The 190,918-nt window shown below is 51.9% G+C and carries 215 protein-coding genes, 6 tRNA genes, 7 pseudogenes and 1 riboswitch; of the genes and pseudogenes, 142 read left to right on the plus strand and 86 right to left on the minus strand.

Translation table 11 applies throughout. From position 1 onward, the window contains the following. The first annotated feature begins 206 nt into the window (after positions 1-206). From phsA to OGV38_RS19085, 7 genes are all read left to right on the plus strand, one after another. Positions 207-2,480: a thiosulfate reductase PhsA gene (phsA, locus tag OGV38_RS19055; protein WP_181500256.1), complete on the plus strand. Its 2,274-nt coding sequence runs from the start codon at positions 207-209 to the stop codon at positions 2,478-2,480. A 14-nt stretch (positions 2,481-2,494) separates the two neighbouring features. Then, positions 2,495-3,073: a thiosulfate reductase electron transport protein PhsB gene (gene phsB, locus OGV38_RS19060; protein ID WP_019077108.1), complete on the plus strand. Its 579-nt coding sequence runs from the start codon at positions 2,495-2,497 to the stop codon at positions 3,071-3,073. After that, complete coding sequence (gene phsC / locus OGV38_RS19065; RefSeq protein WP_019077107.1) at positions 3,070-3,837, plus strand: thiosulfate reductase cytochrome B subunit; 768 nt, start codon at positions 3,070-3,072, stop codon at positions 3,835-3,837. The genes phsB and phsC overlap by 4 nt, the downstream gene beginning before the upstream one ends. Before the next feature lie 138 nt (positions 3,838-3,975). After that, the gene (gene dacD, locus OGV38_RS19070) at positions 3,976-5,148 is read left to right on the plus strand and encodes a serine-type D-Ala-D-Ala carboxypeptidase DacD (RefSeq protein ID WP_286474451.1); all 1,173 of its coding nucleotides are present in this window, start codon (positions 3,976-3,978) and stop codon (positions 5,146-5,148) included. 123 nt (positions 5,149-5,271) lie between these two features. Beyond that, complete coding sequence (gene sbmC, locus OGV38_RS19075) at positions 5,272-5,739, plus strand: DNA gyrase inhibitor SbmC (RefSeq protein WP_016156886.1); 468 nt, start codon at positions 5,272-5,274, stop codon at positions 5,737-5,739. 86 nt (positions 5,740-5,825) lie between these two features. After that, positions 5,826-6,884 carry an FUSC family protein gene (locus OGV38_RS19080; protein WP_016156885.1) on the plus strand — a complete coding sequence of 353 codons (1,059 nt, stop codon included), beginning with the start codon at positions 5,826-5,828 and terminating at the stop codon, positions 6,882-6,884. Between the two features lie 238 nt (positions 6,885-7,122). After that, complete coding sequence (locus OGV38_RS19085) at positions 7,123-7,458, plus strand: DUF496 family protein (RefSeq protein ID WP_003834176.1); 336 nt, start codon at positions 7,123-7,125, stop codon at positions 7,456-7,458. Positions 7,459-7,498: 40 nt separating this feature from the next. On the opposite strand, the gene OGV38_RS19090 is transcribed toward OGV38_RS19085, so the two are convergent. From OGV38_RS19090 to pduA, 22 genes and pseudogenes are all read right to left on the minus strand, one after another. Then, complete coding sequence (locus tag OGV38_RS19090; protein WP_046275680.1) at positions 7,499-8,365, minus strand: GHMP family kinase ATP-binding protein; 867 nt, start codon at positions 8,363-8,365, stop codon at positions 7,499-7,501. A 92-nt stretch (positions 8,366-8,457) separates the two neighbouring features. Next, positions 8,458-9,672, minus strand: coding sequence for an acetate/propionate family kinase (locus OGV38_RS19095; RefSeq protein WP_286474453.1), 1,215 nt, complete (start codon positions 9,670-9,672; stop codon positions 8,458-8,460). Then, the gene (pduV, locus tag OGV38_RS19100; protein WP_046275682.1) at positions 9,657-10,109 is read right to left on the minus strand and encodes a propanediol utilization protein PduV; all 453 of its coding nucleotides are present in this window, start codon (positions 10,107-10,109) and stop codon (positions 9,657-9,659) included. The genes OGV38_RS19095 and pduV overlap by 16 nt, the downstream gene beginning before the upstream one ends. 4 nt (positions 10,110-10,113) lie before the next feature. Next, positions 10,114-10,464, minus strand: coding sequence for a propanediol utilization microcompartment protein PduU (gene pduU / locus OGV38_RS19105; RefSeq protein WP_016156881.1), 351 nt, complete (start codon positions 10,462-10,464; stop codon positions 10,114-10,116). Next, positions 10,464-11,018 carry a propanediol utilization microcompartment protein PduT gene (gene pduT / locus OGV38_RS19110; protein WP_003030201.1) on the minus strand — a complete coding sequence of 185 codons (555 nt, stop codon included), beginning with the start codon at positions 11,016-11,018 and terminating at the stop codon, positions 10,464-10,466. The genes pduU and pduT overlap by 1 nt, the downstream gene beginning before the upstream one ends. A 2-nt stretch (positions 11,019-11,020) precedes the next feature. Then, the gene (gene pduS, locus OGV38_RS19115) at positions 11,021-12,376 is read right to left on the minus strand and encodes a cobalamin reductase PduS (protein ID WP_286474455.1); all 1,356 of its coding nucleotides are present in this window, start codon (positions 12,374-12,376) and stop codon (positions 11,021-11,023) included. Continuing rightward, positions 12,373-13,485: a 1-propanol dehydrogenase PduQ gene (locus OGV38_RS19120; RefSeq protein ID WP_016156879.1), complete on the minus strand. Its 1,113-nt coding sequence runs from the start codon at positions 13,483-13,485 to the stop codon at positions 12,373-12,375. Before OGV38_RS19120 ends, pduS begins: the two co-directional genes overlap by 4 nt. Before the next feature lie 10 nt (positions 13,486-13,495). Next, positions 13,496-14,882, minus strand: a pseudogene (pduP, locus tag OGV38_RS19125) (CoA-acylating propionaldehyde dehydrogenase PduP). Further along, entirely contained in the window at positions 14,879-15,295 is a 417-nt protein-coding gene (locus OGV38_RS25000) for a GlcG/HbpS family heme-binding protein (RefSeq protein WP_353622397.1), read from the minus strand. Before OGV38_RS25000 ends, pduP begins: the two are co-directional and overlap by 4 nt. Before the next feature lie 153 nt (positions 15,296-15,448). Beyond that, a pseudogene (locus OGV38_RS25005) lies at positions 15,449-15,887 on the minus strand (ATP:cob(I)alamin adenosyltransferase); the annotation flags it as partial. A gap of 8 nt (positions 15,888-15,895) precedes the next feature. Next, on the minus strand, positions 15,896-16,171 hold the full coding sequence (locus OGV38_RS19135) for a EutN/CcmL family microcompartment protein (RefSeq protein WP_003030211.1): 276 nt from the start codon (positions 16,169-16,171) through the stop codon (positions 15,896-15,898). A gap of 3 nt (positions 16,172-16,174) precedes the next feature. Continuing rightward, on the minus strand, positions 16,175-16,666 hold the full coding sequence (gene pduM, locus OGV38_RS19140; RefSeq protein ID WP_103283964.1) for a microcompartment protein PduM: 492 nt from the start codon (positions 16,664-16,666) through the stop codon (positions 16,175-16,177). Further along, positions 16,663-17,295 (minus strand): phosphate propanoyltransferase, encoded by a 633-nt coding sequence (locus OGV38_RS19145; protein ID WP_016153533.1) that lies wholly within the window; start codon positions 17,293-17,295, stop codon positions 16,663-16,665. The genes pduM and OGV38_RS19145 overlap by 4 nt, the downstream gene beginning before the upstream one ends. Next, positions 17,295-17,765 carry a BMC domain-containing protein gene (locus OGV38_RS19150; protein ID WP_169330005.1) on the minus strand — a complete coding sequence of 157 codons (471 nt, stop codon included), beginning with the start codon at positions 17,763-17,765 and terminating at the stop codon, positions 17,295-17,297. Before OGV38_RS19150 ends, OGV38_RS19145 begins: the two co-directional genes overlap by 1 nt. Before the next feature lie 24 nt (positions 17,766-17,789). Further along, positions 17,790-18,065 carry a propanediol utilization microcompartment protein PduJ gene (gene pduJ / locus OGV38_RS19155; RefSeq protein ID WP_181500258.1) on the minus strand — a complete coding sequence of 92 codons (276 nt, stop codon included), beginning with the start codon at positions 18,063-18,065 and terminating at the stop codon, positions 17,790-17,792. 19 nt (positions 18,066-18,084) lie between these two features. Then, a complete protein-coding gene (locus OGV38_RS19160) occupies positions 18,085-18,435 on the minus strand; it encodes a glycerol dehydratase reactivase beta/small subunit family protein (RefSeq protein WP_181500259.1) in 351 nt (116 codons plus the stop codon). Then, positions 18,425-20,257 carry a diol dehydratase reactivase subunit alpha gene (locus OGV38_RS19165; protein ID WP_019077098.1) on the minus strand — a complete coding sequence of 611 codons (1,833 nt, stop codon included), beginning with the start codon at positions 20,255-20,257 and terminating at the stop codon, positions 18,425-18,427. Before OGV38_RS19165 ends, OGV38_RS19160 begins: the two co-directional genes overlap by 11 nt. 15 nt (positions 20,258-20,272) lie before the next feature. Then, the gene (pduE, locus tag OGV38_RS19170) at positions 20,273-20,791 is read right to left on the minus strand and encodes a propanediol dehydratase small subunit PduE (protein ID WP_016153529.1); all 519 of its coding nucleotides are present in this window, start codon (positions 20,789-20,791) and stop codon (positions 20,273-20,275) included. Between the two features lie 14 nt (positions 20,792-20,805). Continuing rightward, positions 20,806-21,480, minus strand: coding sequence for a propanediol dehydratase medium subunit PduD (gene pduD, locus OGV38_RS19175; protein WP_003844241.1), 675 nt, complete (start codon positions 21,478-21,480; stop codon positions 20,806-20,808). Positions 21,481-21,490: 10 nt separating this feature from the next. Next, positions 21,491-23,155: a propanediol dehydratase large subunit PduC gene (gene pduC, locus OGV38_RS19180; RefSeq protein ID WP_003030249.1), complete on the minus strand. Its 1,665-nt coding sequence runs from the start codon at positions 23,153-23,155 to the stop codon at positions 21,491-21,493. An 18-nt stretch (positions 23,156-23,173) separates the two neighbouring features. After that, positions 23,174-23,986, minus strand: coding sequence for a propanediol utilization microcompartment protein PduB (gene pduB, locus OGV38_RS19185; RefSeq protein WP_016153528.1), 813 nt, complete (start codon positions 23,984-23,986; stop codon positions 23,174-23,176). Further along, complete coding sequence (gene pduA, locus OGV38_RS19190) at positions 23,986-24,267, minus strand: propanediol utilization microcompartment protein PduA (RefSeq protein WP_003030255.1); 282 nt, start codon at positions 24,265-24,267, stop codon at positions 23,986-23,988. The genes pduB and pduA overlap by 1 nt, the downstream gene beginning before the upstream one ends. 525 nt (positions 24,268-24,792) lie before the next feature. Between pduA and pduF the strand changes: the two genes are divergently transcribed. The 23 genes and pseudogenes from pduF to ldtA all read left to right on the plus strand — a co-directional run bounded on the left by pduF (position 24,793) and on the right by ldtA (position 45,580). Further along, positions 24,793-25,602 (plus strand): propanediol diffusion facilitator PduF, encoded by an 810-nt coding sequence (gene pduF, locus OGV38_RS19195; RefSeq protein WP_016153527.1) that lies wholly within the window; start codon positions 24,793-24,795, stop codon positions 25,600-25,602. A gap of 201 nt (positions 25,603-25,803) precedes the next feature. Further along, complete coding sequence (pocR, locus tag OGV38_RS19200; RefSeq protein WP_286474466.1) at positions 25,804-26,715, plus strand: transcriptional regulator PocR; 912 nt, start codon at positions 25,804-25,806, stop codon at positions 26,713-26,715. A gap of 332 nt (positions 26,716-27,047) precedes the next feature. Further along, a riboswitch (cobalamin riboswitch) is annotated at positions 27,048-27,222 on the plus strand. An 88-nt stretch (positions 27,223-27,310) separates the two neighbouring features. Next, positions 27,311-28,690, plus strand: a pseudogene (locus OGV38_RS19205) (cobyrinic acid a,c-diamide synthase CobB). After that, positions 28,687-29,646 (plus strand): adenosylcobinamide-phosphate synthase CbiB, encoded by a 960-nt coding sequence (cbiB, locus tag OGV38_RS19210; RefSeq protein WP_047357938.1) that lies wholly within the window; start codon positions 28,687-28,689, stop codon positions 29,644-29,646. Before OGV38_RS19205 ends, cbiB begins: the two are co-directional and overlap by 4 nt. A gap of 10 nt (positions 29,647-29,656) precedes the next feature. Next, positions 29,657-30,289 (plus strand): cobalt-precorrin-8 methylmutase, encoded by a 633-nt coding sequence (locus OGV38_RS19215; protein WP_008785140.1) that lies wholly within the window; start codon positions 29,657-29,659, stop codon positions 30,287-30,289. After that, positions 30,286-31,422, plus strand: coding sequence for a cobalt-precorrin-5B (C(1))-methyltransferase CbiD (cbiD, locus tag OGV38_RS19220; protein ID WP_016153523.1), 1,137 nt, complete (start codon positions 30,286-30,288; stop codon positions 31,420-31,422). Before OGV38_RS19215 ends, cbiD begins: the two co-directional genes overlap by 4 nt. Then, complete coding sequence (locus OGV38_RS19225; RefSeq protein WP_019077093.1) at positions 31,416-32,021, plus strand: cobalt-precorrin-7 (C(5))-methyltransferase; 606 nt, start codon at positions 31,416-31,418, stop codon at positions 32,019-32,021. The genes cbiD and OGV38_RS19225 overlap by 7 nt, the downstream gene beginning before the upstream one ends. Further along, on the plus strand, positions 32,011-32,580 hold the full coding sequence (locus OGV38_RS19230) for a decarboxylating cobalt-precorrin-6B (C(15))-methyltransferase (RefSeq protein ID WP_016153521.1): 570 nt from the start codon (positions 32,011-32,013) through the stop codon (positions 32,578-32,580). The genes OGV38_RS19225 and OGV38_RS19230 overlap by 11 nt, the downstream gene beginning before the upstream one ends. Continuing rightward, positions 32,573-33,346, plus strand: coding sequence for a cobalt-precorrin-4 methyltransferase (locus OGV38_RS19235; protein ID WP_003030275.1), 774 nt, complete (start codon positions 32,573-32,575; stop codon positions 33,344-33,346). The genes OGV38_RS19230 and OGV38_RS19235 overlap by 8 nt, the downstream gene beginning before the upstream one ends. Continuing rightward, complete coding sequence (cbiG, locus tag OGV38_RS19240) at positions 33,327-34,382, plus strand: cobalt-precorrin 5A hydrolase (RefSeq protein WP_016153520.1); 1,056 nt, start codon at positions 33,327-33,329, stop codon at positions 34,380-34,382. Before OGV38_RS19235 ends, cbiG begins: the two co-directional genes overlap by 20 nt. Further along, positions 34,382-35,107: a precorrin-3B C(17)-methyltransferase gene (locus OGV38_RS19245; RefSeq protein ID WP_003030278.1), complete on the plus strand. Its 726-nt coding sequence runs from the start codon at positions 34,382-34,384 to the stop codon at positions 35,105-35,107. Before cbiG ends, OGV38_RS19245 begins: the two co-directional genes overlap by 1 nt. After that, on the plus strand, positions 35,104-35,889 hold the full coding sequence (locus OGV38_RS19250; RefSeq protein ID WP_016156865.1) for a cobalt-precorrin-6A reductase: 786 nt from the start codon (positions 35,104-35,106) through the stop codon (positions 35,887-35,889). The genes OGV38_RS19245 and OGV38_RS19250 overlap by 4 nt, the downstream gene beginning before the upstream one ends. Positions 35,890-35,899: 10 nt before the next feature. Continuing rightward, entirely contained in the window at positions 35,900-36,694 is a 795-nt protein-coding gene (cbiK, locus tag OGV38_RS19255) for a sirohydrochlorin cobaltochelatase (protein WP_019077091.1), read from the plus strand. Further along, on the plus strand, positions 36,691-37,404 hold the full coding sequence (locus OGV38_RS19260) for a cobalt-factor II C(20)-methyltransferase (protein WP_286474469.1): 714 nt from the start codon (positions 36,691-36,693) through the stop codon (positions 37,402-37,404). The genes cbiK and OGV38_RS19260 overlap by 4 nt, the downstream gene beginning before the upstream one ends. Continuing rightward, positions 37,401-38,138 (plus strand): cobalt ECF transporter S component CbiM, encoded by a 738-nt coding sequence (cbiM, locus tag OGV38_RS19265; RefSeq protein WP_286474472.1) that lies wholly within the window; start codon positions 37,401-37,403, stop codon positions 38,136-38,138. Before OGV38_RS19260 ends, cbiM begins: the two co-directional genes overlap by 4 nt. 2 nt (positions 38,139-38,140) lie before the next feature. Beyond that, positions 38,141-38,422 carry an energy-coupling factor ABC transporter substrate-binding protein gene (locus OGV38_RS19270; RefSeq protein ID WP_006683999.1) on the plus strand — a complete coding sequence of 94 codons (282 nt, stop codon included), beginning with the start codon at positions 38,141-38,143 and terminating at the stop codon, positions 38,420-38,422. Beyond that, on the plus strand, positions 38,409-39,086 hold the full coding sequence (locus tag OGV38_RS19275) for an energy-coupling factor ABC transporter transmembrane protein (RefSeq protein WP_181500358.1): 678 nt from the start codon (positions 38,409-38,411) through the stop codon (positions 39,084-39,086). The genes OGV38_RS19270 and OGV38_RS19275 overlap by 14 nt, the downstream gene beginning before the upstream one ends. Positions 39,087-39,094: 8 nt before the next feature. Continuing rightward, positions 39,095-39,909, plus strand: a pseudogene (locus OGV38_RS19280) (energy-coupling factor ABC transporter ATP-binding protein). Next, the gene (locus tag OGV38_RS19285) at positions 39,906-41,426 is read left to right on the plus strand and encodes a cobyric acid synthase (protein ID WP_049270773.1); all 1,521 of its coding nucleotides are present in this window, start codon (positions 39,906-39,908) and stop codon (positions 41,424-41,426) included. Before OGV38_RS19280 ends, OGV38_RS19285 begins: the two are co-directional and overlap by 4 nt. Beyond that, positions 41,423-41,968 (plus strand): bifunctional adenosylcobinamide kinase/adenosylcobinamide-phosphate guanylyltransferase, encoded by a 546-nt coding sequence (gene cobU / locus OGV38_RS19290; protein ID WP_016153512.1) that lies wholly within the window; start codon positions 41,423-41,425, stop codon positions 41,966-41,968. Before OGV38_RS19285 ends, cobU begins: the two co-directional genes overlap by 4 nt. Beyond that, the gene (gene cobS, locus OGV38_RS19295) at positions 41,965-42,708 is read left to right on the plus strand and encodes an adenosylcobinamide-GDP ribazoletransferase (RefSeq protein ID WP_019077089.1); all 744 of its coding nucleotides are present in this window, start codon (positions 41,965-41,967) and stop codon (positions 42,706-42,708) included. The genes cobU and cobS overlap by 4 nt, the downstream gene beginning before the upstream one ends. A gap of 24 nt (positions 42,709-42,732) precedes the next feature. Continuing rightward, on the plus strand, positions 42,733-43,797 hold the full coding sequence (gene cobT / locus OGV38_RS19300; RefSeq protein ID WP_016156857.1) for a nicotinate-nucleotide--dimethylbenzimidazole phosphoribosyltransferase: 1,065 nt from the start codon (positions 42,733-42,735) through the stop codon (positions 43,795-43,797). An 853-nt stretch (positions 43,798-44,650) separates the two neighbouring features. Beyond that, entirely contained in the window at positions 44,651-45,580 is a 930-nt protein-coding gene (gene ldtA, locus OGV38_RS19305; protein WP_286474475.1) for a L,D-transpeptidase, read from the plus strand. A 23-nt stretch (positions 45,581-45,603) separates the two neighbouring features. On the opposite strand, the gene OGV38_RS19310 is transcribed toward ldtA, so the two are convergent. The 5 genes from OGV38_RS19310 to mtfA form a co-directional block, all read right to left on the minus strand. Then, on the minus strand, positions 45,604-46,287 hold the full coding sequence (locus OGV38_RS19310) for an ABC transporter ATP-binding protein (RefSeq protein WP_016156856.1): 684 nt from the start codon (positions 46,285-46,287) through the stop codon (positions 45,604-45,606). 10 nt (positions 46,288-46,297) lie between these two features. After that, positions 46,298-47,986: an ABC transporter permease gene (locus OGV38_RS19315; RefSeq protein ID WP_181500260.1), complete on the minus strand. Its 1,689-nt coding sequence runs from the start codon at positions 47,984-47,986 to the stop codon at positions 46,298-46,300. After that, positions 47,970-49,007 (minus strand): extracellular solute-binding protein, encoded by a 1,038-nt coding sequence (locus tag OGV38_RS19320; RefSeq protein WP_047499042.1) that lies wholly within the window; start codon positions 49,005-49,007, stop codon positions 47,970-47,972. Before OGV38_RS19320 ends, OGV38_RS19315 begins: the two co-directional genes overlap by 17 nt. 262 nt (positions 49,008-49,269) lie before the next feature. After that, a tRNA-Asn gene (locus tag OGV38_RS19325) sits at positions 49,270-49,345 on the minus strand. A gap of 99 nt (positions 49,346-49,444) precedes the next feature. Then, positions 49,445-50,242, minus strand: a complete 798-nt coding sequence (gene mtfA, locus OGV38_RS19330) for a DgsA anti-repressor MtfA (RefSeq protein WP_046275704.1) — start codon at positions 50,240-50,242, stop codon at positions 49,445-49,447. 93 nt (positions 50,243-50,335) lie between these two features. Here mtfA and OGV38_RS19335 point away from each other — a divergent pair. Then, a tRNA-Ser gene (locus OGV38_RS19335) sits at positions 50,336-50,425 on the plus strand. Between the two features lie 161 nt (positions 50,426-50,586). On the opposite strand, the gene OGV38_RS19340 is transcribed toward OGV38_RS19335, so the two are convergent. Beyond that, a complete protein-coding gene (locus tag OGV38_RS19340) occupies positions 50,587-51,648 on the minus strand; it encodes a porin (RefSeq protein WP_181500261.1) in 1,062 nt (353 codons plus the stop codon). 442 nt (positions 51,649-52,090) lie between these two features. On the opposite strand from OGV38_RS19340, the pseudogene OGV38_RS19345 reads away from it, so the two are divergent. From OGV38_RS19345 to OGV38_RS19355, 3 genes and pseudogenes are all read left to right on the plus strand, one after another. Next, positions 52,091-52,783 (plus strand): annotated as a pseudogene (locus tag OGV38_RS19345) (phosphohydrolase). Positions 52,784-52,859: 76 nt separating this feature from the next. Then, positions 52,860-54,290, plus strand: coding sequence for a DNA cytosine methyltransferase (locus tag OGV38_RS19350; RefSeq protein ID WP_181500263.1), 1,431 nt, complete (start codon positions 52,860-52,862; stop codon positions 54,288-54,290). Next, complete coding sequence (locus OGV38_RS19355; protein ID WP_019077079.1) at positions 54,271-54,738, plus strand: very short patch repair endonuclease; 468 nt, start codon at positions 54,271-54,273, stop codon at positions 54,736-54,738. The genes OGV38_RS19350 and OGV38_RS19355 overlap by 20 nt, the downstream gene beginning before the upstream one ends. Here OGV38_RS19355 and yedA read toward each other — a convergent pair. Beyond that, positions 54,730-55,650, minus strand: coding sequence for a drug/metabolite exporter YedA (gene yedA, locus OGV38_RS19360; protein WP_047502067.1), 921 nt, complete (start codon positions 55,648-55,650; stop codon positions 54,730-54,732). The genes OGV38_RS19355 and yedA overlap by 9 nt on opposite strands. Before the next feature lie 178 nt (positions 55,651-55,828). On the opposite strand from yedA, the gene OGV38_RS19365 reads away from it, so the two are divergent. Together OGV38_RS19365 and OGV38_RS19370 are read left to right on the plus strand one after the other, a co-directional pair. After that, positions 55,829-56,740 (plus strand): DUF808 domain-containing protein, encoded by a 912-nt coding sequence (locus tag OGV38_RS19365; protein WP_286474483.1) that lies wholly within the window; start codon positions 55,829-55,831, stop codon positions 56,738-56,740. Between the two features lie 77 nt (positions 56,741-56,817). Continuing rightward, on the plus strand, positions 56,818-57,000 hold the full coding sequence (locus tag OGV38_RS19370; RefSeq protein ID WP_016153498.1) for a YodC family protein: 183 nt from the start codon (positions 56,818-56,820) through the stop codon (positions 56,998-57,000). Positions 57,001-57,206: 206 nt separating this feature from the next. On the opposite strand, the gene yodD is transcribed toward OGV38_RS19370, so the two are convergent. Continuing rightward, entirely contained in the window at positions 57,207-57,434 is a 228-nt protein-coding gene (yodD, locus tag OGV38_RS19375; protein WP_003030417.1) for a YodD family peroxide/acid resistance protein, read from the minus strand. A gap of 163 nt (positions 57,435-57,597) precedes the next feature. On the opposite strand from yodD, the gene dsrB reads away from it, so the two are divergent. Next, on the plus strand, positions 57,598-57,786 hold the full coding sequence (gene dsrB, locus OGV38_RS19380; RefSeq protein WP_016156846.1) for a protein DsrB: 189 nt from the start codon (positions 57,598-57,600) through the stop codon (positions 57,784-57,786). 54 nt (positions 57,787-57,840) lie between these two features. Here the strand turns inward: dsrB and rcsA are convergent, their stop codons facing one another. The 14 genes from rcsA to fliF all read right to left on the minus strand — a co-directional run bounded on the left by rcsA (position 57,841) and on the right by fliF (position 69,348). After that, on the minus strand, positions 57,841-58,464 hold the full coding sequence (rcsA, locus tag OGV38_RS19385; protein WP_016153497.1) for a transcriptional regulator RcsA: 624 nt from the start codon (positions 58,462-58,464) through the stop codon (positions 57,841-57,843). 289 nt (positions 58,465-58,753) lie between these two features. Further along, a complete protein-coding gene (fliR, locus tag OGV38_RS19390; protein WP_019077076.1) occupies positions 58,754-59,539 on the minus strand; it encodes a flagellar biosynthetic protein FliR in 786 nt (261 codons plus the stop codon). 8 nt (positions 59,540-59,547) lie between these two features. After that, positions 59,548-59,817 (minus strand): flagellar biosynthesis protein FliQ, encoded by a 270-nt coding sequence (gene fliQ / locus OGV38_RS19395; RefSeq protein ID WP_181500264.1) that lies wholly within the window; start codon positions 59,815-59,817, stop codon positions 59,548-59,550. A gap of 9 nt (positions 59,818-59,826) precedes the next feature. Further along, positions 59,827-60,564 (minus strand): flagellar type III secretion system pore protein FliP, encoded by a 738-nt coding sequence (fliP, locus tag OGV38_RS19400; RefSeq protein WP_006684053.1) that lies wholly within the window; start codon positions 60,562-60,564, stop codon positions 59,827-59,829. Further along, positions 60,564-60,941, minus strand: a complete 378-nt coding sequence (gene fliO / locus OGV38_RS19405; protein WP_029139581.1) for a flagellar biosynthetic protein FliO — start codon at positions 60,939-60,941, stop codon at positions 60,564-60,566. The genes fliP and fliO overlap by 1 nt, the downstream gene beginning before the upstream one ends. Continuing rightward, entirely contained in the window at positions 60,941-61,354 is a 414-nt protein-coding gene (gene fliN / locus OGV38_RS19410; RefSeq protein WP_003030433.1) for a flagellar motor switch protein FliN, read from the minus strand. Before fliN ends, fliO begins: the two co-directional genes overlap by 1 nt. Next, positions 61,351-62,355, minus strand: a complete 1,005-nt coding sequence (gene fliM / locus OGV38_RS19415) for a flagellar motor switch protein FliM (protein ID WP_003030434.1) — start codon at positions 62,353-62,355, stop codon at positions 61,351-61,353. The genes fliN and fliM overlap by 4 nt, the downstream gene beginning before the upstream one ends. Before the next feature lie 4 nt (positions 62,356-62,359). Further along, positions 62,360-62,827 carry a flagellar basal body-associated protein FliL gene (gene fliL / locus OGV38_RS19420; RefSeq protein WP_016153493.1) on the minus strand — a complete coding sequence of 156 codons (468 nt, stop codon included), beginning with the start codon at positions 62,825-62,827 and terminating at the stop codon, positions 62,360-62,362. Between the two features lie 104 nt (positions 62,828-62,931). Further along, positions 62,932-64,146 carry a flagellar hook length control protein FliK gene (gene fliK, locus OGV38_RS19425; RefSeq protein WP_181500265.1) on the minus strand — a complete coding sequence of 405 codons (1,215 nt, stop codon included), beginning with the start codon at positions 64,144-64,146 and terminating at the stop codon, positions 62,932-62,934. Beyond that, a complete protein-coding gene (gene fliJ, locus OGV38_RS19430; protein WP_016153491.1) occupies positions 64,143-64,586 on the minus strand; it encodes a flagellar export protein FliJ in 444 nt (147 codons plus the stop codon). The genes fliK and fliJ overlap by 4 nt, the downstream gene beginning before the upstream one ends. A 21-nt stretch (positions 64,587-64,607) precedes the next feature. Continuing rightward, positions 64,608-65,978 (minus strand): flagellar protein export ATPase FliI, encoded by a 1,371-nt coding sequence (gene fliI / locus OGV38_RS19435; RefSeq protein ID WP_016153490.1) that lies wholly within the window; start codon positions 65,976-65,978, stop codon positions 64,608-64,610. Continuing rightward, positions 65,978-66,685 carry a flagellar assembly protein FliH gene (gene fliH / locus OGV38_RS19440; RefSeq protein ID WP_016156842.1) on the minus strand — a complete coding sequence of 236 codons (708 nt, stop codon included), beginning with the start codon at positions 66,683-66,685 and terminating at the stop codon, positions 65,978-65,980. The genes fliI and fliH overlap by 1 nt, the downstream gene beginning before the upstream one ends. Next, positions 66,678-67,673: a flagellar motor switch protein FliG gene (fliG, locus tag OGV38_RS19445; RefSeq protein ID WP_016153488.1), complete on the minus strand. Its 996-nt coding sequence runs from the start codon at positions 67,671-67,673 to the stop codon at positions 66,678-66,680. The genes fliH and fliG overlap by 8 nt, the downstream gene beginning before the upstream one ends. After that, a complete protein-coding gene (gene fliF, locus OGV38_RS19450) occupies positions 67,666-69,348 on the minus strand; it encodes a flagellar basal-body MS-ring/collar protein FliF (protein WP_181500266.1) in 1,683 nt (560 codons plus the stop codon). Before fliF ends, fliG begins: the two co-directional genes overlap by 8 nt. A 216-nt stretch (positions 69,349-69,564) precedes the next feature. On the opposite strand from fliF, the gene fliE reads away from it, so the two are divergent. After that, positions 69,565-69,879: a flagellar hook-basal body complex protein FliE gene (fliE, locus tag OGV38_RS19455; RefSeq protein WP_016153486.1), complete on the plus strand. Its 315-nt coding sequence runs from the start codon at positions 69,565-69,567 to the stop codon at positions 69,877-69,879. Between the two features lie 45 nt (positions 69,880-69,924). On the opposite strand, the gene yedF is transcribed toward fliE, so the two are convergent. After that, positions 69,925-70,158: a sulfurtransferase-like selenium metabolism protein YedF gene (yedF, locus tag OGV38_RS19460; protein ID WP_000790504.1), complete on the minus strand. Its 234-nt coding sequence runs from the start codon at positions 70,156-70,158 to the stop codon at positions 69,925-69,927. Next, positions 70,155-71,417: a selenium metabolism membrane protein YedE/FdhT gene (yedE, locus tag OGV38_RS19465; protein WP_323667576.1), complete on the minus strand. Its 1,263-nt coding sequence runs from the start codon at positions 71,415-71,417 to the stop codon at positions 70,155-70,157. Before yedE ends, yedF begins: the two co-directional genes overlap by 4 nt. 128 nt (positions 71,418-71,545) lie before the next feature. Between yedE and yedD the strand changes: the two genes are divergently transcribed. Continuing rightward, complete coding sequence (gene yedD / locus OGV38_RS19470; protein WP_016153484.1) at positions 71,546-71,959, plus strand: lipoprotein YedD; 414 nt, start codon at positions 71,546-71,548, stop codon at positions 71,957-71,959. A 40-nt stretch (positions 71,960-71,999) separates the two neighbouring features. Here yedD and amyA read toward each other — a convergent pair whose 3' ends face one another. The 4 genes from amyA to fliD all read right to left on the minus strand — a co-directional run bounded on the left by amyA (position 72,000) and on the right by fliD (position 75,750). Beyond that, a complete protein-coding gene (gene amyA, locus OGV38_RS19475) occupies positions 72,000-73,487 on the minus strand; it encodes an alpha-amylase (RefSeq protein WP_075848421.1) in 1,488 nt (495 codons plus the stop codon). A 68-nt stretch (positions 73,488-73,555) separates the two neighbouring features. Further along, a complete protein-coding gene (fliT, locus tag OGV38_RS19480) occupies positions 73,556-73,927 on the minus strand; it encodes a flagella biosynthesis regulatory protein FliT (protein ID WP_003030458.1) in 372 nt (123 codons plus the stop codon). Beyond that, positions 73,927-74,334 carry a flagellar export chaperone FliS gene (fliS, locus tag OGV38_RS19485; protein ID WP_181500268.1) on the minus strand — a complete coding sequence of 136 codons (408 nt, stop codon included), beginning with the start codon at positions 74,332-74,334 and terminating at the stop codon, positions 73,927-73,929. The genes fliT and fliS overlap by 1 nt, the downstream gene beginning before the upstream one ends. 15 nt (positions 74,335-74,349) lie before the next feature. Beyond that, positions 74,350-75,750, minus strand: coding sequence for a flagellar filament capping protein FliD (gene fliD / locus OGV38_RS19490; RefSeq protein ID WP_019077067.1), 1,401 nt, complete (start codon positions 75,748-75,750; stop codon positions 74,350-74,352). Between the two features lie 255 nt (positions 75,751-76,005). On the opposite strand from fliD, the gene OGV38_RS19495 reads away from it, so the two are divergent. The 8 genes from OGV38_RS19495 to sdiA all read left to right on the plus strand — a co-directional run bounded on the left by OGV38_RS19495 (position 76,006) and on the right by sdiA (position 83,171). Continuing rightward, the gene (locus tag OGV38_RS19495) at positions 76,006-77,292 is read left to right on the plus strand and encodes a FliC/FljB family flagellin (RefSeq protein WP_181500269.1); all 1,287 of its coding nucleotides are present in this window, start codon (positions 76,006-76,008) and stop codon (positions 77,290-77,292) included. A 163-nt stretch (positions 77,293-77,455) separates the two neighbouring features. After that, a complete protein-coding gene (gene fliA / locus OGV38_RS19500; RefSeq protein WP_016153479.1) occupies positions 77,456-78,175 on the plus strand; it encodes an RNA polymerase sigma factor FliA in 720 nt (239 codons plus the stop codon). A gap of 57 nt (positions 78,176-78,232) precedes the next feature. Further along, the gene (gene fliZ, locus OGV38_RS19505) at positions 78,233-78,784 is read left to right on the plus strand and encodes a flagella biosynthesis regulatory protein FliZ (RefSeq protein ID WP_016153478.1); all 552 of its coding nucleotides are present in this window, start codon (positions 78,233-78,235) and stop codon (positions 78,782-78,784) included. Positions 78,785-78,884: 100 nt separating this feature from the next. Then, complete coding sequence (gene tcyJ, locus OGV38_RS19510) at positions 78,885-79,685, plus strand: cystine ABC transporter substrate-binding protein (protein ID WP_016156835.1); 801 nt, start codon at positions 78,885-78,887, stop codon at positions 79,683-79,685. Positions 79,686-79,791: 106 nt separating this feature from the next. After that, positions 79,792-80,778, plus strand: coding sequence for a D-cysteine desulfhydrase (dcyD, locus tag OGV38_RS19515; protein ID WP_286474495.1), 987 nt, complete (start codon positions 79,792-79,794; stop codon positions 80,776-80,778). A 21-nt stretch (positions 80,779-80,799) separates the two neighbouring features. Continuing rightward, entirely contained in the window at positions 80,800-81,468 is a 669-nt protein-coding gene (gene tcyL, locus OGV38_RS19520; RefSeq protein WP_003030474.1) for a cystine ABC transporter permease, read from the plus strand. After that, positions 81,465-82,217, plus strand: coding sequence for an L-cystine ABC transporter ATP-binding protein TcyN (gene tcyN, locus OGV38_RS19525; RefSeq protein WP_003030477.1), 753 nt, complete (start codon positions 81,465-81,467; stop codon positions 82,215-82,217). Before tcyL ends, tcyN begins: the two co-directional genes overlap by 4 nt. Before the next feature lie 231 nt (positions 82,218-82,448). Further along, positions 82,449-83,171 carry a quorum-sensing transcriptional regulator SdiA gene (gene sdiA / locus OGV38_RS19530; protein WP_016156833.1) on the plus strand — a complete coding sequence of 241 codons (723 nt, stop codon included), beginning with the start codon at positions 82,449-82,451 and terminating at the stop codon, positions 83,169-83,171. 66 nt (positions 83,172-83,237) lie between these two features. On the opposite strand, the gene OGV38_RS19535 is transcribed toward sdiA, so the two are convergent. Continuing rightward, positions 83,238-83,462 (minus strand): DUF2594 family protein, encoded by a 225-nt coding sequence (locus OGV38_RS19535; RefSeq protein WP_016153474.1) that lies wholly within the window; start codon positions 83,460-83,462, stop codon positions 83,238-83,240. 19 nt (positions 83,463-83,481) lie between these two features. Next, positions 83,482-83,625, minus strand: coding sequence for a hypothetical protein (locus OGV38_RS25170; protein ID WP_422856969.1), 144 nt, complete (start codon positions 83,623-83,625; stop codon positions 83,482-83,484). Positions 83,626-83,920: 295 nt separating this feature from the next. Here OGV38_RS25170 and uvrY point away from each other — a divergent pair, with 295 nt between their 5' ends. The 6 genes from uvrY to OGV38_RS19565 all read left to right on the plus strand — a co-directional run bounded on the left by uvrY (position 83,921) and on the right by OGV38_RS19565 (position 87,461). Then, positions 83,921-84,577, plus strand: coding sequence for a UvrY/SirA/GacA family response regulator transcription factor (uvrY, locus tag OGV38_RS19540; protein WP_006684079.1), 657 nt, complete (start codon positions 83,921-83,923; stop codon positions 84,575-84,577). Beyond that, positions 84,574-86,406 (plus strand): excinuclease ABC subunit UvrC, encoded by a 1,833-nt coding sequence (uvrC, locus tag OGV38_RS19545; protein ID WP_286474498.1) that lies wholly within the window; start codon positions 84,574-84,576, stop codon positions 86,404-86,406. The genes uvrY and uvrC overlap by 4 nt, the downstream gene beginning before the upstream one ends. Before the next feature lie 55 nt (positions 86,407-86,461). Continuing rightward, positions 86,462-87,010 (plus strand): CDP-diacylglycerol--glycerol-3-phosphate 3-phosphatidyltransferase, encoded by a 549-nt coding sequence (gene pgsA, locus OGV38_RS19550; RefSeq protein ID WP_286474501.1) that lies wholly within the window; start codon positions 86,462-86,464, stop codon positions 87,008-87,010. Between the two features lie 151 nt (positions 87,011-87,161). Next, positions 87,162-87,237, plus strand: a tRNA-Gly gene (locus OGV38_RS19555). Between the two features lie 51 nt (positions 87,238-87,288). Next, positions 87,289-87,362: transfer RNA gene (locus OGV38_RS19560), tRNA-Cys, on the plus strand. 12 nt (positions 87,363-87,374) lie between these two features. Further along, a tRNA-Leu gene (locus tag OGV38_RS19565) sits at positions 87,375-87,461 on the plus strand. 238 nt (positions 87,462-87,699) lie between these two features. Here the strand turns inward: OGV38_RS19565 and OGV38_RS25175 are convergent. Together OGV38_RS25175 and cspH are read right to left on the minus strand one after the other, a co-directional pair. Next, positions 87,700-87,789 (minus strand): hypothetical protein, encoded by a 90-nt coding sequence (locus tag OGV38_RS25175; RefSeq protein WP_016153471.1) that lies wholly within the window; start codon positions 87,787-87,789, stop codon positions 87,700-87,702. A 65-nt stretch (positions 87,790-87,854) separates the two neighbouring features. Further along, complete coding sequence (gene cspH, locus OGV38_RS19570) at positions 87,855-88,067, minus strand: cold shock-like protein CspH (RefSeq protein ID WP_049040548.1); 213 nt, start codon at positions 88,065-88,067, stop codon at positions 87,855-87,857. A gap of 297 nt (positions 88,068-88,364) precedes the next feature. Between cspH and cspA the strand changes: the two genes are divergently transcribed. Continuing rightward, positions 88,365-88,580, plus strand: a complete 216-nt coding sequence (cspA, locus tag OGV38_RS19575; protein ID WP_016153470.1) for an RNA chaperone/antiterminator CspA — start codon at positions 88,365-88,367, stop codon at positions 88,578-88,580. A 394-nt stretch (positions 88,581-88,974) separates the two neighbouring features. Here the strand turns inward: cspA and OGV38_RS19580 are convergent, their stop codons facing one another. Beyond that, positions 88,975-89,145 (minus strand): YnfU family zinc-binding protein, encoded by a 171-nt coding sequence (locus OGV38_RS19580; RefSeq protein WP_162835200.1) that lies wholly within the window; start codon positions 89,143-89,145, stop codon positions 88,975-88,977. A 140-nt stretch (positions 89,146-89,285) separates the two neighbouring features. On the opposite strand from OGV38_RS19580, the pseudogene OGV38_RS19585 reads away from it, so the two are divergent. Next, a pseudogene (locus tag OGV38_RS19585) lies at positions 89,286-89,411 on the plus strand (IS30 family transposase); the annotation flags it as partial. Positions 89,412-89,469: 58 nt separating this feature from the next. On the opposite strand, the gene arsH reads toward OGV38_RS19585, so the two are convergent. Then, positions 89,470-90,168, minus strand: a complete 699-nt coding sequence (arsH, locus tag OGV38_RS19590) for an arsenical resistance protein ArsH (RefSeq protein ID WP_016153469.1) — start codon at positions 90,166-90,168, stop codon at positions 89,470-89,472. Between the two features lie 86 nt (positions 90,169-90,254). On the opposite strand from arsH, the gene OGV38_RS19595 reads away from it, so the two are divergent. The 4 genes from OGV38_RS19595 to OGV38_RS19610 all read left to right on the plus strand — a co-directional run bounded on the left by OGV38_RS19595 (position 90,255) and on the right by OGV38_RS19610 (position 93,210). Then, positions 90,255-90,575, plus strand: a complete 321-nt coding sequence (locus tag OGV38_RS19595) for a transcriptional regulator (RefSeq protein WP_016153468.1) — start codon at positions 90,255-90,257, stop codon at positions 90,573-90,575. Positions 90,576-90,619: 44 nt separating this feature from the next. Then, the gene (locus OGV38_RS19600; protein ID WP_181500270.1) at positions 90,620-91,909 is read left to right on the plus strand and encodes an arsenic transporter; all 1,290 of its coding nucleotides are present in this window, start codon (positions 90,620-90,622) and stop codon (positions 91,907-91,909) included. Between the two features lie 12 nt (positions 91,910-91,921). Further along, positions 91,922-92,347 carry a glutaredoxin-dependent arsenate reductase gene (gene arsC / locus OGV38_RS19605; RefSeq protein WP_016153466.1) on the plus strand — a complete coding sequence of 142 codons (426 nt, stop codon included), beginning with the start codon at positions 91,922-91,924 and terminating at the stop codon, positions 92,345-92,347. Positions 92,348-92,628: 281 nt separating this feature from the next. Then, on the plus strand, positions 92,629-93,210 hold the full coding sequence (locus tag OGV38_RS19610) for a YrbL family protein (protein WP_016156828.1): 582 nt from the start codon (positions 92,629-92,631) through the stop codon (positions 93,208-93,210). A gap of 333 nt (positions 93,211-93,543) precedes the next feature. On the opposite strand, the gene OGV38_RS19615 is transcribed toward OGV38_RS19610, so the two are convergent. Beyond that, a complete protein-coding gene (locus tag OGV38_RS19615; protein ID WP_016156827.1) occupies positions 93,544-93,885 on the minus strand; it encodes a hypothetical protein in 342 nt (113 codons plus the stop codon). A 396-nt stretch (positions 93,886-94,281) separates the two neighbouring features. Here OGV38_RS19615 and OGV38_RS19620 point away from each other — a divergent pair, with 396 nt between their 5' ends. From OGV38_RS19620 to OGV38_RS19640, 5 genes are all read left to right on the plus strand, one after another. Next, positions 94,282-94,752, plus strand: a complete 471-nt coding sequence (locus tag OGV38_RS19620; protein WP_286474505.1) for an SRPBCC family protein — start codon at positions 94,282-94,284, stop codon at positions 94,750-94,752. 206 nt (positions 94,753-94,958) lie between these two features. After that, positions 94,959-96,101 carry a transglutaminase-like domain-containing protein gene (locus OGV38_RS19625; RefSeq protein ID WP_181500314.1) on the plus strand — a complete coding sequence of 381 codons (1,143 nt, stop codon included), beginning with the start codon at positions 94,959-94,961 and terminating at the stop codon, positions 96,099-96,101. Further along, positions 96,079-96,435, plus strand: coding sequence for a mercuric transporter MerT family protein (locus OGV38_RS19630; RefSeq protein WP_016153461.1), 357 nt, complete (start codon positions 96,079-96,081; stop codon positions 96,433-96,435). Before OGV38_RS19625 ends, OGV38_RS19630 begins: the two co-directional genes overlap by 23 nt. Further along, complete coding sequence (locus tag OGV38_RS19635) at positions 96,432-96,713, plus strand: heavy-metal-associated domain-containing protein (RefSeq protein ID WP_016153460.1); 282 nt, start codon at positions 96,432-96,434, stop codon at positions 96,711-96,713. The genes OGV38_RS19630 and OGV38_RS19635 overlap by 4 nt, the downstream gene beginning before the upstream one ends. A 209-nt stretch (positions 96,714-96,922) precedes the next feature. Further along, positions 96,923-97,588: a YecA/YgfB family protein gene (locus OGV38_RS19640; RefSeq protein WP_019077057.1), complete on the plus strand. Its 666-nt coding sequence runs from the start codon at positions 96,923-96,925 to the stop codon at positions 97,586-97,588. Positions 97,589-97,616: 28 nt separating this feature from the next. Here the strand turns inward: OGV38_RS19640 and tyrP are convergent, their stop codons facing one another. Next, positions 97,617-98,828 carry a tyrosine transporter TyrP gene (tyrP, locus tag OGV38_RS19645; RefSeq protein WP_286474509.1) on the minus strand — a complete coding sequence of 404 codons (1,212 nt, stop codon included), beginning with the start codon at positions 98,826-98,828 and terminating at the stop codon, positions 97,617-97,619. 225 nt (positions 98,829-99,053) lie between these two features. Between tyrP and OGV38_RS19650 the strand changes: the two genes are divergently transcribed. Then, complete coding sequence (locus OGV38_RS19650) at positions 99,054-99,293, plus strand: YecH family metal-binding protein (RefSeq protein WP_016153457.1); 240 nt, start codon at positions 99,054-99,056, stop codon at positions 99,291-99,293. 45 nt (positions 99,294-99,338) lie between these two features. Here OGV38_RS19650 and ftnA read toward each other — a convergent pair whose 3' ends face one another. Continuing rightward, positions 99,339-99,836, minus strand: coding sequence for a non-heme ferritin (gene ftnA, locus OGV38_RS19655; RefSeq protein WP_016153456.1), 498 nt, complete (start codon positions 99,834-99,836; stop codon positions 99,339-99,341). Positions 99,837-100,030: 194 nt separating this feature from the next. Continuing rightward, positions 100,031-100,366, minus strand: coding sequence for a YecR-like family lipoprotein (locus tag OGV38_RS19660; protein WP_016153455.1), 336 nt, complete (start codon positions 100,364-100,366; stop codon positions 100,031-100,033). Between the two features lie 268 nt (positions 100,367-100,634). Between OGV38_RS19660 and OGV38_RS19665 the strand changes: the two genes are divergently transcribed. Then, positions 100,635-101,273 (plus strand): RpiB/LacA/LacB family sugar-phosphate isomerase, encoded by a 639-nt coding sequence (locus OGV38_RS19665; protein WP_016153454.1) that lies wholly within the window; start codon positions 100,635-100,637, stop codon positions 101,271-101,273. A 33-nt stretch (positions 101,274-101,306) separates the two neighbouring features. On the opposite strand, the gene OGV38_RS19670 is transcribed toward OGV38_RS19665, so the two are convergent. After that, a complete protein-coding gene (locus OGV38_RS19670) occupies positions 101,307-102,728 on the minus strand; it encodes an MFS transporter (RefSeq protein ID WP_065554699.1) in 1,422 nt (473 codons plus the stop codon). Between the two features lie 128 nt (positions 102,729-102,856). Here OGV38_RS19670 and OGV38_RS19675 point away from each other — a divergent pair, with 128 nt between their 5' ends. Next, positions 102,857-103,108 carry a DUF2766 family protein gene (locus OGV38_RS19675; RefSeq protein WP_016153452.1) on the plus strand — a complete coding sequence of 84 codons (252 nt, stop codon included), beginning with the start codon at positions 102,857-102,859 and terminating at the stop codon, positions 103,106-103,108. A 137-nt stretch (positions 103,109-103,245) separates the two neighbouring features. On the opposite strand, the gene OGV38_RS19680 is transcribed toward OGV38_RS19675, so the two are convergent. Continuing rightward, complete coding sequence (locus OGV38_RS19680; protein WP_016153451.1) at positions 103,246-103,749, minus strand: non-heme ferritin-like protein; 504 nt, start codon at positions 103,747-103,749, stop codon at positions 103,246-103,248. A 553-nt stretch (positions 103,750-104,302) separates the two neighbouring features. Here OGV38_RS19680 and OGV38_RS19685 point away from each other — a divergent pair. From OGV38_RS19685 to otsA, 6 genes are all read left to right on the plus strand, one after another. Further along, positions 104,303-104,860: a DJ-1/PfpI family protein gene (locus tag OGV38_RS19685; RefSeq protein WP_019077051.1), complete on the plus strand. Its 558-nt coding sequence runs from the start codon at positions 104,303-104,305 to the stop codon at positions 104,858-104,860. Between the two features lie 315 nt (positions 104,861-105,175). Further along, positions 105,176-106,165 carry an arabinose ABC transporter substrate-binding protein gene (locus tag OGV38_RS19690; RefSeq protein ID WP_003034602.1) on the plus strand — a complete coding sequence of 330 codons (990 nt, stop codon included), beginning with the start codon at positions 105,176-105,178 and terminating at the stop codon, positions 106,163-106,165. 115 nt (positions 106,166-106,280) lie between these two features. Further along, positions 106,281-107,795, plus strand: a complete 1,515-nt coding sequence (gene araG / locus OGV38_RS19695) for an arabinose ABC transporter ATP-binding protein AraG (RefSeq protein ID WP_016156817.1) — start codon at positions 106,281-106,283, stop codon at positions 107,793-107,795. A 14-nt stretch (positions 107,796-107,809) separates the two neighbouring features. Continuing rightward, positions 107,810-108,796 carry an L-arabinose ABC transporter permease AraH gene (gene araH, locus OGV38_RS19700; RefSeq protein ID WP_016153448.1) on the plus strand — a complete coding sequence of 329 codons (987 nt, stop codon included), beginning with the start codon at positions 107,810-107,812 and terminating at the stop codon, positions 108,794-108,796. 175 nt (positions 108,797-108,971) lie between these two features. After that, positions 108,972-109,775, plus strand: a complete 804-nt coding sequence (gene otsB / locus OGV38_RS19705; RefSeq protein ID WP_016156815.1) for a trehalose-phosphatase — start codon at positions 108,972-108,974, stop codon at positions 109,773-109,775. After that, positions 109,750-111,171, plus strand: a complete 1,422-nt coding sequence (otsA, locus tag OGV38_RS19710; protein ID WP_131405073.1) for an alpha,alpha-trehalose-phosphate synthase — start codon at positions 109,750-109,752, stop codon at positions 111,169-111,171. The genes otsB and otsA overlap by 26 nt, the downstream gene beginning before the upstream one ends. A 17-nt stretch (positions 111,172-111,188) precedes the next feature. On the opposite strand, the gene uspC is transcribed toward otsA, so the two are convergent. After that, complete coding sequence (uspC, locus tag OGV38_RS19715; protein WP_109018032.1) at positions 111,189-111,617, minus strand: universal stress protein UspC; 429 nt, start codon at positions 111,615-111,617, stop codon at positions 111,189-111,191. Positions 111,618-112,409: 792 nt separating this feature from the next. On the opposite strand from uspC, the gene flhD reads away from it, so the two are divergent. From flhD to cheW, 6 genes are all read left to right on the plus strand, one after another. Further along, the gene (gene flhD / locus OGV38_RS19720; protein WP_016153444.1) at positions 112,410-112,751 is read left to right on the plus strand and encodes a flagellar transcriptional regulator FlhD; all 342 of its coding nucleotides are present in this window, start codon (positions 112,410-112,412) and stop codon (positions 112,749-112,751) included. Next, positions 112,748-113,332, plus strand: a complete 585-nt coding sequence (flhC, locus tag OGV38_RS19725) for a flagellar transcriptional regulator FlhC (protein WP_085951062.1) — start codon at positions 112,748-112,750, stop codon at positions 113,330-113,332. Before flhD ends, flhC begins: the two co-directional genes overlap by 4 nt. A gap of 124 nt (positions 113,333-113,456) precedes the next feature. Then, complete coding sequence (gene motA / locus OGV38_RS19730) at positions 113,457-114,344, plus strand: flagellar motor stator protein MotA (RefSeq protein WP_016153442.1); 888 nt, start codon at positions 113,457-113,459, stop codon at positions 114,342-114,344. Further along, entirely contained in the window at positions 114,341-115,270 is a 930-nt protein-coding gene (motB, locus tag OGV38_RS19735; protein WP_286474513.1) for a flagellar motor protein MotB, read from the plus strand. Before motA ends, motB begins: the two co-directional genes overlap by 4 nt. Before the next feature lie 4 nt (positions 115,271-115,274). Beyond that, complete coding sequence (cheA, locus tag OGV38_RS19740) at positions 115,275-117,329, plus strand: chemotaxis protein CheA (protein ID WP_016156813.1); 2,055 nt, start codon at positions 115,275-115,277, stop codon at positions 117,327-117,329. A 20-nt stretch (positions 117,330-117,349) separates the two neighbouring features. Beyond that, on the plus strand, positions 117,350-117,853 hold the full coding sequence (gene cheW / locus OGV38_RS19745; RefSeq protein ID WP_003034638.1) for a chemotaxis protein CheW: 504 nt from the start codon (positions 117,350-117,352) through the stop codon (positions 117,851-117,853). A gap of 75 nt (positions 117,854-117,928) precedes the next feature. On the opposite strand, the gene OGV38_RS19750 is transcribed toward cheW, so the two are convergent. After that, entirely contained in the window at positions 117,929-119,188 is a 1,260-nt protein-coding gene (locus OGV38_RS19750; RefSeq protein ID WP_016156812.1) for a dicarboxylate/amino acid:cation symporter, read from the minus strand. A gap of 406 nt (positions 119,189-119,594) precedes the next feature. On the opposite strand from OGV38_RS19750, the gene tar reads away from it, so the two are divergent. The 14 genes from tar (at position 119,595) to bglB (ending at position 138,081) form a co-directional block, all read left to right on the plus strand. After that, on the plus strand, positions 119,595-121,250 hold the full coding sequence (gene tar, locus OGV38_RS19755; protein ID WP_046275660.1) for a methyl-accepting chemotaxis protein II: 1,656 nt from the start codon (positions 119,595-119,597) through the stop codon (positions 121,248-121,250). A gap of 43 nt (positions 121,251-121,293) precedes the next feature. Then, positions 121,294-122,895 carry a methyl-accepting chemotaxis protein IV gene (gene tap / locus OGV38_RS19760; protein WP_181500316.1) on the plus strand — a complete coding sequence of 534 codons (1,602 nt, stop codon included), beginning with the start codon at positions 121,294-121,296 and terminating at the stop codon, positions 122,893-122,895. Between the two features lie 19 nt (positions 122,896-122,914). Further along, positions 122,915-123,787, plus strand: coding sequence for a protein-glutamate O-methyltransferase CheR (gene cheR / locus OGV38_RS19765; RefSeq protein ID WP_016153436.1), 873 nt, complete (start codon positions 122,915-122,917; stop codon positions 123,785-123,787). Beyond that, a complete protein-coding gene (locus OGV38_RS19770; RefSeq protein WP_016153435.1) occupies positions 123,784-124,833 on the plus strand; it encodes a protein-glutamate methylesterase/protein-glutamine glutaminase in 1,050 nt (349 codons plus the stop codon). The genes cheR and OGV38_RS19770 overlap by 4 nt, the downstream gene beginning before the upstream one ends. Before the next feature lie 18 nt (positions 124,834-124,851). Continuing rightward, the gene (cheY, locus tag OGV38_RS19775; protein WP_016153434.1) at positions 124,852-125,241 is read left to right on the plus strand and encodes a chemotaxis response regulator CheY; all 390 of its coding nucleotides are present in this window, start codon (positions 124,852-124,854) and stop codon (positions 125,239-125,241) included. 13 nt (positions 125,242-125,254) lie between these two features. Then, positions 125,255-125,899, plus strand: coding sequence for a protein phosphatase CheZ (gene cheZ, locus OGV38_RS19780; protein WP_029139578.1), 645 nt, complete (start codon positions 125,255-125,257; stop codon positions 125,897-125,899). Positions 125,900-126,386: 487 nt separating this feature from the next. Further along, on the plus strand, positions 126,387-127,238 hold the full coding sequence (locus tag OGV38_RS19785) for a helix-turn-helix domain-containing protein (protein WP_016153432.1): 852 nt from the start codon (positions 126,387-126,389) through the stop codon (positions 127,236-127,238). A gap of 106 nt (positions 127,239-127,344) precedes the next feature. Next, positions 127,345-128,646 (plus strand): MFS transporter, encoded by a 1,302-nt coding sequence (locus OGV38_RS19790; protein ID WP_286474516.1) that lies wholly within the window; start codon positions 127,345-127,347, stop codon positions 128,644-128,646. A 24-nt stretch (positions 128,647-128,670) separates the two neighbouring features. After that, positions 128,671-131,337: a family 78 glycoside hydrolase catalytic domain gene (locus OGV38_RS19795; protein WP_181500317.1), complete on the plus strand. Its 2,667-nt coding sequence runs from the start codon at positions 128,671-128,673 to the stop codon at positions 131,335-131,337. Positions 131,338-131,477: 140 nt separating this feature from the next. Then, on the plus strand, positions 131,478-132,629 hold the full coding sequence (gene flhB, locus OGV38_RS19800) for a flagellar biosynthesis protein FlhB (RefSeq protein ID WP_016153429.1): 1,152 nt from the start codon (positions 131,478-131,480) through the stop codon (positions 132,627-132,629). After that, a complete protein-coding gene (flhA, locus tag OGV38_RS19805) occupies positions 132,622-134,700 on the plus strand; it encodes a flagellar biosynthesis protein FlhA (protein ID WP_016153428.1) in 2,079 nt (692 codons plus the stop codon). The genes flhB and flhA overlap by 8 nt, the downstream gene beginning before the upstream one ends. Beyond that, a complete protein-coding gene (gene flhE, locus OGV38_RS19810; RefSeq protein WP_286474519.1) occupies positions 134,700-135,092 on the plus strand; it encodes a flagellar protein FlhE in 393 nt (130 codons plus the stop codon). Before flhA ends, flhE begins: the two co-directional genes overlap by 1 nt. A gap of 262 nt (positions 135,093-135,354) precedes the next feature. After that, positions 135,355-136,941, plus strand: a complete 1,587-nt coding sequence (locus OGV38_RS19815; protein WP_019077040.1) for an MFS transporter — start codon at positions 135,355-135,357, stop codon at positions 136,939-136,941. Continuing rightward, positions 136,942-138,081 (plus strand): beta-galactosidase BglB, encoded by a 1,140-nt coding sequence (bglB, locus tag OGV38_RS19820; RefSeq protein ID WP_181500318.1) that lies wholly within the window; start codon positions 136,942-136,944, stop codon positions 138,079-138,081. Here the strand turns inward: bglB and mrdA2 are convergent. Both mrdA2 and argS read right to left on the minus strand, forming a co-directional pair. Continuing rightward, the gene (mrdA2, locus tag OGV38_RS19825) at positions 138,053-139,972 is read right to left on the minus strand and encodes a peptidoglycan DD-transpeptidase MrdA2 (protein WP_103283735.1); all 1,920 of its coding nucleotides are present in this window, start codon (positions 139,970-139,972) and stop codon (positions 138,053-138,055) included. The genes bglB and mrdA2 overlap by 29 nt on opposite strands. A 183-nt stretch (positions 139,973-140,155) precedes the next feature. After that, positions 140,156-141,889 (minus strand): arginine--tRNA ligase, encoded by a 1,734-nt coding sequence (argS, locus tag OGV38_RS19830; protein ID WP_016153423.1) that lies wholly within the window; start codon positions 141,887-141,889, stop codon positions 140,156-140,158. Between the two features lie 238 nt (positions 141,890-142,127). Here argS and OGV38_RS19835 point away from each other — a divergent pair, with 238 nt between their 5' ends. Then, on the plus strand, positions 142,128-142,694 hold the full coding sequence (locus OGV38_RS19835) for a VOC family protein (RefSeq protein ID WP_047502136.1): 567 nt from the start codon (positions 142,128-142,130) through the stop codon (positions 142,692-142,694). A 2-nt stretch (positions 142,695-142,696) separates the two neighbouring features. Beyond that, on the plus strand, positions 142,697-143,443 hold the full coding sequence (cutC, locus tag OGV38_RS19840) for a copper homeostasis protein CutC (protein ID WP_181500319.1): 747 nt from the start codon (positions 142,697-142,699) through the stop codon (positions 143,441-143,443). A gap of 166 nt (positions 143,444-143,609) precedes the next feature. Here the strand turns inward: cutC and cmoB are convergent, their stop codons facing one another. The 16 genes from cmoB to OGV38_RS19920 all read right to left on the minus strand — a co-directional run bounded on the left by cmoB (position 143,610) and on the right by OGV38_RS19920 (position 154,945). After that, positions 143,610-144,578 (minus strand): tRNA 5-methoxyuridine(34)/uridine 5-oxyacetic acid(34) synthase CmoB, encoded by a 969-nt coding sequence (gene cmoB / locus OGV38_RS19845; protein ID WP_016153420.1) that lies wholly within the window; start codon positions 144,576-144,578, stop codon positions 143,610-143,612. Beyond that, on the minus strand, positions 144,575-145,318 hold the full coding sequence (cmoA, locus tag OGV38_RS19850) for a carboxy-S-adenosyl-L-methionine synthase CmoA (RefSeq protein ID WP_016153419.1): 744 nt from the start codon (positions 145,316-145,318) through the stop codon (positions 144,575-144,577). The genes cmoB and cmoA overlap by 4 nt, the downstream gene beginning before the upstream one ends. A 40-nt stretch (positions 145,319-145,358) precedes the next feature. Then, positions 145,359-145,754 (minus strand): MAPEG family protein, encoded by a 396-nt coding sequence (locus OGV38_RS19855; protein WP_016153418.1) that lies wholly within the window; start codon positions 145,752-145,754, stop codon positions 145,359-145,361. A gap of 52 nt (positions 145,755-145,806) precedes the next feature. Beyond that, positions 145,807-146,580 carry a DUF72 domain-containing protein gene (locus OGV38_RS19860; RefSeq protein ID WP_211941309.1) on the minus strand — a complete coding sequence of 258 codons (774 nt, stop codon included), beginning with the start codon at positions 146,578-146,580 and terminating at the stop codon, positions 145,807-145,809. Further along, complete coding sequence (locus OGV38_RS19865) at positions 146,559-147,872, minus strand: tyrosine-type recombinase/integrase (RefSeq protein WP_115601838.1); 1,314 nt, start codon at positions 147,870-147,872, stop codon at positions 146,559-146,561. Before OGV38_RS19865 ends, OGV38_RS19860 begins: the two co-directional genes overlap by 22 nt. Positions 147,873-147,930: 58 nt before the next feature. Then, positions 147,931-148,167 carry an excisionase family protein gene (locus tag OGV38_RS19870; RefSeq protein WP_003034696.1) on the minus strand — a complete coding sequence of 79 codons (237 nt, stop codon included), beginning with the start codon at positions 148,165-148,167 and terminating at the stop codon, positions 147,931-147,933. A gap of 38 nt (positions 148,168-148,205) precedes the next feature. Next, positions 148,206-148,778: a 3'-5' exonuclease gene (locus tag OGV38_RS19875; RefSeq protein ID WP_286474525.1), complete on the minus strand. Its 573-nt coding sequence runs from the start codon at positions 148,776-148,778 to the stop codon at positions 148,206-148,208. Then, positions 148,775-149,491 carry a DUF550 domain-containing protein gene (locus OGV38_RS19880; protein ID WP_286474527.1) on the minus strand — a complete coding sequence of 239 codons (717 nt, stop codon included), beginning with the start codon at positions 149,489-149,491 and terminating at the stop codon, positions 148,775-148,777. Before OGV38_RS19880 ends, OGV38_RS19875 begins: the two co-directional genes overlap by 4 nt. Positions 149,492-149,501: 10 nt before the next feature. After that, positions 149,502-150,257 carry a hypothetical protein gene (locus OGV38_RS19885; RefSeq protein ID WP_286474530.1) on the minus strand — a complete coding sequence of 252 codons (756 nt, stop codon included), beginning with the start codon at positions 150,255-150,257 and terminating at the stop codon, positions 149,502-149,504. A gap of 1 nt (position 150,258) precedes the next feature. Next, complete coding sequence (locus tag OGV38_RS19890; RefSeq protein WP_286474533.1) at positions 150,259-150,729, minus strand: ead/Ea22-like family protein; 471 nt, start codon at positions 150,727-150,729, stop codon at positions 150,259-150,261. Next, positions 150,726-150,980 carry a hypothetical protein gene (locus OGV38_RS19895; RefSeq protein ID WP_139935667.1) on the minus strand — a complete coding sequence of 85 codons (255 nt, stop codon included), beginning with the start codon at positions 150,978-150,980 and terminating at the stop codon, positions 150,726-150,728. Before OGV38_RS19895 ends, OGV38_RS19890 begins: the two co-directional genes overlap by 4 nt. Further along, entirely contained in the window at positions 150,977-151,597 is a 621-nt protein-coding gene (locus OGV38_RS19900) for a hypothetical protein (RefSeq protein ID WP_286474539.1), read from the minus strand. Before OGV38_RS19900 ends, OGV38_RS19895 begins: the two co-directional genes overlap by 4 nt. Further along, positions 151,581-152,618 carry a ParB-like helix-turn-helix domain-containing protein gene (locus OGV38_RS19905; protein WP_286474541.1) on the minus strand — a complete coding sequence of 346 codons (1,038 nt, stop codon included), beginning with the start codon at positions 152,616-152,618 and terminating at the stop codon, positions 151,581-151,583. Before OGV38_RS19905 ends, OGV38_RS19900 begins: the two co-directional genes overlap by 17 nt. Then, positions 152,618-153,232: a hypothetical protein gene (locus OGV38_RS19910; RefSeq protein ID WP_286474543.1), complete on the minus strand. Its 615-nt coding sequence runs from the start codon at positions 153,230-153,232 to the stop codon at positions 152,618-152,620. Before OGV38_RS19910 ends, OGV38_RS19905 begins: the two co-directional genes overlap by 1 nt. A gap of 344 nt (positions 153,233-153,576) precedes the next feature. Then, positions 153,577-153,653, minus strand: a tRNA-Arg gene (locus tag OGV38_RS19915). A gap of 632 nt (positions 153,654-154,285) precedes the next feature. Next, positions 154,286-154,945, minus strand: a complete 660-nt coding sequence (locus OGV38_RS19920) for a LexA family protein (RefSeq protein ID WP_072284236.1) — start codon at positions 154,943-154,945, stop codon at positions 154,286-154,288. Between the two features lie 92 nt (positions 154,946-155,037). Here OGV38_RS19920 and OGV38_RS19925 point away from each other — a divergent pair, with 92 nt between their 5' ends. The 12 genes from OGV38_RS19925 (at position 155,038) to OGV38_RS19980 (ending at position 161,375) form a co-directional block, all read left to right on the plus strand. Continuing rightward, complete coding sequence (locus OGV38_RS19925) at positions 155,038-155,235, plus strand: Cro/CI family transcriptional regulator (RefSeq protein WP_032207801.1); 198 nt, start codon at positions 155,038-155,040, stop codon at positions 155,233-155,235. Positions 155,236-155,260: 25 nt separating this feature from the next. Further along, entirely contained in the window at positions 155,261-155,725 is a 465-nt protein-coding gene (locus tag OGV38_RS19930) for a YmfL family putative regulatory protein (RefSeq protein WP_138828645.1), read from the plus strand. A gap of 240 nt (positions 155,726-155,965) precedes the next feature. Next, complete coding sequence (locus OGV38_RS19935) at positions 155,966-156,151, plus strand: DUF4222 domain-containing protein (RefSeq protein WP_071524480.1); 186 nt, start codon at positions 155,966-155,968, stop codon at positions 156,149-156,151. After that, complete coding sequence (locus tag OGV38_RS19940; RefSeq protein ID WP_065944720.1) at positions 156,135-157,079, plus strand: conserved phage C-terminal domain-containing protein; 945 nt, start codon at positions 156,135-156,137, stop codon at positions 157,077-157,079. Before OGV38_RS19935 ends, OGV38_RS19940 begins: the two co-directional genes overlap by 17 nt. A gap of 2 nt (positions 157,080-157,081) precedes the next feature. Further along, entirely contained in the window at positions 157,082-157,525 is a 444-nt protein-coding gene (locus tag OGV38_RS19945; RefSeq protein WP_286474552.1) for a hypothetical protein, read from the plus strand. Next, positions 157,525-158,193, plus strand: coding sequence for an MT-A70 family methyltransferase (locus OGV38_RS19950; RefSeq protein ID WP_286474555.1), 669 nt, complete (start codon positions 157,525-157,527; stop codon positions 158,191-158,193). The genes OGV38_RS19945 and OGV38_RS19950 overlap by 1 nt, the downstream gene beginning before the upstream one ends. Continuing rightward, positions 158,180-158,398, plus strand: a complete 219-nt coding sequence (locus OGV38_RS19955) for a hypothetical protein (RefSeq protein ID WP_257663932.1) — start codon at positions 158,180-158,182, stop codon at positions 158,396-158,398. Before OGV38_RS19950 ends, OGV38_RS19955 begins: the two co-directional genes overlap by 14 nt. Before the next feature lies 1 nt (position 158,399). Next, complete coding sequence (locus OGV38_RS19960) at positions 158,400-158,720, plus strand: LexA family protein (RefSeq protein ID WP_286474563.1); 321 nt, start codon at positions 158,400-158,402, stop codon at positions 158,718-158,720. Continuing rightward, positions 158,717-159,085, plus strand: coding sequence for a RusA family crossover junction endodeoxyribonuclease (locus OGV38_RS19965; RefSeq protein WP_048231595.1), 369 nt, complete (start codon positions 158,717-158,719; stop codon positions 159,083-159,085). The genes OGV38_RS19960 and OGV38_RS19965 overlap by 4 nt, the downstream gene beginning before the upstream one ends. A 109-nt stretch (positions 159,086-159,194) precedes the next feature. Then, positions 159,195-159,986, plus strand: a complete 792-nt coding sequence (locus OGV38_RS19970) for a KilA-N domain-containing protein (RefSeq protein WP_180836747.1) — start codon at positions 159,195-159,197, stop codon at positions 159,984-159,986. Positions 159,987-159,993: 7 nt separating this feature from the next. Next, positions 159,994-160,983 (plus strand): DUF968 domain-containing protein, encoded by a 990-nt coding sequence (locus tag OGV38_RS19975; protein WP_286474572.1) that lies wholly within the window; start codon positions 159,994-159,996, stop codon positions 160,981-160,983. A 14-nt stretch (positions 160,984-160,997) separates the two neighbouring features. After that, positions 160,998-161,375, plus strand: coding sequence for an antiterminator Q family protein (locus OGV38_RS19980; RefSeq protein ID WP_008323293.1), 378 nt, complete (start codon positions 160,998-161,000; stop codon positions 161,373-161,375). 14 nt (positions 161,376-161,389) lie between these two features. Here OGV38_RS19980 and OGV38_RS19985 read toward each other — a convergent pair whose 3' ends face one another. After that, positions 161,390-162,409: a hypothetical protein gene (locus OGV38_RS19985; protein ID WP_061549814.1), complete on the minus strand. Its 1,020-nt coding sequence runs from the start codon at positions 162,407-162,409 to the stop codon at positions 161,390-161,392. A gap of 288 nt (positions 162,410-162,697) precedes the next feature. Here OGV38_RS19985 and OGV38_RS19990 point away from each other — a divergent pair, with 288 nt between their 5' ends. From OGV38_RS19990 to OGV38_RS20005, 4 genes are all read left to right on the plus strand, one after another. Beyond that, positions 162,698-163,084, plus strand: a complete 387-nt coding sequence (locus OGV38_RS19990) for a phage holin family protein (protein WP_061549813.1) — start codon at positions 162,698-162,700, stop codon at positions 163,082-163,084. After that, positions 163,071-163,352, plus strand: a complete 282-nt coding sequence (locus OGV38_RS19995; protein WP_286474583.1) for a phage holin family protein — start codon at positions 163,071-163,073, stop codon at positions 163,350-163,352. Before OGV38_RS19990 ends, OGV38_RS19995 begins: the two co-directional genes overlap by 14 nt. A 156-nt stretch (positions 163,353-163,508) precedes the next feature. After that, positions 163,509-164,126 carry a glycoside hydrolase family 19 protein gene (locus OGV38_RS20000; RefSeq protein ID WP_286474585.1) on the plus strand — a complete coding sequence of 206 codons (618 nt, stop codon included), beginning with the start codon at positions 163,509-163,511 and terminating at the stop codon, positions 164,124-164,126. A gap of 7 nt (positions 164,127-164,133) precedes the next feature. Further along, positions 164,134-164,403, plus strand: coding sequence for a hypothetical protein (locus OGV38_RS20005; protein WP_286474588.1), 270 nt, complete (start codon positions 164,134-164,136; stop codon positions 164,401-164,403). 239 nt (positions 164,404-164,642) lie between these two features. Here OGV38_RS20005 and OGV38_RS20010 read toward each other — a convergent pair whose 3' ends face one another. Continuing rightward, a complete protein-coding gene (locus OGV38_RS20010) occupies positions 164,643-164,999 on the minus strand; it encodes a hypothetical protein (protein ID WP_100272247.1) in 357 nt (118 codons plus the stop codon). Positions 165,000-165,252: 253 nt separating this feature from the next. Between OGV38_RS20010 and OGV38_RS20015 the strand changes: the two genes are divergently transcribed. The 20 genes from OGV38_RS20015 (at position 165,253) to OGV38_RS20110 (ending at position 180,969) form a co-directional block, all read left to right on the plus strand. After that, positions 165,253-165,426 (plus strand): hypothetical protein, encoded by a 174-nt coding sequence (locus OGV38_RS20015; RefSeq protein ID WP_286474592.1) that lies wholly within the window; start codon positions 165,253-165,255, stop codon positions 165,424-165,426. Positions 165,427-165,438: 12 nt separating this feature from the next. After that, positions 165,439-166,140: a Fur-regulated protein gene (locus OGV38_RS20020; protein ID WP_286474595.1), complete on the plus strand. Its 702-nt coding sequence runs from the start codon at positions 165,439-165,441 to the stop codon at positions 166,138-166,140. A 237-nt stretch (positions 166,141-166,377) separates the two neighbouring features. Then, positions 166,378-166,923 (plus strand): terminase small subunit, encoded by a 546-nt coding sequence (locus OGV38_RS20025; RefSeq protein WP_000453624.1) that lies wholly within the window; start codon positions 166,378-166,380, stop codon positions 166,921-166,923. Then, positions 166,898-168,820: a phage terminase large subunit family protein gene (locus OGV38_RS20030; protein ID WP_048220759.1), complete on the plus strand. Its 1,923-nt coding sequence runs from the start codon at positions 166,898-166,900 to the stop codon at positions 168,818-168,820. The genes OGV38_RS20025 and OGV38_RS20030 overlap by 26 nt, the downstream gene beginning before the upstream one ends. After that, positions 168,820-169,026, plus strand: a complete 207-nt coding sequence (locus tag OGV38_RS20035; protein WP_003034782.1) for a phage head-tail joining protein — start codon at positions 168,820-168,822, stop codon at positions 169,024-169,026. Before OGV38_RS20030 ends, OGV38_RS20035 begins: the two co-directional genes overlap by 1 nt. Then, entirely contained in the window at positions 169,023-170,615 is a 1,593-nt protein-coding gene (locus OGV38_RS20040) for a phage portal protein (RefSeq protein WP_285935679.1), read from the plus strand. The genes OGV38_RS20035 and OGV38_RS20040 overlap by 4 nt, the downstream gene beginning before the upstream one ends. After that, positions 170,596-171,933, plus strand: coding sequence for a S49 family peptidase (locus tag OGV38_RS20045; protein ID WP_286474604.1), 1,338 nt, complete (start codon positions 170,596-170,598; stop codon positions 171,931-171,933). Before OGV38_RS20040 ends, OGV38_RS20045 begins: the two co-directional genes overlap by 20 nt. Before the next feature lie 9 nt (positions 171,934-171,942). Further along, positions 171,943-172,275 carry a head decoration protein gene (locus OGV38_RS20050; RefSeq protein WP_032938635.1) on the plus strand — a complete coding sequence of 111 codons (333 nt, stop codon included), beginning with the start codon at positions 171,943-171,945 and terminating at the stop codon, positions 172,273-172,275. A gap of 67 nt (positions 172,276-172,342) precedes the next feature. Next, entirely contained in the window at positions 172,343-173,368 is a 1,026-nt protein-coding gene (locus tag OGV38_RS20055; protein WP_286474609.1) for a major capsid protein, read from the plus strand. 45 nt (positions 173,369-173,413) lie between these two features. After that, positions 173,414-173,818, plus strand: coding sequence for a DNA-packaging protein FI (gpFI, locus tag OGV38_RS20060; protein WP_286474612.1), 405 nt, complete (start codon positions 173,414-173,416; stop codon positions 173,816-173,818). Between the two features lie 11 nt (positions 173,819-173,829). After that, positions 173,830-174,183, plus strand: a complete 354-nt coding sequence (locus OGV38_RS20065; RefSeq protein WP_128295767.1) for a head-tail joining protein — start codon at positions 173,830-173,832, stop codon at positions 174,181-174,183. Positions 174,184-174,192: 9 nt separating this feature from the next. After that, complete coding sequence (locus tag OGV38_RS20070; RefSeq protein WP_286474617.1) at positions 174,193-174,747, plus strand: phage tail protein; 555 nt, start codon at positions 174,193-174,195, stop codon at positions 174,745-174,747. Then, a complete protein-coding gene (locus tag OGV38_RS20075) occupies positions 174,744-175,142 on the plus strand; it encodes a phage minor tail U family protein (RefSeq protein WP_003034811.1) in 399 nt (132 codons plus the stop codon). Before OGV38_RS20070 ends, OGV38_RS20075 begins: the two co-directional genes overlap by 4 nt. 7 nt (positions 175,143-175,149) lie before the next feature. Further along, the gene (locus tag OGV38_RS20080; RefSeq protein ID WP_275379916.1) at positions 175,150-175,887 is read left to right on the plus strand and encodes a phage tail tube protein; all 738 of its coding nucleotides are present in this window, start codon (positions 175,150-175,152) and stop codon (positions 175,885-175,887) included. A gap of 36 nt (positions 175,888-175,923) precedes the next feature. Then, a complete protein-coding gene (gene gpG, locus OGV38_RS20085; protein WP_286474623.1) occupies positions 175,924-176,331 on the plus strand; it encodes a phage tail assembly chaperone G in 408 nt (135 codons plus the stop codon). A 50-nt stretch (positions 176,332-176,381) separates the two neighbouring features. Beyond that, complete coding sequence (locus tag OGV38_RS20090; RefSeq protein ID WP_008322441.1) at positions 176,382-176,660, plus strand: phage tail assembly protein T; 279 nt, start codon at positions 176,382-176,384, stop codon at positions 176,658-176,660. Further along, entirely contained in the window at positions 176,638-179,154 is a 2,517-nt protein-coding gene (locus OGV38_RS20095; protein WP_286474628.1) for a phage tail tape measure protein, read from the plus strand. The genes OGV38_RS20090 and OGV38_RS20095 overlap by 23 nt, the downstream gene beginning before the upstream one ends. 3 nt (positions 179,155-179,157) lie before the next feature. Beyond that, positions 179,158-179,505 carry a phage tail protein gene (locus tag OGV38_RS20100; RefSeq protein WP_125363803.1) on the plus strand — a complete coding sequence of 116 codons (348 nt, stop codon included), beginning with the start codon at positions 179,158-179,160 and terminating at the stop codon, positions 179,503-179,505. After that, a complete protein-coding gene (locus OGV38_RS20105; RefSeq protein ID WP_286474637.1) occupies positions 179,502-180,257 on the plus strand; it encodes a phage minor tail protein L in 756 nt (251 codons plus the stop codon). Before OGV38_RS20100 ends, OGV38_RS20105 begins: the two co-directional genes overlap by 4 nt. Position 180,258: 1 nt before the next feature. Next, positions 180,259-180,969, plus strand: a complete 711-nt coding sequence (locus OGV38_RS20110) for a C40 family peptidase (RefSeq protein WP_104651400.1) — start codon at positions 180,259-180,261, stop codon at positions 180,967-180,969. A gap of 6 nt (positions 180,970-180,975) precedes the next feature. Here OGV38_RS20110 and OGV38_RS20115 read toward each other — a convergent pair whose 3' ends face one another. Next, complete coding sequence (locus OGV38_RS20115) at positions 180,976-181,419, minus strand: Arc family DNA-binding protein (RefSeq protein WP_104651399.1); 444 nt, start codon at positions 181,417-181,419, stop codon at positions 180,976-180,978. A gap of 119 nt (positions 181,420-181,538) precedes the next feature. Here OGV38_RS20115 and OGV38_RS20120 point away from each other — a divergent pair, with 119 nt between their 5' ends. The 10 genes from OGV38_RS20120 to OGV38_RS20165 all read left to right on the plus strand — a co-directional run bounded on the left by OGV38_RS20120 (position 181,539) and on the right by OGV38_RS20165 (position 190,283). Further along, entirely contained in the window at positions 181,539-181,706 is a 168-nt protein-coding gene (locus OGV38_RS20120; RefSeq protein WP_071698655.1) for an Arc family DNA binding domain-containing protein, read from the plus strand. Next, positions 181,693-182,361, plus strand: a complete 669-nt coding sequence (locus tag OGV38_RS20125; RefSeq protein ID WP_242444889.1) for a BRO-N domain-containing protein — start codon at positions 181,693-181,695, stop codon at positions 182,359-182,361. The genes OGV38_RS20120 and OGV38_RS20125 overlap by 14 nt, the downstream gene beginning before the upstream one ends. Positions 182,362-182,438: 77 nt before the next feature. Beyond that, the gene (locus tag OGV38_RS20130) at positions 182,439-183,182 is read left to right on the plus strand and encodes a hypothetical protein (RefSeq protein ID WP_047715739.1); all 744 of its coding nucleotides are present in this window, start codon (positions 182,439-182,441) and stop codon (positions 183,180-183,182) included. Between the two features lie 110 nt (positions 183,183-183,292). Further along, positions 183,293-183,718, plus strand: a complete 426-nt coding sequence (locus tag OGV38_RS20135) for a hypothetical protein (protein WP_008322436.1) — start codon at positions 183,293-183,295, stop codon at positions 183,716-183,718. A gap of 55 nt (positions 183,719-183,773) precedes the next feature. Further along, positions 183,774-184,364, plus strand: a complete 591-nt coding sequence (locus tag OGV38_RS20140; RefSeq protein WP_104651398.1) for a tail assembly protein — start codon at positions 183,774-183,776, stop codon at positions 184,362-184,364. 54 nt (positions 184,365-184,418) lie between these two features. Then, positions 184,419-187,595: a TipJ family phage tail tip protein gene (locus OGV38_RS20145; protein ID WP_286474648.1), complete on the plus strand. Its 3,177-nt coding sequence runs from the start codon at positions 184,419-184,421 to the stop codon at positions 187,593-187,595. Further along, the gene (locus tag OGV38_RS20150) at positions 187,588-187,899 is read left to right on the plus strand and encodes a hypothetical protein (RefSeq protein ID WP_104651396.1); all 312 of its coding nucleotides are present in this window, start codon (positions 187,588-187,590) and stop codon (positions 187,897-187,899) included. Before OGV38_RS20145 ends, OGV38_RS20150 begins: the two co-directional genes overlap by 8 nt. Continuing rightward, positions 187,899-188,591 (plus strand): hypothetical protein, encoded by a 693-nt coding sequence (locus OGV38_RS20155; RefSeq protein ID WP_104651395.1) that lies wholly within the window; start codon positions 187,899-187,901, stop codon positions 188,589-188,591. Before OGV38_RS20150 ends, OGV38_RS20155 begins: the two co-directional genes overlap by 1 nt. 115 nt (positions 188,592-188,706) lie before the next feature. Then, the gene (gene cor, locus OGV38_RS20160; RefSeq protein ID WP_104651394.1) at positions 188,707-188,940 is read left to right on the plus strand and encodes a phage exclusion lipoprotein Cor; all 234 of its coding nucleotides are present in this window, start codon (positions 188,707-188,709) and stop codon (positions 188,938-188,940) included. 59 nt (positions 188,941-188,999) lie between these two features. Further along, complete coding sequence (locus OGV38_RS20165; protein WP_286474652.1) at positions 189,000-190,283, plus strand: tail fiber domain-containing protein; 1,284 nt, start codon at positions 189,000-189,002, stop codon at positions 190,281-190,283. A gap of 186 nt (positions 190,284-190,469) precedes the next feature. Here OGV38_RS20165 and OGV38_RS20170 read toward each other — a convergent pair whose 3' ends face one another. After that, a complete protein-coding gene (locus OGV38_RS20170) occupies positions 190,470-190,712 on the minus strand; it encodes a DinI family protein (protein WP_003840850.1) in 243 nt (80 codons plus the stop codon). 78 nt (positions 190,713-190,790) lie between these two features. Between OGV38_RS20170 and OGV38_RS20175 the strand changes: the two are divergent. Continuing rightward, positions 190,791-190,918: pseudogene (locus OGV38_RS20175) on the plus strand (HumD family translesion DNA polymerase); the annotation flags it as partial.

Raw genomic sequence — 190,918 nt, forward strand, 5'->3', positions numbered from 1 at the left:
GAGCTGATAAATAATATAAATGAGAACCATTATTGTTATTTAGTGCTGATTTGTTGTGTTCTGGAAATTTTAAAATTCTTTTATAAACAATGGTTTTTTATTTTGGCGGTTAACTGCTCTATATTCTAATGAAATGTGAGTGAGGTTAAAAATTAATAATTTAAACACCATATAATAATTGGATATATCTAATAACAGGAGGTTATATGAGCATTAGTCGGCGTAATTTTTTGCGAGGAGTGGGTATCGGTTGCTCGGCCTGCGCGATAGGCAGTTTTCCGCCTGGCGCACTGGCGCGAAATTCTCCAGAGAGCATTAAGGGGAAAACATCCCTGACGCCAAGCTTGTGCGAAATGTGTTCTTATTGTTGCCCAATACAGGCACAGGTAATTAATAACAAGACAGTTTTTATTCAGGGGAACCCTAATGCGCCTCAACAAGGCACGCGTGTCTGCGCGCGCGGAGGCAGTGGTGTTAGCCTGGTCAACGACCCGCACCGTATTGTTAAACCCATGAAACGCACAGGGCCTCGCGGCAGCGGAGAATGGCAGGTTATTAGTTGGGAACAGGCTTACAAAGAAATTGCCGAAAAAATGACGGCAATAAAAGCGCAGCATGGTCCTCAGGGGGTCGTATTCTCTTCCAAATCCGGTTCGCTTTCGGGTCATTTATTTCAGCTGGCAACGGCGTTTGGATCGCCAAACACCTTTACGCATGCGTCGACATGCCCCGCCGGAAAATCGATTGCCGCCAAAGTGATGATGGGTGGCGATTTGGCTATGGATATCGCCAATACCCGTTATATGGTCTCTTTTGGCCACAATCTCTATGAAGGTATTGAGGTTGCCGAAACGCATGAACTGATGACCGCGCAGGAAAAGGGCGCAAAAATGGTCAGCTTCGATCCCCGTTTGTCAGTTTTCTCCAGCAAGGCGGATGAATGGCATGCGCTCAAGCCGGGCGGCGACTTGCCGGTGTTAATGGCCATGTGTCACGTCATGATTAATGAACATCTGTATGACGCGGACTTCGTTGCACGCTACACCACAGGGTTTGACCAACTGGCAGAAGCAGTACAAGAGACCACGCCGGAATGGGCGCAAAAGCAGGCTGACGTGCCTGCTGATGTCATTGTTCGGGTCACCCGCGAAATGGCCGCCTGTGCGCCTCATGCTATCGTCAGCCCTGGCCATCGCGCGACGTTTTCGCAAGAAGAAATTGATATGCGGCGTATGATTTTCACCCTCAATGCGCTGCTGGGAAATATTGAGCGTGAAGGCGGCTTGTACCAGAAAAAAGCCGCGGCAACCTACAATAAGCTGGCCGGAGAGAAGGTCGCTCCGGTGCTGGCAAAACCTGATGCCAAATTGCCCAAGCCAACGGCGCAGCGCATCGATTTGGTTGCCCCACAATTCAAGTACATCGCGGCGGGCGGCGGCGTGGTGCAAAGCATCATCGATGCCGTGTTAAACCAGACGCCGTATCCGGTGAAGGGATGGATTATGTCCCGCCACAATCCTTTCCAAACCGTGACCTGTCGGCCTGATCTGGTCAAAACCGTCGAACAACTCGATCTGGTGGTCAGTTGCGATGTCTATTTAAGCGAAAGCGCGGCATATGCCGATTATCTGTTACCCGAATGCACCTACCTTGAACGTGATGAAGAAGTCTCTGACATGTCGGGCCTGAATCCGGCCTATGCCCTGCGCCAGCAGGTTGTAGAGCCGATTGGGGATGCGCGTCCGAGCTGGCAAATCTGGAAAGAGCTGGCCGTGCAGTTAGGCCTTGGGCAGTTCTACCCCTGGCAGGATATGCAGACACGGCAGCTGTACCAGCTTAATGGCGATCATGCGCTTTCCGCTGAACTGCGTCAGAAAGGATATCGGGAGTGGGGGATTCCGCTGCTGCTGCGGGAACCTGAAGCGGTGCGTCAGTTTGTGGCGCGTTATCCGGGCGCAGTGGCGGTTGATGGCGACGGTACCTATGGCGAGCAACTGCGCTTTAAATCTCCGTCTGGAAAAATTGAACTCTACTCTGAAGAGCTGGAAGCACTTTTGCCTGGCTACGGTATTCCGCGCGCCCGCAATTTTGCCCTCAAAGGCGACAATGAACTCTATTTTATTCAGGGAAAAGTTGCGGTGCATACTAACGGCGCGACGCAATATGTACCACTGCTGAGTGAGCTGATGTGGGATAACGCGGTGTGGATCCACCCGCAAACGGCCCGTGAAAAAGGCATCAAAAACGGCGATGAGATTTGGCTGGAAAATGCGACCGGTAAGGAAAAAGGCAAAGCGCTGGTTACTGCCGGAATACGACCCGATACGCTGTTCGTTTATATGGGATTTGGCGCCAAGGCGGGAGCTAAAACCGCGGCGACGACGCACGGTATTCACTGCGGTAATTTGCTTCCGCATGTTACCAGTTCGGTTTCCGGTACGGTGGTGCACACCGCTGGCGTCACGCTTCGTCGGGCATGAGAAAGGAGAATATCATGAATCAATCAACAAACCCTTATGTCATGCTGCATGACGAGAAACGCTGTATTGGCTGTCAGGCGTGTACGGTTGCCTGCAAGGTATTGAATGACGTGCCGGAGGGATTTAGTCGCCTACAAGTGCAGATCCGTTCACCCGAACATGAACCCGAGGTGCTGTCCCACTTCCAGTTTGTTCGCGTTTCCTGTCAGCATTGTGAAGATGCGCCGTGCGTCAGCGTCTGTCCTACCGGTGCTTCATTTCGTGACGAAAATGGCATTGTGCAAGTGGATAAGTCTCGCTGTATTGGCTGTGACTACTGCGTTGCCGCTTGCCCGTTCCATGTCCGCTACCTCAACCCACAAACGGGGATTGCCGACAAATGTAACTTCTGCGCCGATACTCGCCTGGAGGTCGGACAATCGCCAGCCTGCGTTTCCGTTTGTCCGACGGATGCGCTGAAATTTGGTCGTCGCGATGACCCGGAAATTCAGCACTGGATTAATCAAAAAGAGGTTTATCGCCAGCAGGATACGCGTAGCGGCCCGGTGAGTGTCTATCGGCGTAAAGAGAGCCATCAGGAGGGTAATGTATGAATTCTATCTGGGGAGCAGAGCTTCACTATGCGCCGGACTACTGGCCGCTGTGGCTCATTTATGCAGGCGTTATTATTGTGCTGATGATTGCGGGTCTGGTCACGCACGCGCTGTTACGTCGGATGCTGGCGCCCAAAACGGCAACCGGGGAAGAGCATCGGGACTACCTTTATTCGCTGGCGGTCCGCCGCTGGCACTGGGGTAATGCGCTGCTCTTTATCCTGCTTCTGCTGAGCGGCCTGTTTGGCCACTTTTCTGTCGGACCGGTGGCCTTAATGGTGCAGGTACATACCTGGTGTGGCTTCGCATTGCTGGCCTTCTGGATTGGCTTTGTGTTAATAAACGCAACCAGCGGTAACGGCTGCCATTATCGCGTGAAATTTAGCGGGTTGATATCACGCTGCCTGCTGCAAACACGCTTTTATCTGTATGGCATTATGAAAGGTGAGCCGCACCCGTTTGCCGCAACGGCAGAGGACAAATTTAACCCGCTGCAACAGCTGGCCTACCTGGCCATCATGTACGCCCTGGTTCCACTACTGATCATCACCGGGTTGCTATGTCTCTACCCGCAGGTGGTAGGGGCGGGGCCGGTGATGCTGGTGCTGCATATGGCATTAGCGATTGTGGGCTTACTGTTCATCTGCGCGCATATTTACCTGTGCACGCTGGGTGACACACCGGGGCAAATTTTTCGCAGTATGATCGATGGTTATCACCGCCATCGCAGTCATCACGCAGAGACCGCGCCGCGTAAAGGGTAGTTCCTGCGAGGTTTGTCTCTGAAACCCTTTCCTGATAGCAAGAAAATGTGCCTTATGTCACATTTTCTTGCAATTTATCCATGTTTGTTCGACAGAACTTCCGTAAAAAGAACGGCTATTTCTCCCTTTCCTGAGGACATGCTGTTGAAACGCCGTTTGTTTATTGCCGCTTCACTATTAACGATGAGTTTTTCGCCCGCCTGGGCGAGCGATGCCGTGAGCTTCGCCCCACAACCTCCTGCGATTACTGCCGGGGCATGGGTGTTAATGGATTACACCACGGGCCAAATCCTGACAGCCGGTAATGAACACCAGCAGCGCAATCCTGCCAGCCTGACGAAACTGATGACTGGCTATGTTGTCGATCGCGCAATTGACAGCAAGCGTATTAGTCCGACAGATATTGTCACCGTCGGGCGCGATGCATGGGCAAAAGATAATCCGGTATTTGTCGGTTCATCCTTGATGTTCCTGAAAGAAGGGGATCGCGTTTCGGTACGCGACCTCAGTCGTGGGTTAATTGTTGATTCCGGTAATGATGCCTGCGTGGCACTGGCGGATTACATCGCTGGAGGGCAGCCGCAGTTTGTCGCGATGATGAACAACTATGCGCAAAAACTGAACCTGCAGGACACCCATTTTGAAACGGTACATGGTCTGGATGCGCCGGGTCAGCATAGCTCGGCGTACGACCTGGCTGTGCTGTCCCGCGCTATCATCCACGGGGAACCGGATTTCTACCATATGTACAGTGAGAAAAGCCTTACCTGGAACGGCATCACACAGCAAAACCGTAACGGTTTGTTGTGGGATAAAACTATGAACGTAGATGGCCTGAAGACAGGGCATACGTCCGGTGCCGGGTTTAACCTGATTGCTTCCGCCGTCGATGGTCAGTGCCGCCTGATTGCGGTGGTGATGGGCGCGGAGAGTGCGAAAGGGCGCGAAGATCAGGCGCGTAAACTGCTGCAATGGGGGCAACACAACTTCGATACAGTGCAGGTTTTGCGTAGCGGTAAGCAGGTTGGCACTGAACGCATCTGGTATGGCGATAAAGAAAAAATCAGCCTCGGAACCGAGCAGGATTTCTGGATGGCCCTGCCTAAAGCAGAAGTCCCTAACATCAAAGTAAAATATGTCCTTGATAAGAAAGAGCTGGTTGCTCCCATCGCTGCGCATCAACGTGTGGGGGAAATTGAACTCTACGATCGGGATAAGCTGGTGGCACATTGGCCTCTGGTTGCGCTGGAATCCGTCGGCGAAGGCGGCGTTTTCTCGCGTCTGAGCGACTATTTCCACCACAAGTCGTAGTTTTTCCTGATGCGTCTGACTGGCAAGAGTGCGAATCTGCTCACATAATAATCACTATTTCCTTGTGGCCGACATAGCCAGAAATTACACTGTATATAAATACAGTGTAACAGTGGAGGTTGTATGGAGTACGAGATAAAGCTGGTCGAAAAACGCATGATTGCCGGTTTCCATATGGTTGGACCGTGGGAACAAACGGTGAAGCAGGGGTTTGAGCAATTAATGAAGTGGGTCGACGGTAAACAGATTGTGCCGTTGGAATGGATTGCTGTTTATTACGACAACCCTGATGTTGTTCCTGCGGAAAAATTGCGCTGTGATACCGTGGTTTCTGTGCCTGAAGGTTTTGAAATCCCGGAAAACAGCGAAGGGGTGATCCTCACCGAACTGGCGGGTGGCGACTATGCTGTCGCTGTTGCGCGCGTTGAGAATCACGATTTTGCGACGCCTTGGTATCAGTTCTTCGAGCGCCTGTTGCAGGATACAACTTATACGATAGCCGCTAAACCCTGCTTTGAAGTTTATATGAACAATGGCATGGAGGACGGTTACTGGGACATTGAAATGTACGTGCCAGTGCAGACGAAGTAACTGTTTGGGGTGTAAATCAGGATGATCTTTTCACGCTAAAAACAGGTACAATTCGCTTCTTTGCTATTCCCTGACGGAGTGCATGAGTGCGTGCAGACAAATCGCTGAGTCCTTTTGAAATTCGTTTGTATCGTCATTATCGTGTGGTGCATGGTATTCGCATTGCGCTGGCGTTTCTCCTTACTTTTCTGTTGGTACGCCTGTTAAACATTCCCGAAGGTACATGGCCTCTGATCACGCTGGTGGTGATTATGGGGCCAATATCTTTTTGGGGTAACGTTGTTCCCAGGGCCTTTGAACGTATAGGCGGCACGATCCTGGGCTCGGTCCTGGGACTGGTTGCCCTGCGTCTGGAACTCTTCTCGCTGCCGTTAATGCTGATATGGTGCGCGGTAGCGATGTTTCTCTGCGGCTGGTTGGCGCTGGGTAAAAGGCCGTATCAGGCGCTGCTGATTGGCATAACGCTTGCCGTGGTCGTGGGTGCGCCTGCCGGAGATATGAATACCGCGTTATGGCGCGGCGGTGATGTTATTCTGGGGTCGTTACTGGCGATGCTGTTTACCGGCATCTGGCCGCAGCGGGCATTTATACACTGGCGTATCCAACTGGCGCATTGCGTAACGGGGTACAATCGGGTGTATCAGGCCGCGCTATCCCCCAATCTGCTCGAGCAACCGCGGCTGGAAAAGCATTTACAACAACTGTTGAGCGACGTTGTCAAAATGCGTGGGCTCATCGCTCCTGCCAGCAAGGAAACCCGCATTCAAAAGTCGATCTTTGAGGCTATTCAGACGGTGAATCGCAATCTGGTCTGCATGCTCGAGCTGCAAATTAATGCGCTGTGGGCCAGCCGTACCAGCCACTTTGTCATGTTGAATGCGCATACGCTGCGTGAAACTCAGCTCAGGACCCAGCAGGCACTACTGACAATAACCCACGCCTTGTATGAAGGTAATCCGCAGCCAGTGCTTGCCAATACGGAAAAGCTCAATGACACCGTAGCAGAGCTGCGTCAGCTTATTGCTGAGCATAAAGGCGATAATGTCGCAGAAACGCCCATTCACGGCTACGTTTGGTTGAACATGGAGATGGCTCGACAGCTGGAGTTACTCTCACATTTAATCTGTCGCGCACTGCGCAAATAAAGAGCAGATGAGGGGATTGGTTCTACTGCTGCTTCGATTCAGCAAAGATTAGAGGTATGATACTGAAAAAGGCTAAAACCATTGGTAACTGCAATGGCTTTACCCTCGATAACTCAGGTTTCAACCATGCATTGTCGATGCAGATGCAACTTGAAGTATGGCGGGCATGAAAGTAATGTTGACCCACTTTAGCCGTTGTTTTAACGAATCCGAATCTCACATTATCAGGGGTGTAAAAATGGAAACTACCAAGCCTTCTTTCCAGGACGTGCTGGAATTTGTTCGTCTGTTCCGTCGTAAAAACAAACTGCAACGTGAAATCCAGGACGTTGAGAAAAAGATCCGTGACAACCAGAAACGCGTTCTGCTGTTGGACAACCTGAGCGACTACATCAAGCCTGGTATGAGCGTGGAAGCGATTCAGGGCATCATTGCCAGCATGAAAAGCGATTATGAAGATCGTGTTGATGACTACATCATCAAAAACGCAGAGATCTCTAAAGAACGCCGCGATATCTCTAAAAAGCTGAAAGCCATGGGCGAAGTGAAAAACGGCGAAGCGAAAGCCGAGTAACGATTTTATGCTTGTCCGGGTCGCTGCCGTGCGGCGACCCTTATTGCAGTTCGACCCCGCCCGTTACCATGCGTAACAAATGCTGTTCTGGCCAGTGAATCGTAAGTTTTTTCTGCGTCAGCATCCATTTAATGTAATCCACATCATGACGATTTCTGTCCAGCATCAGTCCGACTACGCTGCCGCTGTGCGCGACGTTGACGCCGTATAAATCACATTCTTCCACCAGCGCTAATAGTGAATCAAAATCCGGCTTTGGTAACAGCAATTGGCTGGCGATTGCGCTAAGCGTAGCCGCTTCTCCCAACCGGTAAGGATTTTGGCTAATACAGGCTTCCTGTACTTTTTCCCATGCCCGTTGGAGGGCCGCAGCTCCCGCCTGCAAGCCGGAATGACGTGGAATACGGTGATAATCCGCGGTACGCAATGTTTCAGGGCTTTCGAGAACCAGCAGATCGAGTTGAGGCTGAGCTTCACAACCAATTTGCGTGGAAGCGTTGTTATGATCGAAAAGGGTTAGCTTACGAAAAACGGTGCTGTCGGTTGGCTCCAGAGAAACGCAAAGCTGTGCCAGTGTTGGCTCGTCCAGTTGATGACCCAGATAATGCGCTGCGGCGATGGCCGTGGCGGCAATATCCGCAGTGCTGCTGGCCATTCCTTTCGCGATGGGAATGGTTGACTGAACATCTATCCGGATATCCTGACTGAGATGCGCCGGGTACTGCCAGTGCTGTAATAACCTGTCAACCATTGCCCGAGAAAGTGGACGTTCATCTGTCAGCGGTGAGCCTGAAGTGACCTCAACGGTGCTATACCATTCGACCGGGCAGGAGACCAGTTTCTCACTGCCCAGAATCCAGCCCTGGATAAGTTCTCCGCACGATGCGGGACATTGCGCAACAGCCACGTCTTCACCTTTGTGTTCAGCAATCCTCGGCGCATAGTGTCATGGCGATCGCGCTATTACCATGATTTGCCGCAATTTGCGGTGCGGCAATATCAGGCGGGAATGCCCAATGTCACAGTTTCTGATATCGCTAAACGCATAACGTCCTGGGCTATCATCAGCTCTTCATTGGTATTAATCACCGCCACTTTAACCACCGCATTTTCCGTTTGAATAAAGGTGGCGTTACGCTGATTTTTTTCTTCATCAACGGCCAGACCTAAGAAATTCAGGTTGTGGCAAATCGCGGCGCGAGCACGCGCTGAATTTTCACCAATTCCCCCGGTAAACACCAGCGCATCCAGACCGCCCATCTGCATAATATAGCTGCCAATAGTGGCGCGAATCCGCTCGGCAAAAAGCGTCAACGCCAGTGCTGCCTGGTGATTGCCCGTATCTGCGGCATGTTCAACGTCCCGGTAGTCGGGTGAAACACCAGAAACTCCGAGTAATCCGGACTCATTGTTGAGCAATTGGTTGAGCTGCTGCGGGGTTTTGCCTTCACGCAGGGCAATCCACGGCAGAATGGATGGATCAATATCGCCACTTCGCGTGCCCATCATTACGCCAGACTGCGGCGTAAATCCCATGGAGGTATTCACCGAGTGTCCGCCTTTGATAGCGCAGATGCTGCTGCCGTTGCCCAGATGACAACAAACAACCCGCAGGGCGCTGAGCGGTACCCCCAGCTTTTCAGCAAGCTGAGCGCTGACATACTTGTGGCTGGTACCATGAAAACCATAACGACGAATACCCAGCTCTGAGTAGTAGCGCCAGGGCAGGGGATAAATGAAAGAAGGCTCATCAAGGGTCTGATAAAAAGCCGTGTCAAAAACCGCAACGGCTGGCGTTTTCGGCAGTAGCTGGCGAAATATCGCAATCCCCAACGCATTAACCGGGTTATGAAGCGGTGCCAGTTCCGCAAGGCGTTCGATTTCCGCCAGTGTATCATCGGTTACCCGTGCGGAATCTTTGAAGGATTCTCCACCGTGTGCGACGCGATGGCCTACGCCGTCGATCTCTTCCAGACTGCTGATAATATTGTGGCTGAGCAGTTTTTCCAGTAGCAGCGTTACTGCTTCACGGTGATCGGCTACGGGCAAAGTCTCCTGCCATTTTTGCGCTGGTGCTTTTAGGGTGACCTGCGCATCAGACATACCGATACGCTCGATCAGTCCCTGGCAAATCATTTCACCCTGCGGCATCGCCAGGAGCTGAAACTTAAGCGAGGAACTGCCTGCATTAATGGCCATTATTTTGTGAGACATGAAGGTTCCTTTGCATTCAGAAAAATGAACATCTCATCGACCCCGGTATTCTCCAGCGCGCTGGTGACAAATACTTGTTGCGCGCCAGCCTGAACTAACCAACTCTCCACGAGAGAAATACGCTGCGGGCTGGCTAAATCGGCTTTGGTGACGAGGCCGATAACGGGTCGGTTCATCGGGCCAGTAAAACCTGGAGAAAAAGGTGACCACGGCGCGTCAGCATTGAGAACCAGCGCGATGATGTCTGCTTCACAGGCGCTGGCCAGCAGCGCGCTGTACAGGCAGCGGTTTTCGAGATATTCACCCGGAGTGTCTATCGTTGTGGGAGACCAGACAATGGCCTGGGTCTTCTGATAATGAAGCGCCTCTCCCCGCATGCACTGCGTGAGTGACGTTTTACCGCACTGGCTGGGGCCAATTAGCATTATGCGTTTCATGAGATTATGTCCGGGTGATAGGACAGGCGGTAAAACGCATCATTTCGCCCAGCGTCCGGGTTACCTGTTTCAGCGCGTACTCAACGGCGGAAACATCGCCCGTCAGTACCACAGCGCCGGTAAAACGGTCGAGAAAACCAATCTCTACCGCCCCGGATTTCGTGGCGATATCACAGGCGATGATTGAGGCTTCGCTGGGGGTAATCGTCAGAATACCGATTGCGGAAACCGACTCTGGTAATCCCAGTTTCTTGAACAAATCTTTACCCGGATTAGCGATAAGATGCGCCAGCGTAACCTGCTTGCCAGGAACATATTCCTGAATCATACGATCCGTGGTGGGTTGTCTTTCCATTATCCCTCCACCATCTGTCGCCACATGCTTTCATGCGGACGAGGGATGACCGAACGGTAAACCAACAGACCTTTTTCACCTGCACTTTCACTGGCAACTGTCACTGCGTTATTCACATCAGACACATCGCCAGCGACAACCATGTAGCACTTGCCGCCAATACCAAATGCCATATGGACGCGTACCAGCGTGACATTGGAGGCTTTAACCGCACGGTCGGCGGCACAGATGCAGGCCGCAACGCTCCATGTTTCAACAATGCCCACGGCCTGACGCTTATCCACGCTGTTAAGTCCACTGATCGCAGGAAGTACGCTGGCGTGAATGTTGGGTAGTACCAGACTATCAACGAGCATATCGCCAGCAAGAGAAGTTCCGGTGGCGATCGCCTGTTGTACTGCGCCTACGTCACCACCGAGCATGAGCAGAAATTTACCCGGGCAGATGGTCTTGCTGACAAGTAAATTCACATTCGCGCTTTTTAACATGGCATCGCCCGCTTCCATTCCTTTGGCAATGCTGGTGAGTTCTAAAATCCCTATAGCCTGAGACATGATTAACCTCTTATTACCGTGATGGATTGCTCAGTAATTTCGCTGACAATACCGTCAATACTGGCGTGGACAGGTGCCCCTAATGCACCGGACGGCACATCGGCAACGCATTGACCGCGAACAACGTGTTCGCCCTGCAGTACACATGGGATGGCGCTGGCACCAATATGCTGGCGTAGCAACAGCGTCGTTTTATCCGTGGGATAATCAGTCTCAGTCAGTGGCGCATCGTGATACCAGTCGCTAAGGCCCAGTTTGGTAATAAGGCGCTTCACCGGAATAAGCCGATACTTCGCCATTTCATCCTCAGGATTTAACGGCCCTTCATAACGATGGTTGAGCGCCCGTAGCTCGCGTTTAAGCATGCGGTTAATTCGCATCGGTGAAATCCCAACCGGACAGGCTACGCTTTCACATACATTGCATTCTGAACAGGTCAGGGCCGTGAGCAGTAACTGCGGTGTGGCCGCCTGCTGATAATTAACCGCGCGAACCAGCAGGTGCGGCGATAATTCATGGCCGATCAAATGTCTTGGGCACAAATCCGTACACAAACGACACTGCTCGCAAACGGTTTTTGCGACGGAAAGCACGGTGCGTTCATCCTGCATCCGCCGCTGAATCAACGCATGAGACTTTGGTAAAACCAGCAGTCCCCCGGTGGTCTTGCTGACTGGGGTATCCAGTGAGGTAATCAGGCCGCCCATCATCGGGCCACCGTTAATAAAACCGGGATCGTCAACGGTAGCACCACCGGCCAGCGCCAGAACCTCACGTAAAGACATTCCGATAGGGACGGTAAGAGTGATTGGTCTGGCGACCGCGCCGTTAACGGTCAGGGTACGACGCGTAACCGGGTATTGCTGCTCAACGGCTCTGGCGATGTTGAGTACAGTCTGGACCTTATTGACCACCACGCCGACGCTGACCGGCAGCGCGGCAGGCGGAACTCTCCGGCCCGTTGCCATCCAGATGGTCAAAACCTCGTCACCAGCCGGGTAGACATCAGGCAAAATATGTAAGCGGATCCCGGCAGGCAGAAGGGGCGTTAACGCATTGATAGCCTTTTGATATTTCTCTTTGAGCGCAATAATACCGGCCCTGGCCCGGGTAGCCGTCATGGCATATTGAACGCCACGGATAAGTCGCTCAGCCTGAACGGCCATCAATTGCTGGTCAACTTTCAGCATCGGTTCACATTCTGCCGCATTGACCAGAAACGTATCGACCTGCGCCTGTAATTTTACGTGAGCAGGAAAGCCTGCGCCTCCGGCCCCGACAACACCCGCTGCGCGAACGCGTTCGCGAATTGTCTGCGCATCATAAAGCGTGGACTCTGCCGTCATGGCTGTCTTCATAATAATTCCTCAAGCAGTTCCTGCATGGCGCTGGCGTCGGCAACACGAGGATTGGTTTGCAGCGTGACATCAGCCAGCGCGGCCTGAACCATCGACGGTATACGTTGTGACCAGGCTTGCTTTCCGTCTTTAAGCGCGTCAGCAAAAGAAGGTAACGCACACTGTTTTTTGAGTAGCTCTATATGACGAATTAGCGCATTCAGTGCCGCCGTATCGTTCGCGTTATCCGGACATAGGTGGCAGGCTTTAGCGAAACGGGCATAGCGCTTCGCAGCCCGCGGATCGCGGGCATTAAAATGAATGACATGGGTCAGCAGCAGCGCATTGGCAAGTCCGTGGGGCAGATGAAACTGGCCGCCCAACTGATGGGCAATCGCATGATTGATACCCAGACCAGCCTGACTGAATGCCATTCCCGCGAGCGTTGACGCGTTGTGCATTTTTCCTCTGGTTGCCAGGCAGTCGCCTTTGCTGACGGCGACAGGCAGGTACTGGAAGACGATTTGTGCCGCTTTTTCAGCCAGCGCATCGGTGAAGTCGCTGGCCTTCGTGGATACGTAAGCCTCCAGCGCATGCGTTAATACGTCCATGCCGGTATTCGCGGTTATGGCTGGCGGAACGCTGACGACCAGCGTCGGATCAAGGATGGCCATGTCCGGATAAAGCGCATTATTAAATAATGGATACTTAATGCCTTTATCCGGATCGCTAATCACGCAGGCGCTGGTCACCTCCGATCCCGTGCCGCTGGTGGTGGGAATTGCAACGCAGGTTTCAATCTCAATACCGAACTGTCGGCTGAACCAGACGATGGCTTTTGCGGCGTCCAGTGCAGAGCCACCGCCAAAACCAATTACGACGTCCGGTCGTAGGGACTGCATTTGCGCAATCCCTTGTACTACCGTGCTAATGGTGGGATCGGGGGTGATATCGCTGAAAATGCTGATGCGGTTATCCGCTGGCAGCGCGTCGCGCAGCTTTTCAATCAGGGGAGAACGCGCGAGAAAACCATCGCAGATAATCCAGATATGCTTATTCGTGAAGCGCTTAAGCACATCCAGGCTTCCCTGGCCGCTGTACAATCGAGTTTGCAGTGAAAAGCTTTTCATAACGGCCCCATTAGCGAATAGAAAAACCGTTTGTCAGCACGCAACGACGAGAGCGTGCGAAAGTGCGCGCAGATGTCGTTCCTTCGCCGGTCGGCGTTGCGATGGTGAAGGTGGTAAAGCCTTCACCACCAACGCCAATCCCAGCATAAGAGGGGCCATTTTTCACAAAAATGGAGGTCTGAAGCGTGCGCGCGGCAAGGTTCAGACGTGACACATTTTGCGAATGCATAATGGCGGTGTGATGCAATCCCTCTTCAACCTTCAGGGCCAACGTTAACGCGCTGTCAAAATCGCTCACCGTTACGATGGGGAGCATTGGCATCAGTTGCTCGCTGGTAACCCATGGGTCGTCAGCCTTGACGATACCTATCAGTAATCGAGGTGCTTTTGCCGGAACCGGTATTCCCGCGGCTTCCAGTAAGGTTGCCGGGCTTTTCCCTACCAGTTGTTTATTGGCTATTCCTTCTGGCAGACAAACTGCGCGCAGTTTGTCTGTCTCTTCGCTATTGAGTCGCATTGCGCCAAAAGACTGCATTTGTTGAACCAGTCGTTCGGCAACGGCATCAACAACAATCAGGCTCTTCTCAGCAATGCAGGGGAGGTTGTAATCAAAGGATGCGCCATTAATGATATCTTCCGCCGCCTTAACCAGGTCGGCTGTTTCATCAACAATGCAGGGAGGATTGCCTGCGCCTGCGCCAATGACTTTTTTCCCGCTTTTTCATGCCCATAGCAACAATGCCTGGACCACCGGTAATCGCCAGAACTGCGATTTTAGGGTGCGCCATCATCTGCTGGGTAGCCTCAAAAGTGGGTTCTGTGACCGTGACGACAAGATTCCGAATCCCGCAGCAGCGAAAAGCAATATCTTCAATCATGGTAATCAGCTTCAGTGAGACCGCTTTTGCACCTGGATGTGGGCTAAAATAAACGCTATTTCCCGCAGCCAGCATACTGATGCTGTTGTTAATAATGGTTTCCGTCGGGTTGGTGCTGGGGGCGACGGAACCAATCACGCCAAAGGGTGAATACTCGAATAACACCATGCCGCCGTCACCGGTAAGCGCCGTAGTGGTGAGATCTTCGATACCCGGGGTATTATCCAACGCAGCTTTATTTTTAAGGAACTTATCCTCTTTGTTGCCCATTCCCGTTTCGGCAGCGCTTTCAGCAGCCAATGAAGCAAGGTGAGGCGTCAGCTCTTCTCGCAGGGCGTTAATGATGGCGCTGCGGGTTTTCAATGGACATTGCTGATAACGCAGAAAAGCCTGATGAGCGGCATCGATCGCTTCGCTAACGGACGGAAAAATTCCATTACCCTTAACTTCTGCTTTGGCCGGGGCAAGTTGCTCACTCAAAATGTTACGAATAAGGGTTTCAAGTTCTGAAGTGTTCATTGATGTGTTCTCACGTTAATTGCCGCAATGGCCGTTTCTGCAATGTCCATATCCTGCTCAACGCTTCCCCCGCTGATGCCAAGACCCCCAAGGAGTAACCCCTCACGCCATAATGCGTACCCGCCACCGAAGGTGACGACTTTTCCCTGCATATGGCTTTCCAGACCGTAAAGCGCGGCGCCTGGCTGCACTGCCGATGTCAGCTCATGCGTGGCGGTTTTCATTGCCACGGCGGTCCAGGCTTTTTTCGGTGCCAGTTCGCTACTGACGAGTAATGCGTCAGGCATGCGCCAGGTCACCGTTTGGGTCCCATTCGCATCAACAATGCTGATGACGACCGGAACCTGAAGTTCTTCTGCTCTCGTTACCGCAGCGCGAGTGAGTTGGTGGAGTTCCTGAAAAGACAGAGACATAGCCGGCTCCCTGGTGGCTGATGTACGGATGGCTGCGAGATAACGCTCCGCCACTTTCTGAATAATGTTGTTTTGATGGGCGTCATGATCTTCTGCTCGTGCAAGCGCATATAAGCAGTCGGAGAGGCGATTGATATAACGCATCAGCACGTGTCTGACGGAAATCTCGGTGGAGAGTTCGACCAGTCGCCTCTCTGCGCGGCGGGCCAGCGTGCGGGCAAAGTGCAGACGGCTGGCGGCTTCGCTGCGGCCAGGTAAAATAAAGCTGCGTAGGGGGGGGCACTCTCCCCATCGCGGTATCGATGGCGGCTTCCAGCGCGGCAATTTCTTCTGAGCTGATGTAGCGCTGCTCTGGCGCTGGCTGTTCGCTTTCGCTTGCCAGTTCGGCGCTGAACCAAAAAAGCTGCAGTTGAATGTTTTCGAGTAACTGGCGGTGCTGCGGGTTTTTCGCTGCGCAAACACACAGGCTAAGCGCCGCATTAAGTTCGTCCAGCGTACCGTAAGCCTCGACGCGCGGGTGCGTTTTGCTCACGCGTTGCCCGGTAAAGAGGGCCGTTGTGCCGGCATCGCCAGTGCGGGTATAAATCGCCATAGTTCCTCCTAACGAGAAAGCGTGTCGACAATGCCGACGATAGCCAGATCGATGGCCTCATTAGGGCCGGAAAAAACGTGTCTGGCGCTGGAGCCACTGCTGAGTAATACCAGTTCTCCAGTTCCAGCGCCGACAGAATCAACCGCGACTTCATCTCCACTCACAGGGGACGCGGGAAGCTCTCCGTCCGCACTCACCCGACGTACCAGCAACAGTTTCTTCCCCACCAGTGATGGGGATTTTTGCGTGGAAACCACAACGCCTGTAACCCGTGCCAGATGCATAGCTCACTCCTGCTTAATCAATTGGACATTTCGCGTACCGACTGCGTCCTGAGCCAGAGCCGTCACGACACATCGACGACGTAGCACCAGAACGCCCCCCTTCAGTTGGGCGACGTCGGCATAGCTGAGAAGTTTGTCAGGATGCAAAACGATGATTCGCCCCAGCTCGTCACTGAACTCCAGAGGCAGACGTGCAAGTTTTCTAACGGGGATAGCGGGTAACAATCGGTGTTGTAGTGAAATTTTCACGCGGACTCCGCATGCCAGCGCTTCGTGGATCGTTACCACCGATATGTTGTCCGCGCAGCCCTCGGCAATTTGCTTCAGCAATGGCAGGTCCGCCTGCAGGAGGTGGAGCGACGAGTACTGGCAGCATAATGTCCGTGGTTCGATTTCCCGTAACTGCGCGACGCTAAGCGAGAGCGTGCTTTCCGCGCGTTTTTTTAATCGGGAAACAACCTCCTCGATAATGCGTTGCAGCAGTTCGTTGTTCATCGTGGGCTCACCAGTGTGGCAAATGCCTGCGGATTATCTGCGCCCGCAGCATTGGCTTCGTCGGTATCGATATGCATCTCAAGGCGCATATCCGGCGAAACGCGTACGGCGACGTTATCGAAAATCAGTCGACGTTCATCGCCATTAATGGCAACAGAGACTTTATCGCCATGGGAAACGCGCAGGATTAGGGCATCGAGCGGCGACATATGGATATGGCGTTGGGCGACGATTACCCCGGATGCTAAGTCCAGTTCAGCAAATGGACTGATAAGGCGAACGCCTGGCGTGCCCTCGATACTGCCTGACATCCGTAGTGGAGCAGCAATTCCCAACGTACGAGCGTCGGTACGAGAAATTTCGACCTGACTGGTGCTACGCAGTGGGCCGAGTAAGCGCACATTTTTTAACTGACCTTTTGGTCCCACCAGCGTGACGGTCTGGTCTGCTGCATATTGTCCGGGCTGCAGCAGCTCTTTTTTCTCACTAATAGGGTGATTGGGAAACAAGCGGTCGTAATCTTCAGCGCATAGATGAATATGACGATTAGAGATCCCTAGCGGAATAGGGCGCTCACGCATTTCATCCAAAACTTTGGTGACCGTTGTCTCCAGTTGCTGTTTATCCATCACGCTTCACCTCGTTTGCCTGAGTGCAGACAAAGAGAGCGCGGCTCGCCTTTTTGACGGGGGCAGGCAGGGTCAAGACACAGATTGCAGCTAATCAACTCTGCATCTTGTGGCGCTTCGGGCGCTGCATGGTCCTCAGGGATCTCTTCATGTGGTACGACCGGTGTCGGGGCGGGCACTGGCTCAGACTCAGACTCCGGGGTGACGCTATGTGACAGAATGCCATCCCCTGGTCTGGATATGACTTTGTGAGCCACCAGTCCATCTCGCTGGTCAGCGAAACTGACACCGGTGGAAATGGCCGCCTGGACGGAGGCCACATCCCCGATTATCTTGATCACCATCCAGCCTGAACCGTTGGTTTTTTCGAGGCCCACCAGCGTGATGGAGGCGGCTTTCGCCATGACGTCCGCGCAACTGATGGCTAATGCCAGACCACTAACTTCAAGTAATCCCAGTGATTGCTTCACGCTGTGCTCCTTGGTTGCAACGACTTATGCGGATTTAGGTAAAATGGCTTCAACGTCGCTGTGCGGACGCGGGATAACGTGGCAGGATTTCACCTCGCCAACGGCGTTTGCTGCAGCGCTTCCTGCATCTACGGCAGCTTTCACTGCGCCGACATCGCCGCGAACCATAACGGTGATAAGGCCTGAGCCGATTTTTTCGTAACCAACCAACTGCACGTTTGCGGATTTCACCATGGCATCAGCGGCTTCAATAGCGCCGACGAGCCCTTTTGTTTCAACCAGTCCCAGTGCGTTATTCATACTGCTTTTCTCCTGTGGGTTATGAGTGGCATTCCCGAAACGGAATGCCTTTAACCAGCCGCGCAGCGTTATTACCAATGCTGCGTCGGGCGTGGTTATCTTGTTGATACGTCAGCGTAAATAGTGGCGCTGATGTGGGTAAGTTTTTATAGTGCACGACCAGTTTTTCGCGACTGCAGCCAATGCCAACCAGCAGCGGCGAGTGGCAAGCCGCCAGCCATGCGTTGTGGATAACGTCAGTTGACGGGCTCTCCTGAATCACAAAGGGGATCCCTTCTTCTTCAATACCCAGCAACACATCACTCCAGACGTCAATGCAGTCAGCAGTGGCGAAGATAACGATGGCTGGCGTGGTGAGATTACTTTCCATGAGCGAATGCCTTGTACCAGGAGAGAATCAGCCCTGTCGCGACCGCGTTGCGCGGACCTTCGGTGCCACGAATGTTGCCGCGCCCGGCAACCAGGCGATAGTGTGCCAGCGCATCGGTGACCAGTTGCGGAACTTCAAAGTCCAGGGATGAGCCGCCAACCAGCACCACAAAGGGAATATCCCGAATGTTCCCGGTCGGACTCACCTGACGTAGCGCTCTGAGTGCGTTGGTGACGAAAACGCGTTCCTTAGCGCTGCGGCGAATGGCCCGGACTTTCTCCAGCGCCAGTTCGCCTGGCAGTGGCACCAGTTCATCGGGTTTTACTACGCATACGCGGGCAAAAACCGTTGGCGGGAGAGGTGTAGGGAAGAACTGGACGCTGCCATCTTCGTGGCGAAGATGGAACAAGCTCTCGACTTTCGCCAGCGGGTACTTTTTGATCTCTTCAGCGAGATAACGGTCTTCCAGCCCCAGTTCACGGGCAATAATCATCGTGACCATATCGCCCGCACCCGCCAGGTGCGTGGCAATAATTTCGCCTTTCGGGTTGATGATGGAGGCATCGGTCGATCCTGCACCGAGGTCCAGAATAGCCAGTGGCCGCGTCGTGCCGGGGGTGGTTAAGGCCCCCAGAATGGCAGCTTCGGCTTCGGCGCCGCCAACCTGGACGTCAATGTTGAGCTTTTGCGTGATTTCCTGAGCAATCATCGCCATTTGCAGGCGGTCTGATTTCACCATGGAAGCAATGCCGACAGCTTGTTCCAGCGAGAACTCACCGGCTAGCCCGCCGGTCACGCTGACGGGAACCGAGGTATCGACTGCCAGCAGGTCCTGAATAAAAATTTCGTGGCTGGGTTTGTTGGTTAATTCAGCCATTGTCTGGCGCACATGCTCCAGCATGCCGCCAATATTGGTGCCAGCCTCTCCGGTGACGTTATCCAGTTTCGGGCATTCGCCAACCGCTTTCATAATCGCTTCAGCGCCAGCTGCAACGTCGACCCGTACGGTACGACCCTGCGACTGTAGCTCCAGATTTCCGGCAGGAATGGCTCGTGCTTTCACATCACCTGACGGTGTTTTCACAACCACGGCAGAACGGTTGCCAATCAGCGCCCGCGCCATCGGGACAATGTTTTTAGTCTCGTCGGCGTTGAGGCCAAAAACGGTCGCAATCCCGTAAGGGTTAGAAAGCGTTTCAATGACTTTTCCTGGAATTGCGACCTCAATGGCAGCCAGCATACCTAACGGGATGCGGTCGATATGAAGGACTTCATCGACGATAGGCAGGGGGTGGGTCAGACGATTACTGACCAACACGCCATCGTCCTGCTGCAAAATAACGCCAGTTAACTGGTATCCGGCGCGGACGGAGGCATTAATCATCGTGGCGACATCGGCGAAATCAAATGCCGATGACACCACCAGAATATAGGGCGTATCCGCCGGACGGCTGAGCAGGTCTTCCGGCGTAATAGTGACGCCAACGCCTAATCCGACGCCGCCCGGCGTTTTAGGGTTATGGCCGATCATGGTGGATTCAGTGATGATGGTTTCGGTTATCGTTTCCATCGCGACGTCACCAATGACCGGGGTGGCTTCGTTAATGCGGATGAGCGAAATATCGCTGACATTGATACCGGCATTTTTTGCTGCCAGCGAAAGTGCCTCCTGAATACCAAACACATTACGTAATGTGCCTTTAATTCCGGTGGTTTCTGCCAACGCGCTGCCGGTGATGCTCAGTGCGCCAGACTCATCGAGGGTAGCCAGAGCGACTTCCGTTGATGAGTTGCCTATGTCAATGCCAGCTATATATCGCATGATCCTGTCCCTGAGTTAGTCGTCGCCTTTGAGTTTTTTACGCTCAACGTACAGCGCTGCCGCTTCACGAACGAAAGCTGCACAGATCTTTGCCTGATAACGATTTTCGAGATCGTCGGCGATGGCCATCAGCTCGTCTTTCGTTGAGCGGTATGGGCGCAGCGCGTTGTAGATCTCAAGAATGCGATCGTCAGGTACAGCGGTTAGCTCAGCTGCACGCTCGAAGTTCATCGCCAGTCTGTCACGTCCGGCATCTTTGGCGATTTCCGCCTGAAGGCGCAGCGTTTCAGGGGTGATGCGCATGTCCTGCGCCGTCACTTTGTTGCTCAGAACATTTTCGAGCGTGAAGTCATCCAGAGTTTTGTTGGTTGCGGTTTTTACCCACTCAGGATGTTTATTCGCGAGAGGGTAATCCGTGACTTTCGCGGTATGTGCTGATGAACTCGCCGCGACCGGCGTCGCGGACTCGCCTTGCAGGCTGTTCATCCGGCTTAGCACATCCCGAACCATCGATTCAATTGCGTCGGTATTCATGGAGTTATCCTTTATCAAAGCGCCACGCGCAGTTCCTGCGGGTTTTTGCCCGTCACGACGTATTTGGTCTCTTTAATGTGCAGAATGGCCGATTTCGCTTGGTACTTAGGACGAGCCATCTGGTCATTCAGAGTAGGGACCGGTTGCGGAGATTCACGCTTGGCATAACGCGCGGCGTTTTTACCGATCTGACGATAGGTTTCCAGCGTCAGAAGTGGTGCCTGAGGGAACAGCTCCAGGTTAGAAAGCGGCGGTAACCCCTGCTGGTGGATTACCGTGGTGCCTTTTGACTGGATGCCGATAGAGATCCCGGAACCGCTCAGACGGTTACCTTCCACGGCGACAAATGCCACATCGGAGGATTTAAAGCAGCGGATAACGCGCGCTTTAATGCCTTCTTCTTCAATACCCGCAATCACTTCGCGCAAGATGTTCTTATGCGGGATCCCTACGATATTGACGGTTTGCGACAGTCCAAACGCGGGACCTACGGCAATAATCACTTCGTCCTGCTGCTGGCCTTGTTTGGCTTCGCCAATCTCGGTCAGAAAGCTGTCGCCCTGCGCCGCTGCAGCCTGTGGTGCGCTAGCCGCTGTCGATGCGCGGAATGAGACGGGTTTGTCGCTGGTTTGCATTTCAGACAGTACGTCTTCAATTATCTGGCGCAGCAGCTTTTCATTGATTTCCATTTTTCACCCCTTAGCCAAGTTCGTTGGGATCAAGTGCGCCAGGGATGTTTTTGATCTCTTCCCAGCGTTCGCCTTGTAGGCGATAACCTGTTGCCGGACCGGCATAGTCATTGACGTCATTTACTGCGGATAGCACCTGTCCGTCGCCAACGATAATGGCGGAGGTATGCAGATAATCCCCGGTTAACTTGGCTTTCTGGATGTTGAGCATGTCCTGAGCGACATCGGTAAACCCGCCCTGAGCAAGGGCTTTCACCACTTCCAGACCGTTACGGTTTTTATTGATGATCTCTTGCGCAAACTTAATGTCTTCAACGATGTTTCGCTCCGGCATATCTTTCGAACCGTGGGCGTAAGTCGCCGCTTCCACTTCTTCATCAGTGATTGGCGGTAATCCCATCCCGGCAAAGACGGCCTGCAGTGCACGTGCCGCTTTATTACGAATGGCGATAACGTCTTCTTCACGAACCGGACGCAGACCCCCATCTACCTTGAGGTCTCGCTGGAGAACGTTGTAGTCGTCAAAATCTTCGGCATCCTCGTTCGAACCCGCAAACATGTTGTCGTAGTTCGGCACAGCGGAATAACCGGAAGAGATGAAGTCAGTACCCGGCAGGAACTGCATCAGCAGGCGGGCAGTACGACGCATATCCGAGTGGGTAAAGGTTTGGTCGTTGCTGGAGGCACACTCCAGATCCAGGGAGGAACAGATCAGGTTTTCAGCTAACACCGCACGAATGCCTGACGGCACAGCGGAAGGCACGCCGATGCAGCTTACTGAACCATTTTGTAAACCCTGTACGCCAGCGGCTTTGGTGATGTAAATACAGCGGGCTTCAAGGTAAAGCATCGATTTACCTTCGGCGTAACCCATCTGAACTTCTGAGCCAGAACCGGAGGTAAAGCGCATTTTCAGACCGCGTGAGGCGTAGGAAGAGGCGAGGAAACCTTTCGACCATGGCGTGTCATCGCCGTCGGTAAAGACGGGTTCAGTACCATAAACAGAAATGGTTTCCGCATAACATGTGTGGCCTAACATACCGAGTTTAAGTTCGGTCGCTTCTTCCAGCGAGCACTGGGTTAATACGCCAGGGCGCCCAACCTGTGAGCCGACTAACAGCGCAATGGCGTTAAAGGGTGCATAACGCGCAACGGCAACCGTCGTTTCCTGTTCGTCAAATCCGCGCCAGGCGCCTTCAGCCGCATCAGCGGCAATCTGCACTGGATTATCTTTAACGTTAGTGACGTGCGCCTGCTGAGACGGTGTACGACGAGCACGCATTTTCTGCATGGCCATCATCATCTCAACGACGTTCATATGGGACACCACTTCGACAATTTTTGCCGGGGTCATTGCGGTAGTCAGCGGCACAATGTCTTTGCGCTTCACGTTAGGATCGCAAAGCATATTGGCAAGTTTGACTGAGTCCATCGCCATGACTTCTTCAGCGCGCGCCAGGTTAATGCCATAGCGGGCAATGAAATGGTCAATTAAGTCAAATTCACTGGCGGATTTGCCGTCCAGTTCTGTGACTGTACCGTTGACGATTTTAATCGACGGTTTAGGGTCGTTCGGGCTTTCCATCGCAATGAAGCCTTCTTCGATCCACTCCTTAACGAAGCCATCCTGATTCACAGGGCGCTTCGCCAGTGCTTCAAATCTTTTCGATCTCATGAATCAGCCTCACTGATATCAGATGTAGGACGGACGATCGTTTTTCGGTTCTGAGCCGAGGGTCCCGAGTACGGTTTTACCGATTTCGCGGGCGGAGATAACGGCCTGACGCACAGCGCCGGAATCGCCTGAAATGACCAGAATGGCTTCGTTACTGAAGCTGGTGCCATGGGCAGGGGAGCTGTAGGCCACAACTTCCACGTTGGCGGATTTCAGCGCAGTATCAGCCATCAGGACACCAACGGATGCCGGGGCGCCGACGATCACGCCACAGGCACGGCCAATCGGTGCACCAAAGGCTTTTTCCAGCGCGTAGCTGGCGCGTGCGGTGTATTGCATCTCGATGTGACCGGCTTCGTTGGCATACACATCGCCAAAGGTGCGATCCAGTTCTTTCAGCGCAACCTCAATTCCGCGTTTCACGTCGGAAACATCGTTGCCGCCGAGAATAATCAGCGAACCGTGACCCGCGCCGCCTTTGGTATCACGTGGCAACTCAATACTGACGACTTCAGTATTGGTGGCTTTTACCGCTTCATCTGCGGCCATGATGTGCGGGCCTGCACCAGTACGCGCGCCAAGGATGCCAATGGAGCGATACCGTTTTTCAAGTTTCATTGCGTCCAGTAGGGCGCTGTCCACGTTGGCGATTACCAGACCGACGGTGTCGCCAATCGCAGTACCGACAAACTCCGTTAAACTGCAGCTTTTCTCTGCCATAGCCGTTTCTCGTGTTGGAGGATTATTTTCAGGGATAGCCTGCTGTTCCGGCGTTGCCACGCGAGCAATCACCTGCGCCATGATCTGATCAACCAGCTCATTGCTGCTCATTAGCTAATTCCCTTCGGTAAGATTTTTTCTACATCGGTGTGAGGGCGTGGGATGACGTGTACGGCTTTCACTTCTCCCACATTACGTGCTGCGGCGGCACCTGCATCTGTTGCTGCTTTGACTGCGCCAACATCGCCGCGGACAATGACTGTTACCAGCCCCGAACCAATTTTTTCGTAGCCGACCAGCATTACATTGGCTGACTTCACCATTGCATCTGCGGCCTCTATGGCTGCAGTCAAGCCTTTGGTTTCTACCATTCCTAACGCTTCTTGTTGCATAAAGACCTCGCCTGGGTTGTCCCGATGTTCATGACTATAAAAAGAAGCGAGGAAAAAGAATGGCTGACTTGAAATTGAGAGTGAAAAAATAATAGAGCTAAGGTGATATAAAATTGCTATTAATTATTTTAACTTGTTGTTTTTAATGGATATATTAAATCTTATTGATATGATTATTTAGTTATGTCAGTTCCACATTTACACTTTTTCTGGTGACATTATAAATATCATTTGCTATGCGAAAAAAATGAAATTGTGATGGTGGTTTGAAAACGGATTTCTGCTAATAGCAATATTTTATTGTTTTGAAAATGTCCGTGTAATACGCGAAATCCCGATTGTCTCTAATGTTTTAATAAAGTGCGTAGCAAGAATTTGCTATTGCGCCACGATTTTAAAGGGCAAGCTATCCGCAGAATGCCAACAATTTGCTGATACGGCCTTTTATAGTAAGCCTCGAAGTATTCTACTTGCCAGTAAGGAGTCCGCTGGTAAAGACACGAACTCTGCTTAGAAGGTGTCACAATGAACGATTCACTAAAAGCGCAATGCATTGCTGAGTTTTTGGGTACCGGGCTATTTTTGTTTTTTGGTATTGGCTGCCTGAGCGCTCTGAAAGTCGCAGGTGCCAGCCTGGGATTGTGGGAAATCTGCATCATTTGGGGTCTGGGGATCTCGCTTGCAGTCTACCTGACAGCCGGGATCTCTGGCGCGCATCTCAACCCTGCTATCACCATCGCACTGTGGCTGTTTGCCTGTTTTCCGGGGCGCAAAGTTTTACCTTACACTGTGGCGCAGGTCGCGGGGGCCTTTGGTGGCGCTTTGCTGGCTTATTTGCTCTACGGCAGTTTGTTTACCGAGTATGAGTCGGCCCACCAGATGGTGCGCGGCAGTCTGGAAAGCCTGCACCTTGCCAGTATTTTTAGTACTTATCCTGCGGCGGCGCTCAGCGTCTGGCAGGCAGCGTTGGTCGAAGTGGTGATTACCTCCATTCTTATGGGGATGATCATGGCGCTGACTGACGACGGTAACGGCGTTCCTAAAGGTCCGTTGGCACCATTGCTGATTGGTATTCTGGTTGCTGTTATCGGCGCATCCACCGGTCCGCTCACCGGATTTGCGATGAATCCGGCGCGTGATTTTGGTCCTAAATTGTTTGCCTGGATGGCCGGATGGGGAGATGTTGCGATGACCGGCGGGCGTGATATCCCTTATTTCATTGTACCGATTGTGGCCCCTATCATCGGCGCGTGCGCGGGTGCAGCAATTTATCGTTATTTGATTGGCAAAAATTTACCGTGTAATACGTGTAAGCTGGACGAAAATGAGAGCTAGCTTCACAGAAGAAGTTTATTTTTGAAAAGTAAAAACTGTTTTCGTGATCCGGTATCCTGAACTGCCCAAAAAGTCTCCCAAGAATGGGAGACTTTTGTTATGTTCAATTACGACTTTCATCAATGCTCAGGATGGCAGGGTGAAAATGAATGTGAATAATATGTTTTATTTATAACAATAAATTAACTGAGAGGTTTTATCATGATTTCTGCGAGTGCCCTGAACTCAGAACTCATTAATAAAATCGCACAGGATTTTGCGCAGGCCACCAGTCTGGCCGTTGTGGTTGTCAATATTCACGGTGATGAAATTTCTGAGCTTTTTAATTTCACCCCTTTTTGCCAGTTGATGCGCCAGCATCCTCAGCACAGTACCCGTTGTCGTATGAGCGATCGCTGTGGAGGGCTGGAAGCCTCTAAATCCGATCAACCCTGCATCTATCGCTGTCACGCCGGACTTACCGATTTCTCAATTCCGCTGGTCATTGCGGGGCACCTCGTAGGGTTTGTGCTTTGTGGCCAGGTACGCTTAAGTAACGATGTTGGTTTGGTTGATATTCTGAATGTAGATGACCGCTGGCAAGCCGATCCCGAATTGGTCAACGAGTTTCGTAATGTACTGGAAATGGACTATTCGCGAGTCATCGCCTCAGCGGATCTGCTGAAGCTCATCGTAGAAAATTGCCTTAAGAAACAACTAAATTTTGTGGTTATCAAAGATAACCCGCAGCAGTCAGAGCCGGTACGCGCTAACCGCAGCACCAATCCTCATGACAGCAAAATGAAAAAAGCACTGCGCTATATTGATGCGCATTTATCAGACGAATTGCGTCTGGAGGATGTCGCCTCTCATGTTTACCTTAGCCCTTACTATTTCAGCAAATTGTTCAAAAAATATCATGGTATCGGTTTTAACGCATGGGTAAACCAGCAGCGAATGGCCAGTGCAAAAGAGCTGCTTTGCCACAGTGACTGGAGCATAGCCAGCATTGCGCGTAATTTAGGATTTTCGCAAACCAGTTATTTTTGCAAAGTTTTTCGTCAAACGTATCAGGTCACGCCGCAGGCATTTCGCCAACAAATAAATGTCATTTCACGTGGCGAATCCGCTTAAATGGCAATATTTTGCTATTGCCGATTTTTGATATAGGGCGCTATGCCAGTCATTATAAAATGAAAAGTAGCGACAGCAGTCAATAAATTGTCATAGCGCAACAAAATATTAGTATTAGAGGGATAAACTGCACCAGTTTTTATTTTTGTGATGAGATACAGTGTCTCTGTGAATGACTTTCTTTATTCTTTGTTGGCACTTTCATTCAGAATGCGAGCATATGAATAAGTGGGTTTATGCCAGGTAATTGGTTGAATGAACCCGGCAAGATATTAAATTGAATTATTGTCATGAGGTCGTGAATTTACCTCATAACAGAGAGCTTAATTAATCAGGCTCTTGAACTGACAGGTTTGCCACATTTGTGGTAGGGAAGGGGGTGAGAATCCCCCGCAGCCCCCGCTGCTGTGATGCTGACGACCCCGTATTGACCACTGATCGCAAGATTGGGAAGGACGGGTGAGGATGACGCTAAGCCAGAAGACCTGCCTGTCAGTGACTACCAACAACTTCGGTGGGAAGTGGGTGGTTCAGATGCATACAGTCGAGAGACTGGGTATCTTTACACCCCTACCACCCTGAACAGGATCAGGGTATGGCGGCCAATTTTCACGCTTTTGTTCTTGCAGGTACCGGAAGCGGCTGTGGTAAAACCACGGTGACGCTGGGCTTGTTGAGCTTGTTGAAAAAACGCGGTTTACGCGTCCAGCCTTGCAAAGTAGGCCCCGATTACCTTGATACCGGCTGGCATACCGCGGTATGCGGCACTGCTTCCCGCAATCTTGATAGCTTCATGCTTCCCGTCCCCACCCTGAATGCTTTATTTCGCGAGCACATGCAACATGCGGATATCGCCGTTATTGAAGGCGTTATGGGGTTGTATGACGGATACGGCACCGACCCAAACTACTGCAGCACCGCCGCGATGGCCAAACAGTTAGGCTGTCCGGTTATCCTACTGGTTGATGGCAAAGCCGTTTCCACCTCGATCGCCGCGACGGTAATGGGGTTTCAGCATTTTGATCCAACCCTGAATATTGCCGGCGTTATTGTTAACCGGGTTAACAGCGAAACGCATTACCAGCTCCTGAAAGTGGCGATTGAGCGTTACTGCGCTGTACCCGTCTTAGGCTACGTTCCCCGTATGGAAGGCGTTGCGCTTCCCGAGCGTCATCTGGGTTTGGTTACCGCGCGTGAGTCGGTTATCAACCAGCAGCCGTGGCAGGCGTTTGCCGCGACGCTGGAGCAAACCCTTGATATCGACGCGCTGCTGAGATTAAGCCAGTTAGACACGCTTCCTGCGGGTGAATGACCAGCGTTGCCCGCCGCAGACGCCGGGGCAGGGCTAACGCTTGCCATCGCCGATGACGAAGCGTTCAACTTCTACTACCCGGACAACATTACGCTACTGGAGCGCACGGGGCTTAAGATTGTCCGTTTTAGCCCGTTGCACGACACCTGTTTACCCGACTGTCAGATGATCTGGCTGGGGGGTGGCTATCCTGAGTTACATGCTGCGGCGTTGGCCCGTAATATTGCAATGCTTAACCAACTGCGGGCGGCGCACCAGCAGGGTGTCGCGATTTATGCCGAGTGCGGGGGGCTGATGTATCTCGGCAGTTCGCTGGAAGACAGCCAGGGTGATACCTGGCTGATGGCGGATATCATTCCCGGTCACAGCAAAATGGGAAAACGTCTGACCCGATTTGGCTACTGCGAAGCGCAGGCCGCGCAGCAAACGTTGTTGGCTGCAGAAGGCGAAGTGCTGCGCGGACATGAATTCCACTACTCCGATTTTACCCCTGAAACTCCCGCGGTGATGAACTGTCGCAAAGTGCGCGATGGCAAAACGCTGCAAGCCTGGTCCGGCGGTTGGCAGGTGGGAAATACCTTTGCCAGCTATCTACACGTTCATTTTGCTCAACGTCCGCAGATGCTTAACCACTGGCTGGCAGCCGCGAGGAGCGCACTATGACCATCCTCGCGTGGTGTGTTGCCTGGCTGCTTGATTTTATCATCGGCGATCCGCAGAACTGGCCGCATCCGGTGCGCTGGATTGGCAATCTGATTTCTGCGGTGCAACGGGTTGTTCGGCGTTACTGCCATAGCGACCGTGCGCTACGCATCGGTGGCGCGGTGATGTGGATTGTGGTGGTTGGGCTGACCTGGGCTGTGTCCTGGGGAGTACTGGCGCTGGCGCACTCTATTCATCCCTGGCTTGGTTGGGTGGTTGAGGTCTGGATGATCTTTACCGTGCTGGCCGGGCGCTGCCTGGCAAATGCCGCGCAGGATGTCGAGCGTCCGCTACGTGCCGGTAACCTTGCTGCAAGTCGGGAAAAGCTGTCATGGATTGTGGGACGCGATACCTCGCAATTACAGCCACAGCAGATCAATCGCGGCGTAGTGGAAACCGTGGCAGAGAACACCGTTGATGGCATCATCGCGCCGCTGTTCTTCTTGCTCCTCGGCGGTGCGCCTCTGGCGATGGCCTACAAAGCGGTAAACACCCTTGACTCCATGGTGGGCTACAAACATGAAAAATACCGCGCTATCGGTATGGTCAGCGCTCGTCTGGACGATGTCGCAAATTATATTCCCGCGAGACTAAGTTGGCTGCTGCTGGGCGCAGCGGCATTTTTATGTCGCCAGGACGGCGCGCGTGCTTTGCAGATTGGCTGGCGCGATCGCTACAACCACAGCAGCCCAAACTGCGCGTGGTCAGAAGCGTCCGTTGCCGGGGCATTAGGAATTCGTCTGGGTGGTCCTAATGACTACTTTGGCGAGCGCGTTGAGAAACCGTGGATCGGTGATGCACAACGCGACATTTCGGTAGACGACATTTCCCATACGATTCGATTGATGTGGGTGGCATCGATGCTGGCACTGGCGCTGTTTATTGCGCTGCGGTGGCTGCTGGTCGGTGTAGCCTGAGGACAACACAATGCAATATATCCAGCAACCCCAGGCGATTGAGGCCAAAAGTTTCGACATTATTGGCGAGATCATCCGTGAAACCCGCCCGGACTATCAGTTTGCCAGCCCGTTACATGAAGCCATTATCAAGCGGGTTATTCACACGACAGCGGATTTCGACTGGCTGGACATTCTGTGGTTTTCCAGTGATGTGCTGGAGCAGTTCTGTGCGGCGCTTAGCCGTTCGAGCGTGATTTATACCGACACCACTATGGCCCTTTCAGGGATTAATAAAACGCTGCTGGCAAAATTCGGTGGCGAATGCCGCTGCTACATCAGCGACCCGCGGGTCGTGCGGACGGCAAAAGAGCAGGGCATTACCCGGTCAATGGCGGCCGTTGACATTGCGGTGAAGGAAGAGGGTGAAAAGCTGTTTGTGTTTGGCAACGCGCCGACAGCGCTGTTCCGCCTGCTTGAGCATGATGTGGCCGTGAGTGGCGTAGTTGGCGTACCGGTTGGGTTCGTCGGTGCAGAAGAGTCGAAAGATGCACTGACCCAAAGCAATCTACCCGCCATTGCTGCGTTAGGTCGTAAAGGGGGAAGTAACGTCGCCGCCGCGATCGTCAACGCCATGCTTTATCACATGCAGGGGGCGCGATGAGCGAGTCCTTTGATACGCCGGTGTGGCACAACGGTAAAGCGCTGCGTAAAGGATATACCACGGGATCGTGCGCGACGGCGGCGGCAAAAGTGGCGGCGCTGATGGTATTGCGCCAGCACCTGATCCATCAGGTTTCTATCGTGACGCCATCAGGTGTGACGCTGTGTCTGAACGTAGAGTCGCCGCATATCGAAGGACAGCAGGCGATAGCCGCCATCCGCAAAGACGGTGGCGATGATGTGGATGCCACCCACGGCATGCTGATTTTTGCCCGCGTGACGTTAAACGATAGCAAAGAGATAACCCTTCAGGGCGGGGAAGGCGTTGGCACGGTAACCCGCAAAGGGATCGGCCTGCCAGTGGGCAGTTCGGCGATTAATCGCACACCTCGCCAGACCATTGAGTCTGCGGTTCGTGAGGCGATTGGTCCGAATCGTGGGGCGCAAATTGAAATTTTCGCGCCGGAAGGTGAAGAGCGGGCGCAAAAAACCTACAACTCTCGCCTTGGCATTCTGGGCGGCATTTCGATCATTGGCACGACTGGGATCGTCACGCCGATGTCAGAAGAAAGCTGGAAACGTTCACTGTCGCTGGAACTGGAAATTAAGCGAGCGGCGGGGCTGGAGCGTGTCGTACTGGTGCCAGGAAACCACGGCGAACGTTTTGTGCGTGAGCAGATGGGGATCGACACCCAGGTTGTGGTCACCATGAGCAATTTTGTCGGTTACATGATTGAAGAAGCCGTACGTCTGGGGTTCCGACAAATTGTGCTGGTGGGACACCCTGGTAAGCTCGTCAAAATTGCGGCGGGGATCTTTCATACCCACAGCCATATTGCCGATGCTCGCATGGAAACGCTGGTGGCCCACCTCGCGTTACTGGGGGCGCCGCTGGAACTGCTCACGCTGGTCAGCGACTGCGATACCACCGAGGCTGCGATGGAACACATAGAAGCATACGGTTTTCAGCACATTTACAACCATCTGGCTAAGCGCATCTGTATGCGCGTCCTGCAAACGTTGCGCTTTACCAAAAATCCCCCGACCTGTGACGCCATCATGTTCTCTTTTGATAATCAGGTGCTTGGGAGTAATCGCCCGGTCGCAGAGATTGCTGAGGAGATGCAATGTTAACCGTTGTAGGGATGGGACCAGCCGGTTTGCATTTGATGACGCCTGCGGCGCGTGAAGCGGTCGCAACGGCTGATGTTCTGGTCGGTGGAAAGCGACATTTGCAGCAATTCCCGGATTTTACCGGTGAACAGTTTGTTCTCGGCGCCAATATTCTCGAACTTTTGAACTGGATTTGCGCGCACCAGGAGCAACGCGTTGTGGTGCTGGCATCTGGCGATCCGCTGTTTTACGGCATCGGGACGCGCATGGTGGCGCATTTCGGTATTGAAAATGTGCGCATTATTCCCGGTATAAGCGCGGTGCAGTACCTGTGTGCGCAATCCGGTATTGATATGAACGATATGTGGCTGACCAGTAGCCATGGTCGCAGCGTCTGTTTCGATGAACTGGCGCGACATAACAAGGTGGCGATGGTGACAGATGCGCAGTGCGGCCCGCGTGAAATTGCGCAGCAGCTCATTGCACGAGGCAAGGGACATCGCTGGATGGTGATTGGCGAAAACCTGGCAATGGAAAACGAACGGATCCATTTCCTGCCTGTGAACGAAGTTAATGCCGACTATGACATGAATGCAGTGGTGATCCTTGATGAAAGATGAGCTGTTTCTACGTGGAGAGAAAGTGCCGATGACCAAAGAAGCGGTACGTGCACTTGCCCTCTCAAAACTTGAATTACACCGCGCCAGTCACCTGATTGATATTGGCGCGGGAACCGGCAGCGTGTCGATAGAAGCCGCGCTGCAATACCCTGGATTGCGCGTGACGGCAATCGAGCGTAACCCGGCGGCGCTCAGGCTGCTGGATGAAAACCGCCAGCATTTTGCCTGTGCAAACATCGACATTTTTCCCGGTGTTGCGCCGATGACTATCGCTGAAAAAGCCGATGCCATTTTCATGGGCGGCAGCGGTGGCCATTTGACTGAACTGATTGACTGGTCAATGCGTCAATTGCATCCCGCAGGGCGGCTGGTGATGACATTCATCCTCCAGGAAAACCTCAACACCGCGCTGGCACATCTGGACCATCTTGGCGTACCGGGAGTGGATTGCCTGCAGCTACAGGTTTCCTCGCTTACCACGCTTGGCAGTGGTCACTATTTCAAACCGAATAACCCCGTATTTGTTATCGCCTGTCAGAAGGAAGGAAACCATGTCTGAGATTTTTGATCCCCGTAGCGTGTGGTTTGTTGGCGCAGGTCCTGGCGATCGCGAGCTGATTACCCTCAAAGGTTACCGGTTGCTACAGCAGGCGCAGGTTGTTATCTACGCCGGCTCGCTGATTAACACGGAATTGCTGGAATATTGCCCTGCTGGTGCTGAATGCCACGACAGCGCTGAACTGCATCTGGAGCAGATCCTTGATCTGATGGAAGCCGGAGTGAAAGCGGGTAAGACCGTGGTGCGTCTGCAAACCGGCGATGTTTCGCTGTACGGTTCCGTGCGCGAGCAGGGCGAGGAACTGACCAAACGTGGGATTGACTGGCAGGTGGTGCCCGGCGTCAGCGCATTCCTTGGTGCGGCGGCGGAGTTGGGCGTTGAGTATACCGTGCCTGAGGTCTCACAGAGCCTGATCATTACCCGCCTGGAAGGACGCACGCCGGTGCCGGAGCGCGAACAGCTGGAGTCATTTGCCAGTCACCAGACATCTATGGCGATTTATCTGTCCGTTCAGCGTATTCATCGTGTGGCCGAGCGTTTGATTGAAGGCGGTTATCCGGCGACCACGCCCGTGGCGGTGATCTACAAGGCAACCTGGCCGGAAAGCCAGACTGTGCGCGGTACCCTGGCGGATATTGGCGACAAGGTTCGTGATGCGGGCATCCGTAAAACGGCCCTTATTCTGGTCGGTAATTTCCTGGGCTCGGAGTATCACTACTCCAAACTCTATGCGGCGGACTTTAGCCATGAATACCGTAAAGCCTGAGTCAATTGCGCTTTTTTGCCTGACCCCGGGAGGCGTTACGCTGGCAAAACGTCTGGCGGCCATGCTGCCGGTCACCTGTTTTACCAGTGAAAAGCTGCTGGAGGAGGGATTCATTCCTTTCGAAAACGGCTTTGCGAATACCGCCCGCGAAGCGTTTGCGAATTACTCGGCGCTGATTTTTATCGGTGCGACCGGCATTGCGGTGCGCGTGCTGGCCCCGCTGGTCAACGACAAATTTTGCGATCCGGCGGTGGTGGTCATTGATGAACGCGCCCAGCATGTCATCAGCCTGCTCTCCGGTCACGCGGGCGGTGCCAATGCGCTGGCGCGGTATCTGGCGGGCATGTTGGGCGCCGATCCGGTGATCACCACGGCGACGGATGTCAACGATATGGCGGCACTGGATACGCTGGCATTTCAACTGAATGCCCGGATGAGTGATTTCCGTTCGGCGGTGAAGATCGTTAATCAGATGCTGGTCAGTAATAAGCGGGTTGGGCTGTGGTGGGATGATGAACTGACGCAGGATGTCAGTCATTGCGACCGGCGCGGATTTATCACGGTAACCGATCTCAATCAGCTTCCTGAACTGGATGCGCTGGTGTGTATCACCTTACGCACCAACTTACCCGATCTGCCTGTTCCGCACTGGAAGCTGGTGCCACAACGTGTTGTGGCCGGAATTGGTTGTCGTCGTGACACGCCGTTCCCGTTGCTGGCCGCGCTGCTTGCCAGGCAACTCGAAGCCCAGCAGCTCGATCCGCTGGCGCTTAAAGCGATTGGCAGTATCACGCTGAAAAAAGATGAACAGGGACTTATCCAACTGGCTTCGTGCTGTCGCGTTCCTTTCGAAACCTTTACTGCTGACGCGCTGCGTGAGCATGAACACCGTTTTCCGGCCTCATCGTTTGTTCGCAAAACGGTGGGTACAGGAAGCGTTTCCGGTCCTGCAGCCTGGCTGCTGAGCCACGGAAAACTGTTAGGCGAGACCCTGCGAGAACAGGGCGTCACTATCACTTTGGGAGTTTCACACTGATGTTAAGCGTAATTGGAATTGGCCCTGGCTCGCAGGCAATGATGACCATGGAAGCCGTTGAAGCATTGCAGGCAGCGGAAATCATCGTTGGCTATAAAACCTACACCCACCTGGTAAAAGCGTTCACTGGCGACAAGCAGGTGATCAAAACCGGGATGTGCAAAGAGATTGAACGCTGCCAGGCGGCGATCGAACTGGCGCAGGCGGGTCACAACGTGGCGCTGATCAGCAGCGGTGACGCAGGGATTTACGGTATGGCCGGGCTGGTGCTTGAGCTGGTCAGCAAGCAAAAGCTGGACGTTGAGGTCAGGCTGATCCCAGGAATGACGGCCAGCATTGCCGCCGCCTCTTTGCTGGGCGCGCCGTTGATGCACGACTTCTGCCACATCAGCTTAAGCGATCTGTTAACACCGTGGCCAGTTATCGAAAAACGTATAGTGGCTGCCGGCGAAGCAGACTTTGTAATCTGTTTCTACAACCCGCGCAGTCGGGGTCGCGAAGGTCATCTGGCGCGCGCATTTGAGCTGCTTTCTGCCAGCAAGAGCGCGCAAACGCCGGTAGGTATTGTGAAGTCAGCCGGACGTAAAAAACAGGAAAAATGGTTGACCACCCTGGGTGAAATGGACTTTGAACCGGTTGATATGACCAGCCTTGTGATTGTTGGCAACAAAACAACCTATGTTCAGGACGGTCTGATGATCACGCCACGAGGTTATGTGCTGTGAATTACGGTGATGTGTTGGTCATGGGCGGTACCAGCGATGCGCGCATGCTGTGCCAGCAACTGGACGCAGCCAATGTGGCCTACACCCTGTCAGTTGCGACCCCAACGGGGAAGCAACTGGCGGGAGATATCAAAGGTCAGGTGCGCTGCGGGCGTCTGGAGCGCGAACAAATGATTGCCTGGCTACAGGAAAATCGGACGCGCTGGGTGATAGACGCCTCGCATCCGTATGCCGAGGTGGTGAGTCGCAACATCATGAACGCCTGCGAAGCGGCGGGGGTACTGCTGAGCCGCTATCAACGTCCTGAGCAGTTGAGCGGTTTAACCCATCCGCAGCTTTATACCGTACAGAGTATTCAGCAAGCCTGCGAGGTTGCGCGCCGCTTCGGTGACCGCGTGCTGCTGACGACCGGCAGTAAAGATCTGGCTATCTGGCGCGAAGGGTTGCCTGAAAAAACGCTGCTGGCGCGCGTCCTGCCTGTACCCGAGGTTATTCAGCAATGCGCGGACCTGGGATTTGGCGTCGGTGAGATTTTTGCATTGTGCGGGCCGTTTAGCGCCGAGTTCAACGCTGCGTTTTATCGCCAGTGTCAGGCTGATGTGGTGATCACTAAGGCATCCGGTGCGGAAGGTGGTTATCAGGAGAAAGTTCAACCCTGTCTGGATGCTGGTATCCCCTGCATCGTGATTACACGTCCGGCACCGTTGGTGACGGGAGAAGAGTTACTGGAAAGTCAGGCCGCCTTTGGGGCGCGTTTAACGCGCTGGCTGGCCGCTGCTTAAGGAGTTAGAGATGAAAAAGGCGCTTCTGGTGGTCAGCTTTGGCACCAGCTATCACGACACCTGTGAGAAAAATATTGTGGCTTGCGAGAGCGATCTCGCAGCCAGTTGCCCTGACCGCGACCTGTTCCGGGCGTTTACCTCCGGGATGATTATCCGCAAGCTCAAGCAGCGCGACGGCATTGAGATCGACACGCCGCTGCAGGCGCTGCAAAAGCTGGCGGAGCAGGGGTATCAGGACGTGGCTATTCAGTCGTTGCACATTATCAACGGTGATGAATACGAAAAAATTGTCCGCGAAGTGCAAAGCATGCGCCCGCTTTTTTCTCGCCTGACGCTGGGTGTTCCGCTGCTGAGCAGCCATGACGATTACGCCCAGCTGATGCTGGCGCTGCAACAGCAAATGCCGGTGCTTGGCGAAAATGAAAAAGTGGTGTTTATGGGACACGGTGCCAGCCATCATGCCTTTGCCGCCTATGCCTGCCTCGACCATATGATGACGGCACAGCGCTACCCGGCGCGGGTTGGGGCGGTGGAAAGCTACCCGGAAGTCGATGTGCTGATTGAAAGTTTGTCTCAGGAAGGGGTGACGGCGGTGCATCTGATGCCGCTGATGTTAGTTGCTGGCGATCATGCCATCAATGATATGGCCTCTGACGAAGAGGATTCGTGGAAAACATTGTTCAATGCGGCCGGGATACCGGCTACGCCGTGGCTCAGTGGTCTGGGTGAGAATCCGGCGGTTCGCGCTATGTTCGTGGCGCATTTACAACAGGCGCTTAATGTGGCGCTGGAGGAAGCAGCATGAGCGGAAAACTGTACGCATTAAGCACCGGGCCTGGCGCTTCCGATCTTATCACCGTGCGGGCCGCACGCACGCTGGGTACGCTGGATATTCTCTATGCGCCCGCCGGGCGCAAAGGTGGCGACAGTCTGGCTCTGTCGATCGTACGTGAATATATCGGCGAGCAGACCGAAGTTCGCTGCTGCCATTTTCCTATGAGTGCTGACAGCGCCGAAAAAGAGGCGGTATGGGATGACGTTGCGGCCGCGCTGGTTCAGGAAGTCGAAGCGGGTAAGCAGGTGGGCTTTATTACACTCGGCGACGCCATGCTGTTCAGCACCTGGGTTTTTTTACTCCAGCGTATTGGCTGTCCTGACTGGTTAGAAATCGTCCCGGGCGTGACCTCTTTCGCTGCGATTGCCGCGCGGTCAAAAACGCCGCTCGCCATGGAGCAACAGTCACTGGCCGTGGTCTCCTGTACCGCGCCGGAAGCGGAAATCCAGCAGGCGTTAAAGCAGTATGACAGTCTGGTGCTGATGAAGGTATACGGTCGTTTTGCGCGCATCAAAGCGCTGCTGCAACAAGAGGGTTTGTTGGGCTGTGCATTGATGATGTCTGAAGCCACGCTGCCGGGTGAACAGTGCTGGCGTCATCTCGATGAGGTGAGCGACGATCAGCCGCTGCCTTATTTCTCGACCATTCTGGTCAATAAACAGTGGGAGTATGCACAATGAAGCTTGAACAACAGCTAAAACAGCTGTCTTTCAGCGGGTTGGCTGCGGCGCTATTACTGATGGTTGTTCCTGAACAAGCGTTCGCCATGCACATAATGGAAGGTTTCTTGCCGCCGATGTGGGCGCTGGCCTGGTGGCTGCTGTTTTTGCCGTGCCTGTGGTACGGGCTGGTGCGGCTGCGCCAAATCGTGCAGGAAGATAGTCACCAAAAAGTGTTACTGGCTTTGTGCGGCGCGTTTATTTTTGTGCTGTCGGCGCTGAAAATTCCTTCTGTTACCGGAAGTTGTTCGCACCCTACCGGGGTAGGCCTGGCGGTTATCCTGTTTGGACCGGGCGTGGTGGCAATCCTCGGGGCAATCGTCCTGCTGTTCCAGGCGCTGTTGCTGGCGCACGGTGGTTTGACAACGCTTGGCGCTAACGGCATGTCGATGGCGGTGATTGGCCCGGTAGTGGGTTACATGGTATGGAAAATGGCCTGCCGTACGGGGTTGCGTCGTGATGTTTGCGTCTTCCTGTGCGCGATGCTGGCGGATCTCGTCACCTATTTCGTGACCTCGGTGCAACTGGGCGTGGCGTTCCCGGACCCATCCGCCGGTGCTACGGGTTCAATCATCAAGTTCATGGGGATTTTCTGCCTGACGCAGATCCCAATTGCGATAGCGGAAGGTCTGCTCACCGTAATGATTTATGACCAGTTAACCAAACGGCAGTTGATTACCGCTCAAGGACATTAACGATGAAAAAGACGCTGATTTTGTTAGGGATGGTAGTGGCGCTGGTGATCCTGCCGTTCTTTATCAACCATGGTGGAGAGTACGGTGGCTCAGACGGTGAGGCGGAGAGTCAGATTCAGGCAATTGCCCCACATTATGAGCCGTGGTTCCAGCCCTTGTATGAACCGGCAAGCGGTGAGATTGAAAGCCTGCTGTTTACGCTCCAGGGATCGCTGGGCGCAGCCGTGATTTTCTACATTCTGGGTTACACCAAGGGCAGGCAACGTCGTGATGACCGGGCTTGACAGGCTTAGCTATCAAAGCCGCTGGTTTCATGTCTCACCCGTGCGGAAATTTCTGCTCTGGCTGATGATGATGATTCTGGCGTTTACTCTGCCCCCGTTGGGGCAGGGTATTGAGCTGTTACTGATTGCCGCGCTGAGCTGCTGGCTGCTGCGCATTTCCTTCTGGCGCTGGTGTCGCTGGATAGCATTACCGTTTGGTTTTCTGACGGTCGGCGTCGTGACCATTCTGTTTAGTTTTAGCCGCGATCCGCAGACGCTGCTGGCCAGCATCCCCGTTGGAAGCTATTGGTTAGGTGTTAGCGCGCCAGGGCTTGTCACCGCCAATGAAACCTTCTGGCGCAGCCTGGCTGCGCTGGCGGCGACGTTCTGGCTGGTCCTGAATCTGCCGTTTCCGCAATTAATTATCTTACTCAAACGCGCGCACGTTCCTCGCCTGCTCACTGAGCAGATCCTGCTAACCTGGCGCTTTATTTTTATCCTGTTAGACGAGGCGCTGGCTATTCATCGCGCACAAACGCTACGTTTTGGTTATCGTAGCTTGCCGTTGGGCTATCGCTCGCTGGCGATGCTGGTGGGATTGCTGTTTACCCGCGTGTTGATCCGCTACCAGCAAATGACCACCACACTGGATATCAAACTGTATCAGGGTGATTTTCACCTGTAAGGAAAAGTATGCTTGCCACTTCAGCGCTTTGGTTTCGCTATCAGGATGACCCGATCCTCAAAGGGCTAACGCTGGACTTTTCAACGCATGCCGTCACCGGGCTGGTCGGTGCTAATGGCTGCGGGAAATCCACGCTGTTTATGAACCTGAGTGGTTTACTGCGCCCGCAGGAAGGCGCGGTGATGTGGCAAGGCAAACCGCTGGATTACAGCAAGCGCGGCCTGCTGGCGCTGCGTCAGCAGGTGGCAACCGTATTTCAGGATCCCGATCAGCAAATTTTTTATACCGATATCGACAGCGATATTGCCTTCAGCCTGCGCAACCTTGGGGTGGATGAGACTGAAATCTCCCGCCGGGTGGATGATGCGCTCACGCTGGTCGATGCCCAGCATTTTCGCCATCAGCCTATTCAATGTTTAAGTCACGGGCAAAAAAACGTGTGGCGATTGCCGGGGCGTTGGTGTTGCAGGCGCAGTATTTGCTACTGGATGAACCTACTGCGGGCCTTGACCCATCAGGCCGCACGCAGATGATTGAGATAATCAAACGCATCGTAGCGCAAGGAAACCACGTGGTTATCTCCAGCCATGATATCGATCTTATCTATGAAGTCAGCGATGCAGTGTACGTTTTACGCCGGGGGGAAGTGCTAACACACGGCTCGCCGGGTGATGTGTTTGCCCGGACGGATCTTATTGAACAAGCGGGATTAACTCAGCCCTGGCTGGTGAAGCTGCATACCGAGCTGGGCTTCCCGCTGTGTAAAACAGAGGCTGAATTTTTTAGCTGTATGCGAGAGAACGCACTGAAGGAGGCGTCATGACGCAGGCAATAATGTTGCAGGGAACGGCATCTGATGTAGGTAAAAGCGTGTTGGTCGCCGGTCTGTGTCGAATTTTTTATCAGGATGGACTGCGTACCGCACCGTTCAAATCGCAGAACATGGCGCTGAACTCTGGCATTACGCCAGAGGGCAAAGAGATGGGGCGCGCGCAAATTTTTCAGGCTGAGGCCGCCGGTATTACGCCAGATGTGCGTATGAATCCGGTGCTGCTTAAGCCGACCAGCGATCGTAAAGCGCAGGTTGTGCTGATGGGCAAAGTGGCTACCGATATGGATGCGGTGAGCTACCACGAGTACAAACCGAAACTACGGGATCAAATCCTGTCTGTTTATAACAGTCTCGCGCAGGAGTTCGATGTGCTGGTACTGGAAGGGGCTGGAAGCCCGGCTGAGATTAACCTGCGCGATCGCGATATCGTCAATATGGGGATGGCAGAAATGGCGCAGTGCCCTGTCGTTCTGGTGGCGGATATCGACCGCGGCGGGGTGTTCGCCTCCATTTACGGCACGCTGGCGCTACTGCACGACCATGAACGCGCCAGGGTAAAAGGGGTGATCATCAATAAGTTTCGCGGTGATGTGGCGTTGCTGTATTCCGGGATTGAGCAAATTGAAGCGCTGACCGGCGTTCCGGTCCTGGGCGTCATGCCATGGCTGGACGTTGATCTGGAAGATGAAGATGGCGTTGCGCTGCAAAAGGGCAAATATTTGCGCACAGACAAACGCGACATCGATATCGCCGTTGTTCAGATACCACACATTTCTAACTTTACTGATTTCAATGCGCTTGCCGCACAGCCGGATGTGCGCGTGCGCTATGTTCGCCAGCCTGAAGAGTTGGCGGGGGCCGATCTGGTGATTCTGCCCGGCAGCAAAAACACCCTGGGCGATCTGGTGTGGCTGCGTGAAAGCGGGATGGCGCATGGCGTGGTGCAATTACATCGTAATAACGTACCCGTAGTGGGGATTTGCGGTGGCTATCAAATGCTCGGCGAAACCATCATTGATGAAGTTGAGTCAGGACTCGGTACGTTGCCGGGTCTGGGCTTGCTCGATACCGTAACGCATTTTGCCCAGCACAAAACCACGACCCTGGTTGAAGGACAAATGTCCTCCTCGCTGCCGGACTGGCTGGCGGGTACCGCGGGATTATCCGTTCGCGGTTATGAAATTCATATGGGCGAAACGGCATTAACTGAAGAATGCCGGTCGGTGATGACGCTGCGTAAAGACGGCGGTAACGTGGCTGATGGCGCGGTCACTGCCGATGGCCTGGCGTTCGGCACCTATCTTCACGGTCTGTTCGACAGCGATGAATTTACCCGTGCGCTGGTTAATGGCCTGCGAGAACGTAAAGGGTTAGCGCCGCTGGATTCCACCTTCCATTACGCGCAATATAAATCGCAGCAGTTTGATCTGCTGGCGGATGCGATGCGGCAACACATCGATATTGAGAAAATTTATACCATCATGCAGCAACACCGGGAGCCAGTATGATGATTCTGGTGACTGGCGGCGCGCGAAGCGGCAAGAGTCGGCATGCGGAAGCGCTGATCGCAGATTCTCCAAACGTTTTGTATATCGCGACTTCGCAGATTTTTGATGAGGAGATGGCTGCGCGAATTCAGCATCATCGTGACGGACGTCCTGCGCACTGGCGGACAGCCGAACGCTGGCAACATCTCGATGAGCTGATTACGGCAGCAAACGATCCACAAGAAGCCATTCTGCTGGAGTGCATCACCACGATGGTGACCAACCTGCTGTTTGCGCTGGGCGGTGACAGCGACCCGGATAGCTGGGATTACGCGGCGATGGAGCAATCTATTGAGGATGAAATTCGTTCGCTGATTGCGGCCTGTCAGCGCTGTCCGGCCAGGGTTGTGCTGGTCACTAACGAAGTCGGAATGGGGATTGTTCCGGAGAACCGTCTGGCACGGCATTTTCGCGATATTGCAGGACGTGTGAACCAGCGACTGGCGGCGGCGGCTGATGAGGTCTGGCTGGTGGTATCAGGAATTGGAGTCAAAATTAAATGAGTAAGTTGTTCTGGGCAATGCTCTCTTTTATTAGTCGCTTGCCCGTTCCTGCTCGCTGGTCGCAAGGACTGGATTTCGAGCACTATTCACGTGGCATTGTGATGTTCCCGCTAATTGGCGTGGTGCTGGGAGGGCTGACGGGGCTGGTCTTTATGGCGCTGCAGCCCTGGTGTGGGGTGCCGTTGGCGGCCCTGTTTGCAGTCCTCACGCTGGCGTTATTGACCGGGGGATTTCATCTCGACGGTCTGGCGGATACCTGTGACGGTATTTTTTCTGCCCGTCGACGCGAGCGGATGCTGGAAATCATGCGTGACAGCCGCCTGGGGACTCACGGTGGACTGGCGTTAATTTTCGTGTTGCTGGCAAAAGTGCTGGTGGTGAGCGAACTGGCTTTGCGGGGCACGCCGATGCTGGCGGCGCTTGCTGCCGCTTGTGTCGCCGGGCGGGGTACCGCTGTTTTGCTGATGTATCGGCATCGCTACGCCCGCGAAGAAGGGCTGGGCAACGTCTTTATCGGTAAAGTCACCGGGCGTCAAACCTGCGTCACGTTGGGATTCGCGGCGATCCTGGCTGCCGTGCTTCTTCCTGGCATGCGCGGCGTGGCGGCGCTGGTTGTTACGATAGTGGCGATTTTTATTCTTGGGCAGTTATTAAAACGCACGTTGGGTGGGCAGACCGGCGATACGCTGGGCGCAGCCATTGAACTTGGCGAGTTGATTTTCCTGCTGGCTCTGCTCTGAGTCAGCCAACATACTGGAACCCTTATGCAGACTTTAACCTCTTTACTCCACGCAATCCCTTCACCTGATAGTGCTGCGATGCTGCGTGCACAGCAGCATGTCGATGGCTTGCTTAAACCGCCAGGAAGTCTTGGTCGACTCGAGTCGCTCGCCGTGCAACTGGCCGGAATGCCGGGTCTGAAGGGCGTACCGCATGTGAATGGCAAAGCGATGCTGGTGATGTGCGCCGATCACGGTGTATGGGATGAAGGGGTTGCCGTTTCGCCTAAAATCGTCACGGCTATTCAGGCTGCTAATATGACGCGTGGGACGACAGGCGTTTGTGTGCTTGCCGCTCAGGCGGGGGCAAAGGTACATGTGATTGATGTCGGCATCGATGCTGAGCTTATCCCTGGCGTGGTGAATATGCGCGTGGCGCGCGGCTGCGGCAATATTGCACAAGGCCCGGCAATGAGTCGTTCGCAGGCCGAGGAGCTGCTGCTGGAGGTTATCCGCTATACCCATGAGCTGGCCAAAGATGGCGTAACGCTGTTTGGCGTCGGTGAACTTGGTATGGCAAATACGACACCAGCGGCGGCAATCGTCAGCGTGCTGACCGGCAGCGATGCCGAGGATGTGGTGGGTATCGGCGCTAACCTGCCGCTTTCAAGAGTAGGCAATAAAGTCGATGTTGTGCGGCGAGCAATTGCCGTCAATCAACCGGATCGTAATGACGGTATCGATGTGCTGGCTAAGGTAGGCGGGTTTGATCTGGTCGGCATGGCGGGGGTGATGTTGGGGGCGGCCTCCTGCGGCCTGCCGGTCGTGCTGGACGGTTTTCTCTCTTATTCCGCTGCGCTGGCAGCCTGCCAGATTGCGCCGCAGATTAAACCTTACCTGATCCCGTCACATTTCTCCGCCGAGAAGGGGGCTCGCACCGCGCTGGCGCATCTTGAACTGGAGCCGTATCTCAATATGGGGATGCGTTTGGGCGAAGGCAGCGGGGCCGCGCTGGCGATGCCGATTGTTGAAGCCGCCTGTGCAATGTACAACAACATGGGGCAGCTTGCCGCCAGTAACATTGTGCTTCCGGATGGTAAGGAAGCATAGTTTTCGGCCACGCTGAACCTCGCCCCATGGTGCAATACCGTTCAGTTAAGCCTGTATGGAAATGTTTTGCTCTGAATCAGTTTCCGTTCACCTTATGTGCGTTGCTTCTCTGATAACGTTATACCTGTGAACGCGCAAGGAAGGCTCACCGCCGCCTCCCTTGCATCCCTGGCTCCCGGCGGGAAAATCGTCGCTGCGCGATTCATTCGTCTTATGCCGTCCGCCTGTCGGGTCGGGGCCGGGCCTGCGTCCCTGCTGGCAGTCCCCTCTGCCCGCATCCCTGCGGGCAGACCCGGTCAGCCGTCAACGCCTCATCGATTTTCAGCCGGACCGGGGTCATCGCTGCAACGCACTGACTTCCAGTTAACTCTGTTTTGCTGTTCAGATAAAAAACGCAGGGGGTCAGGTGTGGGCTGGTCCGGCTGAAAATTGCCGACGTGTTTCCGTAAGGCAGGGAGAACCCGCAGGGATGCGGGTTCAGGGCGCGTTTTGCAGGGACGCTACCTCGCGCCCGGCCCGGTAGCCTGGAGGAATAAACGGAGGGGACCACGAAGTGGCAATTTTCCCGCCGGGAGCCGGGATTGTAAAGGGCGTGGCGGAGAACGCCCTTTACACGTTCACAGGAATCGGTGTTTCAGAGAAACGATGCACATGAGGTGAACGGAACCCTTACCGTGAGATAGCATATTCATAACTTCTGCCAACACAGGTGATGCTTTCTGATACAGAGGCGTTAACTGAACTGCATTAGCCTCAGGCGGCTTTTTTATGCGGATTTTAGGCGTAACCCACTAAAACTGATAATAAAAGCTATAATTAACGGATATCTGCTGCGGCGAAGGAAAGGAAAAAGATGCGTCGTGTAAAACTGCTTTGTTCACTCATTATGCTGCTCGTGAGTCAGAGCGCGCAGGCGGTGAGTTATCCGCTCCCGCCTGAAGGCAGTCGCCTGGTGGGGAGCCCTTTGACCATTACGGTACCTTCAGGAAACACTCAGCCGTTGGAAGCTTTTGCCGCGCAGTACGGACAGGGGTTGAGCAATATGCTGGAGGCCAATCCCGGCGTGGATGTTTTTCTGCCTAAGTCTGGCTCGACGCTGGTTGTGCCACAGCAACTGATATTACCGGATACTGTACGCGAGGGGATCGTAATCAACGTCGCAGAAATGCGCCTTTACTATTATCCCGCTGGCAGCAATACGGTTGAGGTTTTACCCATTGGCATTGGCCAGGTGGGTAGAGAAACGCCGCGTAACTGGGTGACGGCGGTAGAACGTAAGCAGGAAGCACCAAGCTGGACGCCTACGCCGAATACCCGGCGCGAATACGCAGCGCGTGGGGAAAGCCTGCCGGCGTTTGTTCCTGCCGGGCCTGATAACCCGATGGGACTGTATGCGATTTATATCGGCAGGCTTTATGCCATTCATGGCACAAATGCGAATTTCGGTATTGGTCTGCGGGTAAGTCAGGGGTGTATCCGTTTGCGTAATGACGACATTAAATATCTGTTTGATACCGTACCGGTAGGGACGCGTGTGCAACTGATAGACCGACCGGTGAAATACAGCGTAGAGCCGGACGGTAGTCGCTGGGTGGAAGTGCATGAACCACTGTCACGAAACCGGTCGGAATACGAGTCTGACAGAAAAGTTCCCTTGCCAGTCACCCCCGCGCTGCGCACCTTCATCAGCGGGAATGACGTGGATATGAGTCGCGGAAATCAGGCACTGGAAAGACGCTCCGGCATGCCGGTGAATATCAGTCTGATTCAGACCCATTACTAATTTTCAAGGCGACCCTGTGATCTTTAGCCTGGGTGGGTCGCTTTTTTAATTTGATACTGTCCCATTTTTACCACGCCAATATGGTCTGCCATTAGCTGCGCCTCGTGTTCGCTGTGTGTAACCAGCAGTGCCGTTTGCCCGGCGGCACGCAAAATATCCCGTACCTCGTTGCCAAGACGCTCACGCGTGCGCTTATCAAGGCTGGAGAAAGGCTCATCGAGCAGCAGGATTTCCGGATGCGGCGCCAGCGCGCGCGCAAGAGCGATACGCTGCTGTTGACCGCCGGACAGTTCATGCGGATAACGGCTGGCATGACTGTGCAACTCCACCATTTTTAACAGCTCCGCCACCCGGACCTGCTGCTGCTCACGCGGCATACGTCGTAACCCAAAGGCCACGTTTTGTTGCGCGGTCAGGTGAGGGAATAACGCATATTCCTGAAAGACCATGCCGACATGCCGTTTTTCCGGCGGCAGATGAACACCGGAACCGGCAACGCGGCGCTGCGACACATAGATATCTCCGCTTCGCAGCCGTTCAAATCCGGCAACTGCGCGTAACACGGTGGTTTTTCCGCAACCTGAAGCGCCCAGTAAACAAGCGATCTCTCCTTTACGTACCGACATTGAAAACCCGCTCAGCACCGATTGCTGGCTGTTGCCGTAGGCAACATGCACATCCTGGAGTCGTAATGCAATTTCTGACATTGTTACTCTCTTAACCACGGCGAGTCATCTGGTGACGCACCAACAAAATAACCGGTAGCGTGCCAGCTAAAACAATCATTAGCGCGGCGATAGCACCTTCTTCATAGGTTCCACGGGCGGCTTCTGCATACAGCAACGTAGCCAGCGTTTCGAAGTTTACCGGGCGCAACAGCAACGTTGTTGGCAGTTCTTTCATGGCATCGGCAAAAACCAGCAGGGCGCTACTCACTAACGCCGGGCGCAGCAATGGGAAATGAACCCGTGCAAATGTGCCCGCACCATTCTCACCCAACAGACGAGAAGCCTGCTCCAGCGAAGGCGGAATGCGGCCCAGGCCGGAATCCAGTGCGCCGATAGCAATCGCCTGGAAACGCATGGCACAACAAATTACCAGCAGGATCCCGGCAGACATCAGCGGCAGGCCGCGAACATCCAGTAAATCTGCCAGCCAGCGGTCGACTGCCATCGCGGGGGTTAAAAAACCAATCGCCAGAATTGTACCGGGAACCGCGTAGCCTAAAGAAGCCAGACGCATCACACCACGGCGAAATCCTGGCATCGCGTTATCTGCGGCGCTATGCCGCGCGCTCCAGGCCACCAACATACTGACGCAAACCACCACCAACGTGGTTCCCGCGGCCAGTGATAACGTATTTTGTAATGCAGCCAGTAACGAGGAGGATATAGGGCTCTCGTCACCTATATGTTTGGCGCTTTCCCAGATTAAAAACAGCACCGGGGCCAGAAAGCCCAGCACAACTGGCAGCGAAATAACGACACCGAGTAGCCAGCCACGCCAGCCTTGCACGCGGGTGGGTTGAATCTCCCGCAGGCTACGGCTGCTGAATCCCTGTTTTCTGCGGCCATAAAATTCCAGCGTCAGAATAAAGAATATAAACATCAGCATCATGCAGGCGATTTGCGCTGCGGCAGATAAATCAGAGCGAGAGATCCACGTGGTGTATACGGTAACTGTTAACGTTTGTACCCCGAGAAATTCCGACGCGCCGATATCGTTAAGCGTCTCCAGCAGCGCCAGACTGATCCCGACGGCCAGTGCCGGGCGTGCCATGGGGAGAGCAACACGAAAAAAGGTCCCGGTTGCGCTGCAACCCAGCGTACGTGCAGCTTCCAACAGATGGGCCGGCTGGCTGATAAACATGGCGCGGGTTGTCAGGTACACGTAAGGATAAAGTACTAATCCGAGCAAGATTATTGCGCCGGAAAGGGAACGTAAATCGGGCAGACGGAACTGTCGCGGGTTGTCAAAGCCCAGTATAAAACGGATAAAGGTTTGCAACGGGCCAATCGGATGCAGCAGATCGAGCCATGCAAAGGCAACGATGTAGGTCGGCATTGCCAGCGGCAACAGCAGCGCCCAACTGAGAATTTTTCGCCCAGGGAAATCCCATGCCGTTACCGCCCATGCGCTGCCTACGCCAATGACGCCAACCATTATCGCGACACCCGCTAGCAACAGCACGGTGTTTTTGAGCGCTGAAGGCAGTACATATGTCATAAGATTATCCCAGTGGGATAAATCAGCCTGAGTGGCCTGCCAGATCAGCGCAACGATGGGGGTCAGGACGCCAAGCGCGACGCACAACGCGCCAAGATGCAACGGCGTTAATAATGACTGCGGCCCGGAAACCAGGCCGCGTAACGTCGGAAACTGCAGCGATTTATTGATCGAATCCAACTTTATCTACCAGCAGGCTAGCTTGTTTACGATACTTCACGATCTCTGTGAGCGGTGTTTTATCGACGTCGATTTCACCGATTGTGGCGCTAATGACCGGGTCAAGCGTTACGCCTTTCAGTACCGGATATTCGAAGTTCGCTTTCGCATACTGCTGCTGGGCAGGCGCGGAAACCAGATATTCCATCAGCTTAACGGCATCGGCTTTATTTGGCGCATAGCGGGCAACGGCAGCGCCGCTGATGTTGACGTGCGTACCGCCATTTTCAAAGGTTGGTTTAACGACTTTAATGGCATCGCCCCACTGACGAGCATCGCTGCCTTCTTTGGCGTTTTTCATATGGCCGACATAATAGGAGTTGGCCAGACCAATATCACAAATTCCACCGAGGATATCGCGGGCAACATCGCGATCGCCGCCGGTGGCTTTACGCGCCAGGTTAGCCTTCACGCCGCGCAGCCATTCTTCGGTTTTGGCTTCACCATGATGGGCAATCATCGCGGCGATCAGCGCCGTGTTGTAGGGGTGCTGACCGGAACGAATACAAACTTTACCTTTGTATTCTGGGCTGGCGAGCTGTTCGTAATGCCAGTTATCGATTGGCAGCGACTTCTCGGCATACAGTACGCGGGCGCGCATTGAAAGCGCAAACCACTGATTATCCGCACCGCGCAGATTCGCCGGAATGGCGGCTTTCAGCGCTTCTGACTCTACCGGCTGAGTGACGCCGGCTTCAACTAAATCGATGAGATTTCCGGCATCGACGGTCATCAGCAGGTCGGCAGGGGAGTTTTTGCCTTCAGCCTTAACACGCTCAAGCATACCGTCTTTGATATAGACCGTACTTACTTTGATACCGCTGGTTTTAGTCCAGCTATCAAGTAAAGGCTGGATCAGGCCCGGTTCACGGGTGGTGTAAAGCGTTAACGTTTCCTGAGCGAAAGCCGGCAGGCTGACAGAGAAGAGGAGGGCAGAGGCAAGCGTGATACGGCGCAATCCGGTGCGAGTCAGAGCATTCATCGTTTTTATCCCAGAGTAATTGGAACATACAGTGAACCGAGTCGGGGCTCGTTCTTTTGGCTCGCGTACAATAAATGATAATCACTAGCACTTACAATAATTGCAAAGTTTAAACGATTTACATTTACACAACTTTAATCAACGATGTGATGCGGCATGGAATGGGGAGTTATGGCAGACTGAGCGCTTATAGAGGCAGCTTTTACACAGACGTGAAAAGCAAAAAGCCCGCTTAAGTTTCCTTAAGCGGGCTTCTTAAATTTGGCTCCTCTGACTGGACTCGAACCAGTGACATACGGATTAACAGTCCGCCGTTCTACCGACTGAACTACAGAGGAATCGTGTGAACGAGGCGCATATTACTGACCTCATCATGAGGTGTCAACAGTAAAATTAGCGCGTCATTTCAATTGGTTAATTAATCTTCAAATTCAGTGTTAATGCGTGTTTGGTGAGCGATAATCGTCGTCTCCCCGGGTATCTCGTAACCGCTCCATGGGGTTCTGGCGATAAAACTGGATGAAACGCTGCCATAAGGCAGGAAAACGCGGAGCAAATAATTCAGGAGCACTGAAAAAATACTCGGATAGCACGGCAAAGCATTCAGCCGGATCGGTCGCTGCGTAGGCATCTATACTGCACGCAGTTTCACCAACCAGATCGATCTCATCCTGAATATTGTTCATTGCAGCATGCAGGTCGTGTTCCCAACCGGCGATATCGCGCAGGGGAATCGCCGGAATACCGCTGGCACGATCGCCATTACGCATATCAAGCTTGTGCGCCACTTCATGGATGATCAGATTAAAGCCGGAGGCATCAAAGGAATCCTGAATATCAAGCCAGTTGAGGATTATCGGGCCTTGTTGCCAACTCTGCCCGGACTGTACCACGCGTTGATTATGCACCAGCCCAATATCGTCTTCCCATTCATCGTCTACGACAAATGGGGCAGGGTAGATGAGAACTTCATGAAACCCGTCGAGCCACTCAATCCCCATTTCCAGAACAGGTAAACAGAATAGCAGAGCAATGCGCGCACTTTTTAGCGGGTCCAGCTCAAACCCCTGAAGAGCGACTACTCTTTTTTGTTGTAAAAAGCGCTCGGCCAGGGCAATAAGTCTGGCTTGTTCTTGCTCGGTGAGATTCACCAAAAGGGGAATAGCCAGGGCGTCGTCCCACGGCCAATCGTCACTCCGGGTTGCTTCTTGTTCTTTCCAGGGCCACTTAATCATCGTTTTGCTCGCAAACTCGTCACTTGAACGAAATTGACGGAACTGGGTCTGTTAAAATGCCAAATTACCTGGCATCATGGCAACCGCCAAAACGGAGAGATGCCAGAGCGGCTGAATGGACCGGTCTCGAAAACCGGAGTAGGGGTAACTCTACCGGGGGTTCAAATCCCCCTCTCTCCGCCACTATTCAAGCACTTGCACGCCTTGCTTTCAACGACAGTTCTCATGGATGTCTTTTTCTTTGAGTATCCTCACAAGTTTATCGTTGTAATGCCCGTGTGGTAAAAAATACTCTTCGTTGAACAAAAAAAAGCCCGCAGCGCGGGCTTTTGAGTTTGTGGAGATTAGAACTGGTACACAATACCCATGGCAAACTGATCATCAACTGCGTTGCCAGTAATTGCGCCGTCTTCTTTATCCAGCAGGTTAAATTTATACGCTGTGAAGACGTTCATATTTTTATTGAAGTAGTACCAGGTGCCAAGCTCGACGTAATTCACGCGGTCAGCGTTAACACCGCCGGCCAGGTCCTTACCCTGCGAGTAAACGTAACCCAGGGATGGACGCAGACCAAAGTCGAACTGATATTGAACGACTGCTTCAATGTTTTGCGTTTTGTTTGCAAAACCGCGATCGGTTCCGGTTCGGGTCATATTACGCGTTTCGCCATACATCGCTGCCGCATAAATGCTGTTGGCGTCATATTTTGCTGCCAGGGACCAGACTTCAGCGTTGCTGCCATAGCCATCGATGGATTGTTTGTCCGCACGGTCGGATTTACCATACACCGCGACGACACCAAAGCCATCCACGTTATAGTCCACCGACATGCTGTAGCCGTCGCCATTTGCTTTAGTGGCAGCGTGATCGTCATTTTTGCCCTGGTACTGCAGCGCGAAATTAAGACCCTCAACCATGCCGAAGAAGTCTGTGTTGCGGTAGGTCGCCACGCCGTTGGTACGACCGGTCATGAAATTATCCGTCGCAGACCAGGAATCGCCACCCCATTCAACCAGCATATCGGTGTAGGCTGCCGCATCGTAGGCTACGCCATAGTTACGACCATAATCAAATGAGCCGTAATCTGCATATTTCAGGCCCGCGAAGGCCAGACGGGTTTTTTGCTCCTGAGATCCTTCCGCATTGCTGGCGTCGAGGTTGTGTTCAAACTGACCAAAACCTGTCAACTCGTTGCTGATCTGGGTTTCACCTTTCACCCCAAAACGGGCGTAAGAGGTGTCAGCATTTTCACTGTTACTGCTATCCGTATTCGACCAGATGCGTTCGCCTACCATCTTGCCGTAAAAATCAATTTTATTGCCGTTCTTATTATAAATTTCAGCCGCATTTGCTGCGCTTGCAGCTAATAAGGCAGGGAGAAGCAGTGCCAGTACTTTTCTTTTCATTATGTATTCCCTTTATATAATAATTAAAATGAATATGTAACGCTATCTGAAAGACTACATTTGAATACTATCTATGAAGTTCATTTAATTTTAAATATAACATGTAACAAATGTATTTAAGATATTTCAAGGTGTTTCATTGTTGCTTTTGTATAATTAAAATCGCATGACATTTGAATTAATATTATCCATATAAATGTATTTTTTATCATATGGTTATGATTTCTTTTGTTCTATCTTGTTGAATATATATTATTGATATTTGTTATTTATTTTGCATGCGGGACTATAATTGATCTGCTTGTTTTGAATAATGGATTCATATATCCATTATAGTGATACTTATTAAGTGAATAATATGTATTGATGATAAAAAGCGTCGACGGTAGTCTGACATGAGAATTGTTGCTAAGGTGGTTTTCTTTCTGCGAAGAGCGAGAGTATGGAACTACAGTACTGGTAGTCGAAATTTGAAGCCTGGTTACGTGACAATCATTCCGGGTACGACGCTGCCCATGACATCTTTCATTTTCGTCGCGTCTGGATGACATCACAAAAGTTGAGCATGGATGTGACCGTAGACTGGCTGGTGGTGCTGACGGCGTGCTACTTCCATGATCTCGTCAGTTTGCCGAAGAACCATCCCGATCGTCATCGCTCGTCGGTACTGGCAGCCCAGGAAACGCGTCGCGTTTTGATGCGTGATTTCCCTGATTTTCCACAACAACGATTACCTGCCGTGTGCCATGCTATTGAGGCGCACAGTTTCAGCGCCAAAATCGTACCAGAAACCCTTGAAGCCAAAATCGTGCAGGATGCTGACCGGCTTGAGGCGTTGGGCGCAATTGGTTTAGCACGGGTATTTGCCGTGTCCGGCGCGTTAGGCGTGGCGCTGTTTGATGCGGAAGATCCGTTTGCCCGACAGCGTAACCTTGATGATAAACAGTACGCACTCGATCACTTCCAGACTAAATTGTTGACGCTGCCGATGACGATGCAAACTGAACACGGTCGGCATTTGGCGCAACATAATGCTGACTTCTTACTGACGTACATGGCGAAGCTGAGTGCGGAGTTAAAAGGAGAATATGAAATGCTGGATCTTGACGCGATTCAACCCTTTAAGCTGCGTTAGTCGCCAGTACAGCCGCAACGTCAACCGCGCTAATTTATGTTAACCTGTCAGCTATCCATTTCGGCCGGTTAAATGTATGCAGGATAATTTTTCAGTAGCAGGTTCCATGAACCCGATGACAGATGATAACGAGGCCGCCGCACAGGTGATTTTGGCTAAGTTGCTTGAAATATATGACGTGAAAACGCTGGTTGCTCATCTGAATGGTGTTGGCGAGAACCGCTGGAGTCCGGCCATCTTCAAGCGAGTGGTTGCCAATGAAACGTGGCATCGCCTCAGCGACGGTGAGTTGGCTCATCTGAACGACTTGCTGCCGAGGCCGCCTGCGCATCATCCACATTATGCTTTTCGCTTTATCGATCTTTTTGCCGGTATTGGCGGCATTCGTCGCGGCTTTGAGGCGATTGGCGGGCAGTGCGTGTTTACCAGTGAGTGGAACAAGCATGCGGTGCGCACCTACAAAGCGAATCACTACTGTGATCCTCACCAGCACCATTTTAATGAAGATATTCGCGATATCACCCTCAGTCATCATGATGGGGTGAGCGACCTGCAGGCGGCGGAACATATCCGCCAGCATGTTCCGCAGCATGACGTGCTGCTGGCGGGATTTCCTTGTCAGCCATTCTCTCTGGCCGGTGTATCAAAGAAAAACGCGTTAGGGCGGGCTCATGGCTTCGCCTGCGATACGCAAGGCACACTTTTTTTTGACGTGGTGCGCATCATCAATGCGCGTCGGCCGGCAATATTTGTGCTCGAAAACGTCAAAAACCTGAAGAGTCACGATCAGGGGAAAACGTTCCGCATCATTATGCAAACGCTGGATGAGCTGGGTTATGACGTGGCTGATGCACACGATAACGGGCCGGACGATCCGAAAATTATCGATGGGCAACATTTTTTGCCCCAGCATCGCGAACGTATTGTGCTCGTCGGCTTTCGCCGCGATCTGAATCTGAAATCAGACTTCACGCTGCGCGATATTGTCTCCCGCTATCCTCAGCGGCGTACGACGCTGGCGGAGCTACTTGAGCCGACCGTCGACGCAAAATATGTGCTCACGCCAGTGCTGTGGAAATATCTGTATCGCTATGCGAAAAAGCATCAGGCACGGGGCAATGGATTTGGCTATGGCATGGTGTATCCCGGCAATCCCGATTGCGTAACGCGCACATTATCGGCGCGTTACTATAAAGATGGGGCGGAGATCTTGATCGACTGCGGTTGGGATATGGCGCTGGGTGAAAAGGATTTTGATGATCCGCACAATCAGCGATACCGTCCGCGCAGGCTGACGCCCAGAGAGTGCGCGCGCCTGATGGGATTTGAATCACCTCAGGGCTATCAGTTCAGGATCCCGGTGTCGGACACACAGGCTTATCGTCAGTTTGGTAATTCGGTGGTCGTCCCGGCATTTGCGGCGGTAGCCAGACTGCTGGAGCCAAAAATCAAACAGGCGGTTGCTATTCGCGAGAAAGAGAAACTGCATGGCAGACGTTCACGATAAAGCGACGCGCAGTAAAAATATGCGGGCGATAGCAACCCGCGATACCGCAATTGAAAAACGCCTTGCCAGCGTACTGACAGAGCAGGGGGTAACGTTTCGCGTGCAGGATGCGACGTTACCCGGTCGTCCCGATTTCGTGGTGGATGATTATCGTTGTGTGATTTTTACCCACGGCTGTTTCTGGCATCATCACAACTGCTATCTATTCAAAGTCCCCGCCACACGAACAGCGTTCTGGCTGGAAAAAATAGGCAAAAATGTCCAGCGTGACGCGCGGGATTGTGAAAAATTGCAGGCTCTGGGCTGGCGCGTACTGATTGTCTGGGAGTGCGCCCTGCGTGGGCGCGAAAAGCTGGGGGATGACGCGTTGTCCGAACGCGTCATCGAGTGGATCTGCGGCGGTGGCGATAGCGCACAGATCGACACCCTCGGTATCCATTTACTGTAACGTCTTTTCCGACGGGGTCGCAACGGCGTCCGCTTTAACGGGAAATAAGTATTTACCGAGTGTGACCAGTACCACCGCAAATACAATCACGCCAAGCGCCAGCCATTCGATGGGCGCCAGACTTTCACCTCCCAGGCCGGTACCTAACAGTACGGCGACAACCGGATTAACGTAGGCATAGCTGGTGGCTAATGCCGGGCTGACGTTGCGGATCAAGTACATGTACGCGTTGATGGCAATAATAGAACCAAATACGGCCAGATAGGCGACCGCCATAAAGCCTGAAAACGTCGGCATAGTGGTCAACTTTTCCCCGGAAATCAGCGAGGCGCACATCAGCACAATACCGGCGGCTAACATTTCAATGGCTCCGGCCATCATGCCAACGGGTAACGTTATGCGCGAGCCGTACACTGAGCCAAACGCCCAGCTTATCGAACCTATCAGGATTAAAATTGCTCCCCATGGATTACCACTCAAATTACCACCGCTGTTCAGCATGATGATCCCCGCGAGTCCAATTGCGATCCCCATCCATTCAAGTTTGCGCGTTTTGATGCCAAAAAAGTGGCTAAAACACAGCGTAAACAGCGGAACGGTGGCGACCACCACGGCGGCAATACCGGAAGGCACGTTTTGATGTTCTGCGACGGTGACCAGTCCGTTACCGACAGCCAGCAGCAGGATACCAATTAACGCGGCGTTCAGGAGCACGCGCAGAGGCGGCAGCTTATGTCCGCGGATAAGTAAGAATGCTGTTAATAAAATCCCCGCAGAGAGAAAACGAACGCCAGCCATCATCAACGGTGGCCAGCTTTCAACGCCAATGCGAATAACGAAGTACGTGGAACCCCAAATGATGTACAGCGCGAAAAGCGCACTGAAAAGCGGTAGCAATTGCCTGAAACGCATAATCCCTCACGGTGGAAATAAAAAGGTGCAACATAGTAAACGTCAAAACTATCTTGCTGGCGAGATTTATAATTACGTGCTGATGTTAAAAATTTGTTGACCAGAAAGGTCAGTTTCAGCATTGCGTGTTTTACTTCATACTTATGACTGCAAAAAAATAATATTGAGGGTAAAAATTTTGGCAGGAAGTAGCTTATTGACCTTACTCGATGATATCGCCACCTTGCTGGATGATATCTCTGTCATGGGAAAACTGGCCGCGAAAAAAACCGCGGGTGTGCTGGGCGATGATCTGTCGCTTAACGCGCAGCAGGTGTCGGGTGTGCGGGCGAACCGTGAACTCCCGGTGGTCTGGAGCGTCGCGAAAGGATCGTTTGTTAACAAAGTTATCCTTGTGCCGTTGGCGCTATTGATAAGCGCCTTCATTCCCTGGGCGATCACCCCCTTATTAATGGTAGGCGGGGCGTTCCTCTGTTTTGAAGGTGTAGAAAAAGTTCTCCATACCCTGGAAGCGCGTAAGCACAAAGAAACCCCGGAAGAGCGTCAGCAGCGTCTGACATCTTTGGCAGCGCAGGATCCACTCACCTTTGAGAAAGATAAAATCAAAGGGGCGATACGAACCGACTTTATTTTATCTGCTGAGATTGTCGCGATTACACTGGGGATCGTAGCGGATGCGCCATTGTTGAATCAGGTGTTGGTGTTATCTGGCATCGCGTTAGTGGTGACTGTGGGAGTCTACGGCCTGGTCGGGATTATCGTTAAGCTCGATGATGTCGGATACTGGTTGGCTGAAAAGCGCAGTACGCTGGCCCAGTCGCTGGGTAAAGGATTGCTGGTCGTTGCCCCCTGGCTTATGAAAACACTTTCCGTGGTCGGCACGCTGGCGATGTTTTTGGTTGGCGGCGGAATTGTGGTGCACGGAATAACACCGCTGCATCATGCGATTGAACATTTTGCCCAACAGCAAAGTGCATTGATTGCGCTGATGCTTCCGACCCTGCTGAATCTGGTGCTCGGATTTATCATTGGCGCAATAGTGGTGCTGCTGGTGAAAACCGTCGCCAGAGTGCGCGGAGTTTCGCACTAATTGTCGCAGGGTTGATTACGCAAAACCCTTCTTTGTCGTCTAAGGTGTAAAGGTTTCTCTTGATACAGGAGGCAGGTATGGTCTTTTCTGTCAGTGAGGAAGTCACCTCCAAAGAGGGTGGCCCACGCATGATCGTTACCGGGTATGCCAGCGGAATGGTGGAGTGTCGCTGGTACGACGGCTTTGGCGTCAAACGGGAAGCATTCCGTGAAGATGAACTGGTGCCGGGCGAGCGAAGAAAGCTCTGCCAGGATGCCTGAACACCTGGGGTGCGCGTAACCGGGTGATCTTTCAATCATTAGTTATATTTATCATTTTGGTGAGAATTATTTACTTGTCAGGCAAAAAAATTGCAGATAAGGTTTGTTTCACATCAGATTTCCTGGTGTAACGAATTTTCAAGTGCTTCTTGCATAAGCAAGCTTGATCCCGACCCGATAAGGGCCGGGATTTTTTTCGCCCTCAGTCAGCGATTGATCTCCGACACGCTAAAATCATGGATATCAAGCTCGAACGCGTCGGCCAGTTCATGCCACGTGTGGTAATCACGTCCGTCGACGCTGACGCGTTCCGGGTCATCCTGACTGCGATGAATTTCACTCTCGCAGATTTCGTTGATTGCCTTCAGTAGCGCGTCCACATCGACGCTGACTTCACGTTTGGCCGTATCGCTGTACTCTTTCGCGGTTTTCATCCTCATACCTCTCAACCGTTAAGGATACCGGGGGAGCGCATCCAAACATCAGATACGCACAACTTAAGTATAGACCGTCGATAAAACCCGCAATCGCGCGAGGCGGGCGCTGCCAGAAAAAGGAAATTGTTCTACACTGGCACAAAGCCACAGGAGGAAAACTATGAAGGTGAATGATCGGGTCACAGTCAAAACGGACGGCGGTCCTCGTCGACCGGGCGTGGTACTGGCTATCGAAGAGTTTAGTGAAGGCACCATGTACCTGGTTTCGCTGGAAGACTACCCGCTCGGTATCTGGTTCTTTAATGAAACAGGTCATCAGGATGGTATCTTCGTGGAAAAAGTAGAATAAGGTGAGTTTTGCTGCATGATCCTGACTGGTGGATTCGCCACCAGTCAGAACGTGTTAGCGCGTATTCACAAAGATACCATTGGTAACGTTATCGGTGAGTCTCACAACGTGATAGATAACTTGCTTATTATGCGTCTTTATCTTTCGTTTTATATTCCCCTTATGGGATGACACGGTCTTGGCCTTGATATTCATTTGGTCGGATATCTGTATTGTTCCCTGACCCTCCATCCACATGCGTAGCATGCTGGACTCGGTACGGCTCAATGATAATGTCGGTAGATTCACATCAATGACAAAATCTACTTCTTTTTTCAGAATATCGCCAAGGAGTTCATCCAGTGAATCTGGTTTAATCGACTTAGAACTAATCAATAAATTTTTTCTGACTAATAGATACTCATCAAAATGCACGTTGGCAATTGCCATAAACACAATAAATAATGTGCCAGGATGCTGATTAATGATTTGCTTTATTTGCTGGCTATTAGCAGGATCGTGGATAAAGCAGTCCTCATTAATAAACACCACAGCGGGCTGTTGAGAGACACAGGCGAGACTGAGCTCCTCAACGTTGGAAATGTTGTTGATTTCCCTTTTCTTCACCCCCCGACTTACCAGATATCCGGTCAACCCTAGCCGGGTGTAACTGCACAAATCCATAATAATCGTTGACATGGCATACCCTCACTCAATGCGTAACGATAATTCCCCTTACCTGATTATTTTCATCACAACTAAACGGAATAATAACGACCCAAGATGACGCTTTCGCTGTTTTTCAGGCGAAATTACTATCCCGTAAAGTTGCGTATAATTTGCCAGGAAACATCTTAAAGTAAAGTAAATGTTGCGTTATGTGAGTGAGTCAATAATAAATAAACCGCGACAGAGATATCCTGGTGGATGTTGTCGCTTTTTAAATTTAGGACAATCCTTAGTAAAACAGGATAAAAATTAAGGGTTATTATTTTCCGGGCATTTCGCTGACAATATCAGCCAATAAATTAAAAATTTCGCTGAATAATCGCTCGCAGAACGGCGCAATTAATGGCATCAGGGCCGCCATTAAAGAAATACCCACGGCGAGGGTGAGTGGAAAACCGATAACGAAAATCGACAGCTGCGGGGCCATGCGATTCAACAGACCGAGTGCGAGGTTTAGGGTGAGTAGTAGCGTCATTATCGGCAGGGCCAACATTAGCCCGTTGAGGAAAATCAGGCTACCCGCCCGCGCCAGCGCGAGAAACGCATTGCTGTTCACCGGATTGCCGCCGATTGGCAAGGTATGAAATGTATCCACCAACAGCGAAATAAGCCACAAATGGCCGTTAAAAGTCAGGAATAACAGCATGGCGAGCATGTCGATCAGTCTCGCCAGTACCGGCATATTCAGACGGCTGCCGGGATCAAAGAAGGTTGCGAAGGAGAGACCCATTTGCAGACCAATTAATTCCCCGGCGGTACGTACTGCCGCGAAGGCAAACTGCATAGTGAAGCCCAGAGCGATGCCGATCAGGATTTGTTGCATTGCCTGCCATAGCGCCCCGATAGAAAAGATAGGGACGTCTACCGGGGGAATCGACGGAGCGATAACGACGGTTATCATTAACCCCAGCCCCAGTTTTACTCGTTTGGGGATCGCGCGCTCGCTGAGAATCGGCGCCGTTGAGATGAGCGCCAGGATGCGCAGCAAAGGCCAGAAGTAAAGATTCAGCCAGTGGAGCCACTCAACGCTGGTCACCTGCAGCATAATGTCATCTACCCGATGATGTAGGGGATATTGCTGAACAGCGTACGCACGTAGTCGAGCAGCAGGTTAAGCATCCACGGGCCGGCAACAATGATGGCAATAAAAACCGCGACAATTTTGGGAATGAAGGACAGCGTCATTTCGTTTATCTGGGTCGCCGCCTGCAAAATACTGATGATAAGACCTGTGACGAGGGCGACCAACAGCAAAGGCGTGGCAAGGGCCAGGGCGACTTTCATCGCCTCTGTGCCCATCATCATGACCGATTCAGGTGTCATTTCGCGCCTCTAACTGTAAAAGCTTTGAGCTAGCGAGCCGACAAGCAACTGCCAACCGTCTACCAACACAAACAGCATCAGCTTGAACGGTAGCGCGATCGTGGCCGGGGGGACCATCATCATCCCGAGCGCCATCAGCACGCTGGCGATGACCAGGTCGATAATCAGAAACGGAATAAAAATGGTAAAGCCTATCTGGAATGCCGTTTTCAGCTCGCTGGTGACATAGGCTGGAAGCAAAATCCGCATCGGTACGGCTTCTGGTCCCTGTAGGGGACCGCTGTTTGCTAAGCGCGCGAAGAGTGCCAGATCGGCTTCACGGGTCTGGCGCAACATAAACTCGCGCAGCGGCTGTGCGCCTTTCTCCATGGCTTCCTGCATAGAGATTTTCTCTTCGCTGAACGGCTGATATGCGTCGACGTAGATTTTGTCGATTACCGGCGACATGATGAAAAAGGTCAAAAATAGCGCCAGACCCAGTAGCACCTGGTTCGGGGGGGCCGAAGGGGTTCCCAGCGCATTTCGTAACAGACCGAAAACGATGATGATGCGGGTGAAGCTGGTCATCATCAATAAAATCGCGGGCAGGAACGTCAGTGAGGTGATAAACACCAGCGTTTGCACGGGTAAAGACCAGCTTTGTCCGCCGCCAGGCAGCGGCTGGCTAACCAGACCCGGGAGCTGGGCGAGGGCTACTGGGCTGAAAAGCCATAAGCCTGCCAGCGTGATGGATAACAAACGGCGCATCAGGATCTCCCGGGACGCTTAAGCAAACTCTTCATCATGGCCTGGAAATCCGCGGGGGAGGCCGGTTTTTCTTCTGCATCAGCAGGCGCCGGGGGCAGGGTGTGCAACACGTTAATTTGCGAGGCCGTGACGCCCAGTACCAGGCGCGCATCTTCAACCTCAACAATCACCACGCGCTCACGTGGACCCAGTGAGGTACTTGCCGCAACTTTCAGTCCGCGCGTACCGGCGCTTTTGGGGGCAAACCCCATACGCTTAATCACCCAGGCTGCAGCCAGGATCAATACGATGATCCCAAGCAGCGCGCCGCTTACCTGAACCAGCGGTGAGCCGGGTACGGCGGCTGGCTGAGAAACTGTAGCCTGGGTATTCATGATTAACGGCTCAGACGGCGCATGCGTTCAGATGGGGTAATAATGTCGGTGATACGTACGCCGTATTTGTCTGCGACAACCACCACTTCACCCTGGGCAATCAGGTAACCGTTGATCAGGATATCCAGCGGCTCACCCGCCAGCCCATCCAACGCGACGACCGAACCCTGCGTCAGACGCAGCAGCTCTTTGATGGTCATGCGGGTTCGGCCCAATTCGACGGTCAGTTTGACCGGAATGTCCATGATCAGGTCGATGTCCTGCAAGGCACCGCTGACGTCGCCGCCACCTAACTGCTGGAATACCGCATCGGCCGCACTTTTGGTGGGCGTGGTTTTTTGCTCGTTTAACGCGTCAGCCCACAGATCGTCCAATGCACCAGTGTTCTCATCGGACGGATTATTCATATCACTCATTTGGGCTGTTCCTCATTCAGCGAATTCAAAATCGGGTTTATCAGATGTTCTACGCGTAACGCATACTGACCGTTCACCGTGCCATACTGGCTGGTCAGTACAGGCACGCCGTCCACATGAGCAATAATGCGGTCGGGTTTTTCAATCGGCAGTACATCGCCGGGTTTCAGTTTTAAAATCTGGGATAGCCGCAGCGGAATGTCAGCAAAGTTTGCCACCAGCTCCAGCTCAGAATGCTGAACCTGACGCACCAGATTATTGCGCCAGTTCTGATCTTCATTACGCGAGTTTTCCAGCGGTGGGTTCACCAGCAGCTCACGCAACGGTTCAATCATGCTGAATGGCAGACAGATGTTAAATTCACCGGTCAGGTTGCCAATTTCAACGTGGAATGGGGTATTGACCACGATGTCGTTAGGAGACGTGGTGATATTGGTAAATTTCACCTGCATCTCGGAACGAACGTATTCCACTTCCAGCGGATTGATGGCCTTCCACGCGTCGCTGTAGCTTTCCAGCGCCAGCTTCAGCATGCGGTTGATAACGCGCTGTTCGGTATGGGTAAATTCACGGCCTTCCACTTTCGTCGGGAAGCGGCCATCACCGCCGAACAGGTTATCGACGGCGATAAATACCAGACTCGGTGAGAACACTACCAGACCCGTACCGCGCAGCGGCTTCAGGTGGATTAAGTTCAGGTTGGTCGGAACCGGTAAGTTGCGCGCAAACTCGTGGTATGGCTGGATACGGATCGCACCCACGGTAATATCCGGGCTACGGCGCAACAGGTTAAATAATCCCATACGGAACTGGCGCGCGAAGCGTTCGTTAATGATCTCCAGCGCCTGTAAACGCTCACGTACCACGCGGCGCTGGGTGTTGGGATCGTAAGGACGAATATCGCTTTCTTTTGCGATACCGGAAATGGGTTCGTCTTTAGTTTCGCTATCGCCATTAAGCAATGCGTCGATTTCAGCCTGAGAAAGAATACTGTCGCCCATGTCTTTACCGCAGAATAAAAGCTGTATAAAGAACGTCGGTGACAACCTGTTTGGGTTGCCCAACAACGAGCGGAGTCGCGAGCGTCTCTTTGATGGCGGCAATGAGCTGTTGCTTACCTTCTTCGGTGGCGAGCGTAGCCGCGTTCTGACGAGAGAACAGCAGCAGCAAGCGGCTGCGCACTTCCGGCAGATATTCGTTAAGACGTGAACGCGTTGCCTCGTCTTTCATGCGCAGCGTGATACCGATATACAGTACACGGTCCGCATCACCCAGATTGACGGTAAAGGTATCCAGCGCAAAGAATACCGGGGCTGGCGGTGGAGCCGGTTCCGCTTTGACGCTGGCGGACGGCTGCTGCTGCATGCGCCAGTAGCTATAACCCGCAGTTGCGCAGGCGGCGAGGGTAATCAATACCAGCAGAGGGATCCAAATAGCGCGTTTACTTTTTTTGTTAATCGCGGAGTCAGTCATCAGATACGGGCTTCCTGTTTCGGTACAGCTTATGGGCTGATTATCCCGTGTCCTGTCCACGACAAAGCGTGGAAAAGACGCGGATAATCATGCTACCTCTGGCGTTAGGCGAAGATGTCTACTGCTCCATCACCGCGTGCTGCAGCTTGCAGTGAGGCTGGCGCTGCCAGTACGGCGTCATCTTCAGCGGCAAAAATGTCTTGTCCCTGAGCGCGACCCGCCTGCTGTTGCTGCCCGGAAGACTGCTGATTACCGGCAAAGCTTTCACTGCTGATACTGCTTTGTCCAAGCTGGATCCCGCTTTCAGCCAACTGCGTACGCAGCATCGGTAATGCAGCTTCCAGCGCAGCGCGCACGTGACTGTGTGGCGATACCATTTGCAACTGCGCGAGATTGTCATCCAGCTTGAGGGAAATGTGCATCTGGCCCAGATCCTGTGGATGCAGACGCAGTTCTGCGCTTTGCTGGCCCTGGCGAGTAAACAGAGTGACGTGCTGGCTCAGTGATTGCTGCCATTCCTGGCTACCCAATGGCGCGCTTAGCACAGGTGCGGCGGTCGGTAACGGTTGAGCGTGGGACTGCGGGCCACTTAACGGCGCTGTCGTCATGCCAATGCTGGTCGGCGAAGGGGAGCTTTCAATTTCCGCTCTGGTCGTCGCCGCTGCCGTCAACGGGGTTAATGTCGGATTGTTTGTCTGATCTACGCTGCTGGCAGGCGTTGCAATATCCGCTTTGCCTTTTTTGGCATCACCTGGCAGCAATTCGCCAGCATTATCGGCGATAGCGCTGTGTACCGAACCTCGTGACAACGCCGAAAGCGTCGCATCAACGGGGGCTGGCGCGCTGTCGACGGCAGGCGTGGTCTGCGGTTGTCCTGGCAGCATGGCGAACAACGCGCTCAGGTTGGCGAGATCCTCATCGCTCAGTGCGGTGTTTTTTTCATCCTGCTGAGCGACTTTGCCCAGTGTCGTCAGGGCATTAACTTTCAGTGAGGGCGTGAGGGCAGACAAAAGTTGCTGAGCGTCTGTCATGTCGACAAGAGAAGTATCAGTGTGCATCTCTTTTTGCGCCAGTAGTTCGGTCAACTTGAGCGACGGTGCTGAATCGCCATTTTTTTGCAATAACCCTTTTTGCAGTTTGCTACCGGCCGCCTGTAAGTCGGCAAACGACAGCGGGGCGTCTTTACCCTGCGCGTTGTCCGCACCTAATGCACCAGCCAGCAGCGCTAAAAAATCCTCGGGTGAATCAACCGCTTTGCCTGACTGAAGACCTGCGGCTACGTCGGTGTCGGTGGTAATCAGTTGGGGTAAAGTAATCATTCGGGTTTCCTCATAGCTGCGCGCTGAGCAAATTCATCCATTTTTTTCTGATCCAGGCGGTTTTCGGCCAGTAACGCCGCCGAGGTTTGTCTGTCCTGCAGAGTCTGCCACGCCTGTAAACGTTGTTTTTTGTCGCGCCAACTGTTCAATGCCTGGTCTACTTTCTGCGTCCACTGATTGAGCTGTTGGCGGTGTTGCTCAATCGCTTTTTCCAGCGTCTGAATAAATTGTTGGTAATTGATCCAGCGATTACTGGTAATACCCTGACCCATGTCACTGTTCAGATTGTTGCGATACTCATGCTGATAATCGATCAGCATTTTCAACTGCTCTTCCGCCTGCTGACAGCCACGACGCATCTCTCCCAATAAGACAGCGGCGTCATCTACCTCTTTTTCAGCCAGGTCTTTCAGTGTGGCTAATGCACCATGTTGTGCCATGACCTATGCTCTCCTGCTTACTCACACACCAGGGAAAATCAGTTCTAACGCGTGCAGAGAATCTTCCCAGTCCGCCCGTTCAAAAATGCCTTGCTGTAAGAATGCTTCCAGTTGTGGCCATAGGGCGATGGCTTTATCCAGCATGGGATCGCTGCCTTTGGCATACGCCCCCACGCTGACCAGATCGCGGTTGCGCTGGAAGCTGGATAGCAGCTGTTTAAAGTTTCGTACCCGCGCATAGTGTTGTTCACTAATAAGCGCGGTCATGGCGCGGCTGATCGAGGCTTCAATATCGATGGCCGGATAGTGACCCGCTTCGGCCAGATGACGGGACAGCACAATGTGGCCGTCCAGAATCGCGCGCGCGGAATCCGCAATGGGGTCCTGCTGGTCGTCACCTTCGGTCAGTACCGTGTAAAACGCGGTAACGGAACCGCCGCCGTGAATACCGTTCCCGGCACGTTCGACCAGTGCCGGTAATTTGGCGAATACTGAGGGGGGATAACCTTTCGTTGCCGGCGGCTCTCCGATCGCCAGGGCGATTTCACGTTGCGCCATCGCATAGCGGGTGAGGGAATCCATAATCAGCAATACGTGCTGTCCACGATCGCGAAAATCTTCGGCGATACGCGTGGCATAGGCCGCGCCTTGCATACGTAACAGCGGCGAGACATCTGCGGGAGCAGCAATCACCACCGAGCGTGCACGACCGTCGGTACCGAGAATATTTTCAATAAAATCTTTAACTTCGCGACCACGTTCGCCAATCAGACCTACGACGATAACATCGGCTTGGGTATAGCGCGCCATCATGCCGAGCAGAACGCTTTTACCGACACCGGAGCCCGCGAAAAGTCCCATACGCTGACCGCGACCGACGGTTAACAACGCGTTGATGGGACGTACGCCGGTATCCAGGACGTGTTCAATCGCGGTGCGTTGTAGCGGGTTAAACGGCGGCGTAATCAGCGCCCCGGTTTCGGTGGTATCCGGGGCGGGCAGACCGTCGAGCGGTTTTCCGCTACCGTCAAGCACACGACCCAGCAATGCAGGGCCAAGCGGTAATTGCTTCCCGCTTTGCAGACCTTCTCCGGCAATGTTTTTTGCGTACACGCGTGCGCCGGGCAGAACGCCTTCAACCTCTTCGAGGGGCATCAGAAACAGACGCTGACCGTTAAACCCCACGACTTCACTTTCGACCTCCTGGGTTTCGTTGCCGTCCTGGCGTTCAATAACGCAGGTGGCGCCCAGCGGCAACTGTAATCCCGTGGCCTCCAGCACCAGACCAGTGGCGCGGGTCAGGCGACCGTAACGGCGCACCGCAGGCAGCAGCGACATTTTCTCTTCGAAGCTGTCCAGCGTGTTGAGCCAGCGAGTCAGGCGAGTGGTCATTACACGACTCCCGGCGCTGCCAGACGGCAGAGTTCTTGCCAGCGCGTGGCAACGCTGGCATCCAGATCGCCTTCATCGGCAGAGACTTTACAGCCGCCGTGATGCAGCGTTGGATCACCGCGCAGCCGCCAGCCGTGCAGGCTGAGGGTCGCACCGAGCATCTCCTCTACACGCTGGAGATCGTCCGGATGTACGCGTAGCTGCGGTTTACCGCTAAACAGCGGTTCTTGCTGCAACAGCTGTTGGATTTGTTTAATCAGCGCAGCGTTATCCACAATAGGCGTCTGACCTATAACCTGACGCGCAGCTTCCAGCGCCATTTGCATCAGACGCGAGGCAATGACGCTGTCCAGTGCGTCCAACGTATTCTGAAACTCGCTCACTAGTTGCTGCATGCGGGCATGGATCGGCGCATGCTGAGCGCGCGCCTGGTTCTGGCCTTGCTCCAGCCCCTGACTCAGGCCTTCCTGATAACCTTGTTCGTGGCCTTTTTGTCGACCTTCCGCCAGACCCGCGTTATAACCTTGCTCATGGGCCTGCAGTTGCAGCTGTGCGAGCTGCTGTTCAAGCTGTTGCTCTGCGGAAAGCTCTGGTTCTTCTGTTTCTTCTGACAGCGGGTTTTCGCTGTGGTCAGCCAGGACGAACTCCGCCATCGGTGGGGCGAGGTCGTCCGGGGTCCAGACTTTCCACGGCAGTTCGTTAGACATAGGTATCCTCGCCGCTGCCTATCACCATCTCGCCGGTTTCCGCCAGACGACGCACAATAAGCAGAATGGCTTTCTGTTCGTTTTCCACCTGCGACAAACGCACCGGACCGCGGTTGGCGAGGTCGTCGCGCAGAATATCGGCAGCACGTTGCGACATGTTGCGCAGGAACTTCTCGCGCAGCGGCTGTTCGGCACCTTTCAAGGCAATCAGCAACGATTCGGAATCCACTTCCTGCAGCAGGCGCTGGATACTGCGATCGTCGACATCCACCAGGTTCTCGAACAGGAACATCTCGTCGATAATTTTCTGCGCCAGCTCGCCGTCGAATTCGCGTACGGCGGTAATAACCGCTTCTTCCTGCTGGGTTTTCATCAGGTTGATAATTTCTGCCGCCGTTCTCACGCCGCCCATTTTGCTGCGCTTGAGGTTCTGGCCATCGAGTAGGCCGTTGAGTACCTCGGTCAGTTCTGCCAGCGCGGCAGGCTGTACGCCGCCAAAGGTGGCGATACGCAGCATCACGTCGTGACGTAAACGCTCGTCGAACAGCGCAAGAATATCGGCGGCCTGGCCCCGCTTGAGGTGCACCAGAATGGTGGCGATAATCTGCGGATGCTCGTCGCGGATAAGGTCGGCGGCGCTTTGCGGCTCCATAAAGTTAAGCGTTTCAATGCCGCTGGTGGTATCGCGGGTTTCCAGAATATCTTCCAGCAGACTGGAGGCACGTTCCTCGCCCAGCGCTTTCACCAGCACGGAGCGCAGATATTCGTTGGCGTTGATATTCAGCGCGGCAAACTGTTCGGCTTCTTGTTCAAATTCGGCCAGCACTTCCGTCAACTGCTTGTTGGAAATCTGGCGAACGTTGGCCATCGCCGTACTGAGCGCCTGAACTTCGCGCGTGGAAAGGTGCTTAAACACCTCCGCCGCGCGATCTTCGCCAATGGTCATCAGCAGGATGACGCTTTTATCGGTACCGGTAAGATTACTCATGATCGTTACTCATCCACTGGCGAATGACCAGCGCCACGACGCGCGGATCGTTATCTGACATTTCACGAATACGCTGACTCATGACTTCTGCTCCCAGACGCTGATTAGTACGACGCTGCTGGGTTTGTTCGTCTTTGCTGAGGCGAACTTCTACCGCTTCTTCGGTTTCCTGACGGACACGCGTTTGTTCTTGTACGGCTTTCGCTTCTTCACTGCGACGGACCAACTGCGGACGAACGGCTTTCCGCCACAGGATCCACGCCACCAACAGAACCAGCAACCAACGACCTGCGGACATTAACTGATCAATAAAGAACGGCTGTTTCCAGAACGGTAGCTCGCCAATGGAATCGTCGGTCGCCGTGAAGGGAGAGTTCACCACGTTCAGGGTATCGCCACGCTTGTCGGAGAATCCCATCGCTTCGCGGGTCAGATCCTCAATCTGTTTCATCTGCTCGGCGGTTAACGGCAACGGTTTGCCGTCTGGTAACGTTTTGTAGTTGACCACGACAGCCACCGAGAGACGCTGCACATCGCCAACGTTCATTTTGGTATGGCGAATGGTGCGGTCAACTTCATAGTTGCTGGTTTCATTGCGCTGAGTATTGTGCGGGCCGGCATTATTACTGTTATTCGCCGTCTGTGCGTTTTGCGTATTTTGCGCGTTTTGCTGATTAGCGGGTGGGGTGGCGATTGGCGCAGTATTTGCCGGAGCGGGCTGATTTGACAACGCGCCCGGGACGCCGCCTGGTGCTCCGCTACCGACCTGCTCACTGACGTTCAACTGACGAGAACGCAGCACGGCCTGGGACTCATCACCGTTTGGACGGTACTGTTCTTCGGTTTGCTCTTTGTTGGCAAAATCCAGCTGCGCGGTAACCTGCGCATGTACGTTACCGTTGCCGACAATCGGCGACAGAATCGATTCGATACGACGCTGAACGCGGCCTTCGACGTCGCTGGCGTATTTCAGCTGCGCATCGTTAAGATCGCGGCTACTGGTATTCGACTGGGTTAACAGATGCCCCGCCTGGTCGACCAGCGTAACGTTGCCCGGCGGCAAGCCTGCAACAGCGCTGGAAACCAGATGCGTGACCGCACTGATCTGACCTTCATCCAGCGCGCGACCCGGCTCCAGGTTGACGGTGACGGAGGCTGAAGGCGCTTTTTGCTCACGCACAAACAGCGACGGTTTCGGCATAGCCAGATGCACGCGGGCGCGTTTTACCGGTCCCAACGTTTCAATCGTACGGGCTAATTCACCTTCCAGCGCGCGCTGGTAGTTGACCTGCTCGCTAAACTGGCTGATACCAAACTTTTCCTGATCCAGCAGTTCAAAACCCACCGCGCCGCCTTTGGGCAGACCTTGCTGCGCCAGACGTAAACGCAGTTCGTGGACTTTATCGGCAGGAACTTCAATGGCGCCGCTTCCCTCAGTAAAACGGTAAGGAACGTTCATCTGCGTCAGTTGGGTGACGATCGCGCCACCATCCTGATCGGAAAGATTGCTGAACAGCGTGCGGTAGTCAGGTGCTTTGGCCCACAGGACCATCGCCACGATGATCGCGACGGCAGCGGCTCCCGCCACAATCAGAGGAATTCTGGGATTCGCGCGCAGGCGGTTTAACCACTCGAGAGGTTTAAGCTGGGTTGCAGTCGATGCTGTCGCACTCATCTCGCACCTCGTGGCTTATCGTGGACGGCGTTTTTTGCAAAGTGGAACAAGACTCACTCCCGGGTCAGCAAACTCGAAAAATTGACGGTCTCATTATTTGCGGTTTCGAATTTTTCTATGCGTTAAAAACCGTGGTTTTTTATCGTTATTTAACGCCTTTATCTTATTGACTAACTGGTAATCTCAACTACGTAAAAAATTATCCAGGGGATCAGCATGTCGGCAATACAGGGGATTGAAGGGGTCATCAGCCAGCTACAGACCACGGCGATGTCAGCAAAAATGCAGGATATGCAGCCACAACCGACCGTGAGCTTTGCCGGTCAACTGCATGCGGCGTTAGACAGGATCAGCGATGTACAAACCGCGTCCCGTGTGCAGGCTGAGAAATTTACCCTCGGTGAACCGGGTATTGCGCTGAACGATGTGATGACCGATATGCAAAAAGCGTCGGTATCGATGCAGATGGGGATCCAGGTGCGCAACAAACTGGTGTCGGCGTATCAGGAAGTGATGTCGATGCAGGTGTAGCAAGCCGAACATTCTCCCGCTGCGTCGGGCAACGGGAGAATCGCATTACTTCTGAATTAAATAACGAATCGTTGGACCATCCTGCTGAATATCCAGCACCGTATAGCCGTGATTACGCGCATCCAGTGGAATATTGTTGATTGACTGCGGGCAATCGCTCACCACTTCCAGAATCTCACCTTTCTTCAATTGCGGCATCGCTTCCAGTGTGGCGACAGCCGGATACGGACACGGCTCGCCGACCATATCGAGGCGATAATCAGGCACGATATTTTTCATACAGACTCCTTGGCAGGCGTCAGCCCAGCGCGACGGAAGAAGCGTTTTTCCCAGCCGATGATGAGCATCAGCGCGGTAAATAACAGCAGATAGGTTACCAGCAGGCCACCGAGCGGGCCGAAGGTGTTGAGCAGATTCACTTTGTCCCAATTGGTGGCAAGCGCGGGAGCAAAATCATCCCAATAGTAGGCCAGAATGGTCGAGCCAATAACGTTGCCCAGACCCACCCACCAGTAATGCACCTGGCCTTCAACGGCGCGGTACATCCAGCCCGTTTCACACCCGCCCGCCAGAACAATGCCGAAGCCGAACAGCAAGCCGCCGATCACCGCATTCGGACCTGCCCACATGATTTTAGGCTCGACGCCCAGTTGTACGTAGCTAAAGATACCGATGGCGCTGACCGCCATCCCGAAGATGATCGCTTTCGCCATATGGGTGCGACCGGAAATCCACAGATCGCGGAAGGCGGAGGTGAAGCAGATTTGCGCCCGCTCAATCAGCAGCCCGAACCCGACGCCAAACAGCATGGCCAAACCAAGTTTGGGCTTATCCATCGCAGTGAGGAGCGCCCAGCCGATCATGGCGATAAACACCAGCATGCCGAGGCGGAAACGGCGACGGGCCTGATCTGGCTTTTGCGTTAACGGAGAAGCGGCGGAGACTTTCTGCATTTTAACCGGAATACGAAACATCGGCAGCAGGGTAAAGCGTGCGCCAAACCATGAGCCAATAGCCGTTGCCAGCGCGAAAAACCAGGCGTGTAGCGAGAACTGTGGAATACCGGTGAAGAATGCGGCCAGGTTACAGCCCATTGCCAGCCGGGCGCCGAATCCGGCAATCATCCCGCCGACGATCGCCTGCATAATGCGCACCCGACTGCGCGGCATGCGTAATTTGACGTTGTTTGCCCACAATGCGGCAGCAAAACAGCCCCCGAACATACCGAGGATCATCATGCCGTCAATGCGGGTCAGGGGTGAGCCTTCGAGATGGATCAGCTTGTAGTATCCCCATTCTTCGGCGTGAACGCCAAACAGTTGCAGGATTTGACCACCCCAGCGAGTGAATTCGCCGGTAACGGCCCAGAAGGTTCCCGTAATGCCGAAATAATAAGTAGAGAGAATACCCGCTGCGATGACCGCAGGGGCGGGGGCCCAAAATTTAATTAACCAGGCCTGTTTGAAGTGTTGCCATGACATGCGTTGTGCCTCTGAACTCAGAAGGTATGTAACAAGAAGTGTGGATACTACACCGATCAGAATTTTTGACTATGAGTAATAAGAGGTAACACCGTCTGGATCAATCTTTCTCAACCCTGCCGAAAGGCTGGCGACATCAGGCCTTTAATGCCACAATCCCATTTTCTTCGCATGCAGGATGAATGATGAAAAAATTAGCAATCGTTGCTGTATTTCTGGCGCTTACCGGATGCGCCGAAGTAGAAAATTATAACGACGTGGTGAAAACGCCAGCGCCAGCCGGTCTGGAAGGATACTGGCAGTCAAAAGGTCCGCAACGCAGTCTGGTGAGCCCGGAAGCGATTGCCAGCCTGGTGGTAACAAAAGAGGGCGACACGCTGGATTGTCGCCAGTGGCAGCGAGTGATCGCGCTGCCGGGGAAACTGACGATGATCTCTGGCGATCTCACCAACGTGACGGTGAAACGCGAGCTGTATGAGATTGAGCGGGAAGGCAATACGCTGGAATATGACGGTATGACGCTGCAGCGGGTCGACCGCCCGACGCAGGAATGTGCTGACGCGTTAAAGAAAACGCCGCTGGCCACGCCACTGCCATAAGCTATACGCCCCGGTAGCCACCGGCCACCGGGGTTGAATTTTACAACACGTCTTCAATCACCCACACACTGACGCTACCGCCGTTACAATAAAACGTCGCTTCACCGTTCTCATCGGTGACCACGCTTTCTTCGCGATTTCCCAGATAGTCGCGCCAGGTTTTATTCCCGTAATTCGCACCGAGATTGATGGTCTTTTCCCCGTCATCGCCGTTAGACAGAACAACCACACAGCCGGGATCGTCGTCCGTTCCGCTGCGGCTAAAAGCGATACAGTTAGGGTGATCGAAAAAGAGCGTCTGTACGCCGTGCGCGAAGCGCTGGCGCGCGAGGATCAGTTCATCAAGCTGTTCAATGATCGGCATGTCGATAGGATAGGTTTCGCCATCTCCCCCGGTGTCTTCGTAATGTGCCCCGTAAAGGTCAGGATAAAACACTGACGGCACGCCGTTTTCGCGCAACAGGATCAGCGCATAGGCCAGCGGCTTAAACCACGGTTCGACAGGGGCTTCCAGCGCCTGCAAGGGCTGAGTGTCGTGATTGGCCACCAGGGTGACGGCATGAAACGGATCGGCTTCCACCAGGGTGTCGGTGAAAATCTGACTCATGTCGTAATCGCGACCCTGACGAGAGGCTTCGTGGAATTTCATCTGCAAAGGGGCGTCGAATAGCATAGTTTTCCCCTCCACCTGATTAATGTAGGTTTGCAGCTTGTCGACTTCATGCGACCAGTATTCCGCGACGATAAACAGCGGCTTGGGGGCGACTTCCTGCACGTGCTCAATCCACTCTTTATAAAACCATGCTGGAATATGTTTCACGGCATCTAAACGAAAGCCGTCACACTGGGTTTGCTCCATCACCCAACGCGCCCAGTATTTGATCTCCTCAGTTACGGCGTGATTGCGAAAATCGATGTTTTCGCCCATCAGATAATCAAAATTACCCAACTCATCATCAACCTGATCGTTCCAGCCTTCGCCGGTGTAGTCGTTCACGATTTTAAAAATGCCGTCTTCGGTTGGGTTTTCGATATGGTCAATACCGCTGAAGCATTTAAAGTCCCAAATGAATTGCGAGTACTTGCCTGCGCGGGCAGGGAAGGTGTAGCGCGTCCAGCCTTCGCATTCGACGATCTCATCGTCTATTTGCGTGCGATCCTCGGCGTTAACCCGCTGGACACGAATATTCTCTTTCTCATCTGCGCCCATTTTGTGGTTAACCACCACGTCGAGCAGTACGGCAATATCATTGTGTTTTAGCGCGTCTATCGCCGCCAGCAGCTGGTTTTTATCGCCATATTTGGTAGCGATGGTTCCCTTTTGGTCGAATTCGCCCAGATCAAAAAGATCGTAGGAGTCGTAGCCAACGGAATAGCCGCCGGAAGCGCCTTTATAAGCGGGAGGTAGCCACACCATATTGATGCCGATGTCATTGAGTCCACCTGCGCGTTCGGCAAGTTCGGGCCAGAGTTGACCGCCCTCGGGGTAATACCAGTGAAAATACTGCAATAACGTGGGATTTTTCATCTTCCGTGCTCCAGAAGTCGTTTGGCCGACCTCTGGAGTATGGAAGATTATTCAGACGAGACGGGAAATTATTGTGGGGCAGTGGGGGCGTCGGGAACTAACAGCATGCCGGAAAGACGGCCATAAGCGTTATTTAGCGTCTTTTGGCGCGTCGACTGACCGATGAGATTGCTGAGTTCATCCAGACGCTGCTGCAACAATGTTTTGAGCAGTTGTTCGTTATCCAGCGTCTGTTTAATGTACCCGGCCACTAAATCCTGAATACTTCGCGTAATGCCTGGTGGAGTTTGCTCTTCCATGACCACTTCAATACTTTGCAGATAGGTAACTTCCTGTTCCAGTAAAAGGTCCCATTCACCGCGCTGCGCCAGTTCCAGCAGTGAGTGACTGAGCAGCGCGATGCGCTGCCAACGGTTGATAAACTCCACGGCTGAGGTCATTAACGAGACTCCTGGGAAGATGCTTTCGGTGAGATCTGTTTCCAGGCATCTGAAATGTTGCCGAGTAACCCTTCGACTTCTTCAATGGCCTGACAATCATTACGCAAGTTAGCTTGCAGTAAACGGCGAATCATATAGTCATACAGAGAAGACAGATTGGTGGCGATTTCGCCGCCAGTCTCTTGATCAAGTCCTGCCTTCAGGCCATTGTCGATAATATTAATGGCTTTACTTAACGCTTCACCTTTGGCGACGATATCACCCTGTTGCATAAACAGGCGAGCGCGCACCAGGGCGCTGTTCGCGCCGTCAAACAACATTTCAATCAGCTGATGTGGGCTGGCGCTCATCACGGCGCTTTCCACGCTGACCTGTGCATAGGCTTTGGTACCGCTCGCGGTATACATGCTTACCTCGTGTTATCAGGATTTATTCATCGCTGTAAATTGTTGGCCCAGATAGGTACTGGTGTTATTCAGTTTGCTCATCATGCTATCAAGCTGGGTAAACTGCGCCGTATAACGCGCAACCATGTCGTCAATGCTGGCGCTAACTGACAGATATTGTTTGGTCAGTTTTTTCAGCGTGGCGTTAATGCTGTCTTGCGCATTATCGATAATGCCGTCATCGGCGAGATAGCTTTTTACTTCAGCGGCAATTTTGGTGGTGATGCCGGTTTCTTTACCGTCGCCAGCCAGCAGTTCGCGAACAGAGGCGGTGTTTTCATCCAGCGCTTTTTTCAGCTTGGTATCATCGATGGACATCTTGCCGGTTTTGCCATCTTGTTTGATGCCGATTTCATTCAGTGTCTTAAAGGCACCTTCAGCACCGGAGTTAGCAAACTGTGCACGAATGCCTGTCTGAATCGTACGTACTACGCTGTCACCGACCAGCGCGCCGTTGTCTTTGTCCTGAACTTCCGCTCCTGCATCTACGGCTTTATATTTGGTCAGCGTATTAAAGGTATCGATCAGTGAGTTATAGGCATCCACCCAACCTTTAATCGCTTCCGTGGCTTTCTCATTGCTTTTCGTCACCGTTACGCGCGCGTCGGTAACTTTTTTGGTCAGTTCCAGCGTAACACCCTGCGGGGCATCGGTGACTTTGTTGCTTTGACGTTCAATATCGATACCGTTCATCGTGAGCTTGGAGTTCTGGGCCTGAACCAGCTCAGTCATTTTTCCTGTACCGGTCGTGCTGTCGTAAGCCAGCATATCGTTAAGCTTGCTGTCGCCCTCAACAGAGATGGTCATCTTGCTGTCCAGACCTTCTGCTGCGGTCAGCACCAGTTTGAACTCGCCGTCTTTCACCTTCACGATACTGGCGGAGATACCGCTATCGGTATCGTTAATTGCCTTGCTGATATCATCCAGCGTGGTCTTATCTTGGGAGAGTTTAATCTCCAGCGGCTCTTTACGGCCCGGCTGCTCAATTTTAATGGTACGCGTGGCGGAGCCATCACCCAGAGCCTCTTTGTTTGAGGCCACCGATGTGGTGCTCAACGATTGTGCCTGTGCCAGTTGCGTGACGCTGATGGTATAAATACCCGGTGCCGCGCCTGCTTCGGTGGTGACTTTCAGGTCTTCAGTACTGCTCGTCACATTACTGCTTCTGAACAACTCCGGTTTATTTAACGCGGTATTGGCCGTCTGGAACTTTTCCAGCGCACTCTTCAGCGTACCGTAAGCCGTCAGACGGGCAGTATTGTCGGTCTGTTGCTGAGTAATTGGATTTAGACGTTTTTTCTCAGCAATAGTCAGGTTGTTTAGCAACGTGTCCAGTGGTAAGCCTGAGCCTACGCCTAATGATGTAAATGAAGCCATGCCCGATTCCTTGTGATTGCAAACAATTGTTATGCGGGTTATCGGCAATCTGCGCGCAAAGTTTAATGATAGTTTTGTCAAAATAATGCGCGGAATAGTGGTGCATATAGAGGGTATTTCGCGGGCTAAGAAAAAAAACGACAGAAAGTAAAAATTTTCTAAAGTTCGAAATTAAGGTGCCGATACATGGGTTACGGTGAGAAACCGTGGGCAACAGCCCAATAACATCAAGTTGTAATTGATAAGGAAAAGATCATGGCACAAGTCATCAATACAAACAGCCTGTCGCTGTTGACCCAAAACAACCTGAACAAATCTCAGTCCGCTCTGGGCTCCGCTATCGAGCGTCTGTCCTCTGGTCTGCGTATCAACAGCGCGAAAGACGATGCTGCTGGTCAGGCGATTGCAAACCGTTTCACCGCTAACATCAAAGGTCTGACTCAGGCGTCCCGTAACGCCAACGACGGTATCTCCGTTGCACAGACCACAGAAGGCGCGCTGTCTGAAATCAACAACAACCTGCAGCGTGTTCGTGAACTGTCTGTACAGGCAGCGAACGGCTCCAACTCTGATTCCGACCTGTCTTCTATCCAGGACGAAATTAATCAGCGCCTGGCAGAAATCAACCGTGTTTCCGAGCAAACCGACTTCAACGGTAAAAAAGTTCTGAACCAGGACGGTCAGTTGACTATTCAGGTTGGTGCAAAAGATAATGAAACTATTACTATCGATCTGAAAAAAATCGATAGCACTACCCTTGGGCTGGCTGATCTAAATATCTCTAGAACGGGTAAAACAGTTAATAATGGTGACACCATTAACATCCGTTCTACTTTGGCACAAGCTGATTTCAGTGACGTAAATACAGGCGCTGGTAAGGTCGATTTTGCAGGTGCAACTGCTGGTGATGTTAAGTTAGCTCAAGACAAATCAGGCAAATACTACGCAACAGCGGATAATGGTACAACGTATTACGCGGCGACTGTTGACAATAAAACAGGTAAAGTATCCATTGATAGCCGTAACCCAGCTTCCAGCACCACAGGGTTAACATTGACCACTGTTACCGAAGTGGGTAAAGACGTTACTGCGGATACTACGGCATTAACTGCTGCTAATAAATCCTTGGTTACATACAAAGATCAGTCTGGTAATGCAGCATATGCTGTTAAGTCTGTAGATGGCAACGGTGTTGAATCGTATAAAGATGCCTCTATTACAGCTGCTGGCGTGGTAACTGAAGGGACCAATGTTCTGTCCTTAGGAACAACGGATCCGTTGAAGAAAATTGATAAAGCGTTGTCTGACGTAGACCAGTTCCGTAGCTCCCTGGGTGCTATTCAGAACCGTTTCGAATCTGCAATCACTAACCTGGGTAACACTGTAAACAACCTTTCCTCTGCCCGTAGCCGTATCGAAGATTCCGACTACGCGACCGAAGTGTCTAACATGTCTCGTGCTCAGATCCTGCAACAGGCGGGTACTTCTGTTCTGGCACAGGCTAACCAGACCACGCAGAACGTTCTGTCTCTGCTGCGTTAATTTATACTTATCGCGCAAACCCCGCTCCGGCGGGGTTTTTTACATTCAGCTTTACCCGTAACCCCCCAAATAACCCCTCATTTCACCCACTATTCACCCGATTAAAACCCCTGCAGAAACGGATAATCATGCCGATAACTCATTTAACGCAGGGCTGTTTATCGTGAATTCACTGTATACCGCTGAAGGTGTAATGGATAAACACTCGCTGTGGCAGCGTTATGTACCGTTGGTGCGTCACGAAGCATTGCGCCTTCAGGTGCGTTTGCCGGCGAGCGTAGAACTGGATGACCTGCTACAAGCGGGCGGCATCGGGTTATTGAATGCAGTCGACCGATATGACGCTTTGCAAGGAACGGCATTTACCACTTACGCAGTGCAGCGTATTCGTGGAGCGATGCTGGACGAACTACGTAGCCGGGATTGGGTGCCGCGTAGCGTTCGGCGCAATGCTCGCGAAGTGGCACAGGCGATGGGGCAACTGGAGCAGGAATTAGGGCGTAACGCGACGGAAACCGAAGTGGCGGAGCGTCTGGCTATTCCTGTGCAAGAGTATCGTCAGATGTTGCTTGATACCAATAATAGCCAACTCTTCTCCTACGACGAGTGGCGGGAAGAGCATGGCGATAGTATTGAGCTGGTGACGGAAGAACATCAGCAGGAAAACCCGTTACAGCAGCTACTTGAGGGTAACCTCCGCCAGCGCGTGATGGACGCGATCGAAGCGTTGCCGGAACGCGAAAAGCTGGTGTTAACGCTGTACTACCAGGAAGAGCTGAATCTGAAAGAGATTGGCGCGGTACTGGAAGTGGGGGAGTCACGGGTTAGCCAGTTGCACAGTCAGGCCATCAAACGTCTACGCACCAAGCTGGGTAAGCTATAGGGGTACACCATTACCCCTGAACAATGCCGCATTACGAATTGACTACCAGGAGTTCTCATGACGGTGCAGCAATCAAAAAGACGGCCTCTAAGCCGCTACCTCAAAGATTTCAAACACAGCCAGACGCATTGCGCCCATTGCTTTAAGTTGCTCGACAGGATCACGCTGGTTCGCCGCGGGCAAATTGTGAATAAAATCGCCATCGCCCGACTGGACACGTTGCTGAATGAAGCAGAGTGGGAACAGGAGAAAAAAGAGTGGGTGGCGCTGTGTCGTTTTTGTGGTGATTTGCACTGCAAAGAGCAGAGCGACTTTTTTGACATTATCGGCTTCAAGCAATTTTTATTCGAGCAGACCGAAATGAGTCACGGCACGGTACGCGAATACGTTGTGCGCCTGCGTCGCCTCGGGAATCATCTGACCGAACAAAATATCTCTCACGATCTGCTGCAGGAAGGGTTTCTCGACGAAAACCTTGCCCCGTGGCTGCCGGAAACCAGCACCAACAATTACCGCATTGCCTTGCGTAAGTATGAGCAGTTTAAAGCCCATACGCATATGGGACATATGCAGAAATCCTCCTGGACAGCCAGTTCTGATATATATTAAAAACGAATAAGGTGTAACAGAGTCGTGTTTGTGGATCACGGCAAACGCTTTACACTGTAGTCATAAATGATAGTCACTAATGACAATATTCGGGGTAACTATGAAATTAGCACTTCTGGGACGTCAGGCTCTGATGGGTGTAATGGCTGTTGCACTTGTCGCCGGAATGAGCGTGAAGACTTATGCAGATGAAGGTCTGTTAAATAAAGTTAAAGAGCGCGGCACGCTGCTGGTGGGCCTGGAAGGGACCTATCCCCCGTTTAGTTTTCAGGGCGATGACGGCAAGCTGACCGGTTTCGAAGTGGAGTTTGCCGAGGAACTGGCCAAGCATCTTGGAGTGAAAGCCACGCTGAAGCCGACCAAATGGGACGGTATGCTGGCTTCTCTTGATTCCAAACGCATTGACGTGGTCATCAACCAGGTGACTATCTCTGATGATCGTAAGAAAAAATACGATTTCTCTACCCCGTATACGGTCTCTGGTATCCAGGCGCTGGTGAAGAAAGGCAATGAGGGCGTTATTAAGACTGCTGCCGATCTGAAAGGTAAAAAAGTCGGCGTGGGTCTGGGAACCAACTATGAAGAGTGGCTGCGCCAGAACGTGCAGGGCGTGGATATTCGTACCTATGATGATGACCCGACCAAATATCAGGATCTGCGCGTAGGTCGTATCGACGCCATCCTGGTTGACCGTCTGGCCGCGCTGGATCTGGTGAAAAAAACCAAGGATACGCTGGCCGTTACCGGTGAAGCATTCTCCCGCCAGGAGTCCGGCGTGGCGCTGCGTAAAGGCAATGAAGATCTGCTGAAAGCGGTGGATGCAGCCATTGCTGAAATGCAGAAAGACGGTTCGCTGAAAGCCCTGTCTGAAAAATGGTTTGGAGCAGATGTGACGAAATAATCGTCATCTGATGAAAAAAGGCGCCTTTAACAGCGCCTTTTTTTATTTCATTGCGCCTGAACGTGCATAATAAAAGAACACCACAACAACGAATACCGGAGGCTGTATGCCGCTGCATAATTTAACGCGCTTTCCACGTCTGGAATTTATTGGCGCGCCAACGCCACTCGAATATCTTCCGCGCCTCTCAGCTTACCTCGGGCGTGATATTTTCATTAAACGCGATGACGTCACGCCGATGGCTATGGGCGGCAATAAGCTGCGTAAGCTGGAGTTTCTGGCCGCAGACGCGCTGCGTGAAGGCGCGGATACGCTGACAACCGCGGGTGCGATTCAGTCTAACCACGTTCGCCAGACGGCGGCGGTCGCCGCTAAGCTTGGCCTGCACTGCGTGGCGCTGTTGGAAAATCCGATAGGCACCACTGCCGAAAACTATCTCACCAATGGCAACCGTCTGCTGTTGGACCTGTTTAATACGCAAATTGAAATGTGCGATGCGCTGACCGACCCGAATGCACAGCTGCAGGATCTGGCGACGCGGATTGAAGCGCAAGGGTTCCGCCCGTATGTGATCCCGGTTGGGGGTTCCAATGCACTGGGTGCGCTGGGCTATGTGGAAAGCGCGCTGGAAATTGCCCAACAGTGTGAAGGGGCCGTTTCGCTCTCTTCCGTAGTGGTGGCCTCGGGCAGTGCGGGAACCCATGCCGGACTGGCCGTGGGCCTGGAGCAATTGATGCCAGACGTCGAACTCATCGGCGTGACCGTCTCACGCAGCGTGGCGGATCAAAAGCCCAAAGTTGTTGCACTGCAGCAGGATATTGCCCGGGAGCTGGAACTGACGGCCTCAGCGGAAATCCTGTTATGGGACGATTATTATGCGCCGGGCTACGGTACGCCAAACGAAGAGGGCATGGAGGCGATAAAACTGCTGGCGCGTCTGGAAGGCATTTTGTTGGATCCGGTGTATACCGGCAAGGCGATGGCGGGTCTGATTGATGGCATCAGCCAGAAACGCTTCAAGGATGAAGGGCCAATTCTCTTTATTCATACTGGTGGGGCGCCTGCGCTGTTTGCCTACCATCCTCACGTGTAACGACCAGGTAGAAAAACGCTAATGCATGAAAGTATCCAACTGGTGATTGATTCTCTGCCGTATCTGCTCAAGGGCGCAGTGTTTACGCTGCAACTGAGTATCGGTGGGATGTTCTTTGGCCTCGTGCTGGGTTTTATCCTGGCGCTGATGCGTCTGTCGCCGCTGCTGCCTGTGCGCTGGCTGGCGCGCTTTTATATCTCTATCTTTCGCGGAACGCCGTTGATTGCCCAACTGTTCATGATCTATTACGGTCTGCCGCAGTTTGGTATTGAGCTTGATCCTATTCCGGCGGCGATGATTGGCTTATCGCTTAATACGGCGGCCTACGCTGCGGAAACGCTGCGTGCGGCAATCTCCTCCATCGATAAAGGGCAGTGGGAAGCGGGCGCCAGTATTGGTATGACGCGGTGGCAAACCATGCGCCGGGCAATCCTGCCGCAGGCTGCGCGGGTTGCACTCCCGCCGCTGAGTAACAGCTTTATTAGCCTGGTGAAAGACACCTCTCTGGCCGCGACTATTCAGGTACCGGAACTGTTCCGTCAGGCGCAGTTGATTACCTCGCGTACGCTGGAGGTATTCACGATGTATCTGGCAGCCTCGTTGATTTATTGGGTGATGGCGACGGTGCTTTCTGCACTGCAAAACTATTTTGAAGAGCAACTGAATCGCCAGGAGAGAGAGCCGAAATGAGTGCTATCGAAGTCAGAAACCTGGTCAAAAAATTCCATGGGCAAACGGTGCTGCATGGGATCGATCTTGACGTCAAACCCGGTGAAGTTGTGGCGATTATCGGGCCGAGCGGTTCGGGCAAAACGACGCTGCTGCGCAGCATTAATTTGCTGGAGCAACCCGAGGCGGGCACCATTAAGGTGGGTGAGATTACCATTGATACCGCGCGTTCGTTAACTCAGCAGAAAGGTCTGATTCGTCAGTTGCGCCAGCACGTGGGCTTTGTGTTCCAGAACTTTAATTTGTTCCCGCATCGCACGGTGCTGGAAAACATTATTGAAGGTCCGGTGATTGTTAAAGGCGAACCGAAAGCCGAAGCGACAGCCCGTGCGCGCGAACTGCTGGCGAAAGTCGGGTTAGCTGGTAAAGAAACCAGCTATCCGCGGCGTTTGTCCGGCGGGCAGCAGCAGCGCGTGGCTATTGCCCGGGCGTTGGCGATGCGACCTGAGGTTATTCTTTTTGATGAACCGACCTCCGCGCTTGATCCTGAACTGGTTGGTGAGGTACTTAATACCATCCGCCAACTGGCGCAGGAAAAACGCACCATGGTGATTGTGACGCATGAAATGAGCTTTGCGCGCGACGTTGCCGATCGGGCGATATTTATGGATCAAGGACGGATAGTGGAGCAGGGGCCAGCTAAATCCTTATTCACGCATCCGCAGCAGCCGCGAACCCGTCAGTTTCTTGAAAAGTTTCTGATGCAATAAATAGTGCATGCAGCACTCGTCGAAATTGTTTTTTGACGAGTGTTGTTCGCATAACTATTTATAATTATTGCTTTATTATTAACTCCCAATACTGTTACTTCCTGCCGCCGTTGAGTAATGCTCAAGTAATTGTTCATTTGTCCGATAATTTGCATATATAAAATACATTTATGTGTTAGCTTGTTTCATATGTTTGGATGATTATCAATCTCAGGGGTATTACCACTTAGTATGCAGGGTCATGATTTCTTCACCTGGCGACGGAGTATGCTGTTACGCTTTCAGGAAATGGCGACGGCAGAGGATGTCTATAATGAATTACAACAACAGACGCAGCATTTAGAGTTCGATTTTTACGCGCTCTGTGTTCGTCATCCCGTACCTTTTACCCGACCTAAAACGTCGCTTCACACGACCTATCCCAAAGCATGGGTGGCGCATTATCAGTCCGAGAATTATTTCGCTATTGATCCGGTGCTGAAGCCTGAAAACTTCAGTCAGGGGCATTTACCCTGGAACGATACCTTATTTCGCGATGCACAGCCCCTGTGGGATGCCGCGCGCAATCACGGTTTACGTAAAGGGATGACGCAATGCTTAATGTTGCCTAATCGGGCGTTGGGTTTTTTATCGGTATCGCGTGCGAGTGTCCGTAATAGTCGCTTTGCAAACGATGAGGTAGAGCTCAGGATGCAACTGCTGGTGCGGGAAAGCTTGTCGGTACTGACGCGGCTGCAAGATGACATGGTCATGGCGCCAGAGATGCGCTTTAGCAAGCGGGAAAAAGAGATATTGAAATGGACGGCAGAGGGGAAAACCTCTTCAGAGATAGCGATAATTCTGTCGATTTCTGAAAATACCGTTAACTTTCACCAGAAAAATATGCAAAAGAAATTTAATGCACCCAACAAAACGCAGATCGCCTGTTATGCCGCGGCAACCGGGCTGATCTGAGTAAATTATCGTTCTGAGTGTCAGACGCAAACCCGGCTGAGAGCATCGCTGTCAGCCGGGTTCTTATTACTGGCGGTAGGCCTGTTTAATTTGCTTAACAGTGCTGGAAAATACCGCAGCCTGTGATTGATCTTCAATCAGCGCGATCTGTTTTTCCATTTTAAGAATCACGCGCCCTGCATCGGCTTGGCCCATTGCCTGCAGCATCAGCGTTAACATGGCTTTCAGGCAGGTGACTTCATTGGCCAGTTCCTGGTTATTCTCAGCAGTGGAAAAGTCAGGCGTACTCATTTATTTTCCTCGTTATGTTTCAATGAAAAAGTGCGATGTCAAATCTTAAGGCGCCGGAGTATACCATAAGCGAGGCTAAAAATATCAGCGGTTGTTTTCTGCGCAAACATAAGTCGCGGACATTAAAATAAACAACATGTTGCGCTGCATATATTTTCTCCACCTGTTGTTTATTTCGAGTATTTTACTCGTTAATTATTGTTACAACTTTAGCTGCCTATTTTGCATTCAATGGACGAATATGAATTTTTTGTCACTATTCTGAAACAGCTATGCAGATATAACCGTGGCAAAAGGTTGCCATAACAGAAAGTTTCCACTCGTCGTACCTTCTAATTTCCAAAAACGAGAGCAAAATCGAAAGACGGCGATTTTTACATTTCAAAGTTGAGATAAAACCCGTTAACATAGGACCGATTAACTATCGGTAGCGTTATCCCTATTCTGGAGATATTCCTTTGATCAACGTTTTTCTTGTTGATGACCACGAACTGGTGCGCGCAGGGATACGACGCATTCTTGAAGATATAAAAGGCATTAAAGTTGTCGGCGAGGCGTGCTGCGGTGAAGATGCGGTAAAATGGTGCCGCTCAAATTCCGTAGACGTTGTGCTGATGGACATGAATATGCCCGGTATTGGTGGCCTTGAGGCAACGCGTAAAATTGCGCGTTCAACGGCTGACATTAAAGTGATCATGCTGACTGTCCATACCGAAAACCCGTTACCTGCAAAAGTCATGCAGGCGGGAGCCGCGGGCTATCTCAGTAAGGGGGCTGCGCCCCAGGAGGTCGTGAGTGCGATTCGTTCGGTTTATTCTGGCCAACGTTATATTGCCTCCGATATCGCTCAGCAGATGGCGCTTAGCCAGATTGAGCCTGAGAAAACGGAAACCCCGTTTGCCAGTTTGTCTGAACGTGAGTTGCAGATTATGCTGATGATCACCAAAGGTCAGAAGGTCAATGAGATCTCAGAGCAACTGAATCTTAGTCCTAAAACGGTGAACAGCTATCGCTATCGAATGTTCAGTAAATTAAACATTCACGGCGATGTTGAGCTGACTCACCTGGCAATTCGCCATGGCCTGTGTAATGCGGAGACATTAACAAGCCAGTGACCGATCAGTTTGATGCCAAAGCGTTCCTGAAAACCGTGACCAGTCAGCCCGGCGTTTATCGTATGTATGATGACGCCGGGACGGTCATCTACGTCGGGAAAGCGAAAGACCTGAAAAAAAGGCTTTCCAGCTACTTCCGTAGCAACCTCGCATCGCGTAAGACCGAAGCACTGGTCGCGCAAATACAGCAGATTGATGTCACGGTAACGCACACCGAAACCGAGGCGTTATTGCTTGAGCACAACTACATCAAGCTGTATCAGCCGCGTTATAACGTTTTGCTGCGCGACGATAAATCCTATCCTTTTATTTTCCTCAGCGGCGATACCCATCCTCGCCTGGCAATGCATCGCGGGGCCAGGCATGCCAAAGGCGAGTACTTTGGACTGTTTCCTAACGGCTACGCCGTACGCGAAACGCTGGCGTTGCTGCAGAAAATCTTCCCTATTCGTCAGTGCGAAAATAGTGTTTATCGCAATCGCTCGCGGCCCTGTCTGCAATATCAGATTGGCCGCTGCCTCGGTCCGTGTGTGGCGGGCCTGGTGAGTGAGGAAGAGTATGCGCAGCAGGTTGATTACGTTCGTCTGTTCCTGTCCGGGAAAGACGATCAGGTATTAACGCAGCTGATCGCCCGGATGGAAAAGGCCAGCCAAAATCTCGAGTTTGAAGAGGCTGCTCGCATTCGTGACCAAATTCAGGCCGTACGCCGCGTGACCGAAAAACAGTTTGTCTCTAATACCGGAGACGATCTGGACGTCATCGGCGTGGCGTTTGACGCCGGCATGGCCTGTGTGCACGTGCTGTTTATTCGCCAGGGTAAAGTGTTAGGCAGTCGTAGCTATTTCCCGAAAGTACCTGGTGGAACAGAACTCGGCGAGGTCGTTGAAACCTTTGTCGGACAGTTTTATCTGCAGGGAAGTCAGATGCGCACCTTACCCGGTGAGATCCTGCTCGATTTTAATCTTAGCGATAAAACCCTGCTGGCAGACTCTTTGTCTGAGCTGGCCGGGCGGAAGATCAACGTTCAGACGAAACCGCGAGGCGATCGCGCGCGGTATCTGAAGTTGGCGCGTACCAACGCGGCGGTGGCGTTAACCACAAAACTTTCCCAGCAGTCGACCATTACTCAACGCCTGACGGCGCTGGCATCAGTACTCAAGTTACCCGCAGTGAAACGCATGGAGTGCTTTGATATCAGCCACACGATGGGCGAGCAGACGGTAGCCTCCTGCGTGGTATTCGATGCCAATGGACCACTGCGCGCCGAGTATCGCCGCTATAACATCACGGGTATTACGCCGGGTGATGATTATGCGGCAATGAATCAGGTTCTCCGTCGGCGCTACGGTAAGGCGATTGAAGAAAGTAAGATTCCGGACGTCATATTGATCGACGGCGGGAAAGGTCAACTGGGGCAGGCGAAAGCCGTGTTTGCTGAGCTGGACGTTCCCTGGGACAAACAGCACCCGCTTTTGTTGGGTGTGGCAAAAGGGGCCGATCGTAAAGCAGGCCTGGAAACGCTGTTCTTTGAGCCGGAAGGTGAGGGCTTTAGCCTACCGCCGGATTCGCCTGCATTGCACGTTATCCAGCATATCCGCGATGAATCTCACGATCATGCAATTAGCGGGCACCGTAAAAAACGGGCGAAGGTGAAAAGTACCAGCACGCTGGAGACTATTGAAGGTGTCGGGCCGAAGCGTCGGCAGATGTTGTTGAAATATATGGGCGGTTTGCAAGGTCTTCGTAACGCGAGTATTGAAGAAATTGCAAAAGTGCCGGGTATTTCGCAAGCTCTGGCAGAAAAGATCTTCTACTCGTTGAAACATTAGGCCCTCTGTAGCAACATAGGGGTAATTTTACTGACAACAGATAGTTATCCGTCATATGCAATTTAATATCCCTACGTTGCTCACGCTGTTTCGCGTCATCCTGATCCCATTCTTTGTATTGGCTTTTTATCTGCCATTCACCTGGACTCCCTTCGTTTGTGCGCTGATCTTCTGTATTGCGGCGGTCACCGACTGGTTTGACGGCTATCTGGCGCGTCGCTGGAACCAAAGCACGCGTTTTGGCGCCTTCCTCGATCCGGTGGCTGATAAGGTACTGGTGGCTATCGCGATGGTGCTGGTGACCGAGCACTATCACAGCTGGTGGGTAACGCTTCCTGCCGCCACGATGATTGCGCGTGAAATTATTATCTCTGCGCTGCGTGAGTGGATGGCTGAACTGGGTAAACGTAGCAGTGTGGCGGTGTCCTGGATCGGCAAAGTGAAAACCACTTCGCAAATGGCCGCGCTCGCATGGCTGCTGTGGCGTCCAAATATTTGGGTAGAGTACGCCGGGATCGCACTTTTCTTCGTCGCCGCGATACTGACGTTGTGGTCAATGTTCCAGTATTTGAGCGCTGCGTGGGGAGATTTGCTTGAACAGTGATCGTTTCGGCGCAAATTTCAGCAAACGATCGTCAGTGGTGAAAAATATCGTTGACTCATTGCGTCAGGTAAGTAGAATGCAACGCATCGAACGGCAGCACTGATTGCCAGACGATAACAAAATCAAGTGATTAACAAAGTTACTTGGTGATGCGGGAATAGCTCAGTTGGTAGAGCACGACCTTGCCAAGGTCGGGGTCGCGAGTTCGAGTCTCGTTTCCCGCTCCAAATTAAAGACATCGGCAATAGCGGATGTCGGCTGAAAAGCCAGAAGATTTCGGCGCGTTAGCAAAGCGGTTATGTAGCGGATTGCAAATCCGTCTAGTCCGGTTCGACTCCGGAACGCGCCTCCAATTTCTTCCCGAGCCCGGATGGTGGAATCGGTAGACACAAGGGATTTAAAATCCCTCGGCGTTCGCGCTGTGTGGGTTCAAGTCCCACTCCGGGTACCATGGGAAAGAATAGAATAATCAAAGCAATAAGCAGTGTCGTGAAACCACCTACGGGTGGTTTTTTTGTGCCTGAAATTTCTCGCTTCTCGCTCAGCGAACCTTCAAGCTCAGAAATCCCCTGGCTTTCATCCTATGTACATCACAGGCATTTGGGGTGTAATGCAAGCATATCACCCTGACGGGCTCAACATAGATACGCCAACGCTATTGCAACTCTTACCGGTCTTGAACTAACAGGTTAGATGAAAACAAGCAGAGTTACTATCAGCGTGCAGCATGAGCTCTTAAGGCCCGTCAGCCAGTCGTTGAGATAGATTTTCTGATACATATGAAACTCTCCCTGTTTTGAAATTCTCTTTTATGATTCCAGAAGTCAGGAGGGGCGGCTACAGGTCATGAGAGATAAACGTTCGCAGCCGAGGGGCCTCGAAGACCATTTATTCGACAAAACTCAACGCGTAATCCGGGGATGAGTACTTCTGAGTCACGGAGACTTAAGGCTGAAATGTGAAGCTGTACATCTTTGCGACCATCGGAGGGGGAGATAAGGCCTTTACCGCTCTTGCAGTCAAAGGCTTTGACAATTCCTGTCATTTTACGAGACAAAAAAATTCCTTAAAGCTAATAACGTGTTGCACTATACACATACCCCTGGATAATGCCAGAAATATTTTTCAGCTATCGTGAGATCTGGATAGCTAAAATAAACATTGATTATTATATACGCCCGTGCGTTAATGGTCGCGTCGGTTTGAAGAACAGACAAAATACAAAGTAGTTTACTAAAGCAGTTCTCATTTCAGGTGTTTTATATTTATCCCTTCTTTGAGTCTCCCCACTAAGCACTAAGTAGTTTCTGTAATAAAACCATGTTCGCCGGAAGGCCAAATTAAGGAATACAAAATGTCAAAAAAGATGAATGGTTTAGTAAAATGGTTTAATGCCGATAAGGGATTCGGTTTTATTTCTCCTGTTGACGGTAGTAAAGATTTATTTGTACATTTTTCTGCTATCCAGAGCGATAATTTCCGCACCTTGTTTGAAGGGCAAAAAGTCTCTTACTCCATTGAGAATGGTACTAAAGGTCCGGTTGCTGGCAATGTAGTTATTACAGAGTAAATCCTTTTTTTGTCTGTATGCGATAACGAAGAAGGCTAAAGCCTGAGTAGACATACTGACAGAAGCAATGGATGTATTGTTGGGTCAGTAGAGATGAAATGTTACTGATCCGGTATTCAGGGCAACGGTCAGCATATTTCATCTCTCTTTTGCATGAGAGAGTATGCTGACGATTGTGAGTACGTGTAGGTTCACTGCACAAAAAGTCTAACCGCTTGCTTTGTACGGCAACGTACGCAAGGGGATAGCTTTTCCCAGATATCACCATAATTTTTATTTTTTAAATATGAAAATACTAAACCCGCAGCCAGCGGGTTTTCTGTTATCTGTAGCTTGATAAATCTTAAAATACAGATGTGGTGATTCTGTTCCAGAAATAGAGTCTAAAACGGATTCAGGCTGCTTCTTTTTGGTTTGTCTGGAATACTTTATTGCAATGAGGACAGATTAAAAGAGAACCTTTTTGTACTCTTGAAAAACTGTGTTCAGATTGTTGGGTACAGTTTGGGCAGGTGCATTTGACAAGATAGTTGCGGCGTGATTTAGAGTCTTTACGTTCTGACATAGGCTTTTCCTTGAGTGGATGAACTTCAACCATACCCTAATTCGTCCAAAAAATCTTAACTTTATGATGTTTTGGATATGTAAATATAAAGAAAAGGTATCGCAAAGAGCCTGATGATAAGGGCGGCTTCCCAAATTTAATTCTGTAATCCTCAATCTTCCTGGCTGCGTGGTTCAAATAAAAATACGAAAAGATTGCTCAGACAGTATTTTCCAAAAGGAGCTGGCTTATCGGTTCGCAGCCAGCAAAGAATTAACATTGTTGCATCCAGTGGTTGAACGCCCAGCAAAAAGCGGACGTTTGTGAGCTCAGGAAAAAAGGACGCTATATTTTTGCCTGATTGACGCGGGATGAAAGCTCCTGATGGCTCTCTTTTCGTTCGCTGTAGCGATCGGCAAGGTAATCGGTTTGCCCCTTGAGCAGCAGCGTGATTTTAAACAACTCCTCGGCGACATCGACGATACGATCATACCAGGACGAAGGTTTCATTCGCCCGTTCTCATCGAATTCTTGCCAGGCTTTGGCTACTGAGGACTGGTTAGGGATCGTGAACATCCTCATCCAGCGCCCAAGGATACGCATCTGGTTCACGGCGTTAAAAGACTGCGACCCGCCGCAGACCTGCATCACCGCCAGTGTTTTTCCCTGTGAAGGGCGAACGGCCCCTTCGCTTAAGGGGATCCAGTCGATCTGTGCCTTCATCACCGCACTCATTGCCCCATGCCGCTCTGGGGAACTCCACACCATCCCATCACACCATCTGACCAGCTCGCGCAGCTCGGTGACTTTTGGGTGCGTATCTGGGGCATCATCCGGCAGGGGTAAACCTGAGGGATTAAACAGTCTTACTTCCGCCCCCATTGCCGTCAGCAGGCGTCCCGCTTCTTCTGCGGCAAAGCGACTGTAAGAACGCTCTCTTACCGAGCCATACAGGATCAGTATGCGTGGCGGCTCCTGGAGCTGCAGGCGTTCAGCAATCTGCTGATCGAAGCAATCAGCATTCAGTGCAGGAAAGTGTTCCATTTTTTACTCCTCCGGGAGGTTCTGTGATTTCAAATTCAACACATATGATTTATCATATATGTATTCTAAAGGGAACGGAGTAAAAAATGCTACAGCCTGTTCAGCTTTTTAAAATCCTGTCGGATGAAACCCGTCTCGCCATTGTTATGCTTCTCCGGGAATCCGGCGAACTGTGCGTATGCGATATATGCGCGGCGACCTCTGAATCACAGCCTAAAATTTCTCGCCACATGGCTATTTTGCGAGAAGCGGAGCTGGTGCTTGACCGCCGGGAAGGCAAATGGATTCACTACCGTCTGTCTCCCCACATGCCAGCGTGGGCCGCTGAGACGATCACGACGTCCTGGCAGTGTCTGAGGAAAGATGTGGGTGAATGGCTGAAAAAATCAGCCTGCACATCCTGTTGAGAGAATTTTTTACATACGCATAATCATATATAAAGGAATCTAAAATGCTTTTGGCAGGGAGTATTTTTATACTGACGCTGGTCTTGGTCATCTGGCAGCCCAGAGGTCTCAGCATTGGCTGGAGCGCAAGTATCGGAGCCTTACTGGCACTGGGGACGGGGGTCATCCACATTGATGATATTCCCGTAGTCTGGAATATCGTCTGGAACGCAACAGCGGCATTCATCGCGGTGATTATCATCAGCCTGCTGCTCGATGAGTCCGGTTTCTTTGAATGGGCCGCGCTGCATGTCTCCCGCTGGGGTAACGGGCGTGGTCGCCTGCTGTTTACCTGGATAATACTGCTTGGCGCTGCTGTTGCTGCGCTGTTTGCTAACGACGGTGCAGCACTGATACTGACGCCGATTGTGATTGCGATGCTACTCGCCCTGGGGTTCAGCCAGGCGACGACGCTGGCCTTTGTCATGGCTGCAGGATTTATCGCAGATACAGCCAGCCTGCCGCTGATTGTCTCTAACCTGGTCAATATTGTCTCGGCGGATTTCTTCGGCCTGGGCTTTACACAGTATGCCTCCGTGATGGTTCCTGTGAACCTGGCGGCCATTGCTGCCACGCTGGTCATGCTCCATCTCTTCTTCCGCCGCGACATCCCGCCCAGTTATGACGTTTCACTGCTCAAGATGCCTGCCAGTGCGATTAAAGATCCGGCGACGTTCAGGGCGGGCTGGATTGTTCTGCTGTTCCTGCTGGTCGGTTTCTTTGTTCTGGAGCCGCTGGGGATCCCAGTAAGCGCGATAGCAGCAGTTGGGGCTGCGGTGCTGTTCGTGGTAGCCAAGCGTGGCCACGCCATTAATACCGGGAAAGTGCTGCGCGGGGCGCCCTGGCAGATCGTGATATTCTCGCTGGGTATGTATATGGTCGTCTACGGCCTGCGTAATGCAGGACTCACCGAGTATCTTTCTGCTGTACTCAATATGCTGGCAGACAAAGGTTTATGGGCTGCCACGTTCGGTACCGGCTTCCTGACTGCCTTCCTGTCGTCTGTGATGAACAATATGCCGACGGTGCTGATTGGTGCATTGTCCATTGACGGGAGTGCTGCGACCGGCGTCGTCAAAGAGGCGATGATTTATGCCAATGTGATTGGCTGCGATTTAGGGCCTAAAATCACCCCGATAGGCAGTCTGGCAACTCTGCTGTGGCTTCATGTGTTGGCACAGAAAAATATGACCATCACCTGGGGATATTACTTCCGCACCGGCATTATCATGACTCTGCCCGTGCTATTCGTCACTCTGGCCGCGCTGGCGTGGCGGCTCTCTGTCACTTTGTAATGAGATATTGATATGAGCAACATTACCATCTATCACAACCCGGCCTGTGGCACCTCACGTAACACGCTGGAGATGATCCGTAACAGCGGTAACGAACCAACTATTATTTATTATCTCGATACGCCCCCGACTCGTGATGAACTGACCAAACTGATTTCAGATATGGGCATTTCAGTACGCGCATTGCTGCGGAAGAACGTTGAACCTTATGAGCAGCTTGGTCTTGATGAAGATAAGTTTTCTGATGAGCAGTTGATCGATTTTATGATTCAGCATCCGATCCTGATTAATCGGCCGATTGTAGTGACGCCGCTTGGCACGCGTCTTTGTCGTCCCTCAGAAATTGTGCTGGATATTTTACCTGAAGCTCAGAAAGGCTCTTTTACCAAAGAGGATGGCGAAAAGGTCATTGACGAAACGGGGAAACGGGTTAAGTAATCTTTCCGCTTAATATTATCGGGTGCCTGTTGACTTCATACCGGTGCCTGCTCTTTGCTGATAACCCTCGTTCACGACTGGAGAAGCGTATTTGCGGGGGATCAAAACAGGTTCATTAGCCTGCCCACTTGCCTGAAGAGACATTTGTCTCACTCCGAATGCATTTCGTTTATCAATTATTGAAATAAATATATACATAATAGTTTTTGATTAGCAGAACTTACCGATGCAGGTCAGTTGAGGCAATTTCATTTCCCTTAGGGTAAGAGTCAAAAACTATCATGAAACAAGAGCTTGTATTGACAGATGAAGACTTACTTGCACGAGGTAACGATCGTTACGTCTTTCAGCATCCACAGGATAGTAACCTGCTGATCAAAATCGTTATTTCAGATATTGCGAACTATAAAAGCAAGTTACGGGAAGTCTTCCGGGACCTCAAAGAATGCAAGCCTGGTCATCAAACAGACTCTCTTTATATGCAAAAGATCGAAGGCCTTGTTGAAACAAATAAAGGTCTAGGGCAGATCACTGTGAAGGAGTGCGATGAGCATGGCAACCTTGCTCAAACTCTTTATCAGCTTGCTCTCAAAAAAGAACTCGATGACAGCAAATTGCAGAAGCTGAATGCTTTTTTAGCATGGTTTGTCAGCACCAAAGTCATTATTAACTCCTTGCATTGTAAAAACATTGTTTATGCCTGGGATAGCGAGCGTCAGGATTATCGCTTCAAAGTCATTGACGGGTTTGGTGACAAAACGTTTTTTCAACTCAGTAAGCTTTCGCAATCAGTTCGCGATAAGAATAAAATCAAATGTCTCAAGCGGATGCTTAACGATTTGAACGGTCTGCAACAAGCTTAACCACGCAGGTTAAAAATAATCGAATCACCAGTTTTCTGTTGCCGGACTTCCGACCCCGCATACCTGATTAACAAAGGTGTTTACGCAGAAGTAAGTTACATATTAACTTCTTGAAAAATATTCTGAACTGCTCGGCGTTCGTGCTGTGTGGGGGCAAATCCCACACCGGAACCATGGGAAAGAATAGAAGAATCAAAGCAATAAGCAGTGTCGCGAAACCACCTACGGGTGGTTTTTTTGTGCCGGCTTTTGACGAACCATAGGTATTTTGCGTCAAGTAAGCCTGCCAGATACGTTAAGCCGCCCGCTACACACTCCCCATTGCCAATCAATCTATCGACGAATCGGTGCATTAAACATAAACCTTCCCCGGGCTGGGTTGTTGATAAAGCCATCCCGGGCGGGGTTATAGTTGTGGTCCTGAAAACCATTCATCATGATGGGATCGCCTATGCCATCCTGAATCGCCAAATGTCTGTGGATTCGGTTACGTGTCCTGAATGTGAAAGCGAAATCATCCGTCCCGCCAATGATGATGACGCCATTTCCTGCAAGAAGTGCCGCGCTTAACTCTTGCTCTCTTGCGGCCTGGTTTTGTAACGCGCTGGCTGCGGCAGACGATGACGCCAGCAGCAATACGAGGACGGCGCATGAAAATACCGGTGGCAGTTTCATGATTAATACCCATTAAAAGTATGGCTATTAAAGTATAGTCTTATGTCGTCATCTCATCTGAATAGAAAATGAACAGTTTAAGCCTGTTGCCTGTACGGAGTCTGAGGGGGTGGGAGAGGAGTGCCGCGCAATTAAGAACTATAATAAAAACAGTCGACAGATGATGACTCCAGTTTACAGATAGTACCGATACAGGGGGCGGTTATGCGCGTCTCATTTTCTCCGCGAGTTGCGTTCACCGCTACGACATCTGGCTGGATAATAATCACGGACTCCCTGCCAAAGTGATCAGCTATGCGCCAGATGGGCAGCGATTAGAAACTGTTCTTCTGGATGCTATGGTTATTAACACCCGTTTCCCCGTCAATTTTTTCACGCCTTGAGGGAGCCTGCACTATGGCTGACTATCAGTTTTCCACAATCTGGCGGGTTGAGGCTTCAGTTCAGGAGGTATGGGATGTTTTTTCCCATCCGGACAGGTGGCCTGAATGGTGGGGAAGTCTGGAACGCATCGTTGAGATAAGGAAAGGGGATTTACGGGGTATTGGGGCGTTGCATCGTTATACCTGGAAAGGGGCGCTTCCTTATCGCTTAACCTTTGATATCAATGTGTTGAAAATACGGCCTTGCACATTGCTTGAAGGACAAGCCAGCGGCGCGGTGGAAGGGCGAGGGGTATGGTCTTTTACTCCCAATGGTACAGCGACTATTGTCAGATATGACTGGAATGTGCGTACCACGATCCGCTGGATGAATTATCTCGCCCCGCTGGCAGCACCTGTATTTCGCTGGAATCACAATACGGTCATGCACGAGGGGGCAAGAGGGTTAGCCCGCAAACTGGCAACGACTGTGTATATAGTCTGAACGTATCTCCGCTGCTGTACTTTTTTGGCTGTAAATGGCTTAATAGCGACCTTGCAGTTTCTCACTTCATTCACAGTTAACAGGTCTGTTATTGATGAATAATCTCCATCGACTCGCCTTTTTATGCCAGCCTCTGTCTGCTGTGATGATCGCGTACGGTTTCCCCTTTAGCCGTAGCTCAACTCTTACAACCTGGACAGACAGCAATGCAACGTCGTCAGTTTCTCAAAAATAGCGTTCTCCTTTCCGCCGCCGGATTAGTCGGCCCTGCAGTCATTAGCCAGACGGTACGTGCCGCTGAGCCATCCGTTGCGACAATAGCTCGTCGACGCTTTGTCTTATCCCAAACGTATAAACTCAATCCTCCTAAGGGATCGAGCGGCGTGGTGAAACTGTGGATCCCGCTACCGGTGGATACCGCGTTTCAACAAATGACAGCGCTTGCCTTTAGCGGAAACTATAAGCAGGCGTACGTCACCACCAATAATACCTACGGCGCGAAAACGCTGTTTGCCACCTGGGCTGACTCGCAGGGTGAATTGTTGGTTAACGTTGATATCGACATTGAAACCGCCGACTGGGAACCGCTGAAGCAGGACGCGCTGAAAAACTGGCAGGCACCTGAGCAGATTATTTATCCGCTGGATGTAAAACCGTATCTGTTGCCGACGGCACATACCTCAGTTGATGGACTGGTCCTGGAAACCGCGCGTAAAATCACCGGTAATGAGCAGGATCCGCTGAAAAAAGCGCGCCTGATTTACGAATGGGTCAGCAGCCATATGGAGCGTGACAACGACGTTATTGGCTGCGGCACGGGGGATGTGGCGGAGATATTAAAAAGCGGTAAGCTCAAAGGAAAATGCACCGACATGAGTTCCGTTTTTGTTGCTCTGGCGCGAGCCAGCGGTATTCCGGCGCGCGAACTGTTTGGCATCCGTCTGGGCAAGGCCAATAAGCTCGAACGTTACTCGAAAAGTGCTTTTGGCACAGCCGACAGTGCAGGCGTTGCCAATGTGAGCGGCGGTCAACACTGCCGTGCTGAGTTCTATCTGGCAGGTTACGGTTGGTTACCGTGCGATCCTGCTGATGTGACCAAAATGCGTCTGGCAGAGAAAAAAACGCATCAGGATGCCGATGTCCAGGCGGTTAACGCTTACCTGTTTGGTAACTGGGAAATGAACTGGGTTGGATTCAACTACGGACGTGATTTCGAGTTGTATCCGGCAACGGAGCAGGGGGCCATGAATAACTTTGGTTATCCTTACGCTGAAGTCGATGGCGACCCGATCAATTTCTATGATCCTAAAGCGTTTTCCTACAGCTATGTCGCCACAGAACAACGCTAAAGGTGCGGGGCTTACCCTGTTGACGGCTGCTGCGGCCGCCGTCACCGCTGGCTTATGCTGTGTTGGACCGCTACTTTACCTGCTGTTTGGTATTTCGGCGGCGAGCTTCGCCGTTTTCACCCGGTTTGAGTTTTTGCGAACTCCTCTGGTACTGCTGTCCCTGGGATTATTACTGCGTGTCTTCTGGCGGCTCTATTTTTCCAAACGGTTGTGGTGCTCCGGGTGGTTAACTCTGAAGCAAGCGCGCGTTCTCTACTGGTGCGCGCTGGCATTGATTTTGCCGGTGCTATTTTACCCAACGCTTGTTGCCTGGTTTTATGAGGTATTTGAATGAAGATCTTCGCGTTAGTTGCATGCTTGCTGTTGCCGCTGTGGGCTCAGGCGGCCAATCAAAAAGTGGTGCTGGATATACAAAATATGACCTGCTCGTTATGCGTTATTTCGGTCAATCAGGCGCTACGTGAAACTGACGGCGTGATTAAAGCAAAATCCTCTCTCAAAACCCGGCAGGCAGAAGCCATCGTGCCAGAAGGTTTCCCAACCGATACTCTACTTAACGCAGTAGCGAAAACGGGCTATACCGCAACGCTCAACCGTATTGAACAACAGTAAACCACCTGCGGGTGGTTTTATTGTGTTTTCCCGGTATGATGCCCGGCGGCTTAGTGTTCTCTTTTGTGCGTTAACTACCGGAATTCCCCTCTTTTCCTGTTAACCTGAACAGGCGGCTGCTGTAAGCCGCATATGCCCATTTATATCTGTTATCCCTCCAGCCATGTAGGATGATCACAGGCAAGATTTTTTGACTAAGGAAAAGCGTTATGAAAACGGGACCATTAAACGAGAGCGAACTGGAATGGCTGGATGACGTACTGACTAAGTACAATACGGATAAGGCTATTCTGGATGTGTCAGAACTGGATGGTTTACTGACGGCGGTACTGAGTTCACCGTATGAAATTGAACCGGAGCAGTGGCTGGTCGCTATTTGGGGCGGCGCGCAGTATGTTCCTCGCTGGTCCTCCGAAAAAGAAATGACGCGTTTCATGAACCTGGCGTTTCAACATATGGCGGATACGGCCGATCGCCTGGATGAATATCCTGAGCAGTTTGAGCCGCTGTTTGGTTTGCGTGAAATTGACGAGCATGAACTGACCATCGTTGAAGAGTGGTGTTTTGGTTATATGCGCGGCGTCGCACTGTCGGACTGGTCCGCGTTACCAGACTCGTTAAAACCGGCGCTCGAGGCTATTGCGCTGCACGGTACGGAAGAAAACTTTGCGGTCGTTGAGAAAATGACGCCAGAAGCGTTCGAAGAGAGCGTGGATGCCATCCGCCTGGCGGCGCTGGATCTGCATGCTTACTGGATGGCGCATCCTCAGGAAACGCCGGTTAAAGTACCGGTCAAAGTGGATGCCAAGGTAGGGCGCAATGACCCTTGTCCGTGCGGTAGCGGTAAAAAATATAAGCAGTGCTGTTTGCATTAAGAAAAAGGGGCGTTAAGCCCCTTTTGTTTTAACCCACTTCCGGTAGTAATCCTGCTGCAATTGAAAACTGTACGGCTATCACCACAATGCCGCACAAAAATACCAGCGCCAGCGCCGGAGCACCCCCTGCCACGCGGTAGTTAGCCTGTGGATTCTGTTTTCTGCTCTGCCATGCCAGCATCGAGGGAATGAGCAGCGCCAGCACCGCCAGGGCAACGCCCGCATACCCCAGGGCCATGACGAAACCACGCGGATAGAACAGCGCGAATGCCAACGGCGGCAGGAAGGTCACCACGCCGGTTTGCATTCTTCCTGCTACGGTATTGCGGCGCTGGAAGAGGTCGGCCAGGTAGTCAAATAATCCCAATGCGACGCCGAGGAAAGAGGTTGCCAGCGCAAGGTCGGCAAACAGATGCACCGCCAGTTCGACGTGCGGCGAAGCCACGACTTCACGTAATGCTTGTAATAAACCGTTTAAACCAGCGTGGTTGGCTAACAGCCCCATGAACGTTGAGGAGTTAATACTGCCAAGCGTGGCCAGTTGCCAGAAGATATAGGCGACTAGCGGAATGGCGCTACCGGTGATAAACACCCAACGCAGTTTACGGATGTTACCGTTCATATAGCTGACGATACTGGGGACGCTGCCGTGAAAACCGAACGAAGTGAAGATAACCGGGATTGCAGAAAGTGCCAGCCCCTGCTGAAGCGGCAACGTAAGCAGGTTTACTTTATGGATATGCGGCATTAACAGGGCCAGCATCACCACCAGGAAGATTATCTTGGCACTGAACAACAGACGGTTGAACAGATCGACCAAAGATGTGCCAACGCAAACCACGCCACCGGCAACAAAGGTGAACAGCGGTACGCCTGTTGTCGGGGAGAGCGTTGTCCCGGTCCAGTCGCTGATGCTGGAAGCCAGCAACTCACCAGCGCCACTGATATACGCCGCCGTCAGCGCGTACATTAAAAACATCATGCTAAAGCCCGTTACCCATTGTCCGTAACGACCAAGATAACGTTTTGCCAGCGTACCCAACCCGGTGTCTGCCGGTACGTGTTGATACACTTCAAGCAGCAACAGCGCGGTGTAGCACATTAGCGCCCAAAGACTCACTAACAATACCAGCGTGACGCTAAACCCCACGCCTGCCGCGGCCAGCGGCATTGCCAACATACCGGCACCAATCGTGGTTCCCGCCACGATAAAAATACTACCCAGGGTTCTGTTTTTCACGCTTTCCTCTGTCCCAGAGATAATCAACGGTTATATCTGCGGCGCAGGTTAAGGCAAAACGCTATTTTCGTCAAATCACCGTTACAATGAATGTAAATTAATCTTTACGATGTTTGGCTCGTTAAGATGTATCACAAATGATATTTATCTGCGGGTAAACCTGCGTTAGCGCAAAGCAAGGCCGTGCCGTTCACATTAGGCTACGGACTTTATTGAGGAGGTAGTATGGAATCTATTCACGGTCACGAAGTGCTCAACATGATGATTGAATCTGGCGAGCAGTATTCAAATGCCAGCCTTGAAGCGGCGATTACGGCACGGTTTGGCGAGCAGGCTCGTTTTCACACCTGTTCTGCGGCGGATATGTCGGCAGCTGAGCTGGTGGCGTTTTTAGCGGCGAAGGGGAAGTTTATTGCAAAAGAAGACGGCTTCTCTACGCACGAAAGCAAGATCTGCCGTCACTGATTTTAGCGGGTAATGATGGCGGGTTGCCTTCATTACCCCACAACATTAATTCTGTGTATCAAGCGTAGCCAGTTCTTTATCGATGAAATAAAGACCTTCGCCACTTTTCCCTGCCAGCGATAACTTATCAATGACAGATTTAAATAATTTCTCTTCTTCATGCTGCTCGGCAACATACCATTGCAGGAAATTAAACGTCGGATAATCCTGGTGGGTCATTGCCGCGTGTGCCAGCTCATTAATTTTCTGGGTGATCAACTGCTCATGTTCGTAAGTAACACGGAACAGTTCGTCCAGAGACGCATATTCAGCAAAGGGGGAAGGAACGGTGTTAATACACGGCAAGCTGCCGGTATCGGTCAGGTAGTCAAACAGACGCTGCATATGCGTCATCTCTTCCTGGGCGTGACGGCGCAGGAACGCGGCGGCACCTTCAAAGCTGTGATAGCTGCACCACGCGCTCATCTGTTGGTAGAGCAGAGATGAATATAATTCAAGGTTCATTTGCTCATTCAGTTGGTCGATCATTTCTGTTTTCAGCATAGTTGTGCTCCACAAACGTTATTATATATTAGCGTGGCGTCACTATAATTTGTTATTTAATTATTTGCAAAAGGTAAAATAATAAATTTATTTATTAAAAATGCGAATGGGAATAAAACGCATTAACGCTATTGAGCGGGGAATATAAATAATGAAAAGGCAGAAGACCAGCAATAATGTGCTGGTCGAAAATATTAATAATTGAAGGCAGGCGATTGGGATACCGCAACGCCGTGACACTGCCAGGCGAGCGTGATTTTGGTATTTAAACACAGAGAACCGGCATATACGCTACAGGTTGATACCGGCTGACCAAACGCCATTGCGTTGGCATAACCCAGGCGCTGACACTCTTTGGTGGCTGTGCCTTGGGTCACGTAATCATCGGTACGCGCCGTTTGTAGCATGGCCTGGTTGTAGGTCAGGCGAACGACGCCGGTGATGGCACTGGCTTCGCTGACCTGCGCCTGTTTAGTAATAGTGCATCCTGTCAGCACGAGCGGCAAAAGGGCAAGGATAAAGGTCTTCATGTGATCGCTCTGAAAGTTCGGAGATAGGCTATCATGGCATATGTGGTGGCGCATCAATGGCTTGAATAGCCCGAAGATCACCTGCGATTAATCGCAACGACGTCATTTTATTGAGGCTATTCTGAGCTGTCTCAGGAAAAATGTGAGCACCTCATTATTTTATAAAACAAAATTTCATTAAATTTGAAAGCGAGTTTGCAAAATAGTAATGTGGCCTGAATGTTATGACTTTCAGCGGGCCTCCGCAGCGCATTCAGGAGATTACAGAATGAAAATTGCATTGATGATGGAAAACAGCCAGGCAAGCAAAAATGCCATCATTCATAACGAGCTTAAAGCCGTTGCGGATGAGAAAGGTTTTCCAGTGTATAACGTCGGGATGAGCGACGAAAATGACCATCATCTGACCTACATCCATTTAGGGATTATGGCCAGCATCCTGCTCAATTCCAAAGCCGTGGATTTTGTGGTTACGGGGTGCGGTACGGGCCAGGGGGCAATGATGTCACTGAATATACATCCGGGCGTGGTGTGCGGTTACTGTCTCGATCCGGCAGACGCATTCTTGTTCTCTCAGATCAACAACGGGAATGCGCTTTCTCTGGCATTCGCCAAAGGTTTTGGCTGGGGTGCTGAGCTGAATGTGCGCTATATGTTTGAAAAAGCATTCACTGGTCGTAACGGCGAAGGGTATCCACCAGAGCGTAAAGAGCCGCAGGTGCGTAACGCGGGGATCCTGAACCAGGTGAAAGCGGCGGTGGTAAAAGAAAACTATCTGGACACTCTGCGCGCTATCGATCCTGAACTGGTAAAAACCGCCGTATCTGGTCCGCGCTTCCAGCAGTGCTTCTTTGAAAACTGCCAGGACAAAGCGATCGAAGCATTTGTACGCGAGATAGTTGGCTAAATCCTGTTGGCCCGGCGGTGTTCGCCTGCCGGGCTATTTGTTCTTGCTAGATACCGCGCTTCCAGCATCATGGGCAAGCCGCAGCGTATCAACCATACCTACCAGACAAATAATCGCAATAGCGACAAAGGCCAGCCGGAAACTGATCCCCGGAATATTGCCTAACGCCAGCCATTCACTCACCTCATCACCGATACGGATCCCGATAGCGGCCAACGAAATGCCCAAGCCTACCGCTAATTGTGTTGCCGTACTGAACAGCGTATTGGCGTAGCTCATTTGTGGTCCGGGGACGTCCGCAAAGGCAAGCGTGCTGATGCCGGTAAACTGAATTGAGCGGAACACGCCGCCCAGATACAACACCAACAAAATAACCCACACCGGGGTCTGCGGCGTAATTAATGCACAGGCCAACAGCGCCAGGACGTTTAGCGCACCGTTGATTAACAGTAGTTTCTTAAAGCCCAGCCAGCGTATCAACGGCGTGGTGGCAGGTTTTATCGTCAGATTGCCCACAAACACCGCCAGAACCAGCGAACCCGCGTGAAAAGCGTTCATGCCAAAACCGACCTGGAACATTAACGGCAGCAGAAATGGTACAGCGCTAATAGAGGCTCGAAATAGCGACCCGCCGTACAGGGTGACGCGAAAAGTAGGGACGCTCATGGCATCAAGACGAATCATCGGCCAGGTAGTGCGACGAAAATGATGCAGGGCAAACAGAAAGGTCACGGTTCCTAGCGCCAGCAGCCCGGCGGTTAGCCAGCCTTGCGGCTGCTGGGTTCCCAGTAACTCCATAGCATACACCAGGCTAACCATCGCAACTGAGGTCGCGATAAAACCCGCTATATCAAATGGACGGCGCTCGTCGTCATGAATATCCGGGATAAAACGTAGCGCCAGTGCGATCGCCAAAATTCCTAGCGGTACGTTAATAAAGAAGATCCAACGCCAGTTAGCATAGCTGGTAATGAATCCTCCAAGCGGTGGCCCGATGATAGGCGCGACTAACGCGGGCCAGGTCAGGGTCGCTATGGCGGTGATCAACTGATGTTTAGGCGTGGTGCGCAGTACCGCGAGACGGCCAACAGGAACCATTAGCGCGCCACCCACACCCTGTAAAATTCGCATTGCTACAAAGCTCTCAAGGCTTTCGGACAAACCGCATAAAACCGAAGCGAGAGTAAAAATCGCCAGCGCCAGGGTAAACACTTTTCGGGCACCGAAGCGATCCGCAATCCAGCCGCTGGCGGGGATAAGCACCGCGAGGGTGATCAAGTAGGCGCTGATACCAATGTTCAGGTCTACCGCCTGTACGCCAAAGCTTTTGGCCATGTCGGGTAGGGCTGTGGCAATCACCGTGCCGTCAATAAATTCCATAAAGAAAGCCCCGGCAACAAGTAATGCTGCCGGGGAAAGACCGCGTTGGTTCTCAACCGCTAACTGTTCACTCATGTTGTGCTTGCCATCTCAAAAGAAACTGACTGGACCTTTTTTATTTTCAGCGCATTTGTAATGTGTGCGCGGCTATCGTTTCGATCGCTGAATAGGTACTATGACGACCTTTCTATAAGGAGCTCACTATGTCCCAAACATTGAATGCCGATCAGGAACTGCTCTCGGACGTTGTTGCCTGTCAGCTGGTTATCAAGCAAATTCTGGATGTTCTTGATGTTATTGCCCCGGTAGAAGTTCGGGAAAAAATGTCCAGCCAACTGAAAAACATCGATTTTTCCAGCCATCCTGCAGGGGCCGATCCGGTCACTATGCGCGCAATACAAAAAGCGGTTGCCTTGATCGAGTTGAAATTCACGCCGCAGAATGAATCCCACTAAAATAAACCGTTGTTTCAGATTTTAGAAAGGTTTTTTGCGCCTCGCAGAATGGGAGGCGCGTGCCAGGGAAAATCAGAGGTTGACCGGATAAGGTGCGCTGCATCGCTATCCGGCATTAACGCGATGAAAACTGAAGATTAGTGATGCTGGTAGTTAACGACGTTGAGCAAGTGCTTATCGGTTTGCGCCATGCACAACCCCGCGCGTTTGGCGCTGCGGACTTCATCAAGAATCGTCTGTAACAGCACGCCATCCTGCTGCTGCTCTTTTTCCAGGTCGTGAAGAAAATCAATGGTTGGCGCATCGTTTAATGCTTCAGCTTCATTGGTTAAACGCGAGAGTTTACTCGAACGCTGTTGATATTCATCCAACGTTTTCTGAAACAATTCTTCAAGGGAACTCAGTTCATCACCCGGCACATCCATGGCCTTGACGATGGGATTAGCCCCGGCACTTTTCATAAAATTGAACATACGCATCATTTGAGTCACGTTACCTTGCGCCTGCGTGCGTAGAAACGTGGCTGTACCTGTCAGGCTATGCTCGTAGCACCATTCGCTGAGATGCAGGTAAAGATTCGAGGCGTAGAACTCGAGATTCATTTGTGTATTGAGTTTATGAACAATTCCAACTGCAGCCATATCAATATCCTTATTTCCAGAAAGGGGGATGTACGTTACTCACGCCAGTACAGCGGGCTGCCGCTGCACTTCACCTCTACGTACAATTAAAACTGTTAGCAGAATAAATCCGTTCCGCCGGTCCTTTAGTGATCACGAATTATATTCGCTCCGATCGAGATTCAGCATAACGTTTGCCCTGGTATAAGAAAATCCTTAAATCTGCGTATTTATGTTTTTTTACATATTGTCATAACAGTATTCATGCTTCTGTTGTTTTGGCATATAGATGACATGAATGTAAGAGGTTGAAATTTATGTCATTAAATGATTTTCATGATAATGAAATGGTGTTTCATATCACAAAATTAAATTCCACAATAAGGTATTGTCTGGCATCTGATGATTATCTGCCCAAGTTGAAAGGCAATTTCACGATCGGGATGGATTAGTACAAATTATCTGATGGCTAATTTTTTGCGCCAGATCAGTTTTAATCAAATTGAGAAATTTAACAGTCTGCACTGGTCGTCATTAATTGTTTCGTTTATGTGGATCAAGCAAGGAGTTGCATATGAAGAAGGTTGCGGTGCTGCTGGCACCCGGTTTTGAAGAGGCGGAGGCGATTGTTACCCTGGATATTCTGCGTCGCCTGAATATCGAAGTCGAAACCCTGGCCTGCGCAGAGTCACGTGCGGTGGTGAGTTATCATGACGTACCGATGGTGATGGATAGCACGCTGGCCGCGCGCCAGACATATCTCTACGATGCCGTCGTATTGCCAGGCGGGCCGCAGGGCAGCGTTAATCTTGCCGCCAGTGAGGCGGTCATCCAGTTTGTATCTCGTCATGATCAGGCAGGAAAGCTCATTTGCCCGGTATGTTCTGCGGCCGCGCGCGTGTTGGGCGGCAATGGTCTGCTGAAGGGACGTCGCTATGTTTGCTCAGGAGATCTGTGGCAAAACGTCACGGACGGGGAATATATCGATGCGCCGGTTGTTGAAGATGGCAATCTGATTAGCGGCAAAGGATTAGGGCATATTTTCGATTTTGCGTTGACGCTTGCGGCGCGCCTGCTGGGAGATGACATTCCGGTTCGCGATCACGCTGACCACATTTATTACCGATGGTAATCATGTTCCCGAATGCTTCGGTATTCGGGAACAAGGATTCGTTGGCTGATGTTATGGATTAATCTGCTATCCCTCTTTTTTCCCGTCGACAAAACCGCGTTTTTTTATGTCATTTCCCGCTGAATTTATGTACGCAATTACTGTAATTCTGTGGTGTGATGCCGCTCTCTTATGGAGAATCAATTTCCCGCTAAAACTACTCTCAGCACTGGCATTGATCTTATCACTAAAAGGTAATGCCTTGTTTTACGTCCGAATTACAAAAAATCGTCTGATTTTACCCTACATAAAAGAACGTTAAAGCTGGAGTTAACCATGCACAAATTCACTAAAGCGCTGGCTGCCATCGGTCTGGCTGCCATTATGTCACAATCCGCTATCGCTGAATCCATGAAGCTCGGTTTCCTGGTCAAACAACCGGAAGAACCGTGGTTCCAGACTGAATGGAAATTTGCCGATAAAGCCGGTAAAGACCTTGGCTTTGAGGTGATTAAAATTGCCGTCCCGGATGGTGAGAAGACCCTTAACGCCATCGACAGCCTGGCTGCAAGTGGCGCAAAAGGGTTTGTGATTTGTACGCCGGACCCCAAACTCGGGCCTGCCATTATGGCCAAGGCGCGTGGCTACGATATGAAAGTCATTGCCGTCGACGACCAGTTTGCTAACGCCAAAGGTAAGCCGATGGATACCGTGCCGCTGGTGATGATGGCTGCAACCAAAATTGGTGAGCGCCAGGGCCAGGAACTGTATAAGGAGATGCAAAAGCGCGGTTGGGATGTGAAATCCACAGCGGTAATGGCCATTACCGCGAATGAACTCGATACCGCGCGTCGCCGTACATCGGGTTCAATGGAAGCGCTTAAAGCCGCAGGCTTCCCGGAAAAACAGATCTACCAGGTCCCCACAAAATCGAATGACATCCCCGGGGCATTCGATGCCGCTAACTCCATGCTGGTTCAGCACCCTGAAGTCAAACACTGGCTGATTGTTGGCATGAACGACAACACCGTGCTGGGCGGCGTACGTGCGACCGAAGGGCAGGGCTTCAAAGCGCCGAATGTGATTGGTATCGGCATCAACGGCGTTGATGCCGTGAGCGAACTCTCCAAAGGCGAAGCGACCGGGTTCTACGGTTCACTCCTGCCAAGCCCGGACGTTCACGGCTACAAATCAAGTGAGATGCTCTACAACTGGGTAACGAAAGGTGCAGAGCCACCGGCGTTTACTGAAGTGACGGATGTGGTGCTGATTACCCGCGATAACTTTAAAGAAGAACTGGCGAAGAAAGGCTTAGGTGGTAAGTAACACAAATGCCGGATGCGACGCCAACGCGTCTTATCCGGCCTACGAATTGCGTACTCAGTAGGCCGGATAAGGCAAAGCCGCTATCCGGCATAAAGATCTGACTCACGGAGACGTTATGCAACAGTCTACCCCGTATCTCTCATTTCGCGGCATTGGCAAAACGTTCCCCGGCGTTAAAGCGCTCACGGATATCAGTTTCGACTGCTATGCCGGTCAGGTGCATGCGCTGATGGGCGAAAATGGCGCCGGGAAATCAACACTATTAAAAATTCTCAGCGGCAACTATGCGCCAACGACGGGATCTTTGGCGATCCGTGGACAAGAGGTTTCGTTTGCGGACACCAATGCCGCGCTGAACGCCGGTGTTGCCATTATTTACCAGGAGCTGCATCTCGTCCCGGAAATGACCGTTGCCGAGAATATTTATTTAGGGCAGATGCCGCACAAAGGCGGGATTGTGAACCGCTCGCTGCTGAACTATGAAGCGGGGCTTCAGCTCAAGCATCTGGGCATGGATATCGATCCCGATACGCCGTTGAAATACCTCTCCATTGGTCAATGGCAGATGGTGGAGATTGCGAAAGCGCTGGCGCGCAACGCCAAAATTATCGCGTTTGATGAACCGACCAGCTCCCTTTCAGCGCGCGAGATTGAGAATCTGTTTCGCGTCATCCGTGAGCTACGCAACGAAGGGCGCATCATCCTTTACGTTTCGCACCGTATGGAGGAGATCTTTGCCCTTAGCGATGCCATCACCGTGTTTAAAGATGGTCATTACGTCAAAACGTTCACGGATATGCAGCAGGTCGATCACGACGCGCTGGTGCAGGCGATGGTCGGACGCGACCTCGGTGATATTTATGGCTGGAAATCCAGACCTTATGGTGCAGAGCGCCTGCGTTTGCATGACGTCAAAGCCCCAGGCGTGCGTACCCCGATCAGTTTATCAGTGCGCAGTGGTGAAATTGTTGGATTGTTTGGACTGGTGGGCGCCGGACGTAGCGAATTAATGAAAGGTCTGTTTGGCGGCACGCGTATCACGGCAGGCCAGGTGTTTATCGATGAACAGCCTATTGATATCCGTAAACCGAGCCACGCCATTGAAGCGGGGATGATGCTGTGCCCGGAAGATCGCAAGGCTGAAGGGATCATTCCGGTCCATTCGGTACGTAACAACATCAACATCAGTGCCCGTCGTAAACATGTTCTGGGCGGATGCGTGATCAACAACGGCTGGGAAGAGACCAATGCTGATCATCATATTCGCTCACTCAATATTAAAACGCCGGGCGCGGAGCAACTGATTATGAACCTCTCCGGCGGTAATCAACAGAAGGCTATTCTCGGCCGTTGGTTATCGGAAGAGATGAAAGTGATTTTGCTGGACGAACCTACACGCGGTATTGATGTGGGCGCCAAGCATGAAATTTATAACGTGATTTATGCCCTCGCGGCGCGCGGCGTGGCCGTGCTGTTTGCTTCCAGCGATCTGCCTGAAGTGCTCGGTGTCGCCGACCGTATCGTGGTGATGAGAGAAGGCGAAATTGCCGGTGAGTTACTTCATGAACAGGCGGATGAGCGCCAGGCGTTAAGCCTTGCTATGCCAAAAGTTAGCCAGGCTGTAGCCTGAATAAGGAGAGAATGATGTCTTCCGTTTCAACATCGGGTTCAGGTGCTGCAAAGTCGGCGCTAAATCTTGGTCGCATTTGGGATCAATACGGGATGCTGGTCGTGTTCGCCGCGCTGTTCCTGGTTTGTTCCCTCTTTGTGCCTAACTTTGCCACTTTCATCAACATGAAGGGGCTGGGGCTGGCGGTATCGATGTCGGGTATGGTCGCGTGTGGGATGCTGTTTTGCCTGGCATCCGGTGACTTCGACCTGTCCGTTGCCTCCGTGATTGCCTGCGCCGGGGTCACTACAGCCGTGGTCATTAATATGACCGAAAGCCTGTGGATTGGCGTGGCTGCCGGGCTACTGCTCGGTATTCTATGTGGTCTGGTGAATGGGTTCGTGATTGCGCGGCTGAAAATTAACGCCCTGATCACGACCCTTGCGACGATGCAGATTGTGCGTGGTCTGGCCTACATTATTTCCGACGGTAAGGCGGTGGGGATTGAAGACGAGCGCTTCTTCACTCTCGGTTACGCCAACTGGTTTGGTCTGCCGGCACCTATCTGGATCACGGTCGTCTGTTTCATCGTTTTTGGCTTGCTGCTCAATAAAACCACGTTTGGGCGTAACACGCTGGCCATTGGGGGGAATGAAGAGGCGGCACGTCTGGCTGGGGTTCCGGTCGTTCGTACCAAAATTATTATCTTTATTCTGTCCGGGCTGGTATCCGCCATCGCCGGGATTATCCTCGCATCTCGTATGACCAGCGGCCAGCCAATGACCTCAATCGGCTATGAGCTGATCGTGATTTCCGCGTGCGTGTTAGGGGGCGTTTCGCTTAAAGGCGGCATCGGAAAAATCTCATATGTGGTAGCCGGGGTGTTGATTCTGGGAACGGTTGAGAATGCAATGAACCTGCTGAACATCTCTCCGTTCGCACAGTATGTCGTACGTGGTCTGATCCTGCTGGCGGCGGTGATCTTCGACCGTTACAAGCAAAAAGCGAAGCGTACTGTTTGATGATTTTAACCCCAACTTTTTAGTCTAGCTTTAGCTCATCGCCAGCCGCTACCCGGCTGGCGATTGTTTTTCCAAATGGCGAGCATGGTCACACTGTCTATACTTATATCCGTCATACATCATATATACGGCGCGATCCGCGCGGCGTACAGACCATGATGAGGAGGATAACCGGGTGACAGCATCACTGATCTTACCCCCTGAACAATCTGCAAGCTGTGCTTATTTTTTTGATCTCGATGGGACACTGGCTGAGATCAAACCTTATCCAGACCAGGTCGTTGTCCCTCAGACAATCCTGCAGTTATTACATCAGTTGGCGACGCATAATGCGGGTGCGCTGGCATTGATTTCAGGGCGCTCGATGGCTGAGCTTGACGCGCTTACCACTCCCTTTCGTTTTCCGCTCGCCGGAGTGCATGGGGCAGAGCGCCGTGACATCAATGGTCAAACTCATATAGTGCGCCTGGCTGCGGCAATAGAGCGCGAAGCAGGAGAGCTATTAAGTACCGCCTTGGCGACGATGCCGGGTACAACGCTTGAAGCAAAAGGGATGGCGTTCGCACTGCATTATCGCCAGGCCCCGGAACATGAAGCGGCGCTAATTAATCTGGCTGAGCGCATCACGCACAGATGGCCGCAGTTGGCTTTACAGCACGGAAAATGCGTTGTGGAGATAAAACCAAAGGGTACGAACAAAGGCGACGCAATTGCCGCATTTATGCAGGAAGCACCTTTTGCCGGACGGATCCCCGTTTTTTTTGGTGACGATCTGACGGACGAAACAGGATTTGGCGTGGTTAATCGCGCAGGGGGCATTTCCGTGAAGGTGGGGAATGGAGCGACGCAGGCGACATGGCGTCTGGATGGCGTGAGTGATGTCTGGCACTGGCTGGAACAAATTAACTCTTCGCAGCAAGAATCGAAAGCAACGAATAACAGAAGAGGTGGCTATGAGTCGTTTAGTCGTAGTATCTAATCGTATCGCCTCACCCGATGACAAAGGGAGCGCAGGTGGGCTTGCCGTCGGCGTGCTGGGCGCGTTGAAGGCTGCTGGTGGCCTGTGGTTTGGCTGGAGTGGCGACACGGGTAATGAGGACAAACCATTAAAAAAAGTCACGCGTGGCAATATTACCTGGGCTTCGTTTAATTTGAGTGAACAGGATTACGAAGAGTATTACTGCCAGTTTTCTAATGCGGTTTTATGGCCTGCATTTCATTATCGCCTCGATTTGGTGCAGTTTCAGCGTCCTGCATGGGAGGGCTATCAGCGGGTGAATGCCTTGCTGGTAGATAAACTGCTGCCGCTGCTCAGCGATGACGACATAATCTGGGTTCATGATTACCATCTGTTGCCGTTTGCCAGCGAGCTGCGTAAACGCGGCGTGAATAACCGTATCGGTTTTTTCCTGCATATCCCTTTTCCGACGCCGGAAATCTTTAATGCCTTACCCCCACATCAGACGCTACTTGAGCAGATGTGTGATTTTGATTTACTCGGTTTCCAGACCGAGAACGATCGTCAGGCTTTTCTGGATTGTCTGGCAGCCCAGACTCAGGTAACCACTCAGAGCGAGCAGCACCACCGCGCATGGGGAAAAGCGTTTCGTACCCAGGTCTATCCCATCGGTATTGAGCCGGATGAGATCGCCCGTCAGGCTTCCGGCCCTTTGCCGCCGAAGCTGGCGCAACTGAAAGCAGAACTTAAAAATGTGCAGAATATCTTCTCCGTTGAGCGTCTGGATTATTCTAAAGGTTTGCCGGAGCGCTTTCAGGCCTATGAGGCTCTGCTGGAACACTATCCGCAGCACCATGGTAAAATTCGCTACACCCAGATAGCGCCAACTTCGCGTGAAGAGGTGCAGGCCTACCAGGATATTCGGCACCAACTGGAGACTGAAGCGGGGAGGATTAACGGTAAATATGGGCAGTTGGGCTGGACGCCGCTCTATTATCTGAACCAGTACTTTGATCGTAAATTGCTGATGAAAATCTTCCGCTACTCTGATGTAGGGCTGGTGACGCCGCTGCGAGATGGTATGAACCTGGTTGCGAAAGAATTCGTGGCCGCGCAGGATCCTGCCAACCCCGGCGTGCTGGTGTTATCGCAATTTGCCGGGGCCGCGAATGAGCTAACTGCCGCGCTTATTGTTAATCCTTATGACCGCGACGAAGTGGCTGGCGCATTAAACCAGGCTCTGACGATGCCGCTTGCTGAGCGTATCTCCCGCCACGCTGAGATGCTCGAAACTATCATTAAAAACGATATCGACAACTGGCAGGCGAGGTTCATTTGCGATCTGGAAAAAGTTATCCAACGTCAGAGTAAACAGCCATTGCCAGACAACGTTTCTCCCTGCACTAAACTGGCGTAACGCTCAGAAAACGCAGGTCAATCTCCAGCCAGTGGAACCAGCAGAACATCCACGTGGCTGGCACCGATCACGCTTTTTGATGAGCAGGATGCGCGCGAAAAGAAGCTGTGGTTATGGTTGCCATAAATGACCAGATCGACCGCGTGTTTACGGCATACATCCAGAATATGTTCATTCAGTGCCCCATAGGTAATAAAGGTATGCTCAATGGGGTACTGTGCTTCTTTGCTGAGCTTGTCGATAAAATCCTGAGTCTCCTCTTGCATCACTTCACGCAGGTCCTCCAGCATAGGTGCTGCAAACTGATTATACAGTTCAGGGTCTGAGACCAGGGTTATCAGGCTAATACGAGCGTTGACAGGGCGAGCGATTGAAACCGCCTTGGCTAACAACTGCTGGCTTTCAGGGGTGGCGGCAACGGCCACAAGAATGTGTGTATAGCTCATAACTCGCTCCTTTTTTCAAGAATTATGAGAGGGTTTCTCAGCATTGCTCGGCTTACTCCATACTGCAACGTTTCCTTCCCGGATAGTGTGAATGTCATCATGCTTATTCATTAATTATTCTTATAAATAGAATAATTGCGTCATATAACTTGGAAATACGTTCAGCTTACTTAAGTAAAACTCACCGCTAATGAAAACAATGTGTTAATTAAAAATTAACATAAGTTAACATTTAACGGGTTATCACTACCCGGTATTAATTAATCACCCTTAATATTTAACTCATTGTTTATAAGGGATTTAATTAAAATAGTGTTTTACATTAAATATGTGATCAAGCTCGCTATTTCACAAGGTGATATTAACGTTTGTGAACAAAATACTATTCGCTTTTATTGCAAGAATATTCGTATGTCAGGAATTGAAATGGCGAACTTGAGATTAAAAAATAAGCAAAGTAAAAGCTGTGCTGATGGATTTATGTTAAGTGTTTAGCTGGTTTATGTGATCTATGTCACATATTCTTCAAATTCGCAGCATAGCTACGTTGTATGTGTAACGGGCGGCGGGTAGAGTTGCGTCGAATTAGGAAAAATCTTAGACATTTGTAAGAATTGATGTGAGCTTGTAAGGGGCGCGGCTTTCTGAAAAGGGAATGTTTAGACAACGCGTAAGTGCCGTCACGCTGCTATGTATTTGACCTTTTGCTTTTTTTTACCGGGCCTTCCCGGCGACATCACGGGGTGCGGTTTCACCGCATGAAAACAATGTTGGTTATTATGGATGCAAATAATGCATACATCCGAGTTGCTGAAACACATCTATGACATCAATTTGTCATATTTATTGCTTGCACAGCGTTTGATCGTTCAGGACAAAGCATCTGCGATGTTTCGCCTTGGTATCAGCGAAGAAATGGCGGACACGTTGGCAACATTAACACTTCCACAAATGGTCAAACTGGCTGAAACAAACCAACTGGTCTGTCATTTCCGTTTCGACGATCACCAGACCGTTACTCGCCTGACGCAAGACTCCCGCGTTGACGATCTTCAGCAAATTCATACCGGTATCATGCTTTCAACGCGACTGTTAAGCGACATCGATGAAGCAGCGCGCAAGAAAAGGGCTTGATGATGAGCGAAAAAAGCATTGTTCAGGAAGCGCGTGATATCCAGCTAGCGATGGAATTAATCACATTGGGCGCCCGTTTGCAAATGCTGGAAAGCGAAACGCAATTAAGCCGTGGCCGACTTATCAAGCTGTATAAAGAATTACGCGGCAGCCCTCCGCCAAAAGGGATGCTGCCTTTCTCCACCGACTGGTTTATGACGTGGGAACAAAACATTCATGCTTCGATGTTTTGCAACGCATGGCAATTCCTGCTCAAAACTGGTTTGTGCAGCGGCGTGGATGCCGTGATCAAAGCGTATCGTTTATACCTTGAGCAGTGCCCGCAGCCAGAAGAAGGGCCACTGCTGGCGTTAACTCGCGCATGGACGTTGGTGCGTTTTGTCGACAGCGGATTGCTGGAGTTGTCCCGATGCAATTGCTGCGGTGGGAATTTTATTACCCACGCTCACCAACCTGCAGGCAGCTTTGCCTGCAGTTTATGCCAACCGCCATCACGCGCCGTAAAAAGACGTAAACTTTCCCAGAATGCTGCCGATATTATTCCACAACTGCTGGATGAACAGATCGAACAGGCTGTTTAACTGATACGGTGTGGACAAACACTCCAGCAGCGGTAAGCAATTACCGCTGCTTTTTTTTGTCCTGACCTTGAGTTAACTGCCCGACTGCGCATCCTGTCATAGTCAATTGCGAAAGGATGATGTCGTGCTTATCTTATTAGGTTACCTGGTTGTTATTGGTACAGTTTTCGGCGGTTACATGATGACCGGCGGACACCTTGGGGCACTCTATCAACCGGCTGAGCTGGTGATTATCGGTGGCGCGGGTATTGGGGCATTCATCGTCGGCAATAACGGGAAAGCCATTAAGGGGACGATGAAAGCCATCCCGATGCTTTTTCGTCGTTCAAAATACACCAAAGCGATGTATATGGATCTGCTGGCGCTGTTGTATCGCCTGATGGCCAAGTCACGTCAGCAGGGCATGTTCTCGCTTGAACGCGATATCGAAAACCCCAAAGAGAGTGAAATTTTCGCCAGCTATCCGCGCATTCTTGCTGATGCCGTGATGCTTGATTTCATTGTCGATTATCTGCGTCTGATCATCAGCGGCAACATGAACACGTTTGAAATTGAAGCGCTGATGGATGAAGAGATTGAGACGCACGAAAGTGAGGCCGAAGTCCCGGCCAACAGTCTGGCGATGGTGGGGGATTCATTACCGGCGTTCGGGATCGTGGCGGCGGTCATGGGGGTTGTCCATGCGCTGGCTTCTGCCGATCGTCCGGCGGCTGAACTGGGTTCGCTGATTGCACATGCCATGGTAGGGACATTCCTCGGTATTTTACTGGCCTATGGATTTATTTCTCCGCTTGCCAGCGTTCTGCGCCAGAAAAGCGCTGAAACCACCAAAATGATGCAGTGTGTGAAGATAACTCTGCTCTCCAATCTGAATGGTTACGCGCCGCCAATTGCCGTCGAATTTGGTCGTAAGACTCTGTATTCCAGCGAACGTCCATCGTTTATCGAACTGGAAGAGCATGTTCGTGCGGTGAGAAATCCAACTGCGCAGCAGACGACCGAGGACGCATGAAAAATCAGGCCCATCCCATTATCGTTGTAAAGCGACGCAAGCATAAAGGTCACGGTGGTGGGGCGCATGGTTCGTGGAAAATCGCCTACGCCGATTTTATGACCGCGATGATGGCCTTCTTTCTGGTGATGTGGCTCATTTCCATCTCTAGCCCTAAAGAATTGATCCAGATTGCCGAATATTTCCGTACGCCGCTGGCTACTGCGGTAACCGGGGGAAATCGTATTTCGAATAGCCAAAGTCCCATTCCAGGCGGCGGGGATGATTACACCCAGCAGCAGGGAGAGGTGAACAAGCAGCCGAATATCGATGATCTGAGAAAACGCATGGAACAAAGCCGCTTGAGCAAACTTCGCGGCGATCTCGATCAGTTGATTGAATCTGACCCCAAACTGCGTGCGCTGCGCCCGCATTTGAAAATTGATTTAGTTCAGGAAGGGCTGCGGATACAGATTATCGACAGTCAGAATCGCCCGATGTTTAAAACCGGTAGCGCTGAGGTGGAACCGTATATGCGCGATATCCTGCGAGCCATAGCGCCAGTGCTTAACGGCATTCCTAATCGAATCAGCCTTTCCGGCCATACGGATGATTACCCTTACGCCAATGGTGAAAAAGGGTATAGCAACTGGGAGTTGTCCGCCGATCGCGCTAACGCGTCGCGTCGCGAACTGGTTAGCGGCGGTCTGGATGATGGAAAAGTATTACGTGTGGTAGGTATGGCCGCCACGATGCGTCTGAGCGATCGCGGTCCTGAAGACGCTATCAACCGCCGTATTAGCCTGCTGGTTCTCAATAAGCAGGCGGAAGAGGCCATTTTGCATGAAAACGCTGAAAGCCAGAATGAGCCGGTAAGTGTCTTACAACAGCCAGCGGAACTCCCGCCGGCAAGCGTTCCCATATCGCCACCAGCCAATCCGAGGTGATAGCGTGAGCATGGATATAAGCGATTTTTATCAAACATTTTTTGATGAAGCTGACGAACTGTTGGCTGACATGGAGCAACACCTGCTTGATTTGGTTCCTGAAGCCCCGGATTCCGAACAGCTGAATGCAATTTTTCGTGCTGCGCACTCGATAAAAGGCGGGGCGGGCACCTTCGGCTTTACCATTTTGCAGGAAACGACCCATCTGATGGAAAACCTGCTGGATGAAGCGCGGCGTGGCGAGATGCAGCTCAATGCCGACATTATCAACCTGTTTTTGGAAACGAAAGATATTATGCAGGAACAGCTCGACGCCTATAAAAACTCAGAGGAGCCGGATGCCGCCAGCTTTGAGTACATTTGTAATGCGTTACGACAGTTAGCGCTCGAAGCGAAAGGTGAAACCGCACCGGCAGTCGTCAACACCGCAAAACTGAGCGTTGTTGACAGCGCTGCAATGCAGGAAGAGGCGGTTGCACAGCCTGAGTCTGCAAGTGAAGAGAGCAAGAAACGCATTATTCTCACGCGCCTGAAAGCCAATGAAGTGGATTTACTGGAAGAGGAGCTGGGGAATCTGGCGACCTTAACCGATGTGGTGAAAGGGAGCGACACGTTGTCAGCAACGCTTGATGGCAACCTCGCAGAAGATGACATCATCGCGGTGCTGTGCTTTGTGATTGAAGCTGATCAGATTGAATTCGAAACCGTCAGCGCAGCGCCGGTAGCCGTTGAAACTGAAGCTGAAGCAGAAGCTGAAACGGTAGCCGTTGTCGCGAAGCCGCAGCCGGTTGCCGTTGCGCCAGCGGCAAAAGCCGCCGCCAGTGAAGCGCCAAACGGACGCGCGGAACGCGACAAACCCGCCCGCGCCAGCGAGTCGACCAGTATCCGCGTAGCGGTTGAGAAGGTCGATCAGCTCATTAACCTGGTCGGTGAGTTGGTCATCACCCAGTCTATGTTGGCACAACGTTCTAACGAACTGGATCCCGTCAATCATGGCGATCTCATCACCAGTATGGGTCAGTTACAACGTAACGCCCGCGACTTGCAAGAGTCGGTGATGTCGATTCGTATGATGCCCATGGAGTATGTGTTCAGCCGTTTTCCGCGTCTGGTGCGTGACCTGGCCGGTAAGCTGGGTAAACAGGTCGAACTGACACAGGTGGGAAGCTCAACCGAACTCGACAAGAGCCTGATTGAACGCATCATCGATCCGTTGACGCACCTGGTGCGTAACAGCCTCGATCACGGTATTGAACTGCCGGAAAAACGCCTTGAAGCCGGGAAAAGCCCAATCGGTAATCTGACGCTTTCCGCGGAGCACCAGGGCGGGAATATCTGTATTGAAGTCACCGATGATGGCGCCGGTCTGAACCGTGAACGAATCCTCGCCAAAGCTATCTCCCAGGGGATGCCGATCCACGAAAACATGAGCGATGACGAAGTCGGTATGCTGATCTTCGCCCCGGGCTTCTCGACCGCTGAACAGGTGACGGATGTCTCTGGCCGCGGCGTGGGTATGGATGTGGTGAAGCGAAATATCCAGGAGATGGGGGGCCATGTTGAGATCCAGTCCAAACAGGGACAGGGGACGACTATCCGAATTCTGCTGCCGCTGACGCTGGCGATCCTCGACGGCATGTCCGTGCGCGTGGCCGACGAAGTCTTTATTCTGCCGCTGAATGCCGTTATGGAATCACTGCAACCGCGCGAAGAAGATCTCCATCCGCTGGCCGGAGGAGAGCGCGTGCTGGAAGTGCGTGGCGAATATTTACCGCTGGTTGAGCTGTGGAAAGTCTTTGAAGTTGAAGGCGCAAAAACCGAAGCGACTCAAGGTATTGTGGTGATTTTGCAAAGTGCAGGGCGTCGTTACGCGCTGCTGGTCGATCAGTTAATTGGTCAACACCAGGTGGTCGTCAAAAACCTGGAAAGCAACTACCGCAAAGTGCCAGGTATTTCTGCAGCAACGATCCTCGGCGACGGCAGCGTCGCGCTGATTGTCGATGTCTCTGCATTGCAGGGATTAAACCGCGAACAACGTGTGGCGATCACAGCCGCCTGATTGAGTGAGAAGGGAATAATATGACCGGTATGAGTAATGTAACTAAACTGGCCGGCGAACCGTCAGGTCAGGAATTCCTCGTGTTTACGCTGGGGGATGAAGAGTACGGTATCGATATCCTGAAAGTGCAGGAAATCCGTGGGTACGATCAGGTGACGCGTATTGCTAACACGCCTGCGTTTATCAAAGGTGTCACCAATCTGCGCGGTGTGATTGTGCCGATTGTTGACCTGCGCGTGAAGTTTAGCCAGAGCGATGTGGATTACAACGAAAACACCGTGGTGATTGTGCTGAATCTGGGCCAGCGGGTGGTCGGGATTGTGGTCGATGGCGTCTCGGATGTGCTGTCGCTGACAACGGATCAAATCCGTCCGGCACCGGAATTTGCCGTAACGCTGTCGACGGAATACCTGACGGGACTGGGGGCGCTGGGTGACCGGATGCTGATTCTGGTTAACATTGAGAAGCTGCTCAATAGCGAAGAAATGGCGCTGCTGGATATTGCCGCCAGCCACGTCGCGTAACCGCTATACCGTATCCGGCCTACAATGATTGCGGTTGTAGGCCGGATACGCGTAGCGCATCCGGCAGATTTCCCTTTACGCTTCCCGCTCAACCAGCTCCGGTTCTTCTTCCAGTAAACCCTCATCTTGTGCCAGCATCGCCGTTGCAATCCCGTTACCTAATACGTTGATTGCTGAACGTCCCATATCCAGGAAGTGGTCAATACCCATCAGTAACAGAATCCCGGCAACCGGAATATTAAAGCTCGGAATGGTTGCTGCCAGCACCACCAGCGCAGAACGCGGCACGCCGGCAATCCCTTTTGACGCCAGCATCAGCGTCAGCATCAGGACGGTGATTTCTGCAAAGGAGAGGTGAATGTTATAGGCCTGCGCGATAAACATCGAGGCAAATGAACAGTAAACCATCGAGCCGACCAGGTTAAATGAATAACCGATAGGCAATACAAATGACACGATGTTAGGCGAGCAACCAAATTTGGTTAATTGCTCCAGCGTTTTTGGATAGGCGGCTTCCGAGCTGCTGGTAGTAAATGCGACCAGAACCGGATCTTTCAGCATGCTTACCAGACGAAAAACCTCTTTTTTCAGCATGACATAACCGACCGCCAGCAGAACCAGGCAGGTCAGCAAAATAGCCACATAGTAGCCGCCGATGAACGACGCATAGTTAAGCAGGATCCCCAGACCCTGGGTGGAGATAACGGAGGAAATGGCGGCGAAAATGGCCAGCGGCGCAACGTACATCACGTAGCCAGTCACCTTAAGCATAATGTGGGAGACCACATCCAGCGCGGCAACCAGCGGGGCATTGAACTTCTCACCAAGGGATGCGCCACCAATACCGAAGAACATCGAGAACACCACAATTTGCAGGATCTCATTGTTGGCCATCGCCTCGGCTATGCTGGTTGGGATGGTGTGAGTCAGGAAACCTTTCAGGCTCATGCCGCTCACGGCCAGGCCGGTATCAGTGGCTTCCAGCGGGATCGCCAGGTTCAGCCCGCTGCCGGGTTGCTCAAGAGAAACCACAAACAGACCGACCAGAATAGACAGTATGGAAGAGCTGATAAACCAGATCATCGCTTTGCCGCCTACGCGCCCGATGGTGGACGTTTCCCCCAGGCGCATAATACCGACGGTCAGGGTGCTGAATACTAAAGGTGCGATCACCATTTTAATCAGGCGCAAAAAGATGTCGGTGAGAAGCGTAATATTATCGGCCCAGGCGGACACTACGCCGGGGGCGGCATAAGAGTGGATCACCGCCCCTGACAGGATCCCCGCCAACATGAAGATCACGATAAACAACGTGAGTTTGTTTGCATTTGCCACTAAAAAGCCCTCAGTAAGGATTTAACATTTATTGTTCGGTTACTCATTTTTTATATTTATTAATTGGTAACTAAGTATTCATCATATAAATTGAATTAAAGCGCCAGCTGATACAACTTTTTTTAATTTTTTATCCATTTTGTTGTGGTGCAGAGGATATGTATTTGTGATCTTGGTCACGAAATAATGACTATTTCATCCAATATGACCGCGCCCACAGATAAATTTGAATGTTATTCACATGATAATTGTGACGTTTTTATGTGAATGATTTGTGGTTGCCGTACACCCGTCTTCCCCTCCTTCCGCGAGGCTTCACGTCCCTTCAGGATTTCCTTTTCGCAAACGTAAAGTTATCTCAGCGACTGCCGATAACGTTGATAACTCGTTTTCAGGAAGGTGCCTTATGTTTAACCGTATCCGCGTTGTCACAATGCTGATGATGGTGCTGGGGGTTTTCGCACTGCTACAGCTTGTTTCCGGTGGTCTGTTGTTTTCTTCATTGCAGCAGAATCAGCAAAGTTTTGTTATTTCTAACGATCTTCGACAGCAGCAAAGTGAACTCACCTCAACATGGGATCTGATGCTGCAAACACGTATCAATTTAAGCCGCTCTTCTGCACGCATGATGATGGACGCGTCCAACCAGCAAAGCAGCGCGAAAAACGATCTGCTGAAGAATGCGAAAGCATCGTTGGCGCAGGCCGAAACACATTACGCAAAATTTAAAAACATCACACCGTTACCCGAGATGGCAGAAGCCAGCGGCAACGTTGAGGAGAAATATCAGCAGTACCATGCGGCCTTAACCGAACTGGTTCAGTTTCTGGAGAACGGCAATATGGACGCCTATTTCGCGCAACCGACTCAGGGAATGCAAAACGCGCTCGGTGAGGCGCTGGGCAAGTACGCCAGCGTTAGCGAAAAGCTTTACGCTCAGGCATTCGATAAAAGTGCGCGGGATTACCACTTCGCCCAATGGCAGCTTGGCGTGCTGGCCGTAGTGCTGGTGCTGATTCTGGTGGTGGTGTGGTACGGCATCCGCCATACCCTGCTTAATCCTCTGTCTCGCGTCATTGCCCATATTCGGGAAATCGCCAGCGGTAACCTGACCGCGACCCTGGCCGTCAGCGGTCGTAATGAAATCGGCGAGCTGGCCAGTACGGTTGATCATATGCAGCGCTCGCTGACGGAAACCGTCACCCTGGTACGTGAAGGTTCTGATGCGATTTATTCCGGGACCAGCGAAATTGCCAGCGGGAACACCGACCTGTCATCTCGTACTGAACAGCAGGCCTCTGCGCTGGAAGAGACCGCAGCCAGCATGGAACAGTTGACCGCAACCGTGAAGCAAAATGCGGACAACGCGCGTCAGGCCTCGCAACTGGCGAAAAGCGCCTCCGATACCGCACAGCATGGCGGCAAAGTGGTTGATAGCGTGGTGAACACCATGCACGAAATCGCCGATAGCTCGAAGAAAATCGCCGACATCATCAGCGTTATTGATGGTATTGCTTTCCAGACCAACATTCTCGCACTGAACGCGGCGGTTGAAGCGGCGCGTGCCGGTGAACAAGGCCGTGGCTTTGCAGTGGTGGCGGGCGAAGTGCGTAATCTGGCAAGTCGCAGTGCGCAGGCAGCGAAAGAGATCAAAGCGTTGATTGAGGATTCTGTTTCCCGAGTGGATACCGGGTCCGTATTGGTAGAAAGCGCAGGCGAAACGATGAACGACATCGTAAATGCCGTAACGCGGGTGACCGACATTATGGGCGAGATTGCCTCGGCCTCCGACGAGCAAAGCCGGGGGATTGATCAGGTGGCGCTCGCGGTATCCGAGATGGATCGCGTTACGCAGCAGAACGCCTCGTTGGTACAGGAATCGGCTGCCGCTGCCGCTGCTCTTGAAGAACAGGCCAGCCGCCTGACGCAGTCTGTGTCGACTTTCCGCCTTGCGTCACGTCCGGCGTCGGCTAAGCCGCGCGATACACGATTACCTGCAACGGCGGCCGCATCCTATCCGCGCCAGAACAATGAACAAGATACGAATTGGGAAACATTTTGACTGATAGTTAAACCGCGGCCAGTGCCGCCCAATGGGAGCGTTGATGTTTAATCGTATTCGAATTTCGACCACGCTGTTTTTGATTTTAATCCTCTGCGGTGTTTTGCAGATTGGCAGTAATGGCTTGTCCTTCTGGGCATTTCGGGACGGTTTTCAGAACCTGAATCAGGTCGAACGAAGTAATCAGCAACGCGCTGCGCTGGCCCAAACCCGCGCTGTGTTATTACAGGCCAGTACGGCCCTTAATAAGGCAGGGACGCTGACCGCCCTGAGCTATCCGCCAGAGGATATCAACACGCTGATGACCCTCGCACGTGATAGCCTGGCGCAGTCTGAATTGATGTTTAAACGCTTTATGGCGACATCGGATACGACGGCACAAGGAAAGGCGCTGTTTGGCGCAACGGAGAAAACTTTCAGCCAATGGCACAGCGCTCTTGCGCATCAGGCCACCTGGCTTGAAAACAATCAGTTGTCAGATTTTCTGACCGCGCCGGTGCAGGCTGCTCAGGATGCTTTTGATGCAAATGTGAATGCGTGGCAGAGCAACATCGATCGCGTGTTGCAAACGGCAGGAGAGCAGAGCCAGCGAAATTACCATATGTCGGGGGTGATTTTCGCCACCATGGTGGTACTGGCGGCACTGCTCACCAGCGGTGCGCTGTACTGGTCGCGCAAGATGATTGTCCAGCCGCTGGCGATAGTGGGCAGTCATTTCGACAGCATTGCCGCGGGTAATCTGGCCCGGCCGGTAGCGGTTTATGGGCGCAATGAGATATCAGCCATTTTTGCCAGTCTGAAGAAGATGCAGCAGGCACTGCGTGAAACGGTAAGCGAAGTACGCCAGGGCAGCTCAGCCATGCATAGCAGCATTTCAGAAATCGCGATGGGTAATAACGATTTGTCTTCGCGCACTGAACAGCAGGCGGCCGCGCTGGCGCAAACGGCAGCCAGCATGGAACAACTGACCGCCACCGTAGGACAGAATGCGGATAACGCGCGCCAGGCGTCAGGAATTGCCAAAAGTGCGGCAGATACAGCGCATAAAGGCGGCGAACAGACGTCCCGGGTCGCCAGCACCATGCATGAGATTTCCGCGAGCTCGCAGAAAATTGGCGACATCATCGGCGTGATTGACAGCATTGCCTTTCAGACCAACATCCTCGCGCTGAATGCCGCGGTTGAGGCCGCTCGCGCGGGTGAGCAGGGGCGTGGTTTTGCCGTGGTTGCGGGCGAAGTGCGCAATCTGGCAAGCCGTAGCGCACAGGCGGCGAAAGAAATTAAGGGGCTCATTGAGGAGTCTGTCACCCGAGTGCATCAGGGCTCGCAGTTGGTTGATATGGCAGCGCGTACCATGACGGAAATTGTCAGCTCGGTTACCCGGGTTAACGACATCATGGGCGAGATTGCTTCTGCTTCTGATGAACAGCGCAGAGGCATCGAGCAGGTGGCGCAGGCCGTCAGCCAGATGGACTCTGTGACGCAGCAAAACGCCGGGCTGGTGGAAGAAGCCGCATCCGCCACCGGACAACTTGCCATGCAGGCCGATAATCTTTCTGCTTGTGTCGCATTTTTTAAGCTTGAAGAGCAAACCGTAGCAAAACAAGAATTGGCGCAGCCGCAGGTTGTGCCCGTTGTATCCTGAATGTGATTGAGAAGGCGCTATGACATCATCTCTGCCCCCTGGGCAAACGTCATTATTGTTACAGATGACACAGCGCCTCGCGCTGTCTGACGCGCATTTTCGTCGGATATGTCAATTAATCTACCAGCGTGCGGGGATCGTACTGGCCGACCATAAGCGGGACATGGTTTATAACCGCCTGGTCCGCCGTCTGCGAACCCTGGGACTGGATGACTTTGGTCGCTATCTCAGCATGCTGGAAGCTAACCAGAACAGTGCTGAGTGGCAGGCTTTTATTAACTCCCTGACTACCAATCTGACCGCGTTTTTTCGCGAAGGGCATCATTTTCCAGTGCTGTCAGATCATGCTCGTCGGCGCAGCGGTGAATACCGTGTCTGGAGCGCGGCGGCGTCAACCGGAGAAGAGCCGTACAGCATTGCGATTACGCTCGCCGATACCTTAGGTATGGCTCCGGGCCGCTGGCGTGTTTTTGCCAGCGACATTGATACCGAAGTGCTGGAAAAAGCCAGAAGCGGCATCTACCGCCTTGATGAGCTAAAGACGCTGTCACCGCAGCAGCTACAGCGTTATTTCATGCGTGGCACCGGACCGCATGAAGGACTGGTACGCGTTCGGCAGGAACTGGCGGGGCATGTTGAATTTTCCAGCGTGAATTTACTGGATAAGCAGTACAACGTGCCAGGCCCCTTCGATGCCATATTTTGCCGTAACGTGATGATCTATTTTGATAAAACGACGCAGCAGGACATTTTGCACCGTTTTGTTCCACTTCTTAAACCAGATGGGCTGCTGTTTGCAGGTCATTCAGAAAACTTTAGCAACCTCGTGCGCGAGTTTAGCTTGCGTGGACAGACGGTGTATGCGCATGCGCCAGGTAAGGATAAAGCATGAGTAAAATCAGGGTTTTATCGGTTGATGATTCTGCACTGATGCGTCAAATCATGACCGAAATTATTAACAGCCACAGTGATATGGAAATGGTGGCGACGGCGCCGGATCCGTTGGTTGCCCGGGATTTAATCAAAAAATTCAATCCCGACGTCCTGACGCTGGATGTGGAAATGCCGCGCATGGACGGCCTCGACTTTCTTGAGAAGCTGATGCGTCTGCGTCCGATGCCAGTGGTTATGGTCTCTTCGCTGACCGGTAAAGGGTCTGAGGTCACGCTGCGGGCGCTGGAGTTGGGGGCGATTGATTTTGTCACCAAACCACAGTTGGGGATCCGTGAAGGGATGTTGGCCTACAGCGAAATGATCGCTGAGAAGATCCGCACCGCGTCGCGGGCAAAACTGGCGGCCCACAAACCCATGACGGCACAGGTGACCTTGAAAGCGGGGCCGTTACTCAGTTCTGAAAAACTGCTGGCGATTGGCGCCTCAACCGGAGGAACAGAGGCAATTCGCCATGTACTCCAGCCATTGCCGCTTTCAAGTCCCGGTATTCTTATTACCCAGCATATGCCGCCAGGATTTACCCGCTCATTCGCCGAGCGTCTGAACAAACTGTGTCAGATCACCGTGAAAGAGGCTGAGGACGGGGAGCGCGTGCTTCCAGGGCATGCGTATATCGCCCCTGGTGACAAGCATATGGAACTGGCGCGCAGCGGGGCGAACTACCAGATCAAAATTCATGATGGTCCACCGGTTAACCGGCATCGACCTTCAGTGGATGTGCTGTTCCATTCGGTGGCAAAACATGCGGGGCGTAATGCCGTGGGAGTGATCCTGACGGGTATGGGCAACGATGGCGCCGCCGGAATGTTAGCGATGAACCAGGCGGGTGCCTGGACCATTGCGCAAAACGAAGCAAGTTGTGTGGTGTTCGGCATGCCGCGCGAGGCCATCAATATGGGTGGCGTAAGCGAAGTGGTCGATCTTAGCCAGGTAAGCCAGCAAATGCTGGCGAAAATCAGTGCCGGACAGGCAATACGTATTTGAATCAGGAGTTTATTTTTTATGGCGGATAAAGAGCTTAAGTTTTTGGTTGTGGATGACTTTTCCACCATGCGTCGCATCGTGCGTAACCTGCTCAAAGAACTGGGTTTCAACAATGTTGAAGAGGCCGAAGACGGCGTGGACGCGCTGAATAAGCTGCAGGCTGGGGGATTTGGTTTTGTCATTTCCGACTGGAATATGCCGAACATGGATGGCCTGGAACTGCTGAAAACCATTCGTGCTGATGGCGGAATGTCCGCCCTGCCGGTGCTGATGGTTACGGCAGAAGCGAAGAAAGAGAATATCATTGCGGCGGCACAGGCTGGCGCCAGTGGTTATGTCGTGAAACCGTTCACGGCGGCGACGCTAGAAGAGAAACTCAATAAAATCTTTGAGAAACTGGGCATGTGAGGGTGTGATAATGATGATGCAACCACAAATTAAACCTGCTGACGAACATTCAGCCGGGGACATCATCGCGCGCATCGGCAGTTTGACCCGAATGCTGCGCGACAGCCTGCGTGAACTGGGGCTGGATCAGGCTATTGCCGAAGCGGCAGAAGCGATTCCCGATGCCCGCGATCGTCTCGATTACGTTGTGCAGATGACCGCACAGGCGGCAGAGCGCGCGCTGAACAGTGTGGAAGCTTCGCAGCCGCACCAGGACGCGATGGAAAAAGGGGCCAAAGACCTGACCAAACGCTGGGATGAATGGTTCGAAAATCCGATCGAGCTGTCTGACGCCCGTGAACTGGTCACCGATACCCGCCAGTTCCTGGGTGATGTGCCAGGGCATACCAGCTTTACTAACGCTCAACTGCTGGACATCATGATGGCGCAGGATTTCCAGGACCTCACCGGTCAGGTCATCAAGCGCATGATGGATGTTATCCAGGAGATTGAACGTCAGTTGCTGATGGTTCTGCTGGAAAACATTCCAGAGCAGGGCGCTCGTCCAAAACGTGAAAACGAAAGCTTGCTTAACGGCCCGCAGGTTGACACCTCAAAAGCCGGCGTGGTGGCAAGTCAGGATCAGGTTGACGACCTGCTGGATAGCCTCGGGTTCTGATCCGTAGCGTTTTTATTTGCTGGCCCGGCAGGCGCTCGCCGCCAGGCATTCTAACCGATAACGGCTTGCGCGTTATCCGGCCTACAGATACCTATCGTTCTCTTTACTTACTATCCATTTTTACGGTGATGTTGCCAGAACGGGTTCGAACGCTGCATACCGAGCGCTGCGCTTTTGTGGATCCCGCAGGGTTATTGGGCCGCCAGTCGGGACAATGTGCCCTGCACTATGATTCGTACCCGGTTGAATGCCTGGATGAAGTGGGTTCATCTGCACGGCGTATATCCTCTTTTTTATGCCATAACTTGGCGGTTATTTGCCGAAATGATGCTGAGGTCACAGCGGGTTACGCCTGAGTGACAGTGCGATATATAGACTTGTCATAATAATTGCAGTTAAATGGTTATCAGTGCAAGGCAATATATTATGTCAGTAGGTTATTTATCGATATCCCGAGTGTTTTTACTCGAATAGCGGCGGGGGAGATATGCGAATTTTACGTGAGAATGATTTTTTTCATTCAGAGCAACATGCGTTTTGTCTTTTTTCGATGAATAACCAATTAATGGAAGGTGTGCACGGGCATGATTTTGATGAACTGGTGATTGTCCGTAGCGGTAGCGGGTTTCATATTATTAATGACTTGGTTCGTTTTATCTGCCAGGGTGACTTTTTTTTAGTGACCGCTAACGATACCCATAGTTATGTTTCAACTAATAATCTGTCGGTTATTAATATATTAATTCGTCGCCCGCGCAGTTTTCATTTTTTACAGCACATTGATAATTTGCTCGATTGTATAAAAGAAAAACTTCTACAGCCTACCGCGCTGGCGTTAACTCAGGGAGCGCTGGCGCGTATTGAGGTATTGAGCCAGGAGATAATCTCACGTAACGAGAGTAACTATGATGTGCTCTATTTTTCATTGTGTGAAGTCGCTTTGCTGAACATCATCAACACGCTTTGCCAGTGCGACCGCCAGACCGAGGCGCTTAGCCCTGATGAGCGAGGGCGAGCCAACCTGATCCGTATGCTCAAGACCAGTAGCTTGCGTCATTTGGACTGGAATGTGTTGAGTGATGATAACGGTGTCGCCAGGCGCACGATGTATCGCTTAATTAAGCGAGTGACCGGTTATACTCCGGTTAAATTCCAGATGTTGTATCGTGTATTAAAAGCTCAAGAATTACTGCGCACTACGGATAAAACCATCAGTGAAATTGCGGCACGTTGTGGTTTTATGAATGCGATCAGGTTGACTGAATCGTATCGACGGTATTTTCATTATCCTCCAAGTCATGAACGTGAACTTCATTCACGAGTTTTAATAGCGATTTAATTGTTAGGTTAATAACAATAAAAAATTATTACTACCATCCATCGTGACGGGGGTAGGCCATACGCTTATTTCTCGCCTTACTATCTGTAAATTTAAGGGAATCGTTATGTCAAAAAATAAAACACCTAACCCCTGGTATATTGGGGTGGTGTCTGGAATGGCATCATATATTGATTCGGCGGCTATTGTTTCCAGTGGTACAGCCTTAGTCATTTATCAAAAAACAATGGGTATTACTGCACTACAAATTGGCATTTTATCTGGATTATTAACGCTGAGTATTGCCGCTGGGGCTTTTGGTGGCGGTCGTCTTGGAGACCGTATTGGTCGTCGTAATGTTTTTATTATTACGATGGCGATGATTTTTATCGGCACGCTGGCGCTGGCCTTTGGTTTGAACTTCCCGTTCCTGGTGCTGGGCACACTCTTGGTGGGGCTGGCGACAGGGGCTGATTTACCCGTCTCTCTGGCGACTATCTCCGAAGCGGCGAACGATGAAAACCGCGGCAAGATTATCGGCTTGTCCAATTTACTCTGGCTGGTGGGAATTGGCGCCACGATGGGGATCTCCGCTATCGTCGGCGACTGGGGGCTGATTGGCGCGCAAATCATGTATATGCACGTTGGGCTGGTGGCGGTTGTGCTGATGATCCTGCGTTGGTCTATCCCAGAGTCGCCGCTGTGGTTGGCGGCAAAGGATGAACTGCGTCGTGGCATCGCCACCGTGCGGGCGCAGAAAACCGGCTGGCGCGATCTGCTCGAAGGCAAATACCTGTGGCCGTTTATCTCGCTGTGTATCTTTTATACCTTCACCAATCTGGCGGCCAATACCGGCGGGCAGTTTGGGGCTTATGTAGCGGTAAATGTGGTGGGCATTTCGGTCAGCACGCACTCGCTGTGGGGGCTGTTGATTCTGCCAGTGAGCGTGGCGTCTGGGTTGATGTTTATGCGCGTCGTTGATACCTCAAAACGGGTTCCATTCTTTATTTTTGGCGCGGTGATGATGTCCGGTGGTTATTTCGTGCCGGTACTGTTTAATTTCTCGCCACTCTCCTGGTTCTGCTGCCTGCTGTTTACCAATATCGGCACAGGATTTGCCTTCGAAGGCATCATGAAAGTGTGGGCGCAAGAGTCATTCCCCACCATGCTACGCGCCACCGCGCAAGGGGGGATTGTCGGTGTCGCCCGTCTGACCTGCGGCTTGTTGGCGTTCGTCACTCCTGTGCTGTTGAGCGCGGGGCCGGTGGTTCTTTATTGCCTGCTGACGGCGATTGTGGCGATAGGCATGGTTATCGGCTGGCTGTGCTTCCACGGCAAGCAACGTAATGAATTTAATGCAGAAACAGAAATGGTGGCGACGCCTGATAACGGACAGGCGTCGCACGATACTTTGCGGGCCAAAGCCTGAATATGAGCCACTGAGGGAAAAATTATGTTGGCAGTAGAAAAGATTACGCTCAACTATGAAACCACGCTGACGGGCTGCGAAACGTTGCCGGTTTTCGGCTGGATAATCACCAGCACCTTGCGCGATGTACAGCAGCGTAGCTGGCGTTTGCAGCTGTCGGCGCAAGAAGATTTTGCCCAATGCCTGTTTGACAGCGGCGAAATGCACGATGACCGCTCCAGTAATATCGAATTGCCCGACGTCGCCTGCCAGCACTCGACGCGCTATTTTGTGCGGGTGCATATTACCGACAACCACGGTGAAGAGAGCGGCTGGAGCCCGGCGGCAACGTTTATTACTGGCCTGCCAGCGCGAGCGTGGCAAGGGGTGTTTATCTCGGCTGAAACGCCGCAGGATAAAGACAACTCAAAAGGCACATTGTTGCGCCATGCGTTCAGTTTGCCCGACGGTGATGACATTGTTTCGGCGGTGGTACATGCCAGCGCGCTGGGGCTGTATCAACTGTGGATCAACGGCGAAAAAGTCGGGCGTGATGAGTTATCGCCCGGCTGGACGAGCTACCACCACCATCTGTTGTATCAAACCAGGGATGTGACCGAGCACCTGCGAGAAGGCGAAAACGTGATTGGCGCGATGGTGGGGGCGGGTTGGTATAAAGGGGATATGAGCTTCAACCGCTATCGCAACTATTACGGCCAGCAGACGGGGTTTATTTGCCATATGGTGGTGACGCTCCGCGATGGTAGCCAGCGGATAATCGCCACGGATGCACACTGGCAGGGCAGCGATGACGCCATTTTGTTTGCTGAAATTTATGATGGCGAAGTGTATGACGCACGTCGGGAGCAGCGTGGCTGGAGCGAGCCTGCGTTTAGCGCCGGGCATTGGCGCGCGGTGACGACGCTTGCGGCAGAGACTTCGGTGCTGCAACCGCAAACGGCCTGCCCGGTACAAGAAATAGAACGGCTTGCGCCGTGCTCAATCATCACGACGCCAAAAGGCGAGACGGTGCTTGATTTTGGCCAGAACCTCAGCGGCTGGGTGGAGTTTCGGGTGCGCGGTGCGGCAGGTGAGCGCGTGGTGCTGCGCCATTTTGAAGTGCTGGATGCCGAAGGCAATGTTTATCTGGCGAACCTGCGCACCGCCAAACAGTGCATTGATTACACCTTACGCGGCGAGGGTGAAGAATGTTTTCACCCGCATTTTACCTTTCAGGGTTTCCGTTATGTGCTGATTGAACGTTGGCCTGGCACGCCGACGCGGGATGACTTTGTCGCGGTCGTGCTGCATTCCGCGATGACGCCGACGGGTCACATTGAAACCTCAAACGCGGATCTCAACCAACTGCATCACAACATCATGTGGGGGCTTAAGGGCAATTTCGTCGATATCCCAACTGACTGCCCGCAGCGCGATGAACGTCTGGGATGGACGGGCGATGCGCAAATTTTCTGCCGCACCGCGAGTTATCTGATGCAGACGCGCACTTTTTTTGCCAAATGGCTGACCGATCTTCAGCACGACCAAACGCCGGAGGGCGGTGTGCCGCACGTCATTCCCGATATCCTCACCGGCAAATGCGACAACGACCGCTTTTTATCCCACGGGCGCACCCATTCCGCCGCCGCCTGGGCCGATGCGGCGGTGATTAACCCGTGGACGCTGTACCTGATGTACGGCGATAAACAGACGCTGGCCCGCCAGTACGACAGCATGAAAGCCTGGGTGGAGTTTATGCATGACAACGCTGTTGAGAACCAGTGGTCGTGGAAACTGCAGTTTGGCGATTGGGTTGCGCTGGATGCCAAAGAGGGCAGCTATTTTGGCGCAACGCCGAATGAACTGACCTGCATGGCCTACTATGCGTTGTCCACGCTGCTGCTGGCGAAATCAGCCAAAGCACTGGGAAATGACGTAGATCACACCCATTATCAGGCGCTGCATACCGCGATTGTCGAAAGCTTCCGCAATGAGTTTTTTACCGCCACCGGGCGGCTGGCGGCACGCACGCAAACGGCGCATATTCTGGCGCTTTACTTCCAGTTAGTGCCGGACGCGCACCGCGAGCGCACCGTGCAAACGCTGCTGGAACTGCTGGCGGAAAATGACGGTCATCTGGTGACGGGGTTTGTCGGCACACCCTATTTCTGTCACGCATTGAGCGAAAACGGGCAGGCCGACGCGGCGTGGCAATTACTGATGAAAGAGGACTTCCCAAGCTGGTTGTATCAGGTAAAGGCCGGGGCGACGACGATTTGGGAACACTGGGATGGCGTGAAACCGGACGGCACAATGTGGAGCCCGGACATGAACTCTTTCAACCATTATGCCTACGGGGCGATCGGTGAATGGCTGTATCGCGTGGCGGCGGGAATAAATACCGAAGAACACGCGCCGGGATTTAAATCTTCGGTACTGCGGCCTATTCCGGGCGGTGGCCTGACATGGCTGAAAGCGCGATACGGCTCGGTATATGGTGATATTGCCGTCCACTGGACGCAGGAACCGGCGCGCGATGGCTTACAGTCCATCACCCTTGAGGTAGATATTCCGCCGAATACTCACTCAATGGTGATCCTTGATGGCGCACAAACGCTGCTCGATACCGATGGCCTCGACTTCGCGCCAGTAGACGGCGGCTATAGCGCGCAGGTGGGATCGGGCCATTATCGCGTTATCTGGCAGCGCTAACCGCGTGGTTGTCACGGCAGCGTTCACGCTGTCGTGGCAAACGAACGCTCGAATTCCTCTGTTTTCGTTTCGCTATTCGACGCATTGGCAATGGTTGCGGTCGCGATAATACTCGTGACCGTGACGACGAGAGTAATGCCGTGGCAGAAGAAAGCGACGACGACAAAACAGAAGCCCCCACACCCCACCGACTTGAAAAAGCACGGGAAGAAGGGCAAGTCCCCCGATCCAAAGAGCTGACCTCACTGCTTATTTTGCTGGTGGGCGTGTGCATTATCTGGATTGGCGGGGAGTCGCTTGCCCGCAGACTGGCCGGTATGCTGTCGGCCGGATTACGTTTTGACCACAGTATGGTCAATGACCCTAACCTGATCCTCAGCCAAATCATCCTGCTGATTAAAGACGCGATGATTGCGCTGTTACCGTTGATTACCGGCGTCGTTCTGGTGGCATTAATCTCCCCGGTGATGCTTGGCGGCTTGATTTTCAGCGGTAAATCTCTGCAGCCCAAGTTCTCTAAGCTGAATCCGTTGCCGGGCATTAAACGCATGTTTTCAGCGCAAACCGGGGCGGAACTGCTCAAAGCGATACTGAAGTCCACGCTGGTGGGGAGCGTGGCCGGATTTTATCTCTGGCATAACTGGCCGGCGATGATGCGTCTGATGGCGGAATCGCCGATTACGGCGATGGGCAACGCCCTGGATTTAGTTGGTATGTGCGCGCTGTTGGTGGTGCTTGGCGTTATTCCGATGGTGGGGTTCGACGTTTTTTTCCAGATTTACAGCCATCTGAAAAAGCTGCGCATGTCGCGTCAGGATATTCGTGACGAATTTAAGCAAAGCGAAGGCGACCCGCACGTTAAGGGCAAAATACGCCAAATGCAGCGCGCGGCCGCGCAGCGTCGCATGATGGCGGATGTGCCGAAAGCAGACGTGATTGTTACCAACCCCACGCACTATTCGGTGGCGTTGAAGTATGACGAGAACAAAATGAGCGCGCCGAAAGTTGTTGCCAAAGGCGCGGGGCTGGTGGCGTTGCGCATTCGTGAGATTGGCGCTGAACATCGAGTCCCTACGTTAGAAGCGCCGCCGCTGGCGCGTGCGCTATACCGTCATGCTGAGATTGGTCAACAAATACCGGGTCAATTATATGCCGCCGTTGCCGAAGTGCTGGCATGGGTATGGCAGCTAAAACGCTGGCGTCTCGCCGGCGGCAAGCGTCCACCACAACCTGAAAACCTTCCGGTGCCTGAAGCACTGGATTTCATGAACGAGAAGAATACTGATGGCTAATCTGGTCGCGATGTTGCGTTTGCCCAGCAACCTGAAATCCACGCAACTGCAAATCCTTGCCGGACCAATCCTTATCCTGCTGATCCTGTCGATGATGGTGTTGCCGTTGCCGGCTTTCGTCCTCGATTTGCTGTTCACGTTTAACATTGCGCTGTCGATCATGGTGCTGCTGGTGGCGATGTTCACCCAGCGTACGCTGGAGTTTGCCGCATTCCCGACGATTTTGCTGTTTACCACATTATTACGCCTCGCCCTGAACGTTGCGTCGACGCGTATCATTTTAATGGAAGGGCATACCGGCGCGGCGGCGGCGGGAAAGGTGGTTGAAGCTTTTGGTCACTTCCTGGTGGGCGGTAACTTTGCGATCGGTATCGTGGTCTTCGTTATTCTCGTCATTATCAACTTTATGGTTATCACCAAAGGTGCCGGGCGTATCGCCGAGGTTGGCGCGCGCTTCGTGCTGGATGGTATGCCCGGCAAGCAGATGGCGATTGATGCGGATTTGAATGCGGGTCTGATTGGCGAAGATGAAGCCAAAAAACGACGCTCGGAGGTGACGCAGGAAGCGGATTTCTACGGCTCTATGGACGGTGCGAGTAAATTCGTACGTGGAGATGCCATCGCCGGTATTTTGATCATGGTGATCAACGTGGTCGGCGGTCTGTTAGTCGGGGTGTTGCAGCATGGTATGAGCATGGGTAGCGCAGCGGAAAGTTATACCCTGCTGACCATCGGTGACGGGCTGGTGGCGCAAATTCCTGCGCTGGTAATTTCCACCGCGGCGGGGGTTATCGTGACCCGCGTGAGTACCGACCAGGATGTAGGCGAACAGATGGTGACCCAACTGTTCAGTAATCCTAGTGTCATGCTGCTTAGTGCGGCGGTGCTTGGTCTTTTGGGTCTGGTTCCGGGGATGCCGAACCTGGTGTTTTTGATGTTTACCGCCGCGTTACTGGGTCTGGCCTGGTGGATGCGTGGTCGTGAGCAAAAAGCTCCCGATGAGCCGCAGCCGGTGAAAATGCCGGAAAACAACTCCGTGGTGGAAGCAACATGGAATGACGTACAACTGGAGGATTCCCTGGGGATGGAGGTAGGCTACCGCCTGATCCCAATGGTGGACTTTCAGCAAGATGGCGAGTTGCTGGGGCGAATTCGCAGTATTCGTAAGAAATTTGCCCAGGATATGGGTTTTCTGCCGCCGGTGGTACATATCCGCGACAATATGGATCTGCAGCCGGCCCGCTATCGTATTTTGATGAAAGGGGTGGAAATTGGCAGCGGTGACGCCTATCCGGGACGCTGGCTGGCCATTAACCCTGGTACTGCCGCCGGGTCACTGCCGGGCGAGAAAACGGTCGATCCGGCTTTCGGTCTGGACGCTATCTGGATTGAAAGCGCATTGAAGGAACAGGCGCAGATTCAGGGCTTTACGGTTGTTGAAGCCAGTACCGTTGTCGCCACGCACCTTAATCACCTGATTGGGCAGTTCGCTGCTGAGCTGTTTGGCCGTCAGGAGGCGCAACAGCTACTGGACCGCGTTTCGCAGGAGATGCCAAAACTGACAGAAGACCTGGTTCCGGGCGTCGTGACGCTCACTACGCTGCATAAAGTGCTGCAGAACTTACTGGATGAGAAAGTACCGATTCGCGATATGCGCACCATTCTCGAAACGCTGGCTGAACATGCACCGCTGCAAAACGATCCGCATGAGCTTACCGCGGTGGTACGTGTTGCGTTGGGGCGCGCCATCACTCAGCAGTGGTTCCCGGGTAATGAAGAGGTTCAGGTTATCGGCCTTGATACCCCGCTCGAACGTTTGCTTCTGCAGGCGCTGCAGGGCGGCGGCGGTCTGGAGCCAGGTCTTGCAGACCGACTGCTGGCCCAGACTCAGGAAGCGCTGTCCCGTCAGGAAATGTTGGGTGCGCCGCCGGTCTTGCTGGTCAACCACGCGTTGCGTCCGTTACTGGCTCGCTTTTTACGTCGCAGCATTCCGCAACTGGTGGTGTTATCGAACATGGAGCTGTCTGACAACCGCCATATCCGTATGACGGCGACTATTGGAGGTAAGTAATGCGTAAATTACTGTGGTTGTTGTTTTTTCCTCTGGTAGCGCAGGCTGCCGGAGAAGGCGCCTGGCAGGCCAGCGGCATGGGGATTACTTTAAATCACCGCGGCCAGTCAGCCTCGTCTACACCTCTGACGCCCAGCCAGCCGGTCTCGGGGTTGATGACGCTGGTGGCCTGGCGCTATGAGCTCAATGGCCCAACGCCCGCGGGTTTACGGGTGCGTTTATGTTCTCAGTCCCGCTGTGTTGAGCTGGACGGGCAAAGCGGGACCACCAACGGATTCAATAATGTTCCCGCCATCGAACCGATGCATTTTGTCTGGGAAGTACCCGGTGGCGGTCGCCTGATCCCCGCCTTGCAAGTTCAGAGCAATCAGGTGATTGTGAACTATCGTTAACGCCTCCCTTCATTCCGGCCAGCAGCAGAAACTGCTGGCTGCTTCGCAATTCTAGTCCGCCTCTTTGATTAAATAGAAACGCTGTTTTATAAAATAGGTGACATACGTTGCCGGACTCTTTGTGCTGTTGCCATTTCACGAATATCCCTGGCAAAAATAGAAAGGTTTCACTTGCTGTTAGCTTTTACTGTGGCCCTGTAAGGAGGCCCAATGTCAAAGCGAGGATTGCGGGGCCTCCCAATAATGTGCAGGGGTAACGGCAATGAATACACGTAAAATTGGGTTGGTTAACTATTTTGCCTACGGTTCGGGGGATTTTTTAGGCGCAGGCACCACGGCGTTAACCGCGGCCTGGCTACTCTATTTTTACACGACGTTCTGTGGCCTGACGCCAATCGAAGCAACCTTTATCTTCGCTACCGCCAGGGTGTTGGATGCCGTTGTTAGCCCATTAATGGGTTTTTTAACCGATAACTTTGGCTCCACCTGGCTCGGCAAACGCTTTGGGCGACGCAAGTTTTTTATTCTGTTGGGGATACCCTGTGTCTTTAGCTACTCACTAATGTGGGTGGGTGATATGGGGTTCTGGTACTACCTGCTCACCTATCTGATTTTTGACGTGGTCTACACCATGATTCTGGTGCCATACGAAACGCTGGTACCCGAAATGACCGATGACTTTAAACAGAAAACCAAATTCTCCGGCGCGCGCATTTCGATGGCGCAAATGTCTGCCATTCTGGCCTCATTCTTACCCGGCGTTCTGCTGACGCTGTTTGGCAAGGACAACCCCGTCTCTTTTTTCTACGCCAGCCTGGTGTTTTCTGTGCTGTGCGCAATGATGCTGACCTTCGTCTGGTTCTTTACCTGGGAACGCCCACGGGAAGAGTGGACTGAGGCGGCGCTGCGAGCCGAAGAAGAGAAGAAAAGCCTGACCTTGAGTCAGAGTATGAACCGTTTATTTGTGGAACTGAGTTCAACACTGCGCATCCGTATCTTTCGCCAGCATTTAGGAATGTATCTTGGCGGCTATATTGCCCAGGACGTCTTTAACGCCGTCTTTACTTACTATGTGGTGTTTGTGCTGATGCAGGAAGCATCGATGGCGTCAAACCTGCTGGGTACGATGGCTATCTTCCAGTTTATTGCCGTTATCGCCATGATCCCATTGTGCATCCGTTTCGGACCTGCGCCGTCTTATCGCATGGTGGTCGTCCTGTTTGGCCTCAGTTCACTCTCCTATGCGGGGCTGTATTACGCCGGATTAAGCGATGTTTATTCTCTGTTGCTATTGGTTTCCGCCGTTGCGGGTTTGGGACGCGGTGGTATCAACTACGTTCCCTGGAATATCTACACCTATATTGCCGACGTTGACGAAGTGATCACCGGTCAGCGTCGGGAAGGGATCTTCGCCGGCATTATGACGTTAACGCGTAAAGCGTCGCAGGCGGGAGCGGTGATGCTGGTGGGGATTGTGATGCAGTTGTCTGGTTTTGTCTCCGGTCAGAGCGCACAGCCCGTGGCGGTCAGCCATACCATCCTGTTAATTCTGAGCTGCGGAACGCTGATTGTTCTGGCGCTGGGTTTCCTGGTTTCCTTGCGCTTCAAACTGAACCTGCAAACGCACAGCACCCTGCGTGAAGAGACAGCAAAAATGCGTGAGTCCGGGCAACCCGTGTTGGAAGGACTTTCCGCTAAAGGACGCGCGACCGTAGAGATGCTATCGGGCATGCCTTATGAATCACTTTGGGGTAACAACAATATTGGTTACCTGAATCGTAATAAACCAGCGGCACCGAAACTGGAAAAGGGTGCTGTATTAAATTCGACATTGACAGAGGTTAAGTAAATGATTGTTTATCCGGTTAAACACAGTCCATTGTTGCGCCAGCCAGAACATTTTATTGCCAGGGATGAATTAAAAGCGTTGATCAAAAAGGTGACGCATAACCTGGTCAATATTCATGACGAGACCGGTGAGTTCTTGCTACGTCTGGATGACGGACGCGTTATTGATACCAAAGGCTGGGCGGGATGGGAGTGGACGCACGGCATCGGCTTGTACGGGATGTATCAGTATTATCAGCAAACCGGCGATGCCACGATGCGCGATATTATCGACAACTGGTTTGCCGATCGCTTTGCGGAAGGTGCAACGACCAAAAACGTTAACACCATGGCACCGTTTTTAACGCTGGCATATCGCTATGAAGAGACGCGTAATCCCGCGTATCTGCCGTGGCTCGACAGCTGGGCTGAGTGGGCAATGCATGATATGCCGCGTACCCAATTCGGCGGTATGCAGCACATTACGCTGGCGGAAGAAAATCACCAGCAGATGTGGGATGACACGTTGATGATGACGGTCTTACCGCTGGCGAAGATTGGCAAGTTGCTCAACCGTCCCGAGCATATTGAAGAGGCAACCTATCAGTTCCTGCTGCACGTGCAAAACCTGATGGATAAAGAAACGGGGCTGTGGTTCCACGGCTGGAGCTATGAAGGACAGCATAACTTCGCCAACGCTCGCTGGGCGCGTGGCAACAGCTGGTTAACTATAGTCATCCCGGATTTCCTCGAATTAGTTGATTTGCCGGAAAACAATGCAGTGCACCGCTATCTGGTGCAGGTTTTGAACGCGCAAATCGCGGCGCTGGCGAAGTGCCAGGATGAAAGCGGACTGTGGCACACCTTGCTGGACGACCCGCAGTCGTATCTGGAAGCCTCGGCAACCGCCGGATTTGCCTATGGGATCCTCAAAGCGGTACGTAAACGCTATGTCGGACAAGACTATGCGGCTGTAGCCGAAAAAGCCATCAGAGGCATTGTGCAACATATTTCGCCGGAAGGTGAATTGCTGCATACCTCGTTTGGTACCGGGATGGGCCACAATCTCGATTTCTACCGCAACATCCCCCGGACCTCCATGCCTTACGGTCAGGCGATGGCGATGCTGTGCCTTACCGAATACTTGCGTAAGTATTTTTGATATCGGTGTCCGATGGCGTTGCGGCTATCGGACCCGCTTGTGCGTCGTCGTCCTGCGCAGCAAACAGATGATCCATGATTTGACGCATGACTGGTGCGGCGGTGACGCCATCGCTGCCGCCGTTTTCCAGAATTAACGCTATGGCGACTTTCGGGTTCTTATATGGCGCAAATGCGGTATAGAACACGTGGTCGCGCAGACGCACGGGGATCATTTTCGCATCGTAGGTCTGATTTTCTTTCAGGCTAAAGACCTGTGATGTGCCACTTTTCGCTGCAATGCCGTAAGGCGCGGTGTGAAAGAACTTATAACCGGTACCGTTTGGCTCATTCGCCATGCCGAACATCGCTTGACGCACCAGCCCCCAGTAGGGGGACGAAGCAGAGGCAATTTGTGACGGTGCTTCGGGAGCCTGGTACGGCGTGATGACTTTTCCGCTCTCTTCATCACGTAGCAGGTGAGGGGCGATAACCTTGCCGTTGTTAATCAGCGCGACCATGGCTTTAACCATCTGGATCGGCGTGGCAATCCAGTATCCCTGACCGATGCCAACCGAAATGGTATCTCCCTGATACCAGGCTTTTTTATGCACTTTCTGCTTCCATTCGCGGCTCGGGAGCAGGCCGTTATACTCCTCACCAAGATCGATGCCGGTCGGCTTGCCATAGCCAAACTGGCTGAGCATGCTGTTAATACGGTCAATCCCCATCATATATGCCACCTGATAAAAGAATGTGTCGGCAGATTCTTCAATTGCTTTGGTGACATCCAGCATACCGTGGCCCGTTTTTTTCCAGTCACGGTAATGTCGCTCCGTGCCGGGGAGCGTCCAGGTGGGGGCGCCGAAGAAACGGGTCTGCGGCGTGATCACGCCGTCCAGTAACGCTGACATCGCCATATACGGTTTGACCGTGGAGGCGGGAGGATATAACCCCTGCGTGACGCGGTTGATTAACGGCAGGTCCTTATCCTGAAGCAGCTTGTTATAGTCCTGATAGCTGATACCTTTAACAAATGGATTGGGGTCATAGCTGGGGTTCGAAACCATTGCCAGCACGGAACCGTCATGCGGATCCTCAACCAAAACGGCGGCCCGCTGGCCCACCAACAGACTCTCAATATATTGCTGTAAATGGAGGTCCAGCGTCAGGTGGATATCTTTTCCGGCAACGGGCGGCACATCTTTGATCAGACGTACGATGCGTCCGTGGTTATCAACTTCGACCTCCTGATAACCGGTTTTCCCATGCAGTTCATTTTCATAGTAGTGCTCAATACCCTGCTTACCGATGTTGTGATCGGCGGCGTAGTTCTCTGTCAGGCCTTTTTGATCCAGCGCTTTCAGGTCGTTGTCATTGATTTTTGACACATAGCCAAGGACATGCGCCAGCGCTGTGCCATAAGGGTACTGGCGGTCTTCATAGCTATTGATATTGACGCCGCTGAAATGAAACTGGTTAACCGAGAAGCGGGCGATTTCCACATCGGTCAGCGCATTTTTTAGCACAACCGGGCGATAGCGGCTGCTGGCTTTCAGCGCATGGCGAAACTGGTCAATGTCATCAGGAGTGAGGTCAATGATAGGCGTGAGCTGCCTGATCAGGGCATTCATATCACTGATTTTATAAGGCGTAACGGAAATGTCGTACCAGGTTACGTTGCGCACCAGCGGGATGCCGTTGCGATCGTAAATCATGCCACGCGTCGGGGCCACGGGCAGCATTTTGATGTCGTTTGCATTCGAGCGGGTGGTGTAATACTGGTGCTGACAGATTTGTAAGTTGTAGAGATTGTAAATCAGGATGCCAAAGCAGATGACCACCAGGCCAAAGGCCACCAATACACGCCGCTGGAAGAGTTTTTCCTCCGCCTCAAAATCTCTGAATGTCATTGACCCGTACCCGATTAATTCGCCGCCTCATGATACGGAGGCTTAAACGGGATGACAGGCAAAAAATGTTCCATATCTCTACGGAAATGTGTCATTCCTTGTGAGTTGTTACAGATGGCCTGTTACAGAAATAAAAAAGGCCTGAGTCCGAATTTCGGAGTCAGGCCTGATAGGTGAGCTGATTTACATACGTTCTACGGTTTCGATACCCAGCGTATCCAGACCCAGCTTCAGGGTTTTCGCCGTCAACTGCGCCAGTTTCAGGCGGCTGTTACGAATCTCTTCGTTTTCAGCGCTAAGGATTGGGCAGTGCTCGTAGAAGCCGGAGAACAGACCGGCAACGTCGTACAGGTAAGCACACATCACGTGCGGCGTACCTTCACGTGCAACAACGGTCAGCGTTTCTTCAAACTGCAGCAGACGCGCAGCCAGCTGAGCCTCGCGATCTTCACTGATAATCACCTGCGCATTTGCCAGCGCGCTTTCGTCGATATCGGCTTTACGGAACACGGACAGTACGCGGGTGTAGGCGTACTGCATATACGGCGCAGTGTTCCCTTCGAACGCCAGCATATTGTCCCAGTCGAAGATGTAGTCGGTGGTACGGTTTTTGGACAGATCGGCATATTTCACCGCGCCGATACCGACCGCATTAGCCAGTTTTTCCAGCTCGTCGGCAGGCATGTCCGGGTTCTTCTCCGCTACCAGACGGCGTGCGCGTTCCAGCGCTTCATCCAGCAGATCGGCCAGTTTAACCGTGCCACCCGCACGGGTTTTGAACGGCTTGCCGTCTTTACCCAGCATCATACCGAACATGTGGTGTTCCAGTGGCACAGAATCCGGCACATAACCGGCTTTACGCACGATGGTCCAGGCCTGCATTAAGTGCTGATGCTGACGGGAGTCGATGTAATAAAGTACGCGGTCGGCATGCAGCGTTTCATAACGGTACTTGGCGCAGGCGATGTCGGTCGTGGTGTAGAGATAGCCGCCATCTTTCTTCTGAATGATTACGCCCATCGGTTCACCTTCCTTGTTTTTATACTCATCAAGGAATACGACGGTAGCGCCTTCGCTTTCAACAGCCAGGCCTTTAGCTTTGAGATCGGCCACGATGCCAGGCAGCATCGGGTTGTACAGGCTTTCACCCATGACGTCGTCACGGGTCAGGGTGACGTTCAGGCGATCGTAGGTTAACTGGTTTTGCGACATGGTGATGTCGACCAGTTTGCGCCACATCTCACGGAAGTACTCGTCGCCGCCTTGCAGCTTCACGACATAACTCCGGGCACGTTCCGCGAAGGCTTCATCTTCGTCGTAATGTTTTTTCGCATCACGGTAGAAACCTTCAAGGTCAGCCAGCGCCATCTCGCCAGCATTTTCCTGCTGCTGTTTTTCCAGCCATGCGATGAGCATACCGAACTGAGTACCCCAGTCGCCGACGTGGTTGGCGCGGATAACATTGTGACCGAGGAACTCCAGCGTACGCACCGCAGCATCACCGATGATGGTGGAACGCAGGTGACCAACGTGCATCTCTTTCGCTACGTTAGGTGCGGAGTAATCAACCACAACGGTTTGTTTAGCCGGTTGGGTGACGCCCAGACGATCGGAAGCCAGCGCCTGCTGAACGTGCTGCGCCAGAAATGCCGGATCGAGAAAAATATTGATAAAGCCCGGGCCTGCAATTTCAACTTTGCTGGCGATCCCGTTGAGATCCAAATGAGTCAGCACCTGCTCAGCCAGTTGTCGCGGCGCCATACCCAGTTTTTTAGCGACAGCCATCATGCCGTTAGCCTGATAGTCGCCGAACTGTACTTTTGCTGACTGACGAACCTGCGGTTCGCAATCTGCAGGCGCGCCTGCAGCAATCATGGCCTGACTGACTTTTTCTGAGAGAAGAGCCTGAATATTCACCGGAATACCTTACATTTATGAAGCGGCTTAAAATGCACCGCACCAGTTTAAGAATTAAGGGCGGGAGTATACTGCAAATGCCCGTTGCCGTCAGCATTGCGAGTATCTCCAGCACCCTGAAATATAAAAATTGTCATTACGTATAATTATTCATATTGCGCTTAAGAAAATCAGCAGTTGGTTGGGGCTGCGCAACAGGGTAAATTAGCGGCTTTGAATATGGATATGAGCTTTCATTATGGCGAACTGGCAAACAGTTGCAGAACTGCATGATATTTCCGCAGATTTACCGCATTTCATTCAGGCGTTAACGGATCTTTCCACTCGCCTTGGGCTGGATGTCTCATCGCTTGAAGCCGATCACATTTCTCTGCGTTGTCATCAAAATACCACCGCAGAGCGCTGGCGTCGTGGGTTTGAACAGTGCGGCGAATTGTTGTCAGAAAATATCATCAATGGCCGACCGATTTGCTTGTTCAAACTCGATGAGCCAGTTTGTGTGCAACACTGGCAATTTACTATCGTAGAACTGCCGTGGCCGGGCGAAAAGCGTTATCCGCATGAAGGCTGGGAGCATGTTGAAATTGTTCTGCCGGGTGAGGTGGAGACGCTGAATGCACGAGCGCTGGCGCTGCTTTCAGATCACGGGCTGAGCCAGCCGGGTATATTTGTAAAAACCAGTTCGCCAAAAGGCGAGCGCGAACGTTTACCGAATCCAACGCTGGCGGTCAGCGATGGCAGCGTGACGATAAAATTCCATCCGTGGTCGATTGAAGCCATTGTGGCAAGCGAACGTCAGGAGTGAGTATGGCATTACTGGAAATCTGCTGTTACAGCATGGAGTGCGCGCGCACGGCGCAGCAAAACGGCGCGGATCGCATTGAGCTTTGCTCGGCGCCCAAAGAGGGGGGCTTAACGCCGTCCCTGGGCGTCTTGCGTTCGGTTCGCCAGCATATCTCGATTCCGGTCAATCCCATTATTCGCCCGCGCGGGGGCGACTTTTGTTACACCGACGGTGAATTCGCTGCAATGCTGGATGATATTGCGATGGTAAGAGATCTGGGGTTCTCAGGGTTGGTAACCGGCATTTTAGATGCAGAGGGTGATGTCGATATGCCGCGCATGGAGAAAATAATGATCGCGGCGGGACCGCTGCACGTCACTTTTCATCGGGCCTTTGACATGTGCGCTAACCCACTCAATGCGCTAAAAAAATTAGCTGATTTGGGCATCGCCAGAGTGCTGACTTCCGGGCAAAAATCAGATGCGGCGCAAGGTTTAACAAAAATTATGGAACTTATTGCGCAGGGGGATGCTCCAATCATTATGGCCGGAGCGGGGGTTCGCGCCTCGAATTTGTCCCTGTTCCTTGATGCTGGAGTGCAGGAAGTCCACAGTTCTGCCGGAGTATGGTTGGCTTCCCCCATGCGTTATCGCAATTCGGGGTTGTCGATGTCTTCGGATCCACAGGCGGATGAGTATTCACGCTATGCGGTAGACGGGGCGGCGGTTGCGGAAATGAAAGCAATCATTGTACACCACCAGGCCAGCTGATTTTTACCGTTGCATCATGTCGCCCATATGATGCTTGCTCGTACCAGGCCCCTGCAATTTCAACAGGGGCCTTTTTTTATCCTGCATATTTCAAGCCGCAACGGAGCTGTCTGCCTTGCTGCAAGTTGAACTATTTTGCAGAAAGAGTGCTATCAGGCAAAAATGATTACGGCTTACGTGCAATCAATACCGCGCGTAATGGGGCCGGGTAGCCTTCCACCGTTTTGCTGTGATCGTTCGGGTCGAGGAAGTCGGCCAGTGATTCGGTTATCATCCACTCGGTGCGGCGCTGCTCTTCGGTGGTGGTGACGCAGACATCAGCGATGCGCACATCAACAAACCCACATTTTTCCAGCCAGTTTTTTAACGCCAGCGCAGAAGGAATAAAGTAAACGTTACGCATCTGCGCGTAGCGATCGCCCGGTACCAGTACGGTATTTTCATCACCTTCGACGACCAGCGTTTCCAGTACCAGTTCGCCATCTTTCACCAACTGATCCTTCAACTGCCACAGGTGTTCCAGCGGTGAACGGCGGTGATAAAGCACTCCCATGGAGAATACGGTATCAAAGGCGTTGAGCGCCGGAAGCTGCTCAATACCCAGCGGCAGCAGGTGAGCGCGCTGGTCATTGCCCAGCAGTTTACGTACTGCCTCAAACTGGCACAGAAACAGTTGGGTAGGATCGATACCAACTGCCAGATGCGCCCCCGCGCCAATCATGCGCCACATGTGATATCCACTCCCGCAGCCGACATCAAGAATGGTGCGCCCGGTGAGGTCAGACAAGTGCGGCAGAACGCGATCCCATTTCCAGTCCGAGCGCCACTCGGTATCTATATTGACGCCGTACAACGAGTACGGCCCTTTACGCCATGGCATCAGGTTACGCATCAGGGTGTCGATACGTTTGAGCTGACCGTCGCTGAGCGGCTCATCGCTTTCGGCGGTAACGCTATGCAGTAAGTCCAGGCGATGCGGCGTCAGCTCGGGCAGAAACTCGACCGCATTTGACCACTGCTTAAACAAGCCGTGCTGATCGCGCTGCCAGGTCGCGATTTGCGCCGGGAGCGTTTCCAGCCAATGGGAAAGGTGATTTTTGGCAATCAGTTGATAAAAGTTACCAAAGTCGATCATGCGCTAACCTCAGCTTTCAGTGCCACCAGAGAACCAAAGTTAAAGCACTGGAACCACAATTCGCTGTGTTCAAAGCCCGCCTGATGCAGTCTCGCTTTGTGCGTTTCGACCGAGTCGGTCAGCATCACGTTCTCCAGCATGCTGCGCTTTTGGCTGATTTCCAGCTCGCTATAGCCATTTGCCCGTTTGAAATCGTGGTGCATGTTGAACAGCAGCTCGCCAACGTTAGCGTCTTCGAAACTGAATTTTTCAGACAGTACCAGCGCGCCGCCGGGGTTAAGCCCCTGATAAATCTTATCCAACAATGCCTGGCGCTCAGGTGGCTCAAGGAATTGCAGGGTAAAATTCAGCACCACCATCGAGGCGTTTTCGATAGTAATGTTGCGAATATCGCCTTCGACAACGTCAACCGGTGTCGGCGCTTTATAGGCGTCAATATGACGGCGGCAGCGCTCAACCATAGCCGGGGAGTTATCAACGGCAATAATTTTGCAATTCTCGTGATGAATATTGCGACGCACCGAGAGCGTCGCCGCGCCCAGAGAACAGCCCAGATCGTAGACCTGTGTGTTGGGTTGTACGAAACGTTCGGCCAACATCCCAATCATAGAAATGATATTGGAATAGCCAGGAACGGATCGCTGGATCATATCCGGGAAGACTTCAGCTACCCGTTCATCAAAGGTCCAGTCACCCAGACTGGCGATAGGCGCAGAAAAAAGCGTGTCGCGGTGAGACATAACGTAAAAATCCGGGAAAAATAAAGTGGCGTATTGTGCGCTAATGCAGGGAGAAAACCAACTCCCAGGGCATATACCAAAGATTCGCCAGCACCATTAGCAACAGCGAACACCAGGTCGCGCTCATGCCTGAACGGCGCCAGCGGAAAAGCCGGTGATGGAATCCGTAATAATGCATCAGTCGTCCGGCAATCAAAATCAGCCCGCAAATATGCACCATCCACGTTTCAGCGCCGTTCATTTCCATAAATAACAGCAGCACCAATGCGACGGGAATATATTCCACCGCATTACCGTGAATGCGGATAGCGCTTTGTAGTTCGCTAAAACCTCCGTCACCATATGCAACGCGGTATTGCATGCGCAGGCGAACGACGTCAAAGGAGAACTTAATTAACAATAACGCACCCAATACGGCATAAAGCGCGCTTACCATACAAACTCCCTTTTAAAATGGCTGATGGCATTGACTATGATAGGTGGCATTTTCAGAAAAGAGAAGATTGCTGTGGAATAGACGGCGCTGATCCGATCTCTGGCAGGGCGCTGCGTAAATTTGCCCATAGCGTATCGACAAGCTCAGGGGCCTGCGCGATATCCGGGGTATGTAAAAACAGATACGGCGTTGTGGTTTGTTGCCATTGCGACAGCTTGGTCAGCCAGACGGCAAAAAGCGCGCTGTTTTGTGCCATATTATCGCTGCCGATAAAGCGTACCATCGGATGGTTTGCCGTCACCACTGCATGCACCGGAACCTTTGGCTTCTTGCGCTGGGCGTCACGTATCGCTTCAGTATGTGGTATTGCGGCATGTACCGGTCGACTGTCCAGAATCACCCGATTTACCCTGCGCTCATGTAGGCCTCGATTGAATAGCTGCTCTGTTTCGCCTTTGGCAAAGAAGTCCGGATGGCGAACTTCCACACCGTAGGTAAAGGATTTGGGGAGCGCATCGAGAAACTGCCACAAGGCTGGCAGGTCGTGCGGGCCAAAAGTTGCGGGTAATTGCAGCCAGTATTGCCCAATGCGTGATTCAAGTGGCGACATGCGCGTGAAAAACTCGTGTACCAGGTCATCGCAATTACGCAGCGCGGCCTGATGCGAAATGGTGGCCGGAAACTTAAAACAAAATCGAAACGCATCGGTAGTCTGCGCATGCCAGCGGGCCACAATGTCGGCTTTTGGCAGCGCGTACAGCGTGGTATTGCCCTCCACACAGTTAACATGACGGGCGTTAGGGGTTAACTTACTGATTTTAATAATCCTCCCGTACTGCTCTCGTGGCTATGGGGCATCAATGGGGCAAAATCTGCCAGCTTCTGATTGAGCATTGCTATTTGCTCTGCGCTGCTGTCAGCCATCCATGCACCGTAAACATTGAACACCATCTGCGCGCTCGCATGTCCCATCTGACTGGCAATAAAACTCGGATTTGCACCAGCAGATAATGACCAGCACGCATAGGTATGTCGTGACTGGTACGCCTTTCTGTGTCTGATCCCCGCGCGCTTAAGTGCAGCTTCCCATGAGTCGCCTACTGAATCGACCCGGTAGATAAATCCGACCTGCTTACTGCGTCTGACCACATGCGGGTTAAAGACGAATGTACACTCATGGTTCACCGAACGGCCGTACTCACGTAACTGAACTTCAATGTGATGTTGCCTGCCCAGCCTTGTGATCTCAGCCTGATTTTTCAGGATGCTGATTGCGGGCTGGATAAGATGCACCACTCGATCTGTGCTTGCCTCGGTTTTCGGTAGAGTGAACTCACCAAGTTTCGTATAATTACGCCTGACGGTAATTGTTCCCGCCTTCAGGTCGATATCTTCCCAGGCCAGGGAGACCAGTTCCCCGTGACGCATTCCTGTGTACACTGCTAATGACCACAGGTTTTTCGTCTGCTGATGCCGGCATGCATCTATCAGGCGAATAAATTCATCACGAGACAGCGGATCTGGTTCTGCCCTGGCTTTTTTCAGAGGTTTAATTCCCTCGAATGGGTTCACCTCTAAGTAACCGTGATCTGCAGCAAACTGAAACATTCCGGCCATTGTCGTCATGTAATAGTTCACAGTAACAACGCTTCGCCCTTTTGCCGGAGCTTTGTTTTTCGTCGGATTCTGGTAACCAGTTAGCAAATCTTTCCTGAGATACAGCAATTCCTCTTTGGTTACTGCTGACACCAGGCGATTACCTCCGATCCTCGGCACCATATTCCTTGCGACAGACTCATAGCGATTGAATGCGTTCGCGCAGATTTCCATCCGTTTCAGATCCAGCCATTTTTCTTCAAGTTCTTTCACTGTAATGTCTTTTTTACTTACACCAAAAGCCTTGAGGTTAGGGGAGTCAGGAAACTGAGTTGCATAATCAAAGGTTCCTGTGCGGATGGCAAAACATACTGATGTCCGCAGTTCCCCGGCTATCTTCCTGTTCTTAGCGGTGTCAGGGACACCGAGACTTTCCCTGACACGCTTACCTTTAAAATTAAACCAGATGCGTAATGTGCCACCGTGGTTTTCGACGCCTGTTGGATATGTGACTTTATCCATTTGTGTTACCTCCAGACGCCCAAGAGCGATACGAGCTTACCTTTTTCATGGCATCAAATCACCCTGGCTGCTTGCTTTTCATTGAAGCGACCCAGGCATCTACAGCCTTTCTGTTATACATGCACTCACTGGAAGGTTTAGGATTCCCGTCAGGCGATACGTGGATATACTCCCTCCCGACCATCCAGCATTCTTTTCTTGCCCGTAGGATGGTACCGGGCTTGAGCCCGGTAACCGCGATAAGAACGCTTTCACAAACCCACTCGTTGGGGGCTAACTGGAAAATATTGCTCATGGTTATTTATCCATTACCCTGGCTGCACCCAGGGGAAATTAAAGCTCGCTGCTGGTGGTCGGAATCAATTTCTGCCAGATCGCGGACACGTATTTTGCCTGATGGCGCGCATCGGCCAGTGCGTTATGTGCCACCCCATCGAATGGCATGTCTCGCTTAGGATCGAAACCAACAACTCTGCCTAATGTGACGATGGTTCTGACGTCGTGATCATTCCAAGATTGCCACGGGCAAACCTGGCCGGCACGCTCATATGCGCCGCGCAATATAACGTTGTCGAAAGTAGCTCCATTGCCCCAAACTTTTAAATATTTAGGGTTATCAGAATGCCGATTAATGAAATGGCTCAGTTCAGATAGGGCAGACGATATCGGCATCGCATCATCAACACAGATTGCTGATCGCGCTTCTGAGCTTTGTCTTAACCACCACAGAATAGTGTCACCATCCGGCACCGCTCCCTGCTCCATAGCGCTTTCAAGGTTAACGGCGGTGTAAAACTCCTGACCCAGTTCACCGCTTTGCGGATCGAAGAACACGGCACCAATGGAGACGATAGGGGCATTCGGTTTTTTGCCCATGGATTCGAGATCGATCATTAAATTGTTCATGCTATTTTATCCTGAGTTTGTCCAGTTGGCAGCGCGCACACTTCAACTGCTCTGCGGTAGATTTCTTTAATAGTTGTCCAGTCGATAGCCTGGTCCTCGTACCAATCGCCTCTTCCGTCGCAATCACTGCAACCATCACCTTCACACTCAGGACAGGTAACTTCGCGTGCGGTACTGAACTCACCAGACAAGGCCCATTTCGCGCCATTTTTGGCAGTCAGCGCTACAGGCATGATGCAGTAACCATCTGGCACAACCGGCGCAGGCTGCTCTTTGATATGCAGTCGCGGCTCACCATCTTTCGGCTCAGGCCATTTGCGCTGTTTGTTAACCGCCAGCTTTTCTACCATCGCCTGGGTAATCTGCTCATCACTGATACCGGCACGACGTTGCGCATCCCATAACAGGAATTGCATGTCAGCCCATTCGCTCATCTCGTCTGGTTCCGCAGCAGCCTCGATAGCTTCTTTGGAAAGGTGCTTCAGCGGACCAACTGGACCGACATCGCCGAATGTTTCATCTGACCATGCTGCATGTTCACGGCGTACCAGTTCGCGAGAAATCATCCCATCAATCACCTTCACAGCATCAGCCATTGCGTAGCCGAGATTACCGCCGTCACTTTGTGCTGATGCTTTGCTGAGTATTTCGCGTATCTGATGCAGGCGCTCGAGTGATACAGGACCGTGCGCCGGGTGGTTGTTAGTTGTCATGGGTTATTCCTTAAACTGCTAATTGCAGTTGCATGTCGAACCGGTCACGCTGCTCGCAGTACGCAAGAGAGCCGGGGCTGTTATGCGATTCAATGCGCTCTACCATTAACGCGGCGCGGGTTTCTTTTGAAGCTGGCGCGTAAGCACCAGACCATGCTTTATCGATGCCGATGTTACGGGCGACATTTGTACTATCAGCGCTGGCTAACGGTAACTTTGTGAATATCAGCGGGTTTAACATGCGCAAACCGTGCAACTTCGTGACAGGCTGGCTGTGAGCATCAACAACATGACGAATCAGGTCTTTCATTCTGGCTACAGCAAGGTTGGGACGCTTAACGTCATAGTCGCCACATGAACCGATTGCAACGCGGGGATACTCATTGCAGAGCCTGATAAAACGTTCGTCGCTTTCATTCATGTGCCAGACAGGAACGCCGAAAAATTCCCCATGCGGCCACTCATCAAGAAGCGCTTCGTTCTCTTCCTCGCCGCCGTCGATAACATCCGGGATGATGGCGAAATCAAAGCCTGGGTGATTTTTCCAGCGGGCCACAAACTCGTAGTAATCGCTCCAGTCGATTTTGTTTTTGCCAACTGCTTTCCACGCAGTGAATGCACCGTTGTCCAGCGCGAATGACTGGCAGTATTCAGCCGCGAGGTTAATTTGCCCGGAGTGCGCGAAACTGATAAACGCATGGCGTCCTTTCCACGCTTTCATGGCGCACGTATCCGGCGTTATTGGTCCGCCGTGATAGTGAATCATCTCACTCCCCCTTCACGCCAATGCCAGCAGCGCGGATTGCGTCGGCGCATTCATTTCTCATACCGGATGCGCCAGCAGCAAATCCCTCGTACCACTCAGCGTTAGAGCCGAGAACTGGAAGTTTAGGAAGGCAAACTGTCCGCGCCTCCAGTTCTGCTATGCGCTTCTCTGCGGCTTCCAGCTTTTCACGCGCATCCCGCATGTCGTCACGCATAGCAACCGCAACTGCTTCAAGCGAATCTTTGTCGCGCTGTAGTTGGAGGTTTTCATCCAGCAGAGACAGCACTGCTACGGGACTTGCTACGGCTATGAATGCAGCATCACTCCGTCCGTTGTCACTGAACACCATGGCAATTTGCTCGCTGTCATCGCCATCAACGGCGTAAACCTCATCGCCGAGTTCAACAACCCATTGCCCTGCTGTCGCATTCTCTGCTGCTTCACGCAGCTCCTGTTTGTTGAGTGCTGTCATTGGGCTGCCTCCTGCTTAACGAGCGCTAAGCCATCTTTGATAAATGCGTGATACTTCTTGCCAGTTATCGCTGACTCAACCAGAGGAGTTAGGGGAAGTAAGATGCCAATTACCTTCATGAATTCGTCAAAGCCGATTTCGAATTTCTCATAGAGAAGCTCATCAAAATCAAAACCGTCATTGCGCTGTTCGTCGGTGATTCCGTAAATGGCACTCAGTAATTCTTCCACTTCGAAATAATCAATGCTCATAGCGCGGCTCCTTTGCGAAGTTGGGCTGCGTAGTGTTCACTAAGCGCTCCGGCAGCAACAGAGATTAGCGTGTCAAAATCACACACTACTGTTTCACCATCATGCTGTTCGGAGTTAGCGATAACCGTTAAAGCTCGGACTAATGGCGCTGATTCCTGCGCCCGCACTTCAGCCAGGAAAGCGTCGGTGGCTGGTGTTTCGATTCGATTAATAATTGCAATCATCCCCGCTCTCAGTGACTCGTCTTCAGTTGCTCCGTTTTGAGTTGCAACCTCAGCAGCTTCATAACCGTAATCGCTTTGCGACAGCCAGTTATCTGGATTTTTAAGCGCCGCATTCTCAGCGACTACCGCCGCCAGCTCCCAGCACTTGCTCTCGGAGTTAGCTAGCTGTACTGCCATGTCTGTGAGCTTCAGTTCAAGATTGTGAATAGTCGCGTCTGCTGCCCGGAACTCGCGCTGGGATTCCGTTAAATTTGAGCAGGCGTTTTGAATTGAGTAGGCCAAAATTGCAGTATCACGATCATCTGATTCTTCAGCTTTAACCTGCAACTGAACCGCCAGGCTGAAGAGATCAGCAATTTGAGTTTCTGTCATACGGTTATTGATCGTTTGCATTGGTATGTACCTGCTGAAGTTTGTGTTGTTTAACGAAGTGGGCCACTGCTTTTGACTGGCTGGCGATTATTTTTCTATCACCTAGGTCGAGCGTGACGTTCTTACCGCGATAAATTATTGCCGAGCCGATTTCCTTACCGTCCAGCTTCACATACAGCACCTTCCCGATAATCTCTGTAGTAGGGATTGGCTGTGAAAGGCGATAGGTTTCGCGAGCTTCAGCAATGGTTTTATGTTCGTCGATGATCGCCAGCGCTTCAGCCAGTGCCGTGCCTTGCAAATTGAACACGCCTTCATCGCTGATCGTCGCCATGGCCATTAACTCCACGAACCGGCGAGCACTTTTAATGTTGAGTTCTGGCGCGATAGAGCTGCGCGTAACCTTTGTTTTCCCCTGGGCGGCGGCTACGGCTTTATCGTGCTGGAGAACTTCGCCAGCCTGTTCGCCAAACTCACGAACGCGGTCAACAGCAACATCAACAGATACGGCACCAGATTTAACTTCCTGCTGAACGTCATAATTAGCGGTGCTCAGAGTGAGCAACTTCTCAACGGTCGCTACAGACTTATTGACCAGCTTTGCAATCTCGCTGGTGGTCTGGTTGAAAGCGTTATGAAGCTCCTGAATAACAGCAGACTGTTCAATATCGGAAAGTGGGAGTTGGTTATTACTGGTCATGATGCGAGCCAGTCGCTGCACATCGTTACCGTTAAACGGCATGATATGAATGCGGTCTACTGGCTTACCAGCTTCAGCGCAACGCGCATAGCAACGGCGACGGCGATGGCCTTCAACAACCCACACACCGCCTTCATCACGTGCGATAACCTCCAGTGGAGGAACCGTGCCACCGTTCATCAGATAGTTAAACAGGTCATCATCTGCCTGGCGGGTGCGTTCGTCGTCTTCACGCTTGTTGAAACCTTCACGCACGTGGATATGGTCAAGGCTGATAAACATCCCGGTATCGGTGCGCTTGATGGTCCCGTCACGGGACATTTGTTTGAATGAGTTAGCCATCAGAGTGATCCCTTACCGACGACATCTTTGAACTCGTGGATAGTTACTGACCCATCATCAGGGTAATCAGCGCTCGCGATATTTAGGCCATATTTTATTACACCATCGTTGCTGAGCTCACCAACCCACAGAATTCCGTCAGTGAAATCACCGTATAGCCCATCACCATTACCGCAACTGCCACAGATAGATTCAATGTCTGACGCATCCAGATACATTTGTTCGGGCACGAGCTTCCATCCTTCAGGAATTGCGTTTTGCCTAATTTCAGCAATAACAATTTCTGTTGCCGGTGCTAATTCACGAAGTTCTTTTTGGTCTTCAAGCATATGCATATTTGTCGGTGATTTGGTGTGACGTTCAACGATGCGGTCGCACTCTTTAGCCCAGCAGTTAACATCGTCGCGTAAAACGGTGTTCTCGATGGCAAGAGCTTTACGCTGTTCCATTGACTCGCAAAGCGCCACGCTGACGATATCAAGACGGTTAGCCAGTTCGGTCATGATCCCGCGGTAAGCAACCGGAAGGAGAGGGGCAGCTTTACGGGCTGCATCGATCAGTTGTTCTCTGGTCATACGTGGTTGTAACTCAGTGACGTTCTGTGTGGTCGTCATGCTTAGTTTCTCCGTGTTATATGCGCCCTGCACGGCGCTGAATTTTGGTTGCACGAATCCCTCGCCAAAAGGCGAATAAAAGTTTTAGGTTCGTTTCAGTAAATGCCCCATCAAGAGGCACTTAGTGAAACGGGCGACTGCAATCGCCGCTTAGTTTCTCCACTCAATTGAAAGCGCGTTCCGCTGGTTTTGGATTTAACGAACTGGCACTTAATGACAAGGGACAGAACGCGCTTTCAGTTGAGTAAAAAGGGCGGTACCAGGGATCTCAAAGGTTGGTACTGGTACCGCCAAGACTCCACACAGCTTTCTTACTTCCTGGTACCACACTGGCTACGTGATTCTGGTGCAGCATGCAGGATTCGAACCTGCGACCCACGGCTTAGAAGGCCGTTGCTCTATCCAACTGAGCTAATGCCACAACGGTAAGAGCACTGCATTCTTTTCAATCTTGGCGTTGCGACAGACTTAACAATCACAGCCAACATACAAATGCTCTTACCTGTTGTGTTCGCGGGGTCTACTTCCCTCCTGTCACGGTTCTTTCCCCGCGTCATCATGTGTTCATTCGGTACATGAAACCCATTTGTCGGGATTCCACCGACGTCCATCTGTTTTTATAGCCACTCAGATATCGTCTGGGCTGCGCCGTCTACTTCCGGCTGTCACTGCCGTCGAGAGTGCTGGCATCTCACTGACCTGATAACTCCCAGGATCAACTGGAGTGGTTGTTATCGCGACCAAAGCGCCACTGTCCAGGACATTTAAAAGGACCGTCTCCAAGTGGTAACTCTTCCAGTCCCGGTAAGAACCCTGCGAGATGCTTACCGGGACCGCCTTATGCTCCCTAAAAAGATGGCTGCCACAAAGTGTGGGAAGTGACAGCCATTACAGGATACCGAGGCTTCACCAGATGAATGTAACTATGGGTTCGTCTGGTGTGTTTTAAATGTACCTTTAGTTACTATGACGGTCAAGTAAGTTAATGTACTTTTTGTTACCTTGGAGGTGAAAAAAATGCCAGAATGATATCTGGCATTAGAAATGAGTTACTTAGATGTTCTGCGTTATCTGAACAACTTTGCCTACAATGCGGCAATTGCCATCAATGGGGATCGGCTTAAAGGCGGGATTAAGCGGCATGAGATAGGAGTAAGGGCTATCCCAAACAAGTTTCTTCACAGTCGCTTCTGCTGAACCATCAAGTATTGCTACGACAATTTTCCCATACAGGTCATCAAGTTGTCCGTAATGTGGCTCAACAATAACGATTGAGCCCTCCGGAATTGATGGAAGTCCATGTGGGTTAGTCATTGACTCACCACGAACTACCAATCCGAAAACTTCATCAGAAACGTTTGCTGTGGTTTGAGTCCATGAAATCACATCAGTAAGCCTTGAGCATGCATAGGTATCAGTCCATACCCCGGCCTGAACAGCAGAGATAATAGGAACGGCGGTAGGTGGCTTCAGGTATGGGATAACTTTGGTGTCATCTTGAGTCTCATCCCCCTTGCCGTAAAGAATCCATTCAGGAGTGGTCTGTAAAGCCATCGCAAGTTGGTGAAGGTTTTCTCCGTCAGGCTTAGTTGTACCGTTCTCCCATTTGGTAACGGACACTCTACTCACCCCAAGGCGTTTAGCCAGGGTCTGCTGAGTTATATCGAGCTGGACTCGCCGGGATCTTATTCGGTCTTTCATCTCTGTTTTCATGTAACCAATGTTACATTGATTCCTTGTAACTGTTGTTTGCTATTTAATGTACCTTTTGTTACCTTTAAGGCGTGAGTTAACCAGGAGGAACCATGCTTAAAACTGACGTCATAGAACACTTCGGAGGGGTATCAAAAACCGCGAGTGTTTTGGGAATTTCCCATCCTGCAGTGTGCCGATGGGGTGATGTGATCCCTCAGAAGCAAGCTTTTGTTATCGAACGTATCACTAAAGGCAAGCTTAAATACGATGCCAGCCTTTACCAAAAGTCTACAGACACAGCAGCTTAAACATAACTACCAAAGGAAAAGCAAGATGGTAGAGCAAACCCTGAAAGAAGTGGTGAAAGCGATGTGCAAGGCGTACCCCGGAGGCCGTCAGGCTATGGCTGGTGCATTGGGCATGTCAGAAACTCAATTCAACAACAACCTGTACGAGAAAAACGGTTGTCGTTTCTTTGAAGTCACCGAGTTGGAAGCGATGGAGGACATTTCCAACACGTCATTTGTTGCTGACTACTTTGCCAAGCGTCGCGGCGCACTGCTGGTGGACGTACCAAGCCTGGAAGATCTGGACCGTGTTGACTTGTTCAGTCGTGCAATGCGTACAGCAGCTGCAAGAGGGCAGGTTGATCAGATTATCCAGAAGGCGCTTGAGGATGGAGTGATTGAAAAGTATGAAGCCGAAGAGATTCAGGAACATCACCGCCGTCATCTGGCAGCGCGTGAAGAAGAAATCCGCGCGATTGTGGCCTTATTCAGCCGCCGTCAAAAGAAGTGACGCCAGCGAGTGTGCAGCTCCTGGCGTCGTGGCGTGTCGTATTCAGTGGAGAAACTAACGCATGAACAGTGTAAACCGATTCAGACCAGCTAAGCAATTCAGATGTTTGCCGCTGGTGGGTAAAGATGCCCAGTTCGGCTATGTGGAAATCATAAATAACGCGGCTGATGGAGGCAACTACCAGCCAGCAGACTTGATGGTAGAAGCATTTGTTCAGATGAACGAGAAGGGGCGCGAGGAATGGCTGAAGTTAACCGGCGGTTCAGAGATCACTACGGAGTTCCCGTCAGAGTTGTCCGCTGGGAGCCAGATACACAGCGCGTTATATACCTTCGAGAAGGGTACGAGCATGAGTGCTTCAGCCCTCTTGAGCAATTCCAGCGCAAATTTACAGAGTTAAAGGACGACCATGAGCAGAATATTTGACATCGTCCAGTCTATGTCTGGTCAGAAGAACGTTATTGTTCTTCCAAGGCCATACTTGCTGTTTTTCAAGGATGACCAGCAGGCCCATGCGCTCGCAGCCGTTCTTAACAACCTTGTTTTCTGGTCAGCGTTTGGTTCAGAAGATGGATGGTTCTATAAAACCCATAAGGAACTTGGCCAAGAAGCGGGTGAGCTAACTGAGGATCAAACAGAGCGACTGGTCAAAAAGATTATTACTAAATACCTTCCTGGCGTATTTGAAACGTGCTCTAAGAAAGTAAATGGCACCCCAACTAAGCATTATCGAATGGATGGTGACCTGCTTATTTCTCTAATTTTTCCTGAGAAATCTGAGACCGTGAAAGTACGGAATGGAAAGCGTGAAAGTGCGGGAACCATTCCGCGAAGCCGCGAAAACAAAACCGCGAATAACGGGAATCATGGAAATCGCGAAAGTGCGGAATCCTATCTCTATACAGACGTTAAACCAGACTTAGACATACAGACTAATAAACCTTCTTGTCCGGTTGCGGCGCAACCAGACCGTGAAGTGTTGATCACTGACCAGGCCAAATCGGTGTTATCTCACCTGAACCAGGTCACGAACTCACGCTACCAGGTTTCAACCACGTCAATGCAAAACATCCGAGCACGAATCGGTGAAGGGTTCACCGTTGAAGAGTTGTCGCTGGTGGTGGATTACTGCAACGCGAAGTGGGGCGATGACCTGAAGATGTCTGATTACCTGCGACCACAGACGCTTTTCCAGCCGTCCAAGTTCCCTGGATATCTTAAGTCTGCAAATAACTGGGACAAAGCTGGCCGACCAGAACGAGTGAATGGGGAATGGGCCCGTGAAGATGGCATCTTCAAACCCAGCTTCAAGAACACTGATTACAGCGCTATTCCACCAGGGTTCAGGGGGTGACGATGAGCATTCTGAAAACGGTACAGATGTTTATTGCCATGAACCCCGGCTCCACGACCAGGGACATCATCGAAGGTCTGACCCAATACAGCCAGGACCAACTTCAACTCACTGTTTGCCGACTTTATGGTTCAGAACTGGCAACACGTAAACGTGATGGCCGTCAATTCCGTTACTACGCGGAACCGCCAGCAGATTGCCACTTCGAAGTGTTTGAACCTACTCCTGAAGTCAGCGCCCTGATGGAAACGGCGAAAGGTCTGGAGTCGAAAGGTCTCTTTCACCGTGCTGCGACGATTTACATGGAGGCGTTCAGCGTATCAGCCATTGAATCAGAGCGAGCAGCAATACTGGCAGAACGTCAGCGCTGTCTTGGCCTGGCTAAGCCAGCAGTTATTGCCGAAGACGGATGTTATCTGGCTGGTCGATTTTCGGGAGGCCGTTAATGAACTATTCACTGATTTACGCTGATCCACCATGGGAATACGGGAACACTATCAGCAATGGCGCAGCGGAAAACCATTACGGCACGATGAAACTCATCGACATAAAACGTCTGCCCGTCTGGGAGCTGGCTGCGGAAGATTCCGTTCTGGCCATGTGGTTCACCGGTACACATACCCGTGAAGCGATCGAACTTGCTGAGGCATGGGGTTTTAAGGTTCGGACCATGAAGGGATTCACCTGGGTGAAGCTTAACGCACTGGCAGAACAGCATATCAATAAAGCGCTTCAGGCTGGTGGAGTAGAGGACTTTTACGACTTCCTCGACCTGTTGAACGCTCAGACCCGAATGAACGGTGGTAACCATACTCGCGCCAATACCGAGGATTTGCTAATTGCTACCAGAGGGAAAGGTCTTGAGCGTCAGAACGCAAGCATAAAACAGGTTATCTACAGCCCACTTGGCGAGCACAGCCAGAAGCCAGCAGAAGCTCGTTACCGTCTGGAGCAGTTATATGGCGATGTATCACGCATTGAGTTGTTCAGCCGCTGTTCGGCTCCCGGCTGGCATCACTGGGGAAATCAGGCAGAAAATCCTGATGTAATCATGTCACCTGGTTACGTTGGTAAGCCTGATGCGCTGCTGGAGGTGGCTTATGCAGGACGTTGAAGCACGTAACGCGCTTCGTAACATCGCCAGAAGATGCAACGAGGAAATAACCGCTAAACGCAAGGCGAACCCTAGTATGAATTGTGACGAAATAGCCAGGCCAATTTTTAACGGTGCCATGGGGATGGTTAAGCAACTTGGCTTTACGCCATCTCATTTGTATCTCGAAGTCGGGATTCTGAACAAGCGGATTAAGGAGCGCTGAAGTGAACAAACTTACCGTGAGACAAAGTGAAGTACTTGGTTCGATCGTGAACTATCAGCGCCGGTTCGGATTCCCTCCAACGATATGTGAACTGGCTGGGCTGATTGGTTGCTCATCACCGAACACTGCAGCGGAGCATGTGAAGGCCATAGCAAAGAAGGGATATATCTCAGTTGCGCCTGGAGTTTCCAGAGGGATTACCGTTATTTCAGCAAACGATGAGGTAGACGCGATATCGATCATCAAGTCACTCATTAACGGTGATAGCGATTCAAGAGAACGCGCCTTGTCATGGCTGGAAGCGAGAGGTGTTCAGCAATGAAATTAACGTTGCCATTCCCGCCAACAGTTAACACCTATTACCGGTCCCCTGACCGTGGTGCGTTAAAGGGTAAGCATCTGATAAGTGAGATGGGGAGGAAGTTCAAGAAGAATGTTTATGCCTCTGTTGTGCAGCAGTACGGCGGCATACCTAAGCCAGTTAACGTCAACGTTGAGGTAAACATAGTTCTTTTCCCGCCAGATAACAGACGGCGGGATCTGGATAACTACAACAAAGCGCTGTTCGACGCACTGACGAATGCCAGAGTCTGGGAAGACGATAGTCAGGTTAAACGGATGGCTATCGAGTGGGGACCGGTAGCAAAACCCGGAAGAGTAGAAATCAATATTAATCACTATAAATAACTGTTCAAACATACAGGTGACAATGCAAGCACATTTCGAAGTCTGTAAAATACGAAAACCGGCGTAGTGGGGTGCAGTCCGCTTCGCATTTCAATAAGTGGAGAAGGTTATGAATCAGTTGATGGTAATTGATGGTGTATCCGTAAGTCGTGACGTTGTTGGTCGTTATAGCCTCAATGATCTTCACCGAGCAGCAGGTGGACTTGATAAACATAAGCCAGCTTTCTGGCTTCGAAATGAACAAACGGAGCAATTAATAACCGAGTTGCAAATTTGCAACTCGGATGTACCTGAGCCAGTAAGTGTTATTAGAGGCGGAAAATTGCAGGGTACATATGTTTGCCGTGAATTAGTTTACTCATACGCAATGTGGATTAGCGCAGCATTCAATCTGAAAGTGATCAGGACGTTTGATGCCATTCAAACATCAGGAAAATCTGCAGGTGCATCCGATCGTGTTCAGGCTGGGGTAATCTTGCTTGAATCTGCTGCAAAACTGCTCAATCTTTCGAACTCATCTAAACTTGGCGCTTATCAAAAGCTCCAGCAGGTAGCAGGTTTACCGGATCTAATGCCGCATTATGCTATTGATGCTCCCGCAGGAGCCCTGGACGGTTCCAGTCGCCCGACACAGTCACTAAGTGCTCTCCTCAAAGCAAAAAATATCCGCATCACAGCGAATCAGGTTTATCACATGATGTCCAGGCTTGGCATTGTTGAGCAAAAAGAGCGCCACAGTCGCACCGGTGTCAATGGTGTTAAAAAGTTCTGGTCGCTAACTGCGAAAGGTTGCATGTACGGGAAGAACATCACCAGTCCAGCCAACCCAAGAGAAACACAGCCACATTTCTTCGAATCTAAGTTTAGTGAACTACTAAAAATAATCGACATCGTAGCCTGAGGTAACAGTGAGAGCTCTACTTACACCTGAAGTTGCACCGATGACCGGGGTAGTGATATTTCGCCCAGGCAGTGAACTGATGCATCTGTTCAGACATGGGCGTGTTCTTATCGAGCCACAGGCAGAGTCAATGGCTGAGTTACCCTCTGGCATGCTGCCGGAGACTGCTCAGGAGCTTCATAACGATCCATTGATGCGTGATGTCTTTGAAAATCAGAAGGTCATACATAGTGCTGGTGGACTCAATTCACTGGATGCCTGGCTCGAAAGAAAACTGGAATGTCAGTACCCACACAGCGAGTGGCACGATCGCAATTACACCATCACCCGGCATGCTCCTGGCTCAATCCGCACGTGCTGGGGCTGTGACTTAAAAATTCGTGATCAGTTCACTGAAGGTCTGGCGGGTATAGCCCGTGAAAACCTGGTATCCTGGCTACTGAAGGTTGTAAACGGCCAATTAGGTTTCAGTGAGGATCACATTCTGACGCTGCCGGAGTTTTGCTGGTGGATGGTCAGGAGCGACCTGGCTGATGAGATACCTGAAGCCGTAGCACATAAAGCTCTTCGTCTGAAGAAAGAGTCCCACCAGTCGGTAACACGTGAAAGCGATATTGTTCCGGCATTACCCGCCAAACAACTGGTACAGGAGAAAGCGAAAAAGATAGTGGCAATGAAGGTTGACCCAGAGACGCCGGAATCCTTCATGCTTAAACCCAAGCGTCGCCGCTGGGTGAATGAGAAATACACTAGATGGGTTAAGGCCCAGCCGTGCGTCTGCTGTAACAAGCAAGCTGACGACCCCCACCACCTGATTGGCCACGGGCAGGGTGGAATGGGTACAAAAGCACACGACCTGTTTGTGATTCCTCTGTGCAGAGAGCATCACGACGAGTTGCATGCTGATCCTGTGGCATTTGAAGCGAAATACGGCGACCAACTGGTCCTGGTGTTTCGGGTTATAGATCGTGCGCTGGCAATCGGCGTGCTTGCATGAACAGTGGAGATAACATGCGAGATATTCAGATGGTATTAGAGCGATGGGGCGGTTGGGCATCAAGCGATAATTCTGGTGTGGATTACTCCCCGATCGCGGCAGGATTCAAGGGACTTTTACCGCAGACAAGCAAAACCAGATTGTCATGTACTGATGATGATGCGCTTATCATTGAAGGGTGCCTGGCACGACTGAAAAGCCGAAAACCATACGAGCATTCACTTCTAGTCGCTCATTACCTGTACGGTATCTCGAAGCGGAAGATAGCTAAAGCGCGAAAGAAGGATGAGAAACTGATACGCATCGAGATACAGATGGCCGAGGGGTTTATTGATGGCTGCCTCTCGATGCTGGAAATTCGTTTAGAGATGGACCCGGAAGTCAAAGATTGATGCTTGAAGCCCGATTACTCGGGCTTTTTCTCCACGTCTCGAACATAGAGAATTACTGCTGATTTAATGTCACCATCGACGTGTTTTGCGTTAATACTCAGATGAACAGGTTTTCTTTCCCATTCAGCTCGCTGCAACGCTTCTTTATTTCCGGATTCATCAAGGAATACATCCTGAACTACGCAGGTTAGGCGTTGGTCGGTATCGACACGACGAACCTTAACTTTGAAGCTCTCTGGATCAGTGTTATTAACTTCTTCAATCCGGTAAATACCATCGATTCTCATTTCTGATGAGCGTCTACGAGCATTAGTAACTAACTCTTTCGCCATTTCAGAATCAATAGTAACGCCATCAATTTGGGCGCTATCTGAACGCACAAAGGATTTAACCATCTGGGTTTTAGCGTCATACGACATACGGTCCATGTTATCGAGAAGCGGCTTTTCCGCAACCATTTCCGAAATGACCCGCAGGCGTTTAGTTTCTTGCTCGCTCATGATCTGCATAGTCCGGAGATGTTCTTTCTCTCCATCCTTAGCAATTTCTGCAAGGCGAGTATCTTTGCGGTTGTCCAAGAACCGTTTAAATACTGTTACTCCGCCCCAGATGACTGCTGCGCCGAGAACAGTAAACATGATCTCAGTTGCGTTCATTTTACCAACAAGTTCCTGTGTGAGTTTGGTTAAAAAACCATCAATGTTAATTTCTACTATTGAAGAACCTTGCTCTACCGTAACTTCAATTTCCAGAGCGTCAAGTTCTTCTTTGGTCAGTTTGCGGACGTCAGGGACACCGTACTTGGCAAGGGCATATGATTTGTTGATTTGAGCCTGCATTTCAACAAAACCCTTCATGACTGAAGGTGTAAGGGATCTGTTAAATTTATCACCGGTTAATTTGATGGTAAGGTTTGGCCATCCATTGAAACTTAAGCTGTCAGGTAAACCATAACCATCAAGATAGCTTTCAAGCAAATCGAAGGCTTGCTGCTCAGATTCAATATCCACATGAATCTCATCAAACTTATCCAAAAGTATGTCCTCATTCTAAGCCAACTGTCACCGTGAGGTTTGGCAACGCCTGCTTTTCTTTTATTTTTTAGCTGTGTAGCAAGAAAATAATGGAAAAACAGATAAAAAGCACTAACGCGGTCCGCATTTTGTGGATTATTGTGTTAAGAGTGGTCACTTAGACACGTACTTAACATCATTTAAAAACCTCGCCGCAGCGGGGTTTTGTCGTATTCAGGGCTGCCAATTGGTGGCCCTTTTTATTTCCCCTCGTTCTGAGAGGACTCACAGCAATAAAGAGGGGGCTAAATGTCCGATCCGATTTCCGGTACTGGGCTGGCTGGTGGTGTCCTGACGGGGGCCAGTGTCTATGGATTTCTTTCCGGAACCGATTACGGCGTGGTGTTCGGCTCCTTTGCCGGGGCTGTATTTTACATTGCAACGGCTGCGGACCTTAGCTCAGCACGTCGGCTGGCGTATTTTGTCGTGTCCTACATCGCCGGGATCATCTGCTCAGGGCTGGTTGGTTCAAAGCTGGCTGACTGGACTGGTTACAGTGATAAGCCTCTGGACGCTATCGGAGCCGTAATCGTTTCTGCTTTAGCTGTCAAAATCCTGACGTTTCTGAATAACCAGGATGTTGGCTCGCTGGTGGCGCTGATAACGCGCCGGGGAGGTTCAGGTGGTACTAAATGACCCATCGGCAACTTTTAATGCATTGCTTTGTGCTGGGGTAGTGCTGACCTTGATGTTTTATCGTCGCGGCGACTCACGACATCGACCGTGGATATCTCGCTTAGCGTGGCTGCTTACGGTCATCTACAGCGCCGTTCCGTTGGCGTATCTGTGCGGTATCTACCCTTACTCATCGTGGGCCACTATCGGGGCCAACGTTATTTTCCTGTCTGTGCTGGTCGCCGTCAGAGGCAATGTGGCGCGGCTTATTGATGCTGTTTACAAATAAAAAATGCGAGTCGCAACGACATCGCTACAACCCGCAAAGTAGATAGAATCATTAGGATTTATCTTAAGTCTCATTGTGACTTAAATTAAATTGAATTTCATCATCTTAGGTGAATTCTAATCCCTACCATTATTAGTTGTTTAATCCGGTACACATATGAACCAATCACAATTTCAACAGGCGGCTGGTGTAAGCGCCGGGTTAGCTTCGCGCTGGTTTCCGCACATTGACGCGGTACTGAAAGAGTTCGGCATTGTTAAGCCTGAAGACCAGGCAATGTTTATTGCTCAGTCAGGACATGAATCAGCGGGATTCTCTGCGCTGGTGGAGAGCTTCAATTACACCCCTGCCGCTCTGCTGACCACCTTTGGACGCCGCATTACGAACTATCAGGCATATATGCTTGGGCGTAACAAAGAAAAAGGGCAGGTAGCCAATCAGCCAGCCATTGCAAATCTGGTGTACAGCAATCGCCTCGGTAACAAAGCATCAGGCGATGGGTGGAAATATCGTGGCCGTGGGCTGATTCAGATTACCGGTCTTGATAATTACCGCCGATGCGGAACGGGATTAAAACTGGATTTAGTCAGTAATCCTGAGTTGCTGGAAAAGGACATCAACGCCGCTCGATCAGCTGCATGGTTCTACGCCACCAGCGGATGCCTGAGCTACTCCGGCGATCTGGTCCGCATCACTCAGATTATCAATGGTGGACAGAACGGCATTAACGACCGCCGTGCACGCTACGCCAAAGCAAAAACTGCACTGGTATGAGGTCGCAATGGGACTTGAAATGATTATCGGCCTGGCTGTTGCTGTGCTGGCTGCAATTGCAGGTGCTTTTGGTCTGGGTAAATCACGCGGTACTAACATCGCTGAGACAAAAGCGGACCAGCAACGCACTGAAGAACGTGCAGCAGCTACTGAAGCCGTTGCAGAACGCCGGATAGAGACAACAAAAGGAGCCAGGGATGTACAGCAGACTGTTAATCATCTTCCTGATGACGATGTTGACCGTGAGTTGCGCGAAAAATTTACCCGTAAAACCTGAAGTAACGGACACTGCCTGTGACTGGGTGAACATCATCTACCTAACCGAGCACGACATTGAGGTAATGGATCGCCAGACGAAGAAAGACATCTTGGTGCATAACAAAGCATATATGTCGAATTGTGGAAAGTAAAAATAGAGTTGAAAACTATTGCTAGAATGCCCACACATCAGTGGGCTTTCTAGCTCATTTCGAGGATGTATCAGAAATATGCTTCGATGTTAGGATGGTAGTATTATTAATTATTATTGTAAAGCTTGCTAATTATTTGGACTATAGCTGTCCCAACAGTTACTACATTTGCGCCATTTGCAATCCATTTACTTAATCCCAATTTTTTAAGACGACGAGCAACAGAGTCAGGCTCTGGATTTTCGTCCTTACGGACATTTTCTATCAACTCAAGTAGCTTTTTCTTACTAACACCCTCAGAAAAAAGTGACGAAATTTCTGGAGGCAACTTATCTCTTATTTCTACTGCTTTTCCGTTATTAGTAAATGTGGTGCCTTCGGCTTTAATGGCAACATCAGCAGGGGCTGATATGCCAATGCCGTTATCAATGAAAGAACAATTTTTGAATGTGAAGGCGTTCATAAATCCTCTTTGAGCTTTTTGCTGTGGGTGATCTAAACATATGGTAAAAGAATTTCGCGAGAGAGTTACTGAAAAAACCTGTAATCAATCCGACAGATTTACCACATTAACCTCTAAACCATTCGATAATACGATGTTTTTATGCGTGTCGCACGCGCACATCAAAGAAAGTCTTTCAGCTGTGAGCCTGGGCAAACCGTAAACTTTCGGCGGCTTTGCCGTGCGATAGGCTCACGTCTAAAAGGAAATAGCTATGCAATTTGGCAAAAAATCAAAGTCAGGATTGAGGGTGTTTATTCGCAATGACGGAATGATCGTCAGCGATAAAAAGGGAAGAGCACGCATCATTATCGGTGTGCTCGGTGATGATAAACATGCCTTACGTGGTGGTCGTCCTTCTACCTTCAAACAGTTATGCCGCGCTTAAAAGGGAGTGAATATGGCTGAGAAAATTATTACGCTATCTGGCGCTGCTAATGAAGTGCTTTATGCGCTGTTTTTCCGTGGCGCGTTGCTGTCTGGTGATCTGCCTTCTAAATCTGGCACAGCCGAATTGCGCGAGCTTGGTTTTGCTGAAACCAGACATACAGCAACTGAATACCAGAAAGAAAATCACTTTACCTTTCTGACATCAGAAGGGCAGAAATTTGCCGTTGAACACCTGGTCAATACGCGCTTTGGTGAACAGCAATATTGCGCTTCGGTGACGCTTGGCATTGATATTGATACCTCCGCTGCACAGAAGGCAATCGACGAGCTGGACCAGCGTATTCGTGACACCGTCTCCTTCGAACTTATTCGCAATGGAGTGCCATTCATCAGGGACGCCACTATCACCAGTGATGCTATCCATGCAGCGGCAATAGAAACATCTCACCCGGTGATCAATATTTACAACATCGGCTTTGGTGTTCGCAGTGATGATGCCAATCTTGAAACAGCACTTGAAAATGCTGCTGAGAGCGCGGCTCTGGACGCAGCAAAGCAAGTGGCAGCAGACAAGAAAGCAATGGATAAACGTTTGATGGCGGCATCCGTTGACCGACGAGAGCTCAAGATCTTGTTGGATGAGTGGATTAAAGAGAGTATCCAGCTTAATTGCAAGCCAGGAGGATTGATCTGGAGTATAACAAGAAAATGATAATCATTATCATTTAATGGGTCCTTTCCGGCGATCCGGCCTGTTACGGGGCGGCGTCCTCGCAGATTCTCGCTATTTATGAAAATTTTCAGGCATTTGCCGTTTCCGTTCTTCTTCTCGCTAATTCATTGTTTTAACTGTAAACACCCCCTGAAAAGAAAGGAAATGATAAGCCTTAAAAACGGCTAAATAGCCAGAGGGCGTTTCCTTTCTCTGTTTTTGTGTATGGAGTGAGCTATGGAGGTCAACAAAAAGCGTCTTTCTGAAATATTTGGGGTCAGCGTGCGAACCATTCAGAACTGGCAGGATCAGGGAATGCCTGTAGCACGTGGCGGTGGAAAAGGTAATGAGGTCCTCTATGAATCTTCCGCGGCTATCGAATGGTATTCCGCACGCGACGCGGCGATTGAGAATGAGAAATTACGGAAGGAGGTGGAAGACCTTCGTCTTGCATCGGAATCCGACCTTCAGCCTGGTACGATTGACTATGAGCGTCACCGCCTCACCCGAGCGCAGGCAGATGCCCAGGAACTAAAAAATGCAAAAGATTCCGCTGAGGTGGTGGAAACCGCATTCTGCACGTTCGTGCTGTCGCGGATGGCCGGAGAAGTAGCCAGCATTCTTGATGGAGTTCCTCTGTCGGTTCAGCGGCGCTTCCCGGAGCTGGAAAACCGACATATTGATTTCCTCAAGAAGGACATCATTAAAGCCATGAACAAAGCAGCTGCGCTGGATGAAATAATACCGGGGTTGCTGAGTGAATATATCGAACAGTCAGGTTAAGGGGCTGCAGCACTCTGCGCGCGCGGGTCTACTTTCGCTGTACCGACCTGAGCCGCAAACGGCGGTTGAATGGGCAGACGATAATTACTATCTCCCCAAAGAGTCGGCCTACCAGGAAGGGCGCTGGGAAACGTTGCCGTTTCAACGCGCGATCATGAATGCGATGGGTAACGATTACATACGTGAGGTCAACGTTGTTAAGTCTGCCCGTGTTGGCTATTCAAAAATGTTGCTGGGTGTTTATGCGTATTTTATTCAGCACAAGCAGCGAAATTCCCTTATCTGGCTGCCTACTGATGGTGACGCCGAAAACTTTATGAAGTCGCATGTTGAGCCGACGATTCGCGATATTCCGTCACTTCTGGCGCTGGCCCCCTGGTATGGAAAAAAGCACCGGGACAATACGCTCAGTATGAAACGCTTCTCCAACGGTCGCGGGTTCTGGTGTCTGGGTGGTAAAGCGGCGAAAAACTATCGTGAGAAATCGGTCGATGTTGCCGGTTACGATGAACTGGCGGCATTCGATGAAGATATTGAGAAAGAGGGATCCCCGACGTTCCTGGGTGATAAACGTATTGAGGGGTCTGTCTGGCCCAAATCTATTCGCGGATCAACGCCAAAAACAAAGGGGACCTGCCAGATTGAGCGTGCTGCCAGCGAGTCCGGGCATTTCATGCGTTTTCATGTTGCCTGTCCGCACTGTGGTGAAGAGCAGTACCTTAAATTCGGCGACAAAGAGACCCCGTTCGGGCTGAAATGGACACCGGGCGAACCCTCCAGCGTCTTTTACCTGTGTGAACATAATGCCTGCGTCATTAAGCAGCAGGAGCTGGATTTCACTGAAGCTCGTTACATCTGCGACACCACCGGGATCTGGACGCGCGACGGTTTATCCTGGTTTTCATCAACAGGCACCGAAATCGACCCGCCAGACAGCGTGACGTTTCACATCTGGACGGCATACAGCCCGTTTACCACCTGGGTTCAGATCGTTAAAGACTGGCTAAAAACGAAAGGGGATACAGGAAAGCGTAAAACCTTCGTGAACACCACTCTGGGCGAAACATGGGAGCCTAAAATTGGTGAACGGCCTGACGCGGAGCTCATGGCCGAACGCAAAGAGTTCTTCGGGGCATCCGTACCGGAGCGTGTTGCTTATCTGACAGCCGGGATCGACTCCCAACTGGATCGATATGAAATGCGCGTCTGGGGATGGGGGCCCGGTGAGGAAAGCTGGCTGATTGACCGGCAGATCATTATGGGCCGTCATGATGATGAAGCGACCCTCGTCAGGGTGGACGAGGCGATTAACAAAACCTATCTCCGAAAGAATGGCGTGGAAATGTCGGTATCCCGTATCTGCTGGGATATCGGCGGTATTGACCCCACCATTGTCTACAATCGCTCAAAAAAACATGGTCTGTTTCGCGTGATCCCAATTAAAGGGGCTTCCGTTTACGGCAAGCCTGTGGCGAATATGCCGCGCAAACGCAACAAGAACGGCGTTTATCTGACGGAAGTGGGGACTGATACCGCAAAGGAGCAGATTTATAACCGCTTCACACTTCAGCCGGAAGGGAGTGATCCTCTTGCCGGTGCCGTGCATTTCCCCAATAACCCCGAAATTTACGATCTGGCTGAGGCACAGCAGCTTACTGCTGAGGAGCAGGTTGAAAAATGGGTGGACGGGCGTAAGAAAATCGTCTGGGACAGCAAAAAGCGACGAAATGAGGCGCTGGACTGCTTCGTGTACGCGCTGGCGGCCCTGCGGATCAGTATTTCGCGATGGCAACTGAATCTTGATTCACTGCTCGCGAGCCTGCTGGAGGAAGAGGGGAACCGGACCAATAACAAAACCCTGGCTGATTATGCCAGGGCATTATCTGGAGATGAATAATGGCGACACAGACTGATCTGGATGCCGCCCGCGCTGCGTTGCACGATCTCATGATGGGAAAGCGGGTGGCAACGGTGCAAAAAGACGGCCGGCGGGTTGAGTTCACCGCGACCTCCGTCAGTGACCTGAAAAAATACATTGCCGAACTTGAGTCACAGGTTGGCACCACTCCACGACGCCGGGGACCGGCAGGATTTTACGCATGAAAACACCTGCTTTGTTAGGACCGGACGGTAAAACCGCTCTGCGGGATTATGCCGGATATCATGGCGGTGCTGGTGGCTTTGGCGGTCAGCTCCGCGCCTGGAACCCACCGAGTGAAAGCGCAGATGCTGCGTTATTGCCTAATTTTTCCCGTGGTAACGCGCGCGCTGACGACCTGGTCCGCAATAACGGCTATGCGGCAAACGCGGTACAGCTCCATCAGGATCACATTGTCGGGTCATTTTTCCGGCTCAGTTATCGCCCCAGCTGGCGTTTTCTGGGCATTGGAGAGGAAGATGCCCGGGCGTTCTCCCGTGAAGTTGAGGCGGCCTGGAAAGAATTTGCGGAGGACGATTGCTGCTGCATTGATGCGGAACGTAAGCGTACATTCACCATGATGATCCGCGAGGGTGTTTCCATGCATGCGTTTAACGGTGAGTTATGTGCACAGGCCACCTGGGACAGTGATTCCACGCGTCTTTTCCGCACACAGTTCAAGATGGTGAGCCCAAAACGCATCAGCAACCCCAATAATGCCGGAGACACGCGAAACTGTCGGGCAGGTGTCAGAACAAATGACAGTGGCGCCGCGCTGGGATATTACGTCAGCGAGGATGGCTATCCAGGGTGGATGGCGCAGAAGTGGACCTACATCCCGCGTGAACTGCCCGGCGGCCGGCCTTCCTTTATCCACGTATTTGAACCCCTGGAAGATGGGCAGACACGCGGTGCTAACGTGTTTTACAGCGTCATGGAGCAAATGAAAATGCTCGATACACTGCAGAATACGCAGCTCCAGAGTGCGATTGTCAAGGCGATGTATGCCGCTACGATTGAAAGTGAGCTGGATACGCAAACTGCGATGGACTTTATTCTCGGCTCAGACAGTAAAGAGCAGCAAAGCAAGATGACTGGCTGGCTGGGGGAGATGGCCTCGTACTATACCGCGGCGCCGGTTCGTCTCGGCGGCGCGAAGGTGCCGCATCTGATGCCGGGCGACTCCCTGAATCTTCAGTCAGCGCAGGATACTGATAACGGCTATTCGACGTTTGAACAATCTCTGCTGCGCTACATTGCTGCAGGGCTGGGTGTGTCGTATGAGCAACTCTCTCGCAACTATTCGCAGATGAGTTATTCCACCGCCCGCGCCAGTGCTAACGAGTCCTGGGCGTACTTTATGGGGCGTCGCAAATTTGTTGCCTCCCGCCAGGCCTGTCAGATGTTTTTATGCTGGCTGGAAGAGGCCATTGTTCGCCGGGTGGTGACATTACCGTCTAAAGCCCGGTTCAGCTTTCAGGAGGCGAGAAGCGCCTGGGGAAATGCTGACTGGATCGGCTCCGGGCGAATGGCCATTGACGGACTGAAGGAGGTGCAGGAGGCCGTCATGCTCATTGAGGCGGGGCTGAGCACCTATGAGAAGGAATGCGCCAAACGTGGGGAAGACTATCAGGAAATCTTTGCCCAGCAGGTTCGCGAAACGATGGAGCGCCGCGCAGCGGGACTTAAACCGCCAGCGTGGGCGGCTTCGGCCTTTGAGTCTGGACTGAAAAAATCGAATGAGGAGGGGACCGATGACGCCAGAGCTGCGTAATCTCCCGCACATTGCCAGTATGGCCTTCAATGAGCCGCTTTTACTTGAACCCGCCTATGCGCGGGTTTTCTTTTGCGCGCTCGCTGGTCAGTTAGGTATCACCCGTCTGACCGACACCGTGTCGGGCGTTACGCTTGGCGCAGAGCAGATGGCTGAACCGCTGGCACTCTTTGGTGATGATGAGGAAATGGGGCCAAAGCCGGCGCGAAGCTACCAGGTCACTGATGGTATCGCGGTGCTGCCTGTTTCCGGGACGCTGGTCAGTAAAACCCGCTCACTCCAGCCGTATTCGGGGATGACGGGGTACAACGGCATCATCGCCCGCCTCCAGCAGGCCATCAGCGATCCGGGTGTAGACGGCATTCTTCTGGATATGGATACGCCAGGTGGAATGGTGGCGGGTGCCTTTGACTGTGCGGACATCATCGCCCGCATGCGGGATATCAAACCCATCTGGGCGTTAGCCAACGATATGAACTGCAGCGCTGGCCAGCTGATTGCCAGTGCGGCATCACGTCGGCTTGTGACCCAGACGGCCAGAACGGGATCCATCGGGGTCATGATGGCCCACAGCAATTACGGCGCCGCCCTTAAAACCAGCGGTGTTGAGGTCACGTTGATTTACAGCGGCGATCACAAGGTGGACGGGAACCCCTACGAGAAATTACCCAAAGAGGTACGTGCAGATTTTCAGGCGCGTATTGACGCTACCCGGCAGATGTTCGCTGAAAAGGTGGCGGGTTATACCGGCATGTCGGTTCAGGCCGTTCTTGATACTGAAGCGGCTGTGTTTTCAGGCCAGGAATCAGTAGACAACGGCCTGGCGGAGCAACTGGTCAACAACATGGATGCGCTGAACGTTATGCGCGATGCAATTAATAAACGAACGATGATTTCCCGAGGAGGAAGCATGAAAGGTACTACTGCATCAGCAGATACCACTCAACCAGCAGCATCTGCTGACCAGACCGTGACCACCGTTGACGCGCCTGCTGTGGTCGTTACTGACCCTGCCGCGGGCGCAACTGTTGATATCAGCAGCCAGGTGGCAGCGGCGGTCGCAGCCGAAAACGGTCGCATTATGGGGATCCTGAACTGTGAAGAAGCGAAAGGGCGTGAATCACAGGCGCGTGCGCTGGCAGAAACGCCGGGAATGACCGTGGAAAGTGCCCAGCGCATTCTTGCTGCAGCACCTCAGAGTGCTCTGGCGCGCACGGATACCGCGCTGGATCGTCTGATGAAAACCGCACCCGGCACCGTAACGGCAGGTAGCGCTTCTGCCGAAGCGGGTGACGATTTGTTAAATACGCCTGTTTAAGAGGTCAACATGTCTAACACTGAACAATTTACGCACAATCAGCCCCTCGGGAACAGTGATCCGGCGCATACCGGTTATGCACCCGGTGAACTGACGAAAGCAGTACCGGCGATGACGCCTCTGATGCTGGATGCCACTTCCGGCAAGCTGACCGTCTGGGATGGCCAGCATGCTGGGGCTGCCTGTGGCATTCTGGCTGTTTCCGCGGACCAGAGCAACACAGAGCTGGCATTCTATAAGTCCGGCTCTTTCCGTATTGAAAATGTGCTCTGGCCGGATGCGGTGACGGATGAACACATCAAGCGCAACGCGTTCACGGGTACAGCTATCAGCATCGTCTGACACCCGACTTAACAGTAACCATCATCCACAGAAGCCGCCATCGCGGCTTTTTTTACGGGAAAAATCTATGTCAATTTACACAACTGCCCAACTGCTGGCGGTCAATGAGAAGAAATTCAAGTTCGATCCGCTTTTCCTGCGTATCTTCTTCCGTGAAAGCTATCCCTTCAGCACCGAGAAGGTGTATCTGTCGCAAATCCCGGGCATGGTCAACATGGCGCTGTATGTCTCGCCTGTTATTTCCGGCAAGGTTATCCGCTCCCGCGGCGGCGCAACGTCAGAGTTTACGCCGGGATACGTCAAACCCAAGCACGAGGTAAACCCGCAGATGACGCTGCGTCGCCTGCCGGATGAAGATCCGCAAAATCTGGCTGACCCGGCCTACCGCCGCCGTCGTATTATCCTGCAGAACATGAAGGATGAGGAGCTGGCGATTGCCCAGGTGGAAGAGAAACAGGCGGTGGCTGCTGTCCTCAACGGTAAATGCACCATGACCGGCGAAGCGTTTGAACCGGTTGAGGTGGATATGGGACGCAGTGCCGGAAACAACATCATCCAGGCAGGTGCTGCGGCCTGGAGCACCCGCGACAAAGAAACTTATGACCCTACTGACGATATTGAAACCTATGCGCTGAACGCCAGCGGTGTGGTCAATATTATCGTCTTTGATCCTAAGGGCTGGGCGTTGTTCCGTTCATTCAAAGCGGTAAAAGAGAAGCTCGACACCCGTCGGGGTTCTAACTCTGAACTGGAAACGGCGCTGAAGGATCTGGGTGAAGCGGTCTCCTATAAGGGAATGTATGGTGATGTGGCCATTGTCGTCTATTCCGGGCAATACATTGAAGACGACACCAAAAAGAACTACCTGCCGGATTTGAGCATGGTGCTGGGTAATACCCAGGCCCGCGGCTTGCGCACCTACGGCTGCATTCAGGATGTGGATGCCCAGCGTGAAGGCATTAACGCTTCCACGCGTTATCCGAAAAACTGGGTACAGACTGGCGATTCGGCGCGTGAGTTCACCATGATCCAGTCTGCACCGCTGATGCTGCTGGCTGACCCGGATGCGTTTGTGTCAGTCAAACTCGCCTGATGTCTATTCTGTGGCCCTGCGGGGCCCTGTTCCGGAGTTGTTCTTATGACTGAAAAAGAAAAGTTGATTGCGCGACTTAATGAGCTTGGCGCGCAGCTTGGTCGGGAAGTGAATACCAGTGGCACTATTCAGGAGCTTTCTATGCGCATTCCAGAGCTGGAGGAAGAACTGAATGACGGCACTGATACCGATAGTGTTGAAAATGGTGGCGTGAGTGATGGTAGCGCGTCCATCGGCGCCGCAGAACCCGTGCCGCCAGTGGATACTGTATTAAGCGGTAGAACAGATGACGCGCTGATGGCAGTCGAAACGCTGGCCACGCTGCACATTGAGGCGCTGCAAGCGACCCGTGAGGAACGGGTATCTATTGTGGAGGCGGGGACCGTGATCCGCGTGACAGAAGCGGATGCGGACAGCCTGGTTTCACTTGGACTGGTCCGCGAGCACTAGCAGGGGGCTGTGTGGCTGATTTCGATAACCTTTTTGATGCTGCAATAACACAGGCCGATGACACTATTCGGCAGGTTATGGGGACTTCTGCAAGGGTAACGTCCGGCGCGATTTCTGGCGTCACGTTGAGTGGTGTTTTCGATGATCCGGAAAATATCGGTTACGCCACACCCGGCATCCGTGTCGAGGGGACCAGCCCATCGTTGTTTGTGAAATCAGCAACGATTGTGCAGCTGGCGCGGCTGGATACGCTGGATATTAACGGAAAACCTTTCTGGGTTGATCGTATTGGCCCTGATGACTGCGGATCCTGCCATGTCTGGCTCGGTACGGGTTCTCCTCCCGCAGCAACCCGACGCCGTTAAGGGGAAACTATGTCTTTAAAAGGGCTTGAACAGGCCATAGCAAACCTGAACAGCATCAGCAATTCGGCGGTTCCGCGTGCCTCAGCGCAGGCTGTTAACCGTGTCGCCACCCGGGCAGTCAGTAGAAGCGTTGCCGTTGTCTCGAAAGATACGCGGGTGCCACGCAAGCTGGTAAAACAACGCGCGAGGATAAAACGCGCCACGGCGAAAAAGCCGATGGCAATGATTCGCGTGAACCGGGGCAACCTGCCCGCGATAAAGCTCGGTACCCCCAGCGTACGGTTATCCCGCAGAAAACGGGACAAAAAAGGGGCCAATAGCGTGTTGCGAATTGGCCCTTTTCGTTTCCCTGGTGGTTTTATTCAGCAACTGAAGAATGGCCGATGGCATGTGATGCGACGGACATCCAGACCCCGCTACCCGATTGAAGTGGTCAGCATTCCACTGGCAGCGCCACTGACGACCGCATTTAAAGATGAGCTGCCGAAGCTCATGGAATCGGATATGCCCAAAGAACTTCGGGCATCCCTTAAAAACCAACTCAGGCTGATTCTGAAACGATGAAACACACTGATATTAGAAAGGCCATTATTGATGCGCTGGAGAGCCATATTGGTAAAGACGCGCTCTATTTTGACGGGCGTCCAGCGGTACTGGAGGAGGGGGATTTCCCGGCGGTCGCTGTCTTCCTGACGGATGCCGGGTATACCGGCGAAGAACTGGATGCTGATATCTGGCAGGCCACGCTGCATATCGAAATCTTTTTACCTGCGCAGGTACCCGATTCCGAACTCGATGACTGGATGGAGTCACGTATTTATCCGGTGCTTGGCAATGTGTCAGGACTTTCCACGTTGATCACTAACATGGTGCAACAGGGGTATGACTACCAGCGCGATGATGATCTTGGGCTGTGGAGTTCGGCTGATCTGAAATATTCCATTACTTACGAAATGTGAGGACGTAATGACAACACCAAACCCACTGGCGCCGGTAAAGGGTGCCACCACCACGCTCTGGATTTATTCCGGATCGGGCAACCCATTTGCCAACCCATTATCGGATGTTGACTGGACGCGCCTGGCGAAGATTAAAGACCTGCAGCCCGGCGAACTGACTGCCGAATCAAACGATGATACTTACCTGGATGACGAAGACGCCGACTGGACTGCTACCGCACAGGGGCAGAAATCGGCGGGGGAGGCCAGTTTTACGCTGGCCTGGAAACCTGCCGAGAGCGGGCAGCAGGATCTGGTTCGCTGGTTTGATGACGGTACCGTGCTGGCGTACAAAATCAAATACCCGAATGGCGCCATCGATGTGTTCCGTGGCTGGGTAAGCAGCCTGGGTAAAACGGTGACGGCAAAAGACACCATTACCCGTTCTGTCAAAATCAGCAACAACGGCAAACCAGGTCTTGCTGAAGACAGCGCTGCTGCAGTGATTGACGTAACCGGCGTCAGCCTGGATAAATCGACCACCACCGTTGCGGTTGCTGCCACCACCACGCTGAATGTCACCGTGGCGCCAGCCAGCGCAAGCGATCCATCTTTCCGGGCCACCACCACGGATGCAGGTAAAGCCACGGTGACTGTCGCTGGTACAGTGCTGACGGTAACCGGCATTGCCGCCGGAACCGCCGACATTATCGTGATGACCAACGACGGGCTTTTTGTCGCGACCTGTAAAGTCACCGTTTCCTGACTTCCGGGGCTGTGGCCCCGCTTTCTGGAGTAATGCATGTTTTTAAAAAGTGAACCGTTCGAACGTAACGGTAATACAGTCACGCTCTACGAACTGTCGGCGCTACAGCGTATTGAGCATCTTGAACACCTGAAGTCGCTGGAAAGTATCTCTGATGCCGACATGCAGACGGCGATGGATATGACGATTAAATCCGGCGCACTGCTGGTGGCTATGTCTTTATGGCATGGACACGCTCTGAAAGGGACGCACAAAACGCCGAAAGAAGACGTTGAGCAGATCCAGAATGAAGTGCTGATGACCTGGCCGCTGGAGATTGTTTCCGCTGCAGAGTACAGCGTGAAGCTGCTGTCTGGCATGGTGCCGCTGCAGGAAGCGAATGATCCAGAGGATGTTGCTGTAACTGAGCCGGTCAGTCTGGAAAAGTCCTCGCCAGTGAGCTGACCTTCGTCCTGAAACTGGCGCGTGAATTTCGCCGCCCGGACTGGCGCGCCATGCTTGCTGGTATGTCGTCAACGGAATATGCCGACTGGCGAACGTTCTACCAGGACAATTTTTTTAATGATGTGCAACTGGATGCACATTTTTCCTCGCTGATGCATATCGTCATTACCGCGCTTGACCCCAAAACCACATCAACCCCTGCCAGCTTCAGCCTTCTTTCACCTTCTGCGGAGGATATTGCCGACGATGAACCCGGTGACGCTGTGCTGATGGCAAAGGCCGAGGGCATTTCAGGAGGTGTTCGCTATGGCCCAGACGGCAGTGGGTGACCTGGTCGTTAACCTTGACGTTAATTCGTCAAAGTTCAACGAGCAGATGGAGTACGTAAAAAGGCAGTTTAAGCAGACGGGGGACGCAGCGAATGACTCTGCGCTGAAGGTGCAGCAGTCATTTACCCGCCAGGAGAGCGCCGCGAAGAAGGCCGGTATTTCTGTAGGTCAGTACAACGCCGCGATGCGTATGCTGCCTGCACAGTTTACGGATATCGCCACCCAGCTGGCCGGTGGGCAGAGTCCATGGCTCATCCTGCTGCAGCAGGGCGGTCAGGTGAAAGACTCCTTCGGCGGTATTATTCCGACCTTCCGGGCGTTGCTGGGCACCATATCGCCGGTGATGGTAGGTGTTGGCGCGCTGGCTGCCGCCACTGGCGCGGTGGTTTACGCCTGGTATCAGGGCTCGTCCACGCTGTCTGATTTCAACAAAACGCTGGTCCTGTCCGGTAACACTGCCGGGCTGACCTCAAACCGCATGCTGGTGCTGGCGAAATCCGGCGAGCAGGCGGGACTCACGTTTAACCAGACCAGCAGCGCGCTGACGGAGCTGGTCAACGCCGGAGTGCGTGCCGGTGCCCGGTTCGATGAGATGAGTCAGGCGGTAGCGAAGTTCACCGATGCGTCGGGCGTGCCGGTCGACAAGGTGGCAGCGGCATTTGGCAAACTGACGAATGATCCGACTTCAGGCCTTATTGCTATGGCGCAACAGTTCCACAACGTTACCGCGGAACAGATTGCTTATGTGGCGCAGTTGCAGCGTGCCGGGGATGAAGCCGGGGCGCTGCAGGCAGCCAATGATGCGGCGACGAACGGTTTTCGCGAGCAGACAAAGAGCCTGCGCGACAATATGGGGTCGATTGAGACTGCTGCCGACAGCCTGAAGCGTGCCTTTAAATCGATGTGGGATGCGGCGCTCGATATTGGGCGGCCTGACACCACGCAGGAGATGGTTGCCAAAGCGGAAGCGGCCTTTAAGCGGGCGGATGAAATCTGGAATCTGCGTAAAGGTGATGGTTATGTCAATGATGATGCGCGCGCCAGCTACTGGAACGATCGGGAGTCTGCCCGCCTTGCACTGGAAATGGCTCAGCAGCAGGCCAGTGTGGCAAAGGCAACTGAGGATAACGCCGCCCGCGAGGCAGTGATTGAATCTGACCGCCAGAAGTATGCCGCGCAGGCGCAGGCTGCATATTCAAAGACCGAATCAGCTTTGGATAAATTTACGGCAAAACAGAAAGAATATAATCAGGCCATCAAAGACGGACGTATCCTCCAGGCTGATTACAACATTCTGATGGCAGCCGCTAAGAAGGAATACGACGACTCGCTGAAGAAGCCTAAAAAACCGTCAGCAGTGAAAACGCCAGCAGGCGTGAAAAGTGTCGATACTGCCAGCGCGCAGACGCTGGAGCTGGAGGCGCAGTTACGCACTCTGCAGGAGCATAAGAGCATCACTGATACCATCAGCCAGCAGCGGCAGGAATTGTGGAAACAACAATCCCGCTTTTCGGTGCTGGAAGAGGCCGCCAAAAAGCGCGCGCTGACCGCCGATGAAAAATCGGTGCTGGCGAACAAAGACGAGGTACTGGCGCGGGCCGAAGTGAATGCCCGGCTGGGCGATCAGATTGTTGCCCAGGAACGGTTAAACCGCCTGCAGGACAGCTCGCAGAAGTACGTTACCCAGATTGGGGAGAAGACCCGGGCGCTGGTGGCCGGTGGCAGCATGAGTAGCCGCGGCGCGCAGCGGCAAAACGAAGAGGCACAGCTGCGGCAGGGCTGGATGAATGCCGGTGGTAAGGACACCGATCAGGGTTATCAGAACGAACTGGATGCACTGAAGAAATATTATGCCGCACAGGACGAGCTCCGCGGCAACTGGCAGGCTGGGGCGAAATCAGCGTGGGCTGACTATGCCGATTCAGCAGCTGATGCCTATGGTTCGATGAAGTCCGCTGCTTCAGCCACATTCGATGGTATCAGCCAGAATATGGCCGATATGCTGACGACAGGGAAAGCAAACTGGGCTGATTTCACCCGTTCCACGTTGTCGATGCTGACGCAGATCCTGATGAAGCAGGCCATGGCTGGCCTGGTCAGTTCTGCCACGTCAGCGCTGGGTTTTGCTGGCGGTGGTTATACCGGATCCGGCGGCAAGTATGAGCCAGCAGGTGTGGTGCACCGTGGCGAGTTTGTCTTTACGCAGGAGGCCACCAACCGAATAGGTGTCGGCAACCTTTATCGCATGATGCGCGGTTATGCGACTGGTGGTCTGGTCGGGGGGAGTGTCGGTGGCGTTGCTTCTCCTTTTGGTGTCAGCGTGTATGCGCCGGTTTCGGTTACAACAGGCCAGGGGGATTCCGGTCAACAGAAAGGAAGCGGCGATGCGCTGGGGAAAGCCTATCAGCAGGTGATCAACAGCTCCATCAGGGAAGGTATCACCAGAGAAGTCCGGCCAGGTGGCATCATCTGGAATGCAACAAAACAGAGGTAAGCAATGGCGATCGAGCATTTTGCATGGCGGATTAAAGCATCCAGCCAGCCGACCCTGAAAAGTAAGGATACCGTCCGCACGGCACAGTTTGGTGATGGCTATAAGCAAGTGTCAGGTGCCGGGCTGAATGATGAAACGCTCAGCTATGAGTTTTCATTTACCGGCGAACCGGGAACCGTCAAGGATATCTATGTTTTCCTGCGGCGCCATAAGACGAAATCATTTTCGTTTACCCCGCCAGGCGGTGATCTTGCGCTGTGGCGTGTTGAGGCAGACAGCCTGCAGCGCGTCACCAAAAGTAAAACGGTGGAAACCGTATCAGCCACCTTTGAACAGGCGTTTGCACCATGAGCTTAAACAGTGATTATCAGAAACTTGAGCCGGGCAATGTTGTCCGGCTTTTTGATGTCGATGGCACCGCATTTGGTGTTTCCGACGTTCTCCGCTTCCACGCCTACAACATTGCCCACACTCCCGATGAAATTGCCGCTGCTGGTGGAGATGACAATAAGCTACCGGCGAAATCGATCTGGTGGCAGGGGCAGGAATATAAAGCCTGGCCCTGCCAGATCGAGGGTATTGAGACGGCGACCGACGGGACCAGCGCGCAGCCGACGCTGTCGGTCGCTAACCTGGACAGTTCCATTACGGCGCTGTGTCTTGCTTATGATGACCTGCTGCAGGCAAAGGTCACGATTCATGACACGCTGGCGCAGTATCTGGATGCGAAAAACTATCCGGAGGGCAACCCGTCTGCGGATCCGCAGCAGGAAAAGCTGAAGGTGTTTTACATTGACGCCAAGAGCACTGAAACCAACGAGGTGGTGGCGTTTACGTTGTCCAGTCCAATGGACCTGCAGGGGCTGATGATCCCGACGCGCCAGCTACATTCGCTTTGTACCTGGTGTATCCGGAACAAATACCGCTCAGGTGATGGATGTGACTACGCCGGAACCCGTTATTTCGACAAGTACAACAACCCGGTTAACGATCCGTCACTCGATGAATGTCCCGGTACGCTCACTGCGTGCAAGTTGAGGCATGGCGAGGGGAACGAGTTGCCGTTCGGTGGTTTCCCAGGCACATCCCTGCTCAGGAGCTGATATGCGTCAGAAAATTATCGACGCCATTATGGCGCATGCTGCTGCTGAATATCCGCGCGAATGCTGCGGCGTAGTGGTGCAAAAAAGCAGGGTGCAGCGGTACATTCCCTGCCGTAATCTGGCAACCGATCCGACAGAGCATTTCCACCTGTCGCCGGAAGATTATGCCGCTGCCGAAGACTGGGGAACAGTGATTGCCATTGTCCACAGCCACCCGGATGCCACGACTCAGCCAAGTGAGCTGGATAAGGCTCAGTGCGACGCTACACTGCTTCCGTGGCATATCGTCAGTTGGCCAGAAGGGGATTTACGCACCATTCAGCCGCGGGGCGAGCTGCCGCTGCTGGAGCGCCCGTTTGTTCTTGGTCATTTTGACTGCTGGGGACTGGTAATGAGTTACTTCCGGCAAACGCATGGTATTGAACTGAAGGACTACCGCGTCGATTACCCCTGGTGGGAAGACAGTTACCCCGAAAACTTCTACCACGATTGCTGGTATGAATGCGGATTCCGTGAATTCAGCGGTGTGCCTCAGCCAGGTGACATGGTCATCATGCAGGTCCAGGCTAATAAGTGGAATCACGCGGGAATTCTACTGGAAGGTAACATGCTGTTGCATCACCTGTATGGGCACCTCAGCCAACGTGTGCCATACGGCGGCTACTGGCAAGAAAGAACAATGAAGGTACTTCGCTATAAGACTCTAGCTTAAGCCCATTTAGGTGGATTGTTCCCCTGGAATTTCCACCCCAAAACCATCCGCATCCCAAGTCTTTTCCCAAACTTCGTAACCTAACTCTTTTAGGCGACTAAAAGTTTTTTTGAAAACAGTGTTGAAATCATCGTCACTAAGTCCGTCCAACTCAAGATCGCTGAGATGAATATGGAATGTGGAATGACCAATCCGTACCTTTTTGTTGATCTCTGAAAAAGTCCTTTTGAATATTATTTCAGAGAGTTCATCCCTCGCTTTTTCAACAAGTTGAATTGCATCTTGAGCAGAAATTACTTCATCTTCACGTAATTCGCTAAGGAAGCTGTTGTCGAGACGTTGAACTATTTCAGCATTCATAGAGCGGTTATTGGATTTTGCTGCATCTTCAATTTTTTCTTTTAATTCAATTGGTAATCTTATTCTTAGTTGAGGATCTTCTCTGCTCATTTGGTTGCCTCACTCAAAAAGTTCACATTATGTAAATTATGCCCCACGGTGGGGTTGACATCAATGACGCACGGTGTGACACTTTAAGTGTCCCACCGTGGGGCATAATTGGAGGGGTTATGGAAAAAGCTAAAGATATGTACCAGCGAAAGGTTCGATTTCCTGAAGATGTCCGGTTGGCGATAGAGAGAAATGGGGAAGATGAGTGCCGTCAGTTCAATACTGAGCTCATCTATCAGTTGAGGAAAGCGTACGGATTAGAAGGGGGGAAGAGTGAACAAGCATAAAAACAGTGAAACCCAGGAGTGCGCGAACACCCTGGGCTTCTTATCGAAGAAATCCTTGGCAGGAAATATCGACATGAACAGTGTAACGAAAGAAGAGCTGAACTTCCATGGCATTTCTCTGCAGCCAGCTCCTGATATCGATGGCATCTGGCTGACCGCTAATCAGATTGGTTACGCGCTTCAATATGCAGACGATAAAGCTGTTCAGCGAATTTTTGCTCGTCATATTGATGAGTTTACAGAAAAAATGACAAGGGTGGTCAACTTGACCACCCCTGGTGGGCATCAGGAAACTAGGGTTTTTTCTCTACGTGGCGCACACATGGTCGCTATGTTTGCCAGAACTCCGGTTGCTAAAGAATTCCGACGCTGGGTGTTAGATATTCTGGATCGTGAGGTGTCTATAAACATTCCAGCATCGAAGATGCTCAGCGATCGAGAAATACACGCCCACAATGCAAACGCAATGTTCGATTATTTCGAGATTATGTGTGAAGCATGGTTTAACCAGATAGAACCAGCGCTGAGGGCGATTGAGTCTCCGCTCGCAGGCCGTCTTCACGATCGTTTCAATGATGGGGCCGCGTTTATGTACATGATTAAGACCCATGCTGAACTACAGCTTCAGGAAGGAGAAAGGCCAAGAATATACTGAATTTGCAATGCTGCAAATAGAAAAGCCGATAGTTAGAGCTATCGGCTATCCATAAATCTGTCATAAGGGTCCAACCAATGACTTCATTAAATTTAGCAGTAAATAGCGCTAATGTCACCGAGAAAACCATTGATAGCCAGTACTTGCTGGAGATGGTGAATGCTGCGCGAAAGCAATGTGGTGAGCCGGCTGTCCGAAATAACAAGTTCATTGAGAAGGTTGTGGATGAGCTTGAAGGGGAGACCTACACAAAAAGTGTAGGTCGTAAAAATGGTCAAGACATTGAAGTAATTACAATGTCTATCAAGCAAGCCCTCCGAGTAGCCGCTCGTGAATCGAAAGCTGTTCGACGTTCTCTGGTTGATAAGCTGGAAGATATGCAGGTATTACCAGCGATGCCAAAAAGCAACACAGGTATCACTGAGTACCGATTGGCTAAGGCAGAACAGTTGAAAGCCCAGGCATTGGAGAAGAATATCGCGAGCGCGCGGGAAATCATTACTCTGCTTCCTAGATTGGATCCGATGGCACATCAGGTGCTCACGGCATCGTTGATTAATCCGCTTATTGGTTATGACGCCATCCCTTTGCCTGTTATCGAGGAGCATTACCACACTGCGAGTGAGGTGGGGGAGATGCTGGGGGTTTCTGCTCAGAAAATTGGACGCGTTGCTAACACACACAAGCTGAAGACAGAAGCGCATGGCAAGTTCTTTCTGGACAAGTCGGCCTACTCAAGTAAACAGGTTGAAGCGTTCCGGTACAACACTAACGGAATTGATGCGTTGCGCCATCTGATTCATGGTGCTGATGTGGCATAAATTTCAAAGCAGTTAAAATGTTTTTGCTATCCCAACCCGCTTAACTGCGGGTTTTGTCGTTACCGGATCCCTGCTACTCTTTTGGCAAATTGATCAAAGGTGATAGGGATATGAAAAAGACTTTGCTGCTTCTAATTGCGCTTAGCGTTGCTGGGTGTTCAACCACGGCGGTGAATTCTACCGTTGCAAAACAAGTACCATCTGAACGTGTATTGCTGAAGGGGGCTGGTGACTCGGTGATAACAATTACACGAGATCAAGGATGGTTTGCTGGAGGTGGATGCTTTGTAGAAGTAACTATTGATGGAAAATCCTATGCAAGAATTGATACGGGAGAAACGATCGATATCAATGTTACATCCGGCCGACATATTCTAGGAATATCTGGCGATTCAAAAGGTAAAGGATTATGTGGAATGCAGGTCGGACAACCACTCAAAGAGACTGCCACGCAGATCAATGCTCGTGAACATCAAAAATTCCGCATCACCGGAGATACTAATTCCGGACTTGATATCAGAGCATCAACCATATAGTTCGAGTCATTTTATAAATGGCCACCTCCGGGTGGCTTTTTTATTGGAGAATAGTATGCAGCAAGAAGTTATGACCCAAATTGAACTGAGCGGGATTCTTGGCAAAACCTTTGGTAAGACGCATCATCGTTTAATTAGCTCAACCCGAGAAGCTTGTCGAGCCCTAGCTGCAACAGTGAAAGGGTTTGAGGTCTTCATGAATTCAAGTAAACAGCGCGGTCTGACATATGCAGTTTTTCGAGGAAAGAAAAATATTGGGGAAGATGATTTAGGCTTTCCGGCGACAGGTGAAGTGATCCGGATCGTGCCAGTAGTTATTGGTAGTAAAAAAGCTGGCCTGTTACAAACCATATTAGGTGCCGTCCTTGTTGTAGCTGGCTACGCTTTGTCAGGTTTTACTGGCGGTGCAAGTATGGCATTGGTCGCACCCGGTGTTGCATTAATGGCTGGAGGCGTAATCCAAATGCTTTCGCCACAGCCAGCAGGGCTTGCCAGCAAACAGGATGCCGAAAATCGGGCATCGTATGCATTCGGTGGTGTAACTAACACTGCTGCTCAGGGTAATCCAGTTCCACTTCTATACGGGTGCAGGCGTATTGGTGGGGCGATCATCTCTGCTGGTATATACGTCGAAGACCAGCAATAACAAAATAATCTTCCTTTCAGGCTACCTTATGGTGGCTTTTTTTATGGGCGCAATATGGCTACAGCAACCCCGATAAAAGGCCGCAAGGGCGGCAGTTCCAGTTCACGAACCCCTACCGAACAGCCTGATGATCTGCAATCTGTAGCGAAGGCCAAAATCCTCGTTGCGCTTGGGGAAGGGGAATTTGCAGGGCAATTAACCGGAAAAAATATCTACCTGGACGGTACGGCGCTGGAAAACTCTGATGGCTCCCAAAACTTTAGCGGCGTGTCGTGGGAGTTTCGCGCGGGAGCTCAGGCACAAAATTATATTCAGGGCATTCCGGGTACCGAAAACGAAATCAACGTTGGAACAGAAGTATCAAGCGCAACAGCCTGGACGCGTACCTTCACCAACACCCAACTATCAGCCGTTCGCCTGCGACTGAAATGGCCTTCTCTGTTTAAGCAAGAGGACAACGGCGATCTGGTAGGGTATTCCATCAATTATGCAATAGACCTGCAAACTGATGGTGGGACCTGGCAAACCGTGCATAATACCAGCGCAACCGGCAAAACGACGTCTGGTTATGAGCGCAGCCACCGTATTGATTTACCGCAGGCTGGCAGCACCTGGACAATCCGACTGCGTAAGATTACCGCTGACGCAAACAGCGCCAAGATCGGCGACACGATGACGCTGCAAAGCTTCACGGAAGTGATTGATGCCAAGCTGCGCTATCCGAACACCGCGCTGCTGTACATCGAGTTCGACTCGAGTCAGTTTAACGGTTCAATTCCACAGATATCCTGTGAACCACGTGGCCGGGTGATCCGCGTGCCTGATAACTATGACCCCGATACGCGGAGTTATAGTGGCACGTGGCAGGGCGCGTTCAAGTGGGCCTGGACCGATAACCCGGCGTGGATATTTTACGATCTGGTTATTACCGATCGCTTTGGTCTGGGTAATCGCCTGAGTGCAGCCAACATCGATAAATGGACGTTGTACCAGGTATCGCAGTATTGCGATCAGCCGGTACCGGATGGAAAGGGTGGAAGCGGGACAGAGCCACGCTATACCTGTAACGTCTATGTTCAGGAGAGGAATGACGCTTACACTGTGCTGCGTGACTTTGCGGCTATATTCCGGGGTATGACGTACTGGGGCGGTGATCAGATTGTTGCGCTTGCGGATATGCCGAGAGATGTGGATTACGCTTACACCCGCGCTAACGTTATCGACGGACGCTTTACCTATTCCAGCAGTACAACAAAAACGCGGTATACCACGGCGCTGGTATCCTGGTCTGATCCGGGTAACGCCTATGCGGATGCGATGGAGCCGGTATTTGAGCAGCCTCTGGTGGCCCGGTACGGATTTAATCAGCTGGAAATGACAGCCATCGGCTGCACCCGGCAGTCAGAAGCGAACCGAAAGGGGCGCTGGGGTATTCTCACCAACAATAAGGATCGCGTTGTTTCGTTTGATGTTGGCCTGGACGGAAACATTCCGCAGCCGGGATACATCATCGCCGTGTCAGACGAGCTTCTGTCCGGCAAAGTTATGGGCGGCCGTATCAGTGCTGTTAACGGTCGCGTGATTAAACTTGACCGCGTAGCTGATGCAGCAGCAGGCGATCGCCTAATTCTCAATCTTCCCTCCGGTGCGTCACAGAGCAGGACTATTCAGGCGGTTAACGGGGAATCAGTCACAGTCACCACGGCATACAGTGAGACACCACAGGCCGAAGCTGTATGGGTGGTTGAGTCAGATGAACTCTACGCCCAGCAGTATCGTGTTGTCAGTGTCTCCGATAACAATGATGGTACCTTCTCGATTACCGGCGCATGGCACGACCCGGATAAATATGCCCGTATCGATACCGGAGCCATCATTGACCAGCGGCCGGTGAGTGTGATCCCGCCGGGTAACCAGTCGCCGCCGGCTAACATTGTGATCAGCTCGTTTTCAGTGGTTCAGCAGAATATCAGCGTTGAGACCATGCGGGTGAGCTGGGACCAGGCGCAGAACGCCATCGCCTACGAGGCACAGTGGCGCCGCAATGATGGTAACTGGGTAAACGTGCCGCGCAGCTCCACCAACTCATTTGATGTATCGGGTATTTATGCAGGGCGCTACCTCGTGCGTGTGCGTGCCATTAATGCCGCTGAAATTTCCTCTGGCTGGGGCTATTCCGAAGAAAAAACGCTGACGGGTAAGGTGGGAAATCCGCCAAAACCTGTCGGCTTTGCGACAACGCCGATCAACTGGGGGATTCGCCTGAACTGGGGATTCCCGGCTAATACCGGGGACACGCTGAAAACGGAAATTCAGTACACCGCGAACAGTGATTTCTCAAATCCTCTTTTACTGTCGGATGTGCCTTATCCGTCTGCCGAATACACCCAACTAGGGTTGAAGGCGGGGCAGGAATTCTGGTACCGCGCGCAGCTGGTAGACCGAACGGGTAATGAATCAGGCTGGACCGACTGGGTTCGTGGCGAATCTAATGCGAATGCTGACGACTACCTGGGAGATATTGCTGGTGACTTCCTGACGTCTGCCGACGGTGACCGCCTGACAAGCGATATTGATACCAACCTCGAAGCCGCATTACAGAACGCGCTGGCCAACCACGCAACGGCTGAACATCAGTGGGCGCAGTATGGTGAAGTCCGCGCGGATATTCTGGTAATTAAAACGACGGTTGCCAGTGTGGATAAGGCGATGGCTGAGCTGTCTACGCAGGTACAGGCGCAGTTCAATGACGTGACTGCTGCACTGGAAGATAAGCTCACCGCCGTGGTTGATGCTACCGGTGCATCTGCAATTTACACCCTTAAAACCGGGGTTCGAATAAACGGTGTGATGTATAACGCCGGGATGTCGATCGCGGTGCTGGCGGAGGCGGGTAAGCCGGTAGTCACTCGCGTCGGGTTTAACGCCAACCAGTTTGTCCTGATGAGTGGCAGTGGTGATACGCAGTATTCTCCGTTTGCTGTTGTTAATGGTCAGGTATTTATTAGCGATGCGTTTATTCAGAACGCCAGTATCACCAGTGCGAAAATTGCGGATGCTGCGATTACTAACGGCAAAATCTCAGGCGCATTCTGGTCTACGGGCTATAAAATTGCAAATCAGGGCGGTTGGTGTCTGTCTAAGGCTGATAACAACCTGTCATTTACTGGGCCCAGCGGGCGACTGCTGGTACAGCTGGGGCATATTACCGGAGTAGCGCCTAATGTCTGATTTTGGTTTTGATTGCTGGCATGAGGACGGATCATCAGCAAACTTTGGTATTAAACCAATATCAATCATTGGAACGATAAAGCTGAGTGCCGGCCAGACGTCAGGTGCATATTCGTTCAACGTGCCGGCAGGGAAGAGGCTCGGATATATGCTGGGTCTGGCAAAAACTATAGCGTATGTAGAGGGGCGCCGAACAATAGCCGTTTCAGGCAATAGTATTGTAATTGGCGCAGGCACTGATAACTCTCTGAACCAGCCTCAGGCAAATGAGAGCTATGTTTTTGTTTTTCTGGAAAATGCATAATGGCTAACAGATATGGTGCGTTATTATCGTTGAAAAGCGGCGAAACATTTATCACCCCCCAGTCAGTACCTGTTTGTCTGTATTCAAAGCAGACGTTTTCGTCAGTATCGAATGGTGCTCTACATTATATTGAGCAACTGGTTAATATACCTGATGCAACACAACCTGTTATCCCGTTTGTTCTGACATCCCGTCAGGCCGCGTGTGCTGTCTGGATTGAATCAAACGGACAACTGGCTGTACGGGCCTATGAGATACTAAATACCGCATTTACCCTGACAGTCTATTTATTCACTATATTCCCTCAGCCCATGCCAAATCCTCCGTATGGGCTGGCTGTCTGGGACGACCAGACGGGGAATCTGGTTATTACTCATGAATCGAAAATCCTGACGGACGTGGTAACTGTCGGAACAATCGGGGCAAATGGAGGCATTTATATTGACGAGAGCAGAGCGGGTAAATGGGCAATTATCCCGGATGTTGCAGGTCAGCAGGTATGGCGAATATCTGGCGGTGGACCGGGCGGTCAGCTCTGGCCTGTTCCGGTTACTTTTACAGCTGTATATAACGGGGCCAGCACCCGAATTTATACCGCTGCCACTCAGGCAATTCCATCTGGTAGCGCGCAGCCAATGGCCCCTGTAAATGCAGGTAATACAGTTATTGCAGTTGAAGTGTCAAAATATTGAATGCCTGTACGATCGTTTTAAACGATCAATGTATTTTAAATGATCTGTTAAATCTATTATCTATTGTTGTCCGCTATTGATATTTTGAATATGAATAACTACAGCGAGTAACAATATGAAAATTATATTAATCGTTCTTGCATTTTTATCATTAACTGCATGTTCCGGCACTCTCGAAAAGAAATTACCCTTATGTACAGCAACGGCGATGATCGGCAATCAGGAAACAGACGTGCTCATTTACGGGATACGTAAAATTGTAAACCAGACACAATATCAGGCCGGTTATCCATTTAACTGGCGATGGGTGAATAAGAATAATTTCACCAGTTCGAACTGTTCGAATTAAACCTACAAAAAATAACCCGCTCCGGTGGGTTTTTTATTATCTGAATTCAGGAGATATCCATGTCAGCAGGAACGTTAACCCTTAACAATAACTCAGCCTCGGTTGCCGGAACTAACACCACTTTCACCACTGAGTTAGCTGCAGGTGATTTTATTGTGGTTGTCGTGGGTGGTGTGCCTTTCACACTTCCCGTACTGGAAGTTAACAGCAATACACGGCTGACGCTGGTCAGTAATTACACCGGGCCGCGAGCGACAGGAGCCGCCTGGTCTGCCGTTCCCCGCGTGGCGCTGAATATGGTCACTGCCGCAATGGTCGTTCAGAATACCCAGGCGCTTCTCGGCCTGAACTACGACAAGCAGAACTGGCAGCAGTTTTTTACAGCCGAAGGTGATGTAACTATTAAATTACCGGATACCAGTCAGACCACAGGACCGTCAGCAAAGAAACTCATCAATAGCGTTGACGGTAAGGCAGATAAGACAGCGCTTGACGGTAAGGCAGATAAGACAGCGCTTGACGGTAAGGCAGACCTGGTCAGCGGCGTGGTGTCAAAAGCGCAGGGCGGGACAGGGTTATCCAGTCCCTTCGGTACAGGGGCAGGTTCATTCTGTGAGGGGAATGATAACCGCCTTAACACTATCGGCGGCAAATCCGGAGGCCAGATAACCAGCCCGTTTGGCAAGGTCAACGCATTGCCGGGGAACTTTGACTCCCTCTATGCCGGAAACCGCAACTACGGTCTCTACCAGGAGCAGATGAATGTTCTCGGTGCAGGCTATCTGTATCCGCACATGAGTTTCAAGATGTTCTGGCCTGGCAAATATGCTGGGGTGTTTACGTGGTCTGCATGGGCAAACGACATGAACCCCGAGTATGCCCTCTCCTGGACAACGGAGGCGGGAACCACGCCGCACATGTGGCGGTTTAATGCCAGCAACGGAAACGCCACCGCTACCGGAAACTGGGTTAACGGCGGCTCGACCGTCAAAATTAAGGAGAAAGTCGAGGACATCCAGAATCCACGCGAAACGATGCGGATAATCCGCGCATGTACCTGGCGACTGAAAACAAAAAATGCTGACGGACGTTTTGGCATCGGTGTTCTGGCTGAAGGACTGTATGAGGCATACCCGGAGGCGAAAGTCACTGCCGGTGATATCGAACTGCGGGACGGAACTGTTGTTAAGGATGCCTTATCTGTACAGGCTGGCGATTCCGGCGTACTGGCCGCTGTTCACCACGCAACCATTATTTCTCTGATGGATGAAAACGAAGCGCAGCAGAAAGAAATCAATCAACTGAAAGCAGACGTGGAGGCGCTGAAGAAAATTGTTGAATAGCTCACCGCCAGATAATTCTGCTCTGGACCATCAACGTGCAATGTCATAAAGCGAAATAACAGTGCCGCAACCATACCATGTGCATGAGCATGGCTGCGGCCAACTGGCGAACGTCCGATAGTGCGAGTATTGAATGATTGCCAGTCACGGTGGATTGTACTTCAGCAATATGACGGTTCAAGGCGTTTAATCTGAAACCAGCCACATATCAGCCTCTTCAAACATTTCCTGAACAGTACGGCTTATCTGTTCCTTCTCATGCTTGCTGGCGTCAGTGTTGATCGCCGGCAGTGTCATCATCGGTTTAACCCGAACATCAGCATCCGGGAAAATCCGGTGCACTCTCTTGGTCAATTCGCCCAGAATGATATCTTTTGCACCAGGCAGCCCATCAAAATTCCTTTTGTCATAAACGAGTTCCACGAACATTGCTCATTTCCTCTTTACTGGATGTATATACAGTATTTATACTGTGTTTTTATCCGGTATTCAAGAGAGGGCGTAAACATGGGCTTTCCTTCACCTGCGGCAGATTATGTTGAAACACGAATCTCCCTCGATCAGCAGCTAATCAGCCAACCCGCAGCGACTTATTTCATGCGGGCATCGCGTTCACATTTCAGGGAAGGGATAAT

It is taken from the genome of Citrobacter sp. Cb080 (genome assembly GCF_030334745.1).
GTDB classification, from domain to species: Bacteria; Pseudomonadota; Gammaproteobacteria; order Enterobacterales; family Enterobacteriaceae; genus Citrobacter; species Citrobacter braakii.

Excerpts from the sequence above, each read along its gene's own strand:
- phsA (WP_181500256.1), top strand. The coding sequence starts at position 207 with ATGAGCATTAGTCGGCGTAATTTTTTGCGAGGAGTGGGTATCGGTTGC.
- phsB (WP_019077108.1), top strand. The coding sequence starts at position 2,495 with ATGAATCAATCAACAAACCCTTATGTCATGCTGCATGACGAGAAACGC.
- phsC (WP_019077107.1), top strand. The coding sequence starts at position 3,070 with ATGAATTCTATCTGGGGAGCAGAGCTTCACTATGCGCCGGACTACTGG.
- dacD (WP_286474451.1), top strand. The coding sequence starts at position 3,976 with ATGCTGTTGAAACGCCGTTTGTTTATTGCCGCTTCACTATTAACGATG.
- sbmC (WP_016156886.1), top strand. The coding sequence starts at position 5,272 with ATGGAGTACGAGATAAAGCTGGTCGAAAAACGCATGATTGCCGGTTTC.
- OGV38_RS19085 (WP_003834176.1), top strand. The coding sequence starts at position 7,123 with ATGGAAACTACCAAGCCTTCTTTCCAGGACGTGCTGGAATTTGTTCGT.
- OGV38_RS19095 (WP_286474453.1), bottom strand. The coding sequence starts at position 9,672 with ATGTCTCACAAAATAATGGCCATTAATGCAGGCAGTTCCTCGCTTAAG.
- pduV (WP_046275682.1), bottom strand. The coding sequence starts at position 10,109 with ATGAAACGCATAATGCTAATTGGCCCCAGCCAGTGCGGTAAAACGTCA.
- pduU (WP_016156881.1), bottom strand. The coding sequence starts at position 10,464 with ATGGAAAGACAACCCACCACGGATCGTATGATTCAGGAATATGTTCCT.
- pduT (WP_003030201.1), bottom strand. The coding sequence starts at position 11,018 with ATGTCTCAGGCTATAGGGATTTTAGAACTCACCAGCATTGCCAAAGGA.
- pduS (WP_286474455.1), bottom strand. The coding sequence starts at position 12,376 with ATGAAGACAGCCATGACGGCAGAGTCCACGCTTTATGATGCGCAGACA.
- OGV38_RS19120 (WP_016156879.1), bottom strand. The coding sequence starts at position 13,485 with ATGAAAAGCTTTTCACTGCAAACTCGATTGTACAGCGGCCAGGGAAGC.
- OGV38_RS25000 (WP_353622397.1), bottom strand. The coding sequence starts at position 15,295 with ATGTCTCTGTCTTTTCAGGAACTCCACCAACTCACTCGCGCTGCGGTA.
- OGV38_RS19135 (WP_003030211.1), bottom strand. The coding sequence starts at position 16,171 with ATGCATCTGGCACGGGTTACAGGCGTTGTGGTTTCCACGCAAAAATCC.
- pduM (WP_103283964.1), bottom strand. The coding sequence starts at position 16,666 with ATGAACAACGAACTGCTGCAACGCATTATCGAGGAGGTTGTTTCCCGA.
- OGV38_RS19145 (WP_016153533.1), bottom strand. The coding sequence starts at position 17,295 with ATGGATAAACAGCAACTGGAGACAACGGTCACCAAAGTTTTGGATGAA.
- pduJ (WP_181500258.1), bottom strand. The coding sequence starts at position 18,065 with ATGAATAACGCACTGGGACTGGTTGAAACAAAAGGGCTCGTCGGCGCT.
- OGV38_RS19160 (WP_181500259.1), bottom strand. The coding sequence starts at position 18,435 with ATGGAAAGTAATCTCACCACGCCAGCCATCGTTATCTTCGCCACTGCT.
- OGV38_RS19165 (WP_019077098.1), bottom strand. The coding sequence starts at position 20,257 with ATGCGATATATAGCTGGCATTGACATAGGCAACTCATCAACGGAAGTC.
- pduE (WP_016153529.1), bottom strand. The coding sequence starts at position 20,791 with ATGAATACCGACGCAATTGAATCGATGGTTCGGGATGTGCTAAGCCGG.
- pduD (WP_003844241.1), bottom strand. The coding sequence starts at position 21,480 with ATGGAAATCAATGAAAAGCTGCTGCGCCAGATAATTGAAGACGTACTG.
- pduC (WP_003030249.1), bottom strand. The coding sequence starts at position 23,155 with ATGAGATCGAAAAGATTTGAAGCACTGGCGAAGCGCCCTGTGAATCAG.
- pduB (WP_016153528.1), bottom strand. The coding sequence starts at position 23,986 with ATGAGCAGCAATGAGCTGGTTGATCAGATCATGGCGCAGGTGATTGCT.
- pduA (WP_003030255.1), bottom strand. The coding sequence starts at position 24,267 with ATGCAACAAGAAGCGTTAGGAATGGTAGAAACCAAAGGCTTGACTGCA.
- pduF (WP_016153527.1), top strand. The coding sequence starts at position 24,793 with ATGAACGATTCACTAAAAGCGCAATGCATTGCTGAGTTTTTGGGTACC.
- pocR (WP_286474466.1), top strand. The coding sequence starts at position 25,804 with ATGATTTCTGCGAGTGCCCTGAACTCAGAACTCATTAATAAAATCGCA.
- cbiB (WP_047357938.1), top strand. The coding sequence starts at position 28,687 with ATGACCATCCTCGCGTGGTGTGTTGCCTGGCTGCTTGATTTTATCATC.
- OGV38_RS19215 (WP_008785140.1), top strand. The coding sequence starts at position 29,657 with ATGCAATATATCCAGCAACCCCAGGCGATTGAGGCCAAAAGTTTCGAC.
- cbiD (WP_016153523.1), top strand. The coding sequence starts at position 30,286 with ATGAGCGAGTCCTTTGATACGCCGGTGTGGCACAACGGTAAAGCGCTG.
- OGV38_RS19225 (WP_019077093.1), top strand. The coding sequence starts at position 31,416 with ATGTTAACCGTTGTAGGGATGGGACCAGCCGGTTTGCATTTGATGACG.
- OGV38_RS19230 (WP_016153521.1), top strand. The coding sequence starts at position 32,011 with ATGAAAGATGAGCTGTTTCTACGTGGAGAGAAAGTGCCGATGACCAAA.
- OGV38_RS19235 (WP_003030275.1), top strand. The coding sequence starts at position 32,573 with ATGTCTGAGATTTTTGATCCCCGTAGCGTGTGGTTTGTTGGCGCAGGT.
- cbiG (WP_016153520.1), top strand. The coding sequence starts at position 33,327 with ATGAATACCGTAAAGCCTGAGTCAATTGCGCTTTTTTGCCTGACCCCG.
- OGV38_RS19245 (WP_003030278.1), top strand. The coding sequence starts at position 34,382 with ATGTTAAGCGTAATTGGAATTGGCCCTGGCTCGCAGGCAATGATGACC.
- cbiK (WP_019077091.1), top strand. The coding sequence starts at position 35,900 with ATGAAAAAGGCGCTTCTGGTGGTCAGCTTTGGCACCAGCTATCACGAC.
- OGV38_RS19260 (WP_286474469.1), top strand. The coding sequence starts at position 36,691 with ATGAGCGGAAAACTGTACGCATTAAGCACCGGGCCTGGCGCTTCCGAT.
- cbiM (WP_286474472.1), top strand. The coding sequence starts at position 37,401 with ATGAAGCTTGAACAACAGCTAAAACAGCTGTCTTTCAGCGGGTTGGCT.
- OGV38_RS19270 (WP_006683999.1), top strand. The coding sequence starts at position 38,141 with ATGAAAAAGACGCTGATTTTGTTAGGGATGGTAGTGGCGCTGGTGATC.
- OGV38_RS19275 (WP_181500358.1), top strand. The coding sequence starts at position 38,409 with ATGACCGGGCTTGACAGGCTTAGCTATCAAAGCCGCTGGTTTCATGTC.
- OGV38_RS19285 (WP_049270773.1), top strand. The coding sequence starts at position 39,906 with ATGACGCAGGCAATAATGTTGCAGGGAACGGCATCTGATGTAGGTAAA.
- cobU (WP_016153512.1), top strand. The coding sequence starts at position 41,423 with ATGATGATTCTGGTGACTGGCGGCGCGCGAAGCGGCAAGAGTCGGCAT.
- cobS (WP_019077089.1), top strand. The coding sequence starts at position 41,965 with ATGAGTAAGTTGTTCTGGGCAATGCTCTCTTTTATTAGTCGCTTGCCC.
- cobT (WP_016156857.1), top strand. The coding sequence starts at position 42,733 with ATGCAGACTTTAACCTCTTTACTCCACGCAATCCCTTCACCTGATAGT.
- ldtA (WP_286474475.1), top strand. The coding sequence starts at position 44,651 with ATGCGTCGTGTAAAACTGCTTTGTTCACTCATTATGCTGCTCGTGAGT.
- OGV38_RS19310 (WP_016156856.1), bottom strand. The coding sequence starts at position 46,287 with ATGTCAGAAATTGCATTACGACTCCAGGATGTGCATGTTGCCTACGGC.
- OGV38_RS19320 (WP_047499042.1), bottom strand. The coding sequence starts at position 49,007 with ATGAATGCTCTGACTCGCACCGGATTGCGCCGTATCACGCTTGCCTCT.
- mtfA (WP_046275704.1), bottom strand. The coding sequence starts at position 50,242 with ATGATTAAGTGGCCCTGGAAAGAACAAGAAGCAACCCGGAGTGACGAT.
- OGV38_RS19340 (WP_181500261.1), bottom strand. The coding sequence starts at position 51,648 with ATGAAAAGAAAAGTACTGGCACTGCTTCTCCCTGCCTTATTAGCTGCA.
- OGV38_RS19350 (WP_181500263.1), top strand. The coding sequence starts at position 52,860 with ATGCAGGATAATTTTTCAGTAGCAGGTTCCATGAACCCGATGACAGAT.
- OGV38_RS19355 (WP_019077079.1), top strand. The coding sequence starts at position 54,271 with ATGGCAGACGTTCACGATAAAGCGACGCGCAGTAAAAATATGCGGGCG.
- yedA (WP_047502067.1), bottom strand. The coding sequence starts at position 55,650 with ATGCGTTTCAGGCAATTGCTACCGCTTTTCAGTGCGCTTTTCGCGCTG.
- OGV38_RS19370 (WP_016153498.1), top strand. The coding sequence starts at position 56,818 with ATGGTCTTTTCTGTCAGTGAGGAAGTCACCTCCAAAGAGGGTGGCCCA.
- yodD (WP_003030417.1), bottom strand. The coding sequence starts at position 57,434 with ATGAAAACCGCGAAAGAGTACAGCGATACGGCCAAACGTGAAGTCAGC.
- dsrB (WP_016156846.1), top strand. The coding sequence starts at position 57,598 with ATGAAGGTGAATGATCGGGTCACAGTCAAAACGGACGGCGGTCCTCGT.
- rcsA (WP_016153497.1), bottom strand. The coding sequence starts at position 58,464 with ATGTCAACGATTATTATGGATTTGTGCAGTTACACCCGGCTAGGGTTG.
- fliR (WP_019077076.1), bottom strand. The coding sequence starts at position 59,539 with ATGCTGCAGGTGACCAGCGTTGAGTGGCTCCACTGGCTGAATCTTTAC.
- fliQ (WP_181500264.1), bottom strand. The coding sequence starts at position 59,817 with ATGACACCTGAATCGGTCATGATGATGGGCACAGAGGCGATGAAAGTC.
- fliP (WP_006684053.1), bottom strand. The coding sequence starts at position 60,564 with ATGCGCCGTTTGTTATCCATCACGCTGGCAGGCTTATGGCTTTTCAGC.
- fliN (WP_003030433.1), bottom strand. The coding sequence starts at position 61,354 with ATGAGTGATATGAATAATCCGTCCGATGAGAACACTGGTGCATTGGAC.
- fliM (WP_003030434.1), bottom strand. The coding sequence starts at position 62,355 with ATGGGCGACAGTATTCTTTCTCAGGCTGAAATCGACGCATTGCTTAAT.
- fliL (WP_016153493.1), bottom strand. The coding sequence starts at position 62,827 with ATGACTGACTCCGCGATTAACAAAAAAAGTAAACGCGCTATTTGGATC.
- fliK (WP_181500265.1), bottom strand. The coding sequence starts at position 64,146 with ATGATTACTTTACCCCAACTGATTACCACCGACACCGACGTAGCCGCA.
- fliJ (WP_016153491.1), bottom strand. The coding sequence starts at position 64,586 with ATGGCACAACATGGTGCATTAGCCACACTGAAAGACCTGGCTGAAAAA.
- fliI (WP_016153490.1), bottom strand. The coding sequence starts at position 65,978 with ATGACCACTCGCCTGACTCGCTGGCTCAACACGCTGGACAGCTTCGAA.
- fliH (WP_016156842.1), bottom strand. The coding sequence starts at position 66,685 with ATGTCTAACGAACTGCCGTGGAAAGTCTGGACCCCGGACGACCTCGCC.
- fliG (WP_016153488.1), bottom strand. The coding sequence starts at position 67,673 with ATGAGTAATCTTACCGGTACCGATAAAAGCGTCATCCTGCTGATGACC.
- fliF (WP_181500266.1), bottom strand. The coding sequence starts at position 69,348 with ATGAGTGCGACAGCATCGACTGCAACCCAGCTTAAACCTCTCGAGTGG.
- fliE (WP_016153486.1), top strand. The coding sequence starts at position 69,565 with ATGTCGGCAATACAGGGGATTGAAGGGGTCATCAGCCAGCTACAGACC.
- yedF (WP_000790504.1), bottom strand. The coding sequence starts at position 70,158 with ATGAAAAATATCGTGCCTGATTATCGCCTCGATATGGTCGGCGAGCCG.
- yedD (WP_016153484.1), top strand. The coding sequence starts at position 71,546 with ATGAAAAAATTAGCAATCGTTGCTGTATTTCTGGCGCTTACCGGATGC.
- amyA (WP_075848421.1), bottom strand. The coding sequence starts at position 73,487 with ATGAAAAATCCCACGTTATTGCAGTATTTTCACTGGTATTACCCCGAG.
- fliT (WP_003030458.1), bottom strand. The coding sequence starts at position 73,927 with ATGACCTCAGCCGTGGAGTTTATCAACCGTTGGCAGCGCATCGCGCTG.
- fliS (WP_181500268.1), bottom strand. The coding sequence starts at position 74,334 with ATGTATACCGCGAGCGGTACCAAAGCCTATGCACAGGTCAGCGTGGAA.
- fliD (WP_019077067.1), bottom strand. The coding sequence starts at position 75,750 with ATGGCTTCATTTACATCATTAGGCGTAGGCTCAGGCTTACCACTGGAC.
- OGV38_RS19495 (WP_181500269.1), top strand. The coding sequence starts at position 76,006 with ATGGCACAAGTCATCAATACAAACAGCCTGTCGCTGTTGACCCAAAAC.
- fliZ (WP_016153478.1), top strand. The coding sequence starts at position 78,233 with ATGACGGTGCAGCAATCAAAAAGACGGCCTCTAAGCCGCTACCTCAAA.
- tcyJ (WP_016156835.1), top strand. The coding sequence starts at position 78,885 with ATGAAATTAGCACTTCTGGGACGTCAGGCTCTGATGGGTGTAATGGCT.
- dcyD (WP_286474495.1), top strand. The coding sequence starts at position 79,792 with ATGCCGCTGCATAATTTAACGCGCTTTCCACGTCTGGAATTTATTGGC.
- tcyL (WP_003030474.1), top strand. The coding sequence starts at position 80,800 with ATGCATGAAAGTATCCAACTGGTGATTGATTCTCTGCCGTATCTGCTC.
- tcyN (WP_003030477.1), top strand. The coding sequence starts at position 81,465 with ATGAGTGCTATCGAAGTCAGAAACCTGGTCAAAAAATTCCATGGGCAA.
- sdiA (WP_016156833.1), top strand. The coding sequence starts at position 82,449 with ATGCAGGGTCATGATTTCTTCACCTGGCGACGGAGTATGCTGTTACGC.
- OGV38_RS19535 (WP_016153474.1), bottom strand. The coding sequence starts at position 83,462 with ATGAGTACGCCTGACTTTTCCACTGCTGAGAATAACCAGGAACTGGCC.
- pgsA (WP_286474501.1), top strand. The coding sequence starts at position 86,462 with ATGCAATTTAATATCCCTACGTTGCTCACGCTGTTTCGCGTCATCCTG.
- OGV38_RS25175 (WP_016153471.1), bottom strand. The coding sequence starts at position 87,789 with ATGTATCAGAAAATCTATCTCAACGACTGGCTGACGGGCCTTAAGAGC.
- cspA (WP_016153470.1), top strand. The coding sequence starts at position 88,365 with ATGTCAAAAAAGATGAATGGTTTAGTAAAATGGTTTAATGCCGATAAG.
- OGV38_RS19580 (WP_162835200.1), bottom strand. The coding sequence starts at position 89,145 with ATGTCAGAACGTAAAGACTCTAAATCACGCCGCAACTATCTTGTCAAA.
- arsH (WP_016153469.1), bottom strand. The coding sequence starts at position 90,168 with ATGGAACACTTTCCTGCACTGAATGCTGATTGCTTCGATCAGCAGATT.
- OGV38_RS19595 (WP_016153468.1), top strand. The coding sequence starts at position 90,255 with ATGCTACAGCCTGTTCAGCTTTTTAAAATCCTGTCGGATGAAACCCGT.
- OGV38_RS19600 (WP_181500270.1), top strand. The coding sequence starts at position 90,620 with ATGCTTTTGGCAGGGAGTATTTTTATACTGACGCTGGTCTTGGTCATC.
- arsC (WP_016153466.1), top strand. The coding sequence starts at position 91,922 with ATGAGCAACATTACCATCTATCACAACCCGGCCTGTGGCACCTCACGT.
- OGV38_RS19610 (WP_016156828.1), top strand. The coding sequence starts at position 92,629 with ATGAAACAAGAGCTTGTATTGACAGATGAAGACTTACTTGCACGAGGT.
- OGV38_RS19615 (WP_016156827.1), bottom strand. The coding sequence starts at position 93,885 with ATGAAACTGCCACCGGTATTTTCATGCGCCGTCCTCGTATTGCTGCTG.
- OGV38_RS19620 (WP_286474505.1), top strand. The coding sequence starts at position 94,282 with ATGGCTGACTATCAGTTTTCCACAATCTGGCGGGTTGAGGCTTCAGTT.
- OGV38_RS19625 (WP_181500314.1), top strand. The coding sequence starts at position 94,959 with ATGCAACGTCGTCAGTTTCTCAAAAATAGCGTTCTCCTTTCCGCCGCC.
- OGV38_RS19630 (WP_016153461.1), top strand. The coding sequence starts at position 96,079 with ATGTCGCCACAGAACAACGCTAAAGGTGCGGGGCTTACCCTGTTGACG.
- OGV38_RS19635 (WP_016153460.1), top strand. The coding sequence starts at position 96,432 with ATGAAGATCTTCGCGTTAGTTGCATGCTTGCTGTTGCCGCTGTGGGCT.
- OGV38_RS19640 (WP_019077057.1), top strand. The coding sequence starts at position 96,923 with ATGAAAACGGGACCATTAAACGAGAGCGAACTGGAATGGCTGGATGAC.
- OGV38_RS19650 (WP_016153457.1), top strand. The coding sequence starts at position 99,054 with ATGGAATCTATTCACGGTCACGAAGTGCTCAACATGATGATTGAATCT.
- ftnA (WP_016153456.1), bottom strand. The coding sequence starts at position 99,836 with ATGCTGAAAACAGAAATGATCGACCAACTGAATGAGCAAATGAACCTT.
- OGV38_RS19660 (WP_016153455.1), bottom strand. The coding sequence starts at position 100,366 with ATGAAGACCTTTATCCTTGCCCTTTTGCCGCTCGTGCTGACAGGATGC.
- OGV38_RS19665 (WP_016153454.1), top strand. The coding sequence starts at position 100,635 with ATGAAAATTGCATTGATGATGGAAAACAGCCAGGCAAGCAAAAATGCC.
- OGV38_RS19670 (WP_065554699.1), bottom strand. The coding sequence starts at position 102,728 with ATGAGTGAACAGTTAGCGGTTGAGAACCAACGCGGTCTTTCCCCGGCA.
- OGV38_RS19675 (WP_016153452.1), top strand. The coding sequence starts at position 102,857 with ATGTCCCAAACATTGAATGCCGATCAGGAACTGCTCTCGGACGTTGTT.
- OGV38_RS19680 (WP_016153451.1), bottom strand. The coding sequence starts at position 103,749 with ATGGCTGCAGTTGGAATTGTTCATAAACTCAATACACAAATGAATCTC.
- OGV38_RS19685 (WP_019077051.1), top strand. The coding sequence starts at position 104,303 with ATGAAGAAGGTTGCGGTGCTGCTGGCACCCGGTTTTGAAGAGGCGGAG.
- OGV38_RS19690 (WP_003034602.1), top strand. The coding sequence starts at position 105,176 with ATGCACAAATTCACTAAAGCGCTGGCTGCCATCGGTCTGGCTGCCATT.
- araG (WP_016156817.1), top strand. The coding sequence starts at position 106,281 with ATGCAACAGTCTACCCCGTATCTCTCATTTCGCGGCATTGGCAAAACG.
- araH (WP_016153448.1), top strand. The coding sequence starts at position 107,810 with ATGTCTTCCGTTTCAACATCGGGTTCAGGTGCTGCAAAGTCGGCGCTA.
- otsA (WP_131405073.1), top strand. The coding sequence starts at position 109,750 with ATGAGTCGTTTAGTCGTAGTATCTAATCGTATCGCCTCACCCGATGAC.
- uspC (WP_109018032.1), bottom strand. The coding sequence starts at position 111,617 with ATGAGCTATACACACATTCTTGTGGCCGTTGCCGCCACCCCTGAAAGC.
- flhD (WP_016153444.1), top strand. The coding sequence starts at position 112,410 with ATGCATACATCCGAGTTGCTGAAACACATCTATGACATCAATTTGTCA.
- motB (WP_286474513.1), top strand. The coding sequence starts at position 114,341 with ATGAAAAATCAGGCCCATCCCATTATCGTTGTAAAGCGACGCAAGCAT.
- cheW (WP_003034638.1), top strand. The coding sequence starts at position 117,350 with ATGACCGGTATGAGTAATGTAACTAAACTGGCCGGCGAACCGTCAGGT.
- tar (WP_046275660.1), top strand. The coding sequence starts at position 119,595 with ATGTTTAACCGTATCCGCGTTGTCACAATGCTGATGATGGTGCTGGGG.
- tap (WP_181500316.1), top strand. The coding sequence starts at position 121,294 with ATGTTTAATCGTATTCGAATTTCGACCACGCTGTTTTTGATTTTAATC.
- cheR (WP_016153436.1), top strand. The coding sequence starts at position 122,915 with ATGACATCATCTCTGCCCCCTGGGCAAACGTCATTATTGTTACAGATG.
- OGV38_RS19770 (WP_016153435.1), top strand. The coding sequence starts at position 123,784 with ATGAGTAAAATCAGGGTTTTATCGGTTGATGATTCTGCACTGATGCGT.
- cheY (WP_016153434.1), top strand. The coding sequence starts at position 124,852 with ATGGCGGATAAAGAGCTTAAGTTTTTGGTTGTGGATGACTTTTCCACC.
- cheZ (WP_029139578.1), top strand. The coding sequence starts at position 125,255 with ATGATGCAACCACAAATTAAACCTGCTGACGAACATTCAGCCGGGGAC.
- OGV38_RS19785 (WP_016153432.1), top strand. The coding sequence starts at position 126,387 with ATGCGAATTTTACGTGAGAATGATTTTTTTCATTCAGAGCAACATGCG.
- OGV38_RS19790 (WP_286474516.1), top strand. The coding sequence starts at position 127,345 with ATGTCAAAAAATAAAACACCTAACCCCTGGTATATTGGGGTGGTGTCT.
- OGV38_RS19795 (WP_181500317.1), top strand. The coding sequence starts at position 128,671 with ATGTTGGCAGTAGAAAAGATTACGCTCAACTATGAAACCACGCTGACG.
- flhA (WP_016153428.1), top strand. The coding sequence starts at position 132,622 with ATGGCTAATCTGGTCGCGATGTTGCGTTTGCCCAGCAACCTGAAATCC.
- flhE (WP_286474519.1), top strand. The coding sequence starts at position 134,700 with ATGCGTAAATTACTGTGGTTGTTGTTTTTTCCTCTGGTAGCGCAGGCT.
- OGV38_RS19815 (WP_019077040.1), top strand. The coding sequence starts at position 135,355 with ATGAATACACGTAAAATTGGGTTGGTTAACTATTTTGCCTACGGTTCG.
- bglB (WP_181500318.1), top strand. The coding sequence starts at position 136,942 with ATGATTGTTTATCCGGTTAAACACAGTCCATTGTTGCGCCAGCCAGAA.
- mrdA2 (WP_103283735.1), bottom strand. The coding sequence starts at position 139,972 with ATGACATTCAGAGATTTTGAGGCGGAGGAAAAACTCTTCCAGCGGCGT.
- OGV38_RS19835 (WP_047502136.1), top strand. The coding sequence starts at position 142,128 with ATGGCGAACTGGCAAACAGTTGCAGAACTGCATGATATTTCCGCAGAT.
- cutC (WP_181500319.1), top strand. The coding sequence starts at position 142,697 with ATGGCATTACTGGAAATCTGCTGTTACAGCATGGAGTGCGCGCGCACG.
- cmoB (WP_016153420.1), bottom strand. The coding sequence starts at position 144,578 with ATGATCGACTTTGGTAACTTTTATCAACTGATTGCCAAAAATCACCTT.
- cmoA (WP_016153419.1), bottom strand. The coding sequence starts at position 145,318 with ATGTCTCACCGCGACACGCTTTTTTCTGCGCCTATCGCCAGTCTGGGT.
- OGV38_RS19855 (WP_016153418.1), bottom strand. The coding sequence starts at position 145,754 with ATGGTAAGCGCGCTTTATGCCGTATTGGGTGCGTTATTGTTAATTAAG.
- OGV38_RS19865 (WP_115601838.1), bottom strand. The coding sequence starts at position 147,872 with ATGGATAAAGTCACATATCCAACAGGCGTCGAAAACCACGGTGGCACA.
- OGV38_RS19870 (WP_003034696.1), bottom strand. The coding sequence starts at position 148,167 with ATGAGCAATATTTTCCAGTTAGCCCCCAACGAGTGGGTTTGTGAAAGC.
- OGV38_RS19875 (WP_286474525.1), bottom strand. The coding sequence starts at position 148,778 with ATGAACAATTTAATGATCGATCTCGAATCCATGGGCAAAAAACCGAAT.
- OGV38_RS19880 (WP_286474527.1), bottom strand. The coding sequence starts at position 149,491 with ATGACAACTAACAACCACCCGGCGCACGGTCCTGTATCACTCGAGCGC.
- OGV38_RS19885 (WP_286474530.1), bottom strand. The coding sequence starts at position 150,257 with ATGATTCACTATCACGGCGGACCAATAACGCCGGATACGTGCGCCATG.
- OGV38_RS19890 (WP_286474533.1), bottom strand. The coding sequence starts at position 150,729 with ATGACAGCACTCAACAAACAGGAGCTGCGTGAAGCAGCAGAGAATGCG.
- OGV38_RS19895 (WP_139935667.1), bottom strand. The coding sequence starts at position 150,980 with ATGAGCATTGATTATTTCGAAGTGGAAGAATTACTGAGTGCCATTTAC.
- OGV38_RS19900 (WP_286474539.1), bottom strand. The coding sequence starts at position 151,597 with ATGCAAACGATCAATAACCGTATGACAGAAACTCAAATTGCTGATCTC.
- OGV38_RS19905 (WP_286474541.1), bottom strand. The coding sequence starts at position 152,618 with ATGGCTAACTCATTCAAACAAATGTCCCGTGACGGGACCATCAAGCGC.
- OGV38_RS19910 (WP_286474543.1), bottom strand. The coding sequence starts at position 153,232 with ATGACGACCACACAGAACGTCACTGAGTTACAACCACGTATGACCAGA.
- OGV38_RS19920 (WP_072284236.1), bottom strand. The coding sequence starts at position 154,945 with ATGAAAACAGAGATGAAAGACCGAATAAGATCCCGGCGAGTCCAGCTC.
- OGV38_RS19925 (WP_032207801.1), top strand. The coding sequence starts at position 155,038 with ATGCTTAAAACTGACGTCATAGAACACTTCGGAGGGGTATCAAAAACC.
- OGV38_RS19930 (WP_138828645.1), top strand. The coding sequence starts at position 155,261 with ATGGTAGAGCAAACCCTGAAAGAAGTGGTGAAAGCGATGTGCAAGGCG.
- OGV38_RS19935 (WP_071524480.1), top strand. The coding sequence starts at position 155,966 with ATGGCTGAAGTTAACCGGCGGTTCAGAGATCACTACGGAGTTCCCGTC.
- OGV38_RS19940 (WP_065944720.1), top strand. The coding sequence starts at position 156,135 with ATGAGCAGAATATTTGACATCGTCCAGTCTATGTCTGGTCAGAAGAAC.
- OGV38_RS19945 (WP_286474552.1), top strand. The coding sequence starts at position 157,082 with ATGAGCATTCTGAAAACGGTACAGATGTTTATTGCCATGAACCCCGGC.
- OGV38_RS19950 (WP_286474555.1), top strand. The coding sequence starts at position 157,525 with ATGAACTATTCACTGATTTACGCTGATCCACCATGGGAATACGGGAAC.
- OGV38_RS19955 (WP_257663932.1), top strand. The coding sequence starts at position 158,180 with ATGCAGGACGTTGAAGCACGTAACGCGCTTCGTAACATCGCCAGAAGA.
- OGV38_RS19965 (WP_048231595.1), top strand. The coding sequence starts at position 158,717 with ATGAAATTAACGTTGCCATTCCCGCCAACAGTTAACACCTATTACCGG.
- OGV38_RS19970 (WP_180836747.1), top strand. The coding sequence starts at position 159,195 with ATGAATCAGTTGATGGTAATTGATGGTGTATCCGTAAGTCGTGACGTT.
- OGV38_RS19980 (WP_008323293.1), top strand. The coding sequence starts at position 160,998 with ATGCGAGATATTCAGATGGTATTAGAGCGATGGGGCGGTTGGGCATCA.
- OGV38_RS19990 (WP_061549813.1), top strand. The coding sequence starts at position 162,698 with ATGTCCGATCCGATTTCCGGTACTGGGCTGGCTGGTGGTGTCCTGACG.
- OGV38_RS20000 (WP_286474585.1), top strand. The coding sequence starts at position 163,509 with ATGAACCAATCACAATTTCAACAGGCGGCTGGTGTAAGCGCCGGGTTA.
- OGV38_RS20005 (WP_286474588.1), top strand. The coding sequence starts at position 164,134 with ATGGGACTTGAAATGATTATCGGCCTGGCTGTTGCTGTGCTGGCTGCA.
- OGV38_RS20010 (WP_100272247.1), bottom strand. The coding sequence starts at position 164,999 with ATGAACGCCTTCACATTCAAAAATTGTTCTTTCATTGATAACGGCATT.
- OGV38_RS20015 (WP_286474592.1), top strand. The coding sequence starts at position 165,253 with ATGCAATTTGGCAAAAAATCAAAGTCAGGATTGAGGGTGTTTATTCGC.
- OGV38_RS20020 (WP_286474595.1), top strand. The coding sequence starts at position 165,439 with ATGGCTGAGAAAATTATTACGCTATCTGGCGCTGCTAATGAAGTGCTT.
- OGV38_RS20025 (WP_000453624.1), top strand. The coding sequence starts at position 166,378 with ATGGAGGTCAACAAAAAGCGTCTTTCTGAAATATTTGGGGTCAGCGTG.
- OGV38_RS20035 (WP_003034782.1), top strand. The coding sequence starts at position 168,820 with ATGGCGACACAGACTGATCTGGATGCCGCCCGCGCTGCGTTGCACGAT.
- OGV38_RS20040 (WP_285935679.1), top strand. The coding sequence starts at position 169,023 with ATGAAAACACCTGCTTTGTTAGGACCGGACGGTAAAACCGCTCTGCGG.
- OGV38_RS20045 (WP_286474604.1), top strand. The coding sequence starts at position 170,596 with ATGACGCCAGAGCTGCGTAATCTCCCGCACATTGCCAGTATGGCCTTC.
- OGV38_RS20050 (WP_032938635.1), top strand. The coding sequence starts at position 171,943 with ATGTCTAACACTGAACAATTTACGCACAATCAGCCCCTCGGGAACAGT.
- OGV38_RS20055 (WP_286474609.1), top strand. The coding sequence starts at position 172,343 with ATGTCAATTTACACAACTGCCCAACTGCTGGCGGTCAATGAGAAGAAA.
- gpFI (WP_286474612.1), top strand. The coding sequence starts at position 173,414 with ATGACTGAAAAAGAAAAGTTGATTGCGCGACTTAATGAGCTTGGCGCG.
- OGV38_RS20070 (WP_286474617.1), top strand. The coding sequence starts at position 174,193 with ATGTCTTTAAAAGGGCTTGAACAGGCCATAGCAAACCTGAACAGCATC.
- OGV38_RS20075 (WP_003034811.1), top strand. The coding sequence starts at position 174,744 with ATGAAACACACTGATATTAGAAAGGCCATTATTGATGCGCTGGAGAGC.
- OGV38_RS20080 (WP_275379916.1), top strand. The coding sequence starts at position 175,150 with ATGACAACACCAAACCCACTGGCGCCGGTAAAGGGTGCCACCACCACG.
- gpG (WP_286474623.1), top strand. The coding sequence starts at position 175,924 with ATGTTTTTAAAAAGTGAACCGTTCGAACGTAACGGTAATACAGTCACG.
- OGV38_RS20090 (WP_008322441.1), top strand. The coding sequence starts at position 176,382 with ATGCTTGCTGGTATGTCGTCAACGGAATATGCCGACTGGCGAACGTTC.
- OGV38_RS20095 (WP_286474628.1), top strand. The coding sequence starts at position 176,638 with ATGGCCCAGACGGCAGTGGGTGACCTGGTCGTTAACCTTGACGTTAAT.
- OGV38_RS20100 (WP_125363803.1), top strand. The coding sequence starts at position 179,158 with ATGGCGATCGAGCATTTTGCATGGCGGATTAAAGCATCCAGCCAGCCG.
- OGV38_RS20105 (WP_286474637.1), top strand. The coding sequence starts at position 179,502 with ATGAGCTTAAACAGTGATTATCAGAAACTTGAGCCGGGCAATGTTGTC.
- OGV38_RS20110 (WP_104651400.1), top strand. The coding sequence starts at position 180,259 with ATGCGTCAGAAAATTATCGACGCCATTATGGCGCATGCTGCTGCTGAA.
- OGV38_RS20115 (WP_104651399.1), bottom strand. The coding sequence starts at position 181,419 with ATGAGCAGAGAAGATCCTCAACTAAGAATAAGATTACCAATTGAATTA.
- OGV38_RS20120 (WP_071698655.1), top strand. The coding sequence starts at position 181,539 with ATGGAAAAAGCTAAAGATATGTACCAGCGAAAGGTTCGATTTCCTGAA.
- OGV38_RS20130 (WP_047715739.1), top strand. The coding sequence starts at position 182,439 with ATGACTTCATTAAATTTAGCAGTAAATAGCGCTAATGTCACCGAGAAA.
- OGV38_RS20135 (WP_008322436.1), top strand. The coding sequence starts at position 183,293 with ATGAAAAAGACTTTGCTGCTTCTAATTGCGCTTAGCGTTGCTGGGTGT.
- OGV38_RS20140 (WP_104651398.1), top strand. The coding sequence starts at position 183,774 with ATGCAGCAAGAAGTTATGACCCAAATTGAACTGAGCGGGATTCTTGGC.
- OGV38_RS20145 (WP_286474648.1), top strand. The coding sequence starts at position 184,419 with ATGGCTACAGCAACCCCGATAAAAGGCCGCAAGGGCGGCAGTTCCAGT.
- OGV38_RS20150 (WP_104651396.1), top strand. The coding sequence starts at position 187,588 with ATGTCTGATTTTGGTTTTGATTGCTGGCATGAGGACGGATCATCAGCA.
- OGV38_RS20155 (WP_104651395.1), top strand. The coding sequence starts at position 187,899 with ATGGCTAACAGATATGGTGCGTTATTATCGTTGAAAAGCGGCGAAACA.
- cor (WP_104651394.1), top strand. The coding sequence starts at position 188,707 with ATGAAAATTATATTAATCGTTCTTGCATTTTTATCATTAACTGCATGT.
- OGV38_RS20165 (WP_286474652.1), top strand. The coding sequence starts at position 189,000 with ATGTCAGCAGGAACGTTAACCCTTAACAATAACTCAGCCTCGGTTGCC.
- OGV38_RS20170 (WP_003840850.1), bottom strand. The coding sequence starts at position 190,712 with ATGTTCGTGGAACTCGTTTATGACAAAAGGAATTTTGATGGGCTGCCT.